The 228,294-nt window shown below is 64.1% G+C and carries 207 protein-coding genes and 2 riboswitches (2 of these 209 cut by a window edge); of the genes, 64 read left to right on the plus strand and 143 right to left on the minus strand.

The annotated features are described in order from the left end of the window. The 5 genes in view from ABIA90_RS15785 to yajC are tightly spaced (at most 60 nt apart) and all read right to left on the minus strand, a layout consistent with a single transcriptional unit that may run on beyond the window. Positions 1–706, minus strand: partial view of a phytoene/squalene synthase family protein gene (locus tag ABIA90_RS15785; RefSeq protein ID WP_354118129.1) — the 5' portion only. 158 nt of this gene lie to the left of the window's left edge; 706 of the gene's 864 nt are visible here — the first part of the coding sequence; the start codon lies at positions 704–706; the stop codon falls past the left edge of the window. Continuing rightward, positions 703–1,086: an Mth938-like domain-containing protein gene (locus ABIA90_RS15790; RefSeq protein ID WP_028152342.1), complete on the minus strand. Its 384-nt coding sequence runs from the start codon at positions 1,084–1,086 to the stop codon at positions 703–705. Before ABIA90_RS15790 ends, ABIA90_RS15785 begins: the two co-directional genes overlap by 4 nt. Before the next feature lie 60 nt (positions 1,087–1,146). Continuing rightward, positions 1,147–2,166 carry a protein translocase subunit SecF gene (gene secF / locus ABIA90_RS15795; RefSeq protein WP_063983129.1) on the minus strand — a complete coding sequence of 340 codons (1,020 nt, stop codon included), beginning with the start codon at positions 2,164–2,166 and terminating at the stop codon, positions 1,147–1,149. An 11-nt stretch (positions 2,167–2,177) separates the two neighbouring features. Then, positions 2,178–3,782, minus strand: a complete 1,605-nt coding sequence (secD, locus tag ABIA90_RS15800; RefSeq protein ID WP_354118128.1) for a protein translocase subunit SecD — start codon at positions 3,780–3,782, stop codon at positions 2,178–2,180. Between the two features lie 46 nt (positions 3,783–3,828). Continuing rightward, on the minus strand, positions 3,829–4,203 hold the full coding sequence (gene yajC / locus ABIA90_RS15805) for a preprotein translocase subunit YajC (RefSeq protein ID WP_071913636.1): 375 nt from the start codon (positions 4,201–4,203) through the stop codon (positions 3,829–3,831). Between the two features lie 181 nt (positions 4,204–4,384). On the opposite strand from yajC, the gene ABIA90_RS15810 reads away from it, so the two are divergent. Beyond that, a complete protein-coding gene (locus ABIA90_RS15810) occupies positions 4,385–5,377 on the plus strand; it encodes an ATP-binding protein (RefSeq protein WP_354118127.1) in 993 nt (330 codons plus the stop codon). Between the two features lie 282 nt (positions 5,378–5,659). Here ABIA90_RS15810 and ABIA90_RS15815 read toward each other — a convergent pair whose 3' ends face one another. Next, complete coding sequence (locus tag ABIA90_RS15815; RefSeq protein ID WP_354118373.1) at positions 5,660–6,676, minus strand: SphA family protein; 1,017 nt, start codon at positions 6,674–6,676, stop codon at positions 5,660–5,662. A gap of 856 nt (positions 6,677–7,532) precedes the next feature. On the opposite strand from ABIA90_RS15815, the gene ABIA90_RS15820 reads away from it, so the two are divergent. After that, on the plus strand, positions 7,533–9,053 hold the full coding sequence (locus ABIA90_RS15820) for an outer membrane protein (RefSeq protein ID WP_354118372.1): 1,521 nt from the start codon (positions 7,533–7,535) through the stop codon (positions 9,051–9,053). A 206-nt stretch (positions 9,054–9,259) separates the two neighbouring features. Here ABIA90_RS15820 and ABIA90_RS15825 read toward each other — a convergent pair whose 3' ends face one another. From ABIA90_RS15825 to ABIA90_RS15835, 3 genes are all read right to left on the minus strand, one after another. Next, a complete protein-coding gene (locus tag ABIA90_RS15825) occupies positions 9,260–9,913 on the minus strand; it encodes a MarC family protein (RefSeq protein ID WP_071913630.1) in 654 nt (217 codons plus the stop codon). Between the two features lie 12 nt (positions 9,914–9,925). Next, a complete protein-coding gene (locus ABIA90_RS15830; protein WP_354118126.1) occupies positions 9,926–10,735 on the minus strand; it encodes an MIP/aquaporin family protein in 810 nt (269 codons plus the stop codon). Between the two features lie 115 nt (positions 10,736–10,850). Continuing rightward, a complete protein-coding gene (locus tag ABIA90_RS15835; RefSeq protein ID WP_354118125.1) occupies positions 10,851–11,471 on the minus strand; it encodes a ParB-like protein in 621 nt (206 codons plus the stop codon). A gap of 359 nt (positions 11,472–11,830) precedes the next feature. Here ABIA90_RS15835 and ABIA90_RS15840 point away from each other — a divergent pair, with 359 nt between their 5' ends. Further along, the gene (locus tag ABIA90_RS15840; protein WP_354118124.1) at positions 11,831–12,043 is read left to right on the plus strand and encodes a hypothetical protein; all 213 of its coding nucleotides are present in this window, start codon (positions 11,831–11,833) and stop codon (positions 12,041–12,043) included. Between the two features lie 54 nt (positions 12,044–12,097). Here the strand turns inward: ABIA90_RS15840 and ABIA90_RS15845 are convergent, their stop codons facing one another. From ABIA90_RS15845 to ABIA90_RS15875, 7 genes are all read right to left on the minus strand, one after another. Next, a complete protein-coding gene (locus tag ABIA90_RS15845; protein WP_502916628.1) occupies positions 12,098–13,078 on the minus strand; it encodes an HAD family hydrolase in 981 nt (326 codons plus the stop codon). A gap of 130 nt (positions 13,079–13,208) precedes the next feature. Further along, positions 13,209–14,858, minus strand: coding sequence for an arylsulfatase (locus ABIA90_RS15850; protein WP_259261086.1), 1,650 nt, complete (start codon positions 14,856–14,858; stop codon positions 13,209–13,211). Between the two features lie 230 nt (positions 14,859–15,088). Next, positions 15,089–16,735: an arylsulfatase gene (locus ABIA90_RS15855; protein ID WP_354118371.1), complete on the minus strand. Its 1,647-nt coding sequence runs from the start codon at positions 16,733–16,735 to the stop codon at positions 15,089–15,091. 239 nt (positions 16,736–16,974) lie between these two features. Next, positions 16,975–18,645 (minus strand): arylsulfatase, encoded by a 1,671-nt coding sequence (locus ABIA90_RS15860; RefSeq protein WP_354118370.1) that lies wholly within the window; start codon positions 18,643–18,645, stop codon positions 16,975–16,977. Positions 18,646–18,771: 126 nt separating this feature from the next. After that, the gene (locus tag ABIA90_RS15865) at positions 18,772–19,767 is read right to left on the minus strand and encodes a formylglycine-generating enzyme family protein (protein ID WP_354118122.1); all 996 of its coding nucleotides are present in this window, start codon (positions 19,765–19,767) and stop codon (positions 18,772–18,774) included. 396 nt (positions 19,768–20,163) lie between these two features. Beyond that, positions 20,164–21,546 carry a peptidoglycan DD-metalloendopeptidase family protein gene (locus tag ABIA90_RS15870; RefSeq protein ID WP_354118121.1) on the minus strand — a complete coding sequence of 461 codons (1,383 nt, stop codon included), beginning with the start codon at positions 21,544–21,546 and terminating at the stop codon, positions 20,164–20,166. Between the two features lie 109 nt (positions 21,547–21,655). Next, positions 21,656–22,306 carry a protein-L-isoaspartate(D-aspartate) O-methyltransferase gene (locus tag ABIA90_RS15875; protein WP_028152470.1) on the minus strand — a complete coding sequence of 217 codons (651 nt, stop codon included), beginning with the start codon at positions 22,304–22,306 and terminating at the stop codon, positions 21,656–21,658. A 237-nt stretch (positions 22,307–22,543) separates the two neighbouring features. Between ABIA90_RS15875 and ABIA90_RS15880 the strand changes: the two genes are divergently transcribed. Then, on the plus strand, positions 22,544–22,915 hold the full coding sequence (locus tag ABIA90_RS15880) for a response regulator (RefSeq protein WP_028152469.1): 372 nt from the start codon (positions 22,544–22,546) through the stop codon (positions 22,913–22,915). Between the two features lie 3 nt (positions 22,916–22,918). Here the strand turns inward: ABIA90_RS15880 and surE are convergent, their stop codons facing one another. The 12 genes from surE to ABIA90_RS15940 all read right to left on the minus strand — a co-directional run bounded on the left by surE (position 22,919) and on the right by ABIA90_RS15940 (position 35,148). Beyond that, positions 22,919–23,686: a 5'/3'-nucleotidase SurE gene (gene surE, locus ABIA90_RS15885; protein WP_014495056.1), complete on the minus strand. Its 768-nt coding sequence runs from the start codon at positions 23,684–23,686 to the stop codon at positions 22,919–22,921. Between the two features lie 104 nt (positions 23,687–23,790). Next, positions 23,791–24,153 (minus strand): hypothetical protein, encoded by a 363-nt coding sequence (locus tag ABIA90_RS15890; protein ID WP_354118120.1) that lies wholly within the window; start codon positions 24,151–24,153, stop codon positions 23,791–23,793. A gap of 197 nt (positions 24,154–24,350) precedes the next feature. Continuing rightward, a complete protein-coding gene (gene serS, locus ABIA90_RS15895) occupies positions 24,351–25,682 on the minus strand; it encodes a serine--tRNA ligase (protein ID WP_071913615.1) in 1,332 nt (443 codons plus the stop codon). Positions 25,683–25,875: 193 nt separating this feature from the next. Continuing rightward, on the minus strand, positions 25,876–26,688 hold the full coding sequence (gene tatC, locus ABIA90_RS15900) for a twin-arginine translocase subunit TatC (protein ID WP_063983113.1): 813 nt from the start codon (positions 26,686–26,688) through the stop codon (positions 25,876–25,878). Beyond that, positions 26,685–27,224, minus strand: a complete 540-nt coding sequence (gene tatB / locus ABIA90_RS15905; protein ID WP_354118119.1) for a Sec-independent protein translocase protein TatB — start codon at positions 27,222–27,224, stop codon at positions 26,685–26,687. The genes tatC and tatB overlap by 4 nt, the downstream gene beginning before the upstream one ends. Positions 27,225–27,310: 86 nt before the next feature. Next, a complete protein-coding gene (locus ABIA90_RS15910; RefSeq protein WP_028156107.1) occupies positions 27,311–27,547 on the minus strand; it encodes a twin-arginine translocase TatA/TatE family subunit in 237 nt (78 codons plus the stop codon). A 167-nt stretch (positions 27,548–27,714) separates the two neighbouring features. Next, the gene (gene scpB / locus ABIA90_RS15915) at positions 27,715–28,464 is read right to left on the minus strand and encodes an SMC-Scp complex subunit ScpB (RefSeq protein WP_354118118.1); all 750 of its coding nucleotides are present in this window, start codon (positions 28,462–28,464) and stop codon (positions 27,715–27,717) included. 21 nt (positions 28,465–28,485) lie between these two features. Next, on the minus strand, positions 28,486–29,325 hold the full coding sequence (locus ABIA90_RS15920) for a segregation and condensation protein A (RefSeq protein WP_063983110.1): 840 nt from the start codon (positions 29,323–29,325) through the stop codon (positions 28,486–28,488). Beyond that, entirely contained in the window at positions 29,322–30,350 is a 1,029-nt protein-coding gene (gene nagZ, locus ABIA90_RS15925) for a beta-N-acetylhexosaminidase (protein WP_354118117.1), read from the minus strand. The genes ABIA90_RS15920 and nagZ overlap by 4 nt, the downstream gene beginning before the upstream one ends. A 46-nt stretch (positions 30,351–30,396) precedes the next feature. Continuing rightward, a complete protein-coding gene (locus ABIA90_RS15930) occupies positions 30,397–31,998 on the minus strand; it encodes an SPOR domain-containing protein (protein WP_354118369.1) in 1,602 nt (533 codons plus the stop codon). A 141-nt stretch (positions 31,999–32,139) separates the two neighbouring features. Beyond that, the gene (gene argS / locus ABIA90_RS15935; RefSeq protein ID WP_354118116.1) at positions 32,140–33,930 is read right to left on the minus strand and encodes an arginine--tRNA ligase; all 1,791 of its coding nucleotides are present in this window, start codon (positions 33,928–33,930) and stop codon (positions 32,140–32,142) included. 9 nt (positions 33,931–33,939) lie between these two features. Continuing rightward, positions 33,940–35,148 (minus strand): deoxyguanosinetriphosphate triphosphohydrolase, encoded by a 1,209-nt coding sequence (locus tag ABIA90_RS15940; protein ID WP_354118115.1) that lies wholly within the window; start codon positions 35,146–35,148, stop codon positions 33,940–33,942. Positions 35,149–35,472: 324 nt separating this feature from the next. Between ABIA90_RS15940 and erpA the strand changes: the two genes are divergently transcribed. Continuing rightward, complete coding sequence (gene erpA, locus ABIA90_RS15945; RefSeq protein WP_014495044.1) at positions 35,473–35,802, plus strand: iron-sulfur cluster insertion protein ErpA; 330 nt, start codon at positions 35,473–35,475, stop codon at positions 35,800–35,802. A 277-nt stretch (positions 35,803–36,079) separates the two neighbouring features. Here the strand turns inward: erpA and ABIA90_RS15950 are convergent, their stop codons facing one another. Next, a complete protein-coding gene (locus ABIA90_RS15950; protein WP_085404644.1) occupies positions 36,080–36,601 on the minus strand; it encodes a methyltransferase family protein in 522 nt (173 codons plus the stop codon). A gap of 249 nt (positions 36,602–36,850) precedes the next feature. Here ABIA90_RS15950 and ABIA90_RS15955 point away from each other — a divergent pair, with 249 nt between their 5' ends. Next, a complete protein-coding gene (locus ABIA90_RS15955) occupies positions 36,851–37,753 on the plus strand; it encodes a hypothetical protein (RefSeq protein ID WP_354118114.1) in 903 nt (300 codons plus the stop codon). A gap of 77 nt (positions 37,754–37,830) precedes the next feature. Here ABIA90_RS15955 and ABIA90_RS15960 read toward each other — a convergent pair whose 3' ends face one another. Beyond that, the gene (locus ABIA90_RS15960; RefSeq protein WP_354118113.1) at positions 37,831–40,161 is read right to left on the minus strand and encodes a hybrid sensor histidine kinase/response regulator; all 2,331 of its coding nucleotides are present in this window, start codon (positions 40,159–40,161) and stop codon (positions 37,831–37,833) included. A 133-nt stretch (positions 40,162–40,294) separates the two neighbouring features. On the opposite strand from ABIA90_RS15960, the gene xth reads away from it, so the two are divergent. Next, positions 40,295–41,092, plus strand: coding sequence for an exodeoxyribonuclease III (gene xth, locus ABIA90_RS15965; protein WP_014495040.1), 798 nt, complete (start codon positions 40,295–40,297; stop codon positions 41,090–41,092). 76 nt (positions 41,093–41,168) lie between these two features. Here xth and ABIA90_RS15970 read toward each other — a convergent pair whose 3' ends face one another. The 9 genes from ABIA90_RS15970 to ABIA90_RS16010 all read right to left on the minus strand — a co-directional run bounded on the left by ABIA90_RS15970 (position 41,169) and on the right by ABIA90_RS16010 (position 53,290). Further along, positions 41,169–41,999, minus strand: coding sequence for a tetratricopeptide repeat protein (locus ABIA90_RS15970; protein ID WP_071913596.1), 831 nt, complete (start codon positions 41,997–41,999; stop codon positions 41,169–41,171). After that, positions 41,986–43,710, minus strand: coding sequence for a dihydroxy-acid dehydratase (ilvD, locus tag ABIA90_RS15975; RefSeq protein WP_038976266.1), 1,725 nt, complete (start codon positions 43,708–43,710; stop codon positions 41,986–41,988). Before ilvD ends, ABIA90_RS15970 begins: the two co-directional genes overlap by 14 nt. A gap of 412 nt (positions 43,711–44,122) precedes the next feature. Next, a complete protein-coding gene (locus ABIA90_RS15980) occupies positions 44,123–44,581 on the minus strand; it encodes a GNAT family N-acetyltransferase (RefSeq protein ID WP_354118112.1) in 459 nt (152 codons plus the stop codon). A gap of 75 nt (positions 44,582–44,656) precedes the next feature. Beyond that, the gene (locus tag ABIA90_RS15985) at positions 44,657–45,745 is read right to left on the minus strand and encodes a ribonucleotide-diphosphate reductase subunit beta (protein ID WP_354118368.1); all 1,089 of its coding nucleotides are present in this window, start codon (positions 45,743–45,745) and stop codon (positions 44,657–44,659) included. Positions 45,746–45,822: 77 nt separating this feature from the next. Next, positions 45,823–48,726, minus strand: coding sequence for a ribonucleoside-diphosphate reductase subunit alpha (locus ABIA90_RS15990; protein ID WP_354118111.1), 2,904 nt, complete (start codon positions 48,724–48,726; stop codon positions 45,823–45,825). A gap of 122 nt (positions 48,727–48,848) precedes the next feature. Then, a riboswitch (cobalamin riboswitch) is annotated at positions 48,849–49,066 on the minus strand. A 387-nt stretch (positions 49,067–49,453) separates the two neighbouring features. Beyond that, the gene (locus tag ABIA90_RS15995) at positions 49,454–49,903 is read right to left on the minus strand and encodes a nuclear transport factor 2 family protein (RefSeq protein WP_354118110.1); all 450 of its coding nucleotides are present in this window, start codon (positions 49,901–49,903) and stop codon (positions 49,454–49,456) included. Between the two features lies 1 nt (position 49,904). After that, positions 49,905–50,684, minus strand: a complete 780-nt coding sequence (locus tag ABIA90_RS16000; RefSeq protein WP_354118109.1) for an RraA family protein — start codon at positions 50,682–50,684, stop codon at positions 49,905–49,907. 12 nt (positions 50,685–50,696) lie between these two features. Then, entirely contained in the window at positions 50,697–51,890 is a 1,194-nt protein-coding gene (locus tag ABIA90_RS16005) for an L-talarate/galactarate dehydratase (protein ID WP_063983097.1), read from the minus strand. Between the two features lie 38 nt (positions 51,891–51,928). Then, positions 51,929–53,290: an MFS transporter gene (locus ABIA90_RS16010; RefSeq protein WP_354118108.1), complete on the minus strand. Its 1,362-nt coding sequence runs from the start codon at positions 53,288–53,290 to the stop codon at positions 51,929–51,931. 156 nt (positions 53,291–53,446) lie between these two features. Here ABIA90_RS16010 and ABIA90_RS16015 point away from each other — a divergent pair, with 156 nt between their 5' ends. After that, positions 53,447–54,331 (plus strand): LysR family transcriptional regulator, encoded by an 885-nt coding sequence (locus ABIA90_RS16015; protein WP_247342727.1) that lies wholly within the window; start codon positions 53,447–53,449, stop codon positions 54,329–54,331. 84 nt (positions 54,332–54,415) lie between these two features. On the opposite strand, the gene ABIA90_RS16020 is transcribed toward ABIA90_RS16015, so the two are convergent. The 8 genes from ABIA90_RS16020 to ABIA90_RS16055 all read right to left on the minus strand — a co-directional run bounded on the left by ABIA90_RS16020 (position 54,416) and on the right by ABIA90_RS16055 (position 61,762). Next, positions 54,416–54,994: a hypothetical protein gene (locus ABIA90_RS16020; protein ID WP_354118107.1), complete on the minus strand. Its 579-nt coding sequence runs from the start codon at positions 54,992–54,994 to the stop codon at positions 54,416–54,418. A 61-nt stretch (positions 54,995–55,055) separates the two neighbouring features. Further along, the gene (locus ABIA90_RS16025) at positions 55,056–56,066 is read right to left on the minus strand and encodes a DUF6925 family protein (RefSeq protein ID WP_354118106.1); all 1,011 of its coding nucleotides are present in this window, start codon (positions 56,064–56,066) and stop codon (positions 55,056–55,058) included. Between the two features lie 71 nt (positions 56,067–56,137). Continuing rightward, a complete protein-coding gene (locus ABIA90_RS16030) occupies positions 56,138–58,255 on the minus strand; it encodes a TonB-dependent receptor plug domain-containing protein (RefSeq protein ID WP_354118105.1) in 2,118 nt (705 codons plus the stop codon). A 114-nt stretch (positions 58,256–58,369) separates the two neighbouring features. Beyond that, positions 58,370–58,583: riboswitch (cobalamin riboswitch) on the minus strand. A gap of 75 nt (positions 58,584–58,658) precedes the next feature. After that, complete coding sequence (locus tag ABIA90_RS16035) at positions 58,659–58,880, minus strand: hypothetical protein (RefSeq protein ID WP_354118104.1); 222 nt, start codon at positions 58,878–58,880, stop codon at positions 58,659–58,661. 117 nt (positions 58,881–58,997) lie between these two features. After that, positions 58,998–59,255 (minus strand): hypothetical protein, encoded by a 258-nt coding sequence (locus ABIA90_RS16040; RefSeq protein ID WP_071913574.1) that lies wholly within the window; start codon positions 59,253–59,255, stop codon positions 58,998–59,000. Positions 59,256–59,357: 102 nt separating this feature from the next. Continuing rightward, complete coding sequence (locus ABIA90_RS16045) at positions 59,358–59,570, minus strand: hypothetical protein (RefSeq protein WP_063983092.1); 213 nt, start codon at positions 59,568–59,570, stop codon at positions 59,358–59,360. A gap of 152 nt (positions 59,571–59,722) precedes the next feature. Then, a complete protein-coding gene (locus ABIA90_RS16050) occupies positions 59,723–59,899 on the minus strand; it encodes a hypothetical protein (protein ID WP_166341944.1) in 177 nt (58 codons plus the stop codon). Between the two features lie 126 nt (positions 59,900–60,025). Beyond that, positions 60,026–61,762: an adenylate/guanylate cyclase domain-containing protein gene (locus ABIA90_RS16055; protein ID WP_063983091.1), complete on the minus strand. Its 1,737-nt coding sequence runs from the start codon at positions 61,760–61,762 to the stop codon at positions 60,026–60,028. Between the two features lie 325 nt (positions 61,763–62,087). Between ABIA90_RS16055 and ABIA90_RS16060 the strand changes: the two genes are divergently transcribed. Then, entirely contained in the window at positions 62,088–64,274 is a 2,187-nt protein-coding gene (locus tag ABIA90_RS16060; protein ID WP_354118103.1) for a lytic transglycosylase domain-containing protein, read from the plus strand. Between the two features lie 90 nt (positions 64,275–64,364). Here ABIA90_RS16060 and ABIA90_RS16065 read toward each other — a convergent pair whose 3' ends face one another. The 3 genes from ABIA90_RS16065 to ABIA90_RS16075 all read right to left on the minus strand — a co-directional run bounded on the left by ABIA90_RS16065 (position 64,365) and on the right by ABIA90_RS16075 (position 65,319). Next, positions 64,365–64,667, minus strand: coding sequence for a hypothetical protein (locus ABIA90_RS16065; RefSeq protein WP_175618423.1), 303 nt, complete (start codon positions 64,665–64,667; stop codon positions 64,365–64,367). A gap of 68 nt (positions 64,668–64,735) precedes the next feature. Continuing rightward, positions 64,736–64,924, minus strand: a complete 189-nt coding sequence (locus ABIA90_RS16070; RefSeq protein ID WP_084795121.1) for a hypothetical protein — start codon at positions 64,922–64,924, stop codon at positions 64,736–64,738. Beyond that, on the minus strand, positions 64,921–65,319 hold the full coding sequence (locus ABIA90_RS16075; RefSeq protein WP_014495024.1) for a hypothetical protein: 399 nt from the start codon (positions 65,317–65,319) through the stop codon (positions 64,921–64,923). The genes ABIA90_RS16070 and ABIA90_RS16075 overlap by 4 nt, the downstream gene beginning before the upstream one ends. Positions 65,320–66,020: 701 nt before the next feature. Between ABIA90_RS16075 and ABIA90_RS16080 the strand changes: the two genes are divergently transcribed. The 3 genes from ABIA90_RS16080 to ABIA90_RS16090 all read left to right on the plus strand — a co-directional run bounded on the left by ABIA90_RS16080 (position 66,021) and on the right by ABIA90_RS16090 (position 69,595). Next, positions 66,021–68,447, plus strand: coding sequence for a PAS domain S-box protein (locus tag ABIA90_RS16080; protein ID WP_354118102.1), 2,427 nt, complete (start codon positions 66,021–66,023; stop codon positions 68,445–68,447). After that, positions 68,444–69,121 (plus strand): response regulator transcription factor, encoded by a 678-nt coding sequence (locus ABIA90_RS16085; protein ID WP_354118101.1) that lies wholly within the window; start codon positions 68,444–68,446, stop codon positions 69,119–69,121. Before ABIA90_RS16080 ends, ABIA90_RS16085 begins: the two co-directional genes overlap by 4 nt. A gap of 87 nt (positions 69,122–69,208) precedes the next feature. Next, positions 69,209–69,595, plus strand: coding sequence for a response regulator transcription factor (locus tag ABIA90_RS16090; RefSeq protein WP_071913559.1), 387 nt, complete (start codon positions 69,209–69,211; stop codon positions 69,593–69,595). A gap of 79 nt (positions 69,596–69,674) precedes the next feature. On the opposite strand, the gene ABIA90_RS16095 is transcribed toward ABIA90_RS16090, so the two are convergent. The 17 genes from ABIA90_RS16095 to eno form a co-directional block, all read right to left on the minus strand. Then, complete coding sequence (locus ABIA90_RS16095) at positions 69,675–70,646, minus strand: tripartite tricarboxylate transporter substrate binding protein BugD (protein WP_085404622.1); 972 nt, start codon at positions 70,644–70,646, stop codon at positions 69,675–69,677. Between the two features lie 127 nt (positions 70,647–70,773). Beyond that, positions 70,774–72,015, minus strand: coding sequence for a threonine synthase (locus ABIA90_RS16100; RefSeq protein WP_354118100.1), 1,242 nt, complete (start codon positions 72,013–72,015; stop codon positions 70,774–70,776). Positions 72,016–72,157: 142 nt separating this feature from the next. Continuing rightward, on the minus strand, positions 72,158–73,579 hold the full coding sequence (gene lpdA / locus ABIA90_RS16105; protein WP_283016630.1) for a dihydrolipoyl dehydrogenase: 1,422 nt from the start codon (positions 73,577–73,579) through the stop codon (positions 72,158–72,160). Positions 73,580–73,596: 17 nt separating this feature from the next. Then, complete coding sequence (locus tag ABIA90_RS16110; RefSeq protein ID WP_354118099.1) at positions 73,597–73,830, minus strand: hypothetical protein; 234 nt, start codon at positions 73,828–73,830, stop codon at positions 73,597–73,599. 8 nt (positions 73,831–73,838) lie between these two features. Then, positions 73,839–75,182 (minus strand): pyruvate dehydrogenase complex dihydrolipoamide acetyltransferase, encoded by a 1,344-nt coding sequence (locus tag ABIA90_RS16115; protein WP_354118098.1) that lies wholly within the window; start codon positions 75,180–75,182, stop codon positions 73,839–73,841. A gap of 57 nt (positions 75,183–75,239) precedes the next feature. Continuing rightward, complete coding sequence (locus ABIA90_RS16120; RefSeq protein ID WP_014495015.1) at positions 75,240–75,692, minus strand: nucleoside deaminase; 453 nt, start codon at positions 75,690–75,692, stop codon at positions 75,240–75,242. Positions 75,693–75,694: 2 nt separating this feature from the next. After that, positions 75,695–75,997: a DUF5076 domain-containing protein gene (locus tag ABIA90_RS16125; protein ID WP_028149595.1), complete on the minus strand. Its 303-nt coding sequence runs from the start codon at positions 75,995–75,997 to the stop codon at positions 75,695–75,697. Positions 75,998–76,000: 3 nt separating this feature from the next. After that, positions 76,001–77,401 (minus strand): pyruvate dehydrogenase complex E1 component subunit beta, encoded by a 1,401-nt coding sequence (locus ABIA90_RS16130; RefSeq protein ID WP_354100069.1) that lies wholly within the window; start codon positions 77,399–77,401, stop codon positions 76,001–76,003. A gap of 29 nt (positions 77,402–77,430) precedes the next feature. After that, entirely contained in the window at positions 77,431–78,453 is a 1,023-nt protein-coding gene (gene pdhA / locus ABIA90_RS16135) for a pyruvate dehydrogenase (acetyl-transferring) E1 component subunit alpha (RefSeq protein ID WP_063983080.1), read from the minus strand. Between the two features lie 254 nt (positions 78,454–78,707). Next, the gene (locus ABIA90_RS16140) at positions 78,708–80,060 is read right to left on the minus strand and encodes a glycerophosphodiester phosphodiesterase family protein (protein WP_354118097.1); all 1,353 of its coding nucleotides are present in this window, start codon (positions 80,058–80,060) and stop codon (positions 78,708–78,710) included. Positions 80,061–80,265: 205 nt separating this feature from the next. After that, positions 80,266–81,783 carry an aldehyde dehydrogenase gene (gene adh, locus ABIA90_RS16145; protein WP_354118096.1) on the minus strand — a complete coding sequence of 506 codons (1,518 nt, stop codon included), beginning with the start codon at positions 81,781–81,783 and terminating at the stop codon, positions 80,266–80,268. 309 nt (positions 81,784–82,092) lie between these two features. Then, positions 82,093–83,052, minus strand: coding sequence for a GAF domain-containing protein (locus tag ABIA90_RS16150; RefSeq protein ID WP_354118095.1), 960 nt, complete (start codon positions 83,050–83,052; stop codon positions 82,093–82,095). A gap of 216 nt (positions 83,053–83,268) precedes the next feature. Next, complete coding sequence (locus ABIA90_RS16155) at positions 83,269–83,586, minus strand: FtsB family cell division protein (RefSeq protein WP_028149600.1); 318 nt, start codon at positions 83,584–83,586, stop codon at positions 83,269–83,271. Positions 83,587–83,758: 172 nt separating this feature from the next. Continuing rightward, the gene (locus ABIA90_RS16160; RefSeq protein WP_063983076.1) at positions 83,759–84,310 is read right to left on the minus strand and encodes an NADPH-dependent FMN reductase; all 552 of its coding nucleotides are present in this window, start codon (positions 84,308–84,310) and stop codon (positions 83,759–83,761) included. A 190-nt stretch (positions 84,311–84,500) separates the two neighbouring features. Then, on the minus strand, positions 84,501–85,496 hold the full coding sequence (locus tag ABIA90_RS16165) for an MBL fold metallo-hydrolase (RefSeq protein ID WP_354118094.1): 996 nt from the start codon (positions 85,494–85,496) through the stop codon (positions 84,501–84,503). A gap of 110 nt (positions 85,497–85,606) precedes the next feature. Next, positions 85,607–86,746, minus strand: coding sequence for a zinc-binding dehydrogenase (locus ABIA90_RS16170; protein WP_354118093.1), 1,140 nt, complete (start codon positions 86,744–86,746; stop codon positions 85,607–85,609). A 34-nt stretch (positions 86,747–86,780) separates the two neighbouring features. Beyond that, positions 86,781–88,064, minus strand: coding sequence for a phosphopyruvate hydratase (gene eno, locus ABIA90_RS16175; protein ID WP_085404746.1), 1,284 nt, complete (start codon positions 88,062–88,064; stop codon positions 86,781–86,783). Between the two features lie 174 nt (positions 88,065–88,238). On the opposite strand from eno, the gene ABIA90_RS16180 reads away from it, so the two are divergent. The 3 genes from ABIA90_RS16180 to ABIA90_RS16190 all read left to right on the plus strand — a co-directional run bounded on the left by ABIA90_RS16180 (position 88,239) and on the right by ABIA90_RS16190 (position 90,619). Continuing rightward, entirely contained in the window at positions 88,239–89,216 is a 978-nt protein-coding gene (locus ABIA90_RS16180; RefSeq protein WP_354118092.1) for a Vgb family protein, read from the plus strand. A 112-nt stretch (positions 89,217–89,328) separates the two neighbouring features. After that, positions 89,329–89,805 carry a preQ(1) synthase gene (queF, locus tag ABIA90_RS16185; protein ID WP_041960296.1) on the plus strand — a complete coding sequence of 159 codons (477 nt, stop codon included), beginning with the start codon at positions 89,329–89,331 and terminating at the stop codon, positions 89,803–89,805. 16 nt (positions 89,806–89,821) lie between these two features. Next, entirely contained in the window at positions 89,822–90,619 is a 798-nt protein-coding gene (locus ABIA90_RS16190) for a substrate-binding domain-containing protein (RefSeq protein WP_071913530.1), read from the plus strand. Between the two features lie 63 nt (positions 90,620–90,682). Here ABIA90_RS16190 and ABIA90_RS16195 read toward each other — a convergent pair whose 3' ends face one another. After that, a complete protein-coding gene (locus ABIA90_RS16195) occupies positions 90,683–91,357 on the minus strand; it encodes a GntR family transcriptional regulator (RefSeq protein ID WP_071913528.1) in 675 nt (224 codons plus the stop codon). Positions 91,358–91,459: 102 nt separating this feature from the next. On the opposite strand from ABIA90_RS16195, the gene ABIA90_RS16200 reads away from it, so the two are divergent. The 5 genes from ABIA90_RS16200 to ABIA90_RS16220 are packed head-to-tail and all read left to right on the plus strand — an operon-like array spanning position 91,460 to position 97,551. After that, positions 91,460–92,578 (plus strand): ABC transporter substrate-binding protein, encoded by a 1,119-nt coding sequence (locus tag ABIA90_RS16200; RefSeq protein WP_259257366.1) that lies wholly within the window; start codon positions 91,460–91,462, stop codon positions 92,576–92,578. Further along, complete coding sequence (locus tag ABIA90_RS16205; RefSeq protein WP_354118091.1) at positions 92,568–94,307, plus strand: ABC transporter permease; 1,740 nt, start codon at positions 92,568–92,570, stop codon at positions 94,305–94,307. Before ABIA90_RS16200 ends, ABIA90_RS16205 begins: the two co-directional genes overlap by 11 nt. After that, positions 94,300–95,403: an ABC transporter ATP-binding protein gene (locus tag ABIA90_RS16210; RefSeq protein ID WP_071913524.1), complete on the plus strand. Its 1,104-nt coding sequence runs from the start codon at positions 94,300–94,302 to the stop codon at positions 95,401–95,403. Before ABIA90_RS16205 ends, ABIA90_RS16210 begins: the two co-directional genes overlap by 8 nt. Then, entirely contained in the window at positions 95,387–96,649 is a 1,263-nt protein-coding gene (locus tag ABIA90_RS16215) for a CaiB/BaiF CoA transferase family protein (protein ID WP_354118090.1), read from the plus strand. The genes ABIA90_RS16210 and ABIA90_RS16215 overlap by 17 nt, the downstream gene beginning before the upstream one ends. Next, a complete protein-coding gene (locus tag ABIA90_RS16220) occupies positions 96,646–97,551 on the plus strand; it encodes an HpcH/HpaI aldolase/citrate lyase family protein (RefSeq protein WP_071913520.1) in 906 nt (301 codons plus the stop codon). The genes ABIA90_RS16215 and ABIA90_RS16220 overlap by 4 nt, the downstream gene beginning before the upstream one ends. 74 nt (positions 97,552–97,625) lie before the next feature. Here ABIA90_RS16220 and ABIA90_RS16225 read toward each other — a convergent pair whose 3' ends face one another. The 4 genes from ABIA90_RS16225 to ABIA90_RS16240 form a co-directional block, all read right to left on the minus strand. Next, positions 97,626–99,719, minus strand: coding sequence for a methyl-accepting chemotaxis protein (locus ABIA90_RS16225; RefSeq protein WP_071917427.1), 2,094 nt, complete (start codon positions 99,717–99,719; stop codon positions 97,626–97,628). A 138-nt stretch (positions 99,720–99,857) separates the two neighbouring features. Continuing rightward, positions 99,858–101,069, minus strand: a complete 1,212-nt coding sequence (locus ABIA90_RS16230; protein ID WP_354118089.1) for an MFS transporter — start codon at positions 101,067–101,069, stop codon at positions 99,858–99,860. Continuing rightward, positions 101,069–101,920 (minus strand): 3-deoxy-8-phosphooctulonate synthase, encoded by an 852-nt coding sequence (gene kdsA / locus ABIA90_RS16235; protein ID WP_063983066.1) that lies wholly within the window; start codon positions 101,918–101,920, stop codon positions 101,069–101,071. The genes ABIA90_RS16230 and kdsA overlap by 1 nt, the downstream gene beginning before the upstream one ends. A 128-nt stretch (positions 101,921–102,048) precedes the next feature. After that, positions 102,049–102,375 (minus strand): NIPSNAP family protein, encoded by a 327-nt coding sequence (locus ABIA90_RS16240; protein WP_063983065.1) that lies wholly within the window; start codon positions 102,373–102,375, stop codon positions 102,049–102,051. Positions 102,376–102,559: 184 nt separating this feature from the next. On the opposite strand from ABIA90_RS16240, the gene ABIA90_RS16245 reads away from it, so the two are divergent. The 3 genes from ABIA90_RS16245 to ABIA90_RS16255 all read left to right on the plus strand — a co-directional run bounded on the left by ABIA90_RS16245 (position 102,560) and on the right by ABIA90_RS16255 (position 105,376). Next, positions 102,560–103,234 (plus strand): response regulator transcription factor, encoded by a 675-nt coding sequence (locus ABIA90_RS16245; protein ID WP_063983064.1) that lies wholly within the window; start codon positions 102,560–102,562, stop codon positions 103,232–103,234. Beyond that, positions 103,231–104,607: a sensor histidine kinase gene (locus ABIA90_RS16250; protein ID WP_259257364.1), complete on the plus strand. Its 1,377-nt coding sequence runs from the start codon at positions 103,231–103,233 to the stop codon at positions 104,605–104,607. Before ABIA90_RS16245 ends, ABIA90_RS16250 begins: the two co-directional genes overlap by 4 nt. A 109-nt stretch (positions 104,608–104,716) precedes the next feature. Continuing rightward, positions 104,717–105,376 carry a class I SAM-dependent methyltransferase gene (locus tag ABIA90_RS16255; protein WP_354118088.1) on the plus strand — a complete coding sequence of 220 codons (660 nt, stop codon included), beginning with the start codon at positions 104,717–104,719 and terminating at the stop codon, positions 105,374–105,376. Positions 105,377–105,380: 4 nt separating this feature from the next. Here ABIA90_RS16255 and pyrG read toward each other — a convergent pair whose 3' ends face one another. The 3 genes from pyrG to tpiA all read right to left on the minus strand — a co-directional run bounded on the left by pyrG (position 105,381) and on the right by tpiA (position 108,461). After that, complete coding sequence (gene pyrG, locus ABIA90_RS16260) at positions 105,381–107,012, minus strand: CTP synthase (RefSeq protein ID WP_014494987.1); 1,632 nt, start codon at positions 107,010–107,012, stop codon at positions 105,381–105,383. A 166-nt stretch (positions 107,013–107,178) separates the two neighbouring features. Beyond that, positions 107,179–107,565, minus strand: a complete 387-nt coding sequence (gene secG / locus ABIA90_RS16265; RefSeq protein WP_063983061.1) for a preprotein translocase subunit SecG — start codon at positions 107,563–107,565, stop codon at positions 107,179–107,181. A gap of 140 nt (positions 107,566–107,705) precedes the next feature. Beyond that, entirely contained in the window at positions 107,706–108,461 is a 756-nt protein-coding gene (tpiA, locus tag ABIA90_RS16270; protein ID WP_354118087.1) for a triose-phosphate isomerase, read from the minus strand. Positions 108,462–108,684: 223 nt separating this feature from the next. Between tpiA and ABIA90_RS16275 the strand changes: the two genes are divergently transcribed. The 4 genes from ABIA90_RS16275 to moaC are packed head-to-tail and all read left to right on the plus strand — an operon-like array spanning position 108,685 to position 112,960. Then, entirely contained in the window at positions 108,685–110,583 is a 1,899-nt protein-coding gene (locus ABIA90_RS16275) for a peptidylprolyl isomerase (protein WP_354118086.1), read from the plus strand. A 14-nt stretch (positions 110,584–110,597) separates the two neighbouring features. Beyond that, a complete protein-coding gene (gene trpD, locus ABIA90_RS16280) occupies positions 110,598–111,611 on the plus strand; it encodes an anthranilate phosphoribosyltransferase (protein ID WP_166341966.1) in 1,014 nt (337 codons plus the stop codon). Between the two features lie 7 nt (positions 111,612–111,618). Beyond that, positions 111,619–112,440 carry an indole-3-glycerol phosphate synthase TrpC gene (trpC, locus tag ABIA90_RS16285; protein ID WP_354118085.1) on the plus strand — a complete coding sequence of 274 codons (822 nt, stop codon included), beginning with the start codon at positions 111,619–111,621 and terminating at the stop codon, positions 112,438–112,440. Position 112,441: 1 nt separating this feature from the next. Then, positions 112,442–112,960, plus strand: coding sequence for a cyclic pyranopterin monophosphate synthase MoaC (gene moaC, locus ABIA90_RS16290; RefSeq protein ID WP_135213790.1), 519 nt, complete (start codon positions 112,442–112,444; stop codon positions 112,958–112,960). A 12-nt stretch (positions 112,961–112,972) separates the two neighbouring features. Here moaC and ABIA90_RS16295 read toward each other — a convergent pair whose 3' ends face one another. Next, positions 112,973–113,566, minus strand: a complete 594-nt coding sequence (locus ABIA90_RS16295) for a CGNR zinc finger domain-containing protein (RefSeq protein WP_354118084.1) — start codon at positions 113,564–113,566, stop codon at positions 112,973–112,975. Between the two features lie 139 nt (positions 113,567–113,705). On the opposite strand from ABIA90_RS16295, the gene ABIA90_RS16300 reads away from it, so the two are divergent. Further along, complete coding sequence (locus ABIA90_RS16300; RefSeq protein WP_354118083.1) at positions 113,706–115,121, plus strand: amidase; 1,416 nt, start codon at positions 113,706–113,708, stop codon at positions 115,119–115,121. Continuing rightward, on the plus strand, positions 115,118–116,374 hold the full coding sequence (locus tag ABIA90_RS16305; RefSeq protein ID WP_354118082.1) for an MFS transporter: 1,257 nt from the start codon (positions 115,118–115,120) through the stop codon (positions 116,372–116,374). The genes ABIA90_RS16300 and ABIA90_RS16305 overlap by 4 nt, the downstream gene beginning before the upstream one ends. Here the strand turns inward: ABIA90_RS16305 and ABIA90_RS16310 are convergent. Further along, positions 116,355–116,519 (minus strand): Flp family type IVb pilin, encoded by a 165-nt coding sequence (locus ABIA90_RS16310; protein WP_028149628.1) that lies wholly within the window; start codon positions 116,517–116,519, stop codon positions 116,355–116,357. The two genes, ABIA90_RS16305 and ABIA90_RS16310, sit on opposite strands and share 20 nt — an antisense overlap. A 311-nt stretch (positions 116,520–116,830) precedes the next feature. On the opposite strand from ABIA90_RS16310, the gene ABIA90_RS16315 reads away from it, so the two are divergent. Beyond that, positions 116,831–119,563, plus strand: a complete 2,733-nt coding sequence (locus ABIA90_RS16315) for a bifunctional diguanylate cyclase/phosphodiesterase (protein WP_354118367.1) — start codon at positions 116,831–116,833, stop codon at positions 119,561–119,563. Between the two features lie 90 nt (positions 119,564–119,653). Here the strand turns inward: ABIA90_RS16315 and ABIA90_RS16320 are convergent, their stop codons facing one another. Then, complete coding sequence (locus ABIA90_RS16320; RefSeq protein ID WP_085404589.1) at positions 119,654–120,991, minus strand: S41 family peptidase; 1,338 nt, start codon at positions 120,989–120,991, stop codon at positions 119,654–119,656. Between the two features lie 307 nt (positions 120,992–121,298). Between ABIA90_RS16320 and ABIA90_RS16325 the strand changes: the two genes are divergently transcribed. From ABIA90_RS16325 to ABIA90_RS16360, 8 genes are all read left to right on the plus strand, one after another. Continuing rightward, entirely contained in the window at positions 121,299–122,432 is a 1,134-nt protein-coding gene (locus ABIA90_RS16325) for an alpha-hydroxy acid oxidase (protein ID WP_354118081.1), read from the plus strand. Positions 122,433–122,445: 13 nt separating this feature from the next. After that, positions 122,446–123,072 carry an HAD family hydrolase gene (locus tag ABIA90_RS16330; RefSeq protein ID WP_208087075.1) on the plus strand — a complete coding sequence of 209 codons (627 nt, stop codon included), beginning with the start codon at positions 122,446–122,448 and terminating at the stop codon, positions 123,070–123,072. A gap of 155 nt (positions 123,073–123,227) precedes the next feature. Beyond that, positions 123,228–123,422 carry a hypothetical protein gene (locus tag ABIA90_RS16335; RefSeq protein WP_247305136.1) on the plus strand — a complete coding sequence of 65 codons (195 nt, stop codon included), beginning with the start codon at positions 123,228–123,230 and terminating at the stop codon, positions 123,420–123,422. Positions 123,423–123,653: 231 nt separating this feature from the next. Further along, complete coding sequence (locus ABIA90_RS16340) at positions 123,654–124,865, plus strand: molybdopterin molybdotransferase MoeA (protein ID WP_354118080.1); 1,212 nt, start codon at positions 123,654–123,656, stop codon at positions 124,863–124,865. 176 nt (positions 124,866–125,041) lie between these two features. Next, on the plus strand, positions 125,042–125,743 hold the full coding sequence (lexA, locus tag ABIA90_RS16345) for a transcriptional repressor LexA (protein WP_014494969.1): 702 nt from the start codon (positions 125,042–125,044) through the stop codon (positions 125,741–125,743). A 207-nt stretch (positions 125,744–125,950) separates the two neighbouring features. Beyond that, on the plus strand, positions 125,951–126,166 hold the full coding sequence (locus tag ABIA90_RS16350; protein ID WP_354122459.1) for a hypothetical protein: 216 nt from the start codon (positions 125,951–125,953) through the stop codon (positions 126,164–126,166). 192 nt (positions 126,167–126,358) lie between these two features. Next, positions 126,359–126,793: a hypothetical protein gene (locus ABIA90_RS16355; protein WP_063983046.1), complete on the plus strand. Its 435-nt coding sequence runs from the start codon at positions 126,359–126,361 to the stop codon at positions 126,791–126,793. 224 nt (positions 126,794–127,017) lie between these two features. After that, positions 127,018–127,959 (plus strand): GAF domain-containing protein, encoded by a 942-nt coding sequence (locus ABIA90_RS16360; RefSeq protein WP_354118079.1) that lies wholly within the window; start codon positions 127,018–127,020, stop codon positions 127,957–127,959. A gap of 9 nt (positions 127,960–127,968) precedes the next feature. Here ABIA90_RS16360 and ABIA90_RS16365 read toward each other — a convergent pair whose 3' ends face one another. From ABIA90_RS16365 to ABIA90_RS16380, 4 genes are all read right to left on the minus strand, one after another. Continuing rightward, a complete protein-coding gene (locus ABIA90_RS16365; RefSeq protein ID WP_354118078.1) occupies positions 127,969–130,263 on the minus strand; it encodes a ComEC/Rec2 family competence protein in 2,295 nt (764 codons plus the stop codon). Positions 130,264–130,358: 95 nt separating this feature from the next. Beyond that, entirely contained in the window at positions 130,359–130,592 is a 234-nt protein-coding gene (locus ABIA90_RS16370; RefSeq protein ID WP_354118077.1) for a DUF2171 domain-containing protein, read from the minus strand. A gap of 120 nt (positions 130,593–130,712) precedes the next feature. Continuing rightward, a complete protein-coding gene (locus tag ABIA90_RS16375; RefSeq protein ID WP_354118076.1) occupies positions 130,713–131,099 on the minus strand; it encodes a nuclear transport factor 2 family protein in 387 nt (128 codons plus the stop codon). A 13-nt stretch (positions 131,100–131,112) separates the two neighbouring features. Beyond that, on the minus strand, positions 131,113–132,789 hold the full coding sequence (locus tag ABIA90_RS16380; RefSeq protein WP_354118075.1) for a glutamine--tRNA ligase/YqeY domain fusion protein: 1,677 nt from the start codon (positions 132,787–132,789) through the stop codon (positions 131,113–131,115). A 143-nt stretch (positions 132,790–132,932) separates the two neighbouring features. Here ABIA90_RS16380 and gltX point away from each other — a divergent pair, with 143 nt between their 5' ends. The 9 genes from gltX to ABIA90_RS16425 all read left to right on the plus strand — a co-directional run bounded on the left by gltX (position 132,933) and on the right by ABIA90_RS16425 (position 142,706). After that, positions 132,933–134,360, plus strand: coding sequence for a glutamate--tRNA ligase (gltX, locus tag ABIA90_RS16385; RefSeq protein ID WP_354118074.1), 1,428 nt, complete (start codon positions 132,933–132,935; stop codon positions 134,358–134,360). Positions 134,361–134,529: 169 nt separating this feature from the next. After that, positions 134,530–135,834 carry a citrate synthase gene (gene gltA, locus ABIA90_RS16390; RefSeq protein ID WP_071913479.1) on the plus strand — a complete coding sequence of 435 codons (1,305 nt, stop codon included), beginning with the start codon at positions 134,530–134,532 and terminating at the stop codon, positions 135,832–135,834. Between the two features lie 169 nt (positions 135,835–136,003). Beyond that, positions 136,004–136,408, plus strand: a complete 405-nt coding sequence (locus tag ABIA90_RS16395; RefSeq protein WP_354097658.1) for a GFA family protein — start codon at positions 136,004–136,006, stop codon at positions 136,406–136,408. 123 nt (positions 136,409–136,531) lie between these two features. After that, positions 136,532–137,710 (plus strand): ROK family transcriptional regulator, encoded by a 1,179-nt coding sequence (locus ABIA90_RS16400; protein WP_354118366.1) that lies wholly within the window; start codon positions 136,532–136,534, stop codon positions 137,708–137,710. 58 nt (positions 137,711–137,768) lie between these two features. Continuing rightward, on the plus strand, positions 137,769–139,055 hold the full coding sequence (locus ABIA90_RS16405; RefSeq protein ID WP_135213806.1) for an ABC transporter substrate-binding protein: 1,287 nt from the start codon (positions 137,769–137,771) through the stop codon (positions 139,053–139,055). Further along, the gene (locus ABIA90_RS16410) at positions 139,052–139,972 is read left to right on the plus strand and encodes a carbohydrate ABC transporter permease (RefSeq protein ID WP_354118073.1); all 921 of its coding nucleotides are present in this window, start codon (positions 139,052–139,054) and stop codon (positions 139,970–139,972) included. The genes ABIA90_RS16405 and ABIA90_RS16410 overlap by 4 nt, the downstream gene beginning before the upstream one ends. Further along, positions 139,965–140,822 (plus strand): carbohydrate ABC transporter permease, encoded by an 858-nt coding sequence (locus ABIA90_RS16415; protein WP_354118072.1) that lies wholly within the window; start codon positions 139,965–139,967, stop codon positions 140,820–140,822. The genes ABIA90_RS16410 and ABIA90_RS16415 overlap by 8 nt, the downstream gene beginning before the upstream one ends. 10 nt (positions 140,823–140,832) lie before the next feature. Next, positions 140,833–141,942, plus strand: coding sequence for an ABC transporter ATP-binding protein (locus tag ABIA90_RS16420; protein WP_354118071.1), 1,110 nt, complete (start codon positions 140,833–140,835; stop codon positions 141,940–141,942). Next, complete coding sequence (locus ABIA90_RS16425; protein WP_354118070.1) at positions 141,939–142,706, plus strand: SDR family NAD(P)-dependent oxidoreductase; 768 nt, start codon at positions 141,939–141,941, stop codon at positions 142,704–142,706. Before ABIA90_RS16420 ends, ABIA90_RS16425 begins: the two co-directional genes overlap by 4 nt. 86 nt (positions 142,707–142,792) lie before the next feature. On the opposite strand, the gene lpxB is transcribed toward ABIA90_RS16425, so the two are convergent. The 3 genes from lpxB to lpxA are packed head-to-tail and all read right to left on the minus strand — an operon-like array spanning position 142,793 to position 145,654. Further along, on the minus strand, positions 142,793–143,986 hold the full coding sequence (gene lpxB, locus ABIA90_RS16430; RefSeq protein ID WP_354118069.1) for a lipid-A-disaccharide synthase: 1,194 nt from the start codon (positions 143,984–143,986) through the stop codon (positions 142,793–142,795). Beyond that, complete coding sequence (locus ABIA90_RS16435) at positions 143,983–144,840, minus strand: LpxI family protein (protein ID WP_071917423.1); 858 nt, start codon at positions 144,838–144,840, stop codon at positions 143,983–143,985. The genes lpxB and ABIA90_RS16435 overlap by 4 nt, the downstream gene beginning before the upstream one ends. A gap of 19 nt (positions 144,841–144,859) precedes the next feature. Next, positions 144,860–145,654, minus strand: coding sequence for an acyl-ACP--UDP-N-acetylglucosamine O-acyltransferase (gene lpxA / locus ABIA90_RS16440; protein ID WP_354118068.1), 795 nt, complete (start codon positions 145,652–145,654; stop codon positions 144,860–144,862). A gap of 277 nt (positions 145,655–145,931) precedes the next feature. On the opposite strand from lpxA, the gene ABIA90_RS16445 reads away from it, so the two are divergent. Then, positions 145,932–146,255, plus strand: a complete 324-nt coding sequence (locus ABIA90_RS16445) for a KTSC domain-containing protein (protein WP_354118067.1) — start codon at positions 145,932–145,934, stop codon at positions 146,253–146,255. Between the two features lie 24 nt (positions 146,256–146,279). Here ABIA90_RS16445 and fabZ read toward each other — a convergent pair whose 3' ends face one another. The 15 genes from fabZ to ABIA90_RS16520 form a co-directional block, all read right to left on the minus strand. Then, positions 146,280–146,741: a 3-hydroxyacyl-ACP dehydratase FabZ gene (gene fabZ / locus ABIA90_RS16450; protein WP_028151691.1), complete on the minus strand. Its 462-nt coding sequence runs from the start codon at positions 146,739–146,741 to the stop codon at positions 146,280–146,282. After that, positions 146,738–147,805, minus strand: a complete 1,068-nt coding sequence (gene lpxD / locus ABIA90_RS16455) for a UDP-3-O-(3-hydroxymyristoyl)glucosamine N-acyltransferase (RefSeq protein WP_063983034.1) — start codon at positions 147,803–147,805, stop codon at positions 146,738–146,740. The genes fabZ and lpxD overlap by 4 nt, the downstream gene beginning before the upstream one ends. Positions 147,806–147,933: 128 nt before the next feature. Then, positions 147,934–150,474 carry an outer membrane protein assembly factor BamA gene (bamA, locus tag ABIA90_RS16460; protein ID WP_354118066.1) on the minus strand — a complete coding sequence of 847 codons (2,541 nt, stop codon included), beginning with the start codon at positions 150,472–150,474 and terminating at the stop codon, positions 147,934–147,936. A 174-nt stretch (positions 150,475–150,648) separates the two neighbouring features. Next, positions 150,649–151,800, minus strand: a complete 1,152-nt coding sequence (gene rseP / locus ABIA90_RS16465) for an RIP metalloprotease RseP (RefSeq protein ID WP_354118065.1) — start codon at positions 151,798–151,800, stop codon at positions 150,649–150,651. Positions 151,801–151,844: 44 nt separating this feature from the next. Beyond that, positions 151,845–153,068, minus strand: coding sequence for a 1-deoxy-D-xylulose-5-phosphate reductoisomerase (dxr, locus tag ABIA90_RS16470; protein WP_028151695.1), 1,224 nt, complete (start codon positions 153,066–153,068; stop codon positions 151,845–151,847). A 4-nt stretch (positions 153,069–153,072) separates the two neighbouring features. Continuing rightward, positions 153,073–153,915: a phosphatidate cytidylyltransferase gene (locus ABIA90_RS16475; RefSeq protein ID WP_354118064.1), complete on the minus strand. Its 843-nt coding sequence runs from the start codon at positions 153,913–153,915 to the stop codon at positions 153,073–153,075. Then, entirely contained in the window at positions 153,912–154,670 is a 759-nt protein-coding gene (locus tag ABIA90_RS16480) for an isoprenyl transferase (protein WP_014494938.1), read from the minus strand. The genes ABIA90_RS16475 and ABIA90_RS16480 overlap by 4 nt, the downstream gene beginning before the upstream one ends. 92 nt (positions 154,671–154,762) lie before the next feature. Further along, positions 154,763–155,326, minus strand: a complete 564-nt coding sequence (gene frr / locus ABIA90_RS16485; RefSeq protein ID WP_014494937.1) for a ribosome recycling factor — start codon at positions 155,324–155,326, stop codon at positions 154,763–154,765. Positions 155,327–155,389: 63 nt separating this feature from the next. Further along, complete coding sequence (pyrH, locus tag ABIA90_RS16490) at positions 155,390–156,106, minus strand: UMP kinase (RefSeq protein WP_028151698.1); 717 nt, start codon at positions 156,104–156,106, stop codon at positions 155,390–155,392. A 60-nt stretch (positions 156,107–156,166) separates the two neighbouring features. Then, positions 156,167–157,090, minus strand: coding sequence for a translation elongation factor Ts (gene tsf, locus ABIA90_RS16495; RefSeq protein WP_028169462.1), 924 nt, complete (start codon positions 157,088–157,090; stop codon positions 156,167–156,169). A 134-nt stretch (positions 157,091–157,224) separates the two neighbouring features. Continuing rightward, positions 157,225–158,220 (minus strand): 30S ribosomal protein S2, encoded by a 996-nt coding sequence (locus ABIA90_RS16500; protein WP_028151700.1) that lies wholly within the window; start codon positions 158,218–158,220, stop codon positions 157,225–157,227. 219 nt (positions 158,221–158,439) lie between these two features. Continuing rightward, a complete protein-coding gene (locus ABIA90_RS16505) occupies positions 158,440–160,959 on the minus strand; it encodes a caspase family protein (protein ID WP_354118063.1) in 2,520 nt (839 codons plus the stop codon). A 175-nt stretch (positions 160,960–161,134) separates the two neighbouring features. Beyond that, positions 161,135–161,905 carry a carbonic anhydrase gene (locus tag ABIA90_RS16510; RefSeq protein ID WP_063983030.1) on the minus strand — a complete coding sequence of 257 codons (771 nt, stop codon included), beginning with the start codon at positions 161,903–161,905 and terminating at the stop codon, positions 161,135–161,137. A 325-nt stretch (positions 161,906–162,230) separates the two neighbouring features. After that, positions 162,231–165,734 carry a DNA polymerase III subunit alpha gene (dnaE, locus tag ABIA90_RS16515; protein WP_354118062.1) on the minus strand — a complete coding sequence of 1,168 codons (3,504 nt, stop codon included), beginning with the start codon at positions 165,732–165,734 and terminating at the stop codon, positions 162,231–162,233. A gap of 474 nt (positions 165,735–166,208) precedes the next feature. Then, positions 166,209–166,928: an outer membrane protein gene (locus ABIA90_RS16520; RefSeq protein WP_071913456.1), complete on the minus strand. Its 720-nt coding sequence runs from the start codon at positions 166,926–166,928 to the stop codon at positions 166,209–166,211. A 254-nt stretch (positions 166,929–167,182) separates the two neighbouring features. Here ABIA90_RS16520 and ABIA90_RS16525 point away from each other — a divergent pair, with 254 nt between their 5' ends. Next, on the plus strand, positions 167,183–167,503 hold the full coding sequence (locus tag ABIA90_RS16525; RefSeq protein ID WP_063986338.1) for a DUF3551 domain-containing protein: 321 nt from the start codon (positions 167,183–167,185) through the stop codon (positions 167,501–167,503). Between the two features lies 1 nt (position 167,504). After that, positions 167,505–167,759 carry a DUF3551 domain-containing protein gene (locus ABIA90_RS16530; protein WP_354118061.1) on the plus strand — a complete coding sequence of 85 codons (255 nt, stop codon included), beginning with the start codon at positions 167,505–167,507 and terminating at the stop codon, positions 167,757–167,759. An 89-nt stretch (positions 167,760–167,848) separates the two neighbouring features. On the opposite strand, the gene ABIA90_RS16535 is transcribed toward ABIA90_RS16530, so the two are convergent. The 4 genes from ABIA90_RS16535 to ABIA90_RS16550 form a co-directional block, all read right to left on the minus strand. Then, positions 167,849–168,499: a hypothetical protein gene (locus tag ABIA90_RS16535; protein WP_354118060.1), complete on the minus strand. Its 651-nt coding sequence runs from the start codon at positions 168,497–168,499 to the stop codon at positions 167,849–167,851. 29 nt (positions 168,500–168,528) lie between these two features. Then, positions 168,529–169,089 (minus strand): papain-like cysteine protease family protein, encoded by a 561-nt coding sequence (locus ABIA90_RS16540; protein ID WP_354118059.1) that lies wholly within the window; start codon positions 169,087–169,089, stop codon positions 168,529–168,531. A gap of 113 nt (positions 169,090–169,202) precedes the next feature. Next, positions 169,203–170,045, minus strand: a complete 843-nt coding sequence (locus ABIA90_RS16545) for a phosphatase PAP2 family protein (protein ID WP_155795172.1) — start codon at positions 170,043–170,045, stop codon at positions 169,203–169,205. Positions 170,046–170,094: 49 nt separating this feature from the next. Continuing rightward, entirely contained in the window at positions 170,095–171,972 is a 1,878-nt protein-coding gene (locus tag ABIA90_RS16550; RefSeq protein ID WP_135213824.1) for an adenylate/guanylate cyclase domain-containing protein, read from the minus strand. 665 nt (positions 171,973–172,637) lie between these two features. Here ABIA90_RS16550 and ABIA90_RS16555 point away from each other — a divergent pair. Beyond that, positions 172,638–173,945 carry an MFS transporter gene (locus tag ABIA90_RS16555; RefSeq protein ID WP_354118058.1) on the plus strand — a complete coding sequence of 436 codons (1,308 nt, stop codon included), beginning with the start codon at positions 172,638–172,640 and terminating at the stop codon, positions 173,943–173,945. Positions 173,946–173,952: 7 nt separating this feature from the next. Here ABIA90_RS16555 and ABIA90_RS16560 read toward each other — a convergent pair whose 3' ends face one another. After that, on the minus strand, positions 173,953–174,591 hold the full coding sequence (locus ABIA90_RS16560) for an HD domain-containing protein (protein WP_354118057.1): 639 nt from the start codon (positions 174,589–174,591) through the stop codon (positions 173,953–173,955). 50 nt (positions 174,592–174,641) lie between these two features. Continuing rightward, positions 174,642–175,103: a carboxymuconolactone decarboxylase family protein gene (locus tag ABIA90_RS16565; protein WP_354118056.1), complete on the minus strand. Its 462-nt coding sequence runs from the start codon at positions 175,101–175,103 to the stop codon at positions 174,642–174,644. Positions 175,104–175,212: 109 nt separating this feature from the next. Here ABIA90_RS16565 and pdxR point away from each other — a divergent pair, with 109 nt between their 5' ends. Together pdxR and ABIA90_RS16575 are read left to right on the plus strand one after the other, a co-directional pair. Continuing rightward, positions 175,213–176,622, plus strand: coding sequence for a MocR-like pyridoxine biosynthesis transcription factor PdxR (gene pdxR / locus ABIA90_RS16570; protein WP_354118055.1), 1,410 nt, complete (start codon positions 175,213–175,215; stop codon positions 176,620–176,622). A 138-nt stretch (positions 176,623–176,760) separates the two neighbouring features. Next, entirely contained in the window at positions 176,761–178,032 is a 1,272-nt protein-coding gene (locus tag ABIA90_RS16575) for a hypothetical protein (protein ID WP_354118054.1), read from the plus strand. Between the two features lie 51 nt (positions 178,033–178,083). On the opposite strand, the gene ABIA90_RS16580 is transcribed toward ABIA90_RS16575, so the two are convergent. Then, positions 178,084–179,697, minus strand: coding sequence for a winged helix-turn-helix domain-containing protein (locus ABIA90_RS16580; RefSeq protein WP_354118053.1), 1,614 nt, complete (start codon positions 179,695–179,697; stop codon positions 178,084–178,086). Between the two features lie 286 nt (positions 179,698–179,983). Here ABIA90_RS16580 and ABIA90_RS16585 point away from each other — a divergent pair, with 286 nt between their 5' ends. After that, positions 179,984–180,985, plus strand: a complete 1,002-nt coding sequence (locus ABIA90_RS16585; RefSeq protein ID WP_354118052.1) for a Bug family tripartite tricarboxylate transporter substrate binding protein — start codon at positions 179,984–179,986, stop codon at positions 180,983–180,985. Between the two features lie 327 nt (positions 180,986–181,312). Here ABIA90_RS16585 and ABIA90_RS16590 read toward each other — a convergent pair whose 3' ends face one another. The 3 genes from ABIA90_RS16590 to ABIA90_RS16600 all read right to left on the minus strand — a co-directional run bounded on the left by ABIA90_RS16590 (position 181,313) and on the right by ABIA90_RS16600 (position 183,662). Then, the gene (locus ABIA90_RS16590; RefSeq protein ID WP_354118051.1) at positions 181,313–181,906 is read right to left on the minus strand and encodes a DUF6647 family protein; all 594 of its coding nucleotides are present in this window, start codon (positions 181,904–181,906) and stop codon (positions 181,313–181,315) included. A 435-nt stretch (positions 181,907–182,341) separates the two neighbouring features. Beyond that, positions 182,342–182,803 (minus strand): YybH family protein, encoded by a 462-nt coding sequence (locus ABIA90_RS16595; protein WP_247305030.1) that lies wholly within the window; start codon positions 182,801–182,803, stop codon positions 182,342–182,344. Positions 182,804–182,996: 193 nt separating this feature from the next. Further along, positions 182,997–183,662, minus strand: a complete 666-nt coding sequence (locus tag ABIA90_RS16600; protein WP_354118365.1) for a hypothetical protein — start codon at positions 183,660–183,662, stop codon at positions 182,997–182,999. Positions 183,663–184,643: 981 nt separating this feature from the next. On the opposite strand from ABIA90_RS16600, the gene ABIA90_RS16605 reads away from it, so the two are divergent. Both ABIA90_RS16605 and ABIA90_RS16610 read left to right on the plus strand, forming a co-directional pair. Next, positions 184,644–186,077 carry a DUF1254 domain-containing protein gene (locus tag ABIA90_RS16605; protein ID WP_354118050.1) on the plus strand — a complete coding sequence of 478 codons (1,434 nt, stop codon included), beginning with the start codon at positions 184,644–184,646 and terminating at the stop codon, positions 186,075–186,077. 206 nt (positions 186,078–186,283) lie between these two features. Next, positions 186,284–186,583, plus strand: coding sequence for a hypothetical protein (locus ABIA90_RS16610; RefSeq protein ID WP_354118049.1), 300 nt, complete (start codon positions 186,284–186,286; stop codon positions 186,581–186,583). Positions 186,584–186,665: 82 nt separating this feature from the next. On the opposite strand, the gene ABIA90_RS16615 is transcribed toward ABIA90_RS16610, so the two are convergent. Next, positions 186,666–187,445 (minus strand): helix-turn-helix transcriptional regulator, encoded by a 780-nt coding sequence (locus ABIA90_RS16615; RefSeq protein ID WP_354118048.1) that lies wholly within the window; start codon positions 187,443–187,445, stop codon positions 186,666–186,668. 109 nt (positions 187,446–187,554) lie between these two features. Between ABIA90_RS16615 and ABIA90_RS16620 the strand changes: the two genes are divergently transcribed. Beyond that, positions 187,555–188,634 (plus strand): zinc-binding dehydrogenase, encoded by a 1,080-nt coding sequence (locus ABIA90_RS16620; RefSeq protein ID WP_354118047.1) that lies wholly within the window; start codon positions 187,555–187,557, stop codon positions 188,632–188,634. Between the two features lie 130 nt (positions 188,635–188,764). Here the strand turns inward: ABIA90_RS16620 and ABIA90_RS16625 are convergent, their stop codons facing one another. The 11 genes from ABIA90_RS16625 to ABIA90_RS16675 form a co-directional block, all read right to left on the minus strand. Then, positions 188,765–189,469, minus strand: a complete 705-nt coding sequence (locus tag ABIA90_RS16625; RefSeq protein ID WP_028153958.1) for an ABC transporter ATP-binding protein — start codon at positions 189,467–189,469, stop codon at positions 188,765–188,767. Positions 189,470–189,476: 7 nt separating this feature from the next. Beyond that, entirely contained in the window at positions 189,477–190,757 is a 1,281-nt protein-coding gene (locus ABIA90_RS16630; RefSeq protein ID WP_014494909.1) for a lipoprotein-releasing ABC transporter permease subunit, read from the minus strand. Between the two features lie 73 nt (positions 190,758–190,830). Further along, positions 190,831–192,150, minus strand: coding sequence for a proline--tRNA ligase (proS, locus tag ABIA90_RS16635; protein ID WP_354118046.1), 1,320 nt, complete (start codon positions 192,148–192,150; stop codon positions 190,831–190,833). 151 nt (positions 192,151–192,301) lie between these two features. Beyond that, entirely contained in the window at positions 192,302–193,864 is a 1,563-nt protein-coding gene (locus ABIA90_RS16640; RefSeq protein ID WP_354118045.1) for a copper resistance CopC/CopD family protein, read from the minus strand. Then, positions 193,864–194,382 carry a YcnI family copper-binding membrane protein gene (locus ABIA90_RS16645; RefSeq protein WP_354118044.1) on the minus strand — a complete coding sequence of 173 codons (519 nt, stop codon included), beginning with the start codon at positions 194,380–194,382 and terminating at the stop codon, positions 193,864–193,866. The genes ABIA90_RS16640 and ABIA90_RS16645 overlap by 1 nt, the downstream gene beginning before the upstream one ends. Before the next feature lie 20 nt (positions 194,383–194,402). Continuing rightward, a complete protein-coding gene (locus ABIA90_RS16650; RefSeq protein ID WP_166096970.1) occupies positions 194,403–194,837 on the minus strand; it encodes a hypothetical protein in 435 nt (144 codons plus the stop codon). Further along, the gene (locus ABIA90_RS16655; RefSeq protein ID WP_063983006.1) at positions 194,837–195,358 is read right to left on the minus strand and encodes a copper chaperone PCu(A)C; all 522 of its coding nucleotides are present in this window, start codon (positions 195,356–195,358) and stop codon (positions 194,837–194,839) included. Before ABIA90_RS16655 ends, ABIA90_RS16650 begins: the two co-directional genes overlap by 1 nt. Positions 195,359–195,386: 28 nt before the next feature. Next, positions 195,387–195,884: a TlpA family protein disulfide reductase gene (locus ABIA90_RS16660; RefSeq protein WP_354118043.1), complete on the minus strand. Its 498-nt coding sequence runs from the start codon at positions 195,882–195,884 to the stop codon at positions 195,387–195,389. Continuing rightward, on the minus strand, positions 195,881–197,092 hold the full coding sequence (locus tag ABIA90_RS16665; protein ID WP_354118042.1) for a sialidase family protein: 1,212 nt from the start codon (positions 197,090–197,092) through the stop codon (positions 195,881–195,883). Before ABIA90_RS16665 ends, ABIA90_RS16660 begins: the two co-directional genes overlap by 4 nt. A gap of 26 nt (positions 197,093–197,118) precedes the next feature. Then, positions 197,119–199,524 carry a TonB-dependent receptor family protein gene (locus tag ABIA90_RS16670; RefSeq protein ID WP_354118041.1) on the minus strand — a complete coding sequence of 802 codons (2,406 nt, stop codon included), beginning with the start codon at positions 199,522–199,524 and terminating at the stop codon, positions 197,119–197,121. An 84-nt stretch (positions 199,525–199,608) separates the two neighbouring features. Beyond that, positions 199,609–199,983, minus strand: coding sequence for a DUF2946 domain-containing protein (locus tag ABIA90_RS16675; protein ID WP_175618088.1), 375 nt, complete (start codon positions 199,981–199,983; stop codon positions 199,609–199,611). Between the two features lie 482 nt (positions 199,984–200,465). Between ABIA90_RS16675 and ABIA90_RS16680 the strand changes: the two genes are divergently transcribed. The 4 genes from ABIA90_RS16680 (at position 200,466) to ABIA90_RS16695 (ending at position 204,582) form a co-directional block, all read left to right on the plus strand. Next, complete coding sequence (locus tag ABIA90_RS16680; RefSeq protein ID WP_354118040.1) at positions 200,466–200,870, plus strand: globin; 405 nt, start codon at positions 200,466–200,468, stop codon at positions 200,868–200,870. 139 nt (positions 200,871–201,009) lie between these two features. Continuing rightward, positions 201,010–202,032, plus strand: a complete 1,023-nt coding sequence (locus ABIA90_RS16685; protein WP_063983001.1) for a sugar ABC transporter substrate-binding protein — start codon at positions 201,010–201,012, stop codon at positions 202,030–202,032. A gap of 6 nt (positions 202,033–202,038) precedes the next feature. After that, complete coding sequence (locus tag ABIA90_RS16690) at positions 202,039–203,541, plus strand: sugar ABC transporter ATP-binding protein (protein ID WP_354118039.1); 1,503 nt, start codon at positions 202,039–202,041, stop codon at positions 203,539–203,541. 12 nt (positions 203,542–203,553) lie between these two features. Then, complete coding sequence (locus ABIA90_RS16695; RefSeq protein ID WP_135213843.1) at positions 203,554–204,582, plus strand: ABC transporter permease; 1,029 nt, start codon at positions 203,554–203,556, stop codon at positions 204,580–204,582. A 249-nt stretch (positions 204,583–204,831) separates the two neighbouring features. Here ABIA90_RS16695 and ABIA90_RS16700 read toward each other — a convergent pair whose 3' ends face one another. The 4 genes from ABIA90_RS16700 to ABIA90_RS16715 all read right to left on the minus strand — a co-directional run bounded on the left by ABIA90_RS16700 (position 204,832) and on the right by ABIA90_RS16715 (position 208,183). Continuing rightward, a complete protein-coding gene (locus ABIA90_RS16700) occupies positions 204,832–205,875 on the minus strand; it encodes a medium chain dehydrogenase/reductase family protein (RefSeq protein ID WP_354118038.1) in 1,044 nt (347 codons plus the stop codon). Between the two features lie 196 nt (positions 205,876–206,071). After that, positions 206,072–206,776: an L-2-amino-thiazoline-4-carboxylic acid hydrolase gene (locus ABIA90_RS16705; protein WP_354118037.1), complete on the minus strand. Its 705-nt coding sequence runs from the start codon at positions 206,774–206,776 to the stop codon at positions 206,072–206,074. A 41-nt stretch (positions 206,777–206,817) separates the two neighbouring features. Further along, positions 206,818–207,204: a RidA family protein gene (locus ABIA90_RS16710; RefSeq protein ID WP_063982996.1), complete on the minus strand. Its 387-nt coding sequence runs from the start codon at positions 207,202–207,204 to the stop codon at positions 206,818–206,820. A 1-nt stretch (position 207,205) separates the two neighbouring features. Further along, on the minus strand, positions 207,206–208,183 hold the full coding sequence (locus ABIA90_RS16715; protein ID WP_354118036.1) for a VOC family protein: 978 nt from the start codon (positions 208,181–208,183) through the stop codon (positions 207,206–207,208). A gap of 22 nt (positions 208,184–208,205) precedes the next feature. Here ABIA90_RS16715 and ABIA90_RS16720 point away from each other — a divergent pair, with 22 nt between their 5' ends. Then, positions 208,206–208,832 (plus strand): LysR family transcriptional regulator, encoded by a 627-nt coding sequence (locus tag ABIA90_RS16720; RefSeq protein WP_354118035.1) that lies wholly within the window; start codon positions 208,206–208,208, stop codon positions 208,830–208,832. 108 nt (positions 208,833–208,940) lie between these two features. Here the strand turns inward: ABIA90_RS16720 and ABIA90_RS16725 are convergent, their stop codons facing one another. Then, positions 208,941–209,216: a hypothetical protein gene (locus tag ABIA90_RS16725; protein ID WP_354118034.1), complete on the minus strand. Its 276-nt coding sequence runs from the start codon at positions 209,214–209,216 to the stop codon at positions 208,941–208,943. A 258-nt stretch (positions 209,217–209,474) separates the two neighbouring features. Here ABIA90_RS16725 and ABIA90_RS16730 point away from each other — a divergent pair, with 258 nt between their 5' ends. Next, the gene (locus tag ABIA90_RS16730; protein ID WP_354118033.1) at positions 209,475–209,981 is read left to right on the plus strand and encodes a methyltransferase family protein; all 507 of its coding nucleotides are present in this window, start codon (positions 209,475–209,477) and stop codon (positions 209,979–209,981) included. Between the two features lie 1,059 nt (positions 209,982–211,040). Here ABIA90_RS16730 and ABIA90_RS16735 read toward each other — a convergent pair. The 6 genes from ABIA90_RS16735 to ABIA90_RS16760 form a co-directional block, all read right to left on the minus strand. Next, positions 211,041–211,259 (minus strand): hypothetical protein, encoded by a 219-nt coding sequence (locus ABIA90_RS16735; protein WP_028149073.1) that lies wholly within the window; start codon positions 211,257–211,259, stop codon positions 211,041–211,043. Positions 211,260–211,465: 206 nt separating this feature from the next. After that, positions 211,466–212,518: an ABC transporter ATP-binding protein gene (locus tag ABIA90_RS16740; protein WP_354118032.1), complete on the minus strand. Its 1,053-nt coding sequence runs from the start codon at positions 212,516–212,518 to the stop codon at positions 211,466–211,468. After that, the gene (locus ABIA90_RS16745; protein ID WP_166342005.1) at positions 212,511–213,491 is read right to left on the minus strand and encodes an ABC transporter ATP-binding protein; all 981 of its coding nucleotides are present in this window, start codon (positions 213,489–213,491) and stop codon (positions 212,511–212,513) included. The genes ABIA90_RS16740 and ABIA90_RS16745 overlap by 8 nt, the downstream gene beginning before the upstream one ends. Then, complete coding sequence (locus ABIA90_RS16750; RefSeq protein WP_038936568.1) at positions 213,488–214,309, minus strand: ABC transporter permease; 822 nt, start codon at positions 214,307–214,309, stop codon at positions 213,488–213,490. Before ABIA90_RS16750 ends, ABIA90_RS16745 begins: the two co-directional genes overlap by 4 nt. Further along, entirely contained in the window at positions 214,306–215,229 is a 924-nt protein-coding gene (locus ABIA90_RS16755; RefSeq protein ID WP_354118031.1) for an ABC transporter permease, read from the minus strand. Before ABIA90_RS16755 ends, ABIA90_RS16750 begins: the two co-directional genes overlap by 4 nt. A 59-nt stretch (positions 215,230–215,288) precedes the next feature. After that, positions 215,289–216,878 carry an ABC transporter substrate-binding protein gene (locus ABIA90_RS16760; protein ID WP_354118030.1) on the minus strand — a complete coding sequence of 530 codons (1,590 nt, stop codon included), beginning with the start codon at positions 216,876–216,878 and terminating at the stop codon, positions 215,289–215,291. Between the two features lie 252 nt (positions 216,879–217,130). Between ABIA90_RS16760 and ABIA90_RS16765 the strand changes: the two genes are divergently transcribed. Then, positions 217,131–218,006, plus strand: coding sequence for a hypothetical protein (locus ABIA90_RS16765; RefSeq protein ID WP_354118029.1), 876 nt, complete (start codon positions 217,131–217,133; stop codon positions 218,004–218,006). A 13-nt stretch (positions 218,007–218,019) separates the two neighbouring features. Here the strand turns inward: ABIA90_RS16765 and mtnK are convergent, their stop codons facing one another. The 10 genes from mtnK to nuoK form a co-directional block, all read right to left on the minus strand. Then, on the minus strand, positions 218,020–219,306 hold the full coding sequence (gene mtnK, locus ABIA90_RS16770) for an S-methyl-5-thioribose kinase (protein WP_354118028.1): 1,287 nt from the start codon (positions 219,304–219,306) through the stop codon (positions 218,020–218,022). An 89-nt stretch (positions 219,307–219,395) separates the two neighbouring features. Then, positions 219,396–219,743 (minus strand): hypothetical protein, encoded by a 348-nt coding sequence (locus ABIA90_RS16775; protein WP_014494873.1) that lies wholly within the window; start codon positions 219,741–219,743, stop codon positions 219,396–219,398. 36 nt (positions 219,744–219,779) lie between these two features. Then, positions 219,780–220,055, minus strand: a complete 276-nt coding sequence (locus ABIA90_RS16780; protein WP_038943027.1) for a DUF1467 family protein — start codon at positions 220,053–220,055, stop codon at positions 219,780–219,782. Positions 220,056–220,066: 11 nt separating this feature from the next. Beyond that, positions 220,067–220,471: a methylmalonyl-CoA epimerase gene (gene mce / locus ABIA90_RS16785; RefSeq protein WP_028149063.1), complete on the minus strand. Its 405-nt coding sequence runs from the start codon at positions 220,469–220,471 to the stop codon at positions 220,067–220,069. Positions 220,472–220,512: 41 nt separating this feature from the next. After that, positions 220,513–222,183, minus strand: coding sequence for a ribonuclease J (locus ABIA90_RS16790; RefSeq protein ID WP_135216789.1), 1,671 nt, complete (start codon positions 222,181–222,183; stop codon positions 220,513–220,515). Then, complete coding sequence (locus ABIA90_RS16795) at positions 222,183–222,989, minus strand: biotin--[acetyl-CoA-carboxylase] ligase (protein ID WP_208071089.1); 807 nt, start codon at positions 222,987–222,989, stop codon at positions 222,183–222,185. Before ABIA90_RS16795 ends, ABIA90_RS16790 begins: the two co-directional genes overlap by 1 nt. Before the next feature lies 1 nt (position 222,990). After that, positions 222,991–224,427: an NADH-quinone oxidoreductase subunit NuoN gene (nuoN, locus tag ABIA90_RS16800; RefSeq protein ID WP_063982984.1), complete on the minus strand. Its 1,437-nt coding sequence runs from the start codon at positions 224,425–224,427 to the stop codon at positions 222,991–222,993. A 22-nt stretch (positions 224,428–224,449) separates the two neighbouring features. Then, on the minus strand, positions 224,450–225,958 hold the full coding sequence (locus ABIA90_RS16805) for an NADH-quinone oxidoreductase subunit M (RefSeq protein WP_135216787.1): 1,509 nt from the start codon (positions 225,956–225,958) through the stop codon (positions 224,450–224,452). After that, positions 225,959–228,037 (minus strand): NADH-quinone oxidoreductase subunit L, encoded by a 2,079-nt coding sequence (gene nuoL, locus ABIA90_RS16810; protein ID WP_166342011.1) that lies wholly within the window; start codon positions 228,035–228,037, stop codon positions 225,959–225,961. An 8-nt stretch (positions 228,038–228,045) separates the two neighbouring features. Continuing rightward, a protein-coding gene (gene nuoK, locus ABIA90_RS16815; protein WP_008547737.1) for an NADH-quinone oxidoreductase subunit NuoK crosses the window boundary here: on the minus strand, positions 228,046–228,294 show its 3' portion. Its footprint extends 60 nt past the window's final position; 249 of the gene's 309 nt are visible here — the last part of the coding sequence; its start codon lies off the right edge, out of view; the stop codon is at positions 228,046–228,048.

Below are 228,294 nucleotides of genomic sequence, written 5' to 3' on the forward strand. Positions count from 1 at the left end.
GCGCCGGCACCTCCGGCAACAGCGACAAGGCCGTCGTCAAATGCTGCTCGGCTTCGCCCACGAGCTGGCCGAGCACCGCATGCAGATTTGGCGTCTCCTTGCCGGCGAACACGTCCTCCATCTGGCAGCCATGGGCCGCCAGCAGCTGCTGCGGCAGGAACAGTTGCCGGTGCGCCGAGTCGCGCGGCAGATTCGCAATCACCTGCGCGATGCCCTGGGCGAGCCCGGCATGCCTTGCGACATGCTCGGCCGCCTCCGAAGGTGGCACCATGACCCGCGCCGCGAGGGCAAACAACGCCGAACAGGTCGCGTCCAGATAGCCCTCCAGAGCCGCCATGGTCGGCATCGGATCGTTGTAGAGATCGAACTGATGCTCGTCGGCGAGCAGCGACAACGGCTCGACCGGCAGGTCGAAATCGCTGATCGCACGCAATAGCTCCGCCGCCACCGGGTTGCCCTCGGCGCTGCCGTGGACGTGGCCCGACAGCATGTCGGTCCACCATTGCAGGCGGATTTCGCCGGGCAAGGGCTGGCTCACCTGGTCGCGGACGCGGACGATCTCGACATTGAAGGCATAGAGCGCCAGCAGCGCCTGGCGCTCGGCGGCCGGCGCAAACAGCGTTGCGGCATAGCGCGGAAAGTCATGGCTGCGCACGAGGCCGGCGCAGAAGGCGACGGAATCGGCCGGAGGCGCAGCGCTGCTCATGGCACGGCGATCAGCGCCGCGGCGACGCGGCGCCGCTCGCCGATCATGATGTTGTAGGTACGCACGGCGGGACCGGTCTGCATCGTATCCAGCACCACCCTCACCGCCTTCAGCGCCTGCCGCAGGTCCGGCGGCGGCAACCAGACGCCGGTTCCGGTGCCGATCAGAAGCGTGTCGATGCTGTTGGCCGCCGTGAAGACGCGATCCAGCGAATAGCGGTCGATCTTCGTCGGGTCCGTCACGTCCCAGGCCCAGATCGCGTCGGGCAGGCAGAGCAGCGATCCCCGATGCGACATGCCGGCAAAGGCGAAGCCGCCCTTGCCATAGGCTTCGATCGGCGCCGAGCGGGGAAAATGCGGTGCGTTGGGATCGCCGGCCATGTGCTTCGTCCGAATGAGCTTACTGCCCTCGCAAACGCCTGCGAGGGCATGCGGTTCGGATCATGCCTTGTTTTTCTTCGCCGGCGTAGCCGTATCGGGCGCATCTTCGCGATGCTCGCCGACGCCGAGATAGATCAGGATCGGGGCCGCGATGAAGATCGAGGTATAGGTGCCGACCAGCACCACGCCGAACATCATCACCGCGGTGAAGCTGTGGATGGCATGGCCGCCGAACAGCAGCAAAGCCAGCAGCGCCAGCGTCACGGTGAAGTGGGTGATGATCGAGCGCGACAGGGTTGAATTGATCGACTCGTTGAGCAGCTGCGGCATCGGCATCTTCTTGTAGCGGCGCAGCATTTCGCGGATACGGTCGTAGATGACGACGGTGTCGTTGAGCGAATAGCCCAGAATGGTCAGAAGGGCCGCGATGCTGGTCAGGTCGAAATCGACCTGGCTGATCGACATGAAGCCGATCGTCAGCACGATGTCGTGCACGTTGGCGATCATGGCGCCGAGCGCGAACTGCCATTCGAAGCGGAACCAGAGGTAGATCAGAATCGAGACGATCGCGAGCATCAGGCCGAGCATGCCGTAGGCCAGCAGCTCGCCGGAAACGCGCGGTCCCACCACCTCGACGCGGCGATATTCGACGGAATCGCCGAGCGCACCGCGCACCTTCTGCACGGCTTCCTGCTGGGCGGCGTCGCCGCCCGGCTGCTCCGCGACGCGGATCAGGACGTTCTCGGGGCCGCCGAACTGCTGTAGCTGGACTTCGCCGAGATGCAAGGCATCGAGCGTCGTCCGCATCGCGGCGATGTCGGCGGCGCCGGACTTGGCCTGCACTTCCAGCAGCGTGCCGCCGCGGAAGTCGATGCCGAAATTCAGGCCATGGGTGAAGAACAGTGTGATCGCGACGATCGACAGCGCCGCCGAGATCGGGAAGCTGATCCGGCGGAAGCGCGTGAAGTCGAAATGCGTATCGTCCGGGACGATGCGCAGCGACGGCAGCAGCCCGAGCGCTGCGACCACGGTGAGAACGGCAATGAGAATGCCAAGGCCGACGAGAACGTAGTGAGTCACGGTCTTAGCTCCTAGATCGGCACGCTCTGCGGCCGCTTCCACCGCACCCACCAGGCCACGATCAGCCGGGTCAGCGTGAAGGCGGTGAACACCGTGGTGATGATGCCGATGCCGAGCGTCACGGCAAAGCCGCGCACCGGGCCGGTGCCGATGTAGAACAGCACGGCGGCGGCAATGAAGGTGGTGATGTTGGAATCGAGGATGGTCGCAAGCGCCCGCTTGAATCCGGCGTCGATCGCCGAAATCGCATTGCGACCGCCCCGCAGCTCCTCACGGATGCGCTCGTAGATCAGCACGTTGGAGTCGACCGCGATGCCGACGGTGAGCACGATGCCGGCGATACCGGGCAGCGTCAGCGTGGCGTTGAGCAGCGACAACAGGCCGAAGATCATGGCGACGTTGATCGCCACCGCGATGTTCGCGAACACCCCGAACAGCCGGTAGGTCAGAAGCATGAAGATGATGACCAGGATCGAGCCGACGTAAGCCGCAAGCTCACCCTTCTCGATCGAGTCCTGGCCGAGGCCCGGACCGACGGTGCGCTCCTCGACCACCGTGAGCGGGGCGGGAAGCGCGCCGGCGCGCAACAGGATCGCGAGATCGTTGGCCGATTGCACCGTGAAATTGCCGGAGATCTGGCCCTGACCACCGGTGATGGGCTCGCGGATGACGGGCGCCGAGATCACCTTGTTGTCGAGCACGATCGCGAAGGGCAGCCCGACGTTTTCCTGCGTGGCCTGCGCGAACTTGCGCGCGCCCGAGGTGTTGAACTTGAAGCTGACGACCGGCTCACCCGTCCGCTGGTCGAAGCTCGCCTGGGCGTCGGTCAGGTCGCCACCGGCGACCAGCACCTGCTTCTTGACTACATAGGGCGTGGGCGGCGGCGAGGCGCTCATCAGCAGCTCGGATTCCGGCGGCAACCGTCCCTGCTGCGCCTGATCCGGCGGCACGGACGCATCGACCATGCGGAATTCCATCTTCGCGGTCTTGCCGAGCAATTCCTTCAGGCGGGTCGGATCCTGAAGACCTGGGACCTGCACCAGGATGCGATCGTTGCCCTGGCGCTGGATGACCGGCTCGACGGTGCCGAGCTCGTTGACGCGGCGCTCGACGATCTGAATCGACTGCTCGATGGTCTTGCGCATGCGGTCGAGCATCGCAGCCTGCGGAATCACCAGGCGGATCACGCCGCCGCCGGCATCGGTCACCTCAAGGTCGCGCTGACCGCTGGATCCCATCAGTCCGCCCAGTGGCTGGGACAGCTCGCGCAGCTTGGCGAGCGCCGGCTGCACGTCGGATTCCTTGGTGATGCGAACCTCGGCCGCGTCGTTGCGCACGGTCACGCCGCCGGTGAATCCGATCTTGGCATCGCGCAGCGTCCGGCGGACGTCGTCGCGGACCTGGTCCAGCCTCTCCTTCTTCACATAGCTCGAATCGACCTCGAGCAGCAGATAGGAGCCGCCCTGGAGATCGAGGCCGAGCACGAGCCGTCGCTGCGCCCAGGCGGGCCAGGTCTTGACCTGCGCTTCAGGGAAGAAGTTCGGCACCGCGCAGAGGCACACGATCAGCGCCGTCAGGATAATCCCGAGCGCCTTCCACCGCGTGAAATACAACATCGACTGGACCTGTCAGATCAGGAGATTGGGATGCTCGCGGAAGCGCTCACTTCGACGCGGCGTCGTCCTTGGCGGCTTCCTTGCTATCCTTGGATTCCTTCGCCGGCTCGCCCTTCGCGCGCACGCCCGAGATCATCTGGCGCATCTGCCGCACGCGCACGCCGTCGGAAATCTCGAACTCGATCTGGTCGTCGTCGACGACCTTGGTGACCTTGCCGACGAGGCCGCCCGAGGTCACGACGGTGTCGCCGCGGCGGATGTTCTTCACGAGGTCGGCATGGTCGCGCACCTTCTTCTGCTGCGGGCGCAGAATCAGGAAGTACATGATCACGAAGATCAGGGCGAACGGCAGCAGCGACATCAACATGCTGTTGGTGTCGCCGGCGCCCGCGGCCTGGGCATACGCAGGGGTAATGAACATTCGGACGATCCTCGTGGAAACGGGGGAAAACCGGTCAGGCCCTCAAAGGCGACCGGTTCGGTCAAATTCGCGCGGACTATAGCGGCCATTGCCCCAATTGCAACGCTGCCAGACCGTCGATTTGGCCACCTTGCGGCGCGCCCTCAGGCCCGATAAGGCTGCATTCTCAGGAACTTCGGACATGCCCAAAAAACCAAGCAAAAGCCCGGCCGGCAAAGGCCCCCGCACCCCTGCCAGGACGCCTGCTCGCGTCGCGGCAAAACGTCCCAAGGCCCCCCCCAAGGCAGTCGATAAGGCAGCCCCGGACCTCTCCCAGGATCGTATCGTCCGCGCGCTGGAGACGATCGCGGCGCACCTCGCCGCCCAGGGCAAGCCGGCCGCCGAACGCGAATCGTTCGAGCGGGCGGACGCCTATGTCTGGCACCCCGACGGCCGCCTCGCTGCGGTGCCGCGGGTCAGCCGCGTCGAGCTGTTCCTGCTGAAGGGCGTCGACCGGATGCGCGACATCCTGATGGAGAACACCGAGCGTTTCGCCAACGGCCTGCCGGCCAACAATGCCCTGCTCTGGGGCGCGCGCGGCATGGGCAAGTCGTCGCTCGTGAAGGCGGCGCATGCCAGCATCAACGCGGAGCGCAAACCGTCCGACAAGTTGAAGCTGGTCGAGATCCACCGCGAGGACATCGAGAGCCTGCCCGCGCTGATGGAACAGCTTCGCGCCTCGTCGTTCCGCTTCATCGTGTTCTGCGACGACCTGTCCTTCGACGGCAATGATGCGTCCTACAAGTCGCTCAAGGCGGTGCTCGAAGGCGGCATCGAGGGCCGCCCCGAGAACGTCATCCTCTACGCCACCTCCAACCGCCGTCATCTGCTGGCGCGCGAGATGATCGAGAACGAGCGTTCGACCGCAATCAATCCCGGCGAAGCGGTCGAGGAGAAGGTCTCGTTGTCGGATCGCTTCGGATTGTGGCTCGGCTTCCACCGCTGCAGCCAGGACGAATATCTCGCCATGGTGCGGGGCTATTGCAGCCATTTCGGCATTGAGGTCGACGACGAGGCGCTGGAGCGCGAGGCGCTGGAATGGTCGACCACGCGCGGCTCCCGCTCGGGCCGCGTCGCCTGGCAGTTCGTGCAGGAGCTTGCGGGGCGGCTCGGCGTGAAGCTGACGGTGAATTAGCGGTCGGAGCGCCACCCGGCTACGTGCCGCCCTTCCCCGAAGGCGGGGGTCAAGGGCGCGTGCCTTGCTTTGTCACCATGTGCCGGGTCGGCGTGACGGTACTTTCAGGCGCGGCGGGCGAGATCGCAAAGGAATCGCGCGCGAAGGCGACGCCTGCTACGCGCCGGCACTACGGCCTCGGTGGTGGTCACCGGAGCGAGCTTCGACGGGGACCAGGTGCCACCGGTTGCCCGCGTGTTGCAAAGAATGATCAGCAAACTGACAGCCGCAGCTTGATAGCTGCTAGAATTTTCTAACGATGGGCTTTGTCGTCGGAGGTGCTCCGGGCGCGGGCGGCGAGATAGAGAAGGTGACCCAGGTATTCCAGCCTGATGGCCGGTTTTCCGCAGCGAACTCACCGTAAGCCTTTAAATTGAGATAGCCCTGCATGTCGCCGACCGGAAACAGGAATCCAATCTGGGGGCCGATGCCGACCACCTGCGACCGAAAGCAGCCGACGCGGTCGCCTGAGCCGCTGTCGCAGCCGAGCTCCTTATAGACATACCCCACGAGTCCAACCATGACCTGCTTCGACAGGAATTGCGATGCACCCCAGTCGAAGTGCATGTCGACGCCATTCTGATACTGCGTTGCGGTGTTCTTGAAATTGTAGGTGAAGCCGAGCACGCCGGAGAATTCGTGGCCGGTCTGCGGATTGAAATAGGTGTAGCCGCCGCCAGCGTCGATCGCGCCGTGTCCGATGCCTATATTCGACAGGCGCGTGGATTGGTAAGCGCCAACCGGGATGTCGCCCATGATATAGGTCATGTAGTTGTGGACGCCGGCGTTCCAGCGCAATTGGAATACCGGCGCCACATCCCCAAAGCCCCATGTGGTGTCGCTGATGGTGTCGGACCGCGCGAAGGGAACAGCGGCGAGCGGCGGCGCCGAGATCACACCGGACAAAGTCCCTGCCAAGCTGGTGCCGACGACACCATAGGCTCCCAGGAGGGACACCGACGCCTGACCGCCGAGCACCGGCGTCGCGAATACATAGGTCGGGAGCACAAAGCCAAGATCGCCCGTGGCGTTGACGTTCAAATTCAGATTTGCATTGAGGGTGCCGTTGACCGGAACCCTATTGAGCGTGAATTCACGCGCACGCGCGACGTCGGCGCCGGCGGATACGGAGGTGTGATAGTAGATATTCGTCAGCGACCAACCCGGCTGCAGCGGTGTAGCCGCCAAGCTTCCAAAAAAACCGGGGACCCAGAAGCTGACGCCGCCTTCATCGGCCAACGCGCAATGGGAAAAACCCATGATCGCGGACGTCAAGACGAATGCAGCAACCCCAAGTCTGCGACGACGTGCTGATTTCGATCGCTCACTCTGCCCCGCCGCCAGTGCAATGCTCACTGTCATGTCGTGCCTCGTAAGATGTGTTACCTCCGAATACAATCCGGCGACAGCGTACCCCCGAGGCGATCGGGGCTCATCATGTAAAATTCAACGGGGATAGATCTATCGCAAGAAAGATCAATGCTGCGACCAAAGAGCCACATTCGGTAACCCAAGTCCGATCGGGCGCCACGGCAGACCTACTGCAACCCTCTCATAGCTGGAAATGTTGAGTATGCAGTTTGTGCCACCGATTCTATTTTCGGCCCCCCACCAACGAGTGAGAAAAAAAGCAAACTCGCGTCTCTTGCTGCAACGCGATGCCAGCCGTTGTTAGGTCGCATATTGAGCCTCGCGACTGCTTATTGGTAATCGAGTGTGACCAAGAGCAAAGTTGCCAGACGATGAAGCTCAAGCTCACGCTCGTCGGCGTCGTTCTAGCGTCAGTCTTCGCCGCACCTGTGGCCGCTGGCCCATTCGAGGATACCGTCGATGCTCACGCCAGAAGCGATTACGCCAAGGCCCTGTACGGCCAAAGCGTGGGGAAGCCGGCTACGCAGCAACCTCCTCGTTAGCCGAAACTTCTATTGCGGCGCGGATGACCGCCTTGGGCACAAATTCCAATGCATCACTGCCAGATCGCCCAGCGCGTTCTCAAACAGGAGACGATCGCAAAGTCAGACAACAATGTTCACTTAAAGAACACGAAGCGGCACGAAGATCCTCAATTTCGTTGTGACCGAAATGTCACCTGCATCGACATAGCAAGCTAGGCTTGATGCAGATCAAACAAGTTGATTGGTCAGAGACCTTCTTGGTCATATGTTTGCGAGTTGTGGCCGACCTTGAGGAGGCGACGGTGCAGAAAGTTTTCCTCATTTGCATCGCGGCAGGATTGTTGAGCGGACCCGCTCTTGCGTCCGACCTGCCCGTCAAAGCTCCGATATACAAAGCACCAATCGCGGCACCATTGTATAATTGGGGAGGGTTTTATGTTGGTGCCAACTTCGGTGGGGGATGGTCCAACGGCAGCCTGAACATTCCCGGCAACAATCTGTATGGCGACCTGACCGAATTCGTTGGAGGCGTACAGGCGGGCTATAACTTCCAGGCCGGTCACTTTCTATTTGGTGTCGAAGGTGAGTTCGATGGAGCCACCTTCGGTCATCCGGTCCTTCCTGCTCCGACATTAGCCTTTGTAGACCAGCACTGGATCGGCACCGTGGCGGGCCGTGTCGGCCTCGTGGATGATCGATGGCTCGTATTCGCCAAGCTTGGCGGCGGCTGGGTCAACAGCAGCGCTACTTTGAACCTCCCCGGCGCCGCTTGGAACGGGACCAGCACGAACACCGGCTGGTTGGCGGGCGCTGGCATCGAATACGGCTTCAAGTCGCATTGGACCGTCAAACTCGAATACGATTATCTTGGGCTATCGAACTGGCGTTCTCCCACCGTCCCCTCGGTCGCTTTGAACCGCGACCTTCAAATGGTCAAAGCTGGCATCAATTATAAATTCGAAAGCGGCCTTCCTGCGGTGGCCGAGGCGCCGAAGCATTCCCACGAGCCTTCGGACGACGAAGATCTACAGAAGAAATCACAAAACCCGATCGCGGATTTGGTCAGCGTGCCGTTTCAGAGCAACACCAATTTCAATACCGGACCATTCAATCGCACCCAGGAAGTACTCAACATTCAACCCGTCGTGCCCATGCATTTAAACGATGACTGGAACGTAATCTCACGTACCATCATTCCGTTGGTGAGCCAGCCAAGTCCGTTCTTCGACAGCAACACCAACGGGATTGGCGACATTACTCAATCGTTGTTTGTGTCCCCCGTGCATCCCGGGCCGCTGATCTGGGGCGTGGGACCAGTCTTCACCGTTCCGTCCGCAAACGATCCCATCCTCGGGACCGGTAAATTCTTGTTCGGCCCAACGGCCGTGTTAGTGGTCACGCCGCCACATTGGGTGATCGGTGTATTGCTCAATAACCAGTGGTCGGTCGGCGGCAATCCGCTGCGACCGCCCGTCAACGCCTTCCTCGCGCAGCCCTTCGCCAACTACAACATGGCGCACGGCTGGTACCTGAACACGTCACCCATCATCACCGCGGATTGGCTCGCGGCGTCGGGGGAGCGGTGGACAGTGCCGGTCGGCGGCGGTATCGGTCGGGTTTTCAGAGTGGGTGATCAACCGATCAACGCATCGATTCAAGCCTATTACAACGTGATACGTCCGACTGGCGCTCCGGCCTGGTCACTGCGAACTACTGTCGCGTTGCTGTTCCCGGTTAAATGACACGGCAACCTGGCGCGCAACGAGACTTGTGTCTCGGTGTCCGAAGTGGATGATCGCGTCATTTGTGCTGTGGGCCGACAACTTCCCGACGCCGCGTAATACGGTCCACCTCGGACTCGGTTCGGTTCAGAACAAATCTCCGATTGGCAGAATACATCCAAGGTCAAGATCGCCCCGGAATTTGCGTGGCGCCACCAACAGCTAGTTCAACGCAGAATCGTCACACCATGCGTCTGCAATGCCTCGATGATACCGTCGAAGATCAGCGCAACGCCCATCGCAGAGACGAAGAAGCCAACTATTCGGGTGATAGCATCGATCCCCATTGCGCCGAGCTTGTCGAAAAGTTTCCCGGCATATGCCAGACACAGGTAGGTGACGACCATCGTCGCGAAAATAGCCACGACGATCGCTACGAAAGAGGCCAGTTCCGCTGATGATCGCTTAATCGTGGCAGTCATGCCGAGGATGGTGGCGATTGCGCCTGGTCCGCACATGAGCGGCATCGCAAGCGGCACGAAAGCTATGTTACCGCTCTGATCCGCGCCGCTGGCCGGAATCACGCCACCGGAAGCGGACGGTGAAAATAGTTCAAAGCCGATCTTCATCAGGATGATCCCGCCAACGATGCGGACCATGCTCAGCGGCACGCCGAACAAGCGCAGGATCAGCGTTCCGAAGATCAAGAAAAAGAGAGATAGAAGCAGCGCATAGAGGCAAGCTTTCCATGCCACCTTGCGATGTGTGGCGGCGTCCTTGCCCTCCAGCATCTTCAGATAGACCGGCAGGACCTCGAACGGATTTATTATCGCGAGCAAAGTCGCGAACGTACCCACGAACAGCGAGAGTTCATGACCCATTATGCCTGCGCCTCACCCTTTCTCCGGGTGCTCGACTTCGGTGAAAAGGCTCCCCTGTGCCGCACCTGAGCCTGCGCGGCCGCCGCCGGCACCGCGGAGCACCCATGCTGCACCCACTGCGAGAACTGCACCCACGAGTGGACCTGCGACATACACCCAGTAGCTCGTGAAGTCGGTCGCGATCAAGTTCGGGCCGAACGTGCGCGCTGGGTTCATCGACGCTCCCGAGATAGGGCTCCCCCACAGCCCGGCGAGTGCGATGTACGCGCCGACGCCGATCGCGCCGATGATCCCGATGTTCTGAGCGCCTGACGCCGTGCCGAGAATGACACTGACGAGACCGAGGGTCAGCACGGCCTCCATCAGGAACGCATCGGACGCGGAGTATCCCGACGCGGGATAGTTCGACCCGTAGCTGGCCGGCACGTTGATCACGGCGTGCAGGAACAGTGCCGCGAGCGTCGCCCCGATCAACTGCACGACGATATATCCCGGCACGCGACGCCATGGGAAGTCGCCACGCACCGAGAACGCGATACTGACCGCGGGATTGAGATGAGCGCCGGACACCTTGCCCATGAAGAGGATGATCGCCATCACCATCAGACCGGGTGCGACGACCGCAGCGGCACGGCTGATCGTGCCGGGAAAGGCCTGCCCCATCATGCCGCCACCGGCGGCCACGAGGACGAGGAAGAACGTTCCGAGCAACTCCGAGAAGAGGCGGCGCCACTCTTGGTTCGGATCGTGGAAGTCGTTTAGCGACGCGACAAGCTCGTGATCCAGATGGCTCAGTGTTCTATCGGCCACTGTTTGCGCCATGAGCTACTCTTTCCTCTGGTCGATGCCGCTGTCCGTTAGCCTCTCGCACCAAGCCTGCACGGCTCGTCGGGTCATCGGCGCGCTTGCGGATTTTTCGAGCGGGATAGGCATGCCTTCAATCCTCCAAGACGGGACCACACCAGCCGGGCAGGTAGCTCGCCTCCTCGTTTTTGGACAATTCCAGGGCTTGCTCGAGGGCTTCCTCGAAGTGGGTGTCTACGGTTTTGCGCTTGACCCGGCGACGCAAAAAATCCGCCCACAAGAACTCGCTGAACGGCGTCGTGTCCTTGGCGTACCCGCCGGCGCGCCGCAGTTCGCCCGCCAACGAGCGGAACGGATCGTCAATAAGCCCGGCCACGGTCTTCGGCAAATCCTTGTAAGGGCGCAGACGGCCCTCGTCGTCGTACGAATGCATCCAGCTTTGATTGTCCAGGACGAACCAGAACGAATCGGGCTCCAGCGTCCTGAGGTTTTTCACCACGGTAACCAATACCTCTTCGACCCCTTCTTCATGGAGCGCACGCGCCAGGTGGTGATGATCGATGACGTAGTGGCGGTCCTTCGGGCCAAGCACGACCGGGATCATGTGCTTGCCCAAGAACTCGGCTCCTTTCTCTTTGCTCTCGTCGCGCCAGCGCTTGCGCTTCTCCTTGACCTCCCGAATGCCGACCGTCATCTGGGTCGGGCGCAGGTCTGCGATCGCAACGGGCTTGAGAATGGGTTCACGGTCCGACATCGTGCAGACTTCTTTGATCACTAGTCCGGAAATGTTCGCTTTTAGAAGTCGTCGTCGCCTCGTCAGCAACCGACCGCGAGGCCAGCCGCGTCCGGTCGGTCCCGATCACCGGACATTCTCAGCGCCCGTCGGCAAAGCCCGCCTTTTATAACAACGACCCTTCGTTGTGCTCACGGTGGACTATTCCATTGATCTGGATCAACGGTCGGCCAAGACTCTTGGCGCGCGCCCGTACCGGGGCTACACGGACATGATGGCGCTTCGTGATTGTGGTCGATGACGATGCGGCCATCCTGAAGCGTATGGCGCATGCTGTTCGCAGGTTTAGCTTCGAATAGTCAATTCGAGGGAGTCTGACCATGAACATCACTCCCACCATGCGCGCATTGGTATGGTCGACCTCCGTTCTGGCTCTCACAATTGGTCCGACCTTCGCCCAGCAGATCTCGGGAACGCCGGCTGATGTCCTCCTTGCGTTAACAGCGGACGTCCGCGCCTCGAACGCGGTGCCGCAGGCGACAAAGATGGTCGGTGTGCAAGTCCGGAATGCGTTGGGTGCCTCTTGCCGGTAACCATGTCCACTGGCTATTGCCGTCCAGATGGCACTTATGGGTCCTTAGAGGATGTCAGTCGAAGGCAAAGATGCGCTTCCAGTCCTTCTTCATGTCGACGACCGCCCACTTGTTGACGGCCGCGGCGTCGAGCGCGACGTCGAGTTTCCCGAAATGCGAGTCGCGGTCATAGGCATATTCGCGTTCCGCATCGGTATGGTGGACGATCAGGCCGAACCGCGCGCCACTGGCGCCGAGCGTCGTCCATTGCAGCATTTCGAGATCGCCGTCGGAGTTGCCGAAGGCGGCGATCGGACGCCGGCCAATGTGCTCGTTGATCCCGATCGGCTTGCCCGCCTTGTCGTCGATGAAATTGATGTCGGGCAGCCGGAAGAGCGTTGGCGCACCGTCCTTGATCTCAAATCGGGTTTTGATCGACGATCCGACAACCTGCTCCGGCGGTATTCCGTAGATCCGTTCGGTCCAGGGCCGCATGAATTCGATGCCGCCGCCTGACACAATGAAGGTCTTGAAGCCGCTGGCCCGGAGATAGGCGAGCAGTTCGAGCATCGGCTGATAGACCAGTTCGGTATACGGCCGCTTGAAGCGTTGATCGCGCGCGGTCGCCAGCCAATCCGTGACAATCTTCTCGAACTCCGCCGTGGTCATGCCGGCATGTGTCACGGCGATGATTTCGACCAATCCTTTTTCGCCTGAAGCCGCAAGCGCCTTCAGGTCGCCGTCCAGCACCGCCGCGAACGGCTGCTTGGTCTTCCATTCCGGATGCATTGGCGCCATGGCCTTCACGCGGTCGAGGGCGAAGGCCAGTTGCACATACATCGGCTGCTCGACCCATAGTGTGCCGTCATTGTCGAAGGTCGCGATGCGCTGCTCGACCGGCACGAAGAAAGGCCCGCCTTGCGTCGTGACCCGCGCGACGAAATCGAGGATCGAAGCCTTGGTCGCCCCCTCGTTCCAGGACGGGAGTGGATCGCGTGCCTGTGCCAGCGCGGAGGTGGAGCGGAGTGAGGCGGAGAGCAAGGGAAGGACGGCCAGTGACGAGAGCAGGATGCGGCGATCGATAGCAGGAGAACGGATGATCGGTTTCAAGGTCGACTCCTTTCCGTTGCCAAGCGGGCGCACAGGAGTTGGGTGCGCCCGCCATGAAACCAGTTGATGCCAGGCGCTACTTGCCCACCGCCGCCCGGGCCGCCTCGATTTTCGCCTTCACGGCATCGAGGTTGAAACTCGCGCCCTTTTGCATCGGCGGAAACTCGATCGCCGTCATCGCCAGCTTTTCCACCTGCTGCTGAACAAATACAAAGCGCCAGAATTCGTATTTGAACCAGTCGAAGTATTGCTGCGCGCCTTCTTTACTCCCGTTATCGGGCCAGCCCGTGCGCTCGAATGGATCGAGGCGAAGATTGGTCAAATAGGGCACGTCAACCTTGGTTTTTTCGCCGAGCCAGCCTTTTGGCTGGTCGATGAAGCGATACTTGAAGTCGTCGATGCGCACGGCACCGAGTTCGCTCTCTCCGAAGTAAAAGATTTCGTGCCGGTTCGACGGCCCCTTGCCGGTAATCATGTCCATCTGGTTATAGCCGTCCAGATAGCACTTATAGGTCGTGTCACCGATCTGTTTGCCCTTCTGCAGCTCCTCTGCAATGTTCGGGTTGCCGGCGGCCGCCAGCAAGGTCGGAAACCAGTCCAGACCGGAAATGATGCCGTTCTCGACCTTGCCGGCCGGCACCTTGCCCGGCCAACGGATCATGCAGGGCACGCGGAAGCCACCTTCCATGACGGTGCCTTTGCTCTGCGCGAAAGGCGTCTGCCCGCCATCAGGCCAGGTGAAGACCTCGGTGCCGTTGTCGGTGGTGAAGACCACGATGGTGTTGTCGTCCACGCCCATATCCTTGAGCTTCTGCATCACCATGCCGACGTCGTCATCGAGCTGCGCCATGCCGGCTTCATGTATCGACCAGCCATTCTTGGAGTTGCGCGTTGCCTCGTACTTTGGTGAAAGATGCGTGACGATGTGCATCCGGGTCGGGTTGAGCCATAGAAAGAACGGCTTGTTGTCGGCCTTGGCCTTCTCGATGAACTTGATCGCCAGGTCGCGGATTTCGTCGTCCACGGTCTCCATTCGCTTGGGATAGAGCGTTCCAGCATCCTCGATCTTCTGCTTGCCAACCTTGCCCCAACGCGGGTCCACCGTGGGGTCATCCACGTTGGTCGCATAGGTATGAAGCATGTTGCGTGGACCGACGACGTTCAGCAGATCCTGCGGGTAGTTTGGGTGCGCGGGGTCTTCCATTGCGTCGAGGTGATAGAGGTAACCGAAGAACTCGTCGAAGCCGTGCACTGTCGGCAAGAATTCATTCTTGTCGCCAAGGTGGTTCTTGCCAAACTGGCCGGTGGCGTAACCCATTCCTTTCAACGCCGTGGCGATGGTCACGGCCTGCGCGGGTATGCCGATGGCAGCGCCGGCCTGGCCGACAGTGGTCATGCCGGTGCGGATTGGCAATTCACCGGTGATGAAGTTGGCGCGACCTGCCGTGCAGCTTGCCTCGGCATAGTAATCGGTGAACAGCATGCCTTCGGCGGCGAGCTTGTCGAGATTGGGCGTCCGGCCGGCCATCAGGCCACGGTGATATGCGCCGATATTCCACATGCCGATGTCGTCACCCATGATGACGACGATGTTCGGCCGTTGTCCGGCCGCTGCGGGCGCTGGTGCCGGCTGCTGCGCCTGTGCCGCGGTTGTCAGCCCGACAGCCGAGAGCGCCGAGGCGGCCACAAGCGAACTGCCGCTCAGCAGCAGATCGCGGCGTTTCATTCCGCCGCCCGATTGCGGCGCAACGTCGCGGGATTCTTCTGGCGGACGCTTGCTGCTCATCACGTGCTCCTCCCGTTGTTACGCAATTGCCTCTGTTCGCTTGACGCATCGGAAGCCGGCGTGGCTTGTGGAGGTAGCGACCGGCCCGACGCGGCCTCTTTGATCACTTGCTCGCTATTCCGTTGGCGGGCGCTCCGACGCGGAGCGCCCGCTCACCTCACATTTATCTGCTACTTGCCAGCCTGCGACTGCATGGCCTTTTCGATCTGCTCCTTGACCGCTTCCAGATTGAAGCTCGCCCCCTTCTGCATCGGCGGGAACTCGATCGCCGTCTGGGCGAGCTTGCCGACCTCCTGCTGCACGAACTGGAACCGCCAGAACTCGTAAACAAACCAGTTATAGAATGCCAACGACCCCTGCGCGCCGTTGGGCATGTTCGTGCGTTCGAAGGGATCAAGGCGGATATTGGTGAGGATCGGCCAATCAACCTTGACCGTAGCGCCCAACCAGCCGCTTGGCTGATCGGTGAAGCGATACTTGAAGTCGTCGATACGCACCGCGCTCAGTGTGCCCTCGGTGAAATAGAAGACCGAGTGGCGGGCAGACGGGCCCTTTCCGGTAATCAGGTCCATCTGGTTGTATCCGTCGAGGTAGACCTTGTAGGTCTTGCCGGCGAGTTGCTTTCCTTTCCTCAACTCGTCGGCAATATTCGGATTGCCCGCTGCGGCGACGAAGGTCGGGAACCAGTCGAGTCCGGAGATAATGCCGTTCTCGACCTTTCCCGCCGGCACCTTGCCCGGCCAGCGGATCATGCAGGGCACGCGGAAACCGCCTTCCATGGCCGTTCCCTTGCCGCCTGCAAATGGCGTCTGTCCGCCATCAGGCCAGGTGAAGTTCTCCGCGCCATTGTCGGTTGTGAACGCGACGATCGTGTTGTCGTCGAAGCCCTCGTCCTTGAGCTTCTTCATGACGGCGCCGACGATATCGTCCAGTTGGGCGAATCCGCCCTCGGAAACCGACCAGCCGTTTTCGGAGTTGCGCATGTTCTCGTATTTTTCCGAAAGGTGCGTGACGACGTGCATGCGCGTCGGGTTGAGCCAGACGAAGAACGGCTTGTTGTCCCGCTTGGCCTTGTCGATGAAGTCGAACGTGATCTTCAGGATTTCGTCATCCACCGTCTCCATCCGCTTTGGATAAAGCGGTCCGGAGTCCTCGATCTTTTGCTTGCCGATCTTGCCCCAGCGCGTCTGCACCGTCGGATCGTCGACGTCGGTCGCCCAGGAATGAACCATGTTGCGCGGACCGACGGTGGCCAGTAGCGCTTGCGGGTAGTTGCGGTGGGCCGGGTCTTCCATCGCGTCGAGGTGGTATAGATAGCCGAAGAACTCGTCGAAGCCGTGCATGGTCGGCAGGAATTCGTTGAGGTCGCCGAGGTGGTTCTTGCCGAACTGCCCCGTGGTGTAGCCCATGGATTTTAGTGCGGTCGCGATCGTCGGTGCCTGCGCCGGCATTCCGATCGGGGAGCCAGCCTGGCCGACCGTGGTTAGCCCGGTGCGGATCGGCAATTCTCCTGTGATGAAATTGGCACGGCCCGCCGTGCAACTCGCCTCGGCGTAATAGTCGGTGAAGCGCATGCCCTCCGCGGCGAGCTTGTCGAGGTTTGGTGTCCGGCTCGCCATGATGCCCTGATGATAGGCACCGATATTGAACCAGCCGATGTCGTCACCCATGATAAAAACGATGTTCGGCCGTTGTCCCCCCGTTGCGGGCGCTGGAGCCGGCTGCTGCGCTTGTGCCGGCGTTGTCAGTCCGACGGCCGAGAGCGCCGAAGCGGCCACAAGCGAACTGCCGCTCAGCAGCAGATCGCGGCGTTTCATTCCGCCGCCCGATTGCGGCGCAACGTCGTGGGATTCTTCTGGCGGAAGCTTGCTACTCATGACGTGCTCCTCCCGTTGTTATGCAATTGGCGCTGTTCGCTGATGCACCGGAAGCCGACGACGCTTGTGGAGGTGTCTACTGGCCCGGCGCGGCCTGCTTGATCACTTGCTTGCCATTCCGTTGGCGGGCGCCCCGCCCTGGGGCGCCCGCTTCGTCGGATCACGCTCGTGGCGCGCAGCTAGTCGCTGCGACCGGCAGTCTTGGCCTGCTTGATCTGTTGCATCACCTGATCGAGATTGTAGCTCGCCGGGTCCTGCAGCGGCGGGTACGCAATATAGCTCTCGAGTTCCTTCAGCCAGAGCGCCTGGCCGATGGGCAGCATGTTCCAATCGTAGATGTAGGCTGTCGAAGGGGAGCCGATTGTGCCGCCCTGGCCCATGAGCGTCTTGTATTGTGAACCGATCGAAGTCTCGAACGGGTCTCGCTTGATGTTGACGACCTGGGCCCAGTGATAGGGAAGCGCTCCGGCAATAAAGCCCGCCGGGTTGTCGGACACCATCGTGAAGTAGATCTTCCAGTTCTTGTAGCGCACCGCCGACGGATCCTTGCCCGAATAGTAGAAGAAGGTATCGCGCGCCGACGTTTCCGAACGCCCGGAAAGGTATTCGGCCTGATCGACGCCATCCAGCGTCGTCTTCACGATGCCGGGATATTGGCCGGCCTCGATGCGCTTCTTCAGCGCGTCTCCCTTTGCACCACCGGCGATGTTGACAAATGTGGGCAGCCAGTCGAGTGACGCGAATATGTCGTTCTTGATGGTGCCGGGCTTGATGACCCCCGGCCAGCGAACGAGCGCCGGAGCGCGCATGCCGCCTTCCCAGGTGCTCAGCTTGCCGCCCTTGAACGGAGTGGTGCCGCCGTCCGGAAAGGTGATGGTCTCGGCGCCGTTGTCGGTGGTGAACACGACGATCGTGTTGTCGAGCTGCCCCATGTCCTGGAGCTTCTTGAGCACATAGCCGATGTTGTCATCCATCTGCTTCATGCCCGCCTCGTTGAGGCCCCAGTCCTTGCCGCCGGGCTCGCCGACCATGGCCGCGTACTTGTCATTCAGCACGGTCGTGATGTGCATACGCGCAGGGTTGTACCAGACGAAGAAAGGCTTGCCCGTCGTCTTCGGATCGTTGCGATCGATGAAGTCGATGACCTTGGCCGAGATTTCCTCGTCGACACCCTTCGATCGCTCGAGTGTCAGCGGGCCCTGGTCGATGCACTGCTGAGTCCTGGACGTACCATCGGACTTGCACGACAGGACGTTGCGCGGAGGCGTCAGGCAAACCGACGTTTTCGGATCGACCGCGCCCGGTACCTCCGGGATGCCGGGGATCGGCGTATTCTTGCATGGCGGGGCAACAGTCTGCTGGGTGGGGGACTTGTTGATGTCCGGGAAGCTCACGCCCTGCATCGCATCGAGGTGATACAGATAGCCCCAGTATTCCTGGAAGCCATGCGCGGTCGGCAGCGCGTCGGTGTGATCGCCGAGATGGTTCTTGCCGAACTCGCCCGTGTTGTAACCGAGATCGAGCAGGAATTTGGCGAGCGCCGGGGTGCCGGGCCGCAAATAGGACGGGCTGCCGGGCAGTTGCGGAGGAATCATTCCCGTCCGCAGCGGATGCATGCCGGTGAAGAAGGCGTTGCGACCTGCGGTGCAACTCTGCTCGGCATAGTAATGCGTGAAGATCGCGCCCTCATTGCCGATGCGATCGATGTTGGGCGTCTCGCCGACCATCAGGCCGCGATGGTAGATGCTCGGTTGGTACAGGCCGATGTCGTCCCCCATGATGAAGAGGATATTGGGTTTCTGTGCCGGCTGTGCGGTCGCCGGCGTGCTGGCTGCCCCGGACAGCGACATCAATATCGTCGCGCCAAGCAGCGAGGCGCAGGACCTCTTGTGGCAACTGGACGTCTTGATCGGTGGAATTGCGGCAAACGGCGGCTTGTCATTGAATATGCAATTCAACATGGCCTCGCTCTCCCATTATGATGCGTTCGAGACACCTCTCCTGATGCACCGAAATCCAAGGTGGCTCGTGGATGTGTCGATTGGCTCCGCATGCCGCGCAGCCGGCCGGTAGCGTCTGCAGTAATTCGGCGCGCACAAATGCGAGCCGCCTTTGATGACCTTGCGTGGAATCTTGACGTTGGTCGTTCTGGGGTCGTAGCTATCGGCCTCGCGGCCGCCGCGCGGGTTCTCTGGAATGCAGCAGGCTTTTGCTGCGTCAGCCTCATGCCGAGGCGAGTACCAGTCGGACGTCCATTCCCAGACGTTGCCGATCAGATCGTGCAGCCCGTAACCGTTCGGCGGAAATGCGGTGACCGGCGATGTCCGTTCGTATCCGTCGTCCCTGGTGTTCTGGCGCGGAAATTCGCCCTGCCAGGTGTTGGCCATGTGACGGCCCCCGGGCGCAAATTCATCTCCCCATGTGAACTCGGCGCCATCCAGTCCACCACGCGCCGCGAACTCCCATTCCGCTTCGGTTGGCAAATCCTTGCCGGCCCATTTTGCGTAGGCGAGCGCATCGCTGAAGGCCACATGCACGACGGGATGATCGTCCAGCCCACGGATGTCGCTGCCCTGCCCGTAGGGATGCCGCCAGTTTGCGCCTTTGGCGAAGGTCCACCATTGGCTGAAGTCCCGGAGACTGACCGGATGCGCGGGCGGAGAGAACATCAGCGAGCCCGCATAGACCATGTGCGGGAGTATTCCCGGATAGTCCTTTGGATCGGGCGCGATCTCGGCAACGGTGACGTGGCCGGTAGCCTTCGCGAACGCCTTGAATTGCCGGTTGGTCACTGGATGGCGATCCATCCAGAACGCATCCACGGTGACGCGGTGGACCGGCGCTTCCTCCGGATAGTGCCGATCCGAACCCATGCGAAACGTGCCGCCCGGCACGAACAGCATCCCCTCACCTGTTGGATGCTGGTACGATTGTCCGGAATCAGGCGGCGATTTCGTATCAGCCAGCTTCATGCCGAACTCCGGACCCGTGCGTCATTGGCCTGCGCTGCTACGGACACGGAACGCGAGGTTTCCAGGTTGATCTAAATCAAAGGGTGTCCCGGTCGGGTTATTCGCGATGTTGCCGGGTCCGGCCTGCCACGTCCGCGGCGCTATCGAAACCGAAGCAGCTTCAGGACATTAGGACATTTCACCGGCAGCCATCGGCTACTTTGCATGGGGTTGTTTTTCGAAAATTGATTGTCCGGACACAAAAGCCTCAGTACGCCACGGTTTGAGGCAGCTTCTCGGCTTGGCGACCGCCGCCTCTGGAATACTGGATCGCCCGCACCAGTGCGCAATGCGCACAAGGCGGGCGATGACAGCATACTCGTGGTGATTGCGTGCCCTACTCTGTGGGCCCGCGCCTCACGCCCCGTTCAGGAATTGAAGCGGGTCAACCGGGCTCGATCCCTTACGGATCTCGAAGTGGAGCTGCGGCGACGCCACCTCCCCGGATTGACCCGACTTGGCAATGACCTGACCGCGCTTGATGGTATCGCCGCGCTTCACCATCAGCTCACTCGCATGGGCATATGCGGTGACGTAGCCGTTGGAGTGCCGAACCAGGACCAGATTGCCGTAACCTTTGAGCTCGTTGCCTGAATAGGCGACGACGCCGTCTTCTGCCGCCTTGACCGGCGTACCCTCGGGCACCGCGAGATTGATGCCGTCATTGGACTTGCCATTGGTCTTGGCGCCGTAGCTCGTGACCACCTTGCCGCGCACCGGCCAGCGGAAGGTCGGCAGCGCGCTCGTGGTCTCCGCAGCTTTCGCCGGAGCCTCCGCGGCCTTCTCTTCGACATTGGCCGTGGCCTGGGCCAGACGCGCGCTTTGCACCGGTGCGGCGACAGCGGCCATCTTGGTGGCGGGTGCGGGAGCAACCGCAACGGGCTGCAGCGTCCCGGCGACAGGAGCCGCGGCAACCGGCACCGCGAGGGCAGCGGTCTTGGCACCCGGCACGGTCAGCCTGGTGCCGAGCTTGAGCTTGGCCGACGGATCGAGGCCGTTGGCACGGGCAAGCTCAGCCGACGAGATGTGGTTCTTGCGGGCAATGCTGGCGAGCGTGTCGCCGTGATTGACGAAGTGCGTGCTCGGCGGCGCGGCGACGGCGGCAATCGGCTTCGCAGCAGGCGCCATCGCGGGAGCCGCCGCGACAGGAGCCATCGCCGGTGCGGGCGCAGCGGCTGTGGCCGGATGCGGGATGATCAATTGCTGGCCGGGCGAGAGCGCGCGCGGGCCCTTGTAGCCGTTGGCGGCGAGGATCGCCTGCGGCGTGACGCGATAGCGCTTGGCGAGCACGTCGAGCGTGTCGCTGGTGCCGACGATGATTTTGGTCCCGCCGGCCGGCTGGGCGGCCGCGACCGAGCGCGGCGGCACGGTGGCCGTGGTCTCAAGATGCGGCTGTGCCGGGGGCGCGTAGGAGCTGACGCCGCGACCGCCTCCGGACACCCCGCCACCCGCCGCAACCGGATAGGATTGCGGCGCGGAGACCGCCGGCGGCGGCAAGGGCTGCGACTGATAATAACCGGGCTGCGTCTGCGGCCGCGAATATTGCGGCAGCTCACGCTGCGGCGGCGGTGCCTGCTGCACCGAGCCGGTCTGCTCAGACGCGAAAGGATTGGAGAAATTCGACTGGGACAGCCGCGACTGCATGTCGGCGCTGCACCCTGCGAAGCTGAACGAGATCAGCGCCAAGACCGCAACCTGCGGCACGCGGCGCGAGTAAAGCAACTCGGCGACTACAGACATGGTTACTCACTCGTACGCAACAGAACTGGTCTTTTAAGTAAACACGTCGCGAGTAAATAACGGCTTAACCCTCCCAATAAGATGTTGGCGGCACAGCCGATCCGGAAATCTACAGCTCCCGCGCCACCCCGGGCAGCGCCGGCACGAAGCGGACCTCGACGAGTTCCTTGCGCTCGATCCCGGCTTCGGTCCGGCTGAAGCGAACCAGCGTCTGCACACCATGGTGCGGGCCGATGGGTGCGATCAGGATGCCGCCGACCTCCAGCCGCTCGACCAGGTTCTCCGGAAGCTGCTCCATCGCGGCGGTCACGATGATGCGGTCGAACGGGCCGATATTGGCCGGCAGGTTGAGGCCGTCGCCGAGCATCACCTCGACATTGTGACAGTTTAGCTTTTCGAGCCGGGCGCGTGCCGCCTCCGCGAGCTTGCGGTAGCGCTCCACGGTCAGCACCTGGCCCGCGAGCCGAGACAGCACGGCGGCCTGATAGCCCGAGCCGGCGCCGATCTCGAGCACGCGGTGCTTCTTCTGGAGCTGCAGCTGCTCGGTCATGTAGGCGACGACGAAGGGCTGGCTGATGGTCTGCCCGCAGGCGATCGGCAGCGCGCTGTCACGATAGGCGGCGTCGCGATCGGTCTCCTCGACGAACAGATCGCGCGGCACCTCCTCCATGGTTCGCAGCACCGCCTGATCGCTGATGCCCCGCCGCCTCAGCGAGAGCTGAAACATCATCTTTTCCGGCGGGTGCTGATCGGAGGTCATCGCTGCTTATCGTCTCGTCGGGTCCGGGGCCACGTGTCTCGTTAAGACCCGGGGCAGGAATCCTGTTCCTACCCAGGAACCCATGATAACCGTTCGGGCGCGGTATTGGACCATAAATCGGCTTGCAACGGGTTGGCTGCAAAGACCATTTTCGGGTGTCCGCTCGCCGAAACGCGCATTGCGTCGATTCGCGTTATCTGCGAACGTTTTCCGCAAATGGGCAAGGACTCAACGACTATGACCGCGACCGGACCTTCGGGCCGCTCTGTATTCCTCGTCGAGGACGAGGTGATGATCAGGATGATGGTCGCGGATATGCTCGAAGAGCTCGGCTACAAGGTGGCCGCCGAGGCCGGCGATATCACCGAGGCCCTGCGGCTCGCCCAGGCGACCGAGTTCGACATCGCCATTCTCGACGTCAACGTCAACGGCAAGGTCATCTCTCCGGTCGCCGATGTCATCAGGGCGAAGGGCTGCCCGTTCATCTTCGCCACCGGCTACGGCTCCTCCGGCCTGCCCGAGCAGTACCGCGACCGGCCGGCCCTGCAGAAGCCGTTCCAGCTCGACGCGCTCGGCAAGACCATCGAAGCCGCCCTTCGCGGCGGCTAGCGATTACTTCAGCGTCGCGCTCAACGCTTCGGAAAACGCCTCATTGGTGCGGTCGAGCCGGAGCGGCGTGACGGAGACATAGCGCTCGCGCAGCGCCGCCAGATCGGTGCCTTCGGCAGGCGTATCCATCATCGCGGCGCGCTCGAAGCCGATCCAGAAATAGGGATTGTTGCGGCCGTCCCTGCGCTCGTCGATCCTGAGGAAGCCGAGATTGCGCTTGCCCTGGCGGGTGACGCGAATGCCGAGCACCTCTTCCGGCGTACAGGCCGGGAAATTGACGTTGATGACGGTGTCCTTCGGGATGCCGGCGGCGATCACCTTGCGCAGGATGTCGGGTCCGAATTTGAGCGCGGTGTCCCAAAGCGGGCGCTCGCGCGTCTCGACGCTGAACTCCTGCGACAGGGCGAAAGACGGCAGCCCCAGGATGGTGCCCTCCAGCGCGCCGGCGATGGTGCCGGAATAGACCACGTCCTCGGCGACGTTGCGGCCCTTGTTGACGCCGGACAGTACGAGGTCCGGTGGCTTGGTGCCGAGGATATGGCGCGCGCCCATGATGACGCAGTCGGTCGGCGTGCCGCGCACGGCGAAGTGCCTTGGTCCGACCTCGCGCAGGCGCAGCGGATCGTTCAGCGAGAGCGAATGCGACACGCCGGACTGGTCAAGCTCGGGCGCCACGACCCAGACGTCGTCGGACAGTGCGCGCGCGATCTCCTCCACGACCTTGAGGCCGGGGGCGTGAATGCCGTCGTCATTGGTGCAGAGAATGCGCATATTAAAAATCGTTCCTGAAGCGGGTCTGAGCCGTCTTATCCGGCCGGGGCCGATCAGGCAAACCGGCCGACTGGGTCCGGGGGCGGGTTCCCAGCCTGGTCCTGCTACCTGCGGATGCGCCATTGCGGCAGGAAGCGTGCGAGCCTGCCTTCCGCACGCAGCTTCATCGCCGGCACCACCAAGCTCACGACCGGGGCCTCGATCACCCCGAGCGCCTCCATTTGCGCGAGGATCGGGTCCGGCTCCAGCGTCTGCGGAAAGCGTTCGCGCGCCACCGTCAGCGCCTTGTCGAAATCCGCTGCATTCACGCCGGGCTTGGCCCGCCGGCTGCACACGAGATCGTCATCCCAGAGCCGCGCGATCGCGATGTCGAACACACCACGCAGGCGCTGATCGACGGCCTGGATACCGGCACCTGTCACCGCCCATTGTCTGCCGACCCAGAAGATGTCGCGGTGCAAGGCCATGAACAGTGAGTTCGCATTGTCGGGTGGTCGGCAGAATAACCAGCCGACCGATCTTCGCAACCAAACGTTTCTGCGTGACAGCCGGGCAACGCGCCTCGGACTCCCGTTCCGATAGAATCGGAACGGGACTTCAGATTTTTATCTTGTTTGACGCACTTTCTCGACGCGAACCGGTATCCACTTCGCTCGAAAACGCCCTACTCGCGCGCGACCACCTTCAGTCCGCCCATATAGGGCTGGAGCACGCTGGGGACCGCGATCGAGCCGTCCTCCTGTTGATAAGTCTCCATCACGGCGATCAGCGCGCGGCCGAGCGCGGTGCCGGAGCCGTTTAGCGTGTGCACGAATCGTGGCTTGCCGTCCGGACCGCGCGAGCGGGCGTCCATGCGACGGGCCTGGAAGTCACCGCAGACCGAGCAGCTCGAGATCTCGCGGAACGCGCCGCCCTCGCCCTGCCCGGGCATCCAGACCTCGATGTCATAGGTTTTTTGCGACGAAAAGCCCATGTCTCCGGTGCAAAGCGTCATCACGCGGTAATGCAGATCGAGCCGGCGCAGCACTTCCTCGGCGCACGCCAGCATCCGCTCATGCTCGTCCTTGCTGGTCTCCGGCGTCGTGATCGACACCAGCTCGACCTTGGTGAACTGGTGCTGGCGGATCATGCCTCGGGTATCACGTCCTGCGGCGCCCGCCTCCGCGCGAAAGCACGGCGTCAGCGCAGTCAAGCGCATCGGCAGCTGCTTCTCATCGAGGATGGATTCTCGAACGAGGTTGGTGAGCGCCACCTCCGCTGTCGGAATGATGCCGAGACGCTCGGTCCGCAGCCGCTCCAGATCGGGTGCGGCGAGCAATTCGCCCTTGATCGCCCAGAACTGGTCGTCCTCGAATTTCGGCAATTGTCCCGTGCCGAACATGATCTCGTTGCGGACCAGCAGCGGCGGATTGATCTCGGTATAGCCGTGCTCGTCGATGTGCAGATTCAGCATGAACTGGCCGAGCGCGCGTTCGAGCCGCGCCAGCCCCTTCTTCAGCACGACGAAGCGCGCGCCGGAGAGCTTGGCCGCCGTCTCGAAATCCATGTCACCGAGCGCGCCGCCGAGATCATCATGGGGCTTGGGCGCAAACGCGTAGTTGCGCCGGTTGCCGAAGACATGGCGTTGCACGTTGCCGTGCTCGTCGACGCCGTCGGGCACTTCGCCGAGCGGCAGATTGGGGATCGCCGACAGCGCCGTGGCAAGCTCTTCGTCGGCGGCTTTCGCAACGGCTTCGAGCTGCGGCATCGTGGTCTTGAGCTCGGCGACCTCCGCCATGAGCTTGGCGGCGCGCGCGTCATCCTTCGCCTTCTTGGCGTCGCCGATCTCCTTGGAGGCCGCATTGCGCCGCGCCTGCGCCTGCTCCGAGGCCAGGATTGCCGCCCGCCGCTTCTCGTCGATCGCGAGCAGCGACGCCGACAACGGCTTCAGGCCACGCCTGGCGAGGCCTGCGTCGAAGGCTTGCGGATTGTCGCGGATCGATTTGATGTCGTGCATGGCGGTGGTCCTGGATCAGCGCATGAACCTACAACGGCGAACGTTGTACGTCAGCGCGTTCCCCCTAGCACAGCTGTCATCGCCCGCGAAAGCGGGCGATCCAGTATTCCAGAGGCGCCCGTGATTCCCCGAGAGGCTGCGGCGTGCTGGATTCCCCGCCTTCGCGGGGAATGACACCGGTGGACGTGGCGCCCTACTCTGCAGGATTGGCCGGCGTCGACACATCGGTGCCGGTGGCGGCCTTCGACGCCGCCGCCTTCTTCTCCACCATCCCGACCGCGATGATCGAGCCCTCGTAGAGCAGCAGCAGGGGGATCGCCAGCGAGCACTGGCTCAGCACGTCGGGCGGCGTCAGAACGGCCGCGATGACGAAGGCGATGACGATGAAATAGCGGCGCTTCTCGCGCAGCATCTTCGAGGTCACGATCCCAATACGCCCGAGCAGCGTCAGGATCACCGGAAGCTGGAAGGCGATGCCGAAGGCGAAGATCAGCGACATCATCAGCGACAGATATTCGCCGACCTTGGGCAGCAGCTGGATCTGCGCGGTCTCGTCGCTGCCGGCCTGCTGCATGCCGAGCGAGAAGCGGACCAGCATCGGCAGCACCACGAAATAGACCAGCGCCGCGCCCAGCACGAAGAAGAACGGGGTTGCGACCAGGTACGGCAGGAAGGCCTGCTTCTCGTGCTTGTAGAGCCCGGGCGCGACGAACTTGTAGATCTGCGTCGCGACGATCGGGAACGAGATGAAGCCGGCGCCGAACAACGCGAGCTTGAGCTGGGTGATGAAATATTCCAGCAGCGCCGTGTAGATGAACTTCGAATTCTCGGGACCCGCGACCCACACGAACGGCCAGACCAGCACGTTGTAGATCTGCTTGGCGAAGAAGAAGCAGAAGATGAAGGCCACGCCAAAGCCAAGCAGCGCCTTGATCAGCCGCGACCGCAGCTCGATCAGGTGGTCCATCAGAGGGGCTTTGCTGGCCTCGATATCGGCGTCGCTCATGACGCTTTGACGTCCTTGATCGCCTCGGGTGGCGCAGTGTCTTGAATGACCTGGGCCTGCTCGACCTCGCGGGTGATCGCGAGCGGCTCGTTCGCAGCCGCATGCGCCTCGGCTTCCACGAAGGTCTCGGGCGTCGGCGCTTCCGGCGTGGTTGGTGTCGCCGGCGTTTCGCTTGAAATCGCCAGCGCTTCACTTGAAGTCGCTTCGACGGCGGTGGTCGTGGTGGTCTCGGCCGGCTTGTCCAGCGCATCGACGCGGAGCGCGTCGCTGACATCCTTCTGGAGCGAGGTCATCAGATTGTTGCCGGCAAAGCCGGAAGCGGCTTCCTTGACCTCGTCAAAGCTCTTCTTGAGGTCGGCCATTTCGGCCTCGCGCATCGCTTCCTGGAACTGGCCCTGGAATTCGGCAGCCATCTTGCGGGCCTTGCCCATCCACTGCCCGACCATGCGCAGAACGCCCGGCAGCTCTTTCGGGCCGATGGCAACCAGGGCCACGACCCCGATCAGGACCAGTTCACTCCACCCGATATCGAACATGAGGTCTTCCGTTCACGCCAGCCGCGACCGGCCCAATCCTTCGCGCTTAGGATCGGCGCCGTCACCCGCGTCTCGCGTACGCTTACTCAGACGGCCTTGCTGCCGACGTCGGACCGGGCCGCGGTCGGCGGCGCGGCGGCGTGCTCGATCGACTTGGCCGGCTCGGGCTTGTCGGCGACCTTGTCGTCGTCCTGCATGCCCTTCTTGAAGGCCTTGATGCCCTGGGCCACGTCGCCCATCAGATCCGAAATCTTGCCGCGGCCGAACAGCAGCAGGACGACTGCGATCACCAGGATCCAGTGCCAAATGCTAAGCGAACCCATCCTGCAACCCTCCAAACACACTTGGCCGGGGACCCGGCCGATCTTCCCCGAAACCTAGGCTTGGCAGGCCTCAAAAACAAGGACCAAGGCAGCGCCAATTCGCTGTCGGCGCTACGTAATCTTGCCAATGTTAACTGGTCGCAGGGAGCCGCTAAACGACCGGGACGTCAGTCCTCGCTGCCACCCTCGCCGCCCTCATTGCCGCCTTCCGGCGTCTCGGGCTCGACCGCAGGCGCCAGCGCCAGATCGAGGTCCTCGCCCGGTTCCAGCGGATCCTCGTCCTCGCGCAGCTGCGGGTCATCTGACGGGGTCGGCACGCTGAATCCGGTCGGCAGGCGCGAATCCAGCAGGCCCGTGCCCTTCAGCTCCTCTAGGCCCGGCAGATCGCCAAGCTGTTCCAGGGTGAACTGCGACAGGAAGTCCTCGGTGGTTCCGAAGGTCAAGGGGCGGCCGGGCGTCTTGCGACGACCGCGCGGCTTGATCCAGCCGGTCTCCAGCAGCACGTCGAGCGTGCCCTTCGAGGTGACGACGCCGCGGATCTCTTCGATCTCGGCGCGCGTCACCGGCTGGTGATAGGCGATGATCGCCAGCACCTCGATCGCGGCGCGCGACAGGCGGCGGGTCTCGGTGCTCTCCCGCGTCATCAGCCAGGCGAGATCGCCGGCGGTGCGGAAGGTCCATTTGTTGGCGACGCGCACGAGATTGACGCCGCGCAAGGCATAGTCGGCCTGGAGCTGTTCGAGCGCAGCCTTGACATCGACCCCATCAGGCATGCGCTTGGCCAGCGTCGCGGTGTCCAGCGGTTCATTCGAAGCAAACAGCAGCGCTTCCAGCAGCCGCAGCTCTTCAGGACGTGCCTGGGACTCGTTCTCCATCGGCTCGGCCTCGTCTACCCGCACTTCAGCCAGGCTTGCCATGGCAGCTTCTCCTTCTTGCACTTAACCGACCGGCGCATCAGGCGCAGGAGCTGCGTCCACGACCGGTTTCGGGCGCCCCTTCCGGAAATAGATGGGCGCGAACGCCTCTTTCTGGTTCAGCTCGAGCTGACCTTCACGCACCAGTTCGAGCGCAGCCGCAAAGCTCGAGGCGAGCACCGTCGCGCGCTGCGTCGGATCGGCAACGTGCCGGAGCAGAAAGTCGTCGAGAACGCCCCAGTCGTCCTGTTCGCTGATGCTGCCGACAAGCCGCTCCAGCGTGGCGCGCGCCTCAGCGAGCGACCACACCGTGCGCTTGGCCAGATGCACGCTCGCCAGCACGCGCGACTGGCGCTGCGCGGCATAGGCGGTGAGCAGGTCGTACAGCGTCGCGGTGTATTTCGGGTGCTTGATCTCCGCGATCTGCTCTGGCTCGCCGCGCGGGAAGATGTCGCGCAGCAATTGCTGCCTGTTCATCAGCCGGTTTGCGGCTTCGCGAATGGCTTCCAGCCGGCGCAGGCGGTTGGCGAGCGCGGTCGCCATCTCTTCTGCGCTCGGGCCTTCCGCACTGGGTGGCTCCGGCAGCAGCAGGCGCGACTTCAAGAAGGCAAGCCAGGCCGCCATCACGAGATAATCGGCAGCAAGCTCCAGCCGGATCTTTCGCGCGGCTTCGATGAAGTGGAGGTACTGGTCGGCCAGCGCCAGGATCGAGATCTTGGCGAGATCGACCTTCTGCTGCCGCGCCAGCGCGAGCAACAGGTCGAGCGGGCCCTCATAGCCCTCGACGTCCACCACCAACGCCGGCTCACCCTCGGCGAGCTCTGCAGGCCGCCCGGTTTCAAACGATAGGATTTCTGCGGTCATGCGGATGCCGTGTTTGCCCGTGCGATCAATGCGTCCAGTTCGGCGCGTGCGGCCGCCCGGTCGAACGGCTGCGGTGCCTTGCGCGACGCAAGTGCGGCCTTCGCCCGCGCCAGCGCCGTGCCGGACAGCTCAGGTGTCTGGCCGGCGACCTCGCGCATCTCCTCGATGTTGCCGTTGCAATGCAGGGCCATGTCGCAGCCGGCCGCGAAGATGGCGCGGGTCCGTTCGGCGATATTCCCCGACAGCGCGTTCATCGACACGTCATCACTCATTAACAAACCTTGGAACCCGATCACGCCGCGAATCACCTGAGTGATCATTGTCGCAGAAGTCGTCGCCGGATGGGCGGGGTCGACCGCGCTAAACACAACATGTGCAGTCATGGCCATCGGCAGGTCGGCCAGCGGCTTGAATGCCGCAAAGTCGGTCCGGTCGAGTTCGTCCCTCGGAGCATCGACCGTCGGCAGTTTGAAATGGGTGTCGGCGGTGGCGCGTCCATGTCCGGGAATGTGCTTCAGAACCGGCAGCACGCCGCCCTGCTCCAGGCCCTCGGTGACCGCGCGCGCGATCGCGGCGACCTTGCCGGGCTCAGTGCCGTAAGCCCTGTTCCCAATGACGGCATCGGCACCCGGCACCGGCACGTCAGCCAGCGGCAGGCAATCCACGGTAATGCCGAGATCGGCAAGATCAGACGCAATCAGCCGGGCGCTGAGGCGCGCGGCCGTCAATCCAAGTACCGAATCAGTGTCGTACAAAGTCGAGAAAATGGCGCCCGGCGGATAGACCGGCCAGTGCGGCGGGCCCAGCCGCTGCACCCGGCCACCCTCCTGGTCGATCAGGACAGGCGCGTCAGCTGCGCCCGCAGCCGCCCGCAATTCCTCAACCAGCGCAACAACTTGAGCCGGCGCCTCGACATTGCGCTTGAAGAGGATGAAGCCCCATGGGCGTTCGGCACGGATAAACTCCCGCTCCGCGGCGGTTAGTTCCGTTCCGGATACACCGGTAATGAAGGCCCGCGTACTCATAACGGCCGATTAACCCTGCCCCGCGAGGGGGTCAAGGAAACGGCCGTTAATTCCTCTGGACGAAGCAGGCGGACAGGCCCGCGGACTTCAGGCTGTTGCAAGCCTGCGTCGCTTCCTCGGCCGAACCATAGGGTCCGGCGAAAGCGCGATAGACGACCCCCTTGCCCTTGTCGGTCAGATCGACCCGCTTGATCACCGGCGAGCGCGATCCGAGCACGCTGCCATATTTGCTCTGAAGCACCCGGTAGGACGCGGCCGCGCTGTCCTCGCTCTGCTGCGAGGAGACCTGCACGACGTAGCCGCCACCACCATTGCTGGCGGGCGTGATTTGCGTCGGGTTGGTCGCAGCCATCCGCTGCGGCACCTCCGCAACCGGCGTCGATTGCGGCGCAAGCGAGAGCGGCTGGTTGGCACTGGCATTGGCCGAAGTCGGCGGATTGCGCGGCGCTGGCGGTGCGGCGGGCGCGGCAACGGGCTTCGGCGCGGCTGCCGCCGGCTTGGCGGCCGCGGATTGCGGCGCGGTGCTATCGGTCTGATCGGCCCTCACGGCCACAGTCCTGATCGAGCGCGGCGTGTTGGCCGGCAGCGTGCCGTTGCTCGGGATCGGACCCGCGCTTGGCGGCGGGATCGTGGACGGCGCGACGCTCGCCACCGACGGCGGGTTCGCGTTCTGGTTCAGTGGCGGGAACACCACGCGCGGACCGCCCGCCTTGGCAGCGACGTCGACAGGCGCCTCTTCACGCGGCACGATCTTCTCGGAGCCATCGCCGCTCGCCATGCGATCCGGCACCTTCGCCGAGGAGTCGGTCGGCGCCGGCACGATCTTGGTCGGCGTGTTGTCCGCCTTGATGATCGGCGGCTCGCCGCTGCGGGGCGAACCGACATAGGTCTTGTAGGCGAAGGCCGCGCCAGTGCCGACCACGGCAAGCGCGAGGATCGCCGCGACCGTCATCATGCCGCCGCGCGGCTTCTTCGGCTCGTCGAGATCGGCCTCGGGATAGTCGCTCTGGAACGCGTAAGGATCGTCCGGATAGGCGGGATCGCGCTGATAATCCTGCTCGCCGCCCTCCAGCCGTCCATAGAGCGCGTCGTCGTAGCGTGCCGGATCGGGTGGCTGATGCGGCTCCTGATAGGCTTGCTCCTGGTAAGCCTGATCATGCTGCTGGTGAGCGCGGCCCTGATGGGCCTGATCCTGATAGGCCTGCGCTTGATGGGCCTGATCCTGGTAAGCGTGGTCCTGATAGGCCTGCGGCTGATGGAAATCGGGCTCGGGCGCGGTCGGCTGGGCTGAATAGCGGTGCAATGGATGAACCGGGTTCACAGAAACGGGATAGTCGGGCTGCTCGGGCGCGGGCTGCGGCTGCACGTTGGCGCGCCGCATCCATGAGGGCGGCCCGGGCGGAGCCGGCGGCGCCTGCTCGGCATAATCCTGCCGATAGTCGTCCTGCGGATAATCGTGGTCCTGATAGCTCTGCGTTGGCGGTGCCGGCGGCTGCGCGCTCGGCCGTCCCTGCGCTGCGAATGGATCGGTCTGTCCGATCAGGCGGGCGAGTTCGGCCAAGGGATCGTTGTCCGCCTTCCCATGCTGATCGCCACCGCGACCATAGCCATCGGAAGGAAACGTTCTGTCCTGATATCGTTCGGCCATCGTGATGATGCGTCCCTTCGGGAAAGCCGCGCGCCCCTCGACCAAGGCGCGGCTTTCGACCCACAAGGCATTCAACCAAGTCTAAGCGGTCCGGCTTCTGCCGGTTACCCCCAAAATTCCCCTTAAGTAGTTCGCCCCAAACTACCGCATCTCGTCCGGAGCATGGACGCCGAGGATGGCGAGGCCCGATGCCAGGACAGAGACGACGCCCTGGACCATGGCCAGTCGCGCCTTTGTAAGATCTGCATCATTATTGATAATGAAGCGTAAATAGGGCAAATCGCGCCCCTTCGTCCAAAGTGCGTGAAATTCGCTCGCTAAGTCATAGAGATAGAAGGCAATTCGGTGCGGCTCATGGGCCGCGGCGGCGGCCTCCAGCATGCGCGGAAAAATTGCGAGGCGCTTGAGCAGCTCGAGCTCGACCGGGTCCGACAGCCGTTCCACCGCCGACTCGCCGAGCCACGCGATGCGCTTGCCGGTATCCTCAGGCAGTTCCGGGAACACCTCGGCCCGGGCGTTGCGGAAGATCGAGTGGCCGCGGGCGTGGCCGTACTGGACGTAGAATACCGGGTTGTCGCGCGACTGTTCCATGACCTTGGCGAGGTCGAAGTCGAGCACCGCGTCGTTCTTGCGGTAGAGCATCATGAAGCGGACGGCGTCCTGACCGACCTCATCCACCACCTCACGCAAGGTGACGAAGTCCCCGCTCCGCTTCGACATTTTCACCGGCTCGCCGTTGCGCAGCAACTTCACGAGCTGGACGATCTTGACGTCGAGCGCGCCCTTGCCGGATGTCGTTGCCTTCACCGCCGCCTGCATCCGCTTGATGTAGCCGCCATGGTCGGCGCCCCAGACGTCGATCATCTCGGCGAAGCCGCGATCGAACTTGTTCTTGTGGTAGGCGATATCCGAGGCGAAGTAGGTATAGGAATTGTCCGACTTGATCAGCGGACGATCGACGTCGTCGCCGTAAGCGGTCGCCTTGAACAGCAGCTGCTCGCGGTCTTCCCAGTCCTCGACCGGCGCGCCCTTCGGCGGCGGCAGGCGGCCCTCGTAGATGTCGCCCTTCGCCTTCAGGAAATCGATGGTCTCGGCAACCTTGTTGTTGCCGGTCTCGATCAGCGAGCGTTCGGAGAAAAACACGTCGTGGCGGATGTTGAGGGCGGCGAGATCGTCCTTGATCTCGTCCATCATCATCGCGATCGCCTTGGCGCGCACCGTCGGCAGCCACTCGGCCTCGCTCATCGCAAGGAGCTTGTCGCCGTGCTCCTTCGCCAGCGCCGCGCCCACGGGCTTCAGGTAGTCGCCGGGGTAAAGCCCTTCCGGGATCGCGCCGATGTTTTCGCCAAGTGCCTCGCGGTACCGCAGGAAGGCAGAACGCGCGAGCACGTCGACCTGGGCGCCGGCATCGTTGATGTAGTATTCGCGGGTGACGTCGTAGCCACCGAACTGGAGCAGGCTTGCGAGCGCGTCGCCGAACACGGCGCCGCGGCAATGGCCAACATGCATCGGTCCGGTCGGGTTCGCCGAGACGTATTCGACATTGACCTTGGTGCCACCGCGGACGCGGCCGTAATCGGCGCCCTCGCGCAGCACCGTCCGCAGCGCCTCGGCCCAGGCGGTCGGCTTCAGCGTCAGATTGATGAAGCCGGGACCGGCGACGTCGACCTTGGCAATCAGCGTGTCGGCACGGAGCCGCTCGGCGATCTGCTCGGCGAGGTCGCGGGGCTTTGCCTTTGCCTCCTTCGCAAGCACCATGGCGGCGTTGGTCGCCATGTCGCCATGGGAGGCGTCGCGCGGCGGCTCGACCACCACGCGCGAGAAATCGATACCCTCGGGCCAGTTGGCGTCCGCTGCGAGCGCGCGGCAGGCGGCGTGCACGCGTGCGAGCACGTCGGCGAACAGGTGCAGTGCTGAGGATGTGTCGGGCATGGCCGCCGCCTAACGCAAATCCGGGGTCGAGTCAAAGAGCCGCTGGTGCTCGGTCAGGGCGAAACGGTCGGTCATTCCGGCAATGAAATTGCCGATCCGGCGGGCCCGGTCGCCCTCATTGTCCGCCTCCGCCCCCAGCAGCCATTCCGGTGGCAGCTCTCCGGGCGATGTCAGGTATTTTGCGAACAGGTCGAACAGGATCTGTTCCGCCTCCCCCATCACCCGCATCACCCGCTTGTGACGGTACATGTGCTGATAGAGAAAGCGCTTGATGGCGGCCTCCTCCTCGGCAACCGCCGCCGGGAACGCGACCAGCGCCCGGCTCTGCCGGCGCACGTCCTGGGCCGATTGCGGTTTTACGACGGCGAGGTTCTTCTGCGCCTCCGAATACACCGCACCGATCAGGTGCGAGATCAGCTCGCGCACCAGCTCGGCGCCGCGCCTGACGTCTTCGAGATCGGGATAATGCGCCGAGGTCTCGGCGATGATCTCCGCGGTCAGCGGCATCACCTTGAGATCATCGAGATGGAACAGGCCGGCGCGCAGGCCGTCATCGATGTCGTGGGCGTCATAGGCGATGTCGTCGGCGATCGCGGCGACCTGCGCCTCCAGCGAGGCGAAGCTCCACAATTCGAGATCGTAGGTCTTGATGTAGTCGGCGATGCCGACCGGAATGCCATGCTCGCGATAGGGCCCGACCGGCGCGCCGCTGCGATCCGTCAGCGGGCCGTTGTGCTTGACGATGCCCTCCAGCGACTCCCAGGTCAGGTTGAGACCGTCGAACTCCGGATAGCGGTGCTCGAGCGACGCGACGACGCGCAAGGTCTGGGCGTTGTGGTCGAAGCCGCCGAAATCCTTCAGGCAGGCATCCAGCGCCCGCTCGCCGGCGTGCCCGAACGGCGGATGGCCGAGATCATGAGCCAGCGCCAACGTTTCCGTGAGGTCCTCGTCCAGTCCGAGCTGCCGGGCCAGGGCGCGAGCGATCTGCGCCACCTCCAGCGAATGGGTCAGCCGGGTGCGGTAGTGGTCGCCCTCGTGGAACACGAAGACCTGGGTCTTGTACTTCAGGCGGCGGAACGCGGTGGAGTGGATCACCCGGTCGCAATCCCGCCGGAACGGGCTGCGGGTCCGGCTCGGCGGCTCCACGACCAGCCGGCCGCGGCTGCGGTCGGGGTCGCAGGCATAGGGCGCATGAGGGGCTGCCATTCCGACGGACACGACGAATTTAGTCCCTATCCATTTGTCAGGGCTTTATTCTTTGTTCTCAATGGCTTCCCATAGGTTTTTTCCCAATCTTGTTCCATAGTTGTTCACTCTGTGTTTTCTTGATCGATTTTGTTTTTCAGAATTATTCTGATAATCAAAAGATTGGGAAATTTCATCGAGGATTGGGAAAAACCAGTGGGAAGCCTATGATCCGGTTGATTTTTGAGCAGGCCATTTGATTCTGCGTATGCTTGCACTTAACTATGCCGGACGCGGGATACCAAATGAATTGGGCAAGTGAAGTTGGTATGACCGCGGGACTATCGGAGACGAGCTATGACGACTGACGTGACCATCAGTGACCGCGCCGCACGCCGGATTGGGGAGATCCTCAAGGGCGAAGGTTCTGGCGCGATGCTGCGCATCTCCGTCGAGGGCGGCGGCTGCTCGGGCTTCCAGTACAAGTTCGACATCGACCGCGACCGCACCGACGACGATCTTGTGATCGAGCAGGAGAATGCGGTCGTGCTGGTCGATTCCGCCTCCCAGCCGTTCCTGGCGGGCTCGCAGGTCGATTTCGTCGACGATCTGATCGGCGCCTCGTTCCGCGTCAACAATCCCAATGCGACGGCGTCCTGCGGCTGCGGGACCAGCTTCTCGATCTAGCCCGACTTAAAATCTGAAAAACAACCCCATGCAAAGTAGCCGGGAGCCGGCACGATGCATTTCGGACTTTACGAAAACCGTTTGACGCGTCGGGCAAATCAGGGGTAAGTTGCGATCATCGCGCGGTCCCAAAGAGCGGGGCTCGGCGGGTCCGATACAGTCTGACGCCGAAGCGGCCCCTGCCGCAGTCCAATCATTCTAGAAAGTTCGAATCTCGTCAGCGGCGCCATTTTACGACAGGGCACGCTACTACGCCCTTCCCGCGGTGGCGCCCGCGTCACGAATGATTCCGGCGTCGTGCGGCTCGCCAGGGCGTGAGCCGCGGAATCCAGCGCGGGACATTGGCCCGGAAATCCTCGTACTCCGTTCCGAAGCTACGAACGAGCGCCGGCTCCTCGTACCCCACGACAAACGCGTGGAAGGCGAGCCACACCAACACACCGTACACAAGAAGGCGCTGGTCGCCGAACAAGGCCGCTTGGCCCAGAATGACGGCGACAAGGGCAACGTAAATAGGATTGCGCACATAGCGATAGAGACCCGTCACCACGAGGTTCTGCGTCGGTGCGATCGGCGCCGGCGTGCCCAATCCTTGCAGCGCAAAGCGTGCAAACGAGTCGACAAGCCCGGGTAGACCGGCGACGATCAACAGGATCCCGACGGCGCGTGTCGCGTCGAGATCGAAGAAGGGCGGCCGAAACTCCCAACGCGTAATCCACCAGGGAACGAGCCCCGCCACTGTGGTGGGCGCAACCGCAAAGAAGAGGGCGGAGCCCAATATCGCGATCGTTTTCGGCATGGCACCTCCTTCCAGTCCTGTCGCAATGTTAATGCAGCCATGTCCGGTCAGCGCGTTCAGCGGAAGTAGGCGGTGGCCCATCCAAAATCCGGTTGCTCATCATAGCAGCATCGGCGGCTCACGCCCGCCCTGGGCAGCAGTCGAGCAAAATTGAACGTTGCATCATAGCGCCACGACGAAGCAATAGTGCCCATCTTCATCTGCCGTGGCATCTGCCGTGGCGCGCCAATAGCGGTAGTAAATTATCCAATGCGAGTTATTGATCGTCTGTTCTGTTGCCTCGCTCTATTCCTTGCAATCGCAGCCGTCCCGGTGCTTCCCGCGCGCGCGGCCGAAACCTGCCCGTTCATCAGCACCCAGGAGCTCGCCCGCGCGATGCCGGCGCTCAAATGGTCACTGATTTCAAATCAGGACGGCCGCGGCTGCATCTACCAGGGCGGGCGCGGCGACACGATGATGCTGACCGTGTTCCGCAATCCCGACAAGGACCGCGCCAAGGAATTGTACGCGACCTTCGTCAAGACGCTTGGCGAGCGCATGCCGCTTAACGCAGTCGCGGGGATCGGCGACGAAGGCCAGGGCGGAGCGAGCGCCGCCGGCGCAGAGCGCCAGAAGGCCTCGGTCGTCGCCCTGTCCGGCGATTACATTCTGCAGATCAGCGTCTATCCGATCGGCCGGCGTGTCGACGACGCGCTGCTCGGACCGCTCACAGATGCCGCGCGCGTTGCCATCGCCAACGTGAGCAAGAGCAGCGAGCGGTTTGGCAATTGCGAGTGGCTCACGGCCGCCGATGCCGACGGCTTTCTCGACAAGAGCACGCTGGCGGTCCAGCGGACCGGCGCCGGCAGCTGCATGATGTTCGATCGCGAGGCCAATACCATGACCGTCGCGGTGATCGCGATGTCGCGCGACACGGTCATCGGCATGATGAAGCGCGCGGGCCCCTGCAAACATTTGACGATACCCGAGCTCGGCAGTGAAGCGTTCGGCGAGCATTCCTGCACCAAGGGCAACGGCAACGCCGTCAACATCTATGTCTGGAAGAACGGCAGGCAGGCTTCGATCCTGTTCGCGCCGGTCAAGCCGCATCCCGAGTCCGGCTCGGTCGAGCGCCTGAGGGCGGTCGCCGGGCGCGTTTATGGAAAACTGTAACGGCGCCGCGTTACATTGCCGGCGCACGCGCCCGTAGCCGTCCTGCGGCTGCGGGACCAGCTTCTCGATCTGACCGGCTAGACGCCGGTCATCTGCCTTTCCTCGTCCGTCCACTCGACGTCGAGTGGCGTCAGCTCCGGCTGAAGCGGCGCGCCCTCCGACATCATGTGGCCGTCGAGCGCGCGCAACAAGGCGGCCGCGAGTGCGGGCTTACGCAGCGGCTTTGCCAAAAAATCCGACATGCCGGCCTCGCGGCAGATCTTGACGTCCTCGGGGAAGGCGTTGGCGGTCAGCGCGACGATCGGCAAGGCTTCGAAACGCCCGCCTTGCGCGCGGATCGCCCGCGTCGCGGCAAGGCCGTCCATGTCCGGCATGCGCACGTCCATCAGCACGACATCGTAATCGCTCTCCGATGCAGCCTCGACCGCCTGGACGCCGTCGGTGACGACGCGCAGCTCGACGTCGAACGCCCCCAACATCTTGGTCACGACCATGCGGTTGACGGCATCGTCCTCGGCCACCAGCACCTTCAGCGGCCGGTCGAGCCCCGCGATCCGCGCCTTGAGCTCGTCCGCTTCGTCGCTGCCCGCCGCCTGGTCGGAGGCCTGCGCCTGGCTCCAAGGCAGCACCAGCGTGAAGCGGAAGGTCGAGCCCTCGCCCGGCGTCGAGGTGACGCCGATGGTGCCGCCCATCTGCTCGATGATGCGCCGGGAGATCGCAAGCCCTAGTCCGGTGCCGCCGAAGCGGCGGCTGATCGAGGCGTCGGCCTGCGCGAAGTCGGAGAACAGCTCCCCGAGTTTCTCAGGCGCAATGCCGATGCCGCTGTCGCTCACGGTCCATTCGACGGTCGCAAGCAGATCGCGGCGCGCCTGGCAGGTGGCCTTGATCGTCACCTCGCCTTCGTCGGTGAACTTTACCGCGTTGGAGGCGAGATTGAGCAGCACCTGCCGGATCCGCGCGACATCACCGCGCAGCGTCGGCGGCAGGTTCGGGTCGAGCTCGACCTTGACGGCGAGCCCCTTGCTCTTGGCGCCTGCGCGCACGACGGTCGCAACCGTATCGACCAGCGCCTGCGGCGCAAAGTCGATCGCCTCGAACGCGAAGCGTCCGGCCTCGAGCTTGGACAGGTCGAGGATATCGTTGAGGATGCGCTGGAGATTGTCGCCGGACTCGCGGATCGAGGTGACGGCCTCGTGCTGCTCCGGATCGAGCTTGGTTTCCAGCAGCATGCTGGCAAGCCCGAGCACACCGTTCATGGGCGTGCGGATCTCGTGGCTCATCACCGCGAGGAAGTCGGACTTCGCGCGGCTCTCGGCCTCCGCCTTTTCCGCGCGCCAGCGCTCGGTGACGTCGCGGCCGAAGCCGCGATAGCCGAGAAACTGGCCGTCGCGGTCGTAGGCCGGCTTCGCGGTCAGCGACCACAGCCGCGCCTCGCCGCCGGCGACGACCTTGAGGTTCATCTCGTGCAGCGGCTCGCTCTGCTCCATCAGGCCGACGACGTTGTAGGCTGCGCTCTTGTCGTCGGGACAGAGCATGTCGAGCACGTCGACGAAATGCGAGCCCTTCAGCAGCGGAAGCGGAAGCTGCGCCACTTCGGCGAAGCGTTGGGGCACGTCGACGAGATGCCCTTCGGCGTCGGTCTGCCACAACCAGTCGCTGGCGTTCTCCTGAAAGTCCTTCAGCAGCAGCGAGATGATCTCGGTCTGACGTTCGAGCTCGAGCCGGGCCTTGAGATTGCCGAGGAACAGATTGCCCTGCGAGACGATGTTGCGCGCCATGAAGAACGCAAACAGCAGCAGGAACACCGCGGTCAGCAGATACGGGCCGGTGCCGCACAGGAACAGCGCGCCGGCGCAGGCCATCGTCACGGTCGCGAGATAGACGAGGCCAGCGCGCGGGAAGGTCGACAGCGTGAAGGCGCCGCCGGACATCATGCCGACCATCAGGCAGGCCAGGATGAGCTGACTGGTCGGCTCGACCCGGCTGAACAGCGCGAGCGGCAGCGTGCCCCAGATCGCCGCGAGGAAGAACGCCTGCCGCAGCATCTGCCGCGCGGCGCGCGGTGATGCTTCCTGCGGCGGGTTTTGATGCGACCGCCGCCACGCGCGCACGGCAAGCGAAGCGGTGACGGCGAGGGTCATGCCCCAGATCGCGAGGAAATCGTTCCAGCCCCTGCCCCAGAACAGGATCAGCACGATGGCGACGTTGAGCATGGTGACAGCCATGGTCACCGGGATCGCGCGCATCACCGCGTCGATCTGCTTGGCGCGGATGCGGCGCAGCTCGCGCTCGCTGAGATTGGCAGTCAGGCCGTCCTCGATCTCGAAGCCGCCGAGCCAGTACAGGAACGCGCCGATCAGGCCGTCGCGCGGCTCAGCTTGCTTCATGGATTTGTCCGGCCATCCCATTCGAAAAACCTTTTCGGTATCAATGGCCCGAGCCCGGCTTAAGCCGGGTTAATTTTGTGGGAGATTTTGCGGCGTCCTTGACGGGCGCGTTTGCAGTTTGTTCTAACCATGGCCCCTGCCCGGAGCCCCACTAATGCCCATCAGAGTTGCTACCTGGAACGTGAACTCGGTCCGGCAGCGGATCGACCTGCTGCTGACCTGGCTGAAGGAGTGCCAGCCGGACATCGTCTGCCTGCAGGAGATCAAATGCGTCGACGAGGCCTTCCCGCGACTGGAGATCGAGGCGCTGGGCTACAACGTGGTCACCCACGGTCAGAAGACCTTCAACGGCGTCGCTTTGCTCTCGAAGCTCCGCTTCGACGAGACCAAGTCGGGCCTCGCCGGCGACGACGAGGACGCCCATGCCCGTTTCCTCGAGGGCGTGGTCACGCTCAAGCACGGCGTGCTGCGCATCGCCTGCCTCTATTTGCCTAATGGCAATCCGGTCGGGACCGAGAAATATCCCTACAAGCTCAAATGGATGTCGCGGCTACTTGAGTATTCGAGGGAGCGCCTCAAGGCCGAGGAGCCGCTGATCCTCGCAGGCGACTTCAACGTCATCCCGCATGCCCGCGACGTCCATAATCCCGCCGCCTGGACCGAGGACGCCCTGTTCAAGGCCGAGACGCGGGAGAGCTTTCAGTCCCTGCTGGGCCTCGGCCTCACCGACGCCTTGCGCGCGGTCACCGACGAGCCCGGGCTCTACACCTTCTGGGACTACCAGGCCGGCGCCTGGCAGAAGAACCATGGCTTAAGGATCGACCATCTGCTGCTGTCGCCGCAGGCCAGCGACCGGCTCGCCAATGTCGGCATCGACAGCTATGTGCGGGCTTGGGAGAAGCCGTCGGACCACGTGCCGGTATGGGCGGATCTGGATCTGGAGGCGGCTTGAGCTGGTGCCTGGAGGATGGCGCCGGCGGACTGCGCTTTGCACAGCCGCGGGCTAACCTACCCGGCGGGGGTACCTACTACCGGCGGCCCTGAACGCCCTGCACCCACTGTTCCAGCATTTGCAGGCACATGGCGCGGTCGTCGTCCGAGGCCTTGGCGAAAGCGCGGTTGTAGCTTTCCTTGATCCAGGTTTCCTCGATACCGGCGCTGTCACGCGCCAGCGTCAGCCACATCAGGCCACGCGCGGCCTGCCGCGGCAGGCGGTCGCCATTGAACAGCATCTGGCCGAGCAGCGCCTGCGCCTCGTGCTGGCCCTTCTGGGCGGCAAGGCCGAGCCAGCGCGCGCCATAGCGGAAATCCTCGCGCGAGGCGTCCGGGGTCTTCAGATACAGCCGGGCGAGATCGTACTGCGCATCCGCATTGCCGAAATAGGAGGCCGCATAGGAGAACATCTCCCGCGCCCGGTCCGGATCCGACTTGATCTTCGAGTTCGGGATACCGCTCAGATAGTAGCGGCCGAGCGCGACGAAGGCGTTCGCCACGACCTGCGCCTGCGGCGCCGACGGGCTGTCCTCGGCATGCGCATTGGCGATGCGGCTGAAATATTCGAAGGCGCGCACATCGTCCTGGGCGACGCCGTCGCCATCGGCATACATGCGGCCAAGCTTGAACTGAGCGCCGGGATGACCGCCTTCGGCGGCATATTGCAGGGCGCTGAGCGAGGTTTCCTGGGGCGTGGTCGCCGGTGCCGCCACCTTGCTGCGCACGGCACCCGCGGCGCCCGGCAAGGTGGTCACGACCGGGAGGGCCGCATCCTTGCTGGCCGAGCCGTCAAAGGCGAGCGCCGGCGCGGCCAGCGCACCGACCCCCAACACAAACGCAACTATGGCACGCCTAGATGTCCGCATAGCACTGTTTCTCGTGCGCGCCGCCCGGATGGGTCACTGCCCCACCGACCGCTGGTCCAACCTGCTGAGCATACTTCCAGAGCGCACCCGACGTGTGGTTAGTCGCGCGAGCGCTCCATTTGGTCTTGCGCTGGGCGAGCTCTTGGTCGCTCAATTTTACGTTAAGGGTACCTGCGACCGCGTCGATCTCGATGATGTCGCCATCCTCGAGCAGCCCGATCGGGCCGCCGATGGCGGCTTCCGGCCCAACATGGCCGATGCAGAAGCCGCGGGTGGCGCCGGAGAAGCGGCCGTCGGTGATGAGCGCGATCTTGCCGCCCATGCCCTGGCCGGTCAGCGCCGCGGTGGTCTGAAGCATTTCCCGCATGCCGGGACCGCCCTTGGGGCCCTCGTAGCGGATCACGATGACCTCGCCTTCGCGGTAGGTGCGGTTCTGGACGGCCTCAAAGGCGTCCTCTTCCCGGTCGAAGCATCGCGCCGGACCGGTGAACCTCAGGTTAGACATTCCCGCGACTTTCACGATCGCACCTTCTGGCGCCAAATTGCCCTTCAGACCAACCACACCACCGGTGACGGTGATCGGCTTGTCTGCCGGGTGCACCACATCCTGGTGCGGATTCCACTTAACGCTTTTGAGGTTTTCGGCGATCGTTCGACCGGTGACCGTAATGCAGTCACCGTGGAGAAATCCGTTGTCGAGCAGCGTCTTCATCAGAAGCGGTATGCCACCTACTTCAAACATGTCTTTGGCGACATAACGGCCACCCGGCTTCAAATCCGCGACATATGGTGTCTTTTTGAAGATTTCGGCGACGTCGAACAGGTCGAACTTGATGCCGCACTCATGCGCGATTGCCGGCAGGTGCAGTGCAGCATTGGTCGAGCCACCGGACGCCGCGACCACGGCGGCGGCGTTCTCAAGCGCCTTCCGTGTCACGATGTCGCGCGGCCGGAGGTTGGAGGCGATCAGGTCCATGACCTTCTCGCCTGCGGTCATGCAGAAAGCGTCGCGGATCTCATACGGTGCCGGGGCGCCGGCCGAGTACGGCAGCGCCAGGCCGATCGCCTCGGAGACGGTCGCCATGGTGTTGGCGGTGAACTGCGCACCGCAGGCGCCCGCCGAGGGGCAGGCCACGCGCTCGATCTCGTCGAGGTCCTCGTCCGACATGGCGCCGACCGAGTGCTTGCCGACCGCCTCGAACATGTCCTGCACGGTGACCTGCTGGCCGCGGAAATTGCCGGGCAGGATCGAGCCGCCGTAAATGAAGATCGAGGGCACGTTGAGACGGACCATCGCCATCATCATGCCCGGCAGTGACTTGTCGCAACCGGCAAGGCCCACGAGCGCATCATAGGCGTGGCCGCGCACGGTCAGCTCGACGGAATCGGCGATGCACTCACGCGACGGCAACGACGAGCGCATGCCGTCATGGCCCATGGCGATGCCGTCGGTGACGGTGATGGTGCAGAATTCACGGGGGGTGCCGCCGGCCGACGCGACGCCCTTCTTCACCGCCTGGGCCTGGCGCATCAGGGAGATGTTGCAGGGGGCGGCCTCGTTCCAGCAGGAGGCGACGCCGACGAAGGGCTGGTGGATCTGCTCGGTGGTCAGACCCATGGCGTAGAAATAGGACCGGTGCGGCGCGCGCGTCGGGCCTTCCGTCACGTGACGGCTCGGCAGCCTCTGCTTGATGTCGGTCTTTGCGTCCATCGCAAACCAGTTTCCCCGGCCAACCCTTTCAGACCCGAAAAATCAGAGCCAAGATTTGAATCGACCTTGGGATTTCCCGTCCTTCGAAGACCGCCGATGCCCTTCAAACTTTAGAGCGATTTTATTCATGTTCGGGTGTGGCTAAAAAGCGGCGCTGATGCGAACGGACGGAGATAAGGGTTTAATCCAAGATGAGTGTTGCAGGGACAGCACAATCGTTACCGGGAAGACACGGGTTGGCTTACTGCGATACCCTCGGGAATATGACGATCCACAACTTGCGATTTCAAATCAGCTCTGGCACACCCTAGCGCGGGTCTCGGGAACGGAGTGTGCCTCACCTGAGTCGCGGCGGCCCGCAGTACCAACCCCGTCATCCTGAGGCAGGAGTGATGAGCGCGAAGCGCCCAGCTCAATCCGTCAGGTCGAGCCGCATGAACTGGTTGTGCGGGCTTGCCTCATAGTCAGCGAACGGCGCGCAGGAGACAAAACCGGCGCTGCGGTAGAGCGAGATGGCGGGCGCGTGCAGGGCTGCCGTGCCGGTCTCCAGGCTGAGGTGCACGTAACCCCGCCTGCGGGCTTCGGCGATGATATGACTCAGCAGTGCGCGCCCTACCCCGGTGCCCCGTGCAGCGGGAGCGGCACGCATCGACTTCACCTCGCCATGCGTATGATCCAGCTCCTTCAGCGCACCGAACCCGAGCAGGATATCGTCCTGCCAAGCCGTCCAGAAGGTCACGGTGGCAGCCGAAAGGCCGGTGGCATCGAGAGCGAAGGCGCGCTCGGCCATGACGCTGCGCAGCTCCTCGAGATGATGTGCCAACAAGTCGGCGACATAGGGCGCCGTCGGATCGTCTCGTCTGATCTCCACCTCATCCCCCTGCAGTCGCACGCGTGCCACCGTTTAAGCACAGGTGGCACGCCCGCGGCATAGTCATGATCGGTGCTATTCCCAAGTCAGCGCACCACCATTCTGGTATTCGATGACGCGGGTCTCGAAGAAGTTCTTCTCCTTCTTCAGATCCATTGCCTCGGACATCCACGGGAACGGGTTCTCGACCTCGGCGAACACCGGAGCGAGCCCGATCTGCGCACAGCGGCGGTTGGCGATGAAGTGCATGTACTGCTCGCACAGCGCAGCATTCAGGCCGAGGAAGCCGCGCGGCATCGTATCGCGTCCGTAAGCGGCCTCCAGCTCGGCCGCATCACGGATCATGCCGCGAACCTCGTCCTGGAATGCCGCCGTCCACAGATGCGGGTTCTCGATCTTGATCTGGTTGATCACGTCGATGCCGAAGTTGAGATGGATGCTCTCGTCGCGCAGGATGTATTGATACTGCTCGGCGATGCCGACCATCTTGTTGCGGCGGCCGAGCGACAGGATCTGCGCGAAGCCGGTGTAGAACCACATCCCCTCGAACACGACATAGAAGGCGACGAGATCGCGCAGGAAGGCGCGGTCGCTATCCGGCGTCCCCGTCTGGAACGACGGATCGTCCAGGTGCTGCGTGTGCTTGAGCGCCCAGGCCGCCTTGTCCGTGATCGACGGCACCTCGCGGTACATGTTGAACAGCTCGCCCTCGTCGAGCCCGAGGCTTTCGACGATATACTGGAAGGTGTGGGTGTGCACCGCCTCCTCGAAGGCCTGCCGAAGGAGGTACTGCCGGCACTCCGGATTGGTGAGGTGACGGTAGATCGCCAGCACGATGTTGTTGGCGACGAGCGATTCCGAGGCTGCGAAGAAGCCGAGATTGCGCTTGATCGCGCGCCGCTCGTCCTCGGTCAGCCCGTCCCGCGACTTCCATAGCGCGATGTCGGCCTGCATCGAGACTTCGGTCGGCATCCAGTGATTGTTGCAGCCTGAGAGATACTTCTCCCAGGCCCATTTGTACTTCAGCGGAAGCAGCTGGTTGACGTCGGCGCGGCAGTTGATCATCCGCTTCTCGTCGACCGAGACGCGGCCGCCGGCGCGATCGATCGCACCTAGGCCGGTCGGGTCGGCCGGCTCGAGCTTGAGCTGGGTCTGCGGACGCAGTGCGGTGGCGAGACTTGAGACGGCAGGAGCGGCCTGCCTTGGTTTCGGTATCGGACCAGTCGAGCATCGTCATCTCCTCACTGGCACGCTTCGCATTCGGGATCGTCGATCCGGCAGGCCTTGATGCCGTCGAGGTCCGGTGCCGCTGCGGTCGGCATCATGATCGGCGCGTGCGACACTGCCACTGACGCTGACACCGCATTGAGCTTTCCGTCGGTGCCCTTCAACGTCGATTTCTCGACATGCGTGGCGCTGCGCGAGCGCAAATAGTACGTCGTCTTCAAGCCGCGCCGCCAGGCCAGCCGGTAGAGCGCATCGAGCTTCTTGCCGGAGGGATTGGCGATGTAGAGGTTGAGCGACTGCGACTGGTCGATCCATTTCTGCCGGCGCGCGGCCGCCTCGATCAGCCAGGCGCTGTCGACCTCGAAGGCGGTGGCGTAGAGCGCCTTCAGATCGTCAGGAACGCGGTCGATCTGGCCGACGCTGCCGTCGAAATATTTGAGGTCGGAGACCATGACCTCGTCCCAAAGCCCCCTCGCCTTGAGGTCGCGGACCAGGAACTCGTTCACGACCGTGAAGTCGCCGGACATGTTCGATTTCACGAACAGGTTCTGATAGTTCGGCTCGATCGACTGCGAGACGCCGCAGATGTTGGAGATCGTCGCCGTTGGCGCGATCGCCATGACGTTCGAGTTGCGCATGCCGCTGGACGTGACCTTCTTGCGGAGGCGATCCCAGTCGAGTGTTGCGGAGCGATCGACGTCGAGACCACCGCGCGCGTCGGCGAGAAGCTGGATGGAGTCGAGCGGCAAGACGCCCTTCGACCACAGCGAGCCCTCGAAGCTCGGATAGCGTCCGCGCTCCGCGGCGAGATCGGACGACGCTTCGATCGCGTGGAACGAGATTGCTTCCATGCTGGTGTCGGCAAACATCACGGCAGTGTCGGACGCAGTTGGAATGCGCTGGACCTGAAGCGCTTCCTGAAAGCCCATCAGGCCGAGCCCGACGGGACGATGACGCATGTTGGAGCGGCGCGCTTCGGGGATCGTGTAGAAATTGATGTCGATGACGTTGTCGAGCATCCGGACGGCGGTGGTCACCGTCCGCTTCAGCTTGGCTTGGTCGAGTCCATTGGGACCGACATGGTTGAGCATGTTGACGGAGCCGAGATTGCAGACCGCGACCTCGTCGCCCGAGGTGTTCAGCGTGATCTCGGTGCAGAGGTTCGAGGAATGGATCACGCCCACGTGGCGTTGCGGTGAACGCAGATTGCAGGGGTCCTTGAAGGTGATCCAGGGATGACCGGTCTCGAACAGCATGGTCAACATGCGACGCCAGAGGTCGCTCGCGCGCACGGTCTTGAAGACGCGCATGCCGCCGGCTTTCGCCTTGGCCTCATAGGCCTCGTAGGCGGTCTTGAACGCCTCGCCGTAGAGATCGTGCAAATCGGGCGTCTCGTCCGGCGAGAACAGCGTCCACTCGCCATCGCCCTCGACCCGCTGCATGAACAGGTCCGGCACCCAATTGGCGGTGTTCATGTCGTGGGTACGGCGGCGGTCGTCGCCGGTGTTCTTGCGCAGGTCGAGGAACTCCTCGATGTCGACGTGCCAGGTTTCCAGATAGGCGCAGACCGCGCCCTTGCGCTTGCCGCCCTGGTTGACGGCAATCGCGGTGTCGTTGGCAACCTTCAGGAACGGAATAATGCCCTGGCTCTCGCCGTTGGTGCCCTTGATGTGGGCGCCGAGACCACGGACCGGCGTCCAGTCGTTGCCGAGGCCGCCGGAATATTTTGCCAGCAGCGCGTTGTCCTTGATCGACTTGAAGATGCCGTCGAGGTCGTCCGAGACTGTCGTGAGAAAACAGGACGACAATTGCGGACGCAGCGTACCCGAATTGAACAGCGTCGGCGTCGAGGCCATGAAGTCGAACGATGACAGCAGATCGTAGAACTCGATCGCCTTGGCCTCTCGGTCGATCTCGCGAACCGCAAGACCCATCGCGACGCGCATGAAGAAGGCTTGCGGCAGTTCGATCCGCTTGCCGCGGACGTGCAGGAAGTAGCGGTCGTACAGCGTCTGGAGGCCGAGGAACTGGAAGTTCAGGTCGCGCTCGGGCTTGAGTGCAGCCGCGATCCGGCCGAGGTCGAAGCGGGCCAGTTCAGGATCGAGCAGTTCGGCAGCGATGCCGGTCTTCACATAGGCCGGGAAATATTCGGCATAGCGCACAGCCATATCGGCCTGCGAGGCGAAGGTCGGCACGGCATGGACATAGGACAGCACCTCGCCGCGCAGCTTGTCGAGCAGCAGGCGCGCGCTGACATAGGCGTAATTCGGCTCCTGCTCGACCAGCGTGCGCGCGGCCATGATCGAGGCCAGCGCCAGTTCGTCCTGGCTGATGCCGTCGTAGAGATTGCGGGTGGTCTCGGTGAGCACGGGTGCTGCGGAGACGCCGTCGAGACCGGCGCAGGCTTCGCCGATAATCAGCGCGAGCCGCTTGGTGTCGAGACCAACGCGCGAACCGTCGGCGAGCGTGACATGAAGTGCCGGCGCGACAGCGGGCGTCGCTTCCGCGGCCGCCTCCTCGGCGCGCTGCCGCGACCGCTCCTCGCGGTACAGCACATAGGCGCGTGCGACCTTGTGGTGCTCGCTCCGCATCAAGGCGAGTTCGACCTGGTCCTGCACGTCCTCGATATGGAAGGTGCGTCCCTCGCCTGCCCGCCGCATCAGCGCAGCGACGACTTCGGCCGTCAGCTGCTCCACGCTCTCATGGACGCGGCGTGAGGCGACCGCGCTGGTGCCTTCGACCGCAAGGAAAGCCTTGGTCATGGCGACCGCGATCTTGGCGGAATCGAACGGCGAGACTTTTCCATTGCGGCGGATGATCTGCATGGCCGGCTCGCTCGAAGCAGGCGCAAGCGATTGTGGACGCAAATGAACGATAGGTGCGGAAGCGGTGTCCGCGTCGTGCAGATTCAGTGACATCAAAGGGCCCCGTGATGCGCGCGTTGTGTTTAAGCGGGGCTGTAAGGAAGGACGCTGCAGAAACGCCGGCAGCGGAGTTGCCGGGCGGTGCATGCAAGCGACCGCCGGACACCCCGCCCGTGGACGTTCAGATTGTCGCGGCAGGTCTCCTGGCTCGCAGGTCGTCGCCCACTTCCCGTCTTCCCGGTGCGAAAGGCACCAGTGACGATTGTTCGGAAGCAGCTCGCTGCTGACAGTTGCGGGGGCAGCGCCGGAATTCCACGCTCTCGCGCGGTTCACCGGCTTCCCTCTTAGCCACTAAATCTTGCGATCCAGCGGAACCGTGACGCCCACATGTGGTGACATATGCAGCCGGGTGTCAACGATTCGTTGCGGGTCATGAGCCCTGTTCCCTGTGGAATGCGGGAATTCGCACTTGGATCGCTCTTCAGCCTGGCGCGCTGCGTGACCCACGGCCCGATTGCAGGATCACACAGCCCGGCGCGACGCTGCCGCTGCATGTCGCCTCGCAGCTGTTCACCAGCGACGCCACTGTCGCTTCCAGCACACGCAGCTCCGCAATTTTCGCCCTGATCGCACCGAGGTGCTTCGCCGCAAAGGTCCTCGTTTCGCTACACGGGGCGCATCGCTGGCCGGCGAGCCAGACCGCGCTGGTCAGCCCGATGCGCGTCACCATGACGGCGGTGAAGGCGCCCTCGCCGCTAAGGAACGGCGTGGCCGCCCGACGCTATTCGGACGAAAGGTGATAGCCGCGATCGCGATAGTCGAAATCGACGAGCTCGCAGATCCGGGCCGAGGGATCGGCGGGCGCCGCATAATAAGCCCTGATCTCCTTGATGCGTCCGCTCGCCCCTTCGAACGCGTACCATTCGTCGCCGCGAAGCGCCGTGCCCTGCTTGCGCTTCCAGTGCGTCCATTCGATCACGGCTTCCGGCGACGCCGACGAGCAAAGAATCTTTTCGATCGTCCATTGCGACCCGAGATTCTCGACGCACCAGATCCATTTGCGCGCGATGGTATCGGCGCCACGCCATGGAATGTCCGGCAAGCCGGGCGGGAAGTAGTGAACCGCGTCCGCCGTGAAGCAGGCCATCAAGGCATCGTAGTCGGCGGCGTTGCAGGCGTCGAAATAGCGACGGATCGTCGCCTCCATGGCGGCGGGCGATGTCTTGCTCATGTCAGGCTCCCGCCCGGATCGTCGTGGCCCGCGCCGGATCCGCACCGGCCTTTTTCCAGGCCTCAAAGTCGGCGCGCACGGCGAGTGTGGGCGGATAGACGCCGTAGAGCGGCTCGCCGGCACTGATACGATACGACAGGTACTTCTCGAGCTGGTCCCGCCTCTCGCAGAGGTCGGCCATTTCGGCGGCCAAATGCCGTGGCACGACCGTGATACCGTCACCGTCACCGACGATGATGTCGCCCGGGTAGACCGCCACGTCGGCGCAGGCGATCGGAATATTCAGATCCGCGACGCGATGATACGACAACCGCGTCGATGCCGTGACCTGCCGGGCATAGGCGGGGAAATCGAGCCGCGCCAGCTCCTGGCCGTCACGAAACGCGCCATCAGTGACAATGGCCGCGGCGCCCCGCACCTTCATCCGCGTCGGCAGCATAGCGCCCGCGGAGGCCGCGCGCGGATCGTTACGGCTGTCGATCACCAGGACATGGCCGGGCGGGATGCTCTCGACCGCTTCCCACTGCAAATTGTCCGCGTTCGGATACGGCGTGAGCGTCTCTATAGTATCGAGATCCTCTCGCGCCGGGATCATCCGCATGGTGAAAGCTTCACCGGCGAAGCGGACCGCGTCCTTGTTCATCGGCACCAGCCCGACCAGAAAGCACTGGCGCAGGCCCTTCTTGAACAGCTCGGTGGTCAGCGAACCCGAGGAGACATCCTTCAGCCGGCGGATGACAGACGGATCCAGGGGACTAAGCTTCGTCTTTGGTTCGTACATGGCCATCCTCCCTCAGCGGCGCTTTCCGACTTCGTGGACGTCACGGGCCCAGGCGCGCGCCTGCTCCGACAGGCTGAAGCCGAGGCCCGGCCGGTTCGGCACGATCATGCGGCCGTTCACGACCTCGAGCTTTTCGTTGAACATCGCCTCCGACCACTCGAAATGCTCGACCCAGGGCTCCCTGGCATAGGCCGCGGTCAGGTGCAGATGGATCTCCATGCAATAGTGCGGCGCGAGCTGGAGCTTCTTGTGGTCGGCGAGCGCGAGGATCTTGAGGAACGGCGTGATGCCGCCGACGCGCGGCGCATCCGGCTGGATGAAATCGACCGAATTGTTGCGGATCAGCTCGTAATGCTCGTCGATGCTGGTCAACATCTCGCCGGTCGCAATCGGGGTCGCAAGCTCGGCTGCCAGCGCCGCATGACCTTCGTAGTCGTATGCGTCGAGCGGCTCCTCGATCCAGGTCAGGTTGAATTGCTCGGCGATGCGGCCGAAGCGCAGCGCCGTGGTGCGGTCCCATTGCTGGTTGGCGTCGATCGCCAGCGGAACGTCGCCGATATGGTTGCGAACCGCCTCGATGCGTTTGAGGTCAACCATCGGGTCGGGCTGGCCGACCTTCAGCTTGATGGCGCCAATGCCCCTGTCGAGCGCCATGCTGACGCGCTCCTTCACCTCCTCGATCGGCATCGAAAGGTATCCGCCGGAGGTGTTGTAGCAACGAACGGAATCGCGATGGGCGCCGAGCAGCTTTGCCAGCGGCAGCTTGGCGCGCTTGGCCTTGAGATCCCACAGCGCGATGTCGAAGGCGGCGATGGCCTGCGTGGACATGCCGCTGCGGCCGACCGAGGCGCCGGCCCAGACGAGCTTGTCCCACAGACGCGCGATGTCGCTCGGATCCTCGCCGATCAGCTCGCCGGCGATCTCCCTGGCGTGCGCAAACTGCCCCGGACCACCGGCACGCTTCGAATAGCTGTAGCCGATGCCGCTGTGGCCGTTCTCGGTCTCGATCTCGGCAAACAGGAAGGCGATCTCGGTGAGGGGTTTTTGCCGGCCGGTGAGAACCTTGGCATCGCTGATCGCCTGGGCGAGCGGCAGGAAGACGAGCGACGTCCTCACCCATGCGATCCGGTCCGTCGTCGCTTCCCCGGCTGCGAGCCCTGCCGCGAGCGGGTTGGCGATAATGCGCGTGTTGATCTGGTAGTTCATGGCTTTCTCCTATCGAGGTGGATTTGCGGGAAATGATGTCATTCGGCAGCGACCGGCGCGGAGCGGATCAGCCCGCTGCCTTCGCGAATGACGAGACGCTCGATGGGCCCGACGATGACCCAGTAACAGAGCACGGCCAGCAGCCCATGCAGGCCGACATACAGCAGCGCTCCGTTGAACGATCCGGTGGCGGAGAGGATGTAGCCGATCGCAACAGGCGTCACGATTCCGGCGGTGTTGCCGACGGCGTTAAAGACGCCGCCAGTGAGTCCGATCACCTCCTTGGGCGCGGTGTCGGCGACGACCGTCCAGCCGAGCGAGCCAAAACCCTTGCCGAAAAAGGCCGCGCTCATCAGCACGGTGATCAGGACCGTGGAGTCCGTGTAGTTGCAGCCGATGATCAGCACCGTCATGACGAGGCCGATCGTGATCGGGGTCTTGCGCGCGAAGCTGAGCGAACCGGTGCGCTTGAACAGCCAGTCGGTGAAAAAGCCTGTCGTAACGCCGCCGACGAAACCGCAGATGGCGGGGATGGTCGCGATCAGGCTCGCATCGAGCACCGACAGGCCGCGGTCCTTGACGAGGTAGGTCGGAAACCAGGACACGAAGAACCAGGTGATGGACGAGATGCCGTATTGCGCCAGGAAGATGCCGACCAGCATGCGGCTCCTGAACAGCTCGGCGAGGTCAGACCAGCGCGGCCCCTGCGCCGCAGCGGCGGCAGACGATGCCCCGCCGAGTTCGACCAGCGCGCCTCCGGCACGCAGATGATCGAGCTCTGCGGCTCCAATTTTGGGATGACGACTCGGCGGGTAGTAGGCGACGGCCCAGAGCGCCGCGAACAGGAAGCCCAGCACGCCCATCACGCCAAAAATGTGCTCCCAGCCGAAGCGGTGATCGAGGAAGCCCATCAGCGGCGTGAAGAGGACGAGCGAGACATATTGGGCGCTGTTGAAAATGGCGCCCGCGACGCCGCGCTCCGCGGACGGAAACCACGCCGCGATGATACGCCCGGCCGCGGGGCCGACAGGCGACTCGAAGACACCGAGCGTGAAGCGCAGGATCAGCATCACCAGGAACGGGTAGCTGGCCCAGCCGACGCAGCTCATCAGGAAGGTGACGAGCGACCACAGGATCAATCCGCCCAAAATGGTCTGCTTCGCACCGAGCCGATCCGCGATCCAGCCAGCGGGAAGATGCGCAAGTACATAGGCCCACGCGAACGCCGAAAACATCCAGCCGAGCTCGACCGGCGTGATGCCGAGCGCCTTCGACATGTTCGGCCCGGCGATCGATAGCGTCGCCCGGTCGCCGCTGCTGAGCGCGAGCAGGATGGTGATCAATGCCAGGGTGACGAAACGATAATGCGTCCGTGCGGACGGCTTCTGCTCCGTGGCCACGCTGCTCCCCTTCTTTCCCGATTTTGTTTGCCCGGCCGCCTTCGGCGACCGTGGATGTCCGGAACGCCAGCGACGACCGGACGCGAGAAAGCTAGATCAGCGATCAATTCAGGTCTAAACTCATTTTTGGATTTAATTGATCCAGAAAAGGTATCAATGATCGAGTTCGGACAGGTACGCGCGTTCGTGGCGGTGGCCGATGAGCTGAATTTCGGTCGTGCCGCCAAGCGGCTGAATATGACGCAGCCGCCGCTCAGCCGGCAGATCCAGATCCTGGAGGCAACGCTCGCCGTCAAGCTGCTCGAGCGCACCAGCCGATCGGTCAGGCTGACCGCGGCCGGACGCGCCTTCCTGAGCGAGGCCCGCACGATGCTTCAGCAGCGCGAGCATGCGGTCAAAGCCGCCCGGCAAGCCGCGTCGCTCGCTGGTGGAGCGCTGTCTATCGGGTTCGTCGGCGCGACGACGTACGGCTATTTACCCTGGCTCGCAACGCGAGTTCGCGATGAACTGCCGGATATCGAGATCACCTTTGAGGAGCTGACGTCGCGCCAGCAGCTCGATGCACTGAGGTCGGGCCGGATCGATCTCGGATTGGTTCGGCCGATCGAGACGGAGAAGCCAATTAGAAGCGCGAGCGTCTTCCGTGAAGGGCTTGCCCTTGCGCTGCCGCTTGACCATCCGCTCGCGGTGCGACGCCGGCCGGAGCTGTCGCATCTCGAGGGCCAGCCCTTCATCATGTATTCGTCGGGCGGTCCATATATGCGCGCGCTCTTGACGGCGGCGTTCGACGCCAATGGCATCCGGCCCCAGGTCGTGCAATCGATGAGTCAGGCACAGGCAATCCTGTCGCTGGTCAGCGCAGGTCTCGGCCTTGCGATCGTCCCGGACGAAACACGCAACGCCTGTTTCGACAACGTCGTGTTTCGCCCGATCAGGCTCGGACCGTCGGTCTTCGCCGAGCTCCATGCGATCTGGCGCAGCGACAACCGCAACACCGCCCTGCCTCGGCTGCGCGAACTTGCGTTCCGGACCGCACGCTGAGCGCAGCCTGAAGCGCGGTGCCCTGCGGTGGTGGGGCAAAGTCCGGTCATCGCAACGACCGGACCTGGAGACTCCGGAGGCGTCCTACGCGTTCCGTATCGCGCGCCCGAACGGATCGACCAGGCGGACGATCTCGCAGGCGGCGACGAGGCCGGCGAGCCAGACGGCGCTGGTCAGCCCGATGCGCGTCACGATGGCCGCAGTGAACGCGCCCTCTCCGCCAAGGAACGGCGTCGCGGCAAGCAGCGCGAGCTCATAGGCGGCGTAGGCGGCGACGAGCGCGATGGCCAGCATCAGCGGCGTGCGGCCCTGCGGCAGCAGGCGGAGAACGGTCGATGCCGCTGCCGTCGACAGCAACGCGGCAGCACCGATGACAAAGCCCCAGGCGATGGTGCTGCCATCGATGGGATAGTGCAGCACGCCGAAGCCGATGGTCTGGTTCACGAGCCAGGCGCCGGTGACGACGAGCAGCGCCGGACGCATCGGCAGCATCGCGGCGGCGACGACGGCGAACGCCGCAAACGGCGTCGCGCAGGCAAGCGCGAAGCTCGCGAGCGCGCATGACACCGTCAGCAGCGCAAAGCAGAACATCGGCGCGAGACGCGACGCGACCGGATGAAGGCGGAAACGGTCGGCGTGGGGCGGCAGGATGGTGACAGTCATGGAACGATCTCCTTGTGGGATTTGTAGCACAATTTTGCTGGAACGCGGCATCACGTCTGACTTAGTGAAGAGCCTCCATGGGATCTTCAGTCTCGGCTGGATCGCGCCGGTCGTAGGCGGCAAGCCAGGCGGCGAGTGTCGCGGTGTGCGGCTCCATGGCCGCCAATTGGCGCAAGGCCACGCGAACGGTGGCGCGCGCCGTGCGATCGGGCGGAAGCGTCGCCATCTCAGGTCCCCGCCCCTTCGCGACCGCTTCGACCACGGCCCTCTTGCACGCCGTCAGCTCCGGCAGCCCATAGAGTTCGAGCAGCGCCTGGAAGGCTGTGTGATGATCCGGCCGAAAAGCGCGCTTGCGGCCGAGCTGAACGCGGAGCGGATGGGCCGGATAGAGATGCGCGCAGGGGATCCACCCCTCAGGCAGCGGCTCGGTGGCGGCATGGGTGCGGCGATGCGCGAGCAGCTTTGGCAGGACGTGGGTGTGCGGGCCGTCAGGGCTTCGCCCGCCCGGCGGCGGGATCGGCTGGAATACCTCGGCGCGCCCGATGCGGCTGATGAAGACGCGGTGCGGATTGGCGGCCAGAATGATCCGCATGGCGTCGCTTTCGGGCGCGAACGCGGATTGGCCCGTGCGGCTCCTGAGCGCGGCGACGGCATCGGCATCGCTGACGCGGATGCAGGCGTCGATCTGCAACGTTCCGAGGCCAAGGTCGAACAGGATGCCGCTGCGATCCCTCGTCAGGAGCGCCTCGACATCCGGACCGAGCTCGGTCAACACGGTACGACCACTCATGGCGCTGGCTTCATGCGGAAGACACAGCGCGATGCGGTGGCTCCAGCTCTCCGTGGTCGGCGATTCCGATGCGATCAGGCGCAGATCCGGGTGGGAGACAACGCGTATCCCACCCATCTGCGTCACGGCGCTGATCCCGTTGCGAGACTGCTCCATATCGAAGGCCTCACCGGGCTCGCGTGTGAACTCGGCAATGGCACCGAACGTGCCGACGCTCCAGCCGGCCTCAGCGTCGGCAAGCTGGCTTGCGATCAGGTCCATGAGCGGATCAGCCGTCGTCATGAGGCTTCTCTCTCTCTCTCTCTCTCTCTCTCTCTCTCTCTCTCTCTCTCTCTCTCTCTCTCTCTCTCTCGCTATCTGACGTCGTAATTCGCCAGGCGAATGCCGCCATAGACGCCCAGTCCCGGCTGCAGAAAGCCGGTCGGATTTTGATAGTGCACATTGGCGAGATTATCGACCCGGTCGAACACCTTCACCTGGTCGGTGACCAGATATTCGGCTGCGACGTTGACGACAGTGTAGGCCGGAGCCAGCAGACGCAGAATGCTGAAGTCGCGGTTACCATCGACGAAACTCCCGACGTGCAACACGGTTGCGGACAATGTGAGCGGGTCGATCGGATTCCAGATGACATTTGCGCTCCACTTCTCCTTCGGACGCCTCAGCAGCTCCAGTCCGGCCGTCGCATCCACCGCGCGGGTAAAAGTGTAGTCGGCACGAACGCGAAGCCGGTCCGTGATCGCAGCCGCGACGAAGCTCTCCGTGCCCTCCGTGATCGCCTTGCCGATATTGGTGTTGGTGCTCGTGAATGTCACGGGATCGAACGTGCTCTGGATCAGGTCCGTGATGTTGTTGCGGAAGTAGGTCGACCCGAAGCGAACGCGATCGCCAAACAAGGGTTGCTCGAAGCCGGCGTCGTATCCGACGCTTTCCTCGGGCCTGAGGTTGGGATTTGCAAAGAAGAAGAACGCGGGAAAGCTGACGTAAAGCTGGTTGAGCGTTGGCGCCTTGAACCCCGTGCCGTAGCTTCCCTTGAACTTCATATCCGTGACCGGCACGATCACGGCAGACGCCAGACGAAAGGTCGGATGTTCCCCAAACCGCTCGTTATCGTCCTGCCGGACGTTGGCCGTGAAGAAGACGCGATCCCGGAACTGGGACTGCAGCTCCATATATCCGGCCTTGTTGACGTTTTGCGCCGAGACCGTCGCCGTTTGCAGTGTTTCGGTCTCATGCTCCGCACCAATGATGACATTGTTGTTGGGCGCGAGCTGGGTCGTGGTGTGCCAATCATACTTGACGCGGTCGCCGGTCGTGATCGTGGCCATCGCGTTGCCGGGCGAGATGTTGTAGTTCCAGTGATTGGTGTAGTTGACGCCGAAATAGCTTTTCATCCGGTCGTCGAGAGCGGACCAGACCGCCTCCCCGCGCGTGAAGAGCTGGTGCACCGTCTGCGTGCTTTGCGCGGCCGCGGGAAAGCTCGCGGATGTGACGGGATCGAAGGTGTCTCCGGTAAAGCGCAGGGTGGCGTCGGTGTACCGCGCGACGCCGTTGAGCGTCATGTTTTCGCTCAATTCGGCGCCAAGCTTCGTCGAATAGGTCATGTTGTCGTAATAGTTGCCGATCGCCTTCTGCCCCGGCGGGAGCAATTCGACCGGCGTCACAGGCACGTCGTTCGCGTGGAAATGCGCGACGTTGAAGGCATAGTTGAAGTGGTCCTGTGAACCGCTCAGACCTGCAGTTTGATTGAACGCTCCGAACGAGCCTCCCTCGACCGAGCCGGTGGCGCGGGCGGGACCGTCGCCCTTCTTCGTCACGATGGAGATCACGCCACCCAGCGCGTCTGCGCCGTAGAGACCGCCCTGCGGACCGCGCAGGACTTCGATCTGCTGAATGTCGGAGGTGAGCAACTGGCCGAAATCAAACGAACGGTTCGGGTTGCTGGGATCGCTGACATCGATGCCGTCGATCAGGACCTTGGTGTGGTTGGAATTCGTTCCGCGCATGAAGATCGACGTCTGTCCGCCCGGACCGCCGGTCTGCACGAGGTTCAGGCCAGGAACCGCGCTCAGCGCATCGGATGCGGTCCGGCGCTGATCGCGCTCGATGTCTCTGGCGGTCAGAACCGTCACCGAGCTCGCAACCAGATTGGTCGGAGTGACAACGCCCGTCGGACTGACGACGACCGTCGGAAACAGGTTGGCCGCGGATACCCCGGCAACCGGGGGCGACGCCGGCACCGGCCCGGGCTTCGGCAGCCGAGCGACGCGCCGCTGCTCGGGCTGGTCGGGCGCAGGCCGCGCGGCTCGCGGCTTGGCCGGACGCTCGGTCGGCGCGACCTCGACCGGCGGCAGCAGATCGGGCGATGCCGACTGCTGGGCCTGGGCCATGGTCAGATCGAGCGAATACAGGGAAACGAACGCGACAACGCCGGCGCGGAAGCGCCTGGCGGCAAAGACAATACGGGACACTCTTGTAACCTCGGTATGACGTCAGTGGCACGTCACAGCGAACGAGGTTTCACGGCGGAGCGTTCGATTGCTCCGGTGAAGCTAATGTCTGTACTCCCCGACCGACATCTTCGCGTGTGACCACGGCTGACGGCAGGTCTCCTGGCTCGCGGGTCGTTACCTTACGTCGCCTTCCCAGGACCGAGATTCCCAGTGGCATATGACGAAAGATTCACCGCTTACAGTTGCGGGGGCAGCCGTGGCGTTGAGAATATCCCGGTATCGGGAAAACCTCGCACCACGTTCCCTTTTGATCTCCGTGAGGAGAACCGTCACCGGCCAATCTACGGGGCGGGCAAGCGAAGAGTCAATCGGCCGGTTGCATCACGGTCAGAGCGCCGCACCGGAGATTGAGCCGGCGCAATCAGGCCGGCTCCCGCTCCGAACGCGTCCTGATCATCGCCCGCTCGCCGGCATCGACGAGCTGGCCGATGCCGGTGCGGCCTGTGAGCGCGCAGCGGATGATGTTCTCGGCAACGGACCTGCGAAAGCAATGGTCCTCTCCGACCGGGCGATTGCGGCAGACCCGATCCAGCGCCAGCTTCATGTTGATCCGGGTGCGGGTGTCGAAATGCTCGTTGATCATTCGCAGGGCCTCGATGCGTTGATGTCGGAGCGGAAACGCGTCGGCGTAGGCCGGGTTCCAAAAACGGACCGCGCAAGGCGTTGACTACGCCCCCCTCTTGGTCCTGTGACGGGCGGGCTACGCCCGCCCTCTTGGCCGCTGGGCCTGAGCCCAGGCCGCGGTGACGTCGCGCAGCGGAGCGTCGATGCGCCGGATCGGGGTCAGCTCACCGGAGGCCGAGATGATGGCGGTCTCCTCGCGGCGACAGCGCGGGCATACGAAGCGGACCTCGTGCGGCGACGCCGACCAGCTCGAACGTTTGACGTTGGCCGCCATCGGCCATGCATCGCAATGCGAGCACGACACCAGGAACCGACCGGGATCGAGCATACCCATTCCATAGGACTCCGCGTCCTGCCTGCCGCTTCAATGACTAACCCATGTGAATCGTTCCGGTGCCCGAGCACCCTCAGCGCTAGCTCCAGCCAGCGCCGCCGCTCAGTGGGCACCCTTGAGGGTGCATGACGTGGTGCAGGTGACGGTGTTGCCGTGGTCGCACGCCTTGCAGGCGGCAACGCACTGGTTCATGTCGCGGGGATTGTAGGAGCTGTAGTTCCGCATCGCACAGACCGGGGTCGAGCCGGTGATGTCCTGCTCCTGGTTGCAGGCGGCCGTCATGAGCGCGAAGATGAGGACTGCGAGAAGGCGCATGGGATTGCCCTGGTGAGGAGCGGCAAAGCGACGTCAGCGAGATGCGCTGCACCGCAACGGACCTCGGCATTCCCAATGCGAGCAATCATGATCGCGACGCTCGCATCCTCAAAGGATGCGCGCCAAACATTAAGAACGGATTGCAGGCGGCGTCAGGCCGCGGCCTTGGTCGCGATCGCCTTCCGCATATCCACCGCCAGCTGACGATACTGCTCCGAGAGTCTCAGATAGAACTCGCGCTTGGTGCTGTCGGTGGCGAGCTTGGCAATCAGCTCGCATTCGGCGGTGAGCGTCTCGAACCGTTCCAGCCTGTCATGAAGTTCTGTCATCGGCGTGTCCCCATCAAACGCCACAAGGGACGTCAAACCTAAGCCTGAGAAATAGGTCACGGCGAACATCGTTATCGAGTAGAAACGTTTTTTCCAGCAAGGGCGGTGCCGGCCCGGCAAGGACGGCTATTTCTGCTCCAGCCGCCAGGCGCCATCCCAAGCTGCGTCCGGCGGATTGGCCTCGAACTGCGCGATGCGGCCGAGCAGCGTGCGCGAGGGACCGTCGCCGGGCACGGCTTCGAGCGCTGCATTGAACGCGGCGCGAGCCTCGTCGAAGCGCTGCGCGCGGTAGGCGGCGAGGCCTTCGGCGTAGCGCGCGCGCAGGCTCTCCTGCGGGACGCTGAGCCCGTGCGCCTTGCTCATCACCTCGAAAATGGCCTGCGATGCGCTTTGGCCGGCCACCGCCAGACGATCGATCTCGCGCAGCTCGAGGTTCGAGCCGATCGCGTCCGCCGTCGCCTGCGCGATCAGGATCCGCGTGCCGTAGATCTTGTTGACCAGTTCGAGCCGCGAAGCGAGGTTCACGGCATCGCCCATCACGGTGAAGCTCATCATCAGCTCGGAGCCGATGCTGCCGGTCAGGACCTCGCCGGTGGCAATCCCGATGCGCAGATCGCAAGGGCCTGGCATGGCGCGGATGCCGAGCAGGTCAGGCAATTGCTTCTGCAACGCCGGCACCTCATCGGCCATGTCGATGGCGGCGTAGCAGGCGAACAGCGCCGGCTCGTCCTCCTCAATGAAAGGAGGGCCCCAATAGGCCATGATGGCATCGCCGATATATTTGTCGATGACGCCGCGATGGCTCCGGATCGGCGCGGACATCACCGTGAAATAGTGGTTCATGACCTTGACGAGGCCGCGCGGGGTCATGCCCTCGCTCATCGAGGTGAAGCCGCTCATGTCGGAGAACATGATGGTCATCACCCGGCGCTGGCCGTCGATGGCGACCTCCGGGCGGTCGATCAGCCCCTGCGCCACCTTGGGATCGATATAGCGGCCAAAGGTCTCACGGATCCGCTCGTTGTGCCGCAGCTGCTCGATCATGCGATTGAAGGCGGCGGCGAGTTCGCCGATCTCGTCCTGGGTCGAGACCGTGATGGTCTTGTCGAAGCGGCCCGCCTCGACCTCGCGGGTGCCGGCGAGCAACAGCCGCACCGGTCGCGTGATGCCACTGGAGACGAGGAGCGCGAAAGCAAATCCGACCACCGCCGCGAGGATGGTGACGATGCCCGAAATGATCATCGCCTGGCGCTGGCGACCGATCACTGTCGCCGTACTGGCGAAGACCTGCTTCAGCATGTCGGCGCGGATCGCGTCGATCTTCTGGTTGAACTGGTCGCGTATGGTGTCGAGATGCTCCAGGGTCCCGCGCGCCTCCGTCATCTGCTTGCCTTCGACCTGCTTGAGGAGTTTTGCGTGGTCCTCATTCATGTCGTGACGCAGCTCGGTGAGAGCGGTTTCGATGCGGGTCTCGATCCGCGCCAGCCCGGCATTGTCGGAAGGCGTCCTCTTGTCGTCGATGATCGCGTTGATGTGCGTGCGCGCGGCCTCGCCTTCCTCGTCGATCTTCCGATCGGCCTCCTCGAATTCGCGCAGGCGCGCCGCATAGGCCTCCTCCTCCGAGGGGGCCTGCATCTTCATCATGACCATCCGCCGCAGCGCCACCGAGCGCTCCAGCGAGCGGATGTTGGCGCGCGCCAGATGGCCGTAGGCCGGAATGTAGCGATCGGTCAGCTCGTCGAGCAGGACACCGACCTGGCTCGACATCACCATCGAAAGAATCGCGGTGACCAGCATCAGGACGATCAATCCGAGGGCGATCCCGACGATCTTGCGCCTGATCGACTGGTTGAAAAGTGGCATGAGCGGTGGGGGTAAGAGCTGAAAGGACCGGTTGGGAACTCAATACACCGGTTTTGGCGGCGGGAACACGCGCAATCTGGCCCTCGCGACGCCCCTGACCGCGCGCAACCGTCGCGCGAGCCCCATTCGTTAACAAAGGTTGAAGGCATTACCTTTCCGCCATTTCGGAAGTTCCCGAGTTCCCATCGGTATTTTGCCGCATTGTTGAAGGAGCGTGAGGACTGCGAAACGATGTCGTGGCATCGTTTTGGGTGTCGTCTTTGATTCTCAAGCCGCATGTCGTCGCGGACCTTGGTTTGTAGTGGTTTCGCAGGGGGACCATCGAATGAACCAGTGCCTACGCTCGCTCGCGTGTGTCGTTGCCGTGGCCGCATTGGCCCTTCTTCCTGCCGAGCTGGCAGCGAAGAGCAGTCACAAATCGTCGGCGTCAAAGAAAACGCATGAGACGAAAGCCGGCGGCAAGCAGCGTCACGCTGCCGCGAAGTCGCGCCACGGTAAGCATGCCGACGCCAAGCGCAAGTCCAAGAAGGACGACGAGCCCTCGGACAAGCCGGCGCCGCCGCCGCTCACCGGCGACCTCGCCGCGCTGAAGGACGCCATCGATCTCGCGCGCAAGGGCAAGACCGACGATGCGAGCGCGGCGCGCGACCGCATTGCCGACCCGGCCGGACAGAAGCTCGCCGACTGGTTCATGCTGCGCCATTCCGAGAGCACGGCACCTTTCAAGCGCTACGCCGCCTTCCTCGCCGCCAATCCGGACTGGCCGAGCAGCGCCCTGCTCCGCCGCCGCGCCGAAGCGCGGCTGTGGCAGGAGAAGAGCGACGCGGCGACCGTGCACAAGTTCACGATAGACCGGCCGACCAGCGCCAAGGGCAAGTTCGCGCTCGCCCGCGTGCTCCTGAGTGAAGGCGACAATGACAGGGCTACGCGCCTGGTGCGCGAGGCCTGGCGCACGGACGAATTGTCCGAGCGCAGCGAGGAGGATTCCTACGAGGCGTTCCGCGATCTCCTGACCGCTGACGATCATCGCGCCCGCATGGACAAGCGCCTCGGCGCCAAGGACTACGCCGCCGCAAGGCGCGCGGCCAAGCGGCTTGGCGAAGATGCGCTCGCGATCGTCAAGGCCTGCTCGGCGGTCACCGGCAAGGCCAACAAGGCCAAGGATTATCTCGAGGACGTCTCGACCGAGGCGCGCCGCGATCTCGGCTATGTCCTGTGCCGCGCGCAGTGGCATCTCCAGAACGACCGCATCGACGACGCCGCCGAGGTGATCCTCGCGGCCGCGCCCGACACGATGGCGGCCCAGGACACCGATGCCTGGTGGCGCGAGCGGCGCCTGCTCGCGCGAAAGCTGCTCGACCAAGGCAAGTTCAAGACCGCCTACGACGTGGTGCGCGCGGCGGCGGTGCCCGCGATGGAAGTCTATCGCGTCGACTACCACTTCATGTGCGGCTGGATCGCGCTGCGCTATCTCGACGATCCCAAGGCGGCCATGGTGCATTTCGCCGCGATCGACGAGGGCTCGGCCAATCCGATCGCGCTGTCGCGGGCGCATTACTGGCGCGGCCGCGCGGCCGAGGCGATGGGGGCGACGGCGGATGCGCGCATGAGCTATCAGGCCGCCGCGCGCTATCCGACCGCCTATTACGGCCAGCTCGCACGCGCCAGGCTCGGCCTCGACGGGATCGAGCTGCGCTCGCCCTCGCCCGTGCTGGCCGTGGCCGACACACAGCCCGCGGACGAGCGCGTCCGCGCCGCTGAGATGCTCTACGGCGTCGGCGAGCGCGACATGGTGTTCTATTACGCCGAGGATTTTGCCAAGGAGAGCACCGACGTCGCAGCGCTGGAAGCGCTCGGCGAGCTCGCCGGCCGGCGCAACGATGCGCGCGTGATGCTGGAGGTCGGCAAGTCGGCGCTGGCCCGCGGGCTTGCGCTCGACCATTACGCCTTCCCGACCATCGGCATTCCCGAGCACAAGCAGGTCGCGCCCGCAATCGAGACCAGCGTGATCTATTCGGTGGCGCGCACCGAAAGCTCGTTCGACCAGCGCGACAAGTCTGCCGCCAACGCGGTCGGGCTGATGCAGGTGACCCCGGAGGCGGGCCGCGATACCGCAAGACGCTTTGGCCTGACCTATGACTGGGACAGGATGGTGTCCGATCCCGTCTACAACACGCAGATGGGCGCGGCCGAGCTCAGCGCGCTGCTGTCGGAATATCGCGGCGACCAGATCATGACCTTCGCGGGCTACAATGCCGGCCGCGGCCGGGTGCGCGAATGGGTGCAGGCGCGCGGCGACCCGCGCGACCCCAAGGTCGATCCGGTCGACTGGGTCGAGCGCATCCCGCTGTCGGAGACGCGCAACTACGTCCAGCGCGTGATGGAGAATGTGCTGGTCTACCGCGCCCGGTTCGAGGGCAGCGGCACAGCCACGGCGAAGTCCGAGCAACGCGTCACGACGCACGAAGTCAGCGCGGCACCCACGGCAGCGGCCGCAGCCGCCGCGCCCTAGCTTCGCAACGCCGGGGCTGGACGCGGCGCGAAGCTGGATGCAGTGACTGCGGCCGCCGACTCTGCGCGGCCCGCATCGTTAGGCTAGCCGTCACCTCCTTCCGTGGTCAGAAGGTTCGTGCGCGCGCAGAAATGCTTCCGTCAGCGCGCCCGAGAGCGCGCCGAATTGCATCATCCAGCTCCAGCTCGAAATGGCCGCCAACACCGTAACCATCTCGAGCGAACTGCGGTAAGGCCAGAGCGCTTCCATGCTCGTCTGCTGATACCGGCGGTAGCAATCATACTCGCAGTACTGCCGTTGCGTGGACACATGCCGGACGTAGCTCGAGCCCAGCGGCCGGGCGCACGCGCTGCAGGTGACGCCATGGCGCGGTTGGTCCTGGTTGACGAGCATGAATTTCAACGTCCTGTCCTCCCCTGCCAGCAGTCGCATCGGCCGATGCGCCTCGCCCACCCGTCAGCTCAAGATGCCGCTTGCGCTCGCCTCTCGATCAACGGCGCCGCTTCGTGATGGAGCGCGTAACACTCGTAGCCGCAATAGGGCAGCAGCGTCTTCGCGTCGCGCAGATAGCCGCCGCTGATCTCCTCGCAGCACCATAGACAGAATGTCTTGCGGAAAGGGGTCCTGCCGTTCACCAATATGAATCTCACGTGGCACCTCCCAACGCGAAGCAGTAGACCGTGTCGACCAGAGAGGCGGACGGCGGCGGCGCGCAAAGATGGTTGCGGCCGTCGGGATTGTCCCTGTTTCGCTCGACCTTCTGGGATGGAATGAGGATGTACTTCCCGTCCTCCCGGCGCCGCGCATAGATCCGGCCGTCGACGTATCGCACCTCGGTCGGGTAGCAATCCGCGCTGTTGCAGCAGCTGAGCACAGGATTGTCGGGCATGTGCCAGCTGGAATAGAACTTCTCGTGCAGGAGCTGATCCTGGAGTGGATGATGACGATGTGCACCATCCTGTCCGAGCTCGTCGGCCTTCACTCCCGTTACCAACGGAAGCGGCAGCGCGATCATCAAGAGGAGCTTGCAAGCACGGTTCAGCACGCAGCCTCCGGTTCAGAATTGCCGAATGGAGCCGATCGAAGGGCTAATCCTCATGCCGCCTGAAATCGAAACAACCATCGGCGGTCGCGTTCGCGGCGCGCCCTGAAGCGATCGAGACATTTCCTGGAGCACAGCGGCGTTCGCCAGGAGTAATATCGGATCAGGCCAAACTTGCCGCTACAGACAGCGCAGGCTTTTACAGCAGGACCGCGCTCGGAGTGTTCAGGCGTATCGCACATCATGCTCTCCTTCCGGCTCTCATGGTCGTGGCTTCGCGCGTACGCTGACGCCCGACCATCCACGCTCGTTACTGAAATGCGGCCTCTCAATCGCGACCAGCCAATCGTGCGGCAGGTCGGGCAATGGACGCGGAGCTATCGGCAGCACATCGAGCTAATCGCCGGCTTGTGGCCTTGCACATCGCGTCCCTTCGATGGTTGTGAGACTAATCCGCATGCAACGGACGACTCAATTGTACGGAGGTAAATGTGCGCTATGACTTGGGATGCGCGAGCTATACGTAGGTTTGTCCCGTAGTTTTCCGGGCCTTCGCCGCACCTTCGCAACGAGACGGCGCAAGGCCGGCAGGCTGCACGGCTGCCGCGAGTTTCGGCGCGGAGTCTACTTTGGTCGGAGGGAATTGCTCCCCTGATTGCAAAGTGCTCTACTTGCTTCGACCCCTGCGAGCCGGGACGCCCGCGATGATGCCTGGCCAAATCGCGAAATTTGGTAATTCGGCCGCACAATTGCTGCTCGGCGGCCTCGCGGCGCTTCGATCTTTCGGCACCGGCGAGAAGGACAGTTCCGCGGTCGGTGATGACTCGCGACAGGACATCGTCGATCTACGCGACGCCGTGAAGCAGTGGCGCGAGGTGTTCGAGCATAATCCGGTCATGTATTTCATGGTCGATCCGGCCGGGACGGTGCTCAACGTGAACACGTTTGGCGCCGCACAATTGGGTTACACGGCGACCGAGTTGACCGGCCAATCCGTGCTGAACGTCTTTTTCGAGGAAGACCGCGACTTCGTCCGTCAATGCGTAGGGTTGTGCCTGGAAACCGTGGACCAGTCGCACACCTGGGAGATTCGCAAGATCCGCAAAGACGGCTCGGTTCTCTGGGTCCGTGAAAACGCCAAGGCGATGCTGCGCGGCGACGGCACGCCGGTCGTGCTGGTCGCCTGCGAAAACATCACCCAGCGCAAGGAGGCGGAGGATGCGCTGCGACAGAGCGAGGCCTACCTCGCCCAGGCTCAGGAACTGAGCCGCACCGGCAGCTTCGGCTTGAGCCCCACGACCGACGAGATCTTCTGGTCGAGGGAAACGTTTCGCATTTTCCAATGTGACCCGGCCATGCAGCCGAACCTGGGCTTCGTGTTTCAGCGCATCCATCCGGAGGACCGCGATGCGGTCCGCAAGACCCTTGATCGAGCTTTCCGCGAGGCGGAGGATTTCGACCATGAATATCGCCTGTTGATGCCGGATGGATCCATCAAATATCTCCATTCCGTGGCACGCGCGGTGAGACGTGCATCCGGGCGCATCGAGTTCGCCGGCGCTGTCACCGATGTCACGATTGCAAAGGAAACAGAGAAGAGGCTGCGCCGCAGTGAGGCCTATCTGGCCGAAGCCCAGCGCCTCAGCCATACGAGCAGCTGGGCCTGGGACGTGCGTCGTCAGGAGTTTGCCTACCGATCGGCTGAACTCTACCGCCTGTTCGGATTTGAGCCGGACCAGATCGATGTCCCGGCGCGGGCTTTCCAGCAACGGATTCTCGCCGATGACTTTCGACGAATTGCCGACGTGGAACGTCGCGCAATCCACCAAGGGGAGCCCTTCGAAATCGACTTTCGGATTGCACGTCCGGACGGTTCGATACGACGTGTCCATACGGAGGGACATCCTGTCAAAGGCGGCGATGGCGATGTGATGGAAATCATCGGCACGCACGTGGACGTCACCGAGCAGTTCGCCGCAAAAGAAGCACTGCAAAAGGCCTTTGACGAGCTCAAGCAATCCGAGCAGCGCTTCCGCGACTATGCCGAAACCGCATCGGACTGGTTTTGGGAGACTGGGCCGGATCACCGCATCACCCGGATATCGGAACACGCCGACACGGCCAGTCCGGTGCCGACCGGCTTGATCGGGCTGACCCGTTGGGACATTCCGCCCGATGCCGAGTTCGAGCCCGAGAAATGGGAGCAGCATCGCGCGGCGCTCGATGCCCACCTTCCGTTCCGCGACCTGGTTTACCGCAGCAGGGATCGCAACGGATCTCAGATTTACGTGCGTACCAGCGGCAAGCCCTTCCATGACGAGAATGGTAACTTCCTCGGCTATCGTGGCGTCAGCAGCGATGTGACGGCGGCGATCCGCACCGAGCAGGCCGAAGATGCCCTGCGCAAAGCGCAAGCCGAGCTCGCCCATGTCACGCGCATCACGACGCTCGGCGAGCTCACCGCCTCGATTGCCCACGAAATCAATCAGCCGCTCGCCGCCGTCATTTCCAATGCCGACGCCTGCATCGGTTGGCTCGGCCGCGACCCGGCCGATCTCGACGCTGCGCGCCGTTCCGTCGAATGGATCGTCGAGGACGCCAATCGGGCCAGCGAGGTGATCCGCCGGATCCGGGCGCTCGCGAAAAAGACCGAAATCGAGATGGTCCCAGTCGACATCAATCAGGTCGTGAGGGAGGTGATGGCCCTCGTTCGGCGCGAGCTCGCTACCCATGCTGTGTCGGTGCGGATGGAGTTGTCGTCCGGCCTGCCCAGCATTTGCGGCGATCGGATCCAGCTCCAGCAGGTGCTGATCAACCTCGTCATGAACGGGATCGAAGCCATGCAAGCCAATGTCGAGCTCCCGCGCGAGCTGGCCATTCGCTCCAGCCGAGACGGCGACGAGCACCTGCTTCTTACCGTGACGGATCGCGGTCTCGGCCTTGACAGCGACGTGACAGACCGCATGTTCATGCCGTTCTTCACCACAAAGTCGAGCGGCCTGGGGATGGGACTATCGATCTGCCGATCGATCATCGAGGCTCACGCGGGCCGGCTTTCGGCATTCCCAAATGAGGGGAGCGGTGCAACATTCCAGATTGCCCTGCCCTTCCCACACGAGGCCGCGTCGTGACCGACCACGCCAAGCCAGCGCAGGCGCAGGCACAGGCGGGGGCCGATGATCCGATCGTCCTGATCGTCGATGACGATCCGTCGATGCGGCGGGCGCTCACCAATCTCTTCCAATCGGTCGGCCTCAGGGTGGAGGCCTTCGGCTCGGCGGCGGAGGTCATGGAAGCCAAGCCGCCGGTGGTCCCCAGTTGCCTCGTGCTCGACATCCGCCTGCCCGGCTCGAGCGGCTTCGACCTCCAGGCGGATCTCGTGAAGGCCGACATTCGCACGCCTATCATCTTCATCACCGGTCATGGCGATATCCCCATGACCGTCCGGGCCATGAAGAGTGGCGCCATCGATTTTCTGACCAAGCCGGTGCGCGACCAGGACATGCTGGACGCGGTCCAGGCTGCGATCGAACGCGATCGCAAGCGGCGCGATGCCGAGAAGTCGGTGTCGAGCGTGCGGACTCGCTTCGAAGGCCTAACGCCGCGTCAACGCGACATTCTCGCCCTGGTTGCGTCCGGCCTGATGAACAAGCAAGTCGCTGCCGAGCTTGGATTGGCTGAGATTACCGTCAAGATCTATCGCGGGCAGATCATGCGGAAAATGGGTGCGAAGTCATTGGCCGATCTCGTCAGAATGACCGAGGTACTCGGAATTCCACGCCCGGGGGGAAAGGTGCAAACCTAAGTATGCTTTCCAAGGTCGCTCCGGGGGCCCATTTTCCGATGGGCGGCTGCGCCGCGCGCGGCCGCTCCCCGATCAGGAGCGATCATCTTGTCAGTCCCTTCGGTCATTTCCGTCATTGACGATGATCCATCCGTCCGCCTTGCGACCAACAATCTGCTGACGTCGCGGGGATACACCGTCTACATCTTTGGCTCCGCTCTCGAATTTCTCCAGTCGGCCGAACTGAGGACGACGTCCTGCGTGATCGCGGATGTGCAGATGTCGGTCATGAGCGGCGTTGATCTCCTGATGCATATGCGCGGCCTTGGTCACCGCACGCCGTTTATCTTCATGACCGCCTTTCCCGACGATGCCGTGCGCGACCGCGCGCTGAAAGCTGGCGCCATCTGCTTTCTCGCGAAGCCATTTTCCACGCCGGCTCTGATCAATTGTCTGGAGGCGGCCCTGTCGAAGCACAGCGAAGCCAAGACGTAACGCGGCGCCGCGTGAACCTGATTGTTCCACAGGGTGCGGCCACTTGACGTTGTGGCCGCATCCGAAGAGGCAATCCGCCTCAATCCACCTTGATGTCGGCGGCCTTGATAATCGGCCACCATTTTGCGATTTCCGCCTTCTGGCGCGCGCCGAGCGCTTCGGGCGTGAGCTGATCCTTGGGCGTCATCTCGAGGCCCTGGCTTTCGAGCTGCTTCTTCACGGCGGGGTCGTTCAGCGCTTCCACGGCGGCCGCATTGAGCTTGGTGACGATCTCCTTCGGTGTGCCCTTCGGCACCCACAGGCCCGACCACAACGTCATGTTGAAGCCTTTCAGCCCCGCCTCGGCGGCCGTCGGAATGTCCGGCGCCGACGAGAGCCGCTTGTCGTCGGTGATGGCATAGGCGCGGATCGTGCCGGCGCGGACCTGGTTGATGGAGTTGGAGGTCTGATCGATGATGACGTCGATCTGGCCGGCGATGAGATCGTTCAGCGCGGGCGCCGTGCCGCGATACGGCACATATTGCAGCTTGATGCCGCTGACGCTCTCGAAATAGACACCGGCGATATGGCTGCCGGAGCCCGCGCCGGCGGTGCCGGCGGTCGGCGGCGACGGCCGCGACTTCAGCCACTCGATGAGCTCCTTCAACGAGGTCGCGGGCACCGCGTTCTTGCTCACCACGATCATCGGATTGCTCGGCAGCAGCACCACCGGCTCGAGATCGGCGACGAGGTCGTATTTGAGCTTGTAGACGGCGCCGTTGGCAACATGGGTGCCGAGATGGCCGAAGGAGATGGTGTAGCCGTCCGGCGCCGATTGCACGGCGCGACCGACGCCGATCGAGCCGCCCGCGCCCGTGACATTCTCGATCACCAGCGGCTGGCCGAGCGTCACCCGCATGCGCTCGGCGAGCACGCGCGCCATCGCGTCCGACGGGCCGCCGGCGGCGAAGGGAACGATGACGGTGATGGGATGCGAGGGATAGTCGTCGGCGCGCGCGGCGCCGGTCACAGCGAGAATACCGATCAACCCGGCCCAGATGGCCTTCTTCATTGTCTTCTCCCCAGCGATGTCTTTGTTGTTTTTTGTGCCCTCCCGCGTACGGGAAGAGGGATCGGTCGTGAAGAGACGAAATGACGCGCCAGAGCGCGATCATCGCGCTCCGGCGGTCTGGTCGTGCCTAGAACTGCGTGTAGTCGATCGGCTTGTGGCGATCGAGCGTGCGGGTCACCGGCGGCAGCGGGTATTTCAGGCCCGTCGCGCAGTTGAACAGCATCACGCGGTCGGTCTTGCTGACACGGCCGTCGGCGAGGCTGTCCTTGTAGGCGGCGTAGGTCGCGGCGCCCTCGGGACAGAGCAACAGCCCCTCCTCGCGTGCGACTTCGTTCAGCGCCGCCGAGATCTTGTCGTCGTCGACCGCGATGGCAAAACCCTTGCTCTCGCGCACCGCGCGCAGGATCAGGAAGTCGCCGATCGCCTGCGGCACGCGGATGCCCGACGCAATCGTGTGGGCGTCCTCCCAGCGCGTCGCATGCTCGGTGCCGGCGTCATAGGCCCGCACCATCGGCGCGCAGCCCGACGCCTGCACCGCGACCATGCGCGGGCGCTTGGAGCCGATGAACCCGATCTTCTCCAGCTCGTCGAAAGCCTTCCACATGCCGATCAGGCCAGTGCCGCCGCCGGTCGGATAGAAGATCACGTCGGGCACGTCCCAGCCGAGCTGCTCGGCGAGCTCCAGGCCCATCGTCTTCTTGCCCTCGATGCGGTACGGCTCCTTGAGCGTGGACGTGTCGAACCAGCCGACTTTTGCCTTGCCTTCGCCGACGATCTTGCCGCAATCGTCGATATAGCCGTTGACGCGATAGACGGTCGCGCCCTGAAGCTCGATCTCGCTGACGTTCACTTCCGGCGTGTCGGCCGGGCAAAAGATCGTGGTCTTGATGCCGCACGACGTGGCGTAAGCTGCGAGCGCCGCGCCGGCATTGCCGTTGGTCGGCATCGCCATGTGCTTGATGCCGAGCGCCTTGCCCATCGACACCGCCATCACGAGGCCGCGCGCCTTGAACGAGCCGGTCGGCAGCCGTCCCTCGTCTTTCACGATGATCTCGCCGCCGCCAAGCTTGGCGCCGAGCTTCGGTAGCCGGATCAGCGGCGTCGTGACCTCGCCGAGCGAGACGATGTCCTTGCATTTGCGCACGGGCAAGAGCTCGCGGTAGCGCCACATGTCGCCAGGACGCTTGGCAAGCGCATCCTTGGTCAGCGCCTTCTTCACGCCCGCGAGGTCGTAGCGCACCAAAAGCGGCTTGCCGGCCTTGGAGAGATTGTGGACCTGGTCGGCGGCGTAATGATCGCCCTCCATCGCGCATTCGAGATGAGTGACGAAGGTCGGGCGTTCGATGGTGAGATTGTCGTTATCGTGCACGGGTTGGTTTCCTTCTTATTTTGCAAACGGCTCTCTGCTCGTCATTACGAGCGCAGCGAAGCAATCCAGAATCTTTCCGCAGAGGCCGTCTGGATTGCTTCGCCGCGCTCGCAATGACGGCGGCGGGCGGCGATGGCGCCCATCAAATATTCAACACTCTTCCATACGCATCGAGCACGGCTTCCTTCATCATCTCTGACAGGGTCGGATGCGGGAACACCGTGTGCATCAGCTCTTCTTCGGTCGTCTCCAGGTTCATCGCGACGACGTAGCCCTGGATCAGCTCGGTGACTTCAGCACCGACCATATGGGCGCCGAGGAGCTGGCCGGTCTTCTTGTCGAAGATCACCTTGACCAGGCCCTGATCCTCGCCCAGCGCAATCGCCTTGCCGTTGCCGACGAACGGGAAACGGCCGACGCGGATCTCTCGGCCGCTCTCCTTGGCCTTGGCTTCGGTGAGGCCGACGGAGGCGACCTGCGGCTGGCAATAGGTGCAGCCCGGGATCAGGTTCTTGTCCATGGGATGCGGATGCAAGCCCTTGATGGCCTCGACGCAGATCACGCCTTCATGCTCGGCCTTGTGCGCCAGCATGGGGGGACCGGCGACGTCGCCGATCGCGTAGATACCGGGGACGTTGGTCTTGCCGTAGCCGTCGATGACGATACAGCCGCGGTCGGTCTTCACGCCGAGCTTTTCCAGGCCGAGATTCTCGATATTACCGACGACGCCGACCGCCGAGATCACGCGCTCGAACTCGGTGGTGACGGGCTTGCCCTTGCCGTCGTCGATGGTGGCGACGACGCTGTCGGCCTTCTTCTCCAGCTTCGTGACCTTGGTCGAGGACATGATCTTGATGCCCTGCTTCTCCAGACGCTTGCGGGCGAGGCCTGCGATCTCGGCGTCCTCGACGGGCAGGATCTGCGGCAGCACCTCGACCACGGTGACCTCGGAGCCCATGGTGTGGAAGAACGAGGCGAACTCAATGCCGATCGCGCCTGAGCCGACGACCAGCAGCGACTTCGGCATTTTCTCCGGGACCATCGCTTCGAAATAGGTCCAGATCAGCTTCTTGTCAGGCTCAAGGCCGGGCAGCACGCGCGGCCGCGCACCGGTTGCAATAATGATGTGCTTGGCCTGGTAAGCGCCCTCACCCAGCGCGCCCTTCGGGCCCTCGACGTCGGACTTCTTCACGGTGACCTTGCCGGGCGCGTCGATCGAGGCCGCGCCCCAGATCACGCTCACCTTGTTCTTCTTCATCAGGAAGCCGACGCCGTCGTTCAGCCGCTTCGAGACGCCGCGCGAACGCTGCACCACCGCCTTCGGGTCGAACGAGACCTTCTCCGCCGACAGGCCGTAATCCTTGGCGTGCTGCATGTAGTGGTAGATCTCGGCGGAGCGCAGCAACGCTTTGGTCGGGATGCAGCCCCAGTTCAGGCAGATGCCGCCGAGATAGGACTTCTCGACGATCGCGACCTTGAAGCCGAGCTGGGCGGCGCGGATCGCGGTGACATAGCCGCCGGGGCCGGAGCCGATGATGATGACGTCGAAGGATGTATCGGCCATGGCGGCTCCCGTTCAACTCAAGCGGTCGTTGCGCCGCGGGCGCGGCGATTGCGGATGTAGCTTCTGATCAGCCATTCCGAGAGAATGGCGGCCGCCATGATGGCGAAGATGGTGAGCGCAATCGGCGCCCAGATGTTGCGCGACAGCGCCTCGCCGGCGAAGAAGGCGGAGTCAACGATGTCGCGGCCGAGCGGGCTGAGCGTGAGGATCAGCGAGACCAGCATCGAGATCCAGGGCCAGCGCGTCGTCATGCGCCATCTCAGACCATCATCATGACGGGATTTTCGATCAGCTGCTTGAACGCGCCGATCAGCTCGGCGCCAAGCGCGCCGTCGATGGCGCGGTGATCGCAGGACAGGGTCACGCTCATCATGTGCGCGATCTCGATCTTGCCGCCACGGACGACCGGCCGCTCCTCGCTGGTGCCGACCGCGAGGATCGTCGCATGCGGCGGGTTGATCACGGCGGTGAAGTGGCTGATGCCGAACATGCCGAGGTTGGAGACCGCGGTGGTGCCGCCCTGGTATTCCTCGGGCTTCAGCTTGCGCGAGCGGGCGCGCGCGGCAAAATCCTTCATCTCGTTGGAGATGGTGGAGAGCGTCTTGGTCTCTGCCTTGCGGATGATCGGCGTGATCAGGCCGCCGGGCATCGCCACGGCAACACCGACGTCGGAATGGTGGTGCTTGACCATGCCGCTTTCGGTCCAGCTGACGTTGCAGTTCGGGATTCTCTGGAGCGCAACGGCCATCGCCTTGATCACGAAGTCGTTGACCGAGATCTTGTAGAGCGGCTTCTTCTCCTTGTCCTTGGGAGCAGCCGCATTGATCTCCTCGCGCGCGGCGAGCAGCTTGCCGATGTCGCAGTCGATGGTGAGGTAGAAGTGCGGGACGTTCTGGATCGACGCAGTCAGGCGCTGCGCGATGGTGCGGCGCATGCCGTCATGCGGGACGATCTCGTAGGAGCCGGGCTCGAACAGCGACAGGATCTGCTTGTCCGACATGGTCGGCGCGATCGAGGGCGCCCCGGACGGCGCAGCGGCAGGCGCCTTCAGGCCCTTGCCGGACTTGGCCTGCTCGACGTCACGCGCCACCACGCGGCCGTGCGGGCCGGTGCCCGTCACCATCGACACATCGATGCCGGCGTCCTTGGCAAGACGGCGCGCGAGCGGCGACGAGAACACGCGGCCGCCGTGGCCGTTGCTCTGCACGGCTGGAGCTGCGGCCTGCGGCGCCGGTGCGGCGGCAGGCGGCACAGCCTTGGGCGCGGCTGCGGGAGCCGGCGCGGCGGCGGGCGCTTCAGCAGCTTTCGGAGGTGCGGCCGAGGCGCTGGGCTTGGCGGCACCAGCCGCCTTCACGTCCTCGCCCTCGCCGGCCAGCACTGCGATCACGTCGTTGACCGGGACGTCCTGCGTGCCCTCGGGCACGAGGATCTTGGCGATCGTGCCTTCGTCGATCGCCTCGACCTCCATGGTCGCCTTGTCGGTCTCGATCTCGGCGATGACGTCGCCGGATTTGACCTTGTCGCCTTCCTTCTTCAGCCATTTGGCGAGGTTGCCCTTCTCCATTGTCGGCGAGAGAGCGGGCATCAGGATGTTGATGGGCATGCTGACCTCAAGAAGAACTTTGCAATACGTCGTCTCCGACAGCGAAGACGACCAGGTTTAGTTGCCGATGTCGCCCTGCCACAGGCGCTCGTTGGCAGGGATGGAACGCCAATTCTTCATCATGGTGATGGAGCGGTCGTCGGCAAGGTCGATCCAGGGGATGCCGAACTTGTCGAGGATGTCCTTGGAGCCCGGGAAGGTGACGGATTCTCCGATCACCACCAGCTTCACCTTGAACAGAGCGAGTGCGCCGGCGCACATCGAGCATGGCGACAGCGTGGTGTACATGACGGTGTCGTGGAACGAGATCACGCCGGCTTCGCGCAGGCAGCTCATCTCGCCGTGGAGGATGACGTTCTTTTCCTGCACGCGGTTGTTGTGGCCGCGGGCGATGATCTCGTTGCCGCGCGTCAGCACGGCGCCGATCGGCAGGCCGCCCTGCGCGATCGAGGCCTCCGCCTCACGGATCGCCTCCAGCATGAAATCGAAATGATGGGCTTCGATCGCCACGATCAGTGCCCCTTCCCGCGCGGTGTCGTCGTGCCCGTATCGGTTGGCCGTTCAATCTCCGCCTGGAACATCTCGAGGATCCGGCTCAGCGCGTCCTCTTCGGTGTATTCGCTCTCGCGCGCGTAGGCGCGCGCCGCGTGACGGGCGAGATCGACGAGCAGGAGGCCCCACATGTCGGGCTCCTCGAAGGCGCGCTGGAACGCCATCGACAACCCGCCGTCCAGCACGAATACGCGCAGGATCTCGACCGCATCGTCGCGGGCGAGGACGTCGGGTGGCAATGGCTGCTCCTTCGGGCCCGCCATGATCTACCTGTAGCAGACGGCTTTGGCGGCCTCGACCACTTCGGCTGCCGACGGCAGCGCGAGCTTCTCCAGGTTCGCGGCATAGGGCATCGGCACGTCCTTGCCGGAGACGCGCGCGACCGGCGCATCGAGATAGTCGAAGGCGTTCTCCATGATGCGCGCGGCGATCTCGGCGCCGACGCCGCTCTGGGCCCAGCCCTCTTCAACCGTGACCGCACGGCCGGTCTTCTTGACCGAGTTGACGATGGTCTCGGTGTCCATCGGCCGCAGCGTGCGCAGGTCGATCACCTCGGCCTCGATACCGTCCTTGGCAAGTTCGTCGGCGGCCTTCAGCGCATAGGTCATGCCGTTCGACCAGGAGATGATGGTGACATGGCTGCCCGAACGCACGATGCGCGCCTTGCCGATCGGGATCACGAAGTCATCGAGCTTCGGCACTTCGCCGGTATGGCCGTAGAGCACCTCGTTCTCGAGGAAGATCACCGGATTGGGATCGCGGATCGCAGCCTTGAGCAGGCCCTTGTAGTCCGCTGCGGAGAACGGCGCGACCACCTTGAGGCCCGGGACGTTGGAATACCAGGACGAGTAGTCCTGGCTGTGCTGGGCGGCGACACGTGCGGCGGCGCCGTTCGGGCCGCGGAACACGATCGAGCAGCCCATCTGGCCGCCGGACATGTAGAGCGTCTTGGCCGCTGAGTTGATGATCTGATCGATCGCCTGCATGGCGAAGTTGAAGGTCATGAACTCGACGATCGGCTTCAGCCCCGTCATGGCAGCGCCGACGCCGATGCCGGCAAAGCCGTGCTCGGTGATCGGCGTGTCGATGACGCGCTTGGCGCCGAATTCCTGCAACAGGCCCTGGGTCACTTTGTAGGCGCCCTGATATTCAGCGACTTCCTCGCCCATCACGAAGACGTCGGCGTCGCGGCGCATTTCTTCGGCCATGGCGTCGCGCAACGCTTCGCGGATGGTCTGCGTCACCATCGCGGTGCCGGCGGGCACTTCCGGATCGGGTTCGGCGACGGCCTGGGGTGCAGGCGCGGCCTTCGGCGCCGAGATCATCGGCTTGCCTTCGCCGACCGGCGAACGGGATTCGGCGACTTCCTGCGCGACGCTCGGCGCGGGCGCGGCTGGCGCCTTGGCGAGATCGGCGGCCGTCTCGCCATCGGCGAGAATGGTCGCGATCGGCGTGTTGACGGCAACGTCGGCGGTGCCCTCGGGGATCAGGATCTTGCCGAGCGTACCTTCATCGGTCGCCTCGACCTCCATGGTCGCCTTGTCGGTCTCGATCTCGGCGATGACGTCGCCGGACTTGATGGTCTCGCCCTCTTTCTTCAGCCACTTGGCAAGGTTGCCCTTCTCCATCGTGGGCGACAACGCGGGCATCAGCACTTGAATTGGCATATCGACTCCAAAAGAAAGCTTGCGCGCGTTCAGCGGTAAATGTCGGTCCAGAGCTCGGCGGCATCCGGCTCGGGATCATGCTGGGCGAAGTCGGCGGACGCATTGACGATGTCGCGGACCTCGGCGTCGATCGCCTTGAGATCGGCCTCGCTAACCTTGGCCGCGAGCAGGCGGTTGCGCACCTGCTCGATCGGGTCCTGGTCGTGGCGGACTTTTTCGACCTCTTCGCGCGTTCTGTACTTGGCGGGGTCGGACATCGAGTGGCCGCGATAGCGGTAGGTCTGCATCTCCAGGATGAAGGGGCCCTTGCCGGCACGGCACCAGGCCGCCGCCTCCTCGCCCGCGGCCTTCACGGCGCGGACGTCCATGCCGTCGACTTGCATGCCGGGGATGTTGAAGGACGCGCCGCGCTTGGAGAAATCCTGCTGCGCCGAAGCACGCGACACCGAGGTGCCCATGGCGTAGCGGTTGTTCTCGATGACGTAGATCACCGGCAGCTTCCAGAGCTCCGCCATGTTGAAGCTCTCATAGACCTGGCCCTGGTTGGCCGCGCCGTCGCCGAAATAGGTGACGCTGACATTGTCGTTACCACGATAGTGGTTGGCGAAGGCCAGACCCGTGCCGAGCGAGACCTGGGCGCCGACGATGCCGTGGCCGCCGTAGAAGTGCTTCTCCTTGCTGAACATGTGCATGGAGCCGCCCTTGCCCTTGGAATAGCCGCCGCGCCGGCCGGTGAGCTCGGCCATAACGCCGTTGGCCTCCATGCCGGTGGCGAGCATATGACCGTGGTCGCGATAGCCGGTGATGACCTGATCGCCCTGCTTCAGGGCCATCTGCATGCCGACCACCACGGCCTCCTGGCCGATATAGAGGTGGCAGAAGCCGCCGATCGCGCCCATGCCGTAGAGCTGGCCGGCCTTTTCCTCGAACCGCCGGATCAGGAGCATGTCGCGGAGCGCTTTGAGCTCCTGCTCTCTGGTGAATTCCGGGGGCGAACCGCCGTCGGTCTTGTCCTGTGGAGTGCTTGCGGCGGCTTTCTTGGGTGCGGCCATGGGAATTCCGGGTCAGAGAAAACTTCAGCCCTCTCTAACCCAAGTCAAACGCCCTTGGAAAGGACCGCGGCGGCATGGCGCGACTTTCATTATGCCGCACTGCAACGTGACCGAAACTTTGCAAAACCTTTGGCGCCGATCGGGCAACTTTAGCTCACCGGTCAGCGAAGGGAACGTGAGCAGCCAACGCAGAGAAATCGGACACGCTGTCTTGTATCCGAAATCCCACGCGCGTCCGATTCGCCGTGCCAGCCTTACCAGCCCAACTCGCGCAAATAGGCCGCACGGGCGGCAACGCCGGTATGCGTGAAGTCGCTGAAGACCCCATCGACGCCGAGCCGGTAGAATTTGAGATATTCAAGGCTCGGGTCGCCGCGATAATCGGCGGCAAGATACTTCTTCTCGTTCCGAAACGTGAAGACATGGACGAAAAGACCGAGCTTGTGCGCGTCCGCGACAAGGCTGGTCGCGTCCTGCGTCGAAGCCTCCGGCGTCGATCCCTTATAGGGCGTGCCATCGGCGTTGCTGTCCTTCCACGGCGCGATCTTGAGCGGAACGATATAGGCCTTCCAGGGACCGATGCCCTCGGCATAGGTCTTGATCTCGGCAAGCCCCTCGGGCTTCAGTATCGCATCGTACAAGCGCGCCTCGCCCGCAACCGTCCAGTCGAACGGGCGCGAATTCGTGATGTTGTTGAGGAGAACCTTGCCGGTTTTGAAGTCGATTCCGTTGCCGTCGACGAGTTGGACCTGCCGCGTCTGAAGGCCGTGGCTGCGCATATATTTCAGGCTGCCGGGTTCGAAGCTCTGGACCAGGATGGGAGCGTCCTTGGTGTTGAGGCCGTTATCCCCGATGATCTTGATCAGGGCATCCTCGAGCGGATGGCTGCCGGCCGCGCCGCAGCCATTGGCGATCGCCTGGGCATTGTTCCAGGTCGGGTTCTTGGTTTCGGGATAGACGAGGATGGTCCGCCCAGTCTCCTTGCTCTTGACCTTGGCGATGTCGATGACGTCCTGGAAGCTGATGATCGGGAGCTTGCCGTTGAAGACTTTCGGCCGCTCGTTGGCCGCGTCATAGGTGGTGCCGCCGATCCATTGCTTCAGCTCGGCCATGGTGAAATCGCTGATCGACCAATCGTTGGTATGATCCTCGCCGTCCACGATCAGCGACTTCAGCACCGATTTGGGATCGGCCGGGTCGCTCAGATCCGTCAGGTAGTCGGCAGGCACGCCGGTGGCCGACGGGGCCTTGACGCGCACACCGGGCACGGTGCGCTTGCGGGCGGCGACGGCCGCATTGGTCTTCGCCACCTCGGCAATGTTGGTGTTGTCGCTCAGCCAGGGGTTATGACGCACGACCAGAACGCAATCCTTGGTCAGGTGCAAATCCTCTTCGAGTGCATCGGTCCCGAGCGCCGCGGCGAGGTCGTACGACGCCTCGGTCTCTTCAGGTACCAGGCCCGGCAGGCCGCGATGTCCAAGGACCAGTGGCGCCTTTCCATCGACGGTCAGAAAGGGCTTGGCACCAGCTGGCGCCGGGCCGGACTGTGCAAAGGCCATCGACAGCGGCAGCACCGCCGCGCCGAACAACATCGCTGCGACACCCATTGTCCGTCCTGAACGACTGTTCCGCATCACCAAGCCTCCGTCTTTGCCCGGCATCGCTTCGAATGCGCAGGCGCCGAACCGAATGCGGTCGGCGCTGTCGTATTGTCTCAAGACTCTGACAGACGGATGACGACGGAGAGGGCAGCGCAAGATTGCGCCGCCCTCTCCTGCCCCATCAGATCTTGCCCAATCAGATCTTGCCCGATCAGAAGAAGCCAAGCTTCTTCGGGCTGTAGCTGACCAGGAGATTCTTGGTTTGCTGGTAGTGATCGAGCATCATCTTGTGGGTCTCGCGACCGACGCCCGACTGCTTGTAGCCGCCGAACGCGGCATGCGCAGGATACGCATGGTAGCAGTTGGTCCAGACCCGGCCGGCCTGGATGGCCCGGCCGAAGCGGTAGCAGCGGTTGGCATCGCGACTCCAGACGCCGGCTCCCAGGCCATAGAGCGTGTCGTTGGCGATCGCGAGCGCTTCGTCATCGGTCTTGAAGGTCGTGACCGAGACGACGGGACCAAAGATCTCCTCCTGGAAGATTCGCATCTTGTTGTGGCCCTCGAACACCGTCGGCTGGACGTAGAAGCCGCCGGAAAGATCGCCGCCGAGCTCGGCACGACCGCCGCCGGCCAGCACCTTGGCGCCCTCCTGCTTGCCGATGTCGATATAGGAGAGGATCTTGGCGAGCTGCTCGCTAGATGCCTGCGCGCCGATCATGGTGTCGGCCGCACGCGGGTCGCCCTGCTTGATCGCGGCGACGCGCTTCAGCGCCCGCTCCATGAAGCGGTCGTAGATGTCGGCGTGGACAATCGCCCGGCTCGGACAGGTGCAGACCTCGCCCTGGTTCAGCGCAAACATCACAAAACCTTCGATCGCCTTGTCGAAGAAGTCGTCGTCCTCGGCGGTGACGTCGTTGAAGAAGATGTTCGGCGACTTGCCGCCGAGCTCCAGCGTGACCGGGATCAGGTTCTGGCTGGCATATTGCATGATCAGCCGGCCCGTCGTGGTCTCGCCGGTGAAGGCGATTTTCGCGATCCGCGGGCTGGACGCGAGCGGCTTGCCGGCTTCGAGGCCAAAGCCGTTGACGATGTTGAGGACGCCGGGCGGCAGGAGATCGCCGATGATCTCGGCCCAGACCATGATCGAGGCCGGCGTCTGCTCGGCGGGCTTGAGCACGACACAATTACCAGCGGCGAGCGCCGGCGCGAGCTTCCAGCACGCCATCAGCAGCGGAAAGTTCCAGGGGATGATCTGGCCGACCACGCCGAGCGGTTCGTGGAAATGATAGGCGATGGTGTCGTGGTCGATCTCGCCGATCGAGCCTTCCTGTGCGCGCACCACGCCGGCGAAATAGCGGAAATGATCGATCGCGAGTGGCAGGTCGGCGGCGCGGGTCTCGCGGATCGGCTTGCCGTTGTCCCAGGTCTCGGCAATCGCAAGGCGCTCCAGATTCTCTTCCATCCGGTCGGCAATCCGGTTCAGGATCGCGGCGCGCTCGGCGACGCTGGTGCGTCCCCAGGCGCCCTTGGCGGCGTGCGCCGCATCGAGGGCGGCCTCGACATCCTGCGCATCGGAACGCGCGATCTTGCAGACGATCTGGCCGTTCACCGGCGAGGCGTTGTCAAAGTACCTGCCGGAGATTGGCGCGACGAATTTGCCGCCGATGAAATTGTCATAGCGTTCGGCGAAGGGATGCTGGGTGACGCCGAGGAATTCCACCTTGTTCATTGATCACTCCCGATGTTTGCTGTTTGCGCAATTCGTCGCGTGTTCACGACTTGCGCCGACGATGTCGCGGGAGCGTTTTCCTGTCAGCCCGGGCGTGAACGATGGCCGGCCCGACCTGTCGCAGTTCTGCGACAGGTGACGCAGCTGCCCCCACACACTCAGCCCTCATCCAGAGGAGCGCGCTCTTGCGCGCGTCTCGAAGGATGGCCGCGGGCACAGCCGGGCCTGCATGGTTCGAGACGGCCGCTTCGCGGCCTCCTCACCATGAGGGTTGAGTTGGTGGGCGCGGAAGAAAAACAGAGCCGCAGCTCAGTGCTTCAGCTCGAACCGCTTGAGCTTCCTGTGCAGCGTGGCACGGCTGATGCCGAGGGCCTTGGCGGCGGCCGAAACATTGCCGTCCGCGCGCAGCAGCGCCCGCTGCAACACCGCGCGCTGGCCGCCGGCAAGATGGTCATGCGCGGTATCACCGCCGAGGAGGTCAGCCGCGGGCACCGGCTGCAAGGGACGGCCGGGCGCAATCCCGAGTCGCACCCGCGCGGACCGGGTCGCGCCGATCACGAGATCATCCGCATCGACCGCGACGAGGCCGCCGGCCTGGCCGTCGGCGCCTTGCGTCAGCACGATGCGGGCATGGGCGAAGGCGCGGCGAAACAGATCAGCTTCGATGCGCCTCGCCGCCTCACCTGCCGCGAGCGCGATCAGATTGGAAAACGCATCGGTCCGGTCGGCGCGGCAGGAGGAAACATCGAGCACGCCCGCAAACGCCGCCTCGTGGTCGTAGATCGGAACGGCGGTGCAGCTCAGAAGCGTGTTGCGGGTGAAGAAATGCTGGTCGCGGTCGATTGTCAGCGGGCGCTGCTCGACGACGCAGGTGCCGATGCCGTTGGTGCCTTCATGCTCCTCGCTCCAGAGCGCGCCGGTCCACAGGCCCCAGGATTGGAACGTCGCATCGTCCACCGCCGTGCCGCGGCGGTCGACCGGCACGCCCGCACCGTCGGCGAGCAGCACGCAGCAGCCGCTCGCGCCGACCGCCTGATAGAGCCGGTCCATCGCGCCTCGCGCGGCGGCGAGCAGCGGCGCGACGCGCTCGCGCGCCTGCCGCAACTCGACATCACTCAGCCGCATCGGCGCGCTGCGGCCGGCGGGATCGAGATGATGCAATCGGGACGAACGGCGCCATGAGGCCACCAGCGCGGAGCGCGCGGCCTGGCCTGACGCAATGGCGGCCTCGACGCGGGCCGCGTGATGCCGGGACATTGGCCCATTCATCACTGTTTCCTCCGGGTGGCAGTCTAGGCTGCGCCGGCATGGCCCGGTTGATCTGCGTCAACTCAGGCAGACGGCGGCAGAAGCCATGGGGCCGTTGCTTCGTTGCCGTCAAGGCGGCAGCCCGGTTCCAAGCCTAAGACTTTCGGTAGAATTGCTACACGGTTGTCGAATTTCGGCAGCGGCTTTCGATGCCGGTTTCGAATGCAGCGGAAAGCGCTACTTCGCCGGGATCATCCGAACGAGATCGTGCGGATTGACATAGTCGAGCTGATAGCGCGCCCGCTCGTCCAGCATGTCAGGATCGATCCGCGACGTCCGCAGCAGCGACACGCGCTGCTCGCTCTTCGCGCGCTCGCGCTTGAGCTGGGCGAGCTCGCTCGTCAGCGCGATGATCTCCTGGTCGAGTTCCTGGCGGGCGTTGAGGCCGTATTTGCCGGTGTAGGCGTTGACGCCGAAATAGCCGACGATGGCGGCCGCCATCGCATAGAGGGCAAGGCCGGTCAGGATCGATTTCAGGCGCGCGCGGGAGACCATCTTGGGAAGATGCGGCAGGTTGGTTAAGGGAGTGCTAATCGCCTCTCCCTTCGCGATCCAATCCCTACCCCAGCCGTCATGCCCGGCCTTGTGCCGGGCATCCACGTTCTTCGTCACCACGAGCTAAGGCGTGGATGGCCGGGACAAGCCCGGCCATGACGAATAAAAAACCTCAGCCGTGGTGCTTGGCCACGTGCGCAGCAAACGCGTCGACATAGGCCTGGAGGACGGGCTTCAGAGATTCCTTGGTCAGGTTCCCCTCCGCATCGAAGGCATCGCCGACCGCGTTCAGATAGGTCTCGGGCTGCTGCAGGATCGGGCCGGCAATGCCCGGCAGGATGTTCTGCAGCGTCTTGGCGGCGCTGACGCCGCCGAGCGGGCCCGGCGAGTTCGAGATGATGCCGACCGGCTTGCCGTTGAACGAGCTCTTGCCATAGGGGCGCGAAGCGACGTCAATGGCGTTCTTCAGCACACCCGGGATGGCGCGGTTGTATTCGGGGGTGACGAAGATCACGCCGTCCGACTTCTGCAGCTTCTCGCGGAAGGACAGCCAGTCCGCGGGCGGCGCGCCCTCGAGATCCTGGTTGAAGAACGAGATGCCTGCCAGCGTGATGACCTCGAGCTTGAGCGAGGCCGGCGCGAGCTTTGCGAGCGCGTTGGCGACCTTCAGCGAGAAGCTGTCCTTGCGCAGGCTGCCGGCGATCACGACGATGTTGTAGGCCATGGATTGTCCTTGGGGGCTTGAGCGGAAGTTCCGGGGCGGCACTTAAGCGATCCGGGTCGTTGGATGCAAGTGCATGAACCGGTCCTGTTTGGAAACGCTGAGTTTCTCGAAAGCAGATGGTCGCTACGATCCAAAAACAATCAGGCCGCCCGAAGGCGGCCTGACGTTTCTCGCAAACCCCTGACTGGGTTCAGATCGTCGGATTCCAGGCCGACGGGATCAGGCGGTATTTCGCGCCGTCCTTCTCGACATGCCCCACCGAGGGGAAGGTGAAGTGGAAGCCGATCACGGTCGCCTTCTCGGCTGCCGCCATGTCGTAGAATTTGTGGCGCGTCGCCTGCGCCATCGCGCCGTCGTTGTCGAACGCCACGTGCCAATCCGGATTGCGCAGGAAGAACTCCGGAATGTTGGTGACGTCAGATTGGATCAGCACCTTCTTGTCGCCAGAGGCCACCGCGAACGAGGTATGACCCGGCGTGTGGCCGGGCGTCGCGATCGAGGTGATGCCCGGCGCGACCTCCTTGCCCCACTCGTATTTCGTGACCTTGGATTCGAGGCCGGCAAAGGTCTTCTTCACGTTGGCGAAGTAGTTCTTCGTCATGTCGTTCGGAGCCTTGGCCGCGTTCTCGTCGCTCGCCCAGAACTCCCAATCCTTCGCCGGCACCATGATCTCCGCATTCGGGAACGCGAGCGCGCCGTCGGCGAGACGAATGCCGTTGGTGTGATCAGGATGGAGATGCGACAGCAGCACGACGTCGATGTTCTTCGGGTCGACGCCGGCAGCGGCGAGGTTCTGCAGCGTACGGCCGACCGCGCCCTTGCTCGGCTCGAGATTGGCAACGCCGTTGCCGGTGTCGATCAGGACCAGCTTGGAGCCGATGTTGATGAGCTGCGGATTGAACGGCACCGTGACCATGCCCTTCGGCATGTACGCCGCCTCGCCCGCGGCCAGCGCTTCCTCCTTCGGCAGGTTGACGACGAACTTGTCCGGCATCGGGAAGGTGCGCGCGCCGTCGTTGATCGAGGTGCACTCGTAGCTGCCGACCTTGTAGCGATAGAAGCCGGGCGCCTGTGCCCCGCTTGGCGGCACCGAGGCACTGGCGGTGGTCGGTCCAAGTCCGGTTACGGCCGCCGCGCCCATAGCGGCAGCGCCCGCGAGCAGGTCGCGGCGATTCAAATCAGTCATGGAAGTGTCCCCTTCTTTGCTTGCGGTTGCCCCGCTTTCAATTGCGGCGCAAATGTTCCCGCGCTTCGCTCAGAAGGCAAGTCCTTCTTTGGATGGTGTGCCGTGGCACATCACGAAGATTTATTTGGGTTGACGAGGAATTTTTCGCCGGTGGCCCGTTTGGCGTAGACCGCGATGTTGGCGGGATCGAGCGCCTCCTGAAGCGACACCACCTTGGTGTAGTGGCTGGCGAAGGTCGTCTTCAATTCGTCGACGACGCGCTGGCGCAGCCTGGCTCCGTCCGCCTGCCCGATCTTCATCAGGAACGGAAACAGCAGCCAGCCGCCGACGCCCCAGGCCATGCCGAAGCCGCGCGGCAGCTCGATCGGGCGGATATCGAGCGCGCCGTAGACGTAGACCTGCTTGTGCACGTTGGAGCCGTAGCGGCTGTATTCCTTGGCGGTCTTGTTGATCGCGGCTTCCATGCAGTTGAGGATGTCGCCGGCCAGCTTGCCGCCGCCGATGGCATCGAAGGCGATGGTGGCGCCGGTCTCAACCAGCGCATTGGTGAGATCGCCGAGGAAGCTCGGTGCGGTGGAATCGACGACGTATTTGGCGCCGATCTTGTGCAGGATGTCGGCCTGCTCCTTGCTGCGCACGATGTTGACCAGCGGAATGCCGTCCTTGATGCAGATCTTGTTCAGCATCTGGCCGAGATTGGAGGCGGCCGCAGTGTGCACCAGCGCCTTGTGCCCCTCGCGCCGCATGGTCTCGGTCATGCCGAGCGCCGTGAGCGGATTGACGAAGCAGGAGGCGCCTTCGGCCGGCGTGGTGCCCGCCGGCAGCGGCAGGCACTCGCGCACTTTCAGCGTGCGGTACTGCGCGTACATCGCTCCGCCGATCATCGCGACGGTCTTGCCCATCAATGCTTTCGCGGCATCGGACGAGCCGGTCTTGATGACGACGCCCGCGCCTTCGTTACCAACCGGCATGGCTTCGTCGAGCCGGCCGGCCATCGCCCGCATCGCGCCCTCCGGCACCTTCGCGGTGATGACGGGAGCGTCCTTGCTGCCGGACGCCTTCGCCGTGCTCATATCGGCCGCGCCGACGAGAAGGCCGAGGTCGGACGGGTTGATCGGCGCCGCCTCGACGCGGACGACGACCTCGTCCGCGGCGGGCTCGGGAGTCGGCACGTCGACGAGCGAGATTTCCAGTTCACCGCTCTTCTTGATCAGCGAACGCAGTTGCAGTCCGGTCTTGCCGTCGCTCATGTCGATCCTCCCCTGTCCTAGCTGGAGCGCTGGCTTACGCCAGCGCCTTCAGTGCCGCCTTGCCGCCGTAGAGCGCCTGCTTGCCGAGCTGCTGCTCGATGCGCAGGAGCTGATTGTATTTGGCGGTGCGATCGGAACGCGCAAGGGAGCCGGTCTTGATCTGCCCGCAATTGGTGGCGACCGCGAGGTCGGCGATGGTGGAATCCTCGGTCTCGCCGGAGCGGTGCGACATCACCGAGGTGTAGCCGGCCTTGTGCGCCATCTCGACGGCAGCGAGCGTCTCGGTCAGCGTGCCGATCTGATTGACCTTGATCAGGATCGAATTGGCGCGGCCGGCCTTGATGCCTTCGGCCAGGCGCTTGACGTTGGTGACGAAGAGATCGTCGCCGACCAGCTGGCACTTCTTGCCGATGAGGTCGGTGAGCTCCTTCCAGCCGTCCATGTCGTCTTCCGACATGCCGTCCTCGATGGTCACGATCGGATAGCGCGACACCAGGTCTGCGAGGTACTTGGCCTGCTCGGAGATCGAGCGGGTCTTGCCCTCGCCTTCATAGACGTACTTGCCGTCCTTGAAGAACTCGGTCGAGGCGCAGTCGAGGCCGATCACAATGTCGGTTCCGGCCTTGTAGCCGGCCTTGCCGATCGCGTTCATGACGAATTCGAGCGCGGCGTCCGCCGACGGCAGGTTCGGGGCGAAACCGCCCTCGTCGCCGACATTGGTGTTGTGGCCGGCCTTCTTCAATTCCGACTTCAGGGTGTGGAACACCTCCGCGCCGTAGCGCAGGCCCTCGGCGAACGACGACGCGCCGACGGGAAGGATCATGAACTCCTGGAAGTCGATCGGATTGTCGGCATGCACGCCGCCATTGATGATGTTCATCATCGGCACCGGCAAGAGACGCGCCGAGGTGCCGCCGACGTAACGATAGAGCGGCATGTCGAGCGAGTTTGCTGCAGCCTTGGCGCAGGCAAGCGAGACGCCGAGGATGGCATTGGCGCCCAGCCGGCTCTTGTTCGGCGTACCGTCGAGGTCGATCATGATCTGGTCGATCTGGGCCTGCTGCTCGGCATCGAGGCCGCTCAGGGCCTCGAAGATCTCGCCATTGACGGCGCCGACGGCCTTGGTGACGCCTTTGCCGAGATAGCGGGCCTTGTCTCCGTCGCGCAGTTCCACCGCCTCATGGGCGCCGGTGGAGGCGCCGGACGGCACCGCGGCACGGCCGAGCGCACCATCTTCCAGCACGACGTCGACCTCGACGGTGGGATTGCCACGGCTGTCGAGAATTTCGCGGCCGATGATGTCGATGATGGCGGTCATGATGTGCACTTCCGTTCGTTAGGGCTGATCGGTGCCGGGGGTCTTACACGGGCCGCAAGCAAATGTGAACGCTTGGACGGCGTGCTTCGACTGACGCGTGAGCGGGCTCGGACTATCCTTGAAGTCGCCTGCTCTGCGCGTCCAAACTCAATCTGAAACAGTCGGGGTAACGCCATGAACCGCCGCCAGTTTCTTGCCTCGAGCGCCGCCCTCCTCGCCGTTCGCCCAAGTTTTGCGCAGGAAGGCCTGTTCCGGACAAAATATTTCCCCATCAGCGCCGGCATCGGCCTGCACGACCTCGCCCCCGCTCGCGACGGCACGGTCTGGTTCACGGCGCAGGGCAAGGGCATGCTGGGCAGGCTCGACCCCCGGGATGGCAGTTTCAAGACAGTCAGCCTCGGCCAGGGCGCCGCACCGCACGGCGTGACGATCGGCCCCGACGGTGCCCTCTGGATCACCGAGGGCGGCCAGAACGCGATCGCCCGGGTCGATCCCGGCGATCTCAAGGTCACGCTGTTCCGCCTGCCCGAAAAGTTCGCCTCCGCCAATCTCAACACCGGTGTGTTCGACGAGGAAGGCACCTACTGGTTCACTGGCCAGTCCGGCTATTACGGCCGGCTCAAGCCGAAATCGGGCGAGATGGACGTGTTCAGGGCGCCCAAGGGCGTTGGTCCCTACGGCATCGCGGTGACGCCCAAGGGCGAGGTCTGGTACGCCTCGCTCGCCGGCAGCCATATCGCGAAGATTGATCTTGCGACCGGCAATGCCGCCATTGTCGAGCCGCCGACGCCGAGCCAGGGGTCGCGGCGGGTCTGGTCAGATTCGCAAAGCCGGATCTGGGTCAGCGAATGGAACAGCGGCCACGTCTCGGTGCATGACCCCGCCAACGGCTCCTGGAAAACCTGGAAGCTGCCGGGCGATCACCCCCGCACCTATGCCGTCTATGTCGACGACAAGGACAAGGTCTGGCTGACCGATTTCTCCGCCAATGCCATCGTCCGCTTCGATCCCACGACCGAGCGGTTCAACGTTTTCGCCAGCGACAAGGCCAATGCCAATGTGCGCCAGCTCGACGGCCGCCCGGGCGAGCTCTGGGGCTGCGAGTCCGGCAACGACCGGATCGTCATGATCCAGACGATCGCGGCTGGTTGACGACGGCGACATTTGCGTCCATCCCGGCACCCTCTGGAGCGCGATCTTATCGCGCTCCGGTTTTTTAGTTGAGCATGATCTTTCGGAGAACCGGTGCCCACTTTTCCGGATCATGCTCGAACAGGATGTGACGACGATGGCGAAGAAATCCCTCCAGCTCGGCCGCGCGGTCGAGTGGCCGCACACACCGGAAGAAGCCCAGCTCGACCGCGTGCCCAATCCGCAAAAGGGCACGGACTATCTGGTGCGCTTCACCGTGCCGGAATTCACCTCGCTCTGCCCGGTCACGGGACAACCGGATTTCGCGCATCTGATGATCGACTACGCCCCCGGCCCGTGGTTGCTGGAGTCGAAGTCGCTCAAGCTCTACATCGCGAGCTTCCGCAATCACGGCGCATTCCACGAGGACTGCACCGTCATGATCGGCAAGCGCATCGCGAGCGAGATCAAGCCGAAGTTCTTGCGCATCGGCGGCTACTGGTATCCGCGCGGCGGCATCCCGATCGACGTGTTCTGGCAGACCGGCCGCGTGCCGAAGGGATTGTGGGTGCCGGAGCAAGGCGTCGCGCCGTATCGCGGACGGGGTTAGTTGGAGACGAATGACGATGACATCGATATCAGCAACATTCCGCAACATTGCCTTTGGCGTTCTAACCGTCCTGTGGCTGACCGGCGCGGCCGAAGCTGCCGAGGTCCATGTGATGATCTCGGGCGGATTGACGGCTGCCTACAAGGCGCTCGTGCCGGAATTCGAGAAGGCCACCGGCAACAAAGTGCTGACGGAATATGGGCCGTCGATGGGGACGACCACCAATGCGATCCCGGTCAGGCTGGAGCGCGGCGAACCCGCCGATGTCCTGATCATGGTGGGCTATGCCCTCACCGACCTCGCCGGCAAGGGCAAGGTCGTGGCCGGCAGCCAGGTCGACCTCACCAGATCGCCGATCGGCGTTGCCGTGAAATCGGGTGCGTCGAAGCCGGACATCAGCTCGGTGGAGGCGGTCAAGCGCGCGCTGCTGGCGGCGAAAACGATCGCCTATTCCGATAGCGCCAGCGGCGTCTACGTCTCGACCGAGATGTTCGACAAGCTCGGCATCGCCGACGTCATGAAGGACAAGGCACGAAAGATTCCGGCAACGCCGGTCGGCGAGATCGTCGCGCACGGCGAGGCCGAGCTCGGCTTCCAGCAGATCAGCGAGCTGAAGCCCGTGAAGGGCATCGACATCGTCGGACCGCTGCCGAACGAATTGCAGAAGATCACGATCTTCTCGGCCGGGATCGCGGCCGGTTCGAAGGAGCCCGAGGCCGGCCGTGCCCTCATAAAATTCCTCGCCTCCCCCGCCGCGCGCGAAGCGATCATCGCAAGCGGGATGGAGCCGATCCCGGCGGGGGGCGCGAATTGAGGCAGGCCTACTCCGTGCGCTGCTCCTGACACGCCCTCAACAGATTGGCTTCGCCACTCCTAGTCAATCGGAGACTGCTGAGGTCTTCTTGACCGGACCGAGATCGCGCGCCGGATAGTTGGCGCCGGATTCGACGATGTGTCGTCGCACTGCTGCAACGAGCGCGGCGAGATCGCGAGACTCGATCGCATCGACGATCTCGACATGGTGTGCAGCACTTCTCTGCAGCTCGGCGTTCGAGGGCCACAAAGCAATCGGCCCTGGTCTGGCGCGATTTCTGATTTCCACGATGAGGCTGGCGAGCGATTGGTTCGCTGCATGGCGATAGATCTCATCGTGAAAGGCTGCGTTGGTATTTGCCTGATCCGCCTTGCTGCCGCGCGCCACAGCATCTTCGAAGATTTGCTGAGCCTGCTTGATCTTCTTGAGTTCGTCGGGGCCGATATTCGGTAGCGCCTGCCTTGCCGCTTCAACTTCGAGCAGCGTGCGGATCGCCAATATCTCGCGAACGACGTTCAAGTCGGGTTGCGCGACGCGGTATCCGCGATTTTCGACATGCGTCACCATCCCGCTTGCGGCAAGCTGGGTCAGTGCACTCCGGACGTCAAACCGTTTGGCAGCGAAGGCTTCTTCCAGGTCGATCTGGCGCAACCATTCGCCTGGCCGGTAGTCGCCTTGCAGGATGGCGGCACCGATTTCCGCCGCCAACAGCCTCTTCTGCTCCTTCCGTACTTTCATGGCTGCTTCCCTTTTTGGAGCGCTTGACTTGCCAATATTATTGCGCACAAATTGGCGCCAATAAATGTGCATAACAAATCGCGGCGGCCGGAGGAACAGTAGATGTCGGGCATCGATCGTAGAAGCTTAATGGTGATGTCGGTTCTCGGCGCCACGATGGGGCTCCGGGGCACGGCCCAGGCGGCGCCGAACGGGTATCCCGAGACTTATCAGAAGATCATCGACGACGCTCATAACGAGGGCAGCCTTCTCATTTACTCGATTATGTCGCCGGAAAACTGGCGTCCCGTGATCGAGGGCTTCAACAAGCTCTACCCGAAGATCAAGGTCGAGACCCTGGATCTCCCCGCCTCCCGCGAGAGCTTCGAGCGATATCTGGCCGAGCGGAGCACCAACAGCCGCACCTGCGACCTCATCGCGACAGCCGATCCGGGCGGATGGATCGATTTCCAGGAGCGCGGTGAAGTCCTCGACTACGTATCGCCTGAAGCGAAGGCCTGGCCGGATTGGTCAAAGCCGTTTCCCGGCGTCTACACCGTCTCGTCCGACCCCATGGCGCTGATCTGGAACAACACGCTGGTGGCCGACGGCAAGCGTCCCAAGACACTTGCCGAGTTCGTCGAGCTTGCGGTCGCGAACGAGAAGACCTGGCGCAACCGCATCACCAGCTACGGCGTGCATCAAACAACTTTCGGCTACGGCATCAGCTACGCGTTCGTGAAGAAGCACGGCGAAAAGGCCTGGGACTGGTTCGCCCAACTTGCAAAGCTTTCGCCCCGATTCGAGCGTTCCGGCGGCCCAATGACCGAGAAGGTCACCTCCGGCGAATACACCATGGGCTTCTTCGTTTCGGCCATCACCTTCTGGCCGCGCCTGAACGATCCGGCGCGGGCAAAGATCCTCGGCTGGAGCTTCATCGGAGACGGTCAGCCGGTCGTGCTGCGTGGCATCGCGATTCCGAAGGGATCGAAGAACGTCAACGCAGCAAAACTGATGCTCGACTACGTCGTCTCGGAGGACGGTCAGCGCGCATTCGGACGGGGCGGCCTGACGCCGGCACGCCCCGGTGTGAAGCCGGGCGACGGAATCCGCCACACCTACTCGTCGATCGTGGAAGCCGTCGGCGAACAGAACATCTGCTACATCGGCTACGATCGGGACGCGGTGCGGGACTACGACAGCTTCCTCGCGCGCTGGAAAAAGACGTTCAATGTCGCTTGACGCAAGCAGCGCGCTGGGGTCGTCGGCCGCGGACGCTTTGCCGAACCCGCTGCCCGGCCGCGATACCGTCATCCAGTACGGCATGGCGCTGCTGACAATTGTCCTGATCGCAGCGCCTCTCCTGCCCGTTCTCTATCAATCTTTCCTGGATCGTGCGCTCTACGATTCCGGCCAGCAACTGACGCTGGGCAATTTCGGGCGCCTGCTTCGCACCGACGGCTTCGCGCTCGTCATCTGGAACACGTTCGTGTTCGCCACCCTCACCACCGTGATTTCGCAGACGCTGGGCACGTTGGCGGCGGTGCTGTTCGGCCGCACCGACATGCCGTTTGCGCGGTTGTTTGGCGAGCTCTTCCTGTGGCCGATCTATCTCTCGGCGCTGGTACTGTCGTTCGGCTGGTACACGATCTACGGACCGGCCGGCTACCTCACGCTTCTGGTTCAGTCGATCTTCGACGGCGCGCCCTGGAATCTCTACTCGCTGCCGGGCATGGCGATGATCGCGGGCGTCTCGCAAGCACCGGTCGCCTACATCTACTGCATGTCGTCGGCCTCGATCACCGATCCGACTTTGGAGGAAGCCGCGCGCGTGACCGGCGCCGGCACCTTGAGGACCTTGTGGCGGATCACGCTGCCGCTCCTCATGCCGGCGATCGCCTATAGTGCCGTGCTGAACTTCACTGTGGGACTGGAGCTCCTCGCGATTCCGCTGGTGTTCGGAGATCCCGCCGGCATCACTGTGCTGACCACGTTCCTCTACAACAACGGCGTGGCGTCGGCCCGCCCCGATCACGGGCTGGTGGCAACGGCTGCCGTGCTGATGCTTGCCGTCGTCTGCGTGTTGGTGTGGCTACAAGGACGCCTGCTCGGCAATACAAGGCGCTTCGTCACGCTCGGCGGCAAGGCCACGCGACCGCGCCCTTTCCGCCTGAACAACCTGCGCTGGCCGCTTTGCATCGTCTCGGCGATCTACATCACCGCAACTGTCGTGATGCCGATCGGCGCGCTGCTGCTGCGCGCCTTCACGAGCCTGCTGTCGCCGATGGTGCCGATCAGCGAGGTGCTGACGCTCGGCAACTTCGCCAACATACTCGAATACCCGGTCTACCCGCGTTCGATCTGGAACTCGCTGATCGTCAGTTCGGTCGGTGGCGTCGTCGCCACTGCGATGGTCGCCCTGATCGCCATCATCGTGCTGCGGTCCGACTTCCGCTGGCGTGGCGCGCTACACTACGTCGCACTGTTTCCCCGTGCCGTGCCCGGCGTCGTCGCCGGCATCGGTTTCTTCTATGCGTTTGCGCTCGTGCCCGGCTTGGGCGGCCTCCGAAACACGATCTGGATTCTGGTTGCCGCCTTCACGATGCACTTCATTCCTGTGGGGCTCGGTGCGGTTGCTCCGATGTTGTTGCAGATGAGCCCGGATTTCGATCGCGCCGCCCGTACGCAGGGCGCGGACTGGTGGACGACGAGCCGGCGCATCGTTTTGCCTTTGTTGCGGCCGGCACTCGTTGCCTGCTTCATCATCCTCTTCATCACGTTCTTCAAAGAATACACGACAGCGATCTTCCTGTTCGCTCCCGGCAGCGAAGTGATCGGGACCACGCTGCTCCAGGCATGGACGCAGGGCGAGGTCGGTCTGGTGTCCGCGCTGGCGACGATCCAGATCCTGGTCATCGGCGTCTGTGTCACGGCGGCGCGCGCTTTTCTCGGAGTGAAGCTTTATGGCTGAGTTGCTGATCGAGAACCTGCACAAGCGGTACGGACCGGTCAAAGCGATCGACGACGTCAACATCCACGTTGCCGATGGCGAGTTCGTCACGCTGCTGGGGCCGTCAGGGTGCGGCAAGTCAACAACGCTCGGCGCCATTGCCGGACTGGATCAACCGACGAGCGGACGCATCCGCGTCGGCAACAAGACCTATTTCGACGGAGAAAAGGGAATCTTCCTGCCGCCGGAAGCGCGCCATTGCGGGCTCGTGTTCCAGAGCTACGCTTTGTGGCCGCACATGACGGTCTATGACAACGTCGTGTTTCCGCTCAAGCTGCGCAAGGTATCGACCGCCGACTGCAAGCGCCGCGTCGAGGAGAGTCTCGCTCTCGTCGAGATGGAGCGCTTTCAGGTCCGCTATCCGCATCAGCTCTCGGGCGGCCAGCAGCAGCGGGTCGCGCTCGCGCGAACGTTGGTCTACCAGCCCGAAATCCTCCTGCTCGACGAGCCCCTGTCGAATCTCGACGCAAAGCTGCGCGATCGCGCCCGGACCTGGCTTGCCGAACTGCGCACGCGCCTCGGCCTGACGACGATCTACGTGACGCACGACCAGGTCGAAGCGCTGGCACTGTCCGACCGCATCGTGGTCATGAATGGCGGCCGCATCAGCCAGATCGGCTCGCCCCAAGAGATCTACACGCGGCCGGCAGACAGTTTCGTCGCCGACTTCATCGGAACGACCAATTTCCTCAACGGCGACGTGGTCGGGGCGCCCGACGGCGATGGACAGACACTGGTAAGTCTCGCCGATGGTCAGCGCGTTCTGATCAAGTCCGACAAACGTCCATCCCTGGGCGACAAGGTCACGTTTGCCTATCGCCCCGAGCAGATGCGCCTGGCGGCGGCCAACGATCAGGCGATCGGAGGTTCGATCGTCGAAGCCGACGTGGTCAGCCATTCCTATGTTGGCGGCCGATGGCAAATCGGATTGAGCGTCGGCGGAAATCAGATCCGCATCGAAACCCAGGAGGCAACGACTGACCGCCAGTTGCGCCTGTGGCTGCCTGTCACCGGCGGCATCCTGTTTACAGAACGGAACCATGGTAAATCCCACTGACGCCACCTCTCCCGAAAGCGGACTGCATCAGGCCGATTACACCCCCGGTGTCCGCGGCCCGCTGACAGGGCTCCGCGTCATCGACCTCTCGAGGCTGGTCGCAGGCAATCTGCTCACCCAGCATCTCGCCGACTTCGGCGCCGACGTCATCAAGGTCGAGCCGCGCGAAGGCGATACGCTGCGCGGCTGGCGCACCAAGGGCGTCGAGACCAACTGGAAGATCCATTCGCGCAACAAGCGCAGCATCTGCCTGGAATTCCGTCACGACGAAGCGGTGCCGCTGATCCGCAAGATGATTCCCGGCGCCGCGATGCTGGTCGAGAGTTTCCGTCCCGGTACGCTCGAGCAGATGGGGCTCTCGCCCGAGGAACTGCTGCGGCTGGAGCCCAAGCTCGTGATCGTTCGCATATCGGGATGGGGGCAGACCGGCCCCTATCATCGCCGGCCCGGCTTCGGGACATTGGTGGAAGGCTTTTCGGGCTTCGCCGAGATGAACGGCTTCCCCGATCGTGAGCCGGTATTGCCGCCTATGTATCTGGCCGATGCCCTGTCCGGTCTCACCGGAGCGTTCGCTGCGATGGCGGCCCTTCGGGAGGTCGAGATCAACAGCGGAAAGGGACAGGTGATCGACCTGCCGCTGCTCGACCCGATCGTCAACTCGCTCGGGCCTCAGGCGGCAAATTACCGTTTGACCGGCGTGGTCAAACCGCGCAGCGGGAGCCGCTCGAGCGGCTCGGTACCGCGCAATGTCTACCGCACGCTCGATGGCGGCTGGGTTTGCCTGTCGGCATCCACGCAAGGCATGGCGATGCGCGTGCTACGTTCGATCGGCCGCCCGGAGCTCTGCGAGGATCCAAAGTTCAAGACCAACGAGCAGAGGCTCGTCCATGTCGCCGAACTCGACAAGATCATCGGCGATTTCATCGCGACACGAACGGTCGACGACAACGTCGCCTTCTTCGAGGCGGCCGAGGTCACGATCGGTCCGATCAACGACACCGTCCGCTTGATGAACGATCGCCACGTGCAGGCCCGGGGACTGCTGGCCGACTATCCCGACGAGGACATGGGAACGTTCCCGATGCACGCCGTCCCGGTACGCCTGTCCGAGACGCCCGGAAGCATCCGGACGCCTGCGCCACGCCTCGGTCAGCACAGCCGCACCATCCTGGCCGAAGCCGGCCTCAGCCCTGACGACATCGATGCCGCCCTCGCCTCGGGCGTTGTGAAGGAAACCAGCACATGACAGTTGAACGAAAATTCCCGGTCTGGCGCTCTGCGCTGTTCGTACCCGCGAACGTCGAGCGGTTCGTGGTCAAGGCCGTCGAGCGCGGCGCGGACGCGCTGATCATCGATCTCGAGGATAGCGTGCCGCTGGCTGAAAAGGCCACCGCTCGAAAGCTGATCCCGGGCATCGTGAAGCGCTTTCGCGACACCGGAAGTTCGGATGTCATGGTGCGGATCAACCAGCCGCTCGAATTGGCGGTGCCCGATCTGGAAGCGGCTGTCATCGCCGGCGTGGACGCGATCAAGATCACCAAGGTCGAAGGCGCCGAGCATCTGCGCCTGCTCGACGAGATGGTGACCAGACTGGAGATCGAGCGCGGATTGCCCATCGGCAAGATCTGGTTTGTCGGCCTGATCGAGGCGCCCGGTCCTCTCTCGAGGGCTCACGAGATCGCGCGATCGATCCCGCGGCTGGCCGGCATTTCACTGGGTGCGGAAGATTATGCCACCGCCATCGGCGCCAAGCCGACGGAAGAAACCCTGTTGATGCCGAAGCAACAGGTCGTGCAGGCAGCCCGCGCCGCCGGCATCATGCCGCTCGGCACCATCGGCTCAGTCGCCGACTTCTCCGATCTGGAAGGATACACAAGGATCGTCAGGCGCTCTGCGGACTTTGGCTTCGTGGGCTCTGCCTGTATCCATCCGTCGCTGGTGCCGATCCTCAACGAGGGTTTCAGCCCCTCCGCCAAGGAGGTGGCGGACGCCGAGCGCGTCGTTGCGCTCAACAAGCAAGCGGCTGCCGAGGGACGCGCATCCTTCGCCATCGACGGCAAGATGATCGATATCCCGATCGTGCAGCGGGCCGAAGCGCTGCTCGAACGCGCGCAAGCAATCGCCGCCCGCGCGCATCGCCCTCGTTGATTGTGCTACCCCAGCGCGGCGCGAAGCGCCGTCTCTGGGGGCCAAGGACGATTCGATAGAGCGCGCGCCAGCCCTTACGCCACCGCCCTCACCTTGCTGATGAAGCCATCGACCTCCGACGTCAGCGAGGTCGACTGGCTCGACAGGTTGGCGGCGGCTTTCAGCACGCCGGACGCGGCGCGGCCGGTCTCGTTCGCCGCTGACGACACGGTTGCGATGTTGCGGGTGACGGTCGAGGTCGCTTCCGCCGTGTGCTGCACGGTGTTTGCGATCTCGGCGGTGGCCTTGTTCTGCTCCTCGATGGCGGCGGCGATGACGCGGTTGATGCTCGAGACCTCCTCGATGGTCTTGACGATGCCGTCGATCGCCGAGACCGCCTTCTGCGTCGCCCCCTGGATCTCCGTGATCTGAGCGCTGATCTCTTCGGTCGCCTTCGCCGTCTGGGAGGCCAGGTTCTTCACCTCGCTCGCCACCACCGCAAACCCCCTGCCGGACTCGCCGGCTCGGGCTGCCTCGATCGTTGCGTTCAGCGCCAGCAGATTGGTCTGGCCGGCGATCGAGGTGATGAGGCCGATGACCTCGCCGATGCGATCGGCGCCGTCGGCAAGCGCGCGCATGGTGCTGTCGGTTTCCTTGACGGTGACGACCGCCTGCTCGGTGGCGCGCGTCGCCTGCTCGACCTGACGGTTGATCTCGCGGATCGAGGCGTTGAGCTCCTCCGCCGCAGCCGCCACAGTCTGCACGCCGCCGCCGACCTGGTCGGCGAGCGTCGAGGCCGAGCCGGCCTGGGTCTGGGCCTCGGCCGCCGTGCCCGACATCGAGCGCGCGGTCGTCTCCAGCTCGCCCGAGGCGCTCGACAGCGTCTGTACCATCTGGCCGATGCGGCTCTCGAATTGCCGCACGAGGCCGGACAATTCGGATGCACGCTTCTCCTTGTCGGCGCGCTCGGCGGCCTGGTCGCCGGACAGGCGCTCGGCGTTGATCATGGCCTCCTTGAACACCTGGAGCGCCGCGGCCATACGGCCGATCTCGTCATTGCGGCCGAGGCCCGGCACCTCGCCGGCGAAATCATGCGCCGCGAAACGGGTCATGACACCGGTGATCGCGGTCAGCGGCCGGGTGACGCGGTTGCGCATCAGCGTCAGCCCGCCGATGGTCAGCGCCAGCGAGGCCGGCACCAGCAGGCCGAACAGGATCAGGCTGAAGCGGGCGCGCGAGGCGCCGTCTTCGGCCCGCGAGATCATGTTGGCGAGCGCGGTTTGTGTGACGATCACGACGTTGTTGGCGCCGACAAGCTGACGATCGCGGTAGTCGATGCCTGCGACGCCGGCGGGCTCGCCGGCGAGCAGCTTGGTCGCAATGGCATTGCGTTCGTCGCTGAGCGCGCCGGAAATTTCCGGCTCGGCGTTACGGATCGCCTGCAACAGCTCGGGCGAGGCCACATTCGGGCTGAGATCGCGCACGACCACCCAGGACTGCTGGATGCGGCCGCGCAGATCGGCAAAGGTTACGCCATCGGCGGCGGTCCAGGTCTTGTTGGCGAGGATCGAGGAGAACTGGACGAGAATGGTCTGACCTGCGTTGGCGCGGGCCTGCCAGGAGGCCTGCTTGGCGATCAGGAGGCGATCGACCACGGGATCGATCAGCGTCATCGCGTTGTCGACATGGGCGGTGACGTCGCCGATCGCATCCATATAGGCGTCGCTGATTTTGGCCCAGCTCGGTTGCAGGTTCGCGTCGCGCGCCGCCTTCTCCTGCTTCAGCGCAGTGACCGCGCGCGGCCGCAGTTCCTCGAGCTGCGCCCAGATGCCGCGGAGCTTGTCGAGCTTTTCGGCAAGACCGGGCGCCTCAGCGGAGGCGAGGCTCTGCAAGGCCAGCGCGTAATTCTTCTGCACCGTGGTCCGCTGGTCGGCGAGACTGCTCATGACGCTGTCGGGCGCGGGGGCGGCCGACGCCAGATAGCTCAGCGTGTCACCGCGCTCCAGGCGGAAAATCACGAGCGTATTGGTCAGGTCGCGGCTGGCGACCGCGAGCGAGACGATGCGGTTGCTGTCCGAGTAGCGGGTGACCGCGAGCTTCAGCGCATAGGCACAGATGACGACGAGAACGAGACCGAGAGACCCAACCACTGCCCCGAGGATGCGGGCGACTGAACGCTGCTTTTGCATCGACTGATCCATATTGCCGCCAAGACGCGGTCCGCGGGCAATTTACGGAGCGAACGATGAGATTTGATTTAAGATTGAACGGCTTTAGCCACCAATCTCTTCCGGGAAAATACGGAAACCGGTAGTTCGATACTCCCCTCAGACCCGTGCGTCCGAGGGTGCCCTCTGCTTGAGCAGCCGGGCGCAGACGAGACCCAGCACCACCATGATCGCGGCGCTCGCGAGCAGGGTCGGGACCTTGCCACCGTGCTGGAGGCCAAGCCCATAGGCGATCGGGCCAACGGTCTGCCCCATGAAGAAAAAGAACGAATGCAGCGACATCGCCGTCGCCCGCGCCCCGATCGACAGCTCGCTGGCAAACACCTGCAGGCAGCCGTGGATCATGTAGAAGCCCCAGCCCATCGCCAGCATGCTGGCGAATTGCAGCTTCCATCCGGGACCGAAGGCGAGCACGCCGAGCTGCAGTCCGACGAGGCCCGCACCCGCAATCATCATGCCCTTGACGCCGAGCCACGGCAGGAAGCGTGAGACCGTGAAAGTGTAGAACAGTCCGCCGATCGCAAAGCCCGCGATCACGATGCCTGCGATCGACGGCGACTTCTCGCCGAGATCAAACAGCAGCGCGGCGATGAACGGAAACAGGCCGAATACGCAGCAGCCCTCGACGAAGACCGCCGAGTAGCAGTAGCGCGTGTTGGGGTTGGCGAAGATGGTCCGGTAGCCCTGCCGCAAGGCCTTCAGATCGGTCTTCGGCGGCGCCGTCAGCGCGGCACCGCGAAAGCCCGCGGCCACCGCAACGGCCGCGATCAGGCCGAGCGCGCCGAGCATCATGAGCACACCGCGCCAGCCGATGAGTTCACCGATGATGCCGGAGGCGGTCGCGCCGAGCAGATTGCCGGTCATCGAACCCGCAAGCGTGCGGCCGATCGCGACCTGCCGCTTGGCGGGTGCAACGAGGTCGGCGGTCAGGCCGAGAGCGACCGGAAACACGCCACCGGAGGCGATCCCGGCGAGGATGCGGCTCGCGAACAGGCCCGAGAAGGTGGTCGCGACCGCGCCAAGAATGCAGGAGACGCCAAGCAGCGCCAGGCACAGTGTCATCAACCGCGCCTTGCCGAACAGATCGGCAGCCGCGCCGATCACCGGCTGAACCAGCGCGTAGATCAAGGCGTAGCCGGCCGCGATGCTGGCGGCCGTCGTGATACTGATCGAAAAATCCTCAGCGACATGCGGCAGGACGGGATCGAGCGCGCGCGTGGACAACGCCGCCGAGAAGCTCGCGAGCGCGATGATATTGATCGCGGGCGGAAACTTCTGGTCGGACGACGGCCCGGTCGCAGGCGGGGACATCAGCGCGTTGTGCTTTTCGTCACCGCGTCGAATGCCATCAGCGTGCGGATCAGCCCTTCGAACTCGCGCAGCGGCACCATGTTGGGTCCGTCCGAGGGCGCGCGGTCAGGGTCGGGATGGGTCTCGATGAAGACGCCGGCAACGCCGACCGCGACGGCTGCACGGGCCAGCACCGGCACGAACTCACGCTCGCCGCCCGAGGACGTCCCCTTCCCGCCCGGCTGCTGCACCGAATGGGTGGCGTCGAAAATCACGGGCGCGCCGGTGGTGCGCGCCAGGATCGGCAGCGCGCGCATGTCGGAGACCAGCGTGTTGTAGCCGAACGAGGCGCCGCGCTCGGTGACGAGCACGTTGGGATTGTTCGCGGTCGTGATCTTGGTCACGACATTGGCCATGTCCCAGGGCGCGAGGAATTGCCCCTTCTTGACGTTGACGACCTTGCCCGTCGCGGCGGCCGCCAGCAGCAGATCGGTCTGCCGGCACAGGAAGGCCGGGATCTGGAGGATGTCCACGGCTTGCGCCACCTCGGCGCACTGCGCGGCGTCATGCACGTCGGTCAGGACCGGCAAGCCGAGGGAGGCGCGGATCTCGGCGAAGATCGGCAGCGACTGTGCGAGCCCGAGACCGCGTGCCGCCGACGCGCTGGTGCGGTTGGCCTTGTCGAACGAGGTCTTGTAGACGAGCCCGATCTTCAGCCGCGCGGCGATCTCCCTCAGCGCAGAGGCCACCTCCAGCGCATGCTGGCGGCTTTCGAGCTGGCACGGCCCGGCAATGATCGAGATCGGCAGATCGTTGCCGAACCTGACTGTGCCAATGGTGACGACCGGCGCCGCTGAATTCGAAGAGCTCAAGGCCAATGTCCCTCGTTTCGGCGCGACCATAGCCGCCATCAGGGTCGGATCAACCCCATTCGCCCCGGGCCACCCGAATATCAGGGTTGCGCCGGGGTTCCGTGCGAGGCCCTTGCGCCGGCGGCCCCTTACTTCACCGCCGAGAACGCGGTCGGCGTCAGGAGCTGGCTGACAATGTTGCCGACGATCTGGCCGTCCGCTTCGCTCTCGGCACGCGCCTTCATCCAGTCCGGGTCGGTCATGAACTTGCCCCACTTCGCTTCGCGGTCGGCGAGCGAATCCCACGCCAGGAAATAGGTCAGCTCCTGGTTGGATTCGCCGATCAGCGTGGTGAAGAAGCCGGCCTGCTTGATGCCGTGCTTTTCCCAGAGCTTCAGCGTGACCGTCTCGAACCGCTTCAAGAGCGCCGGCAGGCGGCCGGGCACGCAACGGTAGATGCGCATTTCATAGATCATTCTGGTTCCTCCCTGATGACGTCGGCGGTTATAACGGCTGGCCGTGACGGTGTCTTCGGCCCCGCCCGATACCGCCCGCGGCGTCTGGCGCATGGCTTGCCGGCCCCGATCGCACCCGGTTCCCGTAATGCTGCCGCAATGATACTGCCGCTACAACGCTTCGGTTGAGGCTCAGGTGCGGATCATGCGGATTTTGCTCGTCGAGGATGAAGCGGAGATGGCCGGGGCGCTGGCCTCGGCGCTCAAGCGGTACGACATGATCGTCGATCACGTGCCAACGCTTGCCGAGGCCGAAGAGGCCATTTCCGCCGACGTGCACGCCGCCGTGCTGCTCGATCGCCAGCTGCCCGACGGCGACGGTCTTGCCCTGATTCCGAAACTGAGAGCGCGCGCCGACGGTGTGCCGATCATCGTGTTGACGGCACGCGGCGAGCTCGCCGATCGCGTCGCCGGGCTCGACAGCGGGGCGGATGATTATCTGGCAAAACCATTCGCGGTGGAGGAACTGCTGGCGCGCCTGCGCGCGGTGTTGCGCCGGCCCGCCGGGGTTCAGCCCGACATCATTCGCGCCGGCCGCCTCGCCTTCGACTTCGGCCATCGCGAGGCGAGCGTCGACGGGGCTCCGCTCGAACTGCCGCGGCGGGAGCTCCTTGTGCTCGAAGCCCTGGTCCGCCGCATGGGCCGGACCGTGCTGCGATCGGCGCTGGAGGAAGCGGTCTACAGTTTCGACGACGAGATCCAGTCGAACGCACTCGATACGCATGTCTCGCGGCTGCGCCGCAAGCTTGCCGAAGCCGACGCGCACGTGGAGATCCACGGCATCCGCGGCGTCGGCTATCTCCTGAAGAAACTGCCGTGAGCAGGCACGCCGACCCATATTGCCTGCGCTCTCGGCTGAGCTGGCGCCTGCTTTCGCTCCAGGCCGCGCTGTTCGTCGCTTTGGTCGTCGTCATCATCGGCGCGCTGTGCGCTACGGGCTTCGTGCTGGTCCAACGGGACGAAGACCGCGTGATCGACGTCGTGCAGAGCGCGCTCGCGCGCGACGCAGCCGGCGGCCTGACGCTGCGGCCGACGGCTGAGCTGAAAGCGTTGCGCGAGGAGGCCCCCGACCTCTGGTTGCTGGTTCGCGACAGGCAGGGGCATTCGCTCAGTGAAGGCCCCGTGCCGGCTGAATTCGCCGGGATCGGAGGCGCCCTCGACCAGATCAGCCAGGCGCGGCTCGGCTGGCAGCTCTTCGAGGACGACCCACGTAAGCCGGCGGCGCGGTTGAAACGCATCGACACGGCCGCCGGCAACGTGCAGGTCATCACGGCGACGCAGGGGAAGCTCAGCGGCGCCAAGGCGGTGTTCACGACGTCGCTCGTGTTGCTGGGCATCGCGCTCCCCGGCCTGCTGTTGATGGGGACCGCGACGTTCATCGCGACGCCGATGGTCGTGCAGCGCGCTTTCAGAGGATTGGACGCGACCGCAGACCAGGCCCGGCGGATCGATATCCATCAGCGCGGCGCGCGGCTGTCGGTGGAGCAGATTCCGCTCGAGGTGGTGCCGCTCGTGGCCGCGGTCAATGACGCTCTCGCGCGGCTCGATCAGGGTTACGCTCGCCACAAGCGCTTCGTTGCCGACGCCGCGCACGAGCTGCGTACGCCGATCGCGATCCTGAACACGCGGCTGGAATCGCTGCCGTCGGGACCGGACAAGACCCGCCTGATCGAGGATGCGGCGCGGCTCGCGACGCTTGCCGAGCAATTGCTGGATATCCAGCGGCTCGACCGTTGCGGGCATCCATTCGTGCCGGTCGACCTGGTCTCCGTCGCGCAAGGCGTTGCCGCCGACCTCGCACCACTGGCGATTGCGGCTGGCTATGAGCTGTCCTTCGACGCACCGGCGGCGCGGATCGACGTACTCGGCGATGCGGCCGCGCTCGAACGCGCGCTGACCAACCTCGTGCAGAATGCCATCCAGCACGGCCCTCGCCGCGGCACGATCGTCATTCGCGTCAGCCGTCCCGCCAGCATCGAGGTCACCGACGAGGGCGCGGGCATTCCGGCCGATCAGCGCGAGCTGATCTTCGAGCCGTTCTACCGGCTCACGCCGCTCGATCGCGGCGCCGGCCTCGGCCTCAACATGGTGCACGAGATCATGCTCCTCCATGGCGGTCACGTTTCGGTCCTGGACGGACCGAACGGCGGTGCATGCTTCAGGATGACGCTGCCGCCCCTGCAACAGGGCTGATTCAATTCGTCTCTGCGTCTCAAGCGCAATGCTGTCGCAATGCGCTCAGGCGACTCTTCGACCGCCTCACCTCTGATTTGCGAGGCGCAATCGAAATGCCGGAGTGCGCATGCCCAACGATTTCCTCTCATTCTTCCTGTCCTGGATGTCGGCCCCGCGGCGGGTCGGCGCGATCGCGCCTTCGGGCGCTGCCCTAGCCGATCTCATCACCCGCGAGATCACCGCAACGACCGGCCCGATCCTCGAGCTCGGCCCCGGCACCGGCGCTTTCACCTACAAGCTTCTGAAACGCGGCGTGCGCCAGCAGGACCTCACGCTGATCGAATACGGTTCGGACTTCACCAAGCTCCTGCAAATCCGTTTTCCCGGCGCGCGCGTGTTGTGGATGGATGCAGGACGGCTCACGACGGAGCGGCTCTATGACGGCGCGCCCGTCGGCGCCGTGGTCAGCGGCCTGCCGCTGCTCAATATGTCGACGCGCAAGGTCGTCTCCATTATCGGCGGTGCGTTCCGTTACGTCCGCCCGGGAGGCGCGTTCTATCAGTTCACCTACGGGATGAGCTGCCCGGTGCCGCGGCCGGTGCTCGACCGGCTGGGCTTGCGGGCAAAGCTGGTGGATCGCGCCTTGCTGAACGTGCCGCCGGCCGCCGTCTACAAGCTGACGCGACGGCCGCAGATGAAGATCGTCACGGAAACGCTTGCGCCTGATCCCTCAATGCCGGTCGCGGCGCCGATGCACCTCGTGCGCGACTACACTGCCGCGCCCTGAGGCATCACACCAGACGCGACTGCACCATCGCCGCCTGAATGAACGAGGCGAAGAGAGGATGAGGCTCAAAAGGCCGCGACTTCAGCTCGGGATGGAACTGGACGCCGATGAACCAGGGATGATCCTCGTACTCGACGATCTCCGGCAGTACGCCATCGGGCGAGAGGCCGGAGAATTTCAGCCCATGCTGCTCGAGGCGGTCCTTGTAGGCGGTGTTGACCTCGTAGCGGTGGCGGTGGCGCTCGGAAATCTCGGTCGCGCCGCCATAGACCTGCGAGACGCGGCTGCCGCGGTTGAGCGCCGCGGGATAGGCGCCGAGACGCATCGTGCCGCCGAGATCGCCGGCCTTGGACCGCTTCTCGAGCTCGTTGCCGCGCAGCCATTCGGTCATCAGGCCGACCAGCGGCTCCTTGGTCGGGCCGAACTCGGTGGAGTTGGCGTCCTCGATGCCGACGAGGTTTCGCGCGGCTTCGATCACCGCCATTTGCATGCCGAAGCAGATGCCGAAATACGGCACGTCGCGCTCACGCGCGAACTGCGCCGCGCGGATCTTGCCTTCGGCGCCGCGCTGGCCGAAACCGCCCGGCACCAGGATGCCGTTGACGTGTTCGAGGAACGGCGCGGGATCTTCCTTCTCGAAGATCTCGCTCTCGATCCAGTCGAGATTGACCTTCACCTTGTTGGCGATGCCGCCATGCGAGAGCGCCTCGATCAGCGACTTATACGCATCCTTCATGCCGGTATATTTGCCGACGATGGCGATGGTGACGTTGCCTTCGGGATTGCGGACGCGCTCGTTGATCTGCTGCCAGCTTCGCAGCTCCGGAGGAATCCGCGAGCCGATGCCGAAGGCGGCGAGCACTTCGTCGTCGAGGCCCGCGTTATGATAGGCCTCGGGCACGGCGTAGATGTTGTCGACGTCGCGCGCCTCGATCACGGCGCTTTCGCGGACGTTGCAGAACAGCCCCAGCTTGCGCCGCTCTTCCTTCGGGATCTCGCGGTCGGTGCGGCAGAGCAGGATGTCCGGCTGGATGCCGATCGAGCGCAGCTCCTTCACCGAGTGCTGCGTCGGCTTGGTCTTCAGCTCGCCCGCGCTCGGGATGTAAGGCAGCAGCGTCAGATGGATGTAGACGGCATGATCGCGCGGCAGCTCGTTCTTGAGCTGACGAATCGCCTCGAAGAAAGGCAGGCCCTCGATGTCGCCGACGGTGCCGCCGATCTCGACCAGCACGAAGTCGTAATCGTCATTGCCGGAGAGGACGAATTCCTTGATAGCGTTGGTGACATGCGGAACCACCTGGATGGTCGCGCCGAGATAATCGCCGCGCCGCTCCTTGGAGATGATGTCCTGGTAGATGCGCCCGGTGGTGATGTTGTCCTGCTTGGTCGCAGGCCGGCCGGTGAAGCGCTCGTAGTGACCGAGATCGAGATCGGTCTCCGCGCCGTCATCGGTCACGAACACTTCGCCGTGCTGATACGGCGACATCGTTCCGGGATCGAGGTTGAGATAGGGGTCGAGCTTGCGGAGGCGGACCTTGTAGCCCCGGGCTTGCAACAGGGCACCGAGTGCCGCTGAAGCCAGACCTTTGCCGAGCGAAGAGACCACGCCGCCGGTGATGAATATGTACCGCGCCATGGGACTTAACCTCTAATCCCTCGAATTCGATTCGCCAAAGCGATTCGTATTCCGCCCCAAATAATTTGCGGGCCTGTGGGTGAGCCAAAACTAAGAGTGGTGACAGAGCCTTGATGGGGATTTTTGATGCAGGACGGTAGAAGCCGCCCTGCATGGCCCCCCTGCTTTATTGCGAGCGCGGCACCTGCGGGCCGGCTGGCGCCTGGTTCTGCTGCTGTTCGTCGGCCTTCTTCAGCGAATCCAGGATACCGCCCGAGGTCGGCGGCGCGATCGGGGCGCCTCCGGCCGGCTGGGTCTGGGACGCCGGCGCGCCGATGATCGACGAAGGCGCACGGTTGTAGCCGGCATGCCAGGACAGGAACAGGCTGGTGAGGAAGAAGCCCCCAGCCAGGATCGCGGTGGTCCGCGTCAAAAGGTTCGCGGTGCCGCGGCTCGACATGAAGCCTGCGCCTCCGCCCATGCCGAGGCCGCCGCCTTCCGACTTCTGAAGCAGGACGGCGCCGATCATGACGGCGACGATCATGAGGTGAATGACGATGACAACAGTCTGCATAGTGTCCTTCCGTCACAAGCCGACAGCGCCGAGACGGCGGCCGATCGCGCTTCGCGGGTTTTCCTGAAGTTGCGCGGTGTTACACGATCGGAAGAGGCATTGCCACCCCCCGATCGGCCACGGCCGCGCTTTGAGATTAGCTAGGGGCAGCCCTTCGCAATCGCAAGGAAATCGGCCGCCTTCAGGCTGGCGCCGCCGACCAGCGCGCCGTTGACGTTCTTCACGGACATCAGCTCGGCCGCGTTCGACGGCTTGACCGAGCCGCCATAGAGGATGCGCATCCTGGCCCCGTCCGCCCTGAACCGGGAGGTCAGGAGTTCCCGGATAAAGCTATGAATCTGCTCGACATCCTGGGCCGTCGGGGTCAGGCCGGTGCCGATCGCCCAGACCGGCTCATAGGCCACGACCAGGTTGGCGGCGGTCGAGCCGTCCGGCAGCGAGCCGTCGAGTTGGCCGCGCAGGATGTCGAGGGTCTGGCCGGCATCGCGCTGGCCCTGCGTCTCACCGATGCAGACGATCGCGGTGACGCCGGCGCGCCAGGCGGCCTCGGCCTTCTGCCGGATCAGGGCATCGCCCTCGCCGTGGTCGGCGCGACGCTCGGAATGGCCGACGATGATGGCGGTCGCACCGGCATCGGCCAGCATTTCGGCAGCGATATCGCCGGTATGGGCGCCGGAGGCCTTGGGGTGGCAATCCTGCGCCCCGACCGCGACCTTGCTTCCGCGCGCCCCGTCGGCGAAGGCCGCGATCAGGGTCGCCGGCGGGCAGACCAGCAAATCGGCCTTGGCGGCCACCTCTGCCGCGCCTTTGAGCATGGCGTCGAATTCGGCAGCCGAGCCCTTGAGGCCGTTCATTTTCCAATTGCCGGCGATCAGCGGTCGGATGGCGTCGGTCATGTCAATTTCCAGCAAAATGAGGTTTGTGCATCCGCTAGCAGAGCTGTCGCGGCAGTTCCAGAGAGCCCAGGGCTTTTAACCGCAGCGTCGAGGGACCGCGTGGCCTGAGGTTGCGGGGGGAAAGCCACCACTTTATGATGATTGATCAATTTGGTGACGCGCTTTTGCGGAATCTGCATTAAGACGCGCTCCCGTTCCCCTCCTGCCAAACAAGTTGGACCAAATGCTTCGAGGAATGCGCAAGGCCTCATCAAACTGGCTCGGCAAGACCATTATGGCCGTGGTGATGGGCGTGTTGATCATCAGTTTCGGCGTTTGGGGCATCGCCGACATCTTCAAAGGCTTCGGGCAGTCCACGGTGGCCAAGGTCGGCAGCACCGAGATTTCGTTGAACGAGTTCCGGCAGACCTATACCGACCGGCTGCAACAGATCAGCCGCCAGTTCGGCCGGCCGCTGACGCCTGACCAGGCGCGTGCCTTCGGCCTCGACCGCCAGGTGCTCCAGCAGACGATCGCGGAAGCCGCCCTCGACGAAGAAGCCCGCCGGCTCGGGCTCGGCCAGTCCGACGAGCAGATCCGCCAGGTCATCATGAACGACCCCAACTTCAAGGGCGTCGGCGGCAGCTTCGATCCGAACCGCTTCCAGGCCGTGATCCGCAATTTCGGCTATACTGAGCAGCGCTACGTCTCCGAGCAGCGCAAGGTGTCGCTGCGCCGGCAGATCACCGGCACGATCGGCGCCGGCCTCGAACCGCCGAAGGCCATGATCGACGTGCTGACGCGCTTCCAGAACGAGCAGCGCGCGATCGAATTCGTCAGGCTCGACGCCGCGCAGGCCGGCACCATCGACGCTCCCTCGCCCGAAGCCCTCGCCGCCTATTTCGAGGATCACAAGGTCCAGTTCCGCGCGCCCGAATTTCGCAAGATTTCCTTCGTCGTGGTCTCGCCGGAAGAGATCGGCAAATGGAGCGAGGTCTCCGACGAGGACGCCAGGAAAGTGTTCGACCAGCGCAAGGACCGGCTCGGCACGCCGGAGAAGCGCCAGATCCATCAGATCGTATTCCCCAACGCCGCTGAGGCGCAGGCCGCACGCGAGCGCCTCGCCGGTGGGATGTCGTTCGAGGACCTCGGCAAGGAGCGCGGGCTGAGCACCTCCGATGTCGACCTCGGGCTCGTGACCAAATCGTCGCTCGACCCCGCGGTCGGCGATGCCGCCTTCGCGCTTCCCGCAGGCGAGATCAGCCAGCCGATCCAGGGTCGTCTCGGCACGTCCATCGTCAAGGTCGACAAGATCGAGCCGGGCAGTGAAGCGAATTACGCCAGCCTTGCCGGCGACATCAAGCGCGAGATCGCCACCGAGCGCGCCCGCGTCAAGGTCAACGATCTCCGCGACAAGATGGAAGACGAGCGCGGCGGCGGCGCCAGCGTGATCGACGCGGCGCAGAAGCTCGGCCTCACGGCCGTGACCATCGATGCCGTCGACCGCTCCGGCCGTGCCCCGAACGGCCAGCCCGTCACCAGCATCCCGCAGGGCCTCGACGTGGTGTCGCAGGCCTTCAACACCGATGTCGGCGTCGACAACGACGCGATCTCGTTCAAGGGCGGCTATGTCTGGTACGACGTGCTCGCCATCACGCCCTCGCGCGACCGCAATCTCGACGAGGTCCGCGACCAGGTCGAGGCGCGCTGGCGCCAGGACCAGATCGCCGCCAAGCTGAAGACCAAAGCGACCGAGATGGTGCAGAAGCTCGAACAGGGCGGCAAGCTCGCTGACGAGGCCGCCGCGATCAACGCCAAGGTCGAGACCGCCTCCGGCTTCAAGCGCGACGACTCGCCCGCCGGCGTGCCCGCCAACGTCGTTGCGGCCGCCTTCCGCACCGCCAAGGACGGGGTCGGACAGACCGCCGTGAGCGGCGGCAGCGAGGTGATCGTCTTCCGCGTCACCGACATCGTCGAACCCGCGGTCGACGCCGCGTCCGACGCGGTGAAGAAGCTGAAGGACAGCCTCGACCGCGCGTTGACCGACGAGCAGGTCGCCTCCTACGTCAACAAGCTTGAAACCGACATCGGGACCACCATTAATCAGGCCGCCTTCGCGCAGGTGACCGGCGCGAACCAGTGAGTTGAAAGCACGCGATGGACGACCTGAAATCGATCATTGGAAAAGTGGCGACCGGCGCCAGCCTGTCGCGTGACGAAGCGGCTTCCGCCTTCGACGCCATGATGTCCGGCGAGGCCACGCCCTCGCAGATGGGTGGCCTCCTGATGGCGCTGCGGGTGCGCGGCGAGACCGTGGACGAAATCACCGGCGCGGTCTCGGCGATGCGCTCCAAAATGCTCACGGTCGACGCGCCCGCGGACGCCGTCGACATCGTCGGCACCGGTGGTGACGGCTCCGGCTCGGTCAACGTCTCGACCTGCGCGTCCTTCATCGTCTCGGGCACCGGTCTGCCGGTGGCCAAGCACGGCAACCGTGCGCTGTCGTCGCGCTCGGGCGCCGCCGACGTGCTGGCGTCGCTCGGCGTGAAGATCGACCTCAGGCCCGAGCAGGTCGGCCGCTGTGTGCGCGAATGCGGCATCGGCTTCATGTTCGCCCCTGCCCACCATCCGGCGATGAAGAACGTCGGCCCGACCCGGGTCGAGCTTGCGACACGCACGATCTTCAATCTGCTCGGCCCCCTGTCCAACCCGGCCGGCGTCAAGCGCCAGATGGTCGGCGTGTTCTCGCGGCAATGGGTGCAGCCGCTGGCGCAGGTGCTGAAAAACCTCGGCTCGGAATCCGCCTGGGTGGTGCATGGCTCCGACGGCCTCGACGAGATCACCCTCACCGGCCCGACCTTCGTCTCCGCGCTCCACAATGGCGAGATCCGGAATTTCGAGGTGACGCCGGAGGACGCGGGGCTGCCGCGCTGCGATCCCGGTGCGCTCAGGGGCGGCGACGCCGACGCCAATGCGATCGCCTTGCAGAGCGTGCTCGACGGCAAGCCGAGCCCCTACCGCGATGTCGCGCTGATCAACGCCGCCGCAGCGTTGGTCGTGGCCGGCCGCGCCAAGGATCTCAAGGAGGGCGTTGCGATCGGTGCGAAGTCGCTCGACAGCGGCGCCGCGAGCGCGCGGCTGAAGCATCTGATCGCGGTCTCGAACGGCTGAACCTGACATGTCTGACATCCTGACCAAGATCGAAGCCTACAAGCGCGAAGAGATCGCAGCCGCCAAGCGCGCGCAGCCGCTCTCGGAGGTCGAGGCCAAGGCCAAGGCGCAGGGAGCCCCACGCGGCTTCGTGCGCGCGATCAAGGCCAAGCACGCCAATGGCGATTACGCGCTGATTGCCGAAGTCAAGAAAGCCTCGCCGTCGAAGGGGCTGATCCGCGCCGATTTCGATCCGCCGCTGCTCGCCAGGGCCTATGAAGCCGGCGGTGCGGCCTGTCTGTCGGTCCTGACCGACACGCCATCGTTCCAGGGCCATCTCGACTTCATGGTGGCGGCGCGCGTGGCGACGTCGCTCCCGGTGCTGCGCAAGGATTTCATGTTCGACACCTATCAGGTGATTGAGGCGCGCGCGCATGGGGCCGACTGCATCCTGATCATCATGGCCGCGCTCGACGATGCCACCGCCAGGGATCTCGAGGACGCCGCCCTTGCCTACGGCATGGACGTGCTGATCGAAATCCACGACCGCGCCGAGCTCGACCGCGCGCTGAAGCTGCGTTCGCCGATGATCGGCGTCAACAACCGCAATTTGCGCACCTTTGAGACCACGCTCGCGACCAGCGAGACGCTGGCGCCGCTGATCCCAGCGGAACGGCTGATGGTCGGCGAGAGCGGCATCTTCACGCCCGCCGATCTCGCCCGGCTCGAGCGCGTCGGCATGTCGACCTTCCTGGTCGGCGAGAGCCTGATGCGCCAGGCCGACGTGACCGCCGCCACCCGCACGCTGCTCGCGCGCGAGAACGCGCCGCGCGCGACGGGTACGCGCTGACATGGCGCGCAAGCCCGCCAAGGCCAGGCAATCCAAAGCGAAAGCCGGCCCTGCCCTCACCCATATCGGCGCCTCCGGCGAGGCGCGGATGGTGGACGTGTCGGACAAGCCCGCGACCGAGCGGCTCGCGGTCGCCGAAGGCCACGTCATCATGACCAAGGCAACCCTTGATCTCATCGTCTCGGGCAACGCCAAGAAAGGCGACGTGCTCGGCACCGCGCGCATCGCCGGCATCATGGCCGCCAAACGCACCTCGGAGCTGATCCCGCTCTGTCATCCCCTCGCGCTGTCGAAGGTCACCGTCGACATCGAGCCCGACCCGAAACTGCCGGGCTGCCTCGTCCGCGCCAGCGTGAAGGTGACGGGCCCGACCGGCGTCGAGATGGAGGCGCTCACGGCGGTGTCGGTCGCCTGCCTCACCATCTACGACATGATCAAGGCGGTCGAACGCGGCGTGCGCATCGAGGGCATCCACCTGGTCGAGAAGCTCGGCGGCAAGTCGGGCCACTACCGCGCCTGAGCGCCGCGTGATCTATTTCGCCTCGCGCTGCCGCTCGCGATAGGCGCGCGTCTTCATCCGGTTGCCGCACAGCGTCGACATGCACCACCGCCGCGTCGATGGTTTCGAGCGGTCGAAGAACACCCGGCGGCATTCCTCCGACGCACACATCTTCAGCCGGTCCAGCGTTCCCACAAGCGTTGCGTCATGAAGCTCGATCGCGATGGCCGACAGGCCTGCGAGCGCATCCTCGTGCGCTGCCGACAGCATCGCGCCACGGCCTGCGCGCGCCTCCACCCGCAACGGAAACGGCGCGAGCGCCTCATTGAGCGTGCCGAGAACGCTCCTGTTCCGGGGCCGCTCGGCGGGCTCACATTGCAGATAGGCGCGCAAGGCGCCGCGCAGTCGTAGCGCAGTCTCAAACATCGCGGGCGTGACACGCCCGCCCTCGGCGCCAAGGCCGCGTTCCCGCATCCAGTCCGCAAGTTCCTTCGGCCCGTCAAGCTCATCGCTCTCCGGATGCTCCACGCCAAAATGCGTGAAGTGGCGAACATCGAGCGTGTTGGCGAAATCGTAGACGTTCGCCAGCGTGTCGGGAACCTGGAATTTGCGAGACTCTTTCGACATCGGGACACCAAAGATTGGAACACCAGTAAAACAGATTTACTGGTTGACAGCAAGCGACACCTGTATCCTAATTATACTAGTGTCGAATCCTTCGGGATCGAGCGCCCATTGCGATCACCAGAACGGAGACCCCGAACCGATGGCCGACGCCCTGCACTATCTCGAACTCACCGCGCTCGCAGCACGCCTCAAGGCGCGCGACATCTCCGCACTGGACGTGACGCGCGCGCAACTCGACCGTATCGACGCCATGGACCGGGATCTCGGCAGCTACGTTCACGTGATGGCAGAAACAGCCATCGCCGAGGCAAAAGCCGCGGACGCCGAAATCGCACAGGGCCGGTATCGGGGGCCGCTGCATGGCGTGCCGATTGCGCTCAAGGACCTGTTCTGGACCAAGGGCATTCCGACGGCGGCCGGCACCATGCTTCATCGCGACTTTCGTCCCCACGAAGACGCAACCGTCGCGCGCCGGCTCAAGGACGCAGGCGCCGTGATACTCGGCAAGCTGCAACTCACCGAGGGCGCCTATTCCGATCACCATCCATTGGTGACGCCGCCGAAGAATCCGTGGAATGCGAGTTACTGGCCGGGCATTTCGTCCAGTGGCTCGGCGGTCGCAACCGCTGCCGGGCTTTGCTTCGGCTCGCTCGGCTCCGACACCGGCGGTTCGATCCGCTGGCCCTGCGCCGCCAACGGGCTGACCGGATTGAAGCCGAGCTGGGGTCGCGTCAGCCGACACGGCGCGTTCGAGCTGGCCGCGACGCTCGACCATGTCGGACCGATCGGCCGCAGCGCGGCCGATGCGGGCGCACTGCTCGGCGTCATTGCCGGACATGACCCCAACGACCCGACCTCGGTGTTCAATCCGGTGCCCGACTATCTGGCCGCGGCCGCACAGGACGTGCGGGGCTTGCGGATCGGCGTCGATGCCGCCTGGAACAGCGACGACGTGGACGTTACGACACAGCACGTGCTGGCGGACGCCATCGATGCGTTCCGTGCGCTTGGCGCCGGCATCGTCAATGTCAGATTTCCCGACGTAATTGAGGCGATTGCCGACTGGACACCGAATTGTGCGGTGGAAGCCGCGGTCGCGCACGAGGCGACCTATCCTGCCCGCAAGAACGAGTATGGTCCGATGCTCGCCTCGCTGATCGAGGCCGGTCGCGCGCTCTCCGCTCTCGATTATCAGAAGATCCTGCTGCGGCGGCTGGCGCTGCGCGGCCGCGTCACCGCGCTGTTCGAGACCATTGATCTGCTGCTGATCCCGGTACACCCGTTCCCGCCAGTGACGCTCGCCATGATCCAGACGCTCGGCGAGCAGCCGGATCTGATCGCGAAGCTGCAGCGCTACACCTGCCCGTTCGACATGACCGGTCATCCCACGATCACGCTACCGGGTGGTGCATCGGCCGACGGACTGCCGATCGGGTTCCAGCTCGTCGCCACTCATCTCGGCGAGGCCATGCTCGTGCGCGCCGGCGCGGCGTTCCAGCGAGCCACGTCCTGGCATCGCCGCCATCCTTCCCTCAGCTCGCGGAGGCAGCATTGACCGTTCAATCCACGCTCGTTCAGCGAAGCATTTTCCATGGCTGGTTCGTCGTCGCGGCGGCATTTGCCGTCATGTTCGTCGGCTTCGGCTCCGCCTACACGTTCAGCGCATTTCTGGAGCCGCTCCAGCGCGATTTCGGCGCCTCGCGCGGTTCGATCTCGCTCGTGTTTTCGATTGCGGGCTTTCTGTACTTCGCGCTCGGACTCGTCAGCGGTCCCCTCGCCGACCGGTTCGGCTCGCGTCCGCTGGCCGTCGCCGGCATGATCCTGATCGCGGTCGGACTTGCGGCCGCGAGCGCGGCACGTTCCCTTGTCGAGGTCTATCTCGCCTACGGGCTGGGAGTCGGCCTCGGCCTCGGCTGCGCCTATGTTCCCGCGATCGGCGCGGTGCAACGCTGGTTCGTCAAGCGCCGCGGCTTCGCCTCCGGGCTCGCGGTGAGTGGCATCGGGCTCGGTACGCTGGCGATGCCGCCGCTCGCCTCATTGTTGATCGCATCGGTGGGCTGGCGCGGCGCCTATCTGGTGCTGGGCGCGATCGCCCTGGTGCTGGGCGGCGGAGCGTCGCTGCTGATCGAGAATGATCCGAAGCACCGCGGCCTCGGACCCGACGGCGATCCGCCTCGCGAGGACGCGGGCGCAGGCAATGCCGGCGGCGCTTCGGTGCGCGAGGCCGTCCGGTCGACGCGGTTTGTCGCCCTCTACCTATCGTGTCTGGTCTGCTCGTTCGGCGCCTTCGTCCCGTTCGTCCATCTCGTGCCTTACGCGCGCGACCACGGGGTCGCGGCGTCCTCTGCGGTGCTGCTGCTCGGCGTGATCGGGGCCGGCAGCACCGCAGGCCGCTTCTTTCTCGGCGCGCTCGCCGACCGGATGGGCCGCGATCGCTCGCTCATCATGGTCCTGGTCGGAATGGCGTTCGCGATGGCGATCTGGGCCATCGTCGCCGATGTCTGGACCCTCGCCGCTTTTGCCTTCGTCTACGGCGTGTTCTACGGCGGCTGGGTCGCGGTGCTACCCGCTGTGGTCATGGACTATTTTGGCGGACGCAACGTCAGCGGAATCATCGGTCTTCTCTACACCAGCGTGGCGTTCGGCACGCTGGTTGGCCCGAGTGCGGCCGGTTTCGCCTATGACGTCAACCACAGCTATACGTTGCCGATCCTGATCAGCGCCGCCGCGAACGCCGTCGCGGCGCTGATCGTGGCCGCGATATTGGCGCGCAGCGGAGCCCACGCGATCAGCGCAGCGAAGAGCTGATCGACCCGAATTTGGCGTTGAGCTTGGAGCCCATGCCGTTCACGACGGAAATGATGGCCAACGCGATGCCGGCGGCAATCAGGCCGTATTCGATCGCGGTCGCACCACGCTCGTCGGCGAGGAAGTTCTTCAAGGTGTTTGTCATCGTCGTGTCCTCTCTGTGTCGTCGGCAGGCATGTTCGCAAATCACGTGCCAATGCCGACTCGAGGATCGCCAACATCTTAGATGGTTAAGCCTTGGTTGACCGTGGCACGACCGGCAGGAATTGACCGGCATCGCGAGAGCGTCCGGCAATTCCTGCACGTCTTGCGTCGCGCGCATCGATTGCTTTTGTACGCGGCCGTTCATGTCGCATTAACCGCGCTTCCTAACTTCGCCTCCATATCGTTTCCGTAAACCAACGGATGTTCTCGGGATCAAGAAGCGATCCTGACGTGTGCGCGGCAACGATCGACATGATGACGAAATACGGCAGTCGCCTCTTTGACCAGGTCTTCGTGCGCAGCGGACCGATCCGCTGGCTGGTCGTGGGCGGCACGTTGCTGATCGCGGCCATCGCCATTGGCTCGGTCCTGATGGCGCAGAATTTCCGAGAGCGCGCGCTGCGCAACAGCGGGCGCGAGCTGGAAAACACCGTGCTGCTGCTCGCTCATCATTTCGATCAGCAATTGCAGGATTTCGCGGTCATCCAGAAGGATTTCGTCGACCACGTCCGCGCAACCGGCATCGCAAGCGCCGAGGACTATCGCAAACGCCTCTCCGGCCAGGACGTCCACCGGATGCTGCGCTCGAAGATCGATGCGCTGCCCTACATGGGCGGCGTCAACATCATCGATGCCGAAGGCAATCTGATCAACTCCTCGACGGCGTGGCCGGCCCCCAAAGTGAACGTCGCCGATCGCGCCTATTTTCGCACTTTCAAATACGATCCTTACTCGCCGAACGTGCTGATCGAGCCGGTGCACAGCCGCGTCTCCGGCGCCTGGACCATCCTGATCGTGCGCAAGATCGTGGGACCAAACGGCGAGTTCATGGGCGTGGTCGGACGCGGCATCGAACCGGCCAATTTCGAGAAGTTCTTCGCCTCCGTCGTGCTCGGCGAAGGCGCCACGATCTCGATGCTGCATCGCGACGGCACGCTGCTCGCTCGCTATCCCCATTCCAGCGAGCAGATGGGCAGGAATTTCAAGACCGGCCCGTTCGAGCAGCAGAGGATCTTCGGGCTCGATCACTTCGCCGGCCGCATCATGAGCCCCGTCGACGGAGAAGACCGTCTGATTTCCTCGCGTGCCCTGCCCCACTTCCCGATCCTGATGATGGCCACCACAACGCGCGCGGCGGCGCTGACGGACTGGCGCGAGCAGATCGGCATCCTGATCTCGGTTGCGGGCGCCTCCGCGCTCGCCATCGCGGGCGTGCTGATCGCGATCGTGCGCAAGCTGCTGGAGCAGCACCGCGCCTCTCGCGAGCGGCTGACGCTGGAGAAGCAGCGCCTCGACCGCGCCGTCAACAACATGACGCAGGGCCTGCTGCTGTTCGATGCCGAGCGGCGGCTGGTGATCTGCAACCAGCGCTACATCGAGATGTACGGCCTGTCGGCCGAGGTGGTGAAGCCCGGCTCAAGCTTCCACGACATCATCGCCCACCGCAAGGCGACCGGCTCGTTCACTGGCGACATCGGCGACTATGTCGTCCGTGTGCTGCGCGACATCCATGTGCGCAACTCCATGGTGGTCGACACCTCCGACGGGCGCTCGATCCACATCCTCAACGAGCCGCTCGCGGACGGAGGCTGGGTGGCGACCCACGAAGACATCACCGAGCGCCGGCGCATCGAGGAGCGCATCACCCACCTCGCCCATTACGACGCGCTGACCGACCTGCCCAACCGCACCATGTTCCACGAGCACCTGCGCGCGGAGCTCGCCGCCATCGCCGGTGGCGAAGAGATCGCGGTGCATTACATCGACATCGACGAATTCAAGGGCGTCAACGACGCGCTCGGCCATCTCGTCGGCGATGAGCTGTTGAAATCGATCGCGACGAGCCTCAGCCGCTGCGCGGGTCCGCAGGACTTCGTGGCGCGGCTAGGCGGCGACGAATTCGCCATCGTACAGAGCGCGGTGACGTCGCTGGAGCAGGTCAACGAACTCGTCGCGCGGGTCTTCCAGGCCATCCGCGCGCCGTTCGACTGCATGGGCCATCATCTCACCACGGACGCCAGTATCGGCATCGCGCTGGCGCCACGACACGGCACCGCGCTGGACCAGATCCTGAAGAATGCGGACATGGCGATGTATGCCGCCAAGGCCGCCGGACGCCGCACCTATCGCTTCTTCGAGCCGGAGATGGACGCCAAGGTCCGCGAGCGGCGGCAGCTCGAGATCGATCTGCGCCACGCCATCGCCCAAGGTGGGCTCGAAGGAGGGCTCGAGGTCTACTACCAGCCCTGCCTCGCCCTGAAGGACGACCGCATCACCGGCTGCGAGGCGCTGGTGCGCTGGCGCCATCCCGAGCGCGGCATGGTCTCGCCCGCCGAGTTCATCCCGATCGCCGAAGACACCGGCCTGATCAACGAGATCGGCGAATGGGTGCTGGCCACGGCCTGCCGCGATGCCGCCAACTGGCCCGACGACATCCGCCTCGCCGTCAACGTCTCGCCGGTGCAGTTCAAGAGCGGCACGCTGGCGCTGAAGATCATGGCGGCCCTTGCCGCCTCCAATTTGCCGGCGAGCCGGCTCGAGCTCGAGATCACCGAGGCCGTGCTGATTCGCGACGACGACGCCGCGCTTGCGATCCTGCACCAACTCCGCGCCATCGGCGTGCGGATCGCGCTCGACGATTTCGGCACCGGCTACTCCTCGCTGAGCTATCTGCACCGCTTCCCGTTCGACAAGATCAAGATCGACCGCTGCTTCGTCAGCGACATCGCCGGTCCCGACGGCTCCGCCAGCATCGTGCAGGCCGTCGTCAACCTGGCTGCCGCCCGCCGCATGACCACCACGGCCGAGGGCGTCGAGACCGAGGAGCAGCAGCGCCTGCTCCGCGCGCTCGGCTGCTCCGAGATGCAGGGCTATCTGTTCAGTGCCGCAAAACCGGCCGACAAGGTGCTGGAGCTGTTCGCGCTGCATCGCAGCCGCCTCGCTCAGCGCGGCGGCGAGGAAGGCCGGCGCCGCGAGGCCAGCTAGGGCGGTCTTCCCAACAATTGGAAGCGTCACCGCACGAATTCGCCCGGGAGCGGTCATCCGCTCCCGGGCGATATCTGGACGTCTTAAGGCTTAGTTCGGTACCGCCGCCTTCGGCGCAGGCTTGGCGGCGACTGCATTCGCGGTCACGCCGTGCAGGAAGTCGTAGGCCGCATGCAGGGCCTTGTCGTCCTTCTCTTCCGGCGGGACGTAGGACTGCGATCCGGTCTGCTCGGTGCCGTCGGCGGCCTGCAGATGGCCGCGCATCTGCGACTCCGCCATCGTATCCATCCGGCCCTTCAGCTCGGGTGGCACGTCCTGCAGGATCTCGATGTCGGGCGCGATGCCCTGGGCCTGGATCGAGCGGCCCGACGGCGTGTAATAGCGCGCCGTGGTCAGCGCCAGCGCGCCATTGCCGGCGCCGAGCGGAATAATGGTCTGCACCGAGCCCTTGCCGAACGAGCGCGTGCCGATGATCGTGGCACGCTTGTGGTCATGCAGCGCGCCGGCGACGATCTCCGAGGCCGAAGCCGAGCCGCCATTGACCAGAATCACCAGCGGCTTGCCCTTGGTGAGGTCGCCGCCATGGGCGGTGAAGCGCTGGGTCTCTTCGGGATTGCGGCCGCGGGTCGAGACGACCTCGCCGCGCTGAAGGAAGGCGCTCGACACCGAGACGGCCTGGTCGAGCAAGCCGCCCGGATTGTTGCGCAGGTCCATCACGTAGCCGACCAGCTTCTCCGGCGGAACGTCCTTGGAGATCGACGCGATCGCCTTCTTCAGGCCGTCGGTGGTCTGCTCGTTGAACGAGGTGACGCGGATATAGCCGATGTCGCCGTTCTCGACGTGGAAGCGCACCGGACGCACATGGATGATCTCGCGCTTGATCGCGACGTCGAGCGGAGCGTCGGCGCCCTTGCGCACGATGGTGAGCTTGGTCTGGGTATCGACCGGCCCCTTCATCTTGTTGACGGCCTGCTCGAGCGTCATGCCCTGCACGGCATCGCCGTCGATCTTGCTGATGAGGTCGCCGGACATGATCCCGGCCTTGGACGCCGGCGTGTCGTCGATCGGCGAGACGACCTTGACCAGGCCGTCCTCCATCGTGACCTCGATGCCGAGCCCGCCGAACTCGCCGGAGGTGGTCTCCTGCATCTCGGTCCAGGCCTTGTCGTTCATGTAGCGTGAATGTGGGTCGAGCGAGGTCACCATGCCGGTGATCGCACCCTCAATCAGCTTGGAATTGTCGGGCTTCTCGACATAGCTCGCCTTCACCCGCTCGAACACTTCGCCGAACAGATTGAGCCGGGAATAGGCATCATCCGCGCTCGCTGCCGCCCGTGCCGCCCATACTCCACCGTGCGGGCTGGCGACCAGAAGGGTTAGACACGCTCCCGTGAGTGCGCCCAGGGGGAACAGCAGGTTTTTCCGCATGGATAGACTGGCCTTCTTGCTTGGAGCTTTGCTTTGGGCTTGTGAGGCGCCATGCAAATGGCGATCCAGCCCGCTGTTCACAATACCATTCTGGTTTCTTCAAGGCCGGGACGCCACGCTGGCGGGTACATCGTAAAAATCCCTTCGCCCGGGCCTAAACTTTTGGCAACGTTCCGAAACCGTTTCGCGCAACGCGGGAATCGGCCGGCCGGCCCACGCCTCTCAGCTATGCGATTTTAGGATGGTTTTGGAGGGCCGGACACGATAGGCGATGACAATAACGCTTCAAATTCTCGGGAGGACAACAATGAATGACGCGCCCCGCATCCGGCCGGAAAGGAACGTCGAACTCGGCGCCAGCGCCGAGCCATTCCAAAACCTGCACGAATTCATCCGCAAGGCGCGCGCCAACCTCAACCAGAACGCCTGGGACTATATCGTCGGCGCCGCCGAGACCGAGACCACGATGCGCCGCAACCGCATGGCGCTGGACGAGATCGCCTTCCGGCCGCGCGTGCTGCGCGACGTCCGCGAGGTCGACGGCTCGGTCGAGCTGTTCGGGCGCCGGATGCGGCTGCCGGTGGTGCTGGCCCCTGTCGGCGCACTGGAGATCTTCGATCCGGATGGCGCGGCGAGCGTCGCCCGCGCCTGCGGCACCTTCGGCGCGGCGCACATGCTGAGCTCGGTGTCCGAGCCCGGCCTGGAGAAGACCGCCGAGGCCGCCCCTGATGCGCTGCGGCTCTATCAACTCTATGTGCGCGGCGACGACGATTTCGTCGCCGATGTCGTCAGCCGGAGCGAGAAGAACGCCTACGCCGCCTTCTGCCTGACCGTTGATACCGCCCATTACAGCCGTCGCGAACGTGACATTGCCAAGCGCTATGTTCGCGAGAGCCGCCTGCGCGCCACCGGCGGCGATTACCAGAAGGGCCTGGAGTGGCGGACCGTGAAGATGATCAAGGACAAGTTCAAGATCCCGCTCATCCTGAAGGGCATCGCCACCGCCGAGGACGCCCGGATCGCGGTCGATCACGGCGTGGAGTGGATCTACGTCTCCAACCATGGCGGCCGCCAGCTCGATCACGGCCGCGGTGCCATGCATGTGCTGCCCGAGATCGCCGAGGCCGTGAAGGGACGCGCCAAGATCATGGTCGACGGCGGCTTCTGCCGCGGCACCGACATCGTCAAGGCGATCGCGGCGGGCGCGGACATGGTCGGCATCGGCCGGCTGCAATGCTGGGCATTGGCCGCGGCCGGCGAGGCCGGCGTGAGGCGAATGCTGGAGCTGCTCGAGGACGAGGTGCTGCGCTGCCTCGGCCTCTTGGGCGCCACCTCGTTCGCCGAGGTCGACAAGTCCTGCCTGCACCAGGCGACCGCAACGAATGCGCCGAGCGTGTTCAGCGCGTTCCCGCTGTTCGACCACGACCCCTATCGATATTGAGTGAAAGGATGCAATGAGCTCGCTCTCTCCCGGCAGCGCGGACGCGCTCCTGTTCGATCTCGGGCGCGTCGTGCTCGACATCGATTTCTCCAAGGCGATCGCCTGCTGGGCGGGACATGCCGGCTGCAAGCCGGAAGCCATCGTCGCGCGCTATGTGCGGGACAGCGAAGCCTACCGGCTGCACGAGGTCGGCAAGATCAGCGACGAGGCCTATTTTGACTCGCTGCGCGTCTCGCTCGGGATCGGCATCTCGGACGCCCAGTTCCTGGAGGGCTGGAACGCGATCTTCGCCGGCGAGATGCCCGACATCGCCGAGCTGCTGCCACGTGCGGCAAAGCAGTTGCCGCTCTACGCCTTCTCCAACACCAACCGGCCGCATGTGGACCACTTCTCGAAGGAATATGCCGCCCTGCTCGGCCATTTCCGCGAGCTGTATCTGTCGTCCAGCATCGGCCTGCGCAAACCCGATGTGGAGGCCTTCGACCATGTCGTGGCGGCGATCGGCGTGCCCGCGAACCGTATCGTGTTCTTCGACGATCTTGCCGAGAACATCGAAGGAGCGCGGTCGCGCGGCCTGACCACGGTCCACGTGACCTCGCCCCGCGACGTCGGGAACGCCCTCAAGGCGCTCGGAATCTGATCTTTGGCCGGCAAGCCGACGGGCCGCGAATGGAACTATATTGCCCGGGGGCGAGGAACCAAAACCCTTTGTGCATTTTTATACAGAGTTCCCGGAACGATTGCCCCTCTCAGGACTCATGAGTCCGTTGGGAATTCTACATCGGGCTTATCGTCGTGTTGGGCAAAACCTACCTCACCAAGCAGGCCTCTCTGCTGATGAAATTCGCCAGGACCACCTCGGATTCTGAGCTTTCCGCCAAGCTGATCAGCAAGGCCGCCGACCTGAAATCCCAGGCCGACCCGCTGCCTGACAAGGATCAGGGCCCCGCAGCGCCGGACGTCAGTCCGTACAAGCCGCCGGGGAGTTGACCGATGCTGGCCGTGGCTCTCGTCCTTCTCGTCCTCGCCATGGCCATCCTCGTACCGGTCTGTCTCGCTTTCTGGATCATGCCGCGGCGGACTTGATGCTCACCCTTCATCGCAGAGCGGATGACGCAGGATAAATCATCCTGCGCGGCCACTGTTTTGCCTCTGCGCCTGCACTCGGCTAGAACTCTCGCCGCCGATTTGCCCGAACGGGCCCAGCAGGAGTTTTCACCCGTGGCCCTGATGCCGGTTTCCGACGCGCTCGCTGCGGTGCTGGCGGGCGCAGAGCCGCTGCCTGAAGAGATGATCGCGCTCGACGCAGCCTTCCACCGCGTGCTCGCGCGCGACGTCGCCGCGCGGCGCACGCAGCCGCCGCAGGCGATGTCGGCAATGGACGGCTATGCGGTGCGCGCGGTCGATGCGGCGAAGATCGACTCCCAGCTCACCCTGATCGGCGAGGTCGCGGCGGGCCGCCCGTTTGCGGGATCGGTCGGCGCCGGCGAGGCCGTGCGTATCTTCACCGGCGGTGTCGTTCCCGATGGCGCTGATGCGGTCGTGATCCAGGAGGACACGATCGCGGACGGCAAGCGCATCACCATCAAGGAAGCCGCCGTAACGGGGCGGCACATCCGCCCCGCCGGCGTCGACTTCTCGGAAGGCGACGTGCTGCTGCGCAAGGGAGCCCGGCTCACCGAGCGCGACCTCGCGCTCGCCGCCGGCATGAATTACCCGCAATTGCCAGTCCGGCGACGCCCGAAGGTCGCGATCCTCGCGACCGGCGACGAGCTGGTGATGCCGGGTACGACGCCGGGCCACGGCCAGATCGTCTATTCCAACGGCTACGCCCTGCACGCGCTCGCCCGCAGCGAGGGCGCCGATACCATCGACCTCGGCGTTGCCGCCGATACGCTGGAGGCCACCACGGCCGGCATCGGCCGCGCGCGGGAGAGCGGCGCCGACATCCTGATCACGACCGGCGGCGCGTCGGTCGGGGACCACGATCTGGTCCAGCAGGCGCTGAGGGACGAAGGTATCTCGATGGCGTTCTGGAAGATCGCGATGCGGCCGGGCAAGCCGATGATGAACGGGCGGCTCGGCGCGATGCGCGTGATCGGCCTGCCCGGCAATCCCGTGTCATCCTACGTTTGCGGCTTCCTGTTCATGGTGCCGTTGATTCGCGCGCTTTCGGGCCGTTCGATGATTCATCACCGCCGCGAACGCGCGGTGCTCGGCCGCGATGTCGGCGCCAACGACCAGCGCGAGGATTACCTGCGCGCACGCCTCGAGCTCCGCGATGACGGCACGCTCGTCGCCCTTCCGGTCAATCACCAGGATTCCTCGCTGCTTGCGAATCTCGCTGCGGCACAGGCACTTCTCGTGCGCGCGCCATTCGCGCCGAAGGCCGAAGCCGGCACGCCTTGCGAGGTCTTGCGGCTGCCCGTCTGAGCGCTTCGTTCGCGTGCGTTCCGCGAACTTTGTCGCGTTCACGGTAAATTAAGCAGTTGCGGAACATGTATCGAACATATAGTGTCCGTTCATGATTTGTTTCGAGAATGTAGCGGCTTACTGCTGAATTCAGCGTCTCGGAATCGAACGACATCAACCGGGGGATTTTGGTCGAGATGTTAACGCGCAAACAATACGAGCTCCTGCGGTTCATCAGCGAACGGCTGAAGGAAAGCGGCGTGCCGCCCTCCTTCGATGAGATGAAGGACGCGCTCGACCTGCGCTCGAAATCGGGCATCCATCGCCTGATCACTGCGCTCGAGGAGCGCGGCTTCATCCGGCGCCTGCCCAACCGGGCCCGCGCCATCGAGGTGATCAAGCTGCCCGAGCTTCAGGCCGCTGCCGGCAGCCGCCGCGGCTTCACGCCGAGCGTCATCGAAGGCAATCTCGGCAAGGTCCGCACGACTTCGAGCCCGCCGGCGGACGAGGGCGAGCGCCCCGTCGCGGTCCCCGTGATGGGCCGCATCGCGGCCGGTACGCCGATCGAGGCCTTGCAGACCCGCAGCCACACCATCAGCGTACCGCCTGACATGCTCGGCTCGGGCGAACATTACGCGCTCGAAGTGCGCGGCGATTCCATGGTCGAGGCCGGCATTCTCGACGGCGACATGGCGCTGATCCAGCGCAACGAGAGCGCCGATACCGGCGATATCGTGGTGGCGCTGATCGACGACGAGGAGGCGACGCTCAAGCGCTTCCGCCGCCGCGGCGCCTCGATCGCGCTCGAGCCCGCCAATGCGGCCTATGAGGTCCGCATTCTGCCGCCCAACCGGGTGAAGATCCAGGGCAAGCTGATCGGGCTGTACCGGAAGTATTGATACCGGACGTGCCGGTATCGGTTATTTGGCGCCCCGCGCGCTTTCGATCGGCGGCGCCGATCCGAGATTGGAGCGGACGATTGTCCGCTTCCGCTGGATAGTCTTTCTGGTTTCGCGCAGATTATCCGGCCCCTCCTCCAGCGGTAAATCCTCGGCACGCCGCACGAAGCAGCCCTGCTTCGCGGCCTTCAGGTTCGAGGAGAAGTCATGCGCCGGATCGTTCTGAGCACAATTGCTGTGGCGCTGATCGCAGCATCAGCGTCGCAAGCCTTGGCCGTGCAAGCCTTGGCCGCGCAATCGCGGCCCCATGTCCGCAAGGATACCGCCATGAGCGAGCAAGTCCGCAAGGCCCTCGACGCCGTCGACCAACCGTCGCGGCCGGGCTGGCAATATTCCGGCTGGTCGGCGCCTGCGGGGCGCTGACACGCGCCTGCAGAATGCAAAGGGGCGGGCTTTGTTCCTGGTGGATTCGGGAAAGTTAATGTGATTGCGGCCTGCGGCGGCGAGCCGTAGATTTGCCTACAACCCGGCAGAACGTTTGGTATTTCCACTCTGATAGAGGCCTGCGCCTCGATTAAGAGACGTGGGTCGCTATCCCTGCATGAGGAGCACCCGATGTGTGACTACAGCCTGCATGCCGTCGCGTCGCGTCCCGCCGAAGTCGGCGAGACGATCGTCACGACAACCTTCCGCGGCACCTCGACGCGCGGCTTTGCCTCCGCGGCCGATCCGACCGTCGCGGTCTGCCTGCTCCCGGGAACGGAGCTCGCCTTCGCCGACAACGTCCGCTACGACAATCGCTGGATCTGGACGCGCACCGTCAATTCGCGCGTCGGCAAATTCGGCAAGATCGATCCGCACATTCCCGATCGCCATCATGATGCGATCGAATTCCCCGACGGCAAATCCGTGCTGGTGACGCAGCTGGTCGAAGGCCAGCGTGCGACCGTGCTGCAGCTACCGGTGACCCAGCCGCTCGGCGAGCGCGAGCACAAGCCGCAGACCATCACCGACAGCCGGACAACCATCACCCGCCTGCCGATCGGCTGATGCAGCCATTCCCGGCCGGCAGGTCGGGCCAGGATTGAAAATCGCCATCGCCGGCCGAGGCCGGCGAGATGGTGTCGTTTGTGTCCCGCGAAACTCCATCGGGCGGACCAAGCCGTGGCGTCTCCCACCGCACGAAGTTTGCGCTGTCCTGCCTGAATTTTGAACGTCCGTTCCGCAGCCAAATGGCCGATGCTTGGTGCGGCTTGAGACGGCGGGCACGTTCGATGAAGACCTTCATTCGCGTCGTTGAACTCTGGGTGCCTGACCGCACGCGCATGCGGCTGGAATTCGGCGGCGGCCTCTACGGCGAAGGGTTGTCCGCGTTTAGGGACGTGAGCGAGGATCTGCACTTCGGATATGACGAGGGGCTTCCCGGCAAGGCCTGGGCTGGCGGCCACCCCGTGATCCTCACCAGATTCACCGATTCCTATTTCAAGCGGACCGATCAGGCCATCGCCGCCGGGCTGACCTGCGGCGTGGCGGTGCCGGTGTTTTCAGGCGAATTCCTGCAAGCCGTCATGGTGCTGTTCTGCGGCGACGACGAGGCCCATGTCGGCGCGATCGAGCTCTGGCACAACGATGCCGAAACCTCCTACGAGATGGGGCTCGTCGACGGCTATTACGGCACCGCCGACATGTTCGAATTCAACTCCCGCCATACCAGATTTCCGCGCGGCTTCGGCCTGCCCGGCCGCATCTGGAAAGCCGGCCTGCCGCTGATCATCAAGGACCTGCACGATGCCAGGAGTTTTCTGCGCTGGGAGGACGCCGCCAAGGTCGGTATCAATCTCGGCGTCGGCGTTCCCTACCGGACCGGCACCGATCAGACCTGGGTGCTGACATTTCTCTCCGCGCGGGCGACCCCGATTGCGCGACGCTTCGAGATCTGGGTCCCGGACGAGGCCCGTTCGGCGCTGGTCTTCCGCGCCGGCGATTGCAGCGCGCAGACCGACCTCGCCGCGCTCTATGCGACGAAATCCATCGCCAAAGGCGAAGGCAGCATCGGCGGGGCCTGGGCCACCGGCATGCCCGCACTCAACGACGATCTCGCGCGTGACGTCTCGGTCGCGGCCTCGCAGGCCTGCGCCTCTGGACTGAGCCAGATGGTCGTCCTGCCGGTGATCGGCAACGCCAGGCTCGACGCCGTGCTGGCCTGGTATCTGTAACCCGTCCGCTCAATCCTCGGCCTGCAGGTCGGCTTCCGATGGCGTCGCGTCGCGGTTGCGGGGAGCCGCCGCCTGCGGCGCAAGGCTCGCGCTGAAATCCGCCTCGCCGGCCGCCGCCGGCGACCACGGACGGTCTGTCCCCCTCGTCTTCGCCGCCTGAACCGCAAAACCGTCGCCGCTTCGCGTCAGCGCCAGCGCGCCTTGCCTTGCGAGACGCTGACGGTCGACAACCATCGCTGCGCAATCCGGCGGCGCCGGCCGCGCCGTCACCACCAGCGCGGCCCGGCTGCAATCGTCAGCCAGTGAATCGATGCGCAAGGCCAGCGCGACCAGGCGCCCGTCGGCGAGCGGCGTCACGCAGCCGGCTTCGTCGCACGACACCCCGACGGCCAGTGAGGCACTGCCGGGATCGCGCGGATCGGCGTCGGCGGCGAGCCATTCCTTCAGAAGAAAACTGTCCTTGCTCGACCTGATCAGATGCAAGTGCCCATCCCTGCCCCGCACCGCGACACTCTGGCCGTCACCGGCGATCAGGATATCGGGCTGCCGCGCGCGCAGTCCCCAGAGGATCGCGGCGAACAGCACCACCGCGCCGGCCCAGCGCAACGGCGTGCGCAACAAACCCATCACGATGATCCCCAAGCTTGCAGCGATCAGCGGTGCGATGCCGAAAGCCGAGATACGGCCGATCGCGCCCGGCAAAGCGGCCACCCAGCGCGACACCGCAACCATCCAGTCGATGCCGATCCCCATCAGCCACCAGAACGGACCATCGAGTCCGAACGGCGCTGCAATCAAGCCCAACAGGCCCGCGGGCATCACCAGGGCCGAGACCACCGGCATCGCCCCGAGGTTGGCGAGCACGCCGAACGGGGTGACGCGGTGGAAGTGGAAGGCGGCATAGGGCGTGGTCGCGAGCCCCGCGATCAGCGAGGCCAGGAACAGCATCGCGATCTCGCGTCCGCCCCACATTGCGATCCGCGCGGTCGCGGAATGATCGGGCGACGCAAACAGGTTCGGCATGCCGATCTGCACCAGTGCCACCAGTCCGAGCGTCGCGGCGAAGGACATTTGAAAACTCGGATGCACAAGTGCTTCCGGTGCGACCGCGAGCACGATCAGCGCGGCCACCGCCAGCGTGCGGAAGGTGATGGCACGGCGATCGACCATGACCGCGATCAACACCACCGCCGTCATGAAGAACGAGCGTTGCGTGGCGACCTCCGCACCCGACAGCAGCAGATAGAACGCGGCTGCGACCAGCGCCGCAGCCGCCGACCATTTCTTGATGGCAAAGCCGGCCGCCATTCCAGGGATCAACGCCAGCAGCGCGCGCACCGCGAAGAAGACCACGCCGGCGACGACCGCCATGTGATAGCCGGAAATCGAGAGCACATGTCCCAGCCCCGAGATGAACATGGCGTCGTTGACGGGCGTGGTAATCGCATCGCGCCGGCCCGTGAGCAGCGCGGTCGCGATCACCCGGTTGTCGCCCTCGAGCGTGGCGCGGATGCGCGCGTCCATCGCATCGCGCAGACCCTGCATGAAGGCGGCATAACGTAGCCGCAAGCCACCGGCGTCCGGCGGCACCGATGCCGCAATCGTGCCCATCACGAAGCCGGAGGCGCCGATACCCTGGAAGAACATGTCGCGCGAAAAGTCATAGCTGCCGGGGCGCACCGGCGACAACGGCGGCAACAGCCGCGCCTTCAACTGCACGAAGCTGCCGACCTCGGGCGCAGTCCCCTTGCGCACGGAGAGGCGCACGCGCTCGAGCTTGACGTCGCTGCGCTGCGCCTCCATCGCGGTGACGCGCAGCACGAAGCGGTCAGTGCGCTCGCGGATGTCGCGGGTCTCGACGAAGCCCGACAGCGAGACGGAATAGAGCGGCTTTGCCAGCACCGTGTGCGCGATCCGCGCCGTCTTCCAGGTCGCCGTGGCAAAACCGGCCGCCACCGCCGCGATCATGATCGCCGGCGCAAACAACCGGCTCCGCCGCAACAGCACGGCGCCAAGCGTGAGCGCGATGGCCGTTGCGGCAACGACCCACAGCACCGGTTCATGATCGGCAGCGAAGTAGAGCGCGATGCCGCCGCCGAACGCGACCGGCACCCACGGCAACAATCGCCCGGCGCCGGCCTCGGCGCGCGCCCATTCGCGCAGGGTCTCGGCCAGCGACGTCCAGAGGTCGAACCCTGCCGGCACGAGGCCGCCCGCGGATGCAGCTCGGCCGACGGGCCAAGTCCCCGCGATCCAAGTCCCCGCGATCCCCTGGGACCGAACTGGCCGGTCCGGCTGCGCCATTCCCTGCACCTTACGATACGCGACAGGCCAGGAGGCTACCGGAACGTGCGGCTGCGCGAATAGCGGTACGGATCAGGAACGGAGCGAAGGTCCCCCTACTTTTCCTCTTCCATCGTCACGGCGACGTCCGCCTTGGGCGAGAGCCGAACCTTGTTGCCCTCGACACCGGCAACGAGGCCCTTGTCGATGAAGTGATGGTGGCCCTTGTGGCTGCCCTCGCCGCTGTCCTTCTTGGTCAGCTTGATGCGATGGCCCTCGACCTTGTCGACCGTGCCGATGTGGACGCCATCGGCGCCGATGACTTCCATATGCTCTGCGATGTTCTGCATGGTGGGTTCCTTGTTGGACCCACCCCAACGCGCGGGGGCAGCGTTCGTTGCTATCGCCATTCCGGGGCGCGCCACTTGGCGCGAGCCCGGAATGACGAGAGAGGCGGAGTAGCGCGACGGCTAGATCAACGGCGCGCGCGACGAGGCATGGTGATTGACGATCTTCCAGTCGCCGTCCTCGCGGAGGATGACCCAGCTCATCTTGACCGAGAACTCCGCCCTCTCGCCGGCGAGGTCAAACGACACGATCGCGGCCATGTTGATCAGGTCCGGGCTGGCTTGCGCGGCGCGCACCTCGGAAAACACGGCGCTCGGCTGGCGCCAGCGCGGCAGGCCGTTGAAGTAATCGGCGACGCCGTCCCGGCTCCGATAGAGGCTTGGATTCGAGCCGAAGAAGAACGCGTTCTTCGCATAGAGCGACGACAGCGCAGCCGCATCGAGTGTCGCGAAGCCGGCGCACCATTTCGCGATGATGGCGGAAACGATCGCGTCGGCTTCACTGCTCATGTGCCCAATCCCCTCAGCCCTTGGCGACTTCCTTCGCGAACGTGTCGCGCAGGCCGATGGTGCGCGAAAACACCGGCTTGCCCGGCGTCGAGTCCTTGTCGCGCACGAAATAGCCCTGACGCTCGAACTGCATCGGCTCGGTCGCATTGCTTTCCGCAACTGATGCCTCGATCCGCGCGTTGGAGAGGATCTCCAGCGACTGCGGATTGAGATCGGCCGCGAAGTTCGAGGCGTCCGGGCTCGGATTGGAGAACAGCTGGTTGTAGATGCGGATCTCCGCCGGCACCGAATTCGCCGCCGGCAGCCAGTGCATGGTCGCCTTGACCTTGCGGCCGTCGGGCGCGTTGCCGCCCTTGGTCGCGGGATCGTAGGTGCAGCGCAGCTCCACCACTTCGCCCGCGTCGTTCTTGATCACGCCGGTGCACTTGACGAAATAGGCGTAGCGCAGCCGCACCTCGTTGCCGGGCGACAGGCGGAAGAACTTCTTCGGCGGGTTCTCCATGAAGTCGTCCTGCTCGATATAGAGCTCGCGCCCGAACGTGATCTTGCGCGTGCCGGCCGAGGGGTCGTCGGGATGGTTGATCGCCTCGAGCTCTTCGGTCTGCCCTTCCGGATAGTTCTCGATGACCACCTTGAGCGGCCGCAGCACGCCCATGCGCCGCTGCGACGTGCGGTTCAGCTCCTCGCGGATGCAGAATTCCAGCATGCCGACGTCGACGACGCTGTTGGCCTTGGCAACGCCGATGCGCTTGACGAATTCGCGCAAGGCTGCGGGCGGCACGCCGCGGCGGCGCATCCCCGCTACAGTCGGCATGCGCGGATCGTCCCATCCGGCGACATGGCCGTCGCGGACGAGCTGGGTCAGCACGCGCTTGGACAGCAGCGTGTAGGTCAGGTTGAGCCGCGCCATTTCGTACTGGTGCGGCTTGGACGGCACCGGCAGCTTTTCGATGAACCAGTCGTAGAGCGGCCGATGGTCCTCGAACTCCAGCGTGCAGATCGAGTGCGTGATGCCCTCGATCGCGTCCGACTGGCCGTGCGCATAATCGTAGCTCGGATAAATCGACCACTTGGTGCCGGTGCGCGGATGATGCGCATGCAGGATGCGGTACAGCACGGGGTCGCGCAGGTTGATGTTGCCCGCGGACATGTCGATCTTGGCCCGCAGCACGCGCGCACCGTTCGGGAATTCACCGGCCTTCATGCGGCGGAACAGGTCGAGATTCTCGTCCACGCTGCGGTCGCGGAACGGCGAGTTCTTGCCGGGCTCGGTCAGCGTGCCGCGCGCCAGGCGAATCTCCTCCTGGGTCTGGTCGTCGACATAGGCGAGCCCGTCCCGGATCAGCTTCTCCGCCCATTCGTACAGACGGTCGAAATAATCCGAGGCGAAGAACAGGTTCTTGCCCCAATCGAAGCCGAGCCAGTGCACGTCGGCCTGGATGGAATCGATGTATTCCTGCTCTTCCTTGACCGGGTTGGTGTCGTCGAAGCGCAGGTGGCAGCGGCCCGGAAACTCCTGGGCGATGCCGAAATTGAGCGCGATCGACTTGGCGTGGCCGATATGCAGGTAGCCGTTCGGCTCCGGCGGGAACCGGGTCACGATCTCCCTGTATTTGCCCTGATCGAGGTCGGCCTGGATGATGTCACGAATGAAATCGCGCCCAACCTCGTTCGCCACCGGTTCTGTCATTACGAAAATCCTGTAGGGAAATCAGCGGCCCTTCTGCCAAATTCGCTTGGCTGAGCCAAGAGCTTAGCGGTCCGCTGCCGGGCTTTAGTTATGCTCCGGTCCTGTTATATACCACCGCCTCCAATGCATAGGCCCTGCCAAGAATGACCGATTCCGTCGTTACCCGCTTTGCTCCCTCGCCGACCGGCTTCCTCCATATCGGGGGCGCCCGCACGGCGCTGTTCAACTGGCTCTATGCGAAAAAGCACGGCGGCAAGATGCTGCTCCGGATCGAGGACACTGACCGGGAGCGCTCCACCGAGGCCGCGATCGGCGCCATCCTCGACGGCCTCAAATGGCTGGAGCTCGGCTGGGATGGCGACGTCATCTACCAGTTCAGCCGTGCCGCCCGCCACCGCGAGGTCGCCGAGCAGCTCCTCGCCGAAGGCAAGGCCTATCGCTGCTACGCGACCGCCGAGGAGCTCACCGCCATGCGCGAGAAGGCGCGCGCGGAGGGCCGCACCCGCCTCTATGATGGCATGTGGCGCGACCGTGACCCGGCAACAGCGCCTTCCGACGTCAAGCCCACCATCCGCCTGCGCGCGCCGCAGACCGGCGAGACCGTGATCGAGGACCAGGTCCAGGGCCGCGTGGTCTGGCAGAACGAGAACCTTGACGACCTCGTCCTGCTGCGTGGCGATGGCAACCCGACCTACATGCTCGCGGTGGTGGTCGACGACCACGACATGGGCGTCACCCATGTCATCCGCGGCGACGACCATTTGATCAACGCCGCCCGCCAGAAGCAGATCTACGACGCCATGGGCTGGGCGCTGCCGAGCATGTCCCACATCCCGCTGATCCACGGTCCGGACGGCTCGAAACTGTCGAAGCGCCACGGCGCGCTGGGCGTCGATGCCTACCGCGCCATGGGGTACCTCCCGGCCGCGCTCCGCAATTATCTCGTCCGGCTCGGCTGGAGCCATGGCGATCAGGAGATCTTTTCGACCGAGGAGATGATCGCCGCGTTCGACCTCGCCAGCGTCGGCCGCGCCGCCGCCCGCTTCGATTTCGCCAAGCTCGAAAACCTCAACGGCCACTACATCCGCCACGCCGACGATCAATCACTCGTGAAGATGTTCGAGGACGTGCTCGACCACGTCGTGCCCAGCCGCAACGAGCTTAAGGCCAAGTTAAACGACACGACGCGGGCGCAGCTTCTCAAGGCCATGCCGGCCCTGAAGGAGCGCGCCAAGACGCTGATCGAGCTGATCGACAGCGCCTATTTCATCTTCGCCGACCGGCCGCTGGAGCTCGATCCCAAGGCGGCAGCGCTGCTGACGCCCGAGAACCGCAAGCTGATCGGCCAGCTTCATTCCGCGCTGGAGAAAGTCGAGACATGGAGTGCGGCGAATGCGGAGGCCGCGCTGCGCGCTTTTGCCGAGGAAAATAGTCTCAAGCTCGGCGCCGTCGCCCAGCCGCTGCGGGCGGCGCTGACGGGACGGTCGACATCGCCTGGTATTTTTGAGGTTTTGGACGTGCTGGGACGCCAGGAAAGCCTGGGCCGGCTTAAGGACCAGGCCAAGGACTAGGCCAAGGACCAGGCTACGACGTAAGTCGACCATGCGTGCGGCGATCTTGCAGCGCACACAGCAATAATATACCCATCTCACCCGTACCTTCTGGAATATCCGGCCTGCCCCACCAAGTCATTGGGGCCTTCCGGGTCCGGCCCGTTTCACCACACATCGGGGACCTCTGATGGACGCAAAAGCAAGCAATAAGACCGCCACGCTGACGGTCGGAAACAAGAACTACGATCTCCCGATCCACAGCGGCAGCGTCGGGCCTGATGTCGTCGATATCGGCAAGCTCTACGCCCAGTCCGGGCTGTTCACCTACGATCCCGGCTTCACCTCGACCGCAAGCTGCGAGTCCAAGATCACCTATATCGACGGTGACGCCGGCGTGCTGGAATACCGCGGCTATCCGATCGAGCAGCTCGCCGAGAACGGCGACTTCCTCGAGACCTGCTACCTCCTGCTCTACGGGAACCTGCCGACCGCCGCGCAGAAGAAGGATTTCGACGACCGCGTGATCCATCACACGATGGTGCACGAGCAGATGGCCCGCTTCTTCCAGGGCTTCCGCCGCGACGCCCATCCGATGGCCGTGATGGTGGCTTCCGTCGGCGCGCTCGCCGCGTTCTACCACGACTCCACCGACATCAACGATCCGAAGCAGCGCATGATCGCTTCCATGCGCATGATCGCGAAGATCCCGACTCTGGCGGCGATGGCCTACAAGTACACGATCGGCCAGCCCTTCGTGTATCCGAAGAACTCGCTGAAGTTCGCCGAGAACTTCCTGCACATGTGCTTCGCCGTGCCATGCGAGGAGTACAAGATCAATCCGGTGCTCGCTGACGCGCTGGACAAGATCTTCATCCTGCACGCCGACCACGAGCAGAACGCCTCGACCTCGACGGTGCGCATCGCCGGCTCATCCGGCGCCAACCCCTTCGCCTGCATCGCCGCCGGCATCGCCTGCCTCTGGGGCCCGGCGCATGGCGGCGCCAACGAAGCTGCGCTCGCGATGCTCGCCGAGATCGGCTCGGTCGACAAGATTCCGGAATTCATCGCCAAGGTGAAGGACAAGAACAGCGAAGTCCGCCTGATGGGCTTCGGCCACCGCGTCTACAAGAACTACGATCCGCGCGCCAAGATCATGCAGAAGATGTGTCATGCCGTTCTCAAGGAGACCGGCCATGGCGACGATCCGATGCTGAAGGTGGCGCTCGAGCTCGAGAAGATCGCGCTCAGCGACCAGTACTTCATCGACCGCAAGCTCTACCCGAACGTCGACTTCTATTCGGGCATCACGCTGAAGGCGATGGGCTTCCCGGTCTCGATGTTCACCGTGCTGTTCGCGGTCGCCCGCACCGTCGGCTGGATCAGCCAGTGGAGCGAGATGATCGAGGACCCGCAGCAGAAGATCGGCCGTCCGCGCCAGCTCTACACCGGCGTCACCCGCCGCGACTACGTCGCGATCAAGGATCGCAAGTAAGATCGGCCTTAGGGCTTTCGAAACGGCGCCATCCTGCGATGGCGCCGTTTTTGTTTGCGGGCGACATTTGTAGGGTGGGCAAAGCGAAGCGTGCCCACCACCTCTCCGAGACCGAGCCAGAAACGGTGGGCACGCTGCGCTTTGCCCACCCTACGATATGGAGAACCTGATGCTGAGCGGAAGCTGCCTCTGCGGAGGCGTTGCCTACGAGGTCGATGCGACCCCGGGCACCATCATGCACTGCCATTGCCAGACCTGCCGCAAGACGCACGGATCGGCCTTCTCCACCGTCACCAACGTCCCGCGCGACCGCTTCCGCTGGACCAAGGGCGAAGATTTGCTGCGCGGCTTCGAATCCTCGCCCGGCAAAACCCGCTATTTCTGCTCGCAATGCGGATCGCACATCGTCGCCTCGCGCGAGGGCAGGAACACGGTTCTGCTGCGGATGGGCTGCCTCGACACACCGATCGCAGAACGGCCCGAGGTGCACATCTGGCGATCGGACGCCGCCAACTGGTACGACCCGAAGGCTGAATTACCGGAGTGGGCCGAAGGCACCGCACCGAAAGCCTGACCGGTTCTTCGCCTCATCTTGCTGCCACGCACAACAACAAGTCGACTCATCGCGTCCGCAATCGCTTGACAGTCGAAACGCTCCGCGCGCAAATTCTTACACTAAGTAAGAATGACGACAGGGATGGAAATGCCGGAGCAGCCGAGAAGTCGGCGGCAGACGCGCGCTGCCATTTTGACTCACTTGCTCCAGTCCGGCGGCTCGTTCCGGCCGCCGCTGGCCAAGGCCGTGCGCCTGTCCGAGGCGAGCCTATCGCGCATCCTGTTTGATCTGAAAGCCGAAGGCCTGATCGAGGAAGTGCGGCGCCCTGCCCCCTATGTTGGCGGTCCGACAGGCCTCGTGTCGCTCGATGGCTCCGTGGCGCTCGCAGCCCTCGAGCTGACCGGCCAGTGGCTCAGCGTGGGCGTTGGCGGCATGTCGGGCGAAATGCACTACACCGAGCGTGTTCCGTTGCTGAAGAAGCCGACCGTCGAGACCGTCGGCCGGGTGTTCCGCGAAGCCCTCACCTTGCTGCGCGACTGGACGCGCCGCCGCCGCATCAGTCTCGCGCAGATCGGCATCACCATTCCCGGCCTCGGCCGCCTGAGCGCCGCGGGCAATCCGATCATTCCCTGCGACGTCGAACGCATCGGCGACATGCTCGGCGGGATGTTTACCGGCGTGCCGGTCGAGTTCACCAACTCGGTGGTCGCACACGCCACGTTTCACCGCTGCCGTACGCAGGACTATCCCTTCAGCGGCGCACATCTCTTCGTCTTCGTCGGCCAGGGCGTTGCCGGCGCCTGGATGGACGATCCGCTGGAGGCCGATGCCCTGCAGCCGGTCGAGCTCGGCCATATGGTGTTCAACGCCGACGGACCGCGCTGCCGCTGCGGTCACCATGGCTGCGTCGAGGCCTATACGTCGCTGCCAGCCCTCGCCGAGCTCCTCGGCGCAACCGAGGCCGAATTGCTCCAGCTCGGCAGCGAGTGGGTGAGCACGATCCCGCGCTCGTCGCGAATGCGCCAGGAGTTGCGCCAGCGCCTGTTCCGGCTGGGCCTTGCGATCGGCAACACACTGAACGTGAAGCCATGCAACGGCGTCGCGATCAGCGGCTGGCCGTCGCTGCTCTCCGAAGAGGACCGGAAAGCGGTGGTCGATGGGATCGACGCCTGTCTTCTCGGCGGGCGGAAACTGGCGCAGGTGTCGCTCGCCTTCGTGCCGCCCTCGAACGGCAACGATCCGCAAGCAGCTCTCGCCTTCGCCGCCTTTTGTCTCGCCAGCCGCGGCGGGATGCCCGCGGCTTCCACGGAGGCCGCCTGACATGCCCTGAGCCGCGTGGCTCAACGCGCCAAGAAAGTTCACACTGGGAGGAACTGCCATGCCGATCACGACAACAAGACGCCGTCTGCTCGCTGGATCTGCGGCCGCACTCGCACTACCGGCATTCGCCCGCGCGCAAGGCGCGGCCAAGCCGCGCCTCACCGCGATCTCGCAATGGTCCGCAGGCAGCGATGGCGCGGCGATCACCGCACTCGGCAAGAAATTCGAGGAGAAAGGCGGCGTTTGGCAGCACTCGCCCGTCCCCGGCTTCACCACCGAGATGATGAACAAGCTGCGCGCTCAGATCATCGCCGGCGATCCGCCGGCCTGTTCGCAGCTGAAGGGCCCCGAGATTGCGGCCTGGTCGAAGATCGCCCCGACCGTCGATCTCGACGCCCTCGTCGCGGCCGCCGGCTACGAAAAGGTCGTCGCTCCGGACCTCGCAAAATTGCACAAGCCGGGCGGCAAGTGGATTGCGCTGCCGTTGCAGATCTACAGCACCAACATGCTGTTTCTCTCCAAGCGCGCGATGGACAAGGCCAAGGCCGACAAGGTCCCGGTCACCTGGGCCGACTTCAACGATCTCGCCGACAAGATGAAGGCGGGCGGCATCACCTACCCCATCGCCAACGGCGGCACTCGCCCCGATGACGGGCAAAAATTCGAGGCCTCTTTGGCCGGCATCAGTCCCACGGCATACCGTGCGGCCATCATGAATCTCGACAAGAAGGCCCTGGAGGGCCCCGAGATCAAAGCTGCCTTCGTCCAGGTCCGCAAGATCGCCAACTGGATGGACCCCAACGTCGGCGCCCAACCCTACGCCACCAATTTGAAGCGCTTCGTCGACGGTGACATGGGCATGATGATCATGGGCGGGTGGGCGCAGGGCGTGTTGCGTAACGCCGGTTTCAAGTTCGACGACTTCATGATCACGCCGGGCCCGAGCGACAATGGCAAGCCGGTCTTCCTGTTGAATGCCGACGCCTTCATCTTCTGGCAGCGCAAGGAGCCGGACCTCCAGGCCGGTCAGACGTTGATGGCCCAGCTCGTCATGGATCCGGCGATCCAGACCATGTACTCGCAGATCACGGGATCGATCCCGGTGCGCACCGATGTCGACCTCTCCGGTGATGGCTGGTCGGACGGTCAACGGCGAACCGCAGCCGCGCTCAAGGACGCTGTCGCCAACAATCAGGCCGTCCTGAGTCTTGCGCACAACATGGCGCAGGAAAACGGCCTCACGGCCGCGATGATCGACGTGCTCACCGAGTATGTGAAGAACAAGACGATCACGCCGGAGCAGGCGGTCACCCGCCTCGCCGAGGCCGTCGAGGGTTCGCGTTGACCGACACCGTCTCCACAGCAACGCGGCCGGCGACGTCTGACGTCGTGCGCCGGCTGCCCGAATATCTGATGATCTGGGTGCCACTGCTGTTGTCGGCTGCGCATCTCATTTCGTTTTCGCTGTGGACGATCTGGATTTCGTTCACGCCCTCGACGCTTGTTCCGGTCTCCGGCTGGGTGGGTCTGCGCAACTACAACGCGGTCCTGGCATCGCGGAACTGGCAGATTGCCTTCGACAATCTGCTGGTGTTTGGCAGTGCTTTCGTGCTGCTGAGTTTGATCACCGGCCTTATGCTTGCGATCCTGCTCGATCAGCGCATTCGCGGCGAGAATGTGCTGCGATCCATCTTCCTGTATCCGCTTGCGGTGTCGTTCGTCGTCACCGGCACGGTCTGGAGCTGGCTACTCAATCCCGGCATCGGGATCCAGAAGCTCGTCCATGACCTCGGCTGGACCTCCTTCCGGTTCGACTGGCTGATCGACCGCGATATGGCGATCTGGACGATCGTGATTGCCGCGATCTGGCAATCCTCAGGCTTCGCCATGGCGCTCTTCCTCGCCGGCCTTCGCTCCGTCGATTCCGACATCATCAAGGCCGCCCAGATCGACGGCGCCGGACCGGTCCGAACCTATTGGCGGGTCATTCTGCCGACGCTCTGGCCGATCACCATCACCGTCGTCGTCGTCCAGTTGCAGTTCGCCATCTCGGCCTTCGACCTCGTCCGTGCGCTCACCAATGGCGGGCCGGGAATCGCGACCCAGCTGCCGGCCCTTGTCGTCTACGACCTCATGTTCCAGCGCAGCCAGCTCGGCCGGGGCGCCGCAGCGGCGGTGCTGATGCTGCTCATTCTACTTGCGGTGCTGCTACCCTATGCGGCGTGGCGTTATGTCCAGCGAAGGCAGGCCACCCATGCGTGACCGCAGCTTCGCACCGAGCCGAATTCTGATCTATCTCGTCGTGACATTGTTCGCTGCGGCCTATCTCGCACCACTCGTTGTTGTCGTCCTGAACTCTCTCCGCACCAACGAGGAGATCGCGCAGGGTTCGATGATCGGCTGGCCGCAACATTTGGCCTGGACCAACTACGCCAAGGCCTGGAGCGGCTTCTGCGTCGCCGAGACCTGCGCCGGCATCCGGCCGTACATGCTGAACTCCGCGCTCGTCACCATCCCGGCGACGATTTTCTCGACCCTGCTCGGCGCTGTCGCCGGTTACGCCGTGTCGCTCTGGCGCTTTCGCGGCGATAGCTGGATCTACGGTATCGTGACCCTCGGCCTCTTCCTTCCCCAGCAGATGCGCCTGCTTCCCTGGACCATCGTGCTGCGGGACACCGGTCTCATCAACACGCTGACGGGCCTCGTGCTGATTCACACCATCCAGGGGCTCTCCTTCACCACGCTGTTCTGCCGAAACTACTATGTCGCCATTCCACACGAGTTGATCAGAGCCGCACGCATCGATGGCGCCGGGTTCTTTCGTATTTTCTGGCGCATCATCCTGCCGCTCTCGGCTCCTATTCTGATCGTCACCGTGATCTGGCAATTCACGCATATCTGGAACGAGTTCCTCTATGGCGTGACATTCACCACCGGCCAGCAGCAGCCCGTCACGGCCGCGCTAATCGCGCTCTCTGCCGCAATTGCGGACATTCCGCAGCATGGCGTGCAGAGCGCCGCGGTGATCATCGCAGCGCTGCCCACTTTGCTGATCTATCTCCTCGGCGGACGGTACTTCGTGCGCGGCCTGACCGCCGGCGCAGTGAAATGATGGGGTCGTCATGGCAGCACTGAGCATTCGCACCCTGTCCAAGCGCTACGCCAATCTGGAGGTGCTGAAGGGCATCAACCTCGACATCGAGAGCGGCGAGTTCACCGTGCTGGTCGGGCCATCCGGCTGTGGCAAGTCCACCCTGCTCAACATCGTCGCCGGGCTCGATCGTCCGAGTGACGGAACGATCGAGATCGGCGGACGCGTCGTCAACGACGTCCCGCCCAAGGATCGCGACATCGCCATGGTGTTCCAGTCCTACGCGCTCTATCCGTCGATGACGGTGCGCCAGAACATCACCTTCGGCATGGAATGCCGTCACGTTCCGAAGGCGGAGCAGGAGAAGGCGCTGGCGAATGTGGCTCGCCTCCTCCAGATCGAGCCCCTGCTCGGCCGCAAGCCGTCGCAATTGTCCGGTGGCCAGCGGCAGCGCGTGGCGATGGGACGGGCGCTGGTGCGCGATCCCCTGCTCTTCCTGTTCGACGAGCCGCTCTCCAACCTCGATGCGAAGCTGCGCGTCGAGATGCGGATGGAGATCAAGCGCCTGCACCAGCGCATCGGCGCCACGATCATCTATGTCACCCACGACCAGATCGAGGCGATGACGATGGCAACGCGCATCGCCGTGATGCATCGGGGCGTGGTGCAGCAGTTCGCCGATCCGGACACCGTGTACCGCTATCCGGCCAATCTGTTCGTCGCCCGCTTCATGGGTTCGCCGCCGATGAACACCATGCCGGGGCGGCTCGAGGCCGATAGCGGCGGACTGATAGCCGTGATCGGCGCGGGGCGACCGGACGAGGTTCGTCTGCGCCTGCATGGACACGACGGGGCGGCGCCCTACGTCGGCCGCGACGTGGTCGTCGGGATCAGGCCGGAATGCATCGCCGAGGCCAGCCGCGTCTTTTCCGGCGAGGCGCCCGTCCTCGTCGACGCGCCGGTCGAGATGATCGAGCCGACCGGCGCCGAGACAATCGTGCTGCTGCGTCTCGGCGGCGAGACTGCGCTGGCGCGCATCACCCCGGATATCCGTCCCGCGCCCGGCGCGACCGCCACCTTCGCGCTCGACACGCGGCGCATTTGCCTGTTCGACCCCGAAACGGAGCGGCTGATCGCATGACCCGGACCATCTATCCCAGCCTTGCCGGCCGCGTGGTGTTGATCACAGGTGGCGCCAGCGGCATCGGTGCCGCCTTCGTGCGTGCCTTCGCGACCCAGGGCGCCCGCGTCGCCTTCCTCGACATCGATGCGAGCGCCGGCGAAGCGCTGGTACGGGACGTCGCGGCCACATCCGGCTCCACACCCCTGTTTGTGCCCTGCGACCTCCTCGACATCGACGCCTTGCGCGCTGCGATGGCGCGGGTGCACGGATCGCTCGGCGATGCCGCAGTCCTCGTCAACAATGCCGCCAACGACCAGCGTCAGGTGCTGGCCGAGGTGACGCCGGCCGAATTCGACTGGACGATCGGCGTCAATCTCAAGCACGTCTTCTTCGCGGCCCAGGTGGTGGTGCCGCAGATGCAGGCGCGCGGCGGCGGCTCGATCATCAACATGTCGTCGGTGGCGTGGATCCGCGGCGCGCCGGCGCTGCCGGTCTATGCCACGGCGAAGGCGGCGATCGTCGGCTTCACCAACTCGCTGGCCAGGTCAGTCGGCCCCGACCGCATTCGCGTCAACGCGATCGCGCCCGGCATGGTGATCACCGAGCGCCAGCGCCGGCTCTGGTTTCCGGACGAGCAGAAGATCTCCGAGCTGCGCACTCGCCAGGCCGTTCCCGATGCGGTGACGCCGGAAGACATCGCCAGCATGGTGCTGTTTCTCGCGTCCGACGAGAGCCAGCGTATCACCAGCCAGTGTTTTCGGGTCGACGGCGGCCTCGCCTAGGACTGTAGGGTGGGCAAAGCGCAGCGTGCCCACCACCTCTCCACAACCGAGAAGGAAATGGTGGGCACGCTTTCGCTTTGCCCACCCTACGAAGCCGTCTGTTGCCGCCGCCCCTTGCGCATCGTCGCGAGCACGATGTCGGCGGCGAGCACGCTCGGCGACTTGTTGCCGGTAGACATGATGGTGTCGAGCCGAGCAAACGCCTCGACCTGTCGTTTGCGCAGCGGCGTGTCCGTGAGCAGCTCCGACAGTGCTGGCGCCAGCTTCTCCGGGACGCAGTCCTCCTGCAAGAACTCCGGAATGACATCCTCGCCGATCACGAGATTGGCGAGGATCACCGACGAAACGCGGATCGCGCGGCGCAGGATGAAGGCTTCGATCGCGCCGACGCGATAGGCCGTGACCATCGGAATACCGGACAGCGCGAGCTCCAGCGTCACGGTGCCGGATTTGGCCAGCGCCGCGCGCGCGGTTCGGAACGCGGCGCGCCTCTCGGTCTCGCCGACCACGATTTGCGGCTTGACCGGCCAGCTCGCGATGCCTTCGCGGATGGTGGCTTCGAGATGCGGCATGGTCGGCAGCTTCAGTTCGAAGGCGCGGCCTTCGGCCTGGAGGCGTCCGAGCGTCGCGCCAAACACGTCGAGATGGTGCCTGATCTCGCTGCGGCGACTGCCAGGCAGCACCAGCAGAACCGGCGGCTCGGTATCGCGGCGCCGCTGCTCCTCCGCATTTGGCCGCAGCGACGGCAATTGCTCGATCAGGGGATGGCCGACATAGCTGCATGGCGGCCCGCCGAGCTTGCGGTATTCCTCCGGCTCGAACGGCAACAGGCCAAGCACATGATCGACGTAGCCGAGCATTGTCCGCGCCCGTCCCGGCCGCCAGGCCCAGAGCTGCGGCGAGACATAGTCGACGACCGGGATCGCGGGATTCTTCGCGCGCACGCGGCGGGCAACGCGATGGGTGAAATCGGGGCTGTCGATGATGACGAGCGCGTCGGGCGCAGCCTCCAGCACGGCATCCGCGGTCTGGCGGATCAGCCGCAAAATCTTCGGCAACTGCTGGACGACCCCGGCGAAGCCGACGATCGACAGCTCCTCGATCGGAAACAGCGTCTCGAGCCCCTCACGCGCCATGGTCCGGCCGCCGACGCCCACAAACTGCACGCCGTCGCCGAGCCGCTGGCGCAACACTTTCATCAAGGCGCTGCCAAGCCGGTCGCCGGATTCCTCCGTCGCGATCAGGAAGATCTTTCGCTTGGGATCGCGGCTCTGCATCACGCTGGCAGGCCGATGACGAAGAGATATTTGGCGTCGGCGAGCGAGATCATCGCCTGCGGCTCGGCGGCGATGGTGTTGCCGGCGACGACGGCGATGCCGGCCAGTCCGGCGCGAGCGACGCCCTCGAGGGTACGCGGGCCGATCGTCGGCAGGTCGAAGCGCAAATCCTGCCCGCTCTTCGGCACCTTCACCAGCACCCCGCGTCCTGTCGCAGCGCGGATGCGCCCCTCCTCGCGCAGGCGTGCCACGCGCGCGAGCAGCGCGTCGGTGCCCTCGATATCCTCGATCGCCACCACATGGCCGTCGATCACGACCGCGGCCTGGCCGATGTCGAACGGGCCGAGCGCGGTCAGCACCGCGCGGCCGCGCTCGATGTCGGCCTTGCTGTTGTCGTTCGGCCAGGCGCGGCTGATGCAGCCCTCGGGCATCAGCAGATCCGGCGCAACATCCTTGATGCCGACCATGCGAAAGCCGCCTTGCTCGAGAATGCGCCCGACACCGGACAACAGATGATCGTCGCCGCCGCGGAAGGCGCGGATGACGTTGCCGAGCAGGCGCAGTGTCGTGACGTCGAACCTTATTTCGGACAGCGCGGGCCGCACCAATGTGCCGATGAAGATCAGATCGCGGCAGCCCTCCTCGCGGAACAGCCGCATGGCGCGGCCGAGCTGGCCGACCGAGATCCAGCGATGGCGGAATTGCTCCACCCGCGTCGGATCGCAGGCGCCACGCAGCGGGAACAACACCGGCGTGATGCCGCGCGCGGCAAGCGAGTCGGCGACCGCGAACGGCATGGCGCCGCCGCCGGCGACGACGCCGACCGGCGACGAAATCTCCGAAGCCGCCGATGTCATGCCCGCGGCCATCCCGAAATCACTTCTCGATGGCGGGAAGACAGATCGGGCGATGCTTGCGCTTGCCGATGAAGTCGAGGATCTCGGCAATCGCGGGGTCTTCGCTCGCGAGCGGCTGGGCCGCCGCGAGCCGCTCGGCGAACGTGCCGGGGCCGTGGAAGAGTTTTTGGTAGAACGATTGCACGGTTGCGCGCCGCTGCTTGGTGAACTGCCGCCGCTTCATCCCGATGAGATTGAGGCCTTCCAGCGCCGCATACTGGCCGTTGGCGAGGCCGAACGGAATGATGTCGTCGCGCACGCCCGAGAGGCCGCCGACCATCACCTGCGGGCCGATGCGCGTGAGTTGATGCACCGCCGACAGGCCGCCGATATAGACGAAATCGCCGATCTCGCAGTGGCCGCCGAGCGTCGCCGAGGTCGCGAAGATCACGTTGCTGCCGACCATGCAGTCATGGCCGACATGGCTGTTGTTCATGAAGTAGCCGCCGTTGCCGACGCGCGTTAGCCCGCCGCCCTTGATGGTGCCGACATTCATCGTCGCGCCTTCGCGGATGGTGCAGCCGGAACCGACCTCCAGCCTGGTCGGCTCACCCTTGTAGCTGAGATCCTGGGGCGCGCCGCCCAGCACCGCGAAGGGCGAGATCACGCAGCCGTCGCCGATCGAGGTGTGGCCGATGACCGTGACTTGTCCGATCAGCTTGCAGTTCGCGCCGATCACGGCATTCGGACCGATGATGCAGAAGGGTCCGATCTCGGTACCCTCGCCGATCACGGCGCCGTCCGCGACCCGTGCGGTGGGATCAATCTTACTCATCAAGCAATCTGACTCATCAAGAAGGTCTGATTATGTGTTGAAGTCGCTCAGTTTTCCGGTGGTTAGCGCGACTATGCCCGATCTGTCCAGTGACGTATCATCTCGGCCTGTTTCAGGCACCGGATGAGCCGGCCGTCCTAAAGCACGATGAGATTGGGATGAATCGTCATCGCGCTTCAGGCTATTGTTCGAGCATGATCCTTTCGGAAAACCGCTGCACGTTCTTCCGGATCATGCTCTAGCTCGTCAACGCCTTCATGTGGAGCTTGAAGTCATCGTGGTCAGGGCCCTGGCAGTTCTGCTCGCACAGCTCGCGGCCGCCCCGATCGTCTCCGAGACGGTCGAGACCGGCGAACGCCGCTTCGTCGATCTCGGGACGTTCGAGTGCCGCGACATCACCCGCAGCACGGTGCTTCAGCGGGTCTGCTACGACCGCGCGCGGCAGGACCTCATCGTCGCGATCGACGGCCAGTATGACCGCTATTGCGGGGTCGCGGCCGAGACGATCGACAGCCTGCTCGGCGCGCCGTCCATGGGCCAGTTCTTCAACCGAAATATCAGGCGCGAGACCGCCGGCAATCGTTACGGTTGCCGCGCATAAATCCATTTCCGCTGCTTGAGCTGCTCAGTCCGTCAGCATGGCGCCGACGTCGGCTTCAGCAACGATCTGGCCGTTGACCTTGGCGTCGCCGTGAAACCACCACATCGCCTTGCGGCGGCCGATCGAGCGCATGTGATATTCGATGGTGTCGCCAGGCAGCACCGGCTTCCGGAACTTGCACTTGTCGATGGTGAGGAAATACACCGCGCGCGGCTTCTCGGTGCCCTCGACCGAGGTGATGCCGATCACGCCCGCGGTCTGCGCCATCGCTTCGATCATCATCACGCCGGGATAGACCGGGCGCTCCGGGAAATGTCCCTGGAAGGCCGGCTCGTTGAAGGTGACGTTCTTGATGCCAATGCCGCTGTAATCGGCGCGGATATTGATCACCCGGTCGATCAGCAGCATCGGGAAACGGTGCGGCAGCGTCCGGAGGATCGCGTTGATATCCACCAGCTCGAACTTGATTGGTGATTCCTCCGTCATTCCCGTCCCTCGTTCTTCGGATCGGCCCTGCTGTCGCGTACCAGGCGCTCCACCGCGATAATTTCCTTGAACCACTGCTTGGTCGGCTTGGCGAAAAAGCCGCCCCAGCGTCCGTTCGGCGGGATGTCGTCCTTGACGCCGCTCATCGCGGTGACCTGGGCGCCATCGCCGATCTTGAGGTGATTGTTGATGCCGACCTTTGCTCCCAGCGCCACGTTGTCGCCGATCGTCAGGCTGCCTGCGAGCCCGATCTGGGCCGCCAGCAGGCAGTTCCGACCGATGGTCACATTGTGGCCGATCTGGACCTGGTTGTCGATTTTGGTGCCCTCCCCGATCACGGTGTCGCGCAGGGAGCCGCGATCGATGGTGGTGCCGGCGCCGACTTCCACATTGTTCTGGATCAGCACGCGGCCGGTCTGGGGCACCTTGAGATGGCCCTCGGGGCCGAAGAAGATGAAGCCATAGCCGTCCTGGCCGATCGAGCAGCCGGGATGGATCAGCACGTTGTTGCCGATCAGCGCGCACTGGATGGCCGTGCGGGCGCCGACATTGCAGTCCCGGCCGATCTTGACGCCGGGACCGATGACCACGCCGGCCCCGATCACGGTGCCGCCGCCGATCTCGACGTCAGGGCCGATGACGGTCAGGGGATCGACGATGACGTCGTCCTCCAGCCGGGCCGAGGGATCGATGATGGCCGACGGCGCGATGCCGTCATTACCGACCCAGGACTGCGGGCGCAGCGCATCGCCATGCCATTCCCGGGCGAGCCCGACAAAGGCGCGGAACGGCTGCGCCACCCGCAGCACAGCCACATGCGCAGGCACCTGGGCCTCGAAGCGCGGACTCACCAGGCAGGCCCCGGCCTTGGTCGCCTTGAGCTCGTCGGCATATTTGAGGTTGTCGAAGAACGCCAGATGCATCGGGCCGGCTTCGTCGAGCGAAGCAAGACCGGTAATGACGTGACCGCCCCTGGCAGGGTCGACGAGCTGCGCCTTGGTCAGCGCGGCAATGTCAGCCAGCGGTGAGGCCGGCGGCTTTTTGAAGAAGGTCGGCTGCGCCATTCCACCCCATCGCGGTCCGGCTTCGGCATGAAGCGGTCAGGCCGCATCATGCCTTATCTCACGGATTGAGCACGATCTTTTTGGAAACCGGCCCCAACAAGGGGCCGGCTCATGCCCTGCTGATCGAATTAGAACGAGGTGCCGCCGCCGAACCTGAACTGCTGCACGCGATCGAACTGGCCCTTGGTGAGCGGCACGGCATAGTCGAACCGCAGCGGACCGAACGGCGACTGCCAGATCAGGCCAATACCAACCGACGAACGGACGACATTGCCGTTGTCATACACCAGGCCGGTACAGGTTCCAGCCGAGGGCGGGTTGATGGTCGACGGCGTACAGTTCGAGTTCCTGGTCGTGGTCATTTCGTTGGTCAGCGACCACGTCGTCGGGCCCTGATAGTCGAAGAGGCCGCCGGCGTCGGCGTAGACCGCGCCCTTCAGACCCACTTCCTTCGGCAGGAACCAGAACGGCATCTGCAATTCGAACGAAGCGCCCCAATACTTGGTACCGCCAAGCGCGTCTTGCGTGCCAAAGGGATTCAAATCGCGCGGACCGATGCCGTTCGGAGCAAAGCCGCGGACCAAGTTCGGGCCCATCTGGAACTGATCCAGCATGCGGATATCGTTGTTGCCGATCTTATTCAGCATGCCGCCCTGAAGGTGAACGAGGCCGACGATGTCGGACACCAGCGGAGCGTAGTACTTCGCGTCGACGACGGACTTCAGGTAGGTGACGTCGCCGCCCACGCCGGCGAAATCCTGACGGAAGTCGACGAGCAGACCGTCGGTGGGGTTCTTGTTGTTGTCCAGCGTGTTGTAGGTCAGCGTGTAGCCGAGCGCCGAGGTCAGGGTCTTGCCGCCGGCAAGCTCCTTGCGGACCGGCAGCGAGGCTTCGCCGTCGGAGTAGCAGCCGAGACCGCCGGTCGAGGTCAGATCGATCGGCGGCGTTTGCGATGCGGCAAAGGCCGGGCTCGGGTTGAAGGCCGACGAACCGAGGACGTTGTTACAGTTCGCCAGGTAGGACGGCAGCGTAATTTCCTGCTGGTAGATCGAGTAGCGCAGCTGGAGCGACAGATCTTCACGCAGGCTGAAGCCGAGGCGCGGGCTGAAGCCCAGCGTCTTCGTACCGTAGGAGATGTAGCTGTTGGAGAGCTGCTGACGCTGATAGAGGTCGAGACCGAGCGCGACGCGGTAGTCGAGCAGATACGGCTCGACGAACGACAGCGAATAGCCGCGCGCATACTGGCCGTAGGTCACCGACGCCTTGGCGAACAGGCCGCGGCCGAGCAAATTGCGCTCGGAGATCGAGACTTCGGCGAGCGCGCCGTCGGTCGTGGAGTAGCCGCCCGAGACCGAGAAGTCGCCGGTCGATTTCTCTTCGAGATCGACGATCAGGACCACGCGGTCGCTGGAGGAGCCCGGCTCCGTCGTGATCTTCACGCTCTTGAAGTAGTCGAGGTTCTTCAGGCGGCGCTCGGCACGGTCGACCAGCGCGCGGTTGTAGGCATCGCCCTCGGAGATGTCGAACTCGCGGCGGATCACGTAGTCGCGCGTGCGGGTGTTGCCGCGGACGTTGATGCGCTCGATATAGGTGCGCGGGCCCTCGTCGATGTTGAACACGACGGCGACGGTGTGCGCCTCAAAATTGCGGTCGCCGCCGGGACGGACCACGGCGAAGGCATAGCCGCGACGCGACGCCTCGATCTGCATTTCCTCGACCGACTTCTCGACCGATTCGACATTGTAGAGCGCGCCGACATTGACGCGCGAATAGTTGCGCATCGTGGTCGGATCGAAGTTCGGAATGGAGGAGCGGAAGTCGACGGTGCCGACGCGGTACTGCGAGCCTTCCTCGATCTTGAAGGTGACGTTGAAGCCCTTCTTCTCCGGATCGTATTCGGTGAGCGCGGCGACCACCTGGACGTCGGCGAAACCGTTCTTGAGATAGAAACGGCGAATCAGGTCACGGTCGGCCTCGACGCGATCGGGATCGTAGAGGTCGTTGCTGGCGAGGAAGCTCAGCAGGTTCGATTCGTGCGTCTTGATGACGTCGCGCAGGCGGTAGGACGAGAACGCGCTATTGCCGACGAACTCGATCGACTTGACGCCGGTCTTGGCGCCCTCCTCGACCGTGAAGATCAGGTCGACGCGGTTGTTCGGCTGCTCGATGATCTCGGGCGTGACGCGGACGTCATAGCGACCCGAGCGGCGGTAGATTTCGGCGATTCGCAGGGTGTCGGACTGCACCATGGCGCGGGAGAAGGTGCCGCGCGCCTTGGACTGGACTTCAGCGGTGAGCTGCTCGTCCTTGACCTTCTTATTACCTTCGAACGCGATGCGGCCGATCACCGGGTTTTCCACCACGGAGACGATGATCTGGCCACCGGAACCGCGATTGATTCGCACGTCCTGGAACAGGCCGGTCTCGATCAGGGCCTTCAGGCCGTCATCGATGGCGCCCTGATCCAGGCGGCCACCCGGGCCCGGCTTGAAATAGGAGCGGATCGTCTCCACCTCGACACGGCGATTTCCTTCGACGGAAATCGACTGGACGGTCTGAGCAAGCGCAGACGAAGACACAAAAGCAGCCCCAACCGGGGCAAGCACCGGCGCGCCGAACAAGATCAGGGATGCGAGCAAGCCCCCCCGGAGTCGCAGTCCAAACTTCATTGCGCAACGCGCCCTTATCAGTACCAGACCCAACCCCAACGCCGGTCCGGGAGATTCCCCAAGTTCGAAGCCGCTTGTAGCCAATTTCCCCGATGTCGCAAACGGCCGCTGACACCGTAATTTCAATTTCATTCCAAGACGTTGCTCATGAGCAACGCCACAAAAAAGCCCGTATCAGGAAGCTGCCATCCGCAAGATGTCGTTATAGGTGGCAAACACCATCAGCATCAGCACCAAACCGAGCCCGATCCGGAACCCCATCTCCTGAGTCCGCTCGGACAGGGGTCGGCCCCGGACCACCTCCGCCGCGTAGAACATCAGGTGACCGCCATCGAGCAGCGGGATCGGGAACAGGTTCAACAGCCCGATCGACACCGACAGCACCGCGCACAGATTGATCACGAACTGGAACCCGGCGCTAGCCGCCTGCCCCGACATCTTGGCGATGCCGAGCACGCCGCTGACCTCGTTGGGATTGCCTTGTCCGACAAACAGCGAGCCAAGGAACTTGAAGGTGCTGGTGATGATGAACCAGACCTGCTCGACCCCGATCTTGAGCGCTTCGCCGACGCCGACCGGCGTGGTCGAGGCCTCGCCGGCCTGGGACTTGTGCTCGACGCCGAGCACGCCGAGGCGGTGGCTGTTGCCGAACGGATCCTTGCGCTCAAGCAGCGCCGGCGTCGCGGTCAGGGAGACGATGGCGCCGTCCCGCTTGACCTGGAAGGCAAGCGCCGAACCCGCATTCATCGCAACGATTCGCTGCATGTCGGCAAAGCTCTCGATCGGCTTGCCGTCGATCTGCACGACGACGTCGCCGATCTTGAAGCCGGCCCCGGCCGCAGCGCCGTCGGCGACAACGCCGTCGACGCGGGCGATCGTGCTCGGCTTGCCGTAATAGAGCGCCATGGCGGCGAAGATCAGCGCGCCCAGAATGAAATTGGCGATCGGTCCGGCCGCCACGATGGCGGCGCGCGGGCCGACCTTCTTGTGATGGAAGCTGCCGGCGCGCTCCTCGGCCGTCATGGCCGCGAGCGTCTCGGCCGACGGGGTCGAAGCCTCGCTCTCGTCGCCGAAGAACTTGACGTAGCCGCCGAGCGGGATCGCCGAGATCTTCCAGCGGGTGCCATGGCGGTCGTTGAAGCCGACCAACTCCGGTCCGAAACCGAGCGAGAAGGTCAGCACCCGAACGCCCGCCCAGCGCGCGACCAGGAAATGGCCGAGCTCATGGAAGAACACGACGATCGTCAGGACGAACAGGAAGGGAACCGCGTAGCCGAGGAGCCCATGGCTCAACGTATTGAAACTATGGACGAAAAAGTCGATCATCGAATTCCCTCATCCAGCGCCGCAAGGCCCTGGCCCCGTGCCATCTAGGATGCCTTTAAGGCAATTTGAGGCAATAGGGCGGCAGCTCTATTTCGCGCAACATGGTCAACAGAGATTGCATCGTCGGCGGACGTCAGGGGAGCCTGGTTCCCGCCGCGAATCCAGTCGTCCAGCGTCGCCTCGACCAGCCGCGCGATCGCGCCAAACCGGATCTTGCCGGCAATGAAAGCGGCGACCGCAACCTCGTTGGCGGCGTTGTAGACGGTGGTCGCCCCCTTCCCGGTCCGGAGCGAATCGAAAGCCAGCCGAAGCCCAGGGAAGCGCTCGAAATCCGGCGCCTCGAACGTGAGTTGGCCGATCTTGGCCAGATCGAGCTTGGCCGCCGGCCCCTTGATGCGATCGGGCCAGCCGAGGCAGTGCGCGATCGGCGTGCGCATGTCGGGAGAACCGAGCTGGGCCACCACCGAACGGTCGGAGAACTCGACCATGCCGTGGATGATCGACTGCGGATGCACGAGGACGTCGATTTCGTCGGGCGAGAGCGCGAACAGGTAGGATGCCTCGATCACCTCGAGGCCCTTGTTCATCATCGAGGCGGAATCGATCGTGATCTTCTGGCCCATGCTCCAGTTCGGATGCTTCAGGGCCTGCTCGAGGGTCGCCTGCTCGATGTCGGCGGGCTTCCACGTCCGGAACGGCCCGCCCGAGGCAGTGATGATGACGCGGACGAGTTCGTCGCGGTTGCCTGAGCCGAGCGCCTGGAACAGCGCATTGTGCTCAGAATCGGCCGGCAGGATGCAGGCACCCGCTTTCGCTGCGCGCTGCATGAAGAAATCGCCGGCGCAGACGAGACATTCCTTGTTGGCGAGCGCGACATGCGCGCCGCGATCGACCGCGGCCAAAGCCGGCTTCAGTCCGGCGGCGCCGCTTACGGCAGCCATCACCCAATCGGCCGGACGCGCGCCGGCTTCGATCACCGCGCTTTCGCCCGCGCCGCATTCCGTGCTCGTTCCCGCAAGCGCAGCCTTGAGCTCGGCGAACTTGGACGTGTCGGCGATCGCGACGTAGCGCGCGGAAAACTCCTTGGCGAGCTTGGCCAGCGCTTCGACATTGCCGTTCGCCGTCAAGGCTTCGACGCGATAGCGCTCGGGAGAGGCGCGCAGCAGATCCATCGTGCTGTCGCCGATCGAGCCGGTGGCGCCGAGAACCGTGACACTGCGGACGGTCGACGCCGCAGCCTTGTTGTTACGCAATGGGACCGCGCTCATATCCTCACCAAACCATAAGACCGCTTCCGGCGCTATGCACACCATGGCGGAGAAAGCCGATAATCCATGCCATCAGGATGGCGGCAACAAAACCGTCCAGACGGTCCAGTAGCCCGCCATGGCCGGGAATTAAGTGACTCGAATCCTTGACGCCGAAGCGCCGCTTCACCGCGGATTCGAATAGATCACCCGCCTGCGATACCATCGACAGGATGGCGCTGACGAGCAGGAGTGGAACCGCCTTTCCGATCCCGCACGCCGCAAAGCCGGCCGCAACCAAAAGGCTCGCCGCAAAGCCGCCGAGCGCCCCGGACCAGGTCTTCTTCGGGCTCACGCGCGGCCATAGTTTCGGTCCGCCAATGCTGCGTCCGGCGAAATAGCCGCCGATATCGGTCGCCCACACCACGAGCAGCACGAACATCAGCGCGGCGAACCCGTTGACGAGATCCTGCCGGACCAGGATCGAGGCCAGCAGCGCCGCCGATGCGTAGGCGAAGCCGGTGGCCGCCCAGATGAACTTGGCCCGCGCGATCAGCGTCACGATCGCGCCGCCGATGAGGCCGGTGATGATCGCGGTCTTGAGCGCGCCGAAGGCGACGCAGGCCCCCATCATGGCAATGACGATCGTCCCTGCCCCGGTCAGTGCAGCAGACCCCGCGCCCACCACCATCAGCCATTCCGCGAACAGCCCGATCGACACCAGCGTGACGAGAAGCGCCCACAGCCAGCCGCCGGCATAAGCGAGTGCAATAGCGAGCGGCGCCAGCACTAGCGCTGCGAGGACTCGCATCACGAGATTGCTCGGGGCAGGCTTCGCGCCCGCCGATGCGGCGTCGGGTTCGCTCACGAGGCGTTTTTCGCGACCAGACCGCCGAAACGGCGCTCGCGTCTGGCGAATTCGGCGATCGCGCCTTCCAGCGCCGCCTTGTCGAAATCGGGCCAGTGGATCGGCACGAAGACCAGCTCGCTGTAGGCGGCCTGCCACATCAGGAAGTTGGACAGCCGCTGCTCGCCGCTGGTGCGGATGATGAGATCGGGATCGGGGATGTCGGGCGCATCGAGATGAGCCCCGATCGTCTCGGCGTCGATCGTTTCAGGGGCGCGCTTGCCGTCTGCGACTTCTCGCGCGAGCTTCTGCGCGGCTTTCGCGATTTCCTGCCGCGAACCGTAATTGAAGGCGACGACCAGCGTCAGGCGCGTGTTGTCGCGCGTCAGCTCCTCGGCCTCGTTGAGGAGTGCGCAGATGTCGCTATCGAGTCCGTCGCGCTCGCCGATGATGCGGACCTTGACGCCATCGCGGTGCAGGCTCGCGAGATCGTTGCGGATGAAGCGACGCAGGAGACCAAACAGATCGCCGATCTCGCTCGCCGGGCGCGACCAGTTCTCCGAAGAGAAGGAGAAGATGGTGAGATAGCGGATGCCGAGCTCGTGCGAGGCACGCACCACCCGGCGCAACGCCTCGACGCCGCGGCGATGCCCTTCGGCCCGCGGCAGGCCGCGCGCGGCGGCCCAACGCCCGTTGCCATCCATGATGATGGCGACATGCGCAGGCGCGTCGGACCGGTCTGGTCCTTCGGTTGCTGGCGCGGCGGCGTTGGACATGAAGGCGGCCCTAAAGCATGATCCGGACAAGTGCGACGCGGTTTTCCGAAAGATCATGCGCGAACAATAACCTAAAGCGCGATGATCGCGCTTTAGACGGTGAGGATTTCTTTTTCCTTGGCAGCCAGCAACTGGTCGATCTCGGAGATGGTGCCGTCGGTCGCCTTCTGCACCTCGTCGGCGTGACGCTTCTGATCGTCTTCCGACATCTCGTGATTCTTCTCGAGCTTCTTGAGGACGTCGAGGCCGTCGCGGCGGACGTGACGCGCGGCGACCTTGGCCGCTTCCGCGTATTTGTGCGCGACCTTGACGAGCTCCTTGCGACGCTCCTCGTTGAGCTCGGGGATGCGCAGGCGCAGCACCTGGCCTTCGGTCGCGGGCGACAGGCCGAGATTGGAATCGACGATCGCCTTCTCGACCGGCTTGACCATCGACTTGTCCCAGACCTGCACCGAGATCAGCCGCGGCTCCGGCACGCTGACGGTGGCAAGCTGGTTGAGCGGCATGTGGCTGCCGTAAGCCTCGACCTGCACCGGGTCGAGCATCGAGGCCGACGCGCGCCCCGTGCGCAGGCCGCCAAGCTCGTGCTTGAGGGCCTGGACGGCGCCCTGCATGCGACGCTTCACTTCGTTGAGGTCGAAATTACCCGTGGCCATCACGTTTCTCCTTCAAAATCCCGGCGACCCACTCCGCGCCCCTCAGGCGCGACCGGCGAGCCGTCAGCCGGCGACGACGGTTCCGTGGCCGCCGCCACGCAGCACAGCGCCGATCGAACCCGGCTCCGCGATCGAGAATACGATGATAGGCAGCAACGTCTCGCGGGCAAGCGCGAAGGCGGTCGCATCCATCACCTTGTAGCCGCCCTCGATCGCCTGCGAATGCGTCAGCCGGTCGAATCGCGTGGCGGTCGGATCCTTTTTCGGGTCGGCCGAGTAGACGCCGTCGACATTGGTTGCCTTCAGCACAGCCTCGGCTCCGATCTCGGCGGCCCGCAGCACCGCGGTCGTATCGGTGGTGAAGAACGGATTGCCGGTTCCGCCCCCGAGCAGCACGATCCGGCCCTCGGCGAGGTATTTGTGCGCCGCGGTGCGGGTGAACAGCTCGGAAATCTCGGGCATGACGAAGGCCGACAGCGTACGTGCCGGCGTGCCCTTGCGCTCGATCGTCGCCTCCAGCGCGAGGCAGTTCATCATGGTGGCGAGCATACCCATGGTGTCGCCGGTGGTGCGCGACACCCCTTGCGAGGACACTTCGACGCCACGCACGATGTTGCCGCCGCCGATCACCACCGCAACTTCGGTACCGAGCTGGCGGGCGGCGATCAGATCGTCCGCAACCCGGTCGAGGGTCGGCTGATCGATGCCAAAACCCTGCTGCCCCGCGAGATACTCGCCGGACAGCTTGATCACGACGCGACGATAGACCGGATCAGTCATGAGCACTTTCCCCGTCCGGGCGCCGCTTCCGGCGGCAAGCCGGAAGGAACGTACCGGCGCTTACTTCTTGCCGCTGGCCGCTGCGACCTCGGCCGCGAAGTCGCTTTCCTGCTTCTCGATTCCCTCACCGAGAGCATAGCGCACAAAGCCCGCGATCTTCACCGCGCCGCCGACCTTGCCTTCGGCTTCCTTCACCGCCTGCGCCACCGACTTGCCGGTGTCGTGGATGAAGGCCTGCTCGAGCAGGCAGACTTCCTTGTAGTAGGTCTTGAGGCCGGACTCGACGATCTTCTCGATCACGTTCTCGGGCTTGCCCTGCTGGCGATATTTGTCGGCGAGCACGTCCTTCTCGCGCTTCACGACCGCCGGATCGAGGCCGGACGGCTCGAGCGCGAGCGGGTTCGTGGCCGCGACATGCATCGCGATCTGGCGACCGAGGGCTGCGAGCTCATCGGCCTTGCCGGGCGATTCGAGCGCGACGATCACGCCCATCTTGCCGGCGCCTTCGACGACGGCGCCGTGGACGTAGCTCGACACGACGCCCTGCGTCACTTCGAGCGAAGCTGCGCGACGCAGCGTCATGTTCTCGCCGATGGTGGCGATCGCGTCGTTGATCGCGGCTTCGATGGTGACGTCACCGACCTTGGCGGCCTTGATCTTCTCGACATCGGCGCCGACGTCGAATGCGACCTGCGCGACCATCTTGACGAGGCCCTGGAACTGACCGTTGCGCGCGACGAAGTCGGTCTCGGAGTTGACCTCGACCACGACGCCCTTGGTGCCCTTGGTGAGCGCGCCGATCAGGCCTTCCGCGGCGACGCGGCCGGACTTCTTGGCGGCCTTCGACAGGCCCTTCTTGCGCAGCCAGTCCTGCGCCGCTTCCATGTTGCCGTCGTTTTCGGTGAGCGCGGCCTTGCAGTCCATCATGCCTGCGCCGGTGGACTCGCGCAGATCCTTGACCATCGCAGCTGTGATCGTTGCCATCGTTGAAAATCCTTCTTGCCTGCCGGTTTGCCGCGGCGTGGCATCAAACAGCCCCGCCGCGGTCCATCTCAGGAATTCGCGTCAACTGAAATGGTGGCCGGACTTATATCCGGCCAACCCATCGCTCTTTTTGACTATTCCGCTTCCGCGGTCAGCGCCTTGGCCTTGGCCACCCAGGCATCCGCACGGCTCGGCAGACCGACTTCTTCGCCGATCTTGTGCGCGGTGTCGTGATCGAGCTCGGCGAGCTGCCAGAAGTGGAAGATACCGAGGTCGTTGAACTTCTTCTCGATCGCGCCCGACACGCCCGGGAGCTTCTTGAGGTCGTCGGCGGTGCCGCGCGGACCGGCAAGGCCCTGGAAGCCGCTCGAGGAAGCGGCCGGCAGCTCTTCGGCGACCGGACGAGCCGAGGCGCCGATGTCGATGCCCGAATCGCCCTGGGCGCGCGAGATGCCGTCGATCGCCGCACGTGCGATCAGGTCGCAATACAGCGCGATCGCGCGGCCGGCGTCGTCATTGCCCGGGACCACATAGGTGATGCCCTTGGGATCCGAATTGGTGTCGACGATCGCGGCGACCGGGATGTTGAGCCGCTGGGCTTCCTGGATCGCGATGTCTTCCTTGTTGGTGTCGATCACGAAGATCAGGTCGGGCAGACCGCCCATGTCCTTGATGCCGCCGAGCGAGCGATCGAGCTTGTCGCGCTCGCGCTGAAGCGTCAGGCGCTCCTTCTTGGTGTAGGAGCTGGCGTCGCCGCCGGACAGCACGTCATCGAGATGACGCAGGCGCTTGATCGAGGCCGAGATCGTCTTCCAGTTGGTCAGCGTGCCGCCGAGCCAGCGCGAATTGACGAAATACTGCGCGCAGCGCTTGGCAGCGTCCGCGACGCCGTCCTGCGCCTGGCGCTTGGTGCCGACGAACAGGATGCGGCCGCCCTTGGCGACGGTGTCGCTGACCGCCTGCAAGGCGGTGTGCAGCAACGGCACGGTCTGCGCGAGGTCGACGATGTGGATGTTGTTGCGGGCGCCGAAAATGAACGGTGCCATTTTCGGATTCCAGCGGTGAGACTGGTGACCAAAGTGCACGCCAGCTTCGAGGAGCTGACGCATGGTGAAATCGGGTAGCGCCATAGTTTCAATTCTCCGGTTGGTTCCTCCGGAAACGTGTGAGCAAAACGGAGCGTTCTCGCCCCGGTTGCCACCGGACGGCCTTGTGAGCCATGTTTCCGTGTGAGATGGGGCGCTATATAGCGCCATTTCGGCCAGAAGCAAGGAAATAAGGGCCTTTCGGGGGCTGTTTTCGCCTCCCGAAGGCCCTCTTCCGTAAAGACCACGCCAGTCCGTAAAGACCTAGCACTTGGGCTGGTTCGGCGGGCACTTTTTCGCCGCCGGCGCCGCTTGGCGCGGTGGAGGTGCGGCCGGACGCTGCGGGGGCGGTGGCGCGACGGCCATCCGCGGCGGCGGCGGTGGTGCCGGCCGGGCGACCGGCGGTGGCGGCGCGGGCCGCGCCATGGGTGGAGGTGCAGGCCGGGCCATGGGCGGAGGCGCCGGCCGTGCAACGGCCACAGGCGGAGCCGCTCGGGCCGGCGGAGGCGATGCGACATGCGGCGGCGGTGCCGGGCGAGCGGCGGGCGGCGGCGGCGTCGGCCTCGCCACGGCCTGCGGCCGCGGTGCTGGAGCTGACGGCGACGGCCGGGCGGCCTGCGCTGGAGTGGTCGCGGGCAAGTTCTGCGGTTTGACCGGCTCGCGCGCAGCCGAGGGCGGCGGCGTGACCGGCTTGCCCGCGGCGCCCGAGGGCGTGCCGGGCGGTGTGCCCGCAGCAGGTGGCGGCGCGCCAGCCGGCTCACGGGTTGCAGACTTGCCGCCAGCGGGCGCGCCACTGGGCGGGGTCTGAGCAACCGGCGGCTTCGGCGGTTGGCCGGGCGCAGCCGGATTCGCGGTGGGCGCAACGGTCGTCGGAGTGCCGGCCGTTGGCGCGCCAGGATGGGACGGCAGCGTTGTGCCGGGCGCAGCCGTGGTCGGCGCCCCCGGATGCGTCGGCGGGGGCGCACCGGGTGCATTTGCCGTCGGCGCCAAGGGCCTGCCGCCAGGCGACGTCCCTGCCCCGGCCGGCGGCGCTGGCGGCCCGCCTTGGGCGCCGGGAACCGGCAGCGTGTTGGTCTGTGGCAGCCTGGTCGGCGGTGCGGCGGGGGGCGTGCCGGTCGGCGCGACATTGGCCGGCGTCCCCGGAGGTATCCCCGGCCTCGCTGTCGGCTGGGCCGTCGCGCTCGGCGGCATCGGCGCCTTGCCCTGCTGGATCAGCGCGGCGCGCTGCGTAGCGGCTTGCGGCAACATTGGCGCTACCGGGTTGGCGCGGTCGGCAATCGCCGGCCTCAGATTGCCAGGCCCGGTCCCTCCTCCCGCTCCCACGGGCGGGTCGGGCGGCCGGTTGATCACGGTGTTGATGACCGTGGTGTTATGGATGTTGTTGAAGACGATGTTGTTCGGCGGCGGCGCGACATAGATCGGCGGCCTGACGAACACCGGGATCGGCACGAACATCGGCTGCGGCAGCACGAACAGGCCGATCACGGGCAGCGGTGGCTCGAGCACGACGAAATCCGGCGGCGGCGGCGGCAGATAATAGACCGGCGGCGGCGGTGGCGGCGCGAAGCCAAAATCAGGGTCGCTGAAGTACAGCACGGGACGGTCGACATAGACCACCTCCTCCGGCGGCGGGGGCGGCACGTCATAGTCAATCATCGCGAAGGTCGGCGGTGGCTCGGGCGGCGCGGTGAGGATCGCCAGACGCCGGCGCGCATCGGCCGCGTGCGGCCCGCGCGGATAGCGGCGCAGATAGGACCAATAGGCCTCCGGCGTATCGTTCCGGTAGGTCCTCCGCCAAGTGATCGCCTCGCGGCGCGCCGCGACGATCGCCATCACGCGCTTCGACATCGGATCACCGGGATAGGCCGCGAGAAATTCTTCATAGGCCGGCAACGTGTCGCGCTCGAGCGCGGCCGCATAGGCGTCCTGCACACCGAGATCGCGGATCGGCTTGTTGCGGATCGCAGCAACCTGGTCGGGCGCGGCCTCCGGCGGCGGCGCATCGGGCCCGCGCTCGAAGAACGAGAAGGGCGCCGATATCTTCGCCTCGTTCCAGGGCACCTGCGCGCCCTTGCTGGCCTCGTTGACGCGCAGACGGACGCGGTCGAACACCTCGGCCAGCGGCAGACCGCCGGTACGGATCATCTCCGCCAGCGATTGCGCATAAATGCCGTACGGGCCGGGCTCTTCCGGCGCGACCGTGCCGGGCGCGGCATTGAAGGCGATCAGCATGTTCGGATCCGGCTCGACCAGCGCCAGTCCGCTCGCGATCTGCTGGCCGCCCTCGATGAAGGGCTGCGCGCGCGCCGCGTCGAGCACGACGATGTTGGCCTTGAGCGGAATGGACGCGAGCTGGCGGGCGTAGTCGCTGATCCGCAGGCCTTCGGTCGGAATGTCGGTGTCGCGGATGATGTTGGAATCGACCGGGATGAAATAGTTCTCGCCCGCAAGCTGCACGCCGTAGCCGGCAAGATAGATCATCGCCACGGTGCCGGGGCCCGAGGCCTGCGCCTTCTGGATGAAATCGCGCAAGCTCTTGCGCAGCGTGTCGCCGTCGAGATCGCGCGCGCCGACCACGTCGAAGCCCGCCGCTTGCAGCGTCTGCGCGATCAGGCCGGCATCGTTCGCGGTCGTCGCCAGCGGCGACTTGGCGTAGGCGCCGTTGCCGACCACGAGCGCGATGCGCTTTTCCTGCTGCTGCGCGCGCGCCGGATCGGGCGCAGCCGCAGCGAACGCCAGGATCGGCAAGAGAAAACAGATGAAGGCCTTGTAGGTCCCACGCATGGCTTGCTTGCCCGCTATCGTTGTTGAGCTGCCACCGTACATGAGACGCGCGGCTGGCTGAATGGCTCTTGAACGAAAAGCGCGGATTGAGGCGGCGGCATGGCGCCCCCGCCCCATCAAGTCCCTGCGTCAGGCCCGCGTAAGCCTCGCGTCCGCGCTGTGGCGCGAACCTCGCTCAGCCCTGCGCGATCAGATCGACTGTTCCCGTGGTGAGCCGGTAGATGCCACCGACGACCTTCAGCTTGCCCTGCTCCACGGCCGCATTAAGGATCGGCGCGGCCGATTTCAGCTTCGCGACGTTGTCGATCACGTTCTGCCGGATCGCCTTGTTGAGCACGTCCCCGCCCTGCTGCATCGCAGCCTTTGCGGCGGGCGCGATCGCATCGACCAGCGAGGGAATGTGTCCCGGCGGCGACGTGTTGTCCTTGATTGCCTTCAGCGTCGCATCGACCGCGCCGCAGGCATCATGGCCAAGCACCAGGATCAGCGGTGCGTTGAGCACGGCCACCGCATATTCCATGCTGGCAATGGTTTCGGTGCCGGCGAAATTTCCGGCGACGCGGCAGACGAAGAGATCCCCGCGGCCGCTGTCGAAGGCATATTCCGGCGCGATGCGTGAATCGGCGCAGCTCAGAACCGCCGCGAACGGATTCTGTCCACCGGCCAGCGCCTCGCGCTCGTGCTTGAAATCGTGGCGCCGCGCCACACCGTCGACATAGCGCGCATTGCCCTCCATCAACCGCTTCAGCGATGCGTCGGGCGACAACACGTTCTGCGGCTTGGGGGGCTGCTTGGCCTCCTTTGCCAAGGCACCGCTCGCGAAAGCTCCGCCGGCGAAGGCCATGCCGAACGCCGCGGCGCCAAACAGCATCGCGGATCGCCGCGACGGCGCGATGTCTCGATGCAGAGATTCATGATGCAGAGATTCAGAGCACTTGTCGCACATGTGACGTTTCCCCGGGTACGGTGGACGAATGGAAGCGTCGCGATGATAGGTGCATCGATGTGAAGAAATCACCAATGATAAATGATGCAACTGATGATTGCTGCAACGCGAACCGTGCTGCAAAGCCGAAGCGATCGCTCGCCTCACGCGCAACGACCGCACAGAGCTGCGTCCATCTGCATATATCCGAGATCGGCTGCTAAAGCATGATCCGGAAAAGGGCAGCAATTCTCACTCACCACAAACGCGGCACGCGTTTGTGGTGAGATCATACGCTAACGCCGATCCCAAGCACGATGACGATTCTTCCAGATCTCATCGCGCTTTAGAGCTGCTGCACGTCCACCACGCCGGCGACCGCCTTGATCGCGCCGGCGATCTGCGGCGAGACCTTGAAGCGGCCCGGCAGCTTCATCTCGACCTCGGTCTCGAGGTCGAGCATCATCACCAGCGAGACCTCGCCGTCGCCGTTCGAGCGCGGCGCGATGCCGGGACTGCCGACTTTTGGCGCGGCGCCGTTCGAGGCCGCCATGTCGGGTCCGGCCAGTCGCTTGGCGATCGACTCCAGCGGCTTGGTGTCGCGCACGAAGATGCGCAGGCCCTTCTGCGTCTTGGCGGCGGCGTCATCGAGCGGCTCGGCATGCAGCACGCGCGCGCGGACGTCCTCGCCCTGCAATTCCGCGCCCAACTGGAGCAGCACGGCGGCGCCCGGCTCGAGCACATCGCGGTATTGCGCGAGGCCCTCGGAGAACAGCACCGCCTCGAAATGGCCCGTGGGATCAGACAGCCCCATGATGCCCATCTTGTTGCCGGTCTTGGTGCGCCGCTCCATGCGCGACACCACGGTGGCCGCGACCTTGCCGGCGGTGGCGCCGGTCTTCACCGCACGCGAGAACTCGGCCCAGCTCTGCACGCGCAGGCGCTTCAGGACCATCGCGTAATCGTCGAGCGGATGGCCCGACAGGAAGAATCCGATCGCGTCATATTCGCGGCGCAACCGCTCGGCCGGCAGCCAGGGCTCGATCTGCGGCAGCATGATGGTCGGTGCGTCCGCCGACATGCCGAACATGTCGTTCTGGCCGATGGTCTCGGCCTGATGCGCACGCTGGCAGGCGGCCAGGATCGAGTCCGCGCCGGCAAAGACCCGCGCCCTGTTCGGCTCCAGCGTGTCGAAGGCGCCGGCGGCAGCGAGACTCTCGATGATGCGCTTGTTGATCGCGCGCGGATTGACCCGCGCGGCGAAGTCGGCGAGCGAGGTGAACAGCCCGCGCCTGGTCCGCTCCTCGATGATCTGTTCGATCGCCTGGATGCCGACGCCCTTCAGCGCGGCGAGCGCGTAGTAGATCGTCTTCTCGCCGACCTCGAAGGTCGGGCCTGAGCGGTTGATGTTCGGCGGCTCGACCTTGATGCCGAGGCGCTGCGCCTCGGAACGGAATTCGGAGAGCTTGTCGGTGTTGTTGAGATCGAGCGTCATCGACGCTGCGATGAACTCCACCGGGTAATGCGCCTTCATATAGGCGGTGTGGTAGGACACCAGCGCGTAGGCCGCCGCGTGGCTCTTGTTGAAGCCGTAGTCGGCGAACTTTGCGAGCAGCTCGAAGATGGTCTCGGCCTGCCCCTTCGGCACGCCGTTCCTGACCGCGCCGGCGACGAAGATGTCGCGCTGCTTGTCCATCTCGGCGCGGATCTTCTTGCCCATGGCGCGGCGCAACAGGTCGGCGTCGCCGAGCGAATAGCCCGACATCACCTGCGCGATCTGCATCACCTGTTCCTGGTAGATGATGACGCCGAAGGTCTCCTTCAGGATCGGCTCCAGCACCGGATGCAGATATTCCGGCTCCTCGTCGCCGTGCTTGCGCGAGCAATAGGTCGGGATGTTCGCCATCGGGCCCGGGCGATAGAGCGCGACCAGCGCGATGATGTCCTCGAAACGGTCGGGGCGCATGTCGACCAGCGCGCGCCGCATGCCCTGGCTTTCAACCTGGAACACGCCGACCACCTCGCCCCGCGCCAGCATCTGGTAGCTTTCGGCATCGTCGATCGGCAGCGTCGCGAGATCGATGTCGATGTTGCGCGGCTTCAGGAGCTTCACCGCGACGTCGAGCACGGTCAGCGTCTTCAGGCCGAGGAAGTCGAACTTCACCAGCCCGGCCGGCTCGACCCATTTCATATTGAACTGGGTCACCGGCATGTCCGACTTGGGATCGCGGTACATCGGCACGAGTTCGCTCAAGGGGCGATCGCCGATCACGATGCCGGCCGCATGCGTCGAGGCGTGGCGGGTCAGGCCTTCGAGGCGCTGCGCGATGTCGAAGGCGCGCGCCACCACCGGGTCTTCATCGCGGAACGCCTGAAGCTTCGGCTCGCTCTCGATCGCGGCGGCCAACGTCACCGGCGCGGCCGGATTCTGCGGCACCAGCTTGGTCAGCTTGTCGACCTGGCCATAGGGCATCTGCAGCACCCGGCCGACGTCGCGCAGCACGCCGCGCGCCTGCAGCGTACCGAAGGTGATGATCTGCGCGACCTGGTCGCGACCGTAGCGCTCCTGGACGTACCTGATCACCTCGCCGCGGCGGTCCTGGCAGAAATCGATGTCGAAGTCCGGCATCGAGACGCGTTCCGGATTGAGGAAGCGTTCGAACAGCAGGCCGAACTTGATCGGGTCGAGGTCGGTGATGGTCAGCGCCCAGGCGACCAGAGAGCCGGCGCCGGAGCCGCGGCCCGGCCCGACCGGAATCCCTTGGCCCTTCGCCCATTTGATGAAGTCCGACACGATCAGGAAGTAGCCCGCGTATTTCATCCGCATGATGACGTCGAGCTCGAACGCCAGGCGCTTGTCGTAGTCCTCTTCCGTGGTGCCCTGCGACAGGCCGTGCACGCGCAGGCGGTTGGCGAGCCCCTCCTCCGCCTGGCGCTTCAGCTCGGCCGCCTCGACCGACGCGGCGTCGGAGCTTGCGGCGGCGCCGACCGTGAAGAACGGCAGAATCGGCTTGCGCGTCATCGGGCGGAACGAGCAGCGCTCGGCGATCTCCACCGTCGAGGCCAGCGCCTCCGGAATGTCGGCGAACAGCACCGCCATCTCGGCGCGGGTCTTGAAGCGGTGATCGGGCGTGAGCTGAAGGCGATCGGTCTCGGCGATCAGCCGCCCGCCGGCGATGCAGAGCAGCGCATCGTGCGCCTCGTAATCGTCGTTCGAAGCGAAATACGGCTCGTTGGTCGCAACCAGCGGCAGGCCTTTTGCGTAGGCAATGTCGATCAGCCCGCTTTCGACGCGGCGCTCCTTGTCGATGTTGTGGCGCTGCAATTCAACATAGAGGCGGTCGCCGAACAGGCCGGCGAGACGCTCGCAGCGCGTCGCCGCAATTTCGGCCTGCCCGCTGGCAAGCGCGAGCGAGATCGGCCCGTCAGGGCCGCCCGTGAGTGCGATCAAGCCTTCGGTCTCACCGTCGAGCCAATCGAACTTGATGAACGGCGCGTGGCTGTCAGGCGATTCGAGGAACGCGCGCGAGTTCAGCCGCATCAGGCTGCGATAGCCGCGCTCCTGGGCCGCCAGCAGCACCACACGCGACGGCAGCAGCGCATTGCGCGCGTTGGGATCCTGGTCGCCGAAATCGATCGCGAGCTCGCAGCCGACGATCGGCTGGATGCCGGAGCCCGCCATCTTGTCGGAGAACTCCAGCGCGCCGAACATGTTGTCGGTGTCGGTCAGCGCCAGTGCGGGCTGGTGGTCTTTCTTCGCAAGCTCGGCGAGCTTGGCGATCTTGATCGAGCCCTTGAGCAGCGAATAGGCCGAGTGAACGTGAAGGTGGACAAATCCGGCGCTCGGCATGGTCGCGTGACGGCCTCTTGCAGATGAGATGGAGCGGTCGCCGGCTCCAGGGGGGATCACGAGGACATCTTCCGCCCACCCAGCCGACTCGCCTCACAATGGTGGGGCGTCACCGCTTCAGAGTCCACGCCGGAGCCACGAAACGGCCGCGTCGTCCCGCTTTTCCCCAAGGGCATGACCAAGGGCTCTGGCCAGCCGCGGCCTAGAGCTGCGGAATCACCTGCGCCCAGATTGCGATCATCCCGACGAACAGCGAGATCGAGGCGAGTGCGGCGGCTTCTTCCACGAAAATCCTGAACATGGCTTGCTCCATCACCAGAACGTATGAAGAACATTGTTCTCATTTCGTTCTTGAGAGTCAAGCCGTGCGAGCTCTCTCGAAAAGTGATGGTTAACTCGCTGAATTCACGCAACAAAAAAGCCCCGGCGCAAGGCCGGGGCTTTTCGACGATCGCTCGAAATGAGCGACCAGTCTCAGTAGCGACCGATCATCGGGCCGCCGAACTTGTAGTTCAGGCGGACGAGACCCATGTCGACGTCCTGACGGATGCGCTCCGAGCCGGCGAAGCCAGCGAAGGTCACGTCCTTGTCGGACAGGAAGATGTGGTTGTACTCGACGCCAACCGACCAGTTCGGCGCGAAGCCGTACTCGAGGCCGGCACCGACCGTGCCACCCCAGCGGCTGTCGCTGGACGAGGAGAGCAGCGCGCCCGCCGTGCTGGAGATCTCGTACTTGTTGCTGACCACAGCCGCACCGCCCTTGACGTAGACCAGGACGTTGTTCCAGGCGTAGCCAACCTGACCGGTGATCAGGCCAAACGCATCGATCTTGGTGCGGTTGCGGGAGGCGAACAGCGCGCTGTTGTTGTCGCCCGAGAAATCGGCCCAGTTGCCCTGGCCTTCCACGCCGAACACCCACTGGCCGGACTGCCAGCGATAGCCGATCTGACCACCGACCGTGCCGCCCGTCGCATCGTGCGAGCCTTCACGACCAACGCCAACGAAATCCCAGGTCGCGTGCGACGAACCGCCGCCGCCGTTGATGCCGATGTAGAAGCCGCTCCAGTCATAGACGGTCGCGATCATCGCGGGCGCCTTGGTGTAAGGCCGCGCAGCGAGGTCAGCAGCCAGCGCCGGCGCAGTCGCGCTCAGCGCGACAAGGCTCACAGCAGCAAGCAACAGATTCTTGTTCATTTGATTCCCGTTCCAGTTTCGTCGTTAGGCCCCCGGGCCGTAGGGCCGTCATATCAGCGCTCGACGGAATTGCTGTAACCCCGACGCAACAGTCGGGGCCAAAGGGCTGTGCTGCGTTAATGAATGTTTAGCAGCGCGCGCGGGAAACCCTTTGAAACAAGGGTTTTCATGAGTTCCAATGTCGACTACACGACGTATGTTGCATCTGTGCCTGGACACCTGATGCACGCACGATTGTGTGATTGGAGATTGAGATGCGCAGACAGATTGCCCTCCCCATTGTCGCCACATTTTCGCTCGCAATCGCCACATTCGCGCTCACGCTGAGTGCAAGCACGCCCGCACGCGCATTCGGCACGCATCACGCGTTCTGCCTGACCGGCCAGGAATGGCCGGGGCTGAGCAATTGCACGTTCGACAGTTACGCACAGTGTCAGGCAAGCTCGTCGGGCCGCGCGCTGACCTGCATCGCGAATCCGTATTTCACGGGCCAGAGCGACGATCCCTACGCCTATCAGAATCGTCCGCGCGCGCAGACACCGGGCTATTCACCCGGCTACTACCCGCCGCGCTGAGATGCGCCGCGCCCGCTTCGCGCTCGTCGCCATCGGCCTGCTCTTCTCGGGCGTGCTAGCGGACGCGCAGACCTACGACCCCAGCTATCCCGTCTGCATGCAGATCTACGGCCCTGTCGGCTATTTCGACTGCCGCTACACTTCGCTCGAGCAGTGCAAATTTCTCGCCGTCGGTCGCTCCGCGAGCTGCACCGTGAATCCGTACTTTGCGGAGAAGAGGTCAAAGGCTCCCCGGCGGCCAAAGCAGGCCGACTAGGCGTGCTCCCATGCCGGGACTTGCCAACTTTGACGCCCTTGCGAGCTTAACGCACTTACGAGCTTTTCCATCGCGCCGACATGGCCCGCTCAGCCCCTCGTCGCGTATTCGGAAGATACTTTCCGAGCGAGGTCTTGCACGACAGCCAAGAACGCAGCCGACGCCATCGGCCGATACGGCTCCAAGGCCTGGTCCGAGGGCGGTAACGTCAGCAGCAGGTCCGCATCGCCATGACAATCTTGATAATCTTGCAGCCAAAGCGCTGTTACATGGACCGCCGGCACGGTGAGCAGGAAAGCCTCGAAGCGTCCTTCCCGAACTTCAGGAAGCTTCTCGGCACGACGGATCGCCTCCGACGTCGCCGCCACAAACGGCCCTTCGTTCAGGTCACCCAGTTCATACGTCGTCTCATACATCGTCGCTGCCGACTTCACGATTGTCGCAGCAGCGATCGGCTCCTGTTCCTCCCCTCCCCCATCATCAGCGGCGGTGCGCCGCTTCGCTTCAATCACAAGAAATCTCCAATTGCCTAGCTTCGCAGCCGCTCTGAGTTTGTCTGCGCGACGGATCTTGCCAAAAGCCAGATAGGCAATGCGATGCGGCAGGGAAATGAAGACCGCGTCGCGGTTGGCAGTGGAAAGCCTTGATCGCGGGAATTTCGGGTTGCCCACCCGGCTGGCCACCGCTCGCTTCACAGCTACGACCGCAGCCGCCGGAGGATCGCTGGGATGAATTGCCATCTTTTCTCTCCTTTCACGGTGGCGAGGTTCTAAACCGGGGCCTTGGTGAAGTAAGTGTCCGTCCAGACACCTTTGGCGTCCTGATAGTTTGAGCAAAATCGATCAAACTGGATCTCCGGTGTTAGGCCGAAAAGGGGATCCTCGATGACCAGGCTGTCGGTATCCTCCAGATATCCGACGATCGCGACGAAGTGCGCCGGTCCCTCCTCATCTTCGTCTCCCGACCAGACCGTGCGAACACAAATGGGTCGCCCTGCACTGATCTCCTGCTGCACCTCCGTTCGTGTCGCTCGTTGGTCGAGGGCTAACACGGCGAGGCAGCGGACTCGGTTGAGCGGTGATCCGAGAGAATGCGTCACATCGAATTCCAGGCCCGGCGTGCCGCAAGGGAAATCACAGCAATCATGCCGGTTCAATTCAAGGTCGGCGATGCGGCACTGCGTGAAAGTACTGGTCTCGTCGTAATAGCGCGAGATGCTGGAAGCGACGGCTGCCCAGCACCAATTGATGTGACACTGATGTTGCATCGTGAAATCTGGCGCCAACTGAATCCGTGTCCTTTCGATGACGGAAATTTCTTCCACACCCATTGCAATACCTCGTGGTTGAGATCGATTGGTCCAACTTCAATTCCTTGTGGCCGTGCAGAGCGCATCCTTGCAAAATCCAAGGATGCGATCTCGGCTGCGGCATTAGGCACTGTTCAATGCTCTTGTTTTGCCGCCTCGGTCACCGCATGGAAGGTGCTGCATTGCTGGAGGTACGGAAACACGGCTTCAGCAATGGCCTTCCCGGCAGCCGTGTCACTCGGGTAGTGGACGCCAGCGATCTCGCGATTCTTCCCGATCCGCGCGGCCAGCGCCCTCAGTGCACTCTTGGCACCGGGGATAATCTCTCCCAGCGCCAGTGCCATCAGGTGACTCTCCAGCGAATGTCCGCTCGGATAGGAGGCGTGCCAGGGCGACGCGACCATTGGGAAAAGCGCCGGACACACCTGTTGCGGCCGACCGCGATTGAACCTGAGCTTGTAGTAGACGGCGACCATCAGCCCAACATGATCGGCCATCTCCAGAATCTTGATCGTATTTGGATGCGCCGACGGCGAAAGCATGAGGACCTGCGCAAAATAGCCGACAAGCCTCACGTCCTGATCGACGATCTCATCTGCCAACCTCTTGCGACGATCCATCGATGCCCCAAGGAGTTCATCGATCTCCCCGAAAATGACATCGTGATCCGTTGGCGGGCCGGCGACAGTGATGGTTTGCCAATCGGTCTTGGCAAATTCGAGCAATGCGATCTGGGCAAAAAAGTCAGGGCGCCAGGCAGACAGCGGGAATGTCGCCCCGTAATTCAAGCTACCGGGCAGGACTCCGACGAAACTCTCGAAGATCGGGAAAGGACGCGGGGGAATTCCACCACCAACGTAACCGCCGCTGACTGCGCCGTTTCCGCCACCACCGCCACCACCGCCACCGCCGCCGCCGCCTCCGCCGCCTCCGCCACCGCCACCACCACCACCGCCTCCTCCTGCAACACCAGGCATTGTGCTCTCCTTCGAGGGGCTAATAATTTGAACCGGGCTCCTGGCCCCATCAATCCGGCAACCCAGCTGCTCCTAATCGCTCGACATACAAAGACCCCTGGGGCTCCTTGAACGGACAACGGCGCGCATAGTCCGATACCCTGAAGCCGGGCAGGATGTTCTTATGGTGTTGCGAAACCTGCCGCGCTTCCTCCAGGCGACCAACCGCGACGAGGCTTGCGGCGAGGACGCGCGCGGCGTTTCCAAAACGCGGGCTGAGGGTCAAAGACTTCTTCGACCAGCGAATGGCATCGTCAAACGTTCCGTTCAGATAATGATTTTGGCCGAGCAGGCAGAAATTGAAAAAGGCCTGTTGGCCAAGTGGTGAAAGCCGGATGGCGCGCTCCGCACGGGCAATTCCTGTTGAAGCATCGCCGATGAACCCGGGGGTCCCGCTCCCGAACACCCATGCCCACGAATTGCTGGGGGATATGGCAAGAGCCCGCTCACACAGGTCCAATCCGCTGTCGTAGTCACGAAAGAACATGCTCTTGCCGTGCCCCTGTATCGCGAGCGCGAGAGCATTTTGCGGGTCTCTTTCGATGGCACAATTGGACAGCCGGATCACGTCGGCCGAATCCGCATCGAAATCCGACGACCACCCCTCCGCGATCTTGAAATTGTGCCACTTCGCAGCGAACGCGTACGGCGCCGCGTATTCGGGGTCTTCCTCGCTGGCTTTCTCGAGCAGCCCTTTGGCGCGCGAGAAGCTCGCGAAATCGAATTTGTAGAGCAGCTCAAGCGCCCGCAGGAGATAGTCATACGCATTGAGGCTCTTCGGCGGCTTTCGCAGCGCCCGCTTGATCTCTGCGCGACGCACATAGGCGGCGATCTTCTCAACGACACCAATGGCGATCTCGTCCTGGACTTCGAAAACGTCCGCAAGGTCCGTGTCGTATTTCTCGGCCCACACCACGGAGCCAGTCGCAACATCGACCAGCTCGACCGAAAACCGGAATCGCTTGCCCGATCGGCGAACGTGACCGCTGACGTAGTAGCGAACGCCAAGCTTCTCGCCGATTTCGACGGGATCGATCTCGCGCTGACGAAACGGCATCGTCGACCCGCGAGACACCACCAGGAGCTCCTGAATATTACTCAGGCTAACAATGATGTCTTCGACGAAGCCTTCGGCAAAATAGCTGTCGTCGACCTCCGAAGAGCTGTTCGCAAATGGAAGAACGGCGATCGAGGGCAGTTTGGTTCGTCTCGAGGATTTGGTGGAAGCGCCGATCACCGTGCGGCGGTCCACTCCCGGCGAGAGCAGGAGAAAGGCATGAACCGGCCGCGACAGGTTCTTGAGATGAAGCTCACCCAGGTCGTCAAACTTGAATTCGCTCAGATCGGCGACTACTCGCAAAAGGGCCGACGACACCACAACGCCGCCCGCGGGAGCGACAGATTGCAAGCGTGCTGCGATATTGACGCCATGGCCGTAGACATCGTTCAGATCAAAGATGACAGGCTCCCAATGGACGCCGATGCGAAAGGCTATGCGGCGCTCGGGAGGTTGCAAGGTTTCAAGCCCGGTGACTTCACGCTGCAACTCGGAGGCGCAGCGAAGGGCATCGAGCGGGCTCTCGAACACCGCGACGAAGCCGTCGCCGGTGTTCTTCACGATCTCGCCTCGTCGACCGATCAAGGCAGGATCGATGACGCTCACGCGAAGAGCCCGATAGCGACTATGCGTCTCGACCTCAGCAGCTTCCATAAGTCTGGTATAGCTGACGACGTCCGCCACGAGGACGGCGCGGAAAGGTCTTTCGAATTCGAGGATCGTACCGACTTGGGAATTAAAGTCCTGTTCGGCAGCACCAACCAACCTCGCACCACTGTCGTTGGCGGTGTTCGGCGACGACGGGGGGACGCTCGTAGGCTCCGACTTCATTGATCCCTCAGCGGCGAATAAAGCCTCTTGCCGAGCAGAGTCTCGTCGTTGAACCAATCTGCAACACGCTAAACGCAATTCGGTTGAGGCGCTACCAAAATCACCCGAATGGCTCGGAGCGGCAGCGCCACAACAAGTCGCGGCGGAGAGTAAAAGGGGTTCTTCGGATTACCTCCTCTTGGCGATGAGCGGCTCGCACTGGAATAAGGCACCCAATCAATGCACTCTACCTTTCGAATTCCTTTTGAATTCCTTATGAATTCCTTTTGAATTTCGACAGCATTCGCGAATTCTCGCTTGCGCCGGGCCCCGAAGTGGAAGCCCTCGCGCCGGGCGCGATGGCAAAAGGTCGCGCCGACCGCCTCAACCGCCAATACACTTTGCTGCAGCTATGCAACTGGTTTGCCCTCAGGCGTGTCGCCCCCGTCTGTAGAGAGGATAGCGAAGGTCGCGGGAAGGCCGAAGCGCACCGAGGAGGCCACAGGCTCATGCGCGACGCGTCCGGATGGCGCCACACTTAAATCGGGACGCTGATATGCGGCATGCCTTGCATCGCGCCTCCGATGTTGACGCGGGCTGGCGCGGGTTTAAGTACGACGACAAATCTTGCAGGGGTGGCGACGTTCGCTGGGCTCGTTCCCGTTGCGGCCACCAATGCAGGACACATGACGACCTCGCCTCACGCGACCTCGCCCCGCGCCTCAGCGCCCCCTCACCTCGCCATCGTCCTGTTCTCGCTCGCGATGGGTGGCTTTGCGATCGGAACCACCGAATTCGCATCGATGAGCTTGCTGCCGTTCTTCGCTGCCGACCTCGGGATCGACGAGCCGGCCGCGGGGCACGCGATCAGTGCCTACGCGCTCGGCGTGGTGCTGGGCGCGCCGCTGATCGCCGTGCTTGGCGCGCGGTTCGCCCGGCGCACCCAGTTGCTGGCCCTGATGGCCGTGTTCGCGCTCGGCAACGCGCTCACCGCGCTCGCGCCGGGCTTCGGCTGGATGATCGCGGCTCGATTTCTGTCGGGATTGCCGCATGGCGCCTATTTCGGCATCGCCGCGCTGGTCGCGGCCTCGCTCGTTCCGCAACACCGCCGTTCGCAGGCGATCGGCCAAGTGATGCTCGGCCTGACCACTGCCACGATCATCGGCGTGCCCCTGGCCAATCTGATCGGCCAGGCGGTCGGCTGGCGCGCGAGTTTTGGCTTCGTGTCGGTGCTGGCGTTGATCACGGTCGTGCTGTGCGCGCTGTTCGCGCCGCGCGATGCGGCCGGCCGGTCCGACCCGCTGCGCGAGCTCGGTGCGCTCCGAAACGGCCGCATCTGGATCACGCTGGCGATCGGCGCCATCGGCTTTGGCGGCATGTTCGCCGTCTATACATATCTCGCGACGACGCTGATCGAGGTCACCAAGGTCAGCACCGCGGTCATCCCGTTCTTCCTCGCCGTGTTCGGCATCGGCGCCACGCTCGGCAATCTGTTCGTGCCGCGCTTTGCCGACCGCGCCTTGATGCCGACGGCGGGCGTCATCCTGCTGTTTGCTGCAGTCGCGCTCCTGGTGTTTCCGCTCGCCGCGGGCAATCCCTGGCTGCTCGCGGCCGACGTCTTCGCGATCGGCGCCAGCGTCTCGCTCGGCGCCGTCCTGCAGACGCGGCTCATGGACGTCGCGGGAGACGCACAAGCGCTCGCTGCTGCGCTCAATCATTCGGCGTTCAACACCGCCAACGCGCTCGGCCCGTTCCTGGGCGGCCTTGCCATTCGCGAGGGGCTGGGCTGGACCTCCACCGGTCCTGTCGGAGCCGCGCTCGCGCTTCTTGGCTTCCTGATCTGGATCGTCGCCGCGCGCGAGGCCCGAGCCGCGCCGGTCGAGGACGCCTCGAGCGACGCTGCCTTGCTGAAGGACGCTCCCGCGCGGCCGGCGCCACCGCTGGCGCCGGATGACCGAAGCCGTTCGGATGCCGTCAGGGATCCGGTGGCTTAGCGGCAGCTCAGCTTTGCCAGGGCGTGTTGCGGATGCGCGTACACACGTTCGGCTTGTGGAAGCTGGGATCGTGATCCTGGATATAGTCGAAATTGACGGTCCCGAATGTCGTCTGCGGCTTCTTCAGCGCTGAGCAGGTCTGCACCTTCAGAAACTCGTTCTTGAAATCGCCGCGCGGGAACGCAGCGATCACCTGATCGCGCTGCTCCGGCGTGTACTCGTCATATCCAACGGCCCCGACGTCCACCACAACTCCTGCCCTCGTGAGGGCGATTTCCGGTCTCATATATTCCGGAATACCGGGTGTGGTGTGCAGCGCAATCGCCTCCCAGACCAGATCGGCCTGCGGCTCGGCGATGCCGCGTGCCCGGAGAAAGTCCCGCGCGGCGTCGGCACCGTCGACCTCAAATCGCTTTGTTTCGGTGTGGTAGTGATCGACCAGGCCGAGGTCGTGAAACAGCGCCGCGACATAAAGCAACTCGGAATCGAATTTCAGCTTCTGACGCAGCCCCTTCATCGCGCCGAACACGTAGACGCGGACCGAATGGTTGAACAGCATCGCGTCTTCGTAACTGCGCACCAGCTCGGCGGCCTCGCGCGCCAGCTTGCTGTCGGGAATTTTCACGCCGGAAATCACGCTCGTCATTTTCTAACTCCTGCCTTGCATTGACGTCGGCCGATGCCGTTCGTGGCCCGTCAGGCTGTCTTCTCGACGGCGGCCTGCGGCGTCTTACGGAAGCTGATCGCCATACGATTATACGTGTTCATCAGGCCGATCGCGATGGTGAGATCGACGAGCTCGCGCTCCTCGAAGACCCCGCGCGCGGCTTCATAGGCCTGATCCGGCACGCCGGTATCCGCGACGCGGGTCACCGTTTCGGCCCATGCGAGGGCGGCGCGCTCGCGCGCGTCGAACCGATTGCCGGCTTCCTCCCACGCCTGCAGCAGAGCGAGCTTTTCGATCTTCACCCCGCTCTTGAGCAGATCGCGCATATGCATGTCGAGGCAGTAGGCGCAGTTGTTGATCTGGGATACGCGCAGATAGACGAGGTTGATCAGCGCCGCTGGAAGATTGCTCTGCATGATATAGCCGTACACGCCGCCCAGCGCTTTCACACCCGCCGGCGCGATACTGTCGTAGTCGAGACGCCCTGTCATTGTCCTGCTCCTTGATGATCGATGCCCAGCCCTTGTCTCCGCCTTAAATGCCCCTGCCATGGTCCACAAAAAAGCACCAAGAATGCACGAAAATAGTGTACCAAGGGGCATGACCAAACCGCTGCGGCTGGAACTGGATCGATCTGCGAAGACGCCGCTGGCCGAGCAGATCCATGGGGGCATCAGGGCCGCCATCGCGGACGGCGTGCTCGCACCCGGAGCGCGCCTGCCCTCCTGGCAGGACCTGGCAGCCCAGCTTGGCGTCGCGCGGGGCACCGTGCGCGCGGCCTATGAAAAGCTGTCTTCTGCCCAGCTGATCGTCGCGTCACGCGCGACTGGCACGCATGTCGCGGATCGGCCGTCCTTTCCCGTTCGCAAGGACAAGGCCCCGGCCCCCGGTTCGTTCATGGAGATGTACCAGGAGCTCACGGCGGGGCCGGCAATCTTCCAGATGGGCGTGCCTGCGCAAGAGACCTTTCCTGCGACGCTGCTCGCAAGGATGCGCGCGCAGGCGGTTCGCGCCGAAATGAGCGCGCCGGCGATCTATCCGGATCCGCGCGGCGAGCTCGACTTGCGGCGCGAGATCGCAGCCTACCTCGCGCTGGCGCGCGGGATCGCGTGCACGCCGTCGCAGATCATCATCACCAGCGGTTTCAGCGGCGGCCTCGGATTGGCGCTCCGTGTCCTCGGCCTCGAGCCAAAGACGAAGGTCTGGGTGGAGAATCCGGGCTTTCCCTTCACGCGGCACGGTCTCGCGCTTGCAAGACTGTCGATCGCGCCGATCCCGGTCGACGCTGACGGCATCGATGTCGATTACGGCCTGAAACATGCTCCCGACGCCGCGCTCGTTGTCGTGACGCCCGGACAGCAGGCGCCACTCGGATCCACATTGTCGCTGGCGAGGCGTTCGCGCCTGCTCGACTGGGCCGCCCGACGCAAGGCGTGGGTGATCGAGGATGACTATCTCAGCGAGCTTCAGCTCAAGGGCCGGGCCACGCCGGCGCTCGCCTCGCTCGATCGCGCGGGCCGCGTCATCCATATCGGCTCTTTCAGCAAGACCGTGACCCCTGCCCTGCGGCTCGGCTTTGTCGTTGCGCCGGCCGCTCTGGCGTCGCGATTTGCCGAAGCCGCGGCGTGCCTCGCGCCGGCGCCCGGGCCCGCAGTGCAGCTCGCCACCGCCGATTTCATGCGCGATGGCCATTATCTGCGGCATCTCCGGCGCACGAAGCGGGTCTACGCCGCGCAAGGCGATACATTGCTGAAACAGCTTCGGACACACACCGCCAACGTTGCGCTTGCCGGATTGGCAGCGGTCCTGCGGCTGCCGGATGGAGCGCCCGATCTCGCCATCGCCAGGGAAGCGGCATCGTTCGGGCTGACGCCGACCCCGCTGTCGCTGTGGTATGCGTCGACGGCTTCGGCGCGCCGCGGTCTGTTGCTGGGTATCGCCACATCGCCGCAAAAGCGGATCGAGGCGTCCTGCGAGAGGCTCTTCGAAATCATCGATCGTCTGACGTGACGAACGCTGTATTTCGAGACAGCGCGATGTGCCGGCCGGCGCAATAAACGCGCGTCCGCATGCCACCGAAAGTTGTAAGCGCGCCGATCATCATGTAACGTCGGCGTCTATCTTCACCGCGCGTGGCCCAGTCGTTACATGCTTGCCCGTATTTTGTTTCTCGCGGCCGTGCTGCTTCCATGCGCGCTGCACGCCGAGGAAACGCCTGCCGAAAATCCCGGATTTGCGCGCAGGCTGACGATCTATCTTGCCAAGGGGGCACCGGACGCGTGCGGGCCGGGCTGCGACCGCTGGATCGCCATCGAGGGCGAGATCGATGGGGACGCAAGCCAGCGCATTCGCCGCTTCCTGGCCGGCGTCAAGGACACCCAGCGTCCGATCTACCTTCATTCGCCCGGCGGGAACGTGGAGCAGTCCTACGTCATCGGCCGGCTGCTGCGTAGTCGCAAGGCGGTCGCGCGGGTCGGTCGGACGATCGCGACGGCGTGCGCCGCCGGCACACAGGTGGACGCCGCATGCCTGAAGACCAAGGCCGCCGGCGGCGAGGTCGAGGCGGAGCTCACGACCTACCATGCGATGTGCAACTCGGCCTGCGGTTACCTGTTTCTCGGCGCGACATCACGCGAGGTCGCTCCCGACGCCGCCCTGGCAGTCCATAACTCCAGGCTGGTCCTCGTCTTTCACGGGCAACCGGCGCCGCAGGCGGTCGCGGAATACAGGCAGCGCCGGATCGCGAACGCCGACCGCGACCGCGCTGCGTTCATCGCGGCGATGGGGATCAGCCGCGAGCTCGACGGTCTCATCCGGACCGTGAAGTTCGAAAGCCTGCATATGCTGACGCGAGCCGAGCTCTATCGTTTCGGAATCGACACGCGACCGTTTGCCGAGGGAATGTGGAGGCTAGAGAAGGCAACGCGGCCGTTCATCAGCAAGATCGCGGTGATGAAGAAGGAGAGCGGCTCTTCGTTCGGGACGATGGAATGGCGCATGTTTTGCGAAACCAGGGATCGCGTGCCGCTGCTGTTCGCGGGCGAGATCGACGAGGCGAGCGTCGGCAAAAGTACGATCATGATGACGGCGGACGCCGACAAGGACCAGGAGGCCGGAGGTTTTCCGGTGCGAGCCGCGAAGTACGAGATGTGGAGCGGCAGCATCGACCCTGACATGGTCAAGGCGATCATGGCGTCCCGCTCCCTCCATGTCCGGCGGACCACGCCGATGCCGGACGAAAAGGTGGATGTCGCGAAATTCGACATCGACCTGACTGGCCTGGCGTCAATGCGGGCTCAGCTTGCGGCGGCGTGCTCGTCGGTCGCGGCCAAGCCGAACGGTCCCTGGCCAGCGAGCCCTGGGCCAGCAATTCCGCTGCCGAACGTCACCGCGCCGCCCTCGGCCGTGCCGTCGCCGTAAGTGCAGGAGCGCCCGGTCCTTGTTGGGCGCGCACCGGCAACCTCCTGCCGTTCATCCCTCCGGCACCCCGGCCATGCGCATGCCCTCATACACACGCTCGCGCCCGGCGAGATAAGCCGGATGGTCGCTCGTCACGCGGGCCCGGTAGCGGCGGAGAGTGAAGGTCGGATTGAGCACAAGGCCGGCCTGTGCGGCGGCCCGCGCCTCGTCCGGTGAGCCGAGCAGCGACAGCGCAGCGGCGAGATAGTAGTGCGGGAGGGGATGATTTCGGTTGGCCTCGATGCTCCGGCGCAGCCAGGCAACCGCTTCCACGTCAGCGCCGAGAAACAATTTGGCGAGACCGACAAACATGAACCACCGGTAGGCGTAGGTATCGCGAGGAGAGAGGCGAAGCGCCTCGTGGATATGGGCCTCGGTCTCCTCACTGCGACCGAGAAAAAACTTGGCGAGACCGATGAAGGCATGAGCGTCGGCCAAATTGTGATCCAGTGCCAGCGCCCGCTCGCATTCAGCGATGGCTCGGGCCGGGTTGGTAAATGATTGGACGAAGCCCAGGACGCTATGAGCCCGGGCATGGTTTGGCGCAAGGGACAGAGCCCTGGTTGAGGCTGCCTCGGCCGCCGCAAAGTGCGCTTTCCAGTCGTCGGTGACAAGATTGGCCCCAGTCGCCGCTTCAACCCGCGCCGAGCCGACCAGCGCCTCGATATTGTCGGGATCGAGTGCCAGGGCGCGGTCGAAAAAGGCCTGCGCTTGCGTCGTGTATTGCGCGGTCGTCCCATTGTTCTCGTAAGCCCAGCCCTGGAAGTACAGGTCCATTGCATCGGGATGGGTTGAACGTTCCGCCCGCCGCGCTTCAACCTGAATGAGCTGGGCATTTAGCGTGTTTGCCAGGCGCGATACGATCTCGTCCTGCATGTCGAACAGGTCGGCGACGGGTTTCTCGAACCTCTCGGCCCATAGGTGATTGCCGGTTTCGGCATCGATCAGCTGAACATTCACCCGAAGCCGATTGCCGCCTCGCTGCACAGAACCTTCGAGCACATAGCGGACGTTCAACTCGCGTCCGACTTGCTTTACATCGACGGCTTTGCCCTTGAAGGTGAAAGCGGTGTTACGCGCGATCACGAATGAGCCACTGATGCGCGAAAGGTCCGTGGTCAGGCTGTCGGTCACGCCATCAACGAAATAGTCCTGCTCGGGATCGCCTCCGAAGTTCGCGAACGGCAGTACGACGATGGAAAGGCGTGGCGCAGGAATCGACATCGCAACTGTCGCGGCATCGGACCGATCTGGATCAGCGGTACCCTGAAACTGTTCACCGGAATCGGCTGTGGGCGCCGCGTCTGCGGGCCTCTGCACTTCCTGCACCGTTCCAACGAAACGGAAGCCTTTGCGTTGCAGAGTTTTGATGAGACGCTGTTTTTCGCCGGAATCGCCAATCACACTCCGAGCGACGTTCAGCCGCGTTGTCAATGCTGCATCGGACACGACACGGCCGTTCCAGACGGTCTTGATGAGGTCGTCCTTGCTTACGACCCGTTCCCTGTTGCGGATCAGGTAATCGAGCAGATCGAACACCTGTGGCGCAACGGAGACCACATGCGCCCCGCGGTAAAGCTCGCGAAGGTCGGTGTCGAATGCGTACTCGTCGAAGAGATACCGCAAGCTGGCAATTCCCTGGGTGGCTTCCCCCGTCGGTCTCTCGCGCCGGTTGCAGCGCAAGAATAAGCCGGCGGTGAAGAGAATGTAAGCAGAATGTCAAGAGCGCCCGCCCATGGCCTGCTACCATCCTCAGGACGGCACAATTTGCTCAGGAAGCAATCCATGAGCACGACCAACGGCTTGCCGTACCGCGCAGCAGTGCCCCGAGCAGCGGCTCAGGATTCAACGTAGGGCCGTCCGCTTGAAGGACTGGCAGCAACGCCACGACGCGCGTCCTCGGAATACAAACATGATGGAGACCGTGATGGCATTGAAGATCACGCGCCGCGCCTTCATCGCAACCGGCGCAGCCACCATCGCTTTGTCGTATCATGATAGCGGGTGGACGCAGACCTGGCCCTCCCGGCCGATCAAGATTGTTTGCGCCTATCCCGCCGGCGGACTTGCGGACACCCTCGCGCGCGTCTACGGCGAATACCTCTCCCAGAAGCTCGGCCAGCCGGTGATAGTTGAGAATAAGGCGGGTGCCAGCGGTTCGATCGCTGCAGCAGCCGTGAAGCAATCGCCACCGGACGGTTACACGTTACTCCTCGCCATCACCGCAACTCTGGTGCAAAGCCGGGTGCTATTTAAGACTTTGCCATACGACGCCGACAGGGACTTCGCGCTCATTTCCAGCATGTCGGCAGGATATCTGCCATTGGTCGCCTATAAGGCGACCAACGCCACCAATTTAAAGGAGTTCGTCGAATACGCCCGCAGGAACGTGACGAACGTCGGGACCTTCGGCGCAGGCTCCTACCCTCATATCGTCGTTGCAGAGCTCAACAAGCAGTACGGGCTGCAGATGAAAGCCGTGCACTACCGCGGCGAAGCGCCGATGTGGCAGGACCTCGCGGCCGGCGTGCTCCAGGCGGCGATGGGGAGTTACGCCAATGCCGTCAACGCGCTGGAATCCGGAGTTGGGAGGGCAATCGCCGTGCAGACGAGGACGCGGAGCAGAAAGCTTCCCGACGTTCCCACATTCTTCGAGCAGGGTGCCGAGTCCGAGCTCTTTGCTATGACCGGTTACGTCTTTCTTGCCGGTCCCATCGGCATGCCGCAGGACATCGTGGAGCGTGTTTCCGGCCTGATGGTAGAAGCCGGCAAGACCAACAAGATACAGAAGCTGCTCGACTCGTACGGCATCGATGAGTCCGCTCAAGGACATGTCGCGTTCAGAAAGCTGTACGACAGCGAAACGCCTCCTTTGTTGGCTGCCGTGAAGGCATTGGGGCTGACGCCTGAATAGCGTGCGGATGCCGGCGCCCGTCCGCCTTGCAGATCGCCGCTGGCCACGAGCGGACCTGTGCGCCACCGGCTGAATGGATGAACCCGTCACCTTAGGAGAACTCAGGGAACAAGCACCGCTGGCATTGGTCCTGTTGGCAGCGGTACAAACTGATTCTGCTGCCCCGGAGCCATCGCCAGGATTGCCAATGCAATTGCGAGGACCGCCACGAGTCTGGCCATCAATCAAATCCGCTGAAGATCTTGTTGGTACGTACGAGATGATCTTGGCTCTGCGCTCCTTTGGAAAGGCAATCGTTCGACAGCGACTGGGATCGACCGGTCACACTCAATACATGCATGCTGAAGTAATCAGCACCGTGAACATGTCGACGTCGAACTCGTTCTCCAAGCTAAGTCCGAACCGCTCCAGCCATTTATCCTGAGCCAGGTAGGCCAACTTCTCTCGCGCCTGTGGGCAAACAAATTTGAGCCTTCCAACATTCTGAAGGTGATGGACCATTTCGTGTACCAGGACCGATTGGTCGGTCGGCGAAGTGCCGCCCCAATCATCAGGAAGCAGGATCGTTCTCGTCTCGTTGTCGTAAAGTGCAACGACCTCGCGCTGAGCCAGTTGCCCATCGCTTTCCATGAAGCCTTGCGAAGAAGTACGGTCCCTTGCACGCAACCTCGCAAGCTCCATCTTCGACGCAAATTCAATGACGGGACGCTGCTTGATGGCAGGCAGGTCGAAATTCGATGAGAGCCAAGTCACAATGTCATCCAACAGGGCTTCCGCAAGTTGAGCTGCATCAGGATGCAACGAAACCGAACGCGACTCGGCGGACGCGCCGCGCTCCAAAGCATATTCGCAATCGGCTTTAGAGGATGTGGCTAACGTTAGGGAGGCTATCGCCGCGACCAAGAGGAATTGCTTGAACATGACCCTCTCCTCAGAGGCTGTTCGAAAAACACTCTTCAAAACATCAGTCGGCAGTAGAATGGCTGGAACATAGCATTTACCTGGCCACGTCGTTGTGAACCCATTCACACCCAGAGAACTCACAACGCCGCCGGTCACCGAACATGCTGGCGAGCGGCGTGCCTCCGGGATACCGGCCGGCCGTTCAGCAGACGACAGAAACCACGTCGCTAGTGCGTGGTAGCGGACGTGAGCGCCGGGGCAAACCGTTCAGAAGACGTTGCTGCCTTCGGCATCCCGAACTACAGCAATCGAGGCCGTGCGCGCTGGACACTCGTCGTTGCCAGCACTGACGCGACTGAAAGCAACGCGAGGTTTGCGTGCAAAATGGCCATCGTTGACTTCCTTTGAGGTGGTGCAGAGAACGATTGCGGGCAGAGAAGGCTATGCCTTGAGTTACTTTGCGGCCTGCTGCGGCTGGGGCGGCGGCGGTTTGGGGACCGACGTCAGCATGCGAATCTTCCATTGCCCGTCCTCACGAACATCGAGAGCGGTCCAAACAACGGTGAAGTCTATGGGAGCGCCCGTCTCGCTGTTGCCGGTAACGCGAGATTCGCCGGTGACCAGAGCCATGCTTTCTGACAATGACTGAACCTCGGTCGTCTTGACCTCGAGGCGACTAACTCCCGCCTTGAAAGCGTTCTCATAGTATCTGGCATTGTCCACGACGCCGTCTTCCGTCACACGCATATAGTTCTTGGTGTAAAGCGAAGTAATCCCGGCAGCGTCCTTGTTGCTGAAGTACTGCTCGTATGCTGAACCTATCTTTCCAAGTTCTTCCTTGAGATTTTGATCTGACGCAGTCGCAGGAATTGCCGATAGTAACAGCGAGATACATACAGCTCCGAATCCGCGCATGATGTCACTCCCTACTGTTGACGCCGCTCCAGACGAAACTTGAGACGAGGCCTGCCTCCATCCCCGTGAACTCCCGACGCCGCTGCATTTGAGCCGGTAGCCTCGTTGTTCTCCATGGACAGGAAGTCTCCCTTGATCTGACGCAAGGAACTTTCTCCGCAGTCAGCGCTGCTCGAAACTTGGTTGTTCGTCTTCATGGTGGCAGCAGAGCGGCCGCGATTCCGCCGCTAAGGTCAGGCGGCCGCACGAAAAGAAAACGGGAGGTCGCCGGTATTTCAGCGTCATCTCGGCCGTCCTGGCCAATCAGGATCAATCCGGCTCCGCCATTTGCCACGTTGAGAACCACGGGCTCTCCGCTCCACGTCTTGATCGGCTGCATTCCCACGATGAGGAATTCGCCCATGGGCTGATCAAGATATTGAAGGCGCAATTGCGGACCGACCTCCGCTGCAGCAAGTTCAAAGCCGAGTTGTCGGGCCCGCGCGTAAATGACGGCCAGAGGCACGCTATCGGTTTTGAAGCCGAGCTGGACCGCGGATACCGCCAAAAGCTCCACGTCCATCTTGTTAGAACTGACGGTAAATGCCGGTCGAGCGAGAACTTCCGCGGCCAACCCGCCGATATTGCAACCCACGGCATCCAATGCATTGCGCAACGCGAAGGAGTTGCCAAAAGTGCCGACCGCAATCGTCTTCCAAGTCGGAACGTCGCGGGCGGACCCGATGAGTTTTTGCGGCAAATCAACTGCACGAACTTTGCCGAGTTTCAGTTGATTCTGTAACACGTCGCGCGCCGAGCATTGTCCCCACGCCCTGGGCGCGAACTGAAACAAGGAAGCGGCACAGAGCAATGCAACCATCAAGCAATGGCTGCCCCACCTCGCGTTCAGATGGTGATGTGGTGCGGCACGATCCGCGTGGCTTGTCAGAATGCACATGTCGAAGATCGAATTGCTGCAAAGTTCAACTGAAAAAAGCCCGCCTCCGAGTCAATGGGAAGAACGGAGGCCAATGAAAAACATCGTCCGACCGCACTCAAAAGGGGGGCCGGAGGCGGGACACGATTGGCTCAACTATTCCAACTTCAAATGAACGGGCGGCGGTCCGTAAGCCCGATCGCCCGCCGCATCAAACCGAAACGGAATGACGTGCTCAAACGTAGCACCACGAGTCCCTCGGTACAATCAGCAACTCCGCCCACCAGCGTGCATTGCGATCACTCGATCGCGCTTCGCCGCGAACACCACTCTGAGGCCGCAGACGTTTGTCATAGGTCACAAGCCGCGACTGTTCGCCGCAAGCTCATCGGCGACAATCGCCCGATCGCGCCGTCGCGCGTCCGTCGGCCGCGCCCTCGCCCGCATCGCCACTCCGTATTTCACCGGGCAACGTGACGATCCCTGTGCCTATCACAATCGGCCGCGCGCAGACGCCGGAGTATTCATCGAGCTATTCTCGGCAGATGGGCTCACATCGTCAGCGTCCGACCTCAAGACGATGAATCATCGGATGAAGGGCTGCTCCATTTCGAGCACACGAGGTTGCAATCCAATGACGATCCGGCGCTGAAGCTCGTCATCTAAACGCCGGTCTCGGGCGTCGGCTCACGATCGCCTGGCGTCAGCTTTTGAGGGCCAAGCGGAGCGCAGCGATCCGTCAGAGCAACGCCGCTCGTGACCCGTCGGCGGACGTCCCTTGATCTAGATCAACCAGAACGCGGCGCTTCGCCGCTTAGCTGGCTCATCCTCCTTTGCCTGAGTTGGAGGGAATAGGAAAACACCCGCAGTGGCGGCACTACATCGCCCCACTCGGCCAATGCAGCGAATTTCTGGAGAACCCTTATGCAAAAGCATCTGTTGTCGCTTGCTGCGATCCTGTCGGGTTTGAGTCTCATCGTGTCGACATCGACCCCGAGCGCCGCTCAATCGATTTCTGCGGAAGAGGCACAAGCGATCGCTGCGGAGGCCTATGTTTACTTCTATCCGCTCGTGACGATGGACCTGACGCGCAAGCAGCTCATCAATTCCGATCCCAAAACTGCGGCAATAGGCGGTCCTCCGAACACGTTCGACAATATCCAGGCCTACCCGACCGCGGACATGAAGGCGGTGGTGCGGCCCAATTTCGACACGCTGTATTCGAGCGCCTGGCTCGACCTGACCCGCGAACCCATGGTCGTTTCGGTTCCCGATACCGGTGGCCGCTACTACCTGCTGCCGATGCTCGACATGTGGACCGATGTGTTCGCGTCGCCGGGATGGCGTACGACAGGCACCAAGGCAGCGAATTTCCTGGTCGTGCCGCCGGGCTGGAACGGAAACGTGCCGGCGGGCTTCGCACGTATCGACGCGCCGACGCCTTATGTCTGGATCATCGGCCGCACCAAGACCGATGGTCCTGCCGACTATGCTCCGGTTCACGAGGTGCAGAAGGGGTACAAGATCACACCGCTATCTGGGTGGGGTAAGCCCCCGGTCGCAGTGACACAGACCATCGATCCCAACGTTGACGTCAAGACGCCGCCGAAGCTGCAAGTCGACACGATGGCAGGCGATAAGTTTTTTGCCTATGCGGCGGAGCTATCCAAAGTCCACCCGCCACACATCACAGATGAGCCGATCATCGCGCGCATGGCGCGGATAGGTCTCGAACCGGGCAAGAACTTCGATATGACCAAAGCCGATGCCACGGTACGGAAAGCTATCGAGGATGCGCCGGCTCAGGCGCAAAAACTGATGGCATGGAAAATCCCAACGCTGGCGCGCGTCGCAAATCACTGGTCCATGAACACGGACACGATGGGCGTTTACGGGAACTACTACTTGAAGCGCGCGATCGTCGCGCAGCTCGGACTCGGCGCTAATCTGCCGGAGGACGCGATCTACCCGAACAGTGTTGGCGATGAAAACGGCAAGCCGCTCGACGGCGCAAACAAATACATCGTCCGCTTTGCCAAGGACGCGGTGCCGCCGGTCGAGGCATTCTGGTCAATCACCCTGTATGACGATGAAGGCTTCCAGGTTGCCAATCCACTCAATCGCTTTGCGGTGAGCAGCTGGATGCCGTTCAAGCGCGACGCCGACGGATCGCTCACGCTCTACGTCCAGAATGACAATCCGGGCGGCGATCGCGAAGCCAACTGGCTGCCCGCGCCCAAAAGCCCGTTCAACCTCACCATGCGTCTTTATGCGCCAAAGTCGGAGGCATTGACCGGCGTGTGGAATCCACCCGCCATCAAGCGGGTCGATAGTGAAACCGTTGGCCGGCAGCAATGACAATGCCAAGGGAGCCCGGCTGGGCAAGGCACGCGCGGCGCATTTAAAGCGCCCGAGAAGGGGCAGAGTTGATTCCGCTCGCGAAGCCTGAACCAGGATCACGCCGCCGAAGACGAACCTTCATCGAGATCGAACGGGAGGTTCGCTCCTCAAACGTCGCTCGATACATGCCTCTTGGACAGTTTACACAGCTATGGAGGTAGCCCATGCCGATCGTTCAATTTACTCGCTTCAAAACCGACAAGGTCGAGGAAACGGTCCAGATCATCCGGCAGGCGAAGAAAATCTTTGAAAAACACGGTGCCGAGTTTCTTCGGCTCTCCCGTTTCCACACCGGTCACTGGGCAGGAGAGTTGCTGGTTACGACGCGCTACTCCAATTGGGAAGTCTACGGCAAGGTGCAGGAGGCCGTATCAAAGGACGCGGAGTTCGCGCAGCTGCAGGCTGATGGAATGAAGATTGCCGAACTACAGGGCCGCAACATCGCCGTCAGCATCGATCTCTAGTCGGGGCGCGCCCCGCAAACCACAATAAGCGCGGAGGCCGCCGGACATATGCCGGTGGCCTTCCCGATCTGGTGACGGCGTTCTACGCCCCGACCGGCGTATAGATCACGAGCTTCAGCGCGGGATCGTCGTTGGCCTGAAAACTCGTGTGCTCGAAATGCAGCACGCCCAGAGTTGGATGAGACATCGTCTTGAGGCCCGAGGCGGTGCTGCGGATCTCGTGGGCTTCCCACCATTTGACGAATTCCGGGCTGCCCTGTCGCAGCCGCGTCAGCAACTCCGCGAACGCGGGATCCCCGGCCCAGACGTCGTGGGTGGCGCGAAACATCGCGACCATGCGCTTGGCGACCTCCGCCCAGCCCATGCCGTAAGCCTTGCGCGTCTGCTTGTTGGTCATCATTAGGAGCATCGTGTTGCGATCCTCCTCCGGCAACCGGCCGAACGCAAAAACCTGCTCGGCGGCTTCGTTCCAGGCCAGCACGTCCCAGCGCCGCCCGGTGATATAGGCCGGATGCGGCAGGCTCTCGATCAGCCGCAGGATCGGCGGCGGCACGATCTCGCGCGTGAACGCCCGCTTGTCGCCGTCGCGCGCCAGCGCCTTGAGATGCGCATGCTCGGTCTTGCTCAGCCGCAGCGCACGGGCGAGCGCATCGACTGTGGTGACCGACGGGCTGACGGTGCGGCCCTGCTCGAGGCGGATGTACCAGTCAACACCGATGCCGGCGAGCTGGGCGACCTCCTCGCGGCGCAGGCCCGCGGTGCGCCGGCGGCTGCCCGCGAGAAGACCGACCGTCTTCGGCGTCAGCTTTTCGCGGCGGGACCGCAGGAAGTCGCCGAATTCGATGCGGCGCGGGTCGGCCATGATGTTACGCTCCGATGGAGGGCCTTCGTAATACTAGGATAATACCAGGCCTTCCTGACCTTTCCAAGGCGGCGCATATGCCTTTTCACCCGACTTTGAGGTGAACATCATGAAAGCTGCCGTACTCAAATCCTTCGGATCGCCGCTGGTGATCGAGAATGTGCCGGAGCCGGTGCTCGGCACCGGCGAGGTCATCGTCGACGTCGTCGCCACCCGCGTCCTGTCCTACATGAACGAGGTTTTCAGCGGCGAGCGAAACTACGCGCTCGACCTGCCGATCATCCCGGGTCCCGGCGGCATCGGCCGGGTGCGCACGATCGGCCCGGACGCGACCAAGCTCGCCGTTGGCGACTGGGTATTCTGCGACCCGACGGTGCGTTCGCGGGATGACATCGTGGCGCCCGATATCGCCCTGCAAGGGCTCACGGCCGCCGGCCCCGGCGGTATGCGCCTGCAACGGCATTTTCGCCACGGCTCCTATGCCGAGCGGATGCGCGTGCCGACCGAGAATGTGAAGCGGCTTGGCGCGATCACGTCCGACCAAGCCTCGCAATGGTGTGCGCTGGGGACGGCGCTGGTGCCCTATGGCGGCTTTCTCGCCGCCAACCTTCAACCCGGCGAGACCGTGCTGGTGAGCGGCGCCACCGGCAATTTCGGCAGCGCGGCCGTCTCGGTCGCGCTCGCGATGGGCGCGGCCTGCGTGGTCGCGCCCGGTCGCAACGACAGGATTTTGGTCGACCTCGTCCGCCGCTTCGGCGATCGGGTGAAGCCGGTGAAACTCACCGGCAACGAGAGCGACGACTGCGAAAGCATGAAGCGCGCCGCACCGGGGCCGATCGACTGCGTGTTCGACATCATGCCGCCCTCGGTCAGCACGACCGTCGTACGCGCGGCGATCATGACGGTGCGCGCTTACGGCCGCGTCGTGCTGATGGGCGGCGTCGGCATGGCGGGCGGCGCAGGCCTCGATCTGCCCTACCCCTGGATCATGCGCAACTGCATCAGCATCCACGGCGTCTGGATGTATCCGCCGGATGCAGCGAGCCGCCTGATCGCGCTGGTGCGCGCGGGATTGTTGCGGCTGGACGAATACGAGGCGACGGCGTTCGACCTCGACCACGTCAACGAGGCGGTGGAACACGCCGCAGCGAATGGCGGGCCGTTCAGATTGACGGTGATCAGGCCATAACGGCCCCGCCGCTGCGGCGATGCGCCGTCGCAGCCGAAAGGCCCGACATGTCAAATGGCTGGAAGGCGTCACCCCGATCGTAGCCGGCCAAGGCCGGCTACTGTGCATGGGGTTGTTTTCGCAGTTTTTATTATTCGAGCTCAACGACCTGGCCGTTCGACAGCGACACGCGCCGGTCCATGCGGCCGGCGAGCTCCATGTTGTGGGTCGCGATCAGCATGGAGACCTTGGTCGCCTTGACCAGCTGCATCAGGGCCTGGAAGACGTGATCGGCCGTGTGCGGATCGAGGTTGCCGGTCGGCTCGTCCGCAAACAGCACCCGCGGCGCGTTGGCGACCGCGCGCGCGATCGCGACGCGCTGTTGCTCGCCGCCCGACAATTCCGCGGGCCGATGGGTGATGCGGTCGCCGAGGCCGAGATAGCCAAGGATCTCCTTGGCGCGCTTGACGCTCTCCGACTTCTTCAGGCCGCGGATCATCTGCGGCATCATCACGTTCTCGAGCGCCGAGAACTCCGGCAGCAGCCGGTGCGACTGGTAGACGAAGCCGATATCGGTGCGGCGGAGCTGGGTACGCTCGATGTCGGGCAGCTGCGAGGTCGGCGCGCCGTTGACGTAGACCTCGCCGGAATCGGGGGCTTCAAGCAGCCCTGCGATGTGCAGCAACGTCGATTTGCCCGAGCCCGACGGCGCGACCAGCGCCACCGATTGCCCGGCCCACAGCGCGAGCTTGGCGTTGTCGAGGATCGTCAGCGGCACCTCGCCCTGCAAGTACTGCCGCTTTATCTCGTGGAGATAAATGACCGGTACATCTTCCGCCCCCTGCTGGCTCTCCATCAGCCCCTCACTCGTACCGCAGCGCTTCGACGGGATCGAGGCGCGCGGCGCGCCACGACGGGTACAGCGTCGCAAGGAACGACAGCGTCAGCGCCATGATGACGACCGCCGTGGTCTCGCCGACGTCGATCTCGGCGGGCAGTTTCGACAGGAAGTAGAGCTCCGGCGAGAACAGCTCGGTGCTGGTCAGCCAGGACAGGAATTGCCTGATGGACTCGATGTTGAGGCAGATCACGAGGCCGACGAAAAAGCCGACCAGAGTCCCGACCACGCCGATCGAGGCGCCCGTGATCAGGAAGACGCGCATGATCGAGCCTTGCGAGGCTCCCATCGTGCGCAGGATCGCGATGTCGCTGCCCTTGTCCTTCACCAGCATGATCAGGCCGGAGACGATGTTGAGTGCGGCGACCAGCACGATCATGGTCAGGATCAGGAACATCACGTTGCGCTCGACCTGGAGCGCGTTGAAGAAGGTCGAGTTGCGCTGCCGCCAGTCGACCAGGAACACCGGACGGCCCGCGGCCTCCGTCACCGCCTTGCGGAAGGCGTCGATCTTGTCGGGGTTGGTGGTGAACACCTCGATCGAGGTGACGTCGTTGCTGCGGTTGAAATAGGCCTGAGCTTCAGCCAGTGGCATGAACACGAAGCCGAGATCGTATTCGGACATGCCGATCTCGAACACCGCCACGATCTTGTAGGGCTTGATGCGCGGCGTCGTGCCCATCGGGGTGACCGCGCCCTTCGGCGCCACCAGCGTCACGCTGTCGCCGGCATGCAACGACAGCTGGTCGGCGAGGCGGCGGCCGATCGCGACCCCCTGCCCGTCGTCAAAGCCCTCGAGCGAGCCCTGCTTGATGTTCTTGGCGATCGAGGTGAGGTTGTTGAGGTCATCGGAGCGGATGCCGCGCACCAGGACGCCCGAGGCGTTCCACGGCGAGGACGCCAGCGCCTGGCCGTCGACCACGGGCGCTGCGAGCCGGATGCCCTGGACCTGGCTGAGGCGGTCGGCGACGTCCTTCCAGTCGGTCAGCGGCGATTCCAGCGGCTGCACCAGGATGTGGCCGTTGAGGCCCAAAATCTTGTCGAGCAGCTCTTTGCGGAAGCCGTTCATCACCGCCATGACGATGATCAGCGTCGCCACGCCGAGCATGATGCCGAGGAAGGAGAACCCGGCGATGACCGAGATGAATCCCTCCTTGCGGCGCGCCCGCAGATAGCGCGCCGACAGCATCCACTCGAATGGCGCAAAAGGCGCGGTTTGCTTGGTCTCGGTCATGGTCTCATCCATCGCTCGATAATCCCATGATTCGGGGTCAATTGTGGCCGGATTGGCGGCCGCGATATCGCGCGATGAACAATATTCAGCCGACCAGCCGGGCGACCGCGTCCGCAGGCGACATCGTCTCGCGCGAGCCGTCACTGCGCTTCTTGATCTCGACCTTGCCCTCGGCGAGGCCCTTCGGCCCGATCATGATCTGCCAGGGGATGCCGATCAGGTCGGCGGCGGCGAATTTGGCGCCGGCGCGCTGGTCGGTGTCGTCGTAGAGCACGTCGACGCCCTTGGCGGTGAGCTCGGCATAGAGCTTCTCGCACGCCGCATCGACCGCGGCATCGCCCTGCTTGAGGTTGAGAATCGACGCGCGGAACGGGGCCACCGCCTCCGGCCATTTGATGCCGGCATCGTCATGGCAGGCCTCGATGATGGCGCCCAGCAGGCGCGAGACGCCGACGCCGTAGGAGCCGCCATGGATCGGCACATCGACACCGTCGGGGCCCGCAACCAGTGCCTTCATCGCGTCGGAATACTTCGTGCCGAAATAGAAGATCTGCCCGACCTCGATGCCGCGGGTGTTCACCCGCTTGTCCGCAGGCACTTCCTGTTCGAAGCGCGCGGCGTCGTGGACGTCTTCCGTCGCCGCATAGACCGAGGTCCATTGCTTGATGATCGGCGTCAGGTCGCTGTCATAGTCGACGTCCTCGCCCGGCACCGGCAGGTCCAGCACGTCGCGATTGATGAAAACGCCGGATTCACCGGTCTCCGCAAGTACGATGAACTCGTGGCTGAGATCGCCGCCGATCGGGCCGGTCTCGGCGCGCATCGGGATCGCCTTCAGCCCCATCCGCGCGAAGGTGCGCAGATAGGCGACGAACATCTTGTTGTAGGCGACGCGCGCTGCGGCCTCGTCGAGGTCGAAGGAATAGGCGTCCTTCATCAGGAACTCGCGGCCGCGCATCACGCCGAAACGCGGACGCTGCTCGTCGCGGAATTTCCATTGGATATGATAGAGATTCAGCGGCAGGTTCTTGTAGGACTTGACGTAGGCGCGGAAGATCTCGGTGATCATTTCCTCGTTGGTCGGCCCGTACAGCAGCTCACGCTTGTGGCGATCGGCGATGCGCAGCATTTCCGGGCCGTAGGCGTCGTAACGGCCGCTCTCGCGCCAGAGGTCCGCGAGCTGGAGCGTCGGCATCAAGAGTTCCAGTGCGCCGGAGCGGTCCTGCTCCTCGCGCACGATCTGCTCGATCTTCTTCAGCACGCGGAAGCCGAGCGGCAGCCAGGCATAGATGCCGGCGGCCTCCTGCCGGATCATGCCGGCGCGCAGCATCAGCCGATGCGAGACGATCTCGGCCTCTTTCGGATTTTCCTTCAGGATGGGCAGAAAGAATCGCGACAACCGCATGGCAATACTCTGGGAATCAGTGATCGCCTGCAGTGAAAGCGGATTGGGAGCGAAAACACAAGACCGGGAATGAGGAAAAGCCGCTAAGGCGGCGGAATTCCTGTCATTTTTCCGTTGCCTTCAGGTTCAGCGTGAACTGCACCGGCGCGCTTTAAGGCAGCCCCACATCGAGTTCGTCCTCCAGCGTGACTTTCTCGAAATCGGTCACCAGCGCGTCGATCCGCACATGCCAGCGGCCCGCGAAGGGAAGCTCGACCTTGCGCACGTGCCAGTAGCCGTCCGGCCCAAGCGATGCGCCCCGCTCCATCGGCTCGATGCCGCGCTCCGGCAGGCTCAGGGTCAGCGTCACCTCCTTCGCGATCAGCGGCGTGGCCTCGCCGGTCATGAGCTGGAGCACGAAATCGTCGACGCCGGGTTTCCCAGGAGACACCAGAACCTGGAACATCGCCTTGTCGCTGTGGATGTGGATCGCCAAAGGCGTCTCGGGAATGATCGTCCGCGGTGGCGGGGTGAAGCGCCAGCCGGCGACGACGGCAAGGATGGCGAGTGCGATCGCGCCTTCCAGCAGGATCGAGCGCTTGAGCGCGGGCGTCCCATTCCCGTCCCGGGCCAGAGCCGGTGTCAGCCTGAACCGATTGAGCGCGGCGAGCGCCAGCAATCCCGTGACCAATGCAAGCTTGATCGAGAGGATGAGTCCGTAGCGGGTCTCGACCAGCGCGACCGGCTTTTCGAGCTGAACGATCGCGAGTGCGAGGCCGGTCAAGGCCAGCACGCCGACCGCCAGCGCAGCGATGCGGGAAAAGCGGTTCACGACGGGGAGCGTCGCAGTCGTCGGCTCCGATACCAGCGCGACCAGCGGCGCGAGAGCACCGATCCAGATGGTGACGCCGAGGCCGTGGAGAAAGATCGCCGGCCGCGTCAACGCCTCCGGCGGGGCCGTTGCAGCGTGCCCGGTCATGGCAAGCGACAGACCGACGCCGACGAGCGCGATGATCGCAAGAGCGCGCGCGTACCATGCGCTGCGCAGCGCCATCAACGCGAACAGCATCGCAGCAATCGCAACCAGCAGCGCGGGGCCAGCACTGGTCGCGAACGCGACCCTCCAGGGGGCGGCCGTCGCGAGAGCCGCTGGCGGCAGCCCGAGAAGATCGAGGCCCAACACCCCGAGAGAGACAGCGGCGCTCGGAATGCCGATGGCGAGCGCGACGCGCGGCGCGGTCATGCCCGTCGTCGACCACGCAACCCAGCGCGCAAAGAACACGCCTCCGACACCGACGAACAGCCCGAGATAAAGACCAACCCGCGCCAGCCAGATCAGCACGTTCAACCCGCGATCGGCATTGGCGGGAGGTTGCGTCCCCGTCGGCATGCCGATCGAGAAGATCACCGATCCCGCGACGGGATGGCCGTCCTGCGAGATCACGCGATAGCTGACGACCGCAGTGCCCTGCGGCAGGTCTGGCGGCATCGCGACCGAGATCGTTTCGCCAGACGCGCTGACGCGCGCATCGTTCCTCGCCCTGCCGGCGCCGTCGATCAATTGGATTGCGCCCGGCGTTACCGCCTCGTTGAAGCGCAGCTCCACCGCCTTCGGCGCGCTCGCAAGCATGCTGCCGCTTGCGGGCTCGACTGCGACGAGCGCCGCATGTGCAGACGCGCCGGTCGTGAATCCGACAACACAGAAGAGTGTTGCGAGCGCGGCGAGCAGGCGCATCAGGGCTTTGGCAGGAGCTTCACGCCCGGTGCCGGCGATTTGCCCTCATGCGAATGCCCTTCCCCGTCCGCCGGGATCTCGATCCAGCGGCTGACGCCGGTCTCGCACTCCTGGACGACAGGGAAATACAGCGTCGTGTTCGGCTTCAGGCTGTTGGTCAGGAAGCTGCTGATGACGAACTCGTCGTAGTTGTGATCCGGCAGCTTGCCGCCGGACCAGGCGACCTCCCTGACGCCGGAGGAAAGCTTGTTGCCGTGATAGTCGTATTCATTGGCGTACTTGCCTTCGACGACATCGACGCTCCAGCCCGCCTTTGGCATCGGCTTCACCGCGATCACACCTTCCGGAATCTGCACCCTGATCTTCACGGTAGGCGAACCCGCGCAGCCGTGCGGCACGGCGAAGACGGCCTTGTAATAGGAAGCAACCGTGGCCTGCTTGGTCTCGAGCGTGATATGCGCCGCAGCAGGCGACGCGGCCAGCGCGGCGATCAGGAACAGGCAGGATCTCTTCGACATGTTTGGTCCCTTCGACATCGTCACTTGATCAGGATCGGCGATTCCACACTGACATGATCGGCCTCGGAGATCGAAATTCCGAGACCCAGCATCCAGCGTCCGGGCGTCAATTGCGCGACCTTCACGTGCCAGCTGTCCTCGCCGTCGCGCGAGGCCTCGACCGGCGCGAGCTTCCTGCCGGACTGCGTGTCAACGAGCGTCACCGACACGGCTTTGGCCGTGAGCGGCGTCTCGTCCGTGGTTTCGAGTTGGATGGCGATCTCGACCGGCCCGGCGCGGCCCGGCGAGATCGTGACATTGGCCATCGCCTTCTCGGTGTGCAGGTGGGTGAAGAAACTGTCGTCGTCCGTCGCCGCCGCAAGCGGTGTCGCGGCAACCGACAGCAAGGCAGCCATCGCGAGCGCAAGGCCCGCGAAATTTCGAGGCGAGGTCATCGGAGACTTGATCTGTTTCATCACATCTTCATTCCCGAATGATCCGGCATTTTCTTCATCATGTGCCCGCCGTCGCCGGGCGCCTGCGCACCGACGCCCTGGACGTCGAGGGAGACGGCGACCTTGCCGGCCTTCTCGAACTCCAGCGTCACCGGTACCTTGTCACCCTGCTTGAACGGACCCTTCAGCTCCTGGAGCATCAGATGATTGCCGCCGGGCGCGAGCTTCACCGTCTTGCCGGCATCGATCACGAGCCCCTTGTCGAGCGGACGCATCTTCATCACGCCGTTGTCCATCGCCATCTCATGGACCTCGGTCTTCCCCGCGATGTCGGCGGAAACGCTGACCAGCCTGTCCGCCGTTGTTCCCTTGTTCTCGATGGTGAGATAGCCGCCGGCGACCTTGGCGCCGCCCGGCGTCGCCCGGCTCCAGGCCTGCGAGATGACGAGATCGCCGGCCTTGACGTCCTCGGCTGCCGCTGGTGCTGCGCAGAGCGCGAGAGCGAACGCTGCGAGCAGCACATCTTTCAACATGGTCTTCATATCGGTATTCCCGTTTGCAGATTGAATTTCAGTGTGTGGCGAGCTGTTGGCCCGACCATTTTTCGAGATCGGCCATCTCGGCCGAGCCTTCGATCGTCGTGATTGTCCCGTCCCGGGAGATGAGCATGGTCCGGGGAATGTCGCCCTGCCAGGCGGGGTCGATCTCGAACCTCAAACGCTCGACAAAACCGTCGTTGAAGATGAAGTTCTCGGTCGACGACAGCCCCGCCTTGTCAAGCATCGACTGCGTTGCCGCCGGCAGATTCGGCACGAGATCGGCGCTGATCGTGACCACGTCGATCCCGGGATGGTCCTTCGCAAACTGCCCGAGCAACGGCAGCTCGACCTTGCAGGGCCCGCAGGTCACGCCCCAGAAATGCACGAGCGTCGGGCGGCCCGCATGACCCCTAAGGACGCCTTGCCAGGTGCCGCGCTCGAACGGTTTCAGGGCCGGCGCTGCTCCCAGCGTAGCCGCTGACGCGACCAGGATACCCAGACCCAGAATGCCTGCAAATCGACGTCTCATGGCTGGTCCTCGATTGCTGTGAGCCGATAACCATCCGCTTTCGTCATCCATGACAAATAGACCTGTCGGCCATTGGAAACGAGCAAAGGATGATCGGATGTGTCGGTCGTACTCGATATCGTCTTCGGCGGCGACCAGCTCTCGCCATCGTCGCGGGAAATCATCATCTGGACCGAGGTCTTCTCGCCGTCGAACTCCTTCCAGACCATCACCGTTCCCACAGCACTTGCGAGCACGTAAGGACGCGTCGGATTGCGGCCCGGCTGCCCCAGCGCCATGGGCGCAGAGAAGGTGCGGCCTTCGTCGCGCGAGTGGGCGTAGAACAGTCCCTTGCGCGCCTTGCCGCTCGTGTACCAGGCGACGTGATAGGTCCCGTTCGGCGCAACGGTGAGGCTCGGTCCGTGATGCGGGCAGGCGTTGATCTGCCAGTCGTCATTACTGACCCGATGGATCTCACCCGGCGTCGAGACGTCGGCGAAGGTCATGACCGCGTGATCGCGCACGCCGCCCTCGAAGATATTTCTGAAGATCACGGCCGGCCGCCCGGGCGCCGCGAATGTCAGCCCCAACCGGCAGCATTCGCAAGTGTTGTCACGCGCAAGCTTCGCCTCCGCGTAGGTGGCGCCGCCATCGCGAGACGAGGCAAAGAACAGCCCTGCTCCCTCGTACTTCCGTCCTGCCTCCTTCGCGGGAACACGATTGCGCTTATCCAGCCATGCCGCAAAGACCGTTCCATCCTGATCGAGCGCCAGCGCCTCAAAACGCTGGCTCTCATTGTTGGCGGTGATGGGCTTCAGCTCCGCAAAGCTCTTCCCGCCATCGCTGGATCGCGAGTAGAGCACCTGGCCGTTGAAGGCCTCATCCCTGAAGATCGAGAATGCGAGCGCGATGCCGCCCTTGCGGTCGACCACGATCTTCGGCCGGGCGTCCGGCCCCCAATCAAGGTTCAGCCGCTTGGCCGTGACCTGGGTGGGCGCCGAGAAGCTGCGCCCCGCATCCGATGAACTCGCAACCGACACCTGCCCGCCTGCCATCCAGGCTAGCCACAGCGTTCCGTCCGGTCCGAATGCGGGCGTCACCTTGGTTGCACAGCGCAGCGTCGGCTCCTCGCACGACGCTTCCGAGGCATGTTGACCGTGCATCTGCGCGAGCGCCGCCCCTTGCAGGAATGCAAGAGCGACTATCCCAAGCAAGCCACTTCGGACCATGGCCCTATTCCCTTCGAGAGCCCGGATCATCTGAATGCCACCTTCATACCCGCAACGAACAGGCGCGGCGAGCCCGCGTAGATCGATCCCGTCGTATTTGCGAGCACGCTCGCAGGATTTTGAAGGCCGGCCGCCGTCACTGTATTGGCGATGTTGTTTGCCGATGCGACGTAGGTACGGTCGAAAACGTTCCTGACTTCGAGGAACAGGTTCAGAGATCTGAAAGTGTCGGACACCAGATCGGTCTTGTAGTGGACGTTCAAATTGACCAGCTCATAACCCGGCGCTTTCAGCAGGTTTGCATTGTCCATGTAGAAGGAGTCCTTCCACTGGACTTCCACGAAGCCACCGAGACCTGCCAGTGGCCCGGCAAACTCGTCGTAGCCGACCCGGGCTGTCAGCTCGTTGGGCGAGATGCCGGGGATCTTGTTGCCGGCCCGGTTGAAGCTGAAGACCGCACCATTGGTGATGTTCTCGACATACTCCGTGTAGACCTCGTCGAGGTAGGTGTAGGCCGCCATGAACCGCCAGCCCGGATAGAACTTCCAATCGGCCGCAAGCTCGATGCCGCGATGCTCCGAGCGCGGCGCATTGAACGTGTAGCTCTGGTTAGGTGAATTGACAGGTGTTGCCTGCGATACAAGTTCGTCGCGAAAGAACTCGTAGAAGCCCGTCGCGCTTACTTTGAGCGTGTTGTTCGGTGTCCAGTCGAAACCGAGGTCGTAGCCCAGATTTTTCTGAGCCTGGAGCTGGGTATTGTTGCCCGACAGCCCACTCGGCAGGACAAACAGGTTCGAAACCTGCGGAGTGCCGTACCCCGTAGCAACCCGCCCCCTGAGCACCCACTCGTTGTTCACCGTATAGAGCAACGCCAGTTCAGGCGCAGTGTTCTGGAATTGCCTGTCCGCGGTCGTCAGCGTCGTCGTGGTAATGCCAGTGGGGCCAGCGTACGCATACGCAGTGTTGATCCCCTTGAGAACGGTAGTTTCCCAGCCGATGCCTGCGACAGCCGTCAAGGATGTCGTCAGCTTGAGCTCTTCCCGCGCGCGAACGCCGTAATTGGTCGTCTGGCTATAAAGATTGCTCGACAGACTGCCGAGTGTGGCATTGCCCCCCGGCATGACGTTCCGCGTGTCGCTCGAGGCCGTCAGGGTGTTGTAGAAGGCACCGAAGAACGTGGTCGATTCCAGGCCGAGAATCTCGCCCCGCTTGGTGACGTCGCTCATGAAATTGTACGAGGGAAAATCTCCGATCGCGCTGGTCGTGCCGGTCGGCTGATTGATGTTCCTGTCGTCGAACACGAACTGGTTGCGCCAGGTCGTGGTGTTGTCGAAATCGTGCTCCCAGCGGCCGCCGACGATGGTGCGGCGGTCGTTGCGGCCAAGCCCGGCCTGCACGGCCGTCTCCTTGTCGGTTCCAGCGGTTGCATTGAAGCCGTTGTTGAACAGTGTGACCGTGCCGCATCCGGCGGCGGCCGAGACGCCGGTCGCACAGCCCTGCTGGAATGGGTTTTGATAGTACTGGTTCAGCGACTGCCGGATCGGCAGCCGCGTGCTGAGATCGTTGTTGATGATCTTGACCGTGAAACGATCGTCCGGCGTCGCCTTGAGCGTGCCGAGGAAGTTGACGGTCTGCGTATTGAACCAGCTATTGCCGATATAGCCGTCGCCTCGCGTGTCGCTTGCGAACAGCGAGCCCTCGAAGTTCCCGACCTTTTTGCCGGCCGCGAGATAATTGTTGAGATAGCCGTAGCTGCCGCCGTCGACGCCATATTCGACGCCGTCGATCGTGCCGCCGGGCCGTGTCCGGAAATTGAGCGCGCCGCCGGTCGCGTAGTTCCCGTAGAGCGCCGACGAAGGGCCGCGAATGACGTCGATCGCCGCATAGGCGCGCGGATCGATCAGGTCACTGCGGGACAGCCCGTCCGGTTGCGTGACCGGGAAGCCGTCGTCGAAGATCACGAGATTGCGGATGCCGAAGCCGTTGCGGGCGTTGGAGCCGCGGATCGAGATACCGATATCGCGGGGTCCGTTGCCCTGCTTCACCGATATGCCGGGGCTCTCGCGCAGCACGTCGGCCACGGTAACCGCCGGCCGGTTGTCGAACTGGCTGCGATAGATGGTCGTCTCGGTCTGGCCGGTTGGCGCCTGATTGAGACCGTCTCGCGCCGCGCTGGCCGTCACGGCCCGGTTTGGGGTCGACGCGCCGACGCTCGCACTCGGCGTAACGGGCCTCGCTGCGCGGCCGGCCGAAGCGGATCGCGGTTGCGAAGGCCGGGTGACTGGTTTGGCACGGGCAGTCTGCGGCGCCTCAACGGTCACCGCCGGCAGCTCCGTGTTCGTGCTTTGGGCAAAGACTCCGCTCGACGACGCAAGCAGCGCGGCCTGGACCGCGACGACGCTCACGCCACGGCGGGCATGACAACGTAACATGGGGCATTCCTGACGCCGGCTTTCTCTCCGGCCCTTCGACAGCATCGATCGCCAGCGGACGGACCGCGGCAATCACGAGGGTCGTCAGGAAAATTGAGGTGGTGCGCGCGCCTGGGCGCTTGTGCCCTTATGGATCGCGACGGCCGATACATCCGCCGCATGCCACACCACGCGCGCGGCGTGGCGGAAGGGAATGGCGAGCGCAACGTGCGGCGGCGAATCGAGCGATGCGCCTGCCTGCGCCAGGCAGCACAGCGCGCACGCGGCGCCATGTGCGGTCGGCGCGCCGGTCTGGTCGTCCAGACCGCCCTGCTCGCTGGCGCTGTGGCAGATGACGCCGGCAGACAACGGATCGGCCACGGCCTGGCCGGCCGCCAGACAGGCGGCAATCGGCGCCAGCACCTGCATCGCCAAAGCGAGCAGGACCAGGGGTAGGAATTTTTGCAGCCGTGCGCGCATCCGCCGAGCCATTCGTTCGCCTACAAACTAAACACCTCGCCGAGACCTGAGTCGAGGTCAGTTCCGCCGGCTTCTTGGCCCAGCGCAAATTTCTCGAAAACTGTGGTCCCGCCGCCCCATGGGCTAGGACGTCCGGCATTTGAGGCAGTCCGGTAACCCCGCCCCGTCCACAGATTTCTTATATTTGTCATATGCTTACGGGTTAAACAGCCCGATCATTTCGTCAGCTGCTCTAATTTTGAACAATCGTTGCCGAAAATGATGACAAGTGAGAAAAGTTGATCTAGCATCCCTCTTGCTCAGGCTGGCCGCGAGGTCGAAGTCTGGTGGTCCAAGTCTCGGGAGGAGCCCCTGGCGCGCAAAACGCAGCGTCGCCCCGTCAATCAAGAGCAAATCTTAGAATCGGGGATAATAGGGTCGACACAATTTTCGAGCGGGGCTAGGGCCCCGCTCTTTTTTTTGCCCGCATGGCTTCGATGCCGATGAGCGCTCCCTCTAATCCAATCGAAAACAGCTTCGACCTCGCAGCCTCGCGTTGCGCGGATCTCACGCCACTCGTCTACCAACGGCTATTCGAACAGCATCCCGAAACGCAGACCATGTTCCGCTCGCAGGGCAGCGAGCTGGTGATGGGATCGATGCTTGCGCTGACGATCGAGGCAATCCTCGACTTCGCCGGTGAGCGTCGGCGCCATTTCAGGCTGATCGCCTGCGAGGTCGCCTCGCACGATGGCTACGGCACTCCGCGCGAGCTGTTCATCGCGTTCTTCGCCGTCATCAGGGATGCGCTGCGCGACCTGCTCGGCGACGAATGGTCGCCGGAAATCGCGCAGGCCTGGGACCAGCTGCTCGTCGCGATCGACGCCTTCGCCACTATTCCGGCCTGACGCTTTGCGCTGCACCAACACGAGCTGCGGCGATCTCGCGATCGATTGCAGATTGAGTGGCAGGAACTCTTGTGAGAGACTTTCGGACATCGGTCGCGCAATCAATGACGCGCCGACGAAAATTTTATGGGAGCGAGCGATGTCCGGGACGAAAGATTTCTCGACGACGAGGCGCGATCTTCTTCAGGCGGCGGCGACCGCCGGCGCCGCGACTGCCCTTCTCGGCAGCATGGGCATAAACCCTGCCCTTGCAGCCGAGGTCGGACGATCCGAGAAGCCGCTGAAGGCGGCCTTCTCCAATGCAGGCCTCCAGGCCACCTGGTGCGCCCAGGGCAAGCAGGCGGCGGAATTCTGGGGCAAGCTGTTCAATGTCGAAGTGACCTGGTTCGATGGCCAGCTCGATGCGGTGAAGCAGCGTGCGGCGATCGACAACATGGCCTCGCAAAAGTGGGACTTCGTCGCGATCCAGGCCTTCGGTATCGGCACCCTCACCCAGCCCGTGCAGAAGATGATCGATGCCGGCACGCCGGTGATCGACATGGACACGTTGATTGCCCCGCTCGACCAGATCAACGTCCACTCTTTCCTTGCCCCCGACAACGAGTTCATGGGCGCCTCGGTGACGCAGGCGCTGTGCAACGCCATGGGCGGCAAAGGCAAGATCATCATGACGCAGGGCGCGCTCGGCCATACCGGCGCGCAAGGCCGGGCGAAGGGCTTCAACACCGTCGTCAAGCAGTTCCCGAACATCGAGGTGCTCGACACCCAGCCTGCCGACTGGGACGTGTCGAAAACCGCGCGCCTCTGGGAAACCTACCTGACCAAATATCCGCAGATCGACGCGGCGTTCTTCCACAATGACGACATGGCGCTCGCCGCCGCCAACATCATGAAGGCGCGCAATCGCACCAACATCCTGATCGGCGGCGTCGATGCGATGCCACCGGCGATCCAGGCGGTAAGCGAGGGCCGCATGTTCGCGACCGTGCGCAATCCGTCCTGCCGCATCCATGGCGGCGCCATCATCGCGGGCGTTTCCGCCGTGGTCGGCGGCGAGAAGAGCGGACAGGGCATTCCCAAGCACGTCATCACCGACGGCCCGGTCGTGACCAAGGCCAACGCCGCCGGCATGCAATGGATGGAAGATCACTTCCTGATCTGAGCCTCCATGCCTGAGGTTCGTTCGCCCATCCTGGAACTGCAAGGCATCACGAAGAGCTTCGGCGGCGTCGAAGCGCTTCGTGGTGTTGATTTCGCGCTCTCACCCGGCGAGATCCACGGTCTCGTCGGCGAGAACGGCGCCGGCAAAAGCACGCTGATGAAGATCATCGCCGGCGTGCACAGCGAATTCTCTGGCCGCTTCCTGATCGACGGGAGGGAGACGCATTTCCGCTCCGCCCGCGATGCGCACGCGGCCGGTATCGCCATGGTGCATCAGGAGCTCAGCGTCGCGCCCGATCTCACCGTCGCCGAGAACGTGTTCCTGGGCAACCAACCGACCAACCGGTTCGGCCTCGTGCAATGGCGGCGCATGGCGCGCGAGGCCGGCGAGCAGCTCGCCCGCTTCGGCATCGACGTCGATCCGATGTCCAGGCTCGGCGACCTCCCGATCGGGCTGCAGCAGCTGATCGAGATCGCCCGCGTGCTGTTCTCCGGCGCCCGCATCGTCATCCTGGACGAGCCGACCTCCGCCCTCTCCCCGCCCGAGGTCGAGCGGCTGTTCGCGACGCTGCGTCGGCTGCGCGAGGAAGGCACCGCTATCGTCTTCATCTCGCATTTCATCGAGGACATCCTGCTTGTGTCCGACACGGTGACCGTGTTCCGCAACGGGCGGAAGGTCGCCGAGACCGCGGCGGCTGCGACCAGCAAGGGCGCGCTGATCGAGGCCATGATCGGCCGCGGCGGCGAAGCGCTCGAGCACAGCTACACCGATGACCTCATGCTGCCACGGCCGAGCGACAGCTCCGTGGTCCTGAAGGTCGACCAATTGTCACTGGCCCGCAGCCTGAAGGACATCTCCTTCGAGGCCCGCGCCGGCGAGGTGCTCGGCATCTACGGGTTCATGGGCTGCGGCCAGCAGGAGCTGTCGCGCATCCTGTTCGGCAAGCTGAAGCCGGACGGCGGCACGCTCGCCGTCGAGGGCAAGCCGAAAACCTTCGCCAGCACGGCGGCGGCGCGGCGCGCCGGCGTGGCGCTGGTGCCGGAGAGCCGGCGCGCCATGCTGTTTCATCAGGAACCGGTCTACAAGAACATCTCGATCAGCATTCTCGACCGCATCTCGTCGCTGCTGCTCAAGCCGGCGCAGGAGCGCGACATCGCCAAGCGCCAGGTCGAACAGCTGCAGATCAGGCCGCCGGTGGTCGGTCTCGACCTCGGCATGCTCTCCGGCGGCAATCAGCAGAAGGTCGCGCTGGCAAAATGGCTGACCTATCCGCCGAAGCTGCTGGTGCTGTGCGAGCCGACCCGGGGCATGGATGTCGGCGCCAAGAACGACGTCATCAACATCGTCCGCGATCTCCGCGCCAAGGGGCTCGCGGTCATCGTGCTGTCGACCGAGCCGGAAACGGTGCTGTCGCTGGCCGACCGCATCCTCGTGCTCAAGCGCGGGGCATTGGTGCGGGAATTCAAGAACGAGCCGGTCAGCAAGGACCGCCTGCTGGAAGCGGCGTGACGGAGAAGCACCATGGCGAGCAGTGAGACGGCTTTGGCGGCGGGTCAGCGGCCGCGCGGCGTTGCGCCCTTCCTGCGCTCGCAGATGCGCAACATCGCGCCGTTCCTCACCCTGATCTTCCTGTCCGCCTTCTTCGCCTTTGCCAGCCCCTCCTTCGCGACGCTGGACAACCTCGGCAACATCCTGACGCAGGTGTCGGTGACAGGCATCATCGCGGTCGGCCTCACCTTCGTGATCCTCTGCGCGGAGATCGACCTCTCGGTCGCCAGCATCGCCAACGTCACCGGCATCGCCGTCGCCTACTTCACGCTGCAGGAATCCTACGTCAACATCGCCAACATCCCCCTGCCCGGCGCGGTCGCGATCATCCTGTCGATCCTGCTCTGCGCGCTGCTCGGCCTCGTCAATGCGCTCGGCCTGACCGTGATCGGTATCCCCTCCTTCATCATGACGCTGGCGATGATGCAGATCGCGGCCGGCGTCTCGGCGCTGCTGGTACGCGGCCAGATCGCCTACAAGGTGCCCGGCCTGATCACCACGCTCGGCTCGGGCTCGATCGGCGGCATCCCCTGGATCGTCATCGTCGCGGCCATCATGCTGCTCGGCGGCCATCTGGTACTGACCTACACGCGCTTCGGCCGCTACGTCTACATGGTCGGCGGCAATCGCGAGGCGGCCGAATATTCCGGCCTCAACGTCAAGCTCATCCTCGGCGCCGTGATGGTGATCTCCGCGGTGTGCTCGGGGATCGGCGGCATGCTCGGCGTCGCCCATTTCGGCAGCGCGCAGCAGAACGAGTTCGACACCTATCTGCTCGACTCCATCGCCGCCGTCGTCGTCGGCGGCACCAGCCTGTTCGGCGGCCGCGGCGGCATCGGCAACACCATCGTCGGGCTCTTCGTTCTCGGCGTCCTGAATAACGGCCTCGACCACGTCAACATCGACAGCTTCCTGAAGATCCTGATCCGCGGCCTGATCCTGCTCGCGGCGCTGGTCATCAACGTCTACGCGCAGCGGCTCAGGGAAAAAGCGGCGGAGTAGGCAGCCCTCAAAACAAAAACGCGAAAACAACCCCATGCACAGTACAAATCATTGAAGAATTTGGCGCGAGGTGGCTTGAGCCCCCGCCGCAACGACGTTTGACACGTCGGGCAAAACAGGAGCACAACGTCATCATGGCGCCGTGCCTTTAAGGCCGATGGGCTCAGGACCGCGACCCAAACTCCGTCATTGCGAGCGCAGCGAAGCAATCCAGGAATCTATCCGCGGATACATGTCTGGAGCGTCGTCTCAGGCGGCGCGCTGGTTGTGTCGCGACAAGAGATCCGGGCACAGCACGAGCTTGCCCTCGAGGCCACCAGCCTCGAGGCGACGGTGAGCATCGGCGACCTCGTCGAAGGAGATCCGCTCGGCGATGCGCGGCCGGATGGCACCAGTTGCCAAAAGCCCGAACAGCCGCTCCAAGTCCTCCTTGAACCAGGTGGGATGTCGAGCCCGCATGGCATTTACCGAGTAAAACCGGGCCCGCTTGCCGCCGGGCAACAATCTCCACAGGTAAAGGCGCGCGATCTCCATCACGATAGGGAGCATGCGACGCTGCGCTTGCACGCTCGCCGAGAAACCGATGGCACAGAGCAGGCCGCCTGGCTTGAGCGCCGCGTATGAGCGGCGATAGCCGTCTTCGCCAACGCCGTCGACGATGACGTCGAATCCGCCCGGCAGGACCCGCGTGAAGTCCCCATGCTTGTAGTCGATCGGCGTTGCCCCTAGCTCTCGGACGAGCGCCATGTGCTCGCCGCGCGCGGTGCCCCAAAGCTCGATGCCGGCCAGTCTCCCGAGCACGAGCAGCGCCTGGCCGACCGCGCCGGCGGCGCCGTGCACGAGCACGCGCTGGCCTCGCTGGACCCGGGCCGCGCGGTGCAGAAGCTGGTACGCGGTCGTCCAGCTCAAGATCAACGTGGCCGCCTCCGCCGCGTCTACGCCCTCCGGCACGCGGGCCACGTCGTTCGCCCGAAGCGTGCGATAGTCGGCGTTTGACCCGACCACCGTCATGTCGGCCACGCGGTCGCCAATCTGAAAGTCATGCACGCCTTCACCGAGCTGATCGATTGCCCCGACCACGTCGTAGCCCATTACGAACGGCGGCCGGAGGCCCATCGTTTGCGGGTATAGATGGCGCCTGATCAACACCTCGGTGTAGTTGAGGCTCGACGCAATTACACGGACCCGCAGCTCGCCCCGGCTGGCGGTCGGCAAGGGAGCGTCGACCACCTCCAGCCTCTCGGGATCACCGAAGAGGCTGACTTGAACAACTCGATTGCGCGGCTCCATCATCGGCGATCTCCTTGCAATGTCGTGATCCAGCGCAAGGACGGGCACTCTTTTGCAGCTATTTTGCATCGCCACGTCGGCAAGCATTGAGGATATGGCCGGCCTGGAGTTCTACCTTGATTTGGCTCAAAGTATGCGATGCGCAATTTGATCGCTACCGGGGCATAGCGGAGTTTCGCGAGCCGTCAGCGCGGCCGATTTATGGGTTCGCGGCCTCATCCGGCGGTAGCCGCGAGAAGCGGAAATTGCAGTGGCTCGCGCCGCCCGCCAATGTTTGTGTGCGCTGCAGGCGGATGCCGCGCGCTGCGTAGGCGACGAAATCGAGGCCGCAGATATTCGGCAGGATGTCCTTGTCCCCGTGGCGCGCTGCGAGCTTGCAGAAGCCGCAGGCCTTGTAGTTGATGCCGAATTCGAAGCTGTCTTGCGGACCCGGCTCGACGAAATCGTAGACGAAGTCTTCCGGAAACTCTTCCTGATGAGCTTTTGTAACGCTCCTTGCCGCCTGCTCGCGCAGCAAGGCCTGGTTCTCCGGCGACACGAATTGTCGCCCCGAGGCGAGACGCTCCGCTTCTGATACGGTCAGCAATTGCGCCTTGTAGGTGTCTCGCTCGATCTCGCCAATCACAGGCACCGGCACGCCGTGTCGTCGCAGCACCCGGCTGATGGCCATGAACCCCATCAGGCGCATGAAGAAATCGCTCATGCGGCTTGCCGCGCCGCCGACATAGGGCATTTGGGTGAGGACAATCTCGAATTCCTCCATCACCTCCCGCCTGATCCCGTCGATGTCGGTGAGATGCGTGCGCTCGCGCAGCATCGCTTCGGCAAGGTCGAGTCGATCGCGCATGGCGACCTCCATTGCGCTCCGATGCGTCTGGTAGAAGGGATGGATGTTCTCAGCCATGTGACACCTGAGGGCTCATTGCAGGGTTGGCGAAGCTGGCTTCATTCCGCGGCAATCGCCTCGATCTCGAGTAGCCATTTGCTGTCAACGGTCTCGACGACCACGACCGTCAGCGCGGGCCGATGTTCGCCGAGCACCTTGCTGCGAATGGTGCGGTTGGTCACGACTTGAGTCCGGTCAGTCAGGAACGTGGTGACCTTGACCAGATGCTCAACGCCAAGCCCCGCGGCGGCGAGCACCTCGATCACGTTGCGCCAGGCCTGCTCGCATTGCGCCTCGAAACCTTCGGGCACGGTGCCGTCGGTTTTCTCGGGCACCTGGCCGCTGACGAACAACAGTCGGCGATGCTGCGTCAATTCAAGTCCCATGCTGTAACCGCCGGCGGGAGGATGGACCGTTGCGGGATTGTGGTTGACGATGTGAGCCATGTCAGCTTGCCTCCTGTTCGACGAATTCGAGCGCCAGACCATGCGCGGTGGCGGGTGGCACCAACAGCACGGCACCGGTCATCGCGAAGCCGACGCCGTTGTGTTTCAGTGTTCGCCCTGTCGCATCCAGATCAGCGACCGCCAGACGCGCCGCGCAAAAGCGCGGCGAAGCGCTGTTCGCGAGGCCCGGTAGCCGGCGCGCCAGTTCGGACGGGCCGAGCAAGATGATCTGATTGCCGCGCTCACCAATCGTCAGCCGCCCGGGCGCAAGCTCGGCCGCGCTTTCCGTGAGGCGCTCGAGGAAATCTCGATGCGCCACCGGCTCCGCCGCCGACATCACCACCTCGACCACGCGGAGGGCGCCGTTGGGATGACGCTGATACTGCGCCTTCCAGAACAGTTCCGGCGGGTGACGCTGCTGGCAGGTGAAGAACGCGATCCCGGGCATGGCGGGATCGGTGGCAAAGGCCAGCGAAAACGCGACGCGCGCCGTGCCTCCGCCCGGGAGCACCGCGTCGCGGCCGAAATCGAACGGCGCATAATCGCCGATGCGGTCGGCCCTGAAACGCGCGGCATCGGCGTGGGCGTCGGTGCTGTGCAAGACCAGCATCGACATCCCCTCGGCGGTCTCAAGAAAATCGCGGTTGTGGGCCGCGAAGCTGAAATGGCCCGGCGTAGCTGGCGGCACCAACGCATTGTCGGTGACGGCCAGCAACTCCAGAAAATTGTCGGCGAACTGCGCCAGGCGGTTGCTGGTTCCGAACGGATGCACACCGGTCGGCGTGAGGTTGAAGCCAAGCCGCTGCCAATCCAGCGCAGCCTGTTCCAGATCGCGGACGCAAATGACGAGATGATCTAAACGACGGGGCATTGGGGGTCTCCGGATTGCGGGCCGACCGTATCCGGCGACATCACTGCTTCGCAAAGCATTGTTGCTGCGGTTCAGCGCAAGAAAATCTATTGCAAGGCCAAGGCCCATCGGTGTCAAACTGCGAGCCGCGATGACCTACGCCCTTCCCCCGCTCAACGCGCTCCGCGCTTTTGAGGCCGCCGCCCGGCATCTCAGCTTCAAGCTGGCCGCGCACGAGCTGCACGTGACACCTGCCGCCGTGGGACAGCAGGTGAAGGCGCTGGAGGCACGCCTCGGCGTGCAGCTGTTCGAGCGGCTGCATAAGCAGCTCATTCTCACCGCGGCCGGTCAGGCCTATCTGCCCGGGGTCTCCGAAGGTTTTCGTCACATTGCGGAGGCGACCTCGCAATTGAAGCCGGCGGGCGCGGTGCTGCTGCAGTTGGGGGTCCATGGCAGCTTCGACCTGCGCCGGCTCGAATTGGCGGAGTTTCGCAGCGCCCATGCGGAGATCGGTTTGCGGGTGCTGCAGCCGGCCGGCCTGCACGAATTGGTCGAGGGCAAGGTCGACCTGCTGATCGCCCGCGGTCTCGGCCGCCAGCCGGGCTATCGCTGCGACCGGGTCAATGAGGGATCAGGCCTCGGTGATTGGCTGATCGCGCCTGAAGGCACCGCGGATTGCCCCGAGATCGTCAGCTTCCGCGACTGGCTGCGCGCCCTGCCAGCCGAGAACCCGCTCGCAAACCGCCGCCCGCGTCTGGTCGGCATCAGCGGAAGCTAAGGCGACCGTGAGGCATGGCTTGAGCCCTCGCCGCTAGGACGTTTGAGACGTCGGGCAAAACACCGGCACAAGTCCATCATGGCGCTGGTCCCGAAGAGACCACCAAGCTCACGGCAGCGGTTCGACCTTCGCCGCCATATCGGGAACCCGCGTGATCTTATACATGGCGTTGCTGCATCTAAGAACCCAAACGTCGCGATCAGGTCGAGACGCCTTCGTGTTCTTCTTTGCGCCGAGTGGCTTTTCGCAAGTGAAGCCTTGCGTGCGAATCTGGGCCGCAAGCATTCCCTGAACGGTTTCGGCCGGAATCTGCTGCGCCCGCACTTGCGGAGCAAATAGAATAAAAATGAAGGCAAGTAGTAACGATCCAGATGCTCTTTGCATGATTTCAACCCTTGAAGCAGCCGCCCCGCAAGTTCGAACATCGCACTATAGCAGAAACACCGGTGTTGTCCGCGCCGGGCCTTCCGCGCCGTAGCGCGCTAGCTGCACTCATTGTCAGGACAACGAGCGCGGATTGGTGGCAATTTGCCCGAAAGCAGACCTATTGTGCTCAGTTCAAGCTTTGTCGTTCATGACCCAAGGCGGACCTGACGCGCTCCCGGTGCGGTGTGTTAAAATAGCAGGGAACGGATCGTGTCTATGCCAAGAACTGCTGCTGTCATCGGCACCGCCATCTTCTTCGTGTTCGCGCCCTGCGTGGTGGCTGGGGTGGTCCCGTGGTGGATTTCACGCTGGGAGTTCAGGTTGCCGTTTCTCGGCGTCGAGCTCACGCGCTTCGTCGGCGCCGCGCTAATTCTTGCCGGCTTAGCCGGGCTCGTGGATTCATTCGCGCGTTTCGCACTGCAGGGGCTCGGCACGCCGGCGCCGATCGCCCCGACCCAACATCTCGTCGTTACCGGCCTCTATCGCTATGTGCGCAATCCAATCTATGTGGCGGTCGCCGCCGTCATTTTCGGCCAGGCGCTCCTGTTCGGCGATTGGGGGCTGTTCGCCTACGGCGCAGTCGTCTGGCTCGCCTTCCACCTTTTTGTCGTGGGCTACGAAGAGCCGACGCTAAAAAGGTCATTCGGCGCGGAATACGAAGCGTTCTGCATCAATGTGCCGCGTTGGATCTCGCGCCTAACTGCGTGGCGAGGCGGTCGGTAGCTGCTGTAGCGCACGACCTCGGCGCTGATTTTTTGATGAGCTTCCCGAAGGCTCCTCAACAAAGCTTATCTGCAATTGGGCCCATCAGCGAAGTGGCGGCACGCCCCATTGAGGTCCGATCAATAGGGCACAGCGGACTGAATTTGCTCAGGTTGAGTTTTTCGTAGTTTGACCCAGAGCGGTCATCAGCCGCCGTATTCGGGCGAAGTTGATATAGATCAACCTTGATGATGTGCATAGTCGATACCGCAAAATGTTGCTTGCAGTCTCTTCGGTAGGAATGAGCCGCAAAGGATAGTCAGTCGTTCAATCATTGACACATAAGGAGACGCGCAAATGAGGAAGCTTGCTTCGGTAGGACTGATCGCCGCGGCCATGTTCGCTAGTCCGGCCATGGCCGCGTGGTACGACCAAAACGGCGCAGCCGTCCATCCGTCCCGCGTTGTTCACTGCATCCGGGCGCCAGACGTCGGCAGTTTTGCCGGAGGGCCGTTCAATAAGCCTCCCTGCGAACCGGCAAGCTGGCGTAGGTCGGCGTGGCGCGACAAAAGCGGTGCAGTCGTCCCCACCTCTAACGTCGTTCACTGTGTCCGGGCTCCAGACGTTGGCAGTTATGCCGGAGGTCCGTTCAATAGGCCTCCCTGCGAACCGGCAACCTGGCGCTGAGGCGAGCGGCAAGATGCCGCCAACGTTCCCTGCGAAGCGAACGTTCAATGTCGGGACGGTTCGTTGACGCTGCGCGCTGGTGCCAAAATCACGGAGCGTAGACAAGTAGACAAAGAGAGCAACTGGCTGCCTGCGAGTGGCCAGTTCTCGCTCTACATCCGCGTCTGCTGGGCGGGAGCAACATCCTCGATGATCAGTGGAGACCGCCGTTTGTCAAGCGAATACAATCGAGCAGTTAACTACGGCGTCCGCGACGCGGTTCCGAGATGCGAACGGACGATATATCGAACGTCGGTTGTTGGCCCTTAACGGACCTATGGACGCTGTCGTGGATTTGTCTGCTGCTGACCCAGCTGAGACATCGGCGCGGGGCTTCTGTCCCGCGTTTTGTGTTTAGGACCATGGCGGCTCTTCGCTCTTCCCGACCGCCTCGTGGTGGGTCGTGACACCCGCCGAACGCAAGCCGGTCAGCAATACGGTTCTCACAGAGGCCGGATCGAATCCAATATCCTTGGCGTTTGGTGGATGTGCTTCGCTGCCCTTCAACCGGAGCGCCAAGTGCAATTGCTCGCAAAGGTGCCGAACGACGAGATTGACCTGATCGTCAGTCATGATCTGCCTTTCCTGCTACATTTTGCTACCGAACCATGTAGCACACATGAAAATGGGGCGGTACGCGATTGAACCGCACCAAGGATCAACCCCACGCGATGGCTCATGGGCCGGCCCCAAAATCGTCCGCCTGTCAGGGCAGACCGGACGTGACTAGCGGGCCGCTGGAGCGACGCTTTTGACCGCGACGGACGCGCCTTCCATCCTTAGGGATGCCCGCCCTCGGTCGAAGCCAATTGCGTCTGCCCAGCAATCTCGTCAGCCCGCCAGCACCTCACCTCATGTCCATCGGCGCGCGTTTCCAGCACCGGACCGGGCTCGTGGCGACACACGGCCTCCGCGTACCGGCAACGCGGGCTGAAGGCGCATCCGTTCGGCGGATTGAGCGGATTCGGAAGGTCGCCCCCTGTCGTCGCTAACGGCGCATGACGCAGCGGATCGGGGATGGCCGCGATCAGGGCTTGCGTATAGGGGTGCGCCGGCCGCTCGAAGATTTCGCGCCAGTGGCCGTTCTCGACGATGCGGCCGAGATACATGACGGCGACGCGGTCGCTCATGTGCTCGACGACGCCGAGGTCGTGGCTGATCATGATGTAGGAAAGACCGAGCGTGTCCTTCAATTCCAGCAGCAGGTTGATGATCTGGGCGCGGATCGAGACGTCGAGCGCCGACACGGGCTCGTCGCAGATGACGATCCGGGGATTGAGGATCAGGGCGCGCGCAATCCCGATGCGCTGGCGCTGGCCGCCGGAGAATTCATGCGGATAGCGGTCGGCCTGTTCCGGCCGCAGGCCGACGTGCCGCAGCATCGCCGCAACACGGTCCTCGATCTCGCTTTTTGCGGTCACGCCATGCACACGCAGGGGATCTTCCAGCGTGCGGCGGACGGTCTGGCGCGGATTGAGCGAGGCGTAGGGATCCTGAAAGACGATCTGCACGGTGCGGGCCAGCGACTTTCGGTCGCCGGCTTGCCTGTTCGTCACCACCTGCCCGTCCAGCACGATGCGGCCGCGCGTCGGCGTCAACAGACCCAGGATCGACAATGCGACCGTCGACTTGCCCGAGCCGGACTCGCCGACAAGGCCGAGGCATTCGCCTCGTCTCAGCCTGAGATCAACGCCGTCGACCGCACGGAGCACCCGCCGGCCGCGGCCGAGCCAGCCGCCCCCCATCGGAAAATGAACCGCGAGATCCTCGACGCTGAGAATGAGGTCGTCGTCCGGCCTCGCCTCCCCCTGCATGGCTTGCGGCTCATGCATGGTGGTAACACCGGACGAAACCGCCGGCCTCTAGCAAATCCGTCTGCGGCGCAACCGTGCGGCAGATCTCGGTGGCCTGCGTACAGCGCGGATTGAACCGGCAGCCATCCGGGAAATTCGTGATGGCTGGAACCACGCCCGCGATCTCCTTGAGCCTGGTGCGGCCAAGCGCGGCCCGACTGCCCAGCCGCGGCAGCGAGGCGACCAGGCCCTGCGTATAGGGATGCGAAGGCGCCCGGAAAATATCGGCAGAGCCGCGCTCCTCGACGATGCGGCCGGCATACATGACGGCGACACGGCGGCAGACATTGGCGACGAGGCCGAGATCGTGGCTGATCATCAGGATCGCCGTCCCCCTCTCGGCGCACAGATTGCGCATCAGCTCGATGATTTCCGCCTGCACCGTCACGTCGAGCGCGGTGGTCGGTTCGTCCGCGATCAGGAGATCCGGACCGCATGCGAGCGCAATGGCGATCATGACGCGCTGGCGCATTCCGCCGGACAGCTGGTGCGGGTAGTCGTTGACGCGCCGCTCCGGTGCGGGGACGCGGACGCTCGCCAGCGCCTCGACCGCGAGCTGGTTGGCTTCCCGCCAGCTCTTGCCCTTGTGCAGCACGAACATCTCGGCGATCTGCCGGCCCACCGGCGAGACCGGGTTCAGCGCCGTCATCGGCTCCTGGAAGATCATGGCGATGCGATTGCCGCGCAGCTCCCGCTGCCTGGCCGCGGAAAGGTGCTGGATCTCCCGCCCCTCAAAGCGGATGACGCCGCCGCCGATCGACAATGGTTGCCGCAACAGGCCGATCAAGGCGAGCGCCGTGATGCTCTTGCCGCAGCCGGATTCGCCGACCAGGCCGAATGTCTCGCCTCGATCGATGCGGAATGAAATGCCCTCGGCTGCCGCGACGCGCGTTGCTCCGTCGTCGAGATCGATGCGCAAATCCTCGACTTCGATCAGCGGCGCGCCCGTCATGTCCGCCGGCTCCGCGACTGGGGATCGAGAATGTCGCGCAGGCCGTCGCCGAGCAGGTTCAGGCCGAGCACCGTCAGGAAGATGGCAAGGCCCGGAAACACCGAGAGCCACGGCGCCGTCGTGATCTGCTCGCGCGCATCCGACAACATGCTGCCCCAGCTCGGAAAGGGCGGGCGGACGCCGAGGCCGAGGAACGACAAGGCAGCTTCGGACAGGACCGCGCTACCCATGCCGAGCGTGCCGATGACGACGATCGGCCCTAGCATGTTCGGCAACAGCTGCGTGACCATGATCCGCAGATCGCCGTAGCCGAGCACGGTCGCCGCCTGCACATAGCCCTGGCTCCTCAGCGACAGCGCCGAGGCCCGTGCGATCCGGCAGGTAAAGGACCAGTTGGTCAGGCCGAGCGCGATCAGCAGGCTCGTGAGGCCGGGGCCAAGCACCGCCATGATGGCGAGCGCGAAGATCAGCGAGGGGATCGCGAGCATCAGATTGGTCAGGCCGTTGACGAAATCGTCCCACCAGCCGCCCCAATAGCCCGCGCTCAAGCCCAGCGCGACGCCGATGACGCTGTTGATGAGCTGCGAGACGATGCCCACAGTCAGCGAGACGCGGGCGCCGTAGACGACGCGGGAATAGATGTCGCGGCCCTGGTCGTCGGTGCCGAACCACCAGGTCCAGCTCGGAGGCTCCTCCGCGTTCATGAGGTTGGCGTCCAGGACGGGATCGGTGTGCGCCAGCCAGGGCGCGAGCAGGCCGACCAGGATCGCGAGCGCGAACAGCGCGCCACCGATGATGAGATTGGCGCGGAGCTTCATGCGTATCTGATCCTGGGATCGATCACGCCGTAGAGCACGTCGATCAGCAGATTGATCGCGAGAAAGGCCAGCACCACCACGAGAATGGAGCCCTGGACGGCGGGAATGTCACGCTGGAGCACGCTGTCGACGAGCAGCGAACCGATGCCCGGCCAGGAGAACAGTTTCTCGACCACGACCGCCTGCCCCATCAATCCGCCGAACTGAAGGCCGACGGTGGTGAGAATGATGACGAGCGCATTGCGCATCACATGCCACTTCACGACACGCGTCTCGCTCATGCCCTTCGAGCGCGCAGTGCGGACGAAATCAGCGGTCATGATCTCGAGGACCGCGGCGCGCGTCGTGCGGGCAAACAGCGCCATCGGCGAGACGCCGAGCGTCACGGCCGGCAGCAGCAGATATTTCAGCCCTCCATCGCCATAGCCGAAGCTCGGCAGCCAGCCGAGCTTCAACGCAAACAGATACATCAGCACCAATCCGAGCCAGAATTTGGCAATGGAAAGGCCCGACACCGCCAGCACCATGGCGAGCGTATCGACGATGCCCCCGGGTTTCAGCGCTGCGATGAAACCAAGGGGAACACCGATCAAAATCGCAAACGTCATGGCCGTGAAGATGAGCTGCAGCGTCGGCCAGGCCCGTTTGCCGATCATGGTCGTGACAGGCTCGCGGGTCCGGAACGAGGTGCCGAAGTCACCGGTCGCGAGCTTGGCGATGTAGGCGCCGAAACGCCAATAGAGGGGATCGTCGAGGCCGAGCTGCTTCTTCATGCGCAGCTCGACCTGGGGATCGCTGTCGTCGCTCATGGACGAGACGATGCTGCCGGGAACGACGCTGAACAGCACGAACACCAGCAGCACGACGGCGAGCACGGTCGGAATGGTTTGCAGCAGACGGCGGAGCAGGAACGAGAGCATCCAGGCTTTTCCTCTCCCCCCCACCGCTCGTCGCGATGGAGGGAGCGCGAGAGCGCGTGTCACTTCGCGGGCGAGGTCTCGTCGACCCAGAGGTCTTCGACGTTCTGGTGGGTCAGCTCCGTCGCATTGAGCTGAACGCCCTTGAGCCATGGCTGCACCGCCATGACCGCCTTGTTGTAGTTGAAGAACCAGACCGGCGCTTCCTCATAGAGCAGCGCATTGGCCTTTTGCAGCAGCTCGGTGCGCTTTGCGGCATCGTCGGCCTGCCCTGCCGCATCGATCAGCTTGTCGAAATCGGCATTCCTGTAGTTCATGTAGTTGCAGGCCGGCTGCGGCGTCGAGGAGTGGAAGCATTTGAGCGCGGCCTGGGGATCCGGGCCGGTCGCCTGGGAATAGATGAAGGCCTGGTAGTCGCCGCTGCGCACCACCTCGGCCAGCACCGCGGTCTCGACCTGCTTGACCTTCGCCTTGATGCCGACCTTGTCCAGCATCGGGATCACGGCCGAGACGATCGGCAGACCCCAGCTTTCATTCTGGCTGGTGGTCCATTCGAACTCGAAGCCCTGCGGATAGCCGGCCTCCGCGAGCAGCTGCTTGGCCTTGGCGGGATCGTAGGGGTAAGGCTTCATCGCCTTGTCGTAGGCTGGCGAAGTCAGCGGCAGCCAGCTGGTGGCGCGATAGGCTTTGCCCTTGACCAGCTTGCTGATGATCAGGTCGGTATCGATCGCGTAGTTGATCGCCTGCCGGACGCGCTTGTCGGTGAACGGCTTGAACGAGGGGTTCATGCCCATATAGCGCGTGAAGACCTCGGCGACCTCGACGATGGTGCCCTTGAGGTCGGCGTCGGACTGATAGGCGACATATTGCGCAGGTCCCAGCACCGAGGTGTCGATCTCCTTGTTGCGGAAGGCGACATCGCGCGCCGCGGCCTCACCCATGATCGACACGATGACCTTGTCGGCGTAGGGCTTGCCCGGCTTGTAGAACCGGTCCCAGCGCTCCAAAACGATGCGCGATCCCGGCACGTGCTCGACGAATTTGAACGGCCCGAGACCGATCGGCTTCTGGATGAAGCTCTCCTTGGCGGCCTCGTCGGCGGGATAGATCGAGGTCAGCGCGGTGAAGAAATAGAAGCCCGGATCGACTTTCTCGGTCAGCTTCATTTCGAGGGTGAAGTCGTCGATCTTCTTCAGGCCGGAGATCTCCTTGGCCTGGCCCTTCTCCACCGCGGCCGCGCCCTCGATCACCCGGACAAAGCGCGCGCCGGGATAGGCCTTGGTGCCGTCCATGATGCGGTTGTAGGACCAGATGACGTCGTCGGCGGTCATCTTGCGGCCGTTGTGGAAATAGGCGTCGTCGCGCAGCTTGAAGGTGTGAACGAGACCGCCGCCCGAGACCACGTCCTCCTTGGCGAGCTCCAGAACCGGCTTGCCCTCCGCGGAATTCCAGATGTAGAGCGACCGGTGCAGCGCCTTGGCGTAGATCTCGTCCTGGGCGCGCTGCGTGGTGTGAATATCGAGGCTCGTGAAACTCGAACCGTAGGGCGCCGTCATGCGGATGGTTCCGCCCTTGCGCGGCGCCTGGGCCTCCGCCGAGGTGGCGAGCGCCAGCCCCAAACCAGCGACGATCGCGATCATCCTGAACATCATGTGTCCCCCAACAACGCAGGTATTCCGATTAGGGATTTGATCATTCGTAGCCCGTCGAACGCAAGCTTCGTTTTGATGGCGACGAGTTCCGGAACGCGGCGCTCGCGAGACCCTCGGAGGCCAGATTGCGTCCCAAGCGGTGCAAGCCGCCGATTGCGGTGCATCATGAGCGACCAAGAGCAGTGAACATTTTTCGTGATCAACGCGACCAAGCTCAGGATCGTTATCTGAGCCCCAGGGATTGCGGAAAAAATGAATCGCCGAACGCTAGGTATCTTGCTCGCGGGCGGACTGCTCGCCGCCACGGCCGTGCTGGCAAGCCCGGTCGCGGCCAGCCTCGGCCGGTACAGCGAGGCGGACAGCATCCGGTTCAGCTGGAGTCGCACCACCGGCGTGAACGACTATCTTGACGAAACGTGGTGGGCGGTCCGGGGCCATGACACTCCGGATAATTTCGTCGAACGACTGCTGAGCATCCCCGTCAGAGCGGTCGCACGGGGCGCAGGTGCGGGTTTCGAGGCCAGGGTTTCCCAGGGCACCGGTCTGCCACTGCCTGAGAGCTGGAGCATCGCTACGGCGAAGAATTCGCCGTTCATCGCGTCAGTCTACGCCGAGACCCCGCGCGATCTCACGGCTGTGCTCGGCTTCTATCGCGCCGAGCTCGGCAAGCGTGGCTGGATCGAGACGGTGGTCGAACCGGACCGGGCCGTGATCACCTTCACGACGGCCCGTGGACCGGTCCTGGTCCGGCTTTCCCGTCAGGACGACAGGACAATCGCCGAACTTTCGCTGCGCAAGCCGGGTATCGCGAATGCCGGCCTCCTGCCGAGGCCGAGGCAGGCAAAGCTGATGCTCGGCAACAAGTCGGACGACGGGGCGGTCATCACCGTCGCCGACCAGACCATCAAGCTGGCGGCGCACGCCGGCGAGAAACTGGCGCACTCCGACTCCGCCGCAGCCGAAATACCTGACAGCCAAAAGATCGATCTGCCGCCCGGCAAGTACAAGGTCACCCTCAAGGTCGAGGGCGGCACGGTCCAGAGCCGGGAGTTCGAGGTCGCGGCCAACGAGACCTGGGGCCTGCTGGCCGGCACGGACGGCGTCCTGCTGCCGATGCGGCTTTATTGATGCGCATCGGCCCCTAGCCGTTTGCAAACTCAGGCATCCAGTCCCGCAGTTTTCGCGCGGCGCCTGTGATGTCAGCAATCGTCCGAGATGCTCCCGTCTCCACCATCATCGCCCGCGCCAGCCGCACGGCGCGGGCCTCGCTGATCGCGCGCTTCTTCGGGTCCTCGATCAGCTCGAAGTCGATGTTGTGGGCCAGGCCGAAGATACGGCGGAGGGTTTTGGCGGCGGCGAAGCCGACGGTGTCAGTGAACAGCCGCTGCATGTAGGCCTGCCGCTCGGCTTCCAGGCATGCGGCGCCCTTCTCGCCGGCGAAGAGCGAGGCCGGATAGGCGTCGCCGGCGCCGCCAGCGCGCCAGAGATCGAGGAACTTGCGGGCGAACTCGTTCCAGACCTGCTCGACCGTCTCCAGTACCCAGCTTTCGAACGCCTGCCGCTCACCCGGCGCGCGCTCGTGGCCGGCGGAGGCGAAATAGGCCATCAGGAGGTTCGCAAGCACGGCGCCGACGTCGAATCCCATCGGGCCGTAGAACGCGAATTCGGGATCGATCACCCGCGTCTGGCTCTCCGTCACCATGATCGAGCCGGTGTGGAGATCGCCGTGGAGCAGCGCCTCGGGGCTTGCCATGAACTTCAGCTTCAGCCGGGAGATCGCGACATGCAGCTCCATGTCATCGCGCAGCTCTGCGGCCAGGCGGTCGAGATAAGGCGCGGTCCAGCGGTTCTGCTCCGCAATGCGGTAGGGATCGGTGAAGATCAGGTCCTCGGTGATCTTGCACAGCGCGTGGTTGCCGGCAAAGGCGGCGATGCCCTGCTTCTTCTCGGCCGCCGACAGCGCGAGGTCGGAGGTGAAGAACAGGGTGCGCGCCATGAACGTGGTGATGTCGTCCACGAAACCGGGATATTGCGTTGCGGCGACCATCCCCTTGCGCATGATGATGTGGGGCTCGAGCAGCTCCATTACCGTCAGCGCCAGCGTCTCGTTGTGGTGCAGCAGGGCCGGCACGAGACCGGGCGCGAGCTGGGCCTGCTTCGACAAAGCGAGATATTCGTAATGGGCCCGCGACAGCGGCAGCGGCCAGCTCTCGCCGACGAGGCGGACGTAGGGCAGCGCCTGCTTCACGGCGACGCCGCCGCGCGCGCCCTTGACGATGAAGACGAGATTGAGATTGCCGTCGCCGACCTCGGTGATGCCCCAGGCGGCCGGCTCGCCGCCGATGAGTGCCTTCAGGTCGGAAATACCCGCGAGATAGTCCCGCAAGGCCGCCTCATGCAGAATCCGGTAGTCCCCCGCGTCGGCCATGACGATCCCACCCCATGATATTTGAGCACGATCTTATCGGAAAACCGCTTCGCACTTTTCCGGATCATGCTCTTGGCATGGCCGGATCGTTACTCCCGCTCCAGGAAGCTCGAGCCGATCTCGGCCTTTCTTTTGATGGGATCGTAATCACAATAGACGCTGTCCGCCACCAGCGTGTAGCTGGCGCTGACGGTGTATTTGTCCAGCTTGACCGAGTTCAGGCCGATCACCGAGGTGCTCTTGCCCCCGTTCCACTTGAACGGCGTCGAGCTCTTGGCCTGCTCGCAGGCCATCACGGCTTCGTTGAAGACAGAGCCCTCGACGAACGCCTTCAGCGTTCGGACCTGCACGGCCATCTTCCACTCGAAGTAGCCGATGGCGCCAAGGCCGGCGACGATCAGCACCAGAAGCGCGATGACGATCCGCTGAAAAGTCATTCGTTTCCCCCAAAGCAATATTGTCGGCAAAAACGTCTAGAACGGCATTCCCATCAATTTGGACAAGCGCTCAATCGAAAGATAGCCGGCATGATAGGCCGCGATGCCGATCCCGTAGATGATCGCCGAGATGATCGTGGTCCAGATCAGCTTGCCTCTCATCCGCGTCAGAACCGGTGCGCCGGGGTCGGTGCCGGGCGCGCCGACGCCGTCCTCGTGCTGGCTGCGCACGCCGAACGGCAGCGTCAGGAACAGCGCGATCCACCAGATGACGAAGTAGATCGCAAGCGCGGTCGATATCTGGATGGCCATGATCCGGCGCCCTACGCCTGCTCGATTTCGACCAGCGCCCCGGAAAAATCCTTCGGGTGCAGGAACAGCACCGGCTTGCCATGGGCGCCGATCTTCGGCACGCCGTCGCCAAGCACCCGCGCGCCCTCCTTCACCAGCGTGTCACGCGAGGCGATGATGTCGACGACCTCGTAGCAGATATGGTGGATGCCGCCGTCGGCATTGCGCTCGAGGAACTTCGCGATCGGCGAGGCCTCGCCGAGCGGCTCGATGAACTCGATCTTGGTATTGGGCAGCGTCGCGAACACGGTGGTAACGCCATGCTCGGGCAGCGCGACCGCCTCCGAGATCTGCGCCCCGAACGCCGCGCCATAGATCTTGGCGGACTTGACGGCGTCCTTGGTCGCGATCGCGACATGGTTGAGGCGACCCAGCATGTTTCTTCTCCCTCAGCGCATGATCCGAAGACCATGCTCAACTACACCGTCAGGACGTGTACCAGACAGGGGGGCTTTTTGCCCCAATGTTCGTTGATGACGGCCCGGACAGCGCGTCGCACCGACTCAGCCAGGGCATCCGCATCGCGGCGGCGGGCCTTCGGCAGGCCCTCGATGGTGGAGACCACGGCATCGAAGACGAGGTCGTCGAAGGGCTCGCCGTCCCGGTTCTTCTCGGGAATGCCGACGAGATCGACCTCGGGATCGTCGGCAAGCTCGCCCTGCTCCGTCATCGCGACCGCGACGAAGGCGCAGCCGGAGAAAGCCATGCGGCGACGCTCGACCACGGCGCGGGACTTGGAGTCCTCCAAGATCGTGCCGTCCTTGTAGATCCGGCCGGAGGGCACCTCGCCGATGATGCCGGGATCACCCGGGCCGAGCTTGATCAGGTCGCCGTTGCGAACGACCAGGACGCGCGGCACGCCGGCGGCGCGCGCGAGCTTGGCATGCTCGTTCAGGTGCAGCGCCTCGCCATGGACGGGGATCAGGAGCTGCGGCTTGGTCCAGGCGATCATGTCGCGCAATTCGTCGCGGCGGGGATGGCCGGAGACGTGGACCAGATGGTCGCGGTCGGTGAGGACCTCGACCCCCTGCAGCACCAGATTGTTGATGATCGAGCCGACGGCCTTCTCGTTGCCCGGGATGGTGCGCGAGGAGAAGATCACGCTGTCGCCGCGGTTGAGCGTGATCTCGGGATGGTCGTCATTGGCGATGCGCGCCAGTGCCGCGCGCGGCTCGCCCTGGCTGCCGGTGCACAGCGCCAGCACCTTGTCCTGCGGAAGATGGCCGTAGACCTCGGGCGAGCGGAAATTCTGCACGCCGTCGAGATAACCGGTCTCGCGCGCGACCTGCACGACGCGCTCCATGGCGCGGCCGACCACGACGACCTCGCGATCGGCAGCCCTGGCCGCGGCGGCGACGGCCTTGATGCGCGCGACGTTGGAGGCGAAGGTCGTCACCGCGACGCGGCCCTTGGCGGCCTTGACCAGGTCGATGATGGTTCGCGCGACCTCGGCTTCCGAGGGCGAGCGTCCGTCACGCACGGCGTTGGTGGAATCACCGATCAGGGCGAGCACGCCCTCCTCGCCGAGTTCGCGCAGCCGCTTCTCGTCGGTCGGGCTCCCGAGCGTCGGGGTCGGGTCGATCTTCCAGTCGCCGGTGTGCAGCACCGTGCCGACGTCAGTGTGGATCGCCAGCGCGTGCGCTTCCGGGATCGAATGCGCGACGGGAATGAACTCGACGTTGAACGGGCCGATATCGACGCGGCCGCCCGACGGCACCACCGTCACCGGGATTTTCGGCGCATTGCGCTCGGCGGCGCATTTTGCCTCGAACAGCGCCGCGCTGAACTGCGTGGCATAGATCGGGCATTTCAGCTTCGGCCAGAGGTCGATGATGGCGCCGAAATGGTCCTCATGGGCGTGGGTGAGCACGAGACCCATCAGGTTCTTGCGTTCCTTCTCCAGGAAACTGATGTCGGGCATGATCAGGTCGATGCCCGGCAGATGCTCCTCGTCGCCGAAGGAGACGCCGAGATCGACCGCCAGCCAGGCGCGCTGCTGGCGGTTGCCGAGGCCGTAGATCGACAAATTCATGCCGATCTCGCCGACGCCGCCGAGCGGCGCAAATACCAGTTCGTCAGGCTTCGCCATCACGCAGCTCCCACGGAGGCGGCCGAGCCGAAGAACACCTCGCCGGCCGCCACCGGGAGGCGTCGGCCGTCAACGGTGCGGACGATCAGGCAGCCTGTGTCGTCGATGGTGTCGAAAATGCCTTCCAGCGTCATCGTCCCCGTGTTGATCGCGACCCGTTCGCCGAGGCCGCAGGCGCGCTCCAGCCACAGCTTGCGGATCTCCGCAAAGCCGCGGCCGTTGTCCCAGATGCCGAGGAACTCGACCCAGGCGTCGGACAGCGCCGAGAACAGCTCTTCCGCGCTGATCTGGACGCCGAGCGCGGCCAACGACACGGCCGGCGTCGGCGTCCCCTCCGGCGCCGCCACGACGTTGGTGCCGATGCCGACGACGACGGCGAGACGATCGCCGATGGCCTCGGCTTCGAGGCCAATGCCGACCAGCTTCTTGCCGCCCGCGAGGACGTCATTCGGCCATTTCAGGGCGTATCTGGGCCGCTCAGGACCAAGCCGCAACGCGGCCTCGAGGCTGACCTTCTCCAGCGCCGCCTCTTCCGCAAGCCCCGCCGCAAACCCGATGGTGGCGGCAACTGCAGGCGCAATATCCAGGACCTCGAGGACGCTGGCGGCGAGATTGCCCTTTGGCGCGATCCAGGCGCGCTGGCGCCGGCCACGACCGGCGGTCTGGTCGGAGGTGACGAACCACATCGGGCCGCGTTCGCCGGCCCGCGCGTGCTCGATGGCGTCGGTGTTGGTCGAGCCGGTCCGTTCGAAAGCTGCGAGCTTGTAGCCCGCCGAGAGTGCGCGAGGACCGAGCGCGAACCCCATCCTAAAACAGCGACTTTGCCGCGGCGGAGGCGACGCTCACCACCGGGCCCGCGAACAGCGCGAAGAGGATGTTGAACAGGCCAAAGACAGCCAGCACAGTCTTCACCTCGACGCGCACCGGATCGACCTGACCGGCCGGCTCGTCGAAGTACATCGTCTTGACGATGGTCAGGTAGTAGTAGGCGCCCACGACGCTGGTCAACACGCCGATGACGGCGAGCGTGAACAGGTTCGCCTTGATGGCGGCGACGAAGACGTACCATTTGGCGAAGAAGCCGGCGAGCGGCGGGATTCCGGCGAGCGAAAACAGCAGCATCGCGAACATGAAGGCGAGCAGCGGATTGGTCCGCGACAGACCGGCGAAATCGCTGATCTTCTCGACGGCCTGGCCGTTGCGCTTCATCGCCAGAATGACCGAGAACGAGCCGAGCGTCATCGCCACATAGATCACGATGTACATCAAGACGCCCTGCGCGCCCTCGACCGTGCCGGAGGCGAGGCCGACCAGGGCAAAGCCCATGTGGCCGATCGAGGAATAAGCCATCAGGCGCTTGATGTTGGACTGGCCGATCGCGGCGAAAGAGCCGAGCGCCATCGAGGCGATCGCCACGAACACCAGGATCTGCTGCCACTGCGAGACGATGCCGGGGAACGCGGTCAGCGTGACGCGCGTGAAAACGGCGAGCGCGGCCACCTTCGGCGCCGAGGCGAAGAAGGCGGTGACCGGCGTCGGCGCGCCCTCGTAGACGTCAGGCGTCCACATGTGGAACGGCACGGCCGAGACCTTGAAGCAGAGGCCGGCGAGCAGGAAGACCAGGCCGAACACCAGGCCGATATTCGAGACCGTCGCGGCCGCCGCGATGCCGGTGAAGCTGACCGTGCCGGTGAAGCCGTAGACCAGCGAGGAACCGTAGAGCAGCATGCCCGAGGACAGCGCGCCGAGCACGAAGTACTTCAGGCCGGCTTCGGTCGACTTGGCGTTGTCGCGGTTCGAGGCCGCCACGACATAGAGCGCGAGCGACATCAGCTCGAGGCCGAGATAGAGCGAGATCAAGTCGCCGGCCGAGATCAGCACCATCATGCCGAGCGTCGAGAGCAGCACCAGGATCGCGTATTCGAAGATCCGGCGCGACGGGTCCGACAGGAACTCGGTCGACAGCACCAGCGTCACCGCCGAGCCGATCAGGGCCAGGATCTTCATGAAGCGGGCAAAATCGTCGACGATGAAGCTGCCGCCGAAGGTGACGTGCTTGCCCGCAGGCTGTGCGTAGACGAGCACGCCGACCACGACCAGCAGCAGGACCGAAAGCGTCGTGACGGTCTTGGTGGTCTCCTGCCCGCGATAGGCCCCCAGCATCAAGAGTGCCATGGCGCCGACCGCGAGCACAATCTCGGGCAGCACCGGCGCCAGTTGATAACCTGCAGTCTCAAAGCTCATGGCGATATCCTGACCTGCCCGATCACTGGAGCAGTGCGGCGGCCTTCACGGCCGTCACAGCGGTGTTGTAATTATTGACGAGTTGCTGGACCGAGACGGCCGACATGTCGAGCACCGGCTTCGGATAGACGCCGAACAGGATCGTCAGCGCGATCAGCGGGAACAGCGTCACGCACTCGCGGAAAGTGAGATCCTTCATGCTCGCCAGCGACGGCTTGACCAGCGCCCCGAACACGACCTTGCGGTACAGCCACAGCGCGTAGCAGGCCGACAGGATCACGCCGAAGGTCGCGAAGAACGCGGTCGGGATCGAGACCTTGAAGGTGCCGAGCAGCGTCATGAACTCGCCGACGAAGCCGGAGGTGCCGGGCAGACCGACATTGGCCATGGTGAAGATCATGAAGGTCAGCGCGTAGAGCGGCATCCGGTTGACGAGGCCGCCATAGGCCGCGATCTCGCGGGTGTGCATGCGGTCGTAGACGATGCCGACGCAGAGGAACAGCGCGCCGGAGACGATGCCGTGCGAGATCATCTGGAACACGCCGCCGGCGACGCCCTGCATGGTGCCGGCGAAGATGCCCATGGTGACGAAGCCCATATGCGCCACTGACGAGTACGCGATCAGCTTCTTCATGTCCTCCTGCATCAGCGCCACCAGCGAGGTGTAGATGATCGCAATCGCGGAGAGCGTGAAGATTAGCGGCGCGAAGTCGTGCGAGGCCAGGGGGAACATCGGCAGCGAGAAGCGCAGGAAGCCGTAGCCGCCCATCTTCAGCAGGATCGCAGCCAGCACCACCGAGCCCGCGGTCGGCGCCTCGACGTGGGCGTCGGGGAGCCAGGTGTGCACCGGCCACATCGGCATCTTCACCGCGAACGAGGCGAAGAAGGCGAGCCAGGCCCAGGTCTGCAGCGACCGCGGCACGGCGGTGTGCATCAGGGTCGGGATGTCGGTGGTGCCGCCGTTCCAGTACAGCGCCATGATGGCGAGCAGCATCAGCACCGAGCCGAGCAGCGTGTAGAGGAAGAACTTGAACGACGCGTAGACCCGGCGCGGGCCGCCCCAGACGCCGATGATCAGGAACATCGGGATCAGGCCGCCCTCGAAGAACAGGTAGAACAGCACGAGATCGAGCGCCGAGAAGGTGCCGATCATCAGCGTTTCCAGGATCAGGAACGCCATCATGTATTCGCGGACGCGGTTGGTGATCGCCTTCCAGCTCGCGATGATGCAGAACGGCATGATGGCGGTGGTCAGGATCACCAGCGGCAGCGAGATGCCGTCGACGCCCATGTGGTAGGTGATGCCGGTGGCGAGCCAGTTCGCCTTCTCGACGAACTGGAAGTCGGCGCTCGACGGATCGAAGCGCATCACCAGGATCACCGACACCGCGAAGGTGATCAGCGTGGTCCACAGCGCGATCCAGCGCGCATTGCGCCGAGCCGCCTCGTCATCGCCTCGGCTGAGATAGACGATCAGCGCGCCAACCAGCGGCAGGAACGTCGTGACCGAAAGGATTGGCCAGGTTGTCATTTACTGGCCTCCAAAGCCGAACATGAACCAGGTGATCAGGCCGGCGGCGCCGATCAGCATGGCGAACGCGTAGTGATAGAGATAGCCGGTCTGGATCTTCACCACGTTGCGGGTGACGTCCAGCACGCGGGCCGAGATACCGTCGGGACCGAGACCGTCGATGATGAAGCCATCACCCTTCTTCCAGAGCTGATAGCCGATCCACTTCGCCGGGCGGACGAAGATGAGATCGTAGAGCTCGTCGAAGTACCATTTGTTGAGCAGGAACTGGTACAGCATCGGCTGGGTGTTCGCGAGCTCGACCGGCAGATAGGGCCGGCGGATGTAGAACAGATACGACACCAGGAAGCCCAGCACCATCATCACCGTCGGCAGGATGGCGATGGTCTCGGGGATGTGGTGCATCTCCTCGATGATGTGCGGGTTCATCTTCACGGACTCGCGGAAGAACTCCTCGACGCCGTGACCGGCGAACAGCTCCTTGAACGGGAAGCCCGCGACGATCGAGCCGACCGCGAGAACGCCGATCGGGATCAGTATCCAGAGCGGAGCCTCATGCGCGGCCTCGTAGTGATGCTCGTCATGGGGCTCGCCGTGGAAGGTCTTGAAGATCAGGCGCCAAGAGTAGAACGAGGTCAGGCCGGCGGCGACGACCGTCATCAGGAAGCCGTACATCGCGAACGGATTATGCGAGGCGTAGGCGGACTCGATGATGGCGTCCTTGGAGAAATAGCCCGCCGTGAGCGGGAAGCCCGTGAGCGCCAGCGTGCCGATCACCATCACCGCATAGGTGTAGGGGATCTTGCGCCAGAGGCCGCCCATGTTGCGGATGTCCTGCTCGTGGTGCATCGCGTAGATCACCGAGCCGGAACCCAAGAACAGCAGCGCCTTGAAGAAGGCGTGCGTGAACAGGTGGAACATGCCGACTGAATAGGCCCCTGCTCCCATCGCCACGAACATGTAGCCGAGCTGCGAACAGGTCGAGTACGCGACGATGCGCTTGATGTCGTTCTGGACGAGGCCGATGGTCGCGGCGAAGAACGCCGTGGTGGCGCCGAAGAACATCACGACGGCCTGCGCGTTCGGGGCGAGTTCGAACAGCGGCGACAGGCGCGCCACCATGAACACGCCGGCGGTGACCATGGTCGCGGCGTGGATCAGCGCGGAGACCGGGGTCGGTCCTTCCATCGCGTCCGGCAACCAGGTGTGCAGCAGGAACTGCGCCGACTTGCCCATCGCGCCCATGAACAGCAGGAGGCAGGTCAGGGTCAGCGCGTCGGCGTGCCAGCCGAGGAAGTCGATGGTCTTGCCGGTCAGGCTCGGAGCTGCATGGAAGATGGTCTCGAAATCGGTCGAGCTCGTCAGCATGAAGATCGCGAAAATGCCGAGCGCGAAGCCGAAATCGCCGACGCGGTTGACCACGAAGGCCTTGATCGCCGCCGCGTTCGCCGACGGCTTCTGGTACCAGAAGCCGATCAGGAGATAGCTGGCGAGACCCACGCCTTCCCAGCCGAAGAACAGCTGCACGAGGTTGTCGGCCGTCACCAGCATCAGCATGGCGAAGGTGAACAGCGAGAGATAGCCGAAGAAGCGCGGCCGATACGGATCCTCGTCCATGTAGCCGATGGAATAGAGGTGCACGAGCGAGGACACGGTCGTCACCACCACCAGCATCACGGCGGTGAGCGTGTCGACCCGCAGCGTCCAGTAGACCTGGAGGTCGCCAGACATGATCCAGGGCAACAGCGGAATGCGCATGTCGTGGTGCATGAAGCCGACATCGACCAGCGTCATCCAGGACAGCGCCGCCGAGACGAACAGCAGTGCGGTCGTGATCAGCTCGGCGCCCCGCGAGCCCGCGGCCGGCGGCTCGACCGGGCCATGGCCGTGGTCATCGTGAGCGTGATCGTCGTGACCATGGTCGTCATGGGCCGCCGACGCATGCGCGTCGCCGTGGCCATGATCGCCGTGATGCTCGACCGCGTCGCCCGAGGGGTTGCGGGCATGCGCGCCGAACAGCGCGATCAGGCCAGCAAGGATGGCGCCCAGCAGAGGCAGAAAGACAATCGCCTGAACCATGACTGAGCTCAGCCCTTCATCAGATTGACGTCCTCAACCGCGATCGAGCCGCGGTTGCGGAAATAGACCACCAGGATGGCGAGACCGATCGCGGCTTCCGCAGCAGCAACCGTCAGCACCAGCAATGCGAAGACCTGGCCGACGATGTCGCCGAGGAAGGTCGAGAATGCCACGAGGTTGATGTTGACCGAGAGCAGGATCAGCTCGATCGACATCAGGATGACGATGATGTTCTTGCGGTTCAGGAAGATGCCGAG

The organism is Bradyrhizobium sp. LA6.8, assembly GCF_040547935.1.
Taxonomy (GTDB): domain Bacteria; phylum Pseudomonadota; class Alphaproteobacteria; order Rhizobiales; family Xanthobacteraceae; genus Bradyrhizobium; species Bradyrhizobium barranii.

Excerpts from the sequence above, each read along its gene's own strand:
- xth (WP_014495040.1), top strand. The coding sequence starts at position 40,295 with ATGCCCATCAGAGTTGCTACCTGGAACGTGAACTCGGTCCGGCAGCGG.
- scpB (WP_354118118.1), bottom strand. The coding sequence starts at position 28,464 with ATGGCAAGCCTGGCTGAAGTGCGGGTAGACGAGGCCGAGCCGATGGAG.
- proS (WP_354118046.1), bottom strand. The coding sequence starts at position 192,150 with ATGCGGTTGTCGCGATTCTTTCTGCCCATCCTGAAGGAAAATCCGAAA.
- ABIA90_RS16730 (WP_354118033.1), top strand. The coding sequence starts at position 209,475 with ATGCCAAGAACTGCTGCTGTCATCGGCACCGCCATCTTCTTCGTGTTC.
- lpxD (WP_063983034.1), bottom strand. The coding sequence starts at position 147,805 with ATGGCGCAGCCGACCTTCTTCAAAAAGCCGCCGGCCTCACCGCTGGCT.
- rseP (WP_354118065.1), bottom strand. The coding sequence starts at position 151,800 with ATGATCGACTTTTTCGTCCATAGTTTCAATACGTTGAGCCATGGGCTC.
- pyrG (WP_014494987.1), bottom strand. The coding sequence starts at position 107,012 with ATGGCGCGGTACATATTCATCACCGGCGGCGTGGTCTCTTCGCTCGGC.
- ABIA90_RS16805 (WP_135216787.1), bottom strand. The coding sequence starts at position 225,958 with ATGACAACCTGGCCAATCCTTTCGGTCACGACGTTCCTGCCGCTGGTT.
- ABIA90_RS16560 (WP_354118057.1), bottom strand. The coding sequence starts at position 174,591 with ATGACGAGCGTGATTTCCGGCGTGAAAATTCCCGACAGCAAGCTGGCG.
- ABIA90_RS15860 (WP_354118370.1), bottom strand. The coding sequence starts at position 18,645 with ATGTCGCTGTCCGGGGCAGCCAGCACGCCGGCGACCGCACAGCCGGCA.
- ABIA90_RS16790 (WP_135216789.1), bottom strand. The coding sequence starts at position 222,183 with ATGGCGAAGCCTGACGAACTGGTATTTGCGCCGCTCGGCGGCGTCGGC.
- ABIA90_RS15880 (WP_028152469.1), top strand. The coding sequence starts at position 22,544 with ATGACCGCGACCGGACCTTCGGGCCGCTCTGTATTCCTCGTCGAGGAC.
- moaC (WP_135213790.1), top strand. The coding sequence starts at position 112,442 with ATGGCGCGCAAGCCCGCCAAGGCCAGGCAATCCAAAGCGAAAGCCGGC.
- ABIA90_RS15810 (WP_354118127.1), top strand. The coding sequence starts at position 4,385 with ATGCCCAAAAAACCAAGCAAAAGCCCGGCCGGCAAAGGCCCCCGCACC.
- ABIA90_RS16760 (WP_354118030.1), bottom strand. The coding sequence starts at position 216,878 with ATGATGTTCAGGATGATCGCGATCGTCGCTGGTTTGGGGCTGGCGCTC.
- ABIA90_RS15950 (WP_085404644.1), bottom strand. The coding sequence starts at position 36,601 with ATGCCGAAAACGATCGCGATATTGGGCTCCGCCCTCTTCTTTGCGGTT.
- ABIA90_RS16575 (WP_354118054.1), top strand. The coding sequence starts at position 176,761 with ATGCTTGCCCGTATTTTGTTTCTCGCGGCCGTGCTGCTTCCATGCGCG.
- ABIA90_RS16210 (WP_071913524.1), top strand. The coding sequence starts at position 94,300 with ATGGCTGAGTTGCTGATCGAGAACCTGCACAAGCGGTACGGACCGGTC.
- ABIA90_RS16420 (WP_354118071.1), top strand. The coding sequence starts at position 140,833 with ATGGCAGCACTGAGCATTCGCACCCTGTCCAAGCGCTACGCCAATCTG.
- ABIA90_RS16665 (WP_354118042.1), bottom strand. The coding sequence starts at position 197,092 with ATGGTCCGAAGTGGCTTGCTTGGGATAGTCGCTCTTGCATTCCTGCAA.
- ABIA90_RS15970 (WP_071913596.1), bottom strand. The coding sequence starts at position 41,999 with ATGCGGACATCTAGGCGTGCCATAGTTGCGTTTGTGTTGGGGGTCGGT.
- ABIA90_RS16650 (WP_166096970.1), bottom strand. The coding sequence starts at position 194,837 with ATGAAACAGATCAAGTCTCCGATGACCTCGCCTCGAAATTTCGCGGGC.
- ABIA90_RS16080 (WP_354118102.1), top strand. The coding sequence starts at position 66,021 with ATGATGCCTGGCCAAATCGCGAAATTTGGTAATTCGGCCGCACAATTG.
- ABIA90_RS16405 (WP_135213806.1), top strand. The coding sequence starts at position 137,769 with ATGCCGATCACGACAACAAGACGCCGTCTGCTCGCTGGATCTGCGGCC.
- ABIA90_RS15910 (WP_028156107.1), bottom strand. The coding sequence starts at position 27,547 with ATGGGTTCGCTTAGCATTTGGCACTGGATCCTGGTGATCGCAGTCGTC.
- ABIA90_RS16165 (WP_354118094.1), bottom strand. The coding sequence starts at position 85,496 with ATGACTGATTTGAATCGCCGCGACCTGCTCGCGGGCGCTGCCGCTATG.
- tpiA (WP_354118087.1), bottom strand. The coding sequence starts at position 108,461 with ATGACCGACGCCATCCGACCGCTGATCGCCGGCAATTGGAAAATGAAC.
- eno (WP_085404746.1), bottom strand. The coding sequence starts at position 88,064 with ATGACCGCCATCATCGACATCATCGGCCGCGAAATTCTCGACAGCCGT.
- mtnK (WP_354118028.1), bottom strand. The coding sequence starts at position 219,306 with ATGGCCGACGCGGGGGACTACCGGATTCTGCATGAGGCGGCCTTGCGG.
- ABIA90_RS16675 (WP_175618088.1), bottom strand. The coding sequence starts at position 199,983 with ATGCGCGCACGGCTGCAAAAATTCCTACCCCTGGTCCTGCTCGCTTTG.
- ABIA90_RS15830 (WP_354118126.1), bottom strand. The coding sequence starts at position 10,735 with ATGGCGCAAACAGTGGCCGATAGAACACTGAGCCATCTGGATCACGAG.
- ABIA90_RS16245 (WP_063983064.1), top strand. The coding sequence starts at position 102,560 with ATGCGGATTTTGCTCGTCGAGGATGAAGCGGAGATGGCCGGGGCGCTG.
- ilvD (WP_038976266.1), bottom strand. The coding sequence starts at position 43,710 with ATGGACGCAAAGACCGACATCAAGCAGAGGCTGCCGAGCCGTCACGTG.
- ABIA90_RS16735 (WP_028149073.1), bottom strand. The coding sequence starts at position 211,259 with ATGACTGACGATCAGGTCAATCTCGTCGTTCGGCACCTTTGCGAGCAA.
- ABIA90_RS16545 (WP_155795172.1), bottom strand. The coding sequence starts at position 170,045 with ATGCCTGGTGTTGCAGGAGGAGGCGGTGGTGGTGGTGGCGGTGGCGGA.
- ABIA90_RS16045 (WP_063983092.1), bottom strand. The coding sequence starts at position 59,570 with ATGCGCCTTCTCGCAGTCCTCATCTTCGCGCTCATGACGGCCGCCTGC.
- ABIA90_RS16585 (WP_354118052.1), top strand. The coding sequence starts at position 179,984 with ATGATGGAGACCGTGATGGCATTGAAGATCACGCGCCGCGCCTTCATC.
- adh (WP_354118096.1), bottom strand. The coding sequence starts at position 81,783 with ATGAACAAGGTGGAATTCCTCGGCGTCACCCAGCATCCCTTCGCCGAA.
- ABIA90_RS16205 (WP_354118091.1), top strand. The coding sequence starts at position 92,568 with ATGTCGCTTGACGCAAGCAGCGCGCTGGGGTCGTCGGCCGCGGACGCT.
- ABIA90_RS16740 (WP_354118032.1), bottom strand. The coding sequence starts at position 212,518 with ATGCATGAGCCGCAAGCCATGCAGGGGGAGGCGAGGCCGGACGACGAC.
- ABIA90_RS16630 (WP_014494909.1), bottom strand. The coding sequence starts at position 190,757 with ATGGATGAGACCATGACCGAGACCAAGCAAACCGCGCCTTTTGCGCCA.
- ABIA90_RS16240 (WP_063983065.1), bottom strand. The coding sequence starts at position 102,375 with ATGATCTATGAAATGCGCATCTACCGTTGCGTGCCCGGCCGCCTGCCG.
- ABIA90_RS16400 (WP_354118366.1), top strand. The coding sequence starts at position 136,532 with ATGGAAATGCCGGAGCAGCCGAGAAGTCGGCGGCAGACGCGCGCTGCC.
- ABIA90_RS16685 (WP_063983001.1), top strand. The coding sequence starts at position 201,010 with ATGTCCGGGACGAAAGATTTCTCGACGACGAGGCGCGATCTTCTTCAG.
- ABIA90_RS16435 (WP_071917423.1), bottom strand. The coding sequence starts at position 144,840 with ATGACATCGGCGGCTTCGGAGATTTCGTCGCCGGTCGGCGTCGTCGCC.
- ABIA90_RS16620 (WP_354118047.1), top strand. The coding sequence starts at position 187,555 with ATGAAAGCTGCCGTACTCAAATCCTTCGGATCGCCGCTGGTGATCGAG.
- secG (WP_063983061.1), bottom strand. The coding sequence starts at position 107,565 with ATGCAGACTGTTGTCATCGTCATTCACCTCATGATCGTCGCCGTCATG.
- ABIA90_RS15820 (WP_354118372.1), top strand. The coding sequence starts at position 7,533 with ATGCAGATCAAACAAGTTGATTGGTCAGAGACCTTCTTGGTCATATGT.
- ABIA90_RS16125 (WP_028149595.1), bottom strand. The coding sequence starts at position 75,997 with ATGGCGGGCCCGAAGGAGCAGCCATTGCCACCCGACGTCCTCGCCCGC.
- ABIA90_RS16550 (WP_135213824.1), bottom strand. The coding sequence starts at position 171,972 with ATGAAGTCGGAGCCTACGAGCGTCCCCCCGTCGTCGCCGAACACCGCC.
- ABIA90_RS16670 (WP_354118041.1), bottom strand. The coding sequence starts at position 199,524 with ATGTTACGTTGTCATGCCCGCCGTGGCGTGAGCGTCGTCGCGGTCCAG.
- ABIA90_RS16330 (WP_208087075.1), top strand. The coding sequence starts at position 122,446 with ATGAGCTCGCTCTCTCCCGGCAGCGCGGACGCGCTCCTGTTCGATCTC.
- ABIA90_RS16095 (WP_085404622.1), bottom strand. The coding sequence starts at position 70,646 with ATGAAGAAGGCCATCTGGGCCGGGTTGATCGGTATTCTCGCTGTGACC.
- ABIA90_RS15890 (WP_354118120.1), bottom strand. The coding sequence starts at position 24,153 with ATGGCCTTGCACCGCGACATCTTCTGGGTCGGCAGACAATGGGCGGTG.
- ABIA90_RS16350 (WP_354122459.1), top strand. The coding sequence starts at position 125,951 with ATGCGCCGGATCGTTCTGAGCACAATTGCTGTGGCGCTGATCGCAGCA.
- yajC (WP_071913636.1), bottom strand. The coding sequence starts at position 4,203 with ATGTTCATTACCCCTGCGTATGCCCAGGCCGCGGGCGCCGGCGACACC.
- ABIA90_RS16695 (WP_135213843.1), top strand. The coding sequence starts at position 203,554 with ATGGCGAGCAGTGAGACGGCTTTGGCGGCGGGTCAGCGGCCGCGCGGC.
- ABIA90_RS15840 (WP_354118124.1), top strand. The coding sequence starts at position 11,831 with ATGAACATCACTCCCACCATGCGCGCATTGGTATGGTCGACCTCCGTT.
- ABIA90_RS15960 (WP_354118113.1), bottom strand. The coding sequence starts at position 40,161 with ATGGGATGGCCGGACAAATCCATGAAGCAAGCTGAGCCGCGCGACGGC.
- ABIA90_RS16415 (WP_354118072.1), top strand. The coding sequence starts at position 139,965 with ATGCGTGACCGCAGCTTCGCACCGAGCCGAATTCTGATCTATCTCGTC.
- ABIA90_RS16325 (WP_354118081.1), top strand. The coding sequence starts at position 121,299 with ATGAATGACGCGCCCCGCATCCGGCCGGAAAGGAACGTCGAACTCGGC.
- queF (WP_041960296.1), top strand. The coding sequence starts at position 89,329 with ATGCTCGAACAGGATGTGACGACGATGGCGAAGAAATCCCTCCAGCTC.
- ABIA90_RS15855 (WP_354118371.1), bottom strand. The coding sequence starts at position 16,735 with ATGAAACGCCGCGATCTGCTGCTGAGCGGCAGTTCGCTTGTGGCCGCT.
- ABIA90_RS16155 (WP_028149600.1), bottom strand. The coding sequence starts at position 83,586 with ATGGTCTCCCGCGCGCGCCTGAAATCGATCCTGACCGGCCTTGCCCTC.
- lexA (WP_014494969.1), top strand. The coding sequence starts at position 125,042 with ATGTTAACGCGCAAACAATACGAGCTCCTGCGGTTCATCAGCGAACGG.
- ABIA90_RS16255 (WP_354118088.1), top strand. The coding sequence starts at position 104,717 with ATGCCCAACGATTTCCTCTCATTCTTCCTGTCCTGGATGTCGGCCCCG.
- nuoL (WP_166342011.1), bottom strand. The coding sequence starts at position 228,037 with ATGGTTCAGGCGATTGTCTTTCTGCCTCTGCTGGGCGCCATCCTTGCT.
- ABIA90_RS16015 (WP_247342727.1), top strand. The coding sequence starts at position 53,447 with ATGATCGAGTTCGGACAGGTACGCGCGTTCGTGGCGGTGGCCGATGAG.
- ABIA90_RS16365 (WP_354118078.1), bottom strand. The coding sequence starts at position 130,263 with ATGGCGCAGCCGGACCGGCCAGTTCGGTCCCAGGGGATCGCGGGGACT.
- ABIA90_RS16220 (WP_071913520.1), top strand. The coding sequence starts at position 96,646 with ATGACAGTTGAACGAAAATTCCCGGTCTGGCGCTCTGCGCTGTTCGTA.
- ABIA90_RS16050 (WP_166341944.1), bottom strand. The coding sequence starts at position 59,899 with ATGACAGAACTTCATGACAGGCTGGAACGGTTCGAGACGCTCACCGCC.
- ABIA90_RS16200 (WP_259257366.1), top strand. The coding sequence starts at position 91,460 with ATGTCGGGCATCGATCGTAGAAGCTTAATGGTGATGTCGGTTCTCGGC.
- ABIA90_RS16505 (WP_354118063.1), bottom strand. The coding sequence starts at position 160,959 with ATGCGTGGGACCTACAAGGCCTTCATCTGTTTTCTCTTGCCGATCCTG.
- ABIA90_RS16275 (WP_354118086.1), top strand. The coding sequence starts at position 108,685 with ATGCTTCGAGGAATGCGCAAGGCCTCATCAAACTGGCTCGGCAAGACC.
- ABIA90_RS16230 (WP_354118089.1), bottom strand. The coding sequence starts at position 101,069 with ATGTCCCCGCCTGCGACCGGGCCGTCGTCCGACCAGAAGTTTCCGCCC.
- ABIA90_RS16195 (WP_071913528.1), bottom strand. The coding sequence starts at position 91,357 with ATGAAAGTACGGAAGGAGCAGAAGAGGCTGTTGGCGGCGGAAATCGGT.
- ABIA90_RS16600 (WP_354118365.1), bottom strand. The coding sequence starts at position 183,662 with ATGGTTGCATTGCTCTGTGCCGCTTCCTTGTTTCAGTTCGCGCCCAGG.
- ABIA90_RS16480 (WP_014494938.1), bottom strand. The coding sequence starts at position 154,670 with ATGTCCAACGCCGCCGCGCCAGCAACCGAAGGACCAGACCGGTCCGAC.
- ABIA90_RS16520 (WP_071913456.1), bottom strand. The coding sequence starts at position 166,928 with ATGAACAAGAATCTGTTGCTTGCTGCTGTGAGCCTTGTCGCGCTGAGC.
- ABIA90_RS15825 (WP_071913630.1), bottom strand. The coding sequence starts at position 9,913 with ATGGGTCATGAACTCTCGCTGTTCGTGGGTACGTTCGCGACTTTGCTC.
- erpA (WP_014495044.1), top strand. The coding sequence starts at position 35,473 with ATGACGACTGACGTGACCATCAGTGACCGCGCCGCACGCCGGATTGGG.
- ABIA90_RS16660 (WP_354118043.1), bottom strand. The coding sequence starts at position 195,884 with ATGAGACGTCGATTTGCAGGCATTCTGGGTCTGGGTATCCTGGTCGCG.
- pdhA (WP_063983080.1), bottom strand. The coding sequence starts at position 78,453 with ATGGCCGCACCCAAGAAAGCCGCCGCAAGCACTCCACAGGACAAGACC.
- ABIA90_RS16225 (WP_071917427.1), bottom strand. The coding sequence starts at position 99,719 with ATGCAAAAGCAGCGTTCAGTCGCCCGCATCCTCGGGGCAGTGGTTGGG.
- ABIA90_RS16795 (WP_208071089.1), bottom strand. The coding sequence starts at position 222,989 with ATGGGGTTCGCGCTCGGTCCTCGCGCACTCTCGGCGGGCTACAAGCTC.
- ABIA90_RS16005 (WP_063983097.1), bottom strand. The coding sequence starts at position 51,890 with ATGAACTACCAGATCAACACGCGCATTATCGCCAACCCGCTCGCGGCA.
- ABIA90_RS15815 (WP_354118373.1), bottom strand. The coding sequence starts at position 6,676 with ATGGGTTTTTCCCATTGCGCGTTGGCCGATGAAGGCGGCGTCAGCTTC.
- ABIA90_RS16160 (WP_063983076.1), bottom strand. The coding sequence starts at position 84,310 with ATGGCCTACAACATCGTCGTGATCGCCGGCAGCCTGCGCAAGGACAGC.
- ABIA90_RS16705 (WP_354118037.1), bottom strand. The coding sequence starts at position 206,776 with ATGGCTGAGAACATCCATCCCTTCTACCAGACGCATCGGAGCGCAATG.
- ABIA90_RS16680 (WP_354118040.1), top strand. The coding sequence starts at position 200,466 with ATGAGCGCTCCCTCTAATCCAATCGAAAACAGCTTCGACCTCGCAGCC.
- surE (WP_014495056.1), bottom strand. The coding sequence starts at position 23,686 with ATGCGCATTCTCTGCACCAATGACGACGGCATTCACGCCCCCGGCCTC.
- fabZ (WP_028151691.1), bottom strand. The coding sequence starts at position 146,741 with ATGACGGAGGAATCACCAATCAAGTTCGAGCTGGTGGATATCAACGCG.
- ABIA90_RS16025 (WP_354118106.1), bottom strand. The coding sequence starts at position 56,066 with ATGACGACGGCTGATCCGCTCATGGACCTGATCGCAAGCCAGCTTGCC.
- ABIA90_RS16360 (WP_354118079.1), top strand. The coding sequence starts at position 127,018 with ATGAAGACCTTCATTCGCGTCGTTGAACTCTGGGTGCCTGACCGCACG.
- ABIA90_RS16725 (WP_354118034.1), bottom strand. The coding sequence starts at position 209,216 with ATGCAAAGAGCATCTGGATCGTTACTACTTGCCTTCATTTTTATTCTA.
- ABIA90_RS16615 (WP_354118048.1), bottom strand. The coding sequence starts at position 187,445 with ATGGCCGACCCGCGCCGCATCGAATTCGGCGACTTCCTGCGGTCCCGC.
- ABIA90_RS16690 (WP_354118039.1), top strand. The coding sequence starts at position 202,039 with ATGCCTGAGGTTCGTTCGCCCATCCTGGAACTGCAAGGCATCACGAAG.
- bamA (WP_354118066.1), bottom strand. The coding sequence starts at position 150,474 with ATGAAGTTTGGACTGCGACTCCGGGGGGGCTTGCTCGCATCCCTGATC.
- ABIA90_RS16215 (WP_354118090.1), top strand. The coding sequence starts at position 95,387 with ATGGTAAATCCCACTGACGCCACCTCTCCCGAAAGCGGACTGCATCAG.
- ABIA90_RS16715 (WP_354118036.1), bottom strand. The coding sequence starts at position 208,183 with ATGGGCCTTGGCCTTGCAATAGATTTTCTTGCGCTGAACCGCAGCAAC.
- ABIA90_RS15835 (WP_354118125.1), bottom strand. The coding sequence starts at position 11,471 with ATGTCGGACCGTGAACCCATTCTCAAGCCCGTTGCGATCGCAGACCTG.
- ABIA90_RS16140 (WP_354118097.1), bottom strand. The coding sequence starts at position 80,060 with ATGGGTGTCGCAGCGATGTTGTTCGGCGCGGCGGTGCTGCCGCTGTCG.
- ABIA90_RS16640 (WP_354118045.1), bottom strand. The coding sequence starts at position 193,864 with ATGCGCCTGCTCGCCGCGCTCGCAACACTCTTCTGTGTTGTCGGATTC.
- ABIA90_RS16310 (WP_028149628.1), bottom strand. The coding sequence starts at position 116,519 with ATGACAAACACCTTGAAGAACTTCCTCGCCGACGAGCGTGGTGCGACC.
- gltA (WP_071913479.1), top strand. The coding sequence starts at position 134,530 with ATGGACGCAAAAGCAAGCAATAAGACCGCCACGCTGACGGTCGGAAAC.
- ABIA90_RS15850 (WP_259261086.1), bottom strand. The coding sequence starts at position 14,858 with ATGAAACGCCGCGATCTGCTGCTGAGCGGCAGTTCGCTTGTGGCCGCC.
- ABIA90_RS16355 (WP_063983046.1), top strand. The coding sequence starts at position 126,359 with ATGTGTGACTACAGCCTGCATGCCGTCGCGTCGCGTCCCGCCGAAGTC.
- argS (WP_354118116.1), bottom strand. The coding sequence starts at position 33,930 with ATGCCCGACACATCCTCAGCACTGCACCTGTTCGCCGACGTGCTCGCA.
- nagZ (WP_354118117.1), bottom strand. The coding sequence starts at position 30,350 with ATGAGTACGCGGGCCTTCATTACCGGTGTATCCGGAACGGAACTAACC.
- ABIA90_RS16300 (WP_354118083.1), top strand. The coding sequence starts at position 113,706 with ATGGCCGACGCCCTGCACTATCTCGAACTCACCGCGCTCGCAGCACGC.
- ABIA90_RS16510 (WP_063983030.1), bottom strand. The coding sequence starts at position 161,905 with ATGTGCGACAAGTGCTCTGAATCTCTGCATCATGAATCTCTGCATCGA.
- ABIA90_RS16190 (WP_071913530.1), top strand. The coding sequence starts at position 89,822 with ATGACATCGATATCAGCAACATTCCGCAACATTGCCTTTGGCGTTCTA.
- ABIA90_RS16555 (WP_354118058.1), top strand. The coding sequence starts at position 172,638 with ATGACGACCTCGCCTCACGCGACCTCGCCCCGCGCCTCAGCGCCCCCT.
- ABIA90_RS16540 (WP_354118059.1), bottom strand. The coding sequence starts at position 169,089 with ATGGGTGTGGAAGAAATTTCCGTCATCGAAAGGACACGGATTCAGTTG.
- nuoN (WP_063982984.1), bottom strand. The coding sequence starts at position 224,427 with ATGAGCTTTGAGACTGCAGGTTATCAACTGGCGCCGGTGCTGCCCGAG.
- mce (WP_028149063.1), bottom strand. The coding sequence starts at position 220,471 with ATGCTGGGTCGCCTCAACCATGTCGCGATCGCGACCAAGGACGCCGTC.
- ABIA90_RS16645 (WP_354118044.1), bottom strand. The coding sequence starts at position 194,382 with ATGTCGAAGAGATCCTGCCTGTTCCTGATCGCCGCGCTGGCCGCGTCG.
- ABIA90_RS15875 (WP_028152470.1), bottom strand. The coding sequence starts at position 22,306 with ATGACCTCCGATCAGCACCCGCCGGAAAAGATGATGTTTCAGCTCTCG.
- ABIA90_RS16180 (WP_354118092.1), top strand. The coding sequence starts at position 88,239 with ATGAACCGCCGCCAGTTTCTTGCCTCGAGCGCCGCCCTCCTCGCCGTT.
- ABIA90_RS16110 (WP_354118099.1), bottom strand. The coding sequence starts at position 73,830 with ATGACGACGCGCTGGCCCTGGATCTCGATGCTGGTCTCGCTGATCCTC.
- ABIA90_RS16150 (WP_354118095.1), bottom strand. The coding sequence starts at position 83,052 with ATGAATGGGCCAATGTCCCGGCATCACGCGGCCCGCGTCGAGGCCGCC.
- ABIA90_RS16295 (WP_354118084.1), bottom strand. The coding sequence starts at position 113,566 with ATGTCGAAAGAGTCTCGCAAATTCCAGGTTCCCGACACGCTGGCGAAC.
- ABIA90_RS16780 (WP_038943027.1), bottom strand. The coding sequence starts at position 220,055 with ATGGCCATCCAGATATCGACCGCGCTTGCGATCTACTTCGTCATCTGG.
- ABIA90_RS16590 (WP_354118051.1), bottom strand. The coding sequence starts at position 181,906 with ATGTTCAAGCAATTCCTCTTGGTCGCGGCGATAGCCTCCCTAACGTTA.
- ABIA90_RS16380 (WP_354118075.1), bottom strand. The coding sequence starts at position 132,789 with ATGACAGAACCGGTGGCGAACGAGGTTGGGCGCGATTTCATTCGTGAC.
- ABIA90_RS16060 (WP_354118103.1), top strand. The coding sequence starts at position 62,088 with ATGAACCAGTGCCTACGCTCGCTCGCGTGTGTCGTTGCCGTGGCCGCA.
- ABIA90_RS16000 (WP_354118109.1), bottom strand. The coding sequence starts at position 50,684 with ATGTACGAACCAAAGACGAAGCTTAGTCCCCTGGATCCGTCTGTCATC.
- gltX (WP_354118074.1), top strand. The coding sequence starts at position 132,933 with ATGACCGATTCCGTCGTTACCCGCTTTGCTCCCTCGCCGACCGGCTTC.
- pyrH (WP_028151698.1), bottom strand. The coding sequence starts at position 156,106 with ATGACTGATCCGGTCTATCGTCGCGTCGTGATCAAGCTGTCCGGCGAG.
- ABIA90_RS16655 (WP_063983006.1), bottom strand. The coding sequence starts at position 195,358 with ATGAAGACCATGTTGAAAGATGTGCTGCTCGCAGCGTTCGCTCTCGCG.
- ABIA90_RS16130 (WP_354100069.1), bottom strand. The coding sequence starts at position 77,401 with ATGCCAATTCAAGTGCTGATGCCCGCGTTGTCGCCCACGATGGAGAAG.
- ABIA90_RS15920 (WP_063983110.1), bottom strand. The coding sequence starts at position 29,325 with ATGACCGCAGAAATCCTATCGTTTGAAACCGGGCGGCCTGCAGAGCTC.
- ABIA90_RS16375 (WP_354118076.1), bottom strand. The coding sequence starts at position 131,099 with ATGAGCAGTGAAGCCGACGCGATCGTTTCCGCCATCATCGCGAAATGG.
- ABIA90_RS16115 (WP_354118098.1), bottom strand. The coding sequence starts at position 75,182 with ATGCCCATCAACATCCTGATGCCCGCTCTCTCGCCGACAATGGAGAAG.
- secD (WP_354118128.1), bottom strand. The coding sequence starts at position 3,782 with ATGTTGTATTTCACGCGGTGGAAGGCGCTCGGGATTATCCTGACGGCG.
- ABIA90_RS16595 (WP_247305030.1), bottom strand. The coding sequence starts at position 182,803 with ATGCGCGGATTCGGAGCTGTATGTATCTCGCTGTTACTATCGGCAATT.
- ABIA90_RS16605 (WP_354118050.1), top strand. The coding sequence starts at position 184,644 with ATGCAAAAGCATCTGTTGTCGCTTGCTGCGATCCTGTCGGGTTTGAGT.
- ABIA90_RS16700 (WP_354118038.1), bottom strand. The coding sequence starts at position 205,875 with ATGATGGAGCCGCGCAATCGAGTTGTTCAAGTCAGCCTCTTCGGTGAT.
- ABIA90_RS16425 (WP_354118070.1), top strand. The coding sequence starts at position 141,939 with ATGACCCGGACCATCTATCCCAGCCTTGCCGGCCGCGTGGTGTTGATC.
- dxr (WP_028151695.1), bottom strand. The coding sequence starts at position 153,068 with ATGAGCGCGGTCCCATTGCGTAACAACAAGGCTGCGGCGTCGACCGTC.
- ABIA90_RS16755 (WP_354118031.1), bottom strand. The coding sequence starts at position 215,229 with ATGCTCTCGTTCCTGCTCCGCCGTCTGCTGCAAACCATTCCGACCGTG.
- ABIA90_RS16775 (WP_014494873.1), bottom strand. The coding sequence starts at position 219,743 with ATGACTTTTCAGCGGATCGTCATCGCGCTTCTGGTGCTGATCGTCGCC.
- trpC (WP_354118085.1), top strand. The coding sequence starts at position 111,619 with ATGTCTGACATCCTGACCAAGATCGAAGCCTACAAGCGCGAAGAGATC.
- lpxA (WP_354118068.1), bottom strand. The coding sequence starts at position 145,654 with ATGAGTAAGATTGATCCCACCGCACGGGTCGCGGACGGCGCCGTGATC.
- pdxR (WP_354118055.1), top strand. The coding sequence starts at position 175,213 with ATGACCAAACCGCTGCGGCTGGAACTGGATCGATCTGCGAAGACGCCG.
- ABIA90_RS15930 (WP_354118369.1), bottom strand. The coding sequence starts at position 31,998 with ATGGCCGAACGATATCAGGACAGAACGTTTCCTTCCGATGGCTATGGT.
- tsf (WP_028169462.1), bottom strand. The coding sequence starts at position 157,090 with ATGGCAACGATCACAGCTGCGATGGTCAAGGATCTGCGCGAGTCCACC.
- ABIA90_RS15990 (WP_354118111.1), bottom strand. The coding sequence starts at position 48,726 with ATGTCACTGAATCTGCACGACGCGGACACCGCTTCCGCACCTATCGTT.
- ABIA90_RS16315 (WP_354118367.1), top strand. The coding sequence starts at position 116,831 with ATGATGACGAAATACGGCAGTCGCCTCTTTGACCAGGTCTTCGTGCGC.
- trpD (WP_166341966.1), top strand. The coding sequence starts at position 110,598 with ATGGACGACCTGAAATCGATCATTGGAAAAGTGGCGACCGGCGCCAGC.
- ABIA90_RS16500 (WP_028151700.1), bottom strand. The coding sequence starts at position 158,220 with ATGGCGCTACCCGATTTCACCATGCGTCAGCTCCTCGAAGCTGGCGTG.
- ABIA90_RS16320 (WP_085404589.1), bottom strand. The coding sequence starts at position 120,991 with ATGCGGAAAAACCTGCTGTTCCCCCTGGGCGCACTCACGGGAGCGTGT.
- ABIA90_RS16765 (WP_354118029.1), top strand. The coding sequence starts at position 217,131 with ATGAATCGCCGAACGCTAGGTATCTTGCTCGCGGGCGGACTGCTCGCC.
- ABIA90_RS16745 (WP_166342005.1), bottom strand. The coding sequence starts at position 213,491 with ATGACGGGCGCGCCGCTGATCGAAGTCGAGGATTTGCGCATCGATCTC.
- ABIA90_RS16020 (WP_354118107.1), bottom strand. The coding sequence starts at position 54,994 with ATGACTGTCACCATCCTGCCGCCCCACGCCGACCGTTTCCGCCTTCAT.
- ABIA90_RS16035 (WP_354118104.1), bottom strand. The coding sequence starts at position 58,880 with ATGATCAACGAGCATTTCGACACCCGCACCCGGATCAACATGAAGCTG.
- frr (WP_014494937.1), bottom strand. The coding sequence starts at position 155,326 with ATGGCCACGGGTAATTTCGACCTCAACGAAGTGAAGCGTCGCATGCAG.
- ABIA90_RS16565 (WP_354118056.1), bottom strand. The coding sequence starts at position 175,103 with ATGACAGGGCGTCTCGACTACGACAGTATCGCGCCGGCGGGTGTGAAA.
- ABIA90_RS16535 (WP_354118060.1), bottom strand. The coding sequence starts at position 168,499 with ATGGCAATTCATCCCAGCGATCCTCCGGCGGCTGCGGTCGTAGCTGTG.
- ABIA90_RS16040 (WP_071913574.1), bottom strand. The coding sequence starts at position 59,255 with ATGGGTATGCTCGATCCCGGTCGGTTCCTGGTGTCGTGCTCGCATTGC.
- ABIA90_RS16530 (WP_354118061.1), top strand. The coding sequence starts at position 167,505 with ATGCGCCGCGCCCGCTTCGCGCTCGTCGCCATCGGCCTGCTCTTCTCG.
- ABIA90_RS16370 (WP_354118077.1), bottom strand. The coding sequence starts at position 130,592 with ATGCAGAACATCGCAGAGCATATGGAAGTCATCGGCGCCGATGGCGTC.
- ABIA90_RS15995 (WP_354118110.1), bottom strand. The coding sequence starts at position 49,903 with ATGAGCAAGACATCGCCCGCCGCCATGGAGGCGACGATCCGTCGCTAT.
- ABIA90_RS16170 (WP_354118093.1), bottom strand. The coding sequence starts at position 86,746 with ATGAGCGACGGCAAGACCGGACTGCAACTGCGTTCGCTGATCAAGAAG.
- ABIA90_RS16710 (WP_063982996.1), bottom strand. The coding sequence starts at position 207,204 with ATGGCTCACATCGTCAACCACAATCCCGCAACGGTCCATCCTCCCGCC.
- ABIA90_RS15870 (WP_354118121.1), bottom strand. The coding sequence starts at position 21,546 with ATGTCTGTAGTCGCCGAGTTGCTTTACTCGCGCCGCGTGCCGCAGGTT.
- serS (WP_071913615.1), bottom strand. The coding sequence starts at position 25,682 with ATGCACGACATCAAATCGATCCGCGACAATCCGCAAGCCTTCGACGCA.
- ABIA90_RS15865 (WP_354118122.1), bottom strand. The coding sequence starts at position 19,767 with ATGAAGCTGGCTGATACGAAATCGCCGCCTGATTCCGGACAATCGTAC.
- ABIA90_RS15790 (WP_028152342.1), bottom strand. The coding sequence starts at position 1,086 with ATGGCCGGCGATCCCAACGCACCGCATTTTCCCCGCTCGGCGCCGATC.
- lpdA (WP_283016630.1), bottom strand. The coding sequence starts at position 73,579 with ATGGCCGATACATCCTTCGACGTCATCATCATCGGCTCCGGCCCCGGC.
- ABIA90_RS16610 (WP_354118049.1), top strand. The coding sequence starts at position 186,284 with ATGCCGATCGTTCAATTTACTCGCTTCAAAACCGACAAGGTCGAGGAA.
- dnaE (WP_354118062.1), bottom strand. The coding sequence starts at position 165,734 with ATGCCGAGCGCCGGATTTGTCCACCTTCACGTTCACTCGGCCTATTCG.
- ABIA90_RS16625 (WP_028153958.1), bottom strand. The coding sequence starts at position 189,469 with ATGGAGAGCCAGCAGGGGGCGGAAGATGTACCGGTCATTTATCTCCAC.
- ABIA90_RS16720 (WP_354118035.1), top strand. The coding sequence starts at position 208,206 with ATGACCTACGCCCTTCCCCCGCTCAACGCGCTCCGCGCTTTTGAGGCC.
- ABIA90_RS16750 (WP_038936568.1), bottom strand. The coding sequence starts at position 214,309 with ATGAAGCTCCGCGCCAATCTCATCATCGGTGGCGCGCTGTTCGCGCTC.
- ABIA90_RS16065 (WP_175618423.1), bottom strand. The coding sequence starts at position 64,667 with ATGCTCGTCAACCAGGACCAACCGCGCCATGGCGTCACCTGCAGCGCG.
- tatB (WP_354118119.1), bottom strand. The coding sequence starts at position 27,224 with ATGTTCGATATCGGGTGGAGTGAACTGGTCCTGATCGGGGTCGTGGCC.
- tatC (WP_063983113.1), bottom strand. The coding sequence starts at position 26,688 with ATGAGCGACGCCGATATCGAGGCCAGCAAAGCCCCTCTGATGGACCAC.
- ABIA90_RS15955 (WP_354118114.1), top strand. The coding sequence starts at position 36,851 with ATGCGAGTTATTGATCGTCTGTTCTGTTGCCTCGCTCTATTCCTTGCA.
- ABIA90_RS16395 (WP_354097658.1), top strand. The coding sequence starts at position 136,004 with ATGCTGAGCGGAAGCTGCCTCTGCGGAGGCGTTGCCTACGAGGTCGAT.
- ABIA90_RS16525 (WP_063986338.1), top strand. The coding sequence starts at position 167,183 with ATGCGCAGACAGATTGCCCTCCCCATTGTCGCCACATTTTCGCTCGCA.
- ABIA90_RS16055 (WP_063983091.1), bottom strand. The coding sequence starts at position 61,762 with ATGCCACTTTTCAACCAGTCGATCAGGCGCAAGATCGTCGGGATCGCC.